This window comes from Halobellus sp. H-GB7, assembly GCF_030848585.1.
GTDB lineage: Archaea > Halobacteriota > Halobacteria > Halobacteriales > Haloferacaceae > Haloquadratum > Haloquadratum inordinatus.
This window is the reverse complement of sequence record NZ_JAVDDW010000002.1, coordinates 167,166-370,219: the sequence shown is the minus strand read 5'-3', so window position 1 is coordinate 370,219 and position 203,054 is coordinate 167,166. Positions and strand designations below refer to the sequence as shown.

At 64.1% G+C, this 203,054-nt stretch carries 211 protein-coding genes, 6 tRNA genes and 1 pseudogene; 109 read left to right on the top strand and 109 right to left on the bottom strand.

The features are described 5' to 3' along the window. From RBH22_RS06895 to RBH22_RS06830, 14 genes and pseudogenes are all read right to left on the bottom strand, one after another. Positions 1–1,443 (bottom strand): annotated as a pseudogene (locus RBH22_RS06895) (hypothetical protein); the annotation flags it as partial. A gap of 357 nt (positions 1,444–1,800) precedes the next feature. Further along, positions 1,801–3,321 (bottom strand): hypothetical protein, encoded by a 1,521-nt coding sequence (locus tag RBH22_RS06890; RefSeq protein WP_306676970.1) that lies wholly within the window; start codon positions 3,319–3,321, stop codon positions 1,801–1,803. Next, on the bottom strand, positions 3,318–4,142 hold the full coding sequence (locus RBH22_RS06885; RefSeq protein WP_306676969.1) for a hypothetical protein: 825 nt from the start codon (positions 4,140–4,142) through the stop codon (positions 3,318–3,320). The genes RBH22_RS06890 and RBH22_RS06885 overlap by 4 nt, the downstream gene beginning before the upstream one ends. Beyond that, complete coding sequence (locus RBH22_RS06880; protein ID WP_306676968.1) at positions 4,139–5,791, bottom strand: hypothetical protein; 1,653 nt, start codon at positions 5,789–5,791, stop codon at positions 4,139–4,141. Before RBH22_RS06880 ends, RBH22_RS06885 begins: the two co-directional genes overlap by 4 nt. Continuing rightward, a complete protein-coding gene (locus tag RBH22_RS06875; RefSeq protein WP_306676967.1) occupies positions 5,791–5,985 on the bottom strand; it encodes a hypothetical protein in 195 nt (64 codons plus the stop codon). Before RBH22_RS06875 ends, RBH22_RS06880 begins: the two co-directional genes overlap by 1 nt. Continuing rightward, a complete protein-coding gene (locus tag RBH22_RS06870) occupies positions 5,986–6,198 on the bottom strand; it encodes a hypothetical protein (protein WP_306676966.1) in 213 nt (70 codons plus the stop codon). Then, the gene (locus RBH22_RS06865; protein ID WP_306676965.1) at positions 6,195–6,515 is read right to left on the bottom strand and encodes a hypothetical protein; all 321 of its coding nucleotides are present in this window, start codon (positions 6,513–6,515) and stop codon (positions 6,195–6,197) included. The genes RBH22_RS06870 and RBH22_RS06865 overlap by 4 nt, the downstream gene beginning before the upstream one ends. Before the next feature lie 7 nt (positions 6,516–6,522). Then, the gene (locus RBH22_RS06860; RefSeq protein WP_306676964.1) at positions 6,523–7,140 is read right to left on the bottom strand and encodes a hypothetical protein; all 618 of its coding nucleotides are present in this window, start codon (positions 7,138–7,140) and stop codon (positions 6,523–6,525) included. 142 nt (positions 7,141–7,282) lie between these two features. Further along, positions 7,283–7,558 (bottom strand): hypothetical protein, encoded by a 276-nt coding sequence (locus tag RBH22_RS06855; RefSeq protein WP_306676963.1) that lies wholly within the window; start codon positions 7,556–7,558, stop codon positions 7,283–7,285. A gap of 1 nt (position 7,559) precedes the next feature. After that, complete coding sequence (locus RBH22_RS06850; protein WP_306676962.1) at positions 7,560–8,138, bottom strand: hypothetical protein; 579 nt, start codon at positions 8,136–8,138, stop codon at positions 7,560–7,562. An 18-nt stretch (positions 8,139–8,156) separates the two neighbouring features. Further along, positions 8,157–8,588, bottom strand: a complete 432-nt coding sequence (locus RBH22_RS06845; protein ID WP_306676961.1) for a hypothetical protein — start codon at positions 8,586–8,588, stop codon at positions 8,157–8,159. Positions 8,589–8,627: 39 nt separating this feature from the next. Further along, positions 8,628–9,047 (bottom strand): hypothetical protein, encoded by a 420-nt coding sequence (locus tag RBH22_RS06840; RefSeq protein WP_306676960.1) that lies wholly within the window; start codon positions 9,045–9,047, stop codon positions 8,628–8,630. Between the two features lie 4 nt (positions 9,048–9,051). Further along, positions 9,052–10,536 (bottom strand): hypothetical protein, encoded by a 1,485-nt coding sequence (locus tag RBH22_RS06835; RefSeq protein WP_306676959.1) that lies wholly within the window; start codon positions 10,534–10,536, stop codon positions 9,052–9,054. Between the two features lie 183 nt (positions 10,537–10,719). Then, positions 10,720–10,860: a hypothetical protein gene (locus RBH22_RS06830; protein WP_256289934.1), complete on the bottom strand. Its 141-nt coding sequence runs from the start codon at positions 10,858–10,860 to the stop codon at positions 10,720–10,722. Between the two features lie 451 nt (positions 10,861–11,311). On the opposite strand from RBH22_RS06830, the gene RBH22_RS06825 reads away from it, so the two are divergent. The 3 genes from RBH22_RS06825 to RBH22_RS06815 all read left to right on the top strand — a co-directional run bounded on the left by RBH22_RS06825 (position 11,312) and on the right by RBH22_RS06815 (position 12,970). Further along, complete coding sequence (locus RBH22_RS06825) at positions 11,312–11,494, top strand: AbrB/MazE/SpoVT family DNA-binding domain-containing protein (protein ID WP_306676958.1); 183 nt, start codon at positions 11,312–11,314, stop codon at positions 11,492–11,494. 69 nt (positions 11,495–11,563) lie between these two features. Beyond that, entirely contained in the window at positions 11,564–11,899 is a 336-nt protein-coding gene (locus tag RBH22_RS06820) for a hypothetical protein (RefSeq protein ID WP_306676957.1), read from the top strand. 261 nt (positions 11,900–12,160) lie between these two features. Continuing rightward, the gene (locus RBH22_RS06815; RefSeq protein WP_306676956.1) at positions 12,161–12,970 is read left to right on the top strand and encodes a type II CAAX endopeptidase family protein; all 810 of its coding nucleotides are present in this window, start codon (positions 12,161–12,163) and stop codon (positions 12,968–12,970) included. Between the two features lie 117 nt (positions 12,971–13,087). On the opposite strand, the gene RBH22_RS06810 is transcribed toward RBH22_RS06815, so the two are convergent. Beyond that, positions 13,088–13,810: a recombinase family protein gene (locus RBH22_RS06810; RefSeq protein ID WP_306676955.1), complete on the bottom strand. Its 723-nt coding sequence runs from the start codon at positions 13,808–13,810 to the stop codon at positions 13,088–13,090. Positions 13,811–14,098: 288 nt separating this feature from the next. Here RBH22_RS06810 and RBH22_RS06805 point away from each other — a divergent pair, with 288 nt between their 5' ends. From RBH22_RS06805 to RBH22_RS06795, 3 genes are all read left to right on the top strand, one after another. Beyond that, positions 14,099–14,296: a hypothetical protein gene (locus tag RBH22_RS06805; protein WP_256545403.1), complete on the top strand. Its 198-nt coding sequence runs from the start codon at positions 14,099–14,101 to the stop codon at positions 14,294–14,296. Next, a complete protein-coding gene (locus tag RBH22_RS06800) occupies positions 14,286–14,582 on the top strand; it encodes a type II toxin-antitoxin system RelE/ParE family toxin (RefSeq protein ID WP_256545402.1) in 297 nt (98 codons plus the stop codon). Before RBH22_RS06805 ends, RBH22_RS06800 begins: the two co-directional genes overlap by 11 nt. Before the next feature lie 110 nt (positions 14,583–14,692). After that, positions 14,693–15,007, top strand: a complete 315-nt coding sequence (locus RBH22_RS06795) for a hypothetical protein (RefSeq protein ID WP_256545401.1) — start codon at positions 14,693–14,695, stop codon at positions 15,005–15,007. 232 nt (positions 15,008–15,239) lie between these two features. Here RBH22_RS06795 and RBH22_RS06790 read toward each other — a convergent pair whose 3' ends face one another. Beyond that, positions 15,240–15,929, bottom strand: a complete 690-nt coding sequence (locus RBH22_RS06790) for a hypothetical protein (protein WP_256545400.1) — start codon at positions 15,927–15,929, stop codon at positions 15,240–15,242. 209 nt (positions 15,930–16,138) lie between these two features. Here RBH22_RS06790 and RBH22_RS06785 point away from each other — a divergent pair, with 209 nt between their 5' ends. Together RBH22_RS06785 and RBH22_RS06780 are read left to right on the top strand one after the other, a co-directional pair. After that, positions 16,139–16,447, top strand: a complete 309-nt coding sequence (locus tag RBH22_RS06785; protein WP_306676954.1) for an AbrB/MazE/SpoVT family DNA-binding domain-containing protein — start codon at positions 16,139–16,141, stop codon at positions 16,445–16,447. Continuing rightward, the gene (locus RBH22_RS06780) at positions 16,444–16,884 is read left to right on the top strand and encodes a PIN domain-containing protein (RefSeq protein ID WP_306676953.1); all 441 of its coding nucleotides are present in this window, start codon (positions 16,444–16,446) and stop codon (positions 16,882–16,884) included. The genes RBH22_RS06785 and RBH22_RS06780 overlap by 4 nt, the downstream gene beginning before the upstream one ends. Before the next feature lie 104 nt (positions 16,885–16,988). On the opposite strand, the gene RBH22_RS06775 is transcribed toward RBH22_RS06780, so the two are convergent. Together RBH22_RS06775 and RBH22_RS06770 are read right to left on the bottom strand one after the other, a co-directional pair. Continuing rightward, a complete protein-coding gene (locus RBH22_RS06775; RefSeq protein ID WP_306676952.1) occupies positions 16,989–17,432 on the bottom strand; it encodes a hypothetical protein in 444 nt (147 codons plus the stop codon). Next, the gene (locus tag RBH22_RS06770; RefSeq protein WP_306676951.1) at positions 17,429–18,004 is read right to left on the bottom strand and encodes a hypothetical protein; all 576 of its coding nucleotides are present in this window, start codon (positions 18,002–18,004) and stop codon (positions 17,429–17,431) included. The genes RBH22_RS06775 and RBH22_RS06770 overlap by 4 nt, the downstream gene beginning before the upstream one ends. A gap of 193 nt (positions 18,005–18,197) precedes the next feature. Between RBH22_RS06770 and RBH22_RS06765 the strand changes: the two genes are divergently transcribed. After that, entirely contained in the window at positions 18,198–18,470 is a 273-nt protein-coding gene (locus RBH22_RS06765) for a ribbon-helix-helix domain-containing protein (protein WP_256545395.1), read from the top strand. A 10-nt stretch (positions 18,471–18,480) separates the two neighbouring features. Beyond that, entirely contained in the window at positions 18,481–18,780 is a 300-nt protein-coding gene (locus RBH22_RS06760) for a type II toxin-antitoxin system RelE/ParE family toxin (RefSeq protein WP_306676950.1), read from the top strand. Positions 18,781–18,817: 37 nt separating this feature from the next. Here the strand turns inward: RBH22_RS06760 and RBH22_RS06755 are convergent, their stop codons facing one another. The 16 genes from RBH22_RS06755 to RBH22_RS06680 form a co-directional block, all read right to left on the bottom strand. Next, positions 18,818–19,042, bottom strand: a complete 225-nt coding sequence (locus RBH22_RS06755) for a hypothetical protein (protein ID WP_306676949.1) — start codon at positions 19,040–19,042, stop codon at positions 18,818–18,820. Then, the gene (locus RBH22_RS06750; protein ID WP_306676948.1) at positions 19,032–19,418 is read right to left on the bottom strand and encodes a hypothetical protein; all 387 of its coding nucleotides are present in this window, start codon (positions 19,416–19,418) and stop codon (positions 19,032–19,034) included. Before RBH22_RS06750 ends, RBH22_RS06755 begins: the two co-directional genes overlap by 11 nt. After that, complete coding sequence (locus RBH22_RS06745; RefSeq protein ID WP_306676947.1) at positions 19,411–19,713, bottom strand: hypothetical protein; 303 nt, start codon at positions 19,711–19,713, stop codon at positions 19,411–19,413. Before RBH22_RS06745 ends, RBH22_RS06750 begins: the two co-directional genes overlap by 8 nt. A 108-nt stretch (positions 19,714–19,821) precedes the next feature. Next, a complete protein-coding gene (locus tag RBH22_RS06740) occupies positions 19,822–20,049 on the bottom strand; it encodes a hypothetical protein (protein ID WP_306676946.1) in 228 nt (75 codons plus the stop codon). Next, entirely contained in the window at positions 20,036–20,230 is a 195-nt protein-coding gene (locus RBH22_RS06735) for a hypothetical protein (RefSeq protein WP_306676945.1), read from the bottom strand. The genes RBH22_RS06740 and RBH22_RS06735 overlap by 14 nt, the downstream gene beginning before the upstream one ends. Then, entirely contained in the window at positions 20,227–20,499 is a 273-nt protein-coding gene (locus RBH22_RS06730) for a hypothetical protein (RefSeq protein ID WP_306676944.1), read from the bottom strand. The genes RBH22_RS06735 and RBH22_RS06730 overlap by 4 nt, the downstream gene beginning before the upstream one ends. Continuing rightward, positions 20,496–21,131 (bottom strand): J domain-containing protein, encoded by a 636-nt coding sequence (locus RBH22_RS06725; protein WP_306676943.1) that lies wholly within the window; start codon positions 21,129–21,131, stop codon positions 20,496–20,498. The genes RBH22_RS06730 and RBH22_RS06725 overlap by 4 nt, the downstream gene beginning before the upstream one ends. Then, positions 21,128–21,454 carry a hypothetical protein gene (locus RBH22_RS06720; RefSeq protein WP_306676942.1) on the bottom strand — a complete coding sequence of 109 codons (327 nt, stop codon included), beginning with the start codon at positions 21,452–21,454 and terminating at the stop codon, positions 21,128–21,130. The genes RBH22_RS06725 and RBH22_RS06720 overlap by 4 nt, the downstream gene beginning before the upstream one ends. Next, positions 21,451–22,389 carry a hypothetical protein gene (locus RBH22_RS06715; RefSeq protein ID WP_306676941.1) on the bottom strand — a complete coding sequence of 313 codons (939 nt, stop codon included), beginning with the start codon at positions 22,387–22,389 and terminating at the stop codon, positions 21,451–21,453. The genes RBH22_RS06720 and RBH22_RS06715 overlap by 4 nt, the downstream gene beginning before the upstream one ends. Next, a complete protein-coding gene (locus RBH22_RS06710; RefSeq protein ID WP_306676940.1) occupies positions 22,386–22,901 on the bottom strand; it encodes a hypothetical protein in 516 nt (171 codons plus the stop codon). The genes RBH22_RS06715 and RBH22_RS06710 overlap by 4 nt, the downstream gene beginning before the upstream one ends. A 256-nt stretch (positions 22,902–23,157) precedes the next feature. Beyond that, a complete protein-coding gene (locus RBH22_RS06705) occupies positions 23,158–23,562 on the bottom strand; it encodes a hypothetical protein (RefSeq protein WP_306676939.1) in 405 nt (134 codons plus the stop codon). 66 nt (positions 23,563–23,628) lie between these two features. Further along, a tRNA-Pro gene (locus RBH22_RS06700) sits at positions 23,629–23,699 on the bottom strand. Positions 23,700–23,819: 120 nt separating this feature from the next. After that, entirely contained in the window at positions 23,820–24,704 is an 885-nt protein-coding gene (locus RBH22_RS06695; protein ID WP_306676938.1) for an RNA-guided pseudouridylation complex pseudouridine synthase subunit Cbf5, read from the bottom strand. A gap of 15 nt (positions 24,705–24,719) precedes the next feature. After that, positions 24,720–25,298, bottom strand: a complete 579-nt coding sequence (gene cmk / locus RBH22_RS06690; protein WP_256545380.1) for a (d)CMP kinase — start codon at positions 25,296–25,298, stop codon at positions 24,720–24,722. A gap of 78 nt (positions 25,299–25,376) precedes the next feature. Then, on the bottom strand, positions 25,377–26,300 hold the full coding sequence (locus RBH22_RS06685; RefSeq protein ID WP_256545379.1) for a DUF106 domain-containing protein: 924 nt from the start codon (positions 26,298–26,300) through the stop codon (positions 25,377–25,379). A 143-nt stretch (positions 26,301–26,443) separates the two neighbouring features. Further along, complete coding sequence (locus RBH22_RS06680; protein WP_256289627.1) at positions 26,444–27,082, bottom strand: adenylate kinase; 639 nt, start codon at positions 27,080–27,082, stop codon at positions 26,444–26,446. A gap of 138 nt (positions 27,083–27,220) precedes the next feature. Here RBH22_RS06680 and RBH22_RS06675 point away from each other — a divergent pair, with 138 nt between their 5' ends. Next, on the top strand, positions 27,221–27,619 hold the full coding sequence (locus RBH22_RS06675; RefSeq protein ID WP_256289626.1) for a hypothetical protein: 399 nt from the start codon (positions 27,221–27,223) through the stop codon (positions 27,617–27,619). A gap of 189 nt (positions 27,620–27,808) precedes the next feature. Beyond that, complete coding sequence (locus RBH22_RS06670) at positions 27,809–28,030, top strand: hypothetical protein (protein ID WP_306676937.1); 222 nt, start codon at positions 27,809–27,811, stop codon at positions 28,028–28,030. 268 nt (positions 28,031–28,298) lie between these two features. Here RBH22_RS06670 and RBH22_RS06665 read toward each other — a convergent pair whose 3' ends face one another. The 5 genes from RBH22_RS06665 to RBH22_RS06645 form a co-directional block, all read right to left on the bottom strand. Continuing rightward, positions 28,299–28,619 carry a DUF5785 family protein gene (locus tag RBH22_RS06665; protein ID WP_256289624.1) on the bottom strand — a complete coding sequence of 107 codons (321 nt, stop codon included), beginning with the start codon at positions 28,617–28,619 and terminating at the stop codon, positions 28,299–28,301. Between the two features lie 123 nt (positions 28,620–28,742). Then, positions 28,743–28,825 (bottom strand) — tRNA-Ser (locus RBH22_RS06660). Positions 28,826–28,913: 88 nt separating this feature from the next. Further along, positions 28,914–29,681: a DUF2064 domain-containing protein gene (locus tag RBH22_RS06655; protein WP_306676936.1), complete on the bottom strand. Its 768-nt coding sequence runs from the start codon at positions 29,679–29,681 to the stop codon at positions 28,914–28,916. A gap of 128 nt (positions 29,682–29,809) precedes the next feature. Then, entirely contained in the window at positions 29,810–30,406 is a 597-nt protein-coding gene (locus tag RBH22_RS06650) for a uracil-DNA glycosylase (protein WP_306676974.1), read from the bottom strand. 119 nt (positions 30,407–30,525) lie between these two features. Further along, positions 30,526–31,572 (bottom strand): P-loop NTPase, encoded by a 1,047-nt coding sequence (locus RBH22_RS06645; protein ID WP_306676934.1) that lies wholly within the window; start codon positions 31,570–31,572, stop codon positions 30,526–30,528. 149 nt (positions 31,573–31,721) lie between these two features. Between RBH22_RS06645 and moaA the strand changes: the two genes are divergently transcribed. Together moaA and RBH22_RS06635 are read left to right on the top strand one after the other, a co-directional pair. Beyond that, on the top strand, positions 31,722–32,693 hold the full coding sequence (gene moaA, locus RBH22_RS06640; RefSeq protein WP_256545373.1) for a GTP 3',8-cyclase MoaA: 972 nt from the start codon (positions 31,722–31,724) through the stop codon (positions 32,691–32,693). A gap of 149 nt (positions 32,694–32,842) precedes the next feature. Next, positions 32,843–33,571, top strand: coding sequence for a type 1 glutamine amidotransferase (locus RBH22_RS06635; protein WP_306676933.1), 729 nt, complete (start codon positions 32,843–32,845; stop codon positions 33,569–33,571). Between the two features lie 161 nt (positions 33,572–33,732). Here RBH22_RS06635 and RBH22_RS06630 read toward each other — a convergent pair whose 3' ends face one another. Beyond that, complete coding sequence (locus tag RBH22_RS06630) at positions 33,733–34,095, bottom strand: thioredoxin family protein (RefSeq protein WP_256545371.1); 363 nt, start codon at positions 34,093–34,095, stop codon at positions 33,733–33,735. A gap of 365 nt (positions 34,096–34,460) precedes the next feature. On the opposite strand from RBH22_RS06630, the gene RBH22_RS06625 reads away from it, so the two are divergent. The 19 genes from RBH22_RS06625 to RBH22_RS06535 all read left to right on the top strand — a co-directional run bounded on the left by RBH22_RS06625 (position 34,461) and on the right by RBH22_RS06535 (position 47,281). Continuing rightward, positions 34,461–34,545, top strand: a tRNA-Ser gene (locus tag RBH22_RS06625). Positions 34,546–34,568: 23 nt separating this feature from the next. Next, positions 34,569–35,096 (top strand): 30S ribosomal protein S13, encoded by a 528-nt coding sequence (locus tag RBH22_RS06620; protein WP_256545370.1) that lies wholly within the window; start codon positions 34,569–34,571, stop codon positions 35,094–35,096. A 3-nt stretch (positions 35,097–35,099) separates the two neighbouring features. Continuing rightward, the gene (locus RBH22_RS06615) at positions 35,100–35,627 is read left to right on the top strand and encodes a 30S ribosomal protein S4 (RefSeq protein ID WP_306676932.1); all 528 of its coding nucleotides are present in this window, start codon (positions 35,100–35,102) and stop codon (positions 35,625–35,627) included. 3 nt (positions 35,628–35,630) lie between these two features. Beyond that, positions 35,631–36,026 carry a 30S ribosomal protein S11 gene (locus RBH22_RS06610; RefSeq protein ID WP_121559362.1) on the top strand — a complete coding sequence of 132 codons (396 nt, stop codon included), beginning with the start codon at positions 35,631–35,633 and terminating at the stop codon, positions 36,024–36,026. A gap of 10 nt (positions 36,027–36,036) precedes the next feature. Beyond that, on the top strand, positions 36,037–36,819 hold the full coding sequence (locus tag RBH22_RS06605; protein WP_256545368.1) for a DNA-directed RNA polymerase subunit D: 783 nt from the start codon (positions 36,037–36,039) through the stop codon (positions 36,817–36,819). Between the two features lie 164 nt (positions 36,820–36,983). Further along, positions 36,984–37,068: transfer RNA gene (locus RBH22_RS06600), tRNA-Leu, on the top strand. Positions 37,069–37,100: 32 nt separating this feature from the next. Beyond that, positions 37,101–37,451 carry a 50S ribosomal protein L18e gene (locus RBH22_RS06595; protein WP_121569325.1) on the top strand — a complete coding sequence of 117 codons (351 nt, stop codon included), beginning with the start codon at positions 37,101–37,103 and terminating at the stop codon, positions 37,449–37,451. Then, on the top strand, positions 37,448–37,885 hold the full coding sequence (locus tag RBH22_RS06590; protein ID WP_256545367.1) for a 50S ribosomal protein L13: 438 nt from the start codon (positions 37,448–37,450) through the stop codon (positions 37,883–37,885). Before RBH22_RS06595 ends, RBH22_RS06590 begins: the two co-directional genes overlap by 4 nt. After that, on the top strand, positions 37,879–38,277 hold the full coding sequence (locus tag RBH22_RS06585) for a 30S ribosomal protein S9 (RefSeq protein WP_121569323.1): 399 nt from the start codon (positions 37,879–37,881) through the stop codon (positions 38,275–38,277). The genes RBH22_RS06590 and RBH22_RS06585 overlap by 7 nt, the downstream gene beginning before the upstream one ends. A 12-nt stretch (positions 38,278–38,289) precedes the next feature. Then, complete coding sequence (locus RBH22_RS06580; RefSeq protein ID WP_256289615.1) at positions 38,290–38,484, top strand: DNA-directed RNA polymerase subunit N; 195 nt, start codon at positions 38,290–38,292, stop codon at positions 38,482–38,484. Then, positions 38,481–38,663 carry a DNA-directed RNA polymerase subunit K gene (locus RBH22_RS06575; RefSeq protein WP_121559356.1) on the top strand — a complete coding sequence of 61 codons (183 nt, stop codon included), beginning with the start codon at positions 38,481–38,483 and terminating at the stop codon, positions 38,661–38,663. The genes RBH22_RS06580 and RBH22_RS06575 overlap by 4 nt, the downstream gene beginning before the upstream one ends. Before the next feature lies 1 nt (position 38,664). Next, positions 38,665–39,870: a phosphopyruvate hydratase gene (gene eno / locus RBH22_RS06570; protein ID WP_306676931.1), complete on the top strand. Its 1,206-nt coding sequence runs from the start codon at positions 38,665–38,667 to the stop codon at positions 39,868–39,870. Further along, positions 39,867–40,682, top strand: a complete 816-nt coding sequence (gene rpsB / locus RBH22_RS06565; protein ID WP_121569320.1) for a 30S ribosomal protein S2 — start codon at positions 39,867–39,869, stop codon at positions 40,680–40,682. Before eno ends, rpsB begins: the two co-directional genes overlap by 4 nt. 118 nt (positions 40,683–40,800) lie before the next feature. Further along, positions 40,801–41,955, top strand: a complete 1,155-nt coding sequence (locus RBH22_RS06560) for a rhodanese-like domain-containing protein (RefSeq protein ID WP_306676930.1) — start codon at positions 40,801–40,803, stop codon at positions 41,953–41,955. 70 nt (positions 41,956–42,025) lie between these two features. Further along, entirely contained in the window at positions 42,026–43,018 is a 993-nt protein-coding gene (locus RBH22_RS06555; protein WP_306676929.1) for a zinc-dependent metalloprotease, read from the top strand. A 62-nt stretch (positions 43,019–43,080) separates the two neighbouring features. Beyond that, positions 43,081–43,638, top strand: a complete 558-nt coding sequence (locus tag RBH22_RS06550) for a hypothetical protein (protein ID WP_306676928.1) — start codon at positions 43,081–43,083, stop codon at positions 43,636–43,638. Between the two features lie 83 nt (positions 43,639–43,721). Further along, positions 43,722–43,958 carry a hypothetical protein gene (locus RBH22_RS06545; RefSeq protein ID WP_256545363.1) on the top strand — a complete coding sequence of 79 codons (237 nt, stop codon included), beginning with the start codon at positions 43,722–43,724 and terminating at the stop codon, positions 43,956–43,958. Positions 43,959–44,057: 99 nt separating this feature from the next. Then, positions 44,058–46,754, top strand: coding sequence for an AAA domain-containing protein (locus tag RBH22_RS06540; protein WP_306676927.1), 2,697 nt, complete (start codon positions 44,058–44,060; stop codon positions 46,752–46,754). Between the two features lie 134 nt (positions 46,755–46,888). Next, on the top strand, positions 46,889–47,281 hold the full coding sequence (locus tag RBH22_RS06535; RefSeq protein ID WP_306676926.1) for a tautomerase: 393 nt from the start codon (positions 46,889–46,891) through the stop codon (positions 47,279–47,281). 34 nt (positions 47,282–47,315) lie between these two features. Here the strand turns inward: RBH22_RS06535 and RBH22_RS06530 are convergent, their stop codons facing one another. From RBH22_RS06530 to RBH22_RS06520, 3 genes are all read right to left on the bottom strand, one after another. After that, positions 47,316–48,941, bottom strand: a complete 1,626-nt coding sequence (locus tag RBH22_RS06530; RefSeq protein WP_256545360.1) for an SLC13 family permease — start codon at positions 48,939–48,941, stop codon at positions 47,316–47,318. 98 nt (positions 48,942–49,039) lie between these two features. Next, a complete protein-coding gene (locus tag RBH22_RS06525) occupies positions 49,040–49,285 on the bottom strand; it encodes a hypothetical protein (RefSeq protein ID WP_306676925.1) in 246 nt (81 codons plus the stop codon). Positions 49,286–49,363: 78 nt separating this feature from the next. Continuing rightward, the gene (locus tag RBH22_RS06520) at positions 49,364–52,222 is read right to left on the bottom strand and encodes an ATP-dependent helicase (RefSeq protein ID WP_306676924.1); all 2,859 of its coding nucleotides are present in this window, start codon (positions 52,220–52,222) and stop codon (positions 49,364–49,366) included. Positions 52,223–52,476: 254 nt separating this feature from the next. Between RBH22_RS06520 and RBH22_RS06515 the strand changes: the two genes are divergently transcribed. Both RBH22_RS06515 and RBH22_RS06510 read left to right on the top strand, forming a co-directional pair. Then, positions 52,477–53,247 (top strand): MBL fold metallo-hydrolase, encoded by a 771-nt coding sequence (locus tag RBH22_RS06515; protein ID WP_306676923.1) that lies wholly within the window; start codon positions 52,477–52,479, stop codon positions 53,245–53,247. 142 nt (positions 53,248–53,389) lie between these two features. Continuing rightward, entirely contained in the window at positions 53,390–54,010 is a 621-nt protein-coding gene (locus tag RBH22_RS06510) for a hypothetical protein (protein ID WP_306676922.1), read from the top strand. A gap of 9 nt (positions 54,011–54,019) precedes the next feature. Here the strand turns inward: RBH22_RS06510 and RBH22_RS06505 are convergent, their stop codons facing one another. Continuing rightward, positions 54,020–54,760, bottom strand: coding sequence for a response regulator (locus RBH22_RS06505; RefSeq protein ID WP_306676921.1), 741 nt, complete (start codon positions 54,758–54,760; stop codon positions 54,020–54,022). A gap of 127 nt (positions 54,761–54,887) precedes the next feature. Between RBH22_RS06505 and RBH22_RS06500 the strand changes: the two genes are divergently transcribed. The 3 genes from RBH22_RS06500 to RBH22_RS06490 all read left to right on the top strand — a co-directional run bounded on the left by RBH22_RS06500 (position 54,888) and on the right by RBH22_RS06490 (position 57,574). Continuing rightward, positions 54,888–55,238 (top strand): hypothetical protein, encoded by a 351-nt coding sequence (locus RBH22_RS06500; RefSeq protein ID WP_256545354.1) that lies wholly within the window; start codon positions 54,888–54,890, stop codon positions 55,236–55,238. Then, the gene (locus RBH22_RS06495; RefSeq protein WP_256545353.1) at positions 55,235–56,209 is read left to right on the top strand and encodes an alpha/beta hydrolase; all 975 of its coding nucleotides are present in this window, start codon (positions 55,235–55,237) and stop codon (positions 56,207–56,209) included. Before RBH22_RS06500 ends, RBH22_RS06495 begins: the two co-directional genes overlap by 4 nt. A gap of 78 nt (positions 56,210–56,287) precedes the next feature. Next, the gene (locus tag RBH22_RS06490; RefSeq protein ID WP_256545352.1) at positions 56,288–57,574 is read left to right on the top strand and encodes a TIGR00300 family protein; all 1,287 of its coding nucleotides are present in this window, start codon (positions 56,288–56,290) and stop codon (positions 57,572–57,574) included. A gap of 124 nt (positions 57,575–57,698) precedes the next feature. Here the strand turns inward: RBH22_RS06490 and RBH22_RS06485 are convergent, their stop codons facing one another. Beyond that, the gene (locus RBH22_RS06485; RefSeq protein ID WP_121569308.1) at positions 57,699–58,103 is read right to left on the bottom strand and encodes a universal stress protein; all 405 of its coding nucleotides are present in this window, start codon (positions 58,101–58,103) and stop codon (positions 57,699–57,701) included. A 176-nt stretch (positions 58,104–58,279) separates the two neighbouring features. On the opposite strand from RBH22_RS06485, the gene RBH22_RS06480 reads away from it, so the two are divergent. After that, entirely contained in the window at positions 58,280–60,946 is a 2,667-nt protein-coding gene (locus RBH22_RS06480) for a cation-translocating P-type ATPase (RefSeq protein WP_306676920.1), read from the top strand. Between the two features lie 16 nt (positions 60,947–60,962). Here RBH22_RS06480 and RBH22_RS06475 read toward each other — a convergent pair whose 3' ends face one another. Both RBH22_RS06475 and RBH22_RS06470 read right to left on the bottom strand, forming a co-directional pair. Continuing rightward, positions 60,963–61,544: a VIT1/CCC1 transporter family protein gene (locus RBH22_RS06475; protein WP_306676919.1), complete on the bottom strand. Its 582-nt coding sequence runs from the start codon at positions 61,542–61,544 to the stop codon at positions 60,963–60,965. A 6-nt stretch (positions 61,545–61,550) separates the two neighbouring features. Further along, entirely contained in the window at positions 61,551–61,841 is a 291-nt protein-coding gene (locus tag RBH22_RS06470) for a DUF211 domain-containing protein (RefSeq protein ID WP_256545349.1), read from the bottom strand. Positions 61,842–61,935: 94 nt separating this feature from the next. On the opposite strand from RBH22_RS06470, the gene RBH22_RS06465 reads away from it, so the two are divergent. After that, the gene (locus RBH22_RS06465) at positions 61,936–63,276 is read left to right on the top strand and encodes a phosphoribosylamine--glycine ligase (protein WP_306676918.1); all 1,341 of its coding nucleotides are present in this window, start codon (positions 61,936–61,938) and stop codon (positions 63,274–63,276) included. Positions 63,277–63,364: 88 nt separating this feature from the next. Here the strand turns inward: RBH22_RS06465 and RBH22_RS06460 are convergent, their stop codons facing one another. Both RBH22_RS06460 and RBH22_RS06455 read right to left on the bottom strand, forming a co-directional pair. Beyond that, the gene (locus RBH22_RS06460) at positions 63,365–64,708 is read right to left on the bottom strand and encodes an FAD-dependent oxidoreductase (RefSeq protein ID WP_256289593.1); all 1,344 of its coding nucleotides are present in this window, start codon (positions 64,706–64,708) and stop codon (positions 63,365–63,367) included. 225 nt (positions 64,709–64,933) lie between these two features. After that, positions 64,934–66,826, bottom strand: coding sequence for an ATP-binding protein (locus tag RBH22_RS06455; protein WP_306676917.1), 1,893 nt, complete (start codon positions 66,824–66,826; stop codon positions 64,934–64,936). A gap of 146 nt (positions 66,827–66,972) precedes the next feature. On the opposite strand from RBH22_RS06455, the gene RBH22_RS06450 reads away from it, so the two are divergent. Next, a complete protein-coding gene (locus tag RBH22_RS06450) occupies positions 66,973–67,146 on the top strand; it encodes a DUF5786 family protein (RefSeq protein WP_121569301.1) in 174 nt (57 codons plus the stop codon). Between the two features lie 85 nt (positions 67,147–67,231). Here the strand turns inward: RBH22_RS06450 and deoC are convergent, their stop codons facing one another. The 3 genes from deoC to RBH22_RS06435 form a co-directional block, all read right to left on the bottom strand. Then, positions 67,232–67,882 carry a deoxyribose-phosphate aldolase gene (gene deoC / locus RBH22_RS06445; RefSeq protein ID WP_306676916.1) on the bottom strand — a complete coding sequence of 217 codons (651 nt, stop codon included), beginning with the start codon at positions 67,880–67,882 and terminating at the stop codon, positions 67,232–67,234. A gap of 81 nt (positions 67,883–67,963) precedes the next feature. Further along, positions 67,964–68,767, bottom strand: coding sequence for an ArsR family transcriptional regulator (locus RBH22_RS06440; protein WP_306676915.1), 804 nt, complete (start codon positions 68,765–68,767; stop codon positions 67,964–67,966). Between the two features lie 77 nt (positions 68,768–68,844). Further along, the gene (locus tag RBH22_RS06435; protein ID WP_306676914.1) at positions 68,845–69,540 is read right to left on the bottom strand and encodes a DUF1405 domain-containing protein; all 696 of its coding nucleotides are present in this window, start codon (positions 69,538–69,540) and stop codon (positions 68,845–68,847) included. Positions 69,541–69,665: 125 nt separating this feature from the next. On the opposite strand from RBH22_RS06435, the gene gpmI reads away from it, so the two are divergent. The 3 genes from gpmI to RBH22_RS06420 all read left to right on the top strand — a co-directional run bounded on the left by gpmI (position 69,666) and on the right by RBH22_RS06420 (position 72,764). Continuing rightward, positions 69,666–71,180, top strand: a complete 1,515-nt coding sequence (gene gpmI, locus RBH22_RS06430; protein WP_306676913.1) for a 2,3-bisphosphoglycerate-independent phosphoglycerate mutase — start codon at positions 69,666–69,668, stop codon at positions 71,178–71,180. A 168-nt stretch (positions 71,181–71,348) separates the two neighbouring features. Then, positions 71,349–72,209, top strand: a complete 861-nt coding sequence (locus tag RBH22_RS06425) for a M48 family metalloprotease (protein ID WP_306676912.1) — start codon at positions 71,349–71,351, stop codon at positions 72,207–72,209. Positions 72,210–72,278: 69 nt separating this feature from the next. Next, positions 72,279–72,764 (top strand): hypothetical protein, encoded by a 486-nt coding sequence (locus RBH22_RS06420; protein ID WP_256545341.1) that lies wholly within the window; start codon positions 72,279–72,281, stop codon positions 72,762–72,764. A 239-nt stretch (positions 72,765–73,003) separates the two neighbouring features. On the opposite strand, the gene RBH22_RS06415 is transcribed toward RBH22_RS06420, so the two are convergent. The 8 genes from RBH22_RS06415 to cofD all read right to left on the bottom strand — a co-directional run bounded on the left by RBH22_RS06415 (position 73,004) and on the right by cofD (position 78,327). Continuing rightward, positions 73,004–73,087, bottom strand: a tRNA-Leu gene (locus RBH22_RS06415). Positions 73,088–73,176: 89 nt separating this feature from the next. Then, on the bottom strand, positions 73,177–73,419 hold the full coding sequence (locus RBH22_RS06410) for a hypothetical protein (RefSeq protein ID WP_306676911.1): 243 nt from the start codon (positions 73,417–73,419) through the stop codon (positions 73,177–73,179). 74 nt (positions 73,420–73,493) lie between these two features. Then, entirely contained in the window at positions 73,494–74,207 is a 714-nt protein-coding gene (locus tag RBH22_RS06405) for an SDR family NAD(P)-dependent oxidoreductase (protein ID WP_256545339.1), read from the bottom strand. Positions 74,208–74,266: 59 nt separating this feature from the next. Beyond that, positions 74,267–74,791 carry an NUDIX domain-containing protein gene (locus tag RBH22_RS06400; RefSeq protein ID WP_256289735.1) on the bottom strand — a complete coding sequence of 175 codons (525 nt, stop codon included), beginning with the start codon at positions 74,789–74,791 and terminating at the stop codon, positions 74,267–74,269. Between the two features lie 173 nt (positions 74,792–74,964). Further along, the gene (locus RBH22_RS06395; protein WP_306676910.1) at positions 74,965–75,672 is read right to left on the bottom strand and encodes a DUF447 domain-containing protein; all 708 of its coding nucleotides are present in this window, start codon (positions 75,670–75,672) and stop codon (positions 74,965–74,967) included. After that, positions 75,654–76,523: a triphosphoribosyl-dephospho-CoA synthase gene (locus RBH22_RS06390; protein WP_306676909.1), complete on the bottom strand. Its 870-nt coding sequence runs from the start codon at positions 76,521–76,523 to the stop codon at positions 75,654–75,656. The genes RBH22_RS06395 and RBH22_RS06390 overlap by 19 nt, the downstream gene beginning before the upstream one ends. Further along, positions 76,520–77,335: a tRNA-dihydrouridine synthase gene (locus RBH22_RS06385; protein WP_306676908.1), complete on the bottom strand. Its 816-nt coding sequence runs from the start codon at positions 77,333–77,335 to the stop codon at positions 76,520–76,522. The genes RBH22_RS06390 and RBH22_RS06385 overlap by 4 nt, the downstream gene beginning before the upstream one ends. Next, a complete protein-coding gene (gene cofD, locus RBH22_RS06380; RefSeq protein WP_306676907.1) occupies positions 77,335–78,327 on the bottom strand; it encodes a 2-phospho-L-lactate transferase in 993 nt (330 codons plus the stop codon). The genes RBH22_RS06385 and cofD overlap by 1 nt, the downstream gene beginning before the upstream one ends. 151 nt (positions 78,328–78,478) lie before the next feature. Here cofD and RBH22_RS06375 point away from each other — a divergent pair, with 151 nt between their 5' ends. Next, the gene (locus RBH22_RS06375) at positions 78,479–79,669 is read left to right on the top strand and encodes an HD domain-containing protein (protein WP_306676906.1); all 1,191 of its coding nucleotides are present in this window, start codon (positions 78,479–78,481) and stop codon (positions 79,667–79,669) included. Positions 79,670–79,734: 65 nt separating this feature from the next. Here the strand turns inward: RBH22_RS06375 and RBH22_RS06370 are convergent, their stop codons facing one another. The 4 genes from RBH22_RS06370 to RBH22_RS06355 all read right to left on the bottom strand — a co-directional run bounded on the left by RBH22_RS06370 (position 79,735) and on the right by RBH22_RS06355 (position 83,860). Further along, positions 79,735–80,076 carry a CTP synthetase gene (locus RBH22_RS06370; protein WP_256545333.1) on the bottom strand — a complete coding sequence of 114 codons (342 nt, stop codon included), beginning with the start codon at positions 80,074–80,076 and terminating at the stop codon, positions 79,735–79,737. Continuing rightward, the gene (gene guaA, locus RBH22_RS06365; protein WP_121569288.1) at positions 80,076–80,993 is read right to left on the bottom strand and encodes a glutamine-hydrolyzing GMP synthase; all 918 of its coding nucleotides are present in this window, start codon (positions 80,991–80,993) and stop codon (positions 80,076–80,078) included. The genes RBH22_RS06370 and guaA overlap by 1 nt, the downstream gene beginning before the upstream one ends. After that, the gene (locus RBH22_RS06360) at positions 80,993–82,654 is read right to left on the bottom strand and encodes a CTP synthase (protein ID WP_306676905.1); all 1,662 of its coding nucleotides are present in this window, start codon (positions 82,652–82,654) and stop codon (positions 80,993–80,995) included. Before RBH22_RS06360 ends, guaA begins: the two co-directional genes overlap by 1 nt. A 111-nt stretch (positions 82,655–82,765) precedes the next feature. Next, the gene (locus RBH22_RS06355; RefSeq protein ID WP_306676904.1) at positions 82,766–83,860 is read right to left on the bottom strand and encodes a saccharopine dehydrogenase NADP-binding domain-containing protein; all 1,095 of its coding nucleotides are present in this window, start codon (positions 83,858–83,860) and stop codon (positions 82,766–82,768) included. A gap of 104 nt (positions 83,861–83,964) precedes the next feature. Between RBH22_RS06355 and RBH22_RS06350 the strand changes: the two genes are divergently transcribed. Continuing rightward, the gene (locus tag RBH22_RS06350; protein WP_306676903.1) at positions 83,965–84,765 is read left to right on the top strand and encodes an aldo/keto reductase; all 801 of its coding nucleotides are present in this window, start codon (positions 83,965–83,967) and stop codon (positions 84,763–84,765) included. A gap of 224 nt (positions 84,766–84,989) precedes the next feature. Here RBH22_RS06350 and ppc read toward each other — a convergent pair whose 3' ends face one another. Then, positions 84,990–87,683: a phosphoenolpyruvate carboxylase gene (ppc, locus tag RBH22_RS06345; RefSeq protein ID WP_306676902.1), complete on the bottom strand. Its 2,694-nt coding sequence runs from the start codon at positions 87,681–87,683 to the stop codon at positions 84,990–84,992. 197 nt (positions 87,684–87,880) lie between these two features. On the opposite strand from ppc, the gene RBH22_RS06340 reads away from it, so the two are divergent. The 3 genes from RBH22_RS06340 to RBH22_RS06330 all read left to right on the top strand — a co-directional run bounded on the left by RBH22_RS06340 (position 87,881) and on the right by RBH22_RS06330 (position 90,990). Next, positions 87,881–88,726 carry a ubiquinol-cytochrome c reductase iron-sulfur subunit gene (locus RBH22_RS06340; protein ID WP_306676901.1) on the top strand — a complete coding sequence of 282 codons (846 nt, stop codon included), beginning with the start codon at positions 87,881–87,883 and terminating at the stop codon, positions 88,724–88,726. 126 nt (positions 88,727–88,852) lie between these two features. Then, on the top strand, positions 88,853–89,404 hold the full coding sequence (locus RBH22_RS06335) for a hypothetical protein (RefSeq protein ID WP_306676900.1): 552 nt from the start codon (positions 88,853–88,855) through the stop codon (positions 89,402–89,404). Positions 89,405–89,472: 68 nt separating this feature from the next. Then, on the top strand, positions 89,473–90,990 hold the full coding sequence (locus RBH22_RS06330) for a DASH family cryptochrome (RefSeq protein ID WP_306676899.1): 1,518 nt from the start codon (positions 89,473–89,475) through the stop codon (positions 90,988–90,990). On the opposite strand, the gene RBH22_RS06325 is transcribed toward RBH22_RS06330, so the two are convergent. After that, positions 90,987–91,412, bottom strand: a complete 426-nt coding sequence (locus RBH22_RS06325) for a disulfide bond formation protein B (RefSeq protein ID WP_256545326.1) — start codon at positions 91,410–91,412, stop codon at positions 90,987–90,989. The genes RBH22_RS06330 and RBH22_RS06325 overlap by 4 nt on opposite strands. Positions 91,413–91,772: 360 nt before the next feature. On the opposite strand from RBH22_RS06325, the gene RBH22_RS06320 reads away from it, so the two are divergent. Genes RBH22_RS06320 through RBH22_RS06305 form a run of 4 tightly spaced genes read left to right on the top strand, consistent with a single transcriptional unit; the run spans position 91,773 to position 95,713 of the window. Then, entirely contained in the window at positions 91,773–92,711 is a 939-nt protein-coding gene (locus tag RBH22_RS06320) for a branched-chain amino acid ABC transporter permease (RefSeq protein WP_256546636.1), read from the top strand. Continuing rightward, positions 92,708–94,042 carry a branched-chain amino acid ABC transporter permease gene (locus RBH22_RS06315; RefSeq protein WP_306676898.1) on the top strand — a complete coding sequence of 445 codons (1,335 nt, stop codon included), beginning with the start codon at positions 92,708–92,710 and terminating at the stop codon, positions 94,040–94,042. Before RBH22_RS06320 ends, RBH22_RS06315 begins: the two co-directional genes overlap by 4 nt. Next, entirely contained in the window at positions 94,035–94,934 is a 900-nt protein-coding gene (locus RBH22_RS06310; protein ID WP_306676897.1) for an ABC transporter ATP-binding protein, read from the top strand. Before RBH22_RS06315 ends, RBH22_RS06310 begins: the two co-directional genes overlap by 8 nt. After that, the gene (locus RBH22_RS06305) at positions 94,931–95,713 is read left to right on the top strand and encodes an ABC transporter ATP-binding protein (RefSeq protein ID WP_306676896.1); all 783 of its coding nucleotides are present in this window, start codon (positions 94,931–94,933) and stop codon (positions 95,711–95,713) included. Before RBH22_RS06310 ends, RBH22_RS06305 begins: the two co-directional genes overlap by 4 nt. Positions 95,714–95,871: 158 nt before the next feature. Here RBH22_RS06305 and RBH22_RS06300 read toward each other — a convergent pair whose 3' ends face one another. Further along, a complete protein-coding gene (locus RBH22_RS06300; RefSeq protein ID WP_306676895.1) occupies positions 95,872–97,257 on the bottom strand; it encodes an ABC transporter substrate-binding protein in 1,386 nt (461 codons plus the stop codon). A 294-nt stretch (positions 97,258–97,551) separates the two neighbouring features. On the opposite strand from RBH22_RS06300, the gene udk reads away from it, so the two are divergent. After that, a complete protein-coding gene (gene udk / locus RBH22_RS06295; RefSeq protein WP_256545322.1) occupies positions 97,552–98,244 on the top strand; it encodes a uridine kinase in 693 nt (230 codons plus the stop codon). A 428-nt stretch (positions 98,245–98,672) separates the two neighbouring features. Then, positions 98,673–99,701 (top strand): AIR synthase family protein, encoded by a 1,029-nt coding sequence (locus tag RBH22_RS06290; protein ID WP_306676894.1) that lies wholly within the window; start codon positions 98,673–98,675, stop codon positions 99,699–99,701. A gap of 14 nt (positions 99,702–99,715) precedes the next feature. On the opposite strand, the gene RBH22_RS06285 is transcribed toward RBH22_RS06290, so the two are convergent. Further along, positions 99,716–100,210 (bottom strand): DUF309 domain-containing protein, encoded by a 495-nt coding sequence (locus RBH22_RS06285; RefSeq protein ID WP_256289563.1) that lies wholly within the window; start codon positions 100,208–100,210, stop codon positions 99,716–99,718. A gap of 61 nt (positions 100,211–100,271) precedes the next feature. Between RBH22_RS06285 and RBH22_RS06280 the strand changes: the two genes are divergently transcribed. Beyond that, complete coding sequence (locus tag RBH22_RS06280) at positions 100,272–101,090, top strand: succinylglutamate desuccinylase/aspartoacylase family protein (protein ID WP_256545320.1); 819 nt, start codon at positions 100,272–100,274, stop codon at positions 101,088–101,090. A gap of 55 nt (positions 101,091–101,145) precedes the next feature. Here the strand turns inward: RBH22_RS06280 and RBH22_RS06275 are convergent, their stop codons facing one another. The 7 genes from RBH22_RS06275 to RBH22_RS06245 form a co-directional block, all read right to left on the bottom strand. Continuing rightward, the gene (locus RBH22_RS06275; RefSeq protein ID WP_256289561.1) at positions 101,146–101,595 is read right to left on the bottom strand and encodes a UPF0179 family protein; all 450 of its coding nucleotides are present in this window, start codon (positions 101,593–101,595) and stop codon (positions 101,146–101,148) included. A gap of 279 nt (positions 101,596–101,874) precedes the next feature. Next, positions 101,875–102,924 (bottom strand): dipeptide epimerase, encoded by a 1,050-nt coding sequence (locus tag RBH22_RS06270; RefSeq protein ID WP_306676893.1) that lies wholly within the window; start codon positions 102,922–102,924, stop codon positions 101,875–101,877. 3 nt (positions 102,925–102,927) lie between these two features. Then, positions 102,928–103,980, bottom strand: a complete 1,053-nt coding sequence (locus tag RBH22_RS06265; RefSeq protein ID WP_306676892.1) for a DUF1611 domain-containing protein — start codon at positions 103,978–103,980, stop codon at positions 102,928–102,930. Positions 103,981–104,191: 211 nt separating this feature from the next. Next, positions 104,192–105,121, bottom strand: a complete 930-nt coding sequence (locus tag RBH22_RS06260; RefSeq protein WP_256545317.1) for a Vms1/Ankzf1 family peptidyl-tRNA hydrolase — start codon at positions 105,119–105,121, stop codon at positions 104,192–104,194. A 159-nt stretch (positions 105,122–105,280) separates the two neighbouring features. Beyond that, positions 105,281–105,631: a DUF5802 family protein gene (locus tag RBH22_RS06255; protein ID WP_121569268.1), complete on the bottom strand. Its 351-nt coding sequence runs from the start codon at positions 105,629–105,631 to the stop codon at positions 105,281–105,283. Positions 105,632–105,739: 108 nt separating this feature from the next. After that, positions 105,740–106,039 carry a hypothetical protein gene (locus tag RBH22_RS06250; RefSeq protein WP_256289557.1) on the bottom strand — a complete coding sequence of 100 codons (300 nt, stop codon included), beginning with the start codon at positions 106,037–106,039 and terminating at the stop codon, positions 105,740–105,742. Beyond that, entirely contained in the window at positions 106,029–107,084 is a 1,056-nt protein-coding gene (locus tag RBH22_RS06245; RefSeq protein WP_306676891.1) for a zinc-binding dehydrogenase, read from the bottom strand. Before RBH22_RS06245 ends, RBH22_RS06250 begins: the two co-directional genes overlap by 11 nt. A 141-nt stretch (positions 107,085–107,225) precedes the next feature. On the opposite strand from RBH22_RS06245, the gene dnaJ reads away from it, so the two are divergent. The 7 genes from dnaJ to RBH22_RS06210 all read left to right on the top strand — a co-directional run bounded on the left by dnaJ (position 107,226) and on the right by RBH22_RS06210 (position 111,460). Beyond that, a complete protein-coding gene (gene dnaJ / locus RBH22_RS06240; RefSeq protein ID WP_306676890.1) occupies positions 107,226–108,401 on the top strand; it encodes a molecular chaperone DnaJ in 1,176 nt (391 codons plus the stop codon). Positions 108,402–108,774: 373 nt separating this feature from the next. Further along, complete coding sequence (locus tag RBH22_RS06235; protein WP_306676888.1) at positions 108,775–109,092, top strand: cupin domain-containing protein; 318 nt, start codon at positions 108,775–108,777, stop codon at positions 109,090–109,092. 55 nt (positions 109,093–109,147) lie between these two features. Then, positions 109,148–109,945: an acetyl-CoA synthetase gene (locus RBH22_RS06230; RefSeq protein WP_306676887.1), complete on the top strand. Its 798-nt coding sequence runs from the start codon at positions 109,148–109,150 to the stop codon at positions 109,943–109,945. 42 nt (positions 109,946–109,987) lie between these two features. Further along, positions 109,988–110,206 carry a hypothetical protein gene (locus RBH22_RS06225; protein ID WP_306676886.1) on the top strand — a complete coding sequence of 73 codons (219 nt, stop codon included), beginning with the start codon at positions 109,988–109,990 and terminating at the stop codon, positions 110,204–110,206. Positions 110,207–110,269: 63 nt separating this feature from the next. Beyond that, positions 110,270–110,455 (top strand): hypothetical protein, encoded by a 186-nt coding sequence (locus RBH22_RS06220; RefSeq protein WP_256289551.1) that lies wholly within the window; start codon positions 110,270–110,272, stop codon positions 110,453–110,455. Between the two features lie 45 nt (positions 110,456–110,500). Further along, positions 110,501–110,947 carry a DUF2240 family protein gene (locus RBH22_RS06215; RefSeq protein ID WP_306676885.1) on the top strand — a complete coding sequence of 149 codons (447 nt, stop codon included), beginning with the start codon at positions 110,501–110,503 and terminating at the stop codon, positions 110,945–110,947. 78 nt (positions 110,948–111,025) lie between these two features. Beyond that, positions 111,026–111,460: a hypothetical protein gene (locus RBH22_RS06210; protein WP_256545312.1), complete on the top strand. Its 435-nt coding sequence runs from the start codon at positions 111,026–111,028 to the stop codon at positions 111,458–111,460. A gap of 24 nt (positions 111,461–111,484) precedes the next feature. Here the strand turns inward: RBH22_RS06210 and RBH22_RS06205 are convergent, their stop codons facing one another. Beyond that, a complete protein-coding gene (locus RBH22_RS06205) occupies positions 111,485–112,144 on the bottom strand; it encodes an HAD family hydrolase (protein ID WP_306676884.1) in 660 nt (219 codons plus the stop codon). A gap of 85 nt (positions 112,145–112,229) precedes the next feature. Between RBH22_RS06205 and RBH22_RS06200 the strand changes: the two genes are divergently transcribed. Beyond that, positions 112,230–113,516 (top strand): DNA double-strand break repair nuclease NurA, encoded by a 1,287-nt coding sequence (locus RBH22_RS06200; protein ID WP_256545310.1) that lies wholly within the window; start codon positions 112,230–112,232, stop codon positions 113,514–113,516. A 50-nt stretch (positions 113,517–113,566) separates the two neighbouring features. Here the strand turns inward: RBH22_RS06200 and RBH22_RS06195 are convergent, their stop codons facing one another. Continuing rightward, positions 113,567–113,914, bottom strand: a complete 348-nt coding sequence (locus RBH22_RS06195; protein ID WP_121569257.1) for a hypothetical protein — start codon at positions 113,912–113,914, stop codon at positions 113,567–113,569. 137 nt (positions 113,915–114,051) lie between these two features. On the opposite strand from RBH22_RS06195, the gene RBH22_RS06190 reads away from it, so the two are divergent. Both RBH22_RS06190 and RBH22_RS06185 read left to right on the top strand, forming a co-directional pair. Beyond that, complete coding sequence (locus RBH22_RS06190) at positions 114,052–115,986, top strand: ATP-binding protein (protein WP_306676883.1); 1,935 nt, start codon at positions 114,052–114,054, stop codon at positions 115,984–115,986. A 67-nt stretch (positions 115,987–116,053) separates the two neighbouring features. Further along, positions 116,054–116,497 (top strand): universal stress protein, encoded by a 444-nt coding sequence (locus RBH22_RS06185; protein WP_256545308.1) that lies wholly within the window; start codon positions 116,054–116,056, stop codon positions 116,495–116,497. Positions 116,498–116,525: 28 nt separating this feature from the next. Here the strand turns inward: RBH22_RS06185 and RBH22_RS06180 are convergent, their stop codons facing one another. Next, complete coding sequence (locus RBH22_RS06180) at positions 116,526–118,751, bottom strand: CDC48 family AAA ATPase (RefSeq protein ID WP_121569254.1); 2,226 nt, start codon at positions 118,749–118,751, stop codon at positions 116,526–116,528. Between the two features lie 189 nt (positions 118,752–118,940). Between RBH22_RS06180 and larC the strand changes: the two genes are divergently transcribed. Next, positions 118,941–120,443, top strand: a complete 1,503-nt coding sequence (gene larC, locus RBH22_RS06175; RefSeq protein ID WP_306676882.1) for a nickel pincer cofactor biosynthesis protein LarC — start codon at positions 118,941–118,943, stop codon at positions 120,441–120,443. Positions 120,444–120,454: 11 nt separating this feature from the next. Here larC and RBH22_RS06170 read toward each other — a convergent pair whose 3' ends face one another. After that, on the bottom strand, positions 120,455–121,264 hold the full coding sequence (locus tag RBH22_RS06170) for a hypothetical protein (protein ID WP_306676881.1): 810 nt from the start codon (positions 121,262–121,264) through the stop codon (positions 120,455–120,457). A 142-nt stretch (positions 121,265–121,406) separates the two neighbouring features. Here RBH22_RS06170 and radB point away from each other — a divergent pair, with 142 nt between their 5' ends. Further along, positions 121,407–122,102: a DNA repair and recombination protein RadB gene (gene radB / locus RBH22_RS06165; protein WP_121569251.1), complete on the top strand. Its 696-nt coding sequence runs from the start codon at positions 121,407–121,409 to the stop codon at positions 122,100–122,102. 27 nt (positions 122,103–122,129) lie between these two features. Here radB and RBH22_RS06160 read toward each other — a convergent pair whose 3' ends face one another. From RBH22_RS06160 to RBH22_RS06145, 4 genes are all read right to left on the bottom strand, one after another. Beyond that, positions 122,130–123,269, bottom strand: a complete 1,140-nt coding sequence (locus RBH22_RS06160) for a CBS domain-containing protein (protein ID WP_306676880.1) — start codon at positions 123,267–123,269, stop codon at positions 122,130–122,132. Between the two features lie 168 nt (positions 123,270–123,437). Continuing rightward, positions 123,438–124,187 carry a ferredoxin Fer gene (fer, locus tag RBH22_RS06155; protein WP_306676879.1) on the bottom strand — a complete coding sequence of 250 codons (750 nt, stop codon included), beginning with the start codon at positions 124,185–124,187 and terminating at the stop codon, positions 123,438–123,440. Between the two features lie 103 nt (positions 124,188–124,290). Further along, positions 124,291–128,817, bottom strand: a complete 4,527-nt coding sequence (locus RBH22_RS06150; protein WP_306676878.1) for a S8 family serine peptidase — start codon at positions 128,815–128,817, stop codon at positions 124,291–124,293. Between the two features lies 1 nt (position 128,818). Further along, positions 128,819–129,145 (bottom strand): hypothetical protein, encoded by a 327-nt coding sequence (locus RBH22_RS06145; protein ID WP_306676877.1) that lies wholly within the window; start codon positions 129,143–129,145, stop codon positions 128,819–128,821. A 190-nt stretch (positions 129,146–129,335) separates the two neighbouring features. Between RBH22_RS06145 and RBH22_RS06140 the strand changes: the two genes are divergently transcribed. Beyond that, complete coding sequence (locus RBH22_RS06140; RefSeq protein ID WP_306676876.1) at positions 129,336–131,501, top strand: PAS domain-containing protein; 2,166 nt, start codon at positions 129,336–129,338, stop codon at positions 131,499–131,501. Between the two features lie 18 nt (positions 131,502–131,519). Here the strand turns inward: RBH22_RS06140 and RBH22_RS06135 are convergent, their stop codons facing one another. Beyond that, entirely contained in the window at positions 131,520–131,729 is a 210-nt protein-coding gene (locus RBH22_RS06135; protein ID WP_121569245.1) for a TOBE domain-containing protein, read from the bottom strand. 175 nt (positions 131,730–131,904) lie between these two features. On the opposite strand from RBH22_RS06135, the gene RBH22_RS06130 reads away from it, so the two are divergent. The 3 genes from RBH22_RS06130 to RBH22_RS06120 all read left to right on the top strand — a co-directional run bounded on the left by RBH22_RS06130 (position 131,905) and on the right by RBH22_RS06120 (position 136,265). Next, positions 131,905–133,113 (top strand): HAMP domain-containing sensor histidine kinase, encoded by a 1,209-nt coding sequence (locus RBH22_RS06130; protein WP_306676875.1) that lies wholly within the window; start codon positions 131,905–131,907, stop codon positions 133,111–133,113. A gap of 321 nt (positions 133,114–133,434) precedes the next feature. Next, positions 133,435–134,772 carry a Trk system potassium transporter TrkA gene (gene trkA / locus RBH22_RS06125; RefSeq protein WP_306676874.1) on the top strand — a complete coding sequence of 446 codons (1,338 nt, stop codon included), beginning with the start codon at positions 133,435–133,437 and terminating at the stop codon, positions 134,770–134,772. Continuing rightward, positions 134,769–136,265, top strand: a complete 1,497-nt coding sequence (locus RBH22_RS06120; protein ID WP_306676873.1) for a TrkH family potassium uptake protein — start codon at positions 134,769–134,771, stop codon at positions 136,263–136,265. The genes trkA and RBH22_RS06120 overlap by 4 nt, the downstream gene beginning before the upstream one ends. Before the next feature lie 230 nt (positions 136,266–136,495). Here the strand turns inward: RBH22_RS06120 and RBH22_RS06115 are convergent, their stop codons facing one another. Beyond that, positions 136,496–137,284, bottom strand: coding sequence for an SDR family oxidoreductase (locus tag RBH22_RS06115; protein ID WP_306676872.1), 789 nt, complete (start codon positions 137,282–137,284; stop codon positions 136,496–136,498). A gap of 311 nt (positions 137,285–137,595) precedes the next feature. Further along, a tRNA-Val gene (locus RBH22_RS06110) sits at positions 137,596–137,670 on the bottom strand. Positions 137,671–137,937: 267 nt separating this feature from the next. On the opposite strand from RBH22_RS06110, the gene trpD reads away from it, so the two are divergent. From trpD to RBH22_RS06090, 4 genes are read left to right on the top strand one after another with little or no spacing between them, the layout of a single operon-like run. Further along, complete coding sequence (gene trpD, locus RBH22_RS06105) at positions 137,938–138,960, top strand: anthranilate phosphoribosyltransferase (RefSeq protein ID WP_256289911.1); 1,023 nt, start codon at positions 137,938–137,940, stop codon at positions 138,958–138,960. Positions 138,961–138,964: 4 nt separating this feature from the next. Beyond that, complete coding sequence (locus tag RBH22_RS06100; RefSeq protein ID WP_306676871.1) at positions 138,965–139,648, top strand: phosphoribosylanthranilate isomerase; 684 nt, start codon at positions 138,965–138,967, stop codon at positions 139,646–139,648. Further along, entirely contained in the window at positions 139,645–141,387 is a 1,743-nt protein-coding gene (gene trpE, locus RBH22_RS06095; protein ID WP_306676870.1) for an anthranilate synthase component I, read from the top strand. The genes RBH22_RS06100 and trpE overlap by 4 nt, the downstream gene beginning before the upstream one ends. Continuing rightward, on the top strand, positions 141,384–142,100 hold the full coding sequence (locus RBH22_RS06090; RefSeq protein WP_306676869.1) for an aminodeoxychorismate/anthranilate synthase component II: 717 nt from the start codon (positions 141,384–141,386) through the stop codon (positions 142,098–142,100). The genes trpE and RBH22_RS06090 overlap by 4 nt, the downstream gene beginning before the upstream one ends. A 38-nt stretch (positions 142,101–142,138) precedes the next feature. Here the strand turns inward: RBH22_RS06090 and RBH22_RS06085 are convergent, their stop codons facing one another. After that, positions 142,139–142,351: a hypothetical protein gene (locus RBH22_RS06085; protein ID WP_256545288.1), complete on the bottom strand. Its 213-nt coding sequence runs from the start codon at positions 142,349–142,351 to the stop codon at positions 142,139–142,141. 502 nt (positions 142,352–142,853) lie between these two features. Between RBH22_RS06085 and RBH22_RS06080 the strand changes: the two genes are divergently transcribed. The 4 genes from RBH22_RS06080 to RBH22_RS06065 all read left to right on the top strand — a co-directional run bounded on the left by RBH22_RS06080 (position 142,854) and on the right by RBH22_RS06065 (position 149,158). Then, positions 142,854–146,012, top strand: coding sequence for an adenosylcobalamin-dependent ribonucleoside-diphosphate reductase (locus tag RBH22_RS06080; protein WP_306676868.1), 3,159 nt, complete (start codon positions 142,854–142,856; stop codon positions 146,010–146,012). A gap of 273 nt (positions 146,013–146,285) precedes the next feature. Further along, positions 146,286–147,557, top strand: a complete 1,272-nt coding sequence (locus RBH22_RS06075; RefSeq protein ID WP_306676867.1) for a transposase — start codon at positions 146,286–146,288, stop codon at positions 147,555–147,557. Positions 147,558–147,743: 186 nt separating this feature from the next. After that, entirely contained in the window at positions 147,744–147,938 is a 195-nt protein-coding gene (locus tag RBH22_RS06070) for an HVO_2523 family zinc finger protein (RefSeq protein ID WP_256545285.1), read from the top strand. A 185-nt stretch (positions 147,939–148,123) separates the two neighbouring features. Beyond that, on the top strand, positions 148,124–149,158 hold the full coding sequence (locus tag RBH22_RS06065; protein WP_306676866.1) for a phytoene/squalene synthase family protein: 1,035 nt from the start codon (positions 148,124–148,126) through the stop codon (positions 149,156–149,158). A gap of 107 nt (positions 149,159–149,265) precedes the next feature. Here the strand turns inward: RBH22_RS06065 and cruF are convergent, their stop codons facing one another. Genes cruF through crtI form a run of 3 tightly spaced genes read right to left on the bottom strand, consistent with a single transcriptional unit; the run spans position 149,266 to position 152,538 of the window. After that, complete coding sequence (gene cruF / locus RBH22_RS06060) at positions 149,266–150,204, bottom strand: bisanhydrobacterioruberin hydratase (RefSeq protein ID WP_306676865.1); 939 nt, start codon at positions 150,202–150,204, stop codon at positions 149,266–149,268. Further along, positions 150,197–151,033 (bottom strand): prenyltransferase, encoded by an 837-nt coding sequence (locus tag RBH22_RS06055; RefSeq protein WP_256545282.1) that lies wholly within the window; start codon positions 151,031–151,033, stop codon positions 150,197–150,199. Before RBH22_RS06055 ends, cruF begins: the two co-directional genes overlap by 8 nt. Positions 151,034–151,035: 2 nt before the next feature. Next, a complete protein-coding gene (gene crtI / locus RBH22_RS06050) occupies positions 151,036–152,538 on the bottom strand; it encodes a phytoene desaturase family protein (protein ID WP_256545281.1) in 1,503 nt (500 codons plus the stop codon). A gap of 136 nt (positions 152,539–152,674) precedes the next feature. On the opposite strand from crtI, the gene RBH22_RS06045 reads away from it, so the two are divergent. The 6 genes from RBH22_RS06045 (at position 152,675) to RBH22_RS06020 (ending at position 158,136) form a co-directional block, all read left to right on the top strand. Next, positions 152,675–153,418 carry an SDR family oxidoreductase gene (locus RBH22_RS06045; RefSeq protein WP_306676864.1) on the top strand — a complete coding sequence of 248 codons (744 nt, stop codon included), beginning with the start codon at positions 152,675–152,677 and terminating at the stop codon, positions 153,416–153,418. Between the two features lie 126 nt (positions 153,419–153,544). Then, entirely contained in the window at positions 153,545–154,375 is an 831-nt protein-coding gene (locus RBH22_RS06040; protein ID WP_256545279.1) for a ZIP family metal transporter, read from the top strand. Positions 154,376–154,626: 251 nt separating this feature from the next. After that, positions 154,627–156,081 carry an APC family permease gene (locus RBH22_RS06035; RefSeq protein ID WP_306676863.1) on the top strand — a complete coding sequence of 485 codons (1,455 nt, stop codon included), beginning with the start codon at positions 154,627–154,629 and terminating at the stop codon, positions 156,079–156,081. A gap of 2 nt (positions 156,082–156,083) precedes the next feature. Continuing rightward, positions 156,084–156,737: a TrkA family potassium uptake protein gene (locus RBH22_RS06030; RefSeq protein ID WP_306676862.1), complete on the top strand. Its 654-nt coding sequence runs from the start codon at positions 156,084–156,086 to the stop codon at positions 156,735–156,737. A gap of 233 nt (positions 156,738–156,970) precedes the next feature. After that, on the top strand, positions 156,971–157,165 hold the full coding sequence (locus RBH22_RS06025) for a cold-shock protein (RefSeq protein ID WP_049987241.1): 195 nt from the start codon (positions 156,971–156,973) through the stop codon (positions 157,163–157,165). Positions 157,166–157,380: 215 nt separating this feature from the next. Beyond that, positions 157,381–158,136, top strand: a complete 756-nt coding sequence (locus RBH22_RS06020) for a hypothetical protein (protein WP_306676861.1) — start codon at positions 157,381–157,383, stop codon at positions 158,134–158,136. Positions 158,137–158,226: 90 nt separating this feature from the next. On the opposite strand, the gene RBH22_RS06015 is transcribed toward RBH22_RS06020, so the two are convergent. Then, the gene (locus RBH22_RS06015; protein WP_306676860.1) at positions 158,227–159,810 is read right to left on the bottom strand and encodes a fused MFS/spermidine synthase; all 1,584 of its coding nucleotides are present in this window, start codon (positions 159,808–159,810) and stop codon (positions 158,227–158,229) included. A 179-nt stretch (positions 159,811–159,989) separates the two neighbouring features. Between RBH22_RS06015 and RBH22_RS06010 the strand changes: the two genes are divergently transcribed. Further along, positions 159,990–160,424 carry a universal stress protein gene (locus RBH22_RS06010; RefSeq protein WP_256289894.1) on the top strand — a complete coding sequence of 145 codons (435 nt, stop codon included), beginning with the start codon at positions 159,990–159,992 and terminating at the stop codon, positions 160,422–160,424. Between the two features lie 98 nt (positions 160,425–160,522). Here RBH22_RS06010 and msrB read toward each other — a convergent pair whose 3' ends face one another. The 4 genes from msrB to RBH22_RS05990 form a co-directional block, all read right to left on the bottom strand. Further along, positions 160,523–160,930 carry a peptide-methionine (R)-S-oxide reductase MsrB gene (gene msrB / locus RBH22_RS06005; protein WP_256545274.1) on the bottom strand — a complete coding sequence of 136 codons (408 nt, stop codon included), beginning with the start codon at positions 160,928–160,930 and terminating at the stop codon, positions 160,523–160,525. Between the two features lie 65 nt (positions 160,931–160,995). Then, positions 160,996–161,412, bottom strand: a complete 417-nt coding sequence (locus RBH22_RS06000; RefSeq protein ID WP_256545273.1) for a hypothetical protein — start codon at positions 161,410–161,412, stop codon at positions 160,996–160,998. A 1-nt stretch (position 161,413) separates the two neighbouring features. Beyond that, positions 161,414–162,118 (bottom strand): ATPase domain-containing protein, encoded by a 705-nt coding sequence (locus RBH22_RS05995; RefSeq protein WP_121570437.1) that lies wholly within the window; start codon positions 162,116–162,118, stop codon positions 161,414–161,416. Positions 162,119–162,240: 122 nt separating this feature from the next. Continuing rightward, a complete protein-coding gene (locus RBH22_RS05990) occupies positions 162,241–162,891 on the bottom strand; it encodes an HAD-IA family hydrolase (protein ID WP_343218154.1) in 651 nt (216 codons plus the stop codon). Positions 162,892–163,141: 250 nt separating this feature from the next. Between RBH22_RS05990 and RBH22_RS05985 the strand changes: the two genes are divergently transcribed. Continuing rightward, positions 163,142–164,227: an FAD-dependent oxidoreductase gene (locus RBH22_RS05985; RefSeq protein ID WP_306676858.1), complete on the top strand. Its 1,086-nt coding sequence runs from the start codon at positions 163,142–163,144 to the stop codon at positions 164,225–164,227. A gap of 80 nt (positions 164,228–164,307) precedes the next feature. Beyond that, positions 164,308–165,087: a PHP domain-containing protein gene (locus RBH22_RS05980; protein WP_256545269.1), complete on the top strand. Its 780-nt coding sequence runs from the start codon at positions 164,308–164,310 to the stop codon at positions 165,085–165,087. A gap of 74 nt (positions 165,088–165,161) precedes the next feature. On the opposite strand, the gene RBH22_RS05975 is transcribed toward RBH22_RS05980, so the two are convergent. After that, on the bottom strand, positions 165,162–166,208 hold the full coding sequence (locus RBH22_RS05975; protein ID WP_256289886.1) for an Lrp/AsnC family transcriptional regulator: 1,047 nt from the start codon (positions 166,206–166,208) through the stop codon (positions 165,162–165,164). 128 nt (positions 166,209–166,336) lie between these two features. On the opposite strand from RBH22_RS05975, the gene RBH22_RS05970 reads away from it, so the two are divergent. The 9 genes from RBH22_RS05970 to thiD all read left to right on the top strand — a co-directional run bounded on the left by RBH22_RS05970 (position 166,337) and on the right by thiD (position 175,317). Then, positions 166,337–167,410 (top strand): anthranilate phosphoribosyltransferase, encoded by a 1,074-nt coding sequence (locus RBH22_RS05970; protein WP_306676857.1) that lies wholly within the window; start codon positions 166,337–166,339, stop codon positions 167,408–167,410. A 93-nt stretch (positions 167,411–167,503) separates the two neighbouring features. Continuing rightward, on the top strand, positions 167,504–167,902 hold the full coding sequence (locus RBH22_RS05965; protein ID WP_306676856.1) for a nuclear transport factor 2 family protein: 399 nt from the start codon (positions 167,504–167,506) through the stop codon (positions 167,900–167,902). Positions 167,903–167,961: 59 nt separating this feature from the next. Further along, positions 167,962–168,498 carry a peptidylprolyl isomerase gene (locus tag RBH22_RS05960; RefSeq protein ID WP_256545265.1) on the top strand — a complete coding sequence of 179 codons (537 nt, stop codon included), beginning with the start codon at positions 167,962–167,964 and terminating at the stop codon, positions 168,496–168,498. 209 nt (positions 168,499–168,707) lie between these two features. After that, positions 168,708–171,119, top strand: a complete 2,412-nt coding sequence (locus RBH22_RS05955; RefSeq protein ID WP_306676855.1) for a DNA topoisomerase VI subunit B — start codon at positions 168,708–168,710, stop codon at positions 171,117–171,119. A 6-nt stretch (positions 171,120–171,125) separates the two neighbouring features. Continuing rightward, positions 171,126–172,220: a DNA topoisomerase IV subunit A gene (locus RBH22_RS05950; protein ID WP_256289881.1), complete on the top strand. Its 1,095-nt coding sequence runs from the start codon at positions 171,126–171,128 to the stop codon at positions 172,218–172,220. Positions 172,221–172,348: 128 nt separating this feature from the next. Further along, complete coding sequence (locus RBH22_RS05945; protein WP_256289880.1) at positions 172,349–172,654, top strand: HalOD1 output domain-containing protein; 306 nt, start codon at positions 172,349–172,351, stop codon at positions 172,652–172,654. A 229-nt stretch (positions 172,655–172,883) separates the two neighbouring features. After that, positions 172,884–173,570, top strand: coding sequence for a thiamine phosphate synthase (thiE, locus tag RBH22_RS05940; protein ID WP_256289878.1), 687 nt, complete (start codon positions 172,884–172,886; stop codon positions 173,568–173,570). Next, a complete protein-coding gene (thiM, locus tag RBH22_RS05935) occupies positions 173,567–174,409 on the top strand; it encodes a hydroxyethylthiazole kinase (RefSeq protein WP_306676854.1) in 843 nt (280 codons plus the stop codon). The genes thiE and thiM overlap by 4 nt, the downstream gene beginning before the upstream one ends. After that, positions 174,406–175,317 carry a bifunctional hydroxymethylpyrimidine kinase/phosphomethylpyrimidine kinase gene (gene thiD / locus RBH22_RS05930; RefSeq protein ID WP_306676852.1) on the top strand — a complete coding sequence of 304 codons (912 nt, stop codon included), beginning with the start codon at positions 174,406–174,408 and terminating at the stop codon, positions 175,315–175,317. The genes thiM and thiD overlap by 4 nt, the downstream gene beginning before the upstream one ends. 93 nt (positions 175,318–175,410) lie before the next feature. On the opposite strand, the gene ligA is transcribed toward thiD, so the two are convergent. Further along, the gene (gene ligA, locus RBH22_RS05925; protein WP_306676851.1) at positions 175,411–177,294 is read right to left on the bottom strand and encodes an ATP-dependent DNA ligase LigA; all 1,884 of its coding nucleotides are present in this window, start codon (positions 177,292–177,294) and stop codon (positions 175,411–175,413) included. Between the two features lie 115 nt (positions 177,295–177,409). Here ligA and RBH22_RS05920 point away from each other — a divergent pair, with 115 nt between their 5' ends. Next, entirely contained in the window at positions 177,410–178,942 is a 1,533-nt protein-coding gene (locus tag RBH22_RS05920; RefSeq protein WP_306676850.1) for a hypothetical protein, read from the top strand. A 52-nt stretch (positions 178,943–178,994) separates the two neighbouring features. Here the strand turns inward: RBH22_RS05920 and psmB are convergent, their stop codons facing one another. Continuing rightward, complete coding sequence (gene psmB, locus RBH22_RS05915) at positions 178,995–179,726, bottom strand: archaeal proteasome endopeptidase complex subunit beta (protein WP_256545256.1); 732 nt, start codon at positions 179,724–179,726, stop codon at positions 178,995–178,997. 294 nt (positions 179,727–180,020) lie between these two features. After that, positions 180,021–180,206 carry a hypothetical protein gene (locus RBH22_RS05910; RefSeq protein WP_256545255.1) on the bottom strand — a complete coding sequence of 62 codons (186 nt, stop codon included), beginning with the start codon at positions 180,204–180,206 and terminating at the stop codon, positions 180,021–180,023. 289 nt (positions 180,207–180,495) lie between these two features. Here RBH22_RS05910 and RBH22_RS05905 point away from each other — a divergent pair, with 289 nt between their 5' ends. Both RBH22_RS05905 and RBH22_RS05900 read left to right on the top strand, forming a co-directional pair. Continuing rightward, on the top strand, positions 180,496–180,867 hold the full coding sequence (locus RBH22_RS05905) for a DUF555 domain-containing protein (RefSeq protein WP_256545254.1): 372 nt from the start codon (positions 180,496–180,498) through the stop codon (positions 180,865–180,867). Between the two features lie 85 nt (positions 180,868–180,952). Then, positions 180,953–181,495 (top strand): CBS domain-containing protein, encoded by a 543-nt coding sequence (locus RBH22_RS05900; RefSeq protein ID WP_121570421.1) that lies wholly within the window; start codon positions 180,953–180,955, stop codon positions 181,493–181,495. 37 nt (positions 181,496–181,532) lie between these two features. Here the strand turns inward: RBH22_RS05900 and RBH22_RS05895 are convergent, their stop codons facing one another. After that, entirely contained in the window at positions 181,533–182,915 is a 1,383-nt protein-coding gene (locus RBH22_RS05895; protein ID WP_256545253.1) for a cytochrome P450, read from the bottom strand. A gap of 31 nt (positions 182,916–182,946) precedes the next feature. Further along, complete coding sequence (gene purM / locus RBH22_RS05890) at positions 182,947–183,963, bottom strand: phosphoribosylformylglycinamidine cyclo-ligase (protein WP_306676848.1); 1,017 nt, start codon at positions 183,961–183,963, stop codon at positions 182,947–182,949. Positions 183,964–184,257: 294 nt separating this feature from the next. On the opposite strand from purM, the gene RBH22_RS05885 reads away from it, so the two are divergent. After that, positions 184,258–184,530, top strand: a complete 273-nt coding sequence (locus tag RBH22_RS05885) for a hypothetical protein (RefSeq protein ID WP_306676847.1) — start codon at positions 184,258–184,260, stop codon at positions 184,528–184,530. Positions 184,531–184,551: 21 nt separating this feature from the next. Here the strand turns inward: RBH22_RS05885 and RBH22_RS05880 are convergent, their stop codons facing one another. Beyond that, complete coding sequence (locus tag RBH22_RS05880) at positions 184,552–185,187, bottom strand: metalloprotease (RefSeq protein ID WP_306676846.1); 636 nt, start codon at positions 185,185–185,187, stop codon at positions 184,552–184,554. Positions 185,188–185,301: 114 nt separating this feature from the next. Next, the gene (locus RBH22_RS05875; protein ID WP_306676845.1) at positions 185,302–186,963 is read right to left on the bottom strand and encodes a TraB/GumN family protein; all 1,662 of its coding nucleotides are present in this window, start codon (positions 186,961–186,963) and stop codon (positions 185,302–185,304) included. A 188-nt stretch (positions 186,964–187,151) separates the two neighbouring features. Between RBH22_RS05875 and RBH22_RS05870 the strand changes: the two genes are divergently transcribed. Then, positions 187,152–187,586: a universal stress protein gene (locus tag RBH22_RS05870; RefSeq protein ID WP_306676843.1), complete on the top strand. Its 435-nt coding sequence runs from the start codon at positions 187,152–187,154 to the stop codon at positions 187,584–187,586. Between the two features lie 88 nt (positions 187,587–187,674). Here RBH22_RS05870 and RBH22_RS05865 read toward each other — a convergent pair whose 3' ends face one another. Continuing rightward, on the bottom strand, positions 187,675–188,502 hold the full coding sequence (locus tag RBH22_RS05865; RefSeq protein ID WP_306676842.1) for a PKD domain-containing protein: 828 nt from the start codon (positions 188,500–188,502) through the stop codon (positions 187,675–187,677). Between the two features lie 961 nt (positions 188,503–189,463). On the opposite strand from RBH22_RS05865, the gene RBH22_RS05860 reads away from it, so the two are divergent. From RBH22_RS05860 to RBH22_RS05850, 3 genes are all read left to right on the top strand, one after another. Further along, a complete protein-coding gene (locus RBH22_RS05860) occupies positions 189,464–189,592 on the top strand; it encodes a hypothetical protein (protein ID WP_306676841.1) in 129 nt (42 codons plus the stop codon). Positions 189,593–190,036: 444 nt separating this feature from the next. Further along, complete coding sequence (locus RBH22_RS05855) at positions 190,037–190,513, top strand: hypothetical protein (protein ID WP_306676840.1); 477 nt, start codon at positions 190,037–190,039, stop codon at positions 190,511–190,513. A gap of 406 nt (positions 190,514–190,919) precedes the next feature. Then, on the top strand, positions 190,920–191,339 hold the full coding sequence (locus RBH22_RS05850) for a hypothetical protein (RefSeq protein ID WP_306676839.1): 420 nt from the start codon (positions 190,920–190,922) through the stop codon (positions 191,337–191,339). A 57-nt stretch (positions 191,340–191,396) separates the two neighbouring features. On the opposite strand, the gene RBH22_RS05845 is transcribed toward RBH22_RS05850, so the two are convergent. The 4 genes from RBH22_RS05845 to RBH22_RS05830 are packed head-to-tail and all read right to left on the bottom strand — an operon-like array spanning position 191,397 to position 195,977. Next, positions 191,397–191,804, bottom strand: a complete 408-nt coding sequence (locus RBH22_RS05845; protein ID WP_306676837.1) for a hypothetical protein — start codon at positions 191,802–191,804, stop codon at positions 191,397–191,399. Continuing rightward, entirely contained in the window at positions 191,804–193,750 is a 1,947-nt protein-coding gene (locus RBH22_RS05840) for an AAA family ATPase (protein WP_306676836.1), read from the bottom strand. Before RBH22_RS05840 ends, RBH22_RS05845 begins: the two co-directional genes overlap by 1 nt. Beyond that, complete coding sequence (locus tag RBH22_RS05835) at positions 193,747–193,929, bottom strand: hypothetical protein (RefSeq protein WP_254837861.1); 183 nt, start codon at positions 193,927–193,929, stop codon at positions 193,747–193,749. Before RBH22_RS05835 ends, RBH22_RS05840 begins: the two co-directional genes overlap by 4 nt. After that, complete coding sequence (locus RBH22_RS05830) at positions 193,926–195,977, bottom strand: DEAD/DEAH box helicase family protein (RefSeq protein WP_306676835.1); 2,052 nt, start codon at positions 195,975–195,977, stop codon at positions 193,926–193,928. Before RBH22_RS05830 ends, RBH22_RS05835 begins: the two co-directional genes overlap by 4 nt. A 335-nt stretch (positions 195,978–196,312) precedes the next feature. Here RBH22_RS05830 and RBH22_RS05825 point away from each other — a divergent pair, with 335 nt between their 5' ends. Next, positions 196,313–196,450 (top strand): hypothetical protein, encoded by a 138-nt coding sequence (locus RBH22_RS05825; RefSeq protein WP_306676834.1) that lies wholly within the window; start codon positions 196,313–196,315, stop codon positions 196,448–196,450. A 383-nt stretch (positions 196,451–196,833) separates the two neighbouring features. On the opposite strand, the gene RBH22_RS05820 is transcribed toward RBH22_RS05825, so the two are convergent. Beyond that, positions 196,834–199,764 carry a DNA methyltransferase gene (locus RBH22_RS05820; RefSeq protein WP_306676832.1) on the bottom strand — a complete coding sequence of 977 codons (2,931 nt, stop codon included), beginning with the start codon at positions 199,762–199,764 and terminating at the stop codon, positions 196,834–196,836. A gap of 266 nt (positions 199,765–200,030) precedes the next feature. Between RBH22_RS05820 and RBH22_RS05815 the strand changes: the two genes are divergently transcribed. Next, positions 200,031–201,602 carry a site-specific DNA-methyltransferase gene (locus tag RBH22_RS05815; protein WP_306676830.1) on the top strand — a complete coding sequence of 524 codons (1,572 nt, stop codon included), beginning with the start codon at positions 200,031–200,033 and terminating at the stop codon, positions 201,600–201,602. A gap of 505 nt (positions 201,603–202,107) precedes the next feature. Beyond that, positions 202,108–203,019, top strand: a complete 912-nt coding sequence (locus RBH22_RS05810; protein WP_306676829.1) for a hypothetical protein — start codon at positions 202,108–202,110, stop codon at positions 203,017–203,019. Positions 203,020–203,054: the final 35 nt, after the last annotated feature.

The window sequence follows — 203,054 nt, the reverse complement described above, 5'->3', positions numbered from 1 at the left end:
GGTTTCGCTATCGGCGAAGTCCCCAAAGGAGGCGCTAACGTCTCCTCCCACGCTTAGATCGTTAACTGGCTGTGTGATTTTCAACCCAATATCAGCGTAGTCCTCGCGTGTCGTCCCGCCTAATGAGTCGGACATTACCCACACCGACGAGGCGCTATCGTCCGTGGCAATATCGAGGTAGTCTCCAGTATCGTCACCGTCTGAGTTTGTCGTGACAAACTCGATTGTGTAGTCCTGCCCGGATTGAATCTTATACGGAGTGTCGAGCGTGACTGTCTGCGTGCCCGTGGTCCACGACGGATTCCAATTCTCTTTAACGAGTGTTCCCTCGCCCTGAGTAGTATCCGGCGTCTCGTGGACCATATACACATCCACGTTCGGGTTGTATTCGTTTCCATAAACACGGTCTATATTGACTGTTAGCTCTGTGACCTCTCCACTGGCGTCGGGCTGAACACGGAGTTCTATCCAAGTTTTCGCGTTGTTGGAGTCGTCTCCCGCGATGTTCCACCCCTGATCATTTGTGCCGTCACCGTGTGTATCAACCGGATTATATGAGGACGTCGATCCGTGGTGCGCTGTGACCTCCAAAACTGGCTTATTGTTTGATCCCGGTCCGGTCGGATCGAGGTTGCCGCCGATAGAGGGCGAAAACTGGCCTGAAGGAGAGTCGGAGCCCGAGACGTTGTGCCACGAACTTGAGGAGCGGCCGTTGAAGGTAACAGAAGCGTCCGAGGCCGCTGTCGTGCCAGCAACATCCAGGCTGAGGCTATCTCCGTCGGTCAGCGTCGCCGATGCTGATTCGGTTTCTGAATTGGTTACGCCGGTTGTATTTATCGTCACGTCTGAGGCGCTGTCGTAGTCTGACAGCTCCCACTGCGCGGACGTGCCGTTGGTTGCGCCCGTCATCGAGACGTCGACCTCTCCGGAGAAAGTCACCGTGTTCGACGAGAAGCTCTCGATCGTCATCACGAGCGAGCCGTCCTCGTAGGTCGCTTCCGAGCGCCAGGTCTCGCCCGAGGAGTGCGTCCCGCGGACGGTCTCGGGCGTATAGCCGAGTGCTTCTCGCAGTAGTCCGGCGTCGACGGCGATCTCCCGCGACTCGTGATCCTCTGCGTCGCGGAAGACCAGCGCCATCTGACCGCCACCGACGACGTTCGCGTCGGTTCCCATCACTTCGTCAGCGTGTCCGGGCGTCGTCGCGATCACTTCGAGTGAGTCGGCGTGGCCGCTCGACGCGAGGACTGCGCCTTCGAGGTCAGCCGCCGAGACCGGGATCGACTCGCCTTCTGGGACTTCCTGGGTGATCTGCGAGTCGGCGACGGTGACCATCCCGCTGGGCGCGGCCGCAGCAGAGCCAGCGAGTGCGCCGCCGAGCGCAGGCGCTACGAGCGAGAGCGCGAGCACGAACGCGAGCACCGCGGACGCGATTCGCCTGCTCACGCGCACACACCTCCGTTACGCGCAGCGAGCGCGTGTGAATTCAGCGCCCGCGCAAGCGTGCGGTTGCCGCGCCGGCGCGCACGCTTCCGGAATTCATATCGCCCGCGGGCGGCCGCTCGACCGTATATAAATGCGCCCGCGAGATCACGCCCGCCCGCACGTTGGACCGCACGCGGTGGCCCCCCAACGCGTGGGGGACTCCCTCCAAGGTAATCTATATTCGCGCGTGCGTAGCGACTCGGATATCTGAGAGGTTCGGCGGTTTGCCCCCAGATCCCGGCCGGCTCCCGCCGGTGGGCCCTGTACTTAAAGGCCCGAAGTGAGCGAAGCAGAGCGCGATCTCGTTGATCGAGTCGTTCAATCATCAGCACCCACCCCCCGAATGTCGCTGGCCGAGCTGGGCGTCTCCCCGTCGACAGGGATGCGCGCCACGGTGATCTGGCCGGCTTCTCCGGTCATCGTGAGCTCTTTGCCACCCGGAACGTCCTGGGGTTCGTCGAACGCCAGCGCCTCGATCGGGGATTCGAGCGGATCGAGGACGGTTCCGGATTCGACCGAGAGCTGTCCAGAGCCGGGATCCTTGACTACGAGGCGGTGTGCGTGGGCGTTCTGCCACTCGGCGAAGATCTGATCGTCGAACTGCAGCTGCAGATCTGCTTCCTCGTCGACATCGAAGCCCGTCTCGGGCTCGTCGACGCGAATCCGCAGCCAGCGGTGCTTATCTTCCGACTCGAAGGGAATGTCTTCCCAGCCGAACCACGTCGCACCCCACTCAGCGTAGCAAAGCCCGGTGCCGACCTTGAAGCCCGAGATGACGTCGGACTCCATCGGGACGGTCTCGAAGCCGACTGGAATCGATGACATCCGCGACGTCCGCGGATTGGGTCGGCCGTCGGGCATCGAGATGCGCCATTCCCACTCACGACGGCCCTTGTGGTGGATGTTCTCCTCGTAGTGGATCGCCCCGAACGGCGAGAACCCAGCGCGTCGTGAATCGGACATACACGAGCGGAACAGCGTGACCTTGTCGTGGGTGCGGTGAGCGTCCTGTTTCGCGTCCTCGGGAACGAGGTCACCCAGTTCGTCGAACAGCAGCGAGAGCCACTCGTAGTGACTCGAATGCTCGACGGCCGCGAGGATGAACGCGAACCACCAGTGCTGCAGCGGCGTCGGCGGCTCGCTCTCTTTCGTCTCCCACGACGGACGGAACGGCAGCGGGTCGCTCGTCCCCGGACGATTCGTCTCTGCGGTGAGTTCGGTACAGCCGGTGAACGTCGGATCCGGGTAGACGACGTTGATCGTTCCCTCGGGACCGTCGCCGAGTTGCTCCAGGAGGTCGAGGGGATCCTCGTAGGTGAAGACGTCGCGGACAACGTCGTCCAGATCGTCGACGTTCTCGGTCGGAGCGTCACCCGTTTCGGTCATCCACGTGGCCTCGACGTCGGCATCGGCGGGGAGCCACAGCGTAACCCAGCGCTTCAGCCGCAGCCACTCTGAGCGCATCGGAGAGCCACGCCAGACGACGATTTCACCGTTCTCGTCGATCAGCCGCGTGCCGATCTGTGAGAGGAGAGTGGACTTCCCACAGCCACGCTTTCCGACGAGCAGGGCGCCGGTGCCGCCCTCTGAACGAGTGCGCTCGGCGTCGTGCTCGTGGATCAGCAGGTCTGGGTAGACGATCCGCGAGGGCTCGTCGCCGTCCTTGGTGAAGTCCGAGATGTCCAACTGGCCGATGCCATATCGGGTGCGAATCTCGTCAGCGTCCGTCGGTTCGTCTTTCGGTGCGGAGTGCGTCCGCACGGACTGTTGCGTTTTCTGACCCCAGTCACGGTCTTCTGGAGCGCTCTTTTCGGTCGGAGTGAGTCTGTTGTTCGTCATCCTGAAGGAATGTGCATATCCGCGGATCGTTCGTCAGTCGCTTCCCCTGCACTCGCCGCCAACTCACGGACTGCGCGGTTCGTTGCGGGCAGAAGGTAGCGGGCGGCCAATTGCTCGCGCTCGCGGGCGTACGCTTCAGTCTCGCCCAACGCGACGCGCCTGCCTGCGCGCTTTTGGATGAGCTGGAAGTCGAACTCCTGGCCGCCTGGGATGTTCTCGATCTCCCCGAGCGTGTCGTAGTCGAACTGGTGGACCCAGTTCTCGAGCTCCGACAGCGAATCGAACCCGTCGAACCAGCGCTGGAGCCGAATGCGCTGGCGCTGCTGATACTCGTCGAGTGTCGGTCGAAGGACTGAGTGCGGCGATTCGTCTGGATCCGGCGCGGGGTTGTCTTCATCAACGTACTCCGTCGCTCGGGTTCGGAGGTCACGCAGCGCCTTCCGGCAGGCCGGGCGAAGATGCTTCGCCGCCTGTCGGTGACGCTCGTCGGCCCGCTGCTCGGCCGTAAGGAACGACCGCGGGTGATGTCGTCGACGGGCTTCTGCGTTGTTCAGACAGCACGCGACAGTGACGTCCTGCGTTGGCAGCAGGTAGTACACCCAGTCAGCCACACGCCCGAGCGTGCGGTACTGGAACGTATGCAGCCACTTCAGCAGCGCTTGCCTCGAAGCAAATCCATCCTCACGGAACGTCTGGAGCGCTTCGAGCTGCTCCTCACGCAGGCGGTTGAGTGCCGGGCGACGTGGATCCGGCTCGTCGAGCGGGTCTTTCGCGTCGGGTTCGACGTCCCAGTGTGCAGCGGCGGAGGGCTCCGAACTCACGCTTCGGTCACCCCCTTCGCTTCCTCAGACCACAGCTCGTCGAGGGCTTCTGGATCCTCGCGCTCGTGGGCGCGCTGGATGAGCGCTTCCGCGCCCTGCTCCTCGATCATTTCGAGGATGTCTTCGTGGCGGTTCTTCTCCGAGCGGAGTTCCTGGATGAGCCCCTCGAAAGTCTGGTACTCTTCGAGCGACTTTTCGAGGTACATCGCGGTCGCGTAGGCATCCTGGGCCTGCCCGACTGCGGGCAGGATCCGCGCGGTCCCGTTGTGCGCTTCGGTGTAGATCAGCGCGACACCGACCACGCCAGCCAGCACGGCCACGATCGGGCCAACGAGCAGGAAGAACACGGTCGCCGGAATCGCGAAGACGACCAGCGCCTCCAGGAGGCCGCCGATGTCGAAGTTGCCCTCTTCGTCGTAGATCGGCGAGCGGAAGTTGAAGTGCTCGCGTTCGATGTCGACGAGGGAATCGGCGTCCGTCGCGATGAACAGCATCTTGTCGGCCGGCGAGTTGTAGAGGTCGATCTCGGAGTTGATCCGAGACGCCCCAGCCAGCACGGCCGCGCCGCCGAACACACGCGCGAAGAACGCCCGCAGGCCCGTCGGGATCACCGCGAGCGCCCCGCCGGCAGTCTTGGTGATCTTGATCGTACGGAACTGCCCAGCGATGCCCTCACGGGCGATGTCACCGGAAGGCGTCTTCTTCGCGTCCGTGTCCATCCGGAAGAGCACGACGCGCCTGACGCCGTCCTCGTAGCGTTCGAGGAAGACGATCCCGACGAGTCCGCCGACGAACAGCGGGACGGCGAACGGTAACGCGACGATGATGCCTGAGAGCCACGTCGCGGCGAACAGCAACCCGAAGAACGTCGCGAACCCGAGGATCACGAGCCACGGCATAAGCCCCCACTGCGGGCCGGCTCCGGCACGACGGATCGCGGCCGGAACAACGAACCCGGCGAGGGCGGTCGTGCCGAGCGTCGGGAAGACTATCTGGACGAGTGCCCGCTCCCAGAACCCGCCCTCGGTAGTGATGAGGATGTTCTGAGCGAACGGCACCGAGTGATGGGTGAAGTGCCAGCGGACGTCCGGATGACCCTCGATCCACATCGTCACCTGCGTCGGCTCGGAGTGGCTCGGCAGCGAGATGTTCGCCCGCTCGCGATTCTCCTCGATCGTGAGGTTCTGCCGCGCGACCGTCTGGTTGACGGCGACTGTCTTCTGGATCGTGCCGTTCCCGTTCGGGGCAGCGACTTCGCGCTGCTCGGCCTCCCAGTAGACGATCACGAGCGTCTCGTCGCTCTCGGGGCGGCCGTACCGAATCGAATCGAGGTTGACGCGATCGCGCCGGACGGTCGTCCCGTGTTCGAGGAACTTATCGGTCGCGTGGAGCAACCCGACGCCGTCGTAGCGGACGGCGAGCGACGTGTACGTGTCGAGTTTGCGGACTGAGTCTGGTGAGTCCGGATCGGGTTTCGTGCCCTGTCGCCGCAGCTCGTCGATCGTGTAGCCCGCGTCGGCCTGGGTGGGCGATGTCGCCTGCATCGGCCGCTGGTCGGCCGACAGATCAGCGACTGCCGTCCCGACGCCCATCCCGACAGGGCCGACGAGCAGGAGGATCGCGAGCGATGCGAAGGCGAGTCGCCGCATCAGTCCAGCACCATCCTCCCGCTCTTGTAGACGGCCGCCAGTGCCACGATCAGCGCGAAGCCCAGCACTGCGAGCGGCATCTTCACGCCCACGAGGCCCGTGACAGCTCCACCGATCGCGCCGGTCGCCGCCAGCGCTGCGAAGAAAACTGTCGGAGCGATCAGCAGGACCAACAGCCAACGCCAGAGGCGCATCTACTCACTCACCTCCGGAGCGGAGTCGTCCGTCGGAGTCTCACTGATCACGCCGGCCTCGACGACCAGCGCGAGCGCCAGCACGAGCGGGAGTGCGACCCACAGCAGGATCGCCGGTCCGCTCCCGAACAGCGTGACGAGCGCGCCTGCGACGCTCGCGAAGCCGACCAGAATCGACGCACAGAGCGTCGCAAGATCACCACGTCGGGTCACGACGACACCTCCCGCTTGTTGAGGACCCACGCGAGAAGCACGGGAACGAGCAGCGCGACACCGAGGATGGGTCGCCGGAGAATCTCCGGCGAGAGGAACAGGCCGGCCAGTCCAGCCAGGATGGCGAACGCCATCGTCCCCGACGCGAGGAAACTGATCGTGCCGGTTTCAGAGGTCATTTGCGACCGGACGGAGGCATCTTCGCCGTTGCCGCGGAGTCGCCGGACGAGCCAATACAACATTACCACGACCAGCAGACTCGCCAGTGCAAGGCGGGCCTGCGGGCCGATCGTGAGGGATTCTGTCTGTAGTGTCATTGTCTTGTTAATCCGCGTAGGTCACCCCGACTGCGAGGACGAACACGAACGCGATCGCGCCCGCGATGAGCGCCGGTGTCTGGTACTGTGCCGGGAGCGTCCCACCGACGAGCGGGAGTGAGCCGCCAGCGCCGAGCCAGCCGATCCCAATCGCGCCGATATTCGACGAGATGAGTGGGACGTCGGCGACGACCTGAGCGGCGATGCCCGCGACTTCCGCGCCTTCGCCGGCGAGGATCACCACGAGCGAGAAGCCCAGCGAAATACCGAGCGTCCCGATCGCTATCCACGTCGAGAAGAGTCGCTGCAGTCGTCTGGAGACGCTCCGGGCGATCGTCTCGGGATTCCCCGAGGACGCCCACCAGGCCTCCAGCACCATCCACGCGAGCATCAGCAGGGCGACGCCGACGATGACGGGTCGCTCGCCGAGCCCGAACGTCGGGATGATCGACACGTTCCACGGGAGCAGCAGCGACCCGAGCAGGCCCACTAAGAGCACGCTCAACAGGAACGGAATCGACGGCAGCCGTCCCTTCTTCACGTAGGCGAGCCCGAACAGCACGACCATCAGCAGGAGGATCAGAAACCCGCCGAGGATCGCGCCGAGAGTACCGAGGAGGGACATCAGCTACGGCCCTCCTGGAAGCTGTCCGATCGACTGTTGCGTCTGTCGTTGCATCGTGAGTGGATCGGTCGTCGGGAGACTGCGGCCGCTCTGTGGCCGGATCGACAGAGGTTACCCCCGGTAGAGCGGGCTGCAGTAGTCGTCACGCTGTCCCTCCATCCGTGCGCGTGCGCCAACGGAGCCAGAGCCGGCGGACGAGGAAGACCAGGTAGGCCCCCGCGCCGATCAGTATCAGCTGCTGTTGGACGGATGGGTCGATGTCCAGACTCGGGAGGATCCGAATCGAGAACAGCGACCAGCCGGCAAACAGCGTCCCCGCGTTGGCCGTCAGAAACGGGACCAACTGCTGGAGCCCCAGGGCTCCGAAGAACCCCGTCGCCCACGCGAACGGCGATTTCAAGAAGTCTATTACGCTCATTCTATGGTCTACTCACTGGTGCGGCCGCGATGATGATGCGAACGAGCCAGAACAACCCGACAGTCATCCCGAGGCCGAGCAGGAAGAGGATCGCCGGACCGGCGAGGCCACCGTCGCTCGGGATAGACGTCCAGACCGTCTCGATGCCCTGCAGGAGTTGGATCCCGCCGAGACCGAATTCGTCGATCAGGACGTCAGCGACGTAGCCCGGAATGTCCACGAACGAGAACAGATCGCACTCGTTCGAGGAGCACCACGGAACGTTCACCGAACTCCCGTCGACGGTGATCTGGCCGGGGACCTCGAAGCCGGCGAGCCACCGGGTGAGGTTGATCCCCAGCAGCAACGCTGTCAGGACATACCCGACAAGCGTCGAGAGCAACACCCCCAACACGAAGCGGCGGGGGTTCTTCGCGACGACTTCGAGATCGTTGAGCCAGCCCGGGAGCGAGAGGTCGCCCCAGCCTGAGATGCCTCCGCCGCCGCTGCTTGTCGTGTCGTCACCGGTGGATCCGCCATCAGAGTCCCACGACTCGTCGCCGTCGTCACTGACGTACGCGCCTGAATCTGGAACTGACATCACCGCACCTCCAGCGGGTCACAGCGCATACTTGCGCACCCCCCAGAACACGGTTGCCAGTGCGATGATCAGCGTGAAGGCGAGCAGAAAGCCCAGCGCTGCGTCCGATACTGAGGCTTCTGCGCTGTCGAAGACGGCGTCGACGTAGTCTCCAGGGCCATCGATCGAGATGAGGTCCATCCCGCGCAGGATCCACGTTCCATCACCGAACAGCACCGCGATCAGGTCGTTCAGGAAGTCGAATCCTGCGTCGACGAGGTCGCTGAGTGCTTGCGCGACCGCGCGATAGTACGCGATGATCCCGTAGAGGACGGCCATCAGACTTGAGCCGGCAGCCGTCTTCGTCAGCAGTCCGACTTTCACACTGGGCGTGCCGTCTCCATCCTCGACGCGGTCGAAGATCGATCCATCGTCGCCCCAGTTCGTGAGGTAGCGGTCGCTATCGGCCACCGCGATCACCTCGCTGTCGGGGGACTGATGGTGCGATCATTATTCTGCGTCGTCTGGGCCGAAGAACGGGACACTTCCCAAGAACGGGACGTCCTGATCGGTGAGATCCTGCCAGAGGCTGTAGAGCCACGCCAGCACGAGGACGATCAGGAACGCGATGATGAACCCCAACGCCTCGGTGCTCAGCCACGCAGACGTTCCCTCCTGACCGGCGGAGAGAAGCCCTGAGAGGCCGCCGATGAAGTTCGTGTTGAACAGCGAATCGAGTTCTGCGAAGAACCCACTGGCGAACCCACCAAGCCCCGCTGCAGTCGCCCGAACTGGCGCGACGACCACGTAGATGGCTGCCATAAACACGCCGCCAGCGCCGCCGGCAAGGAACTTTGAGAGGGACGATGCGTTCCGGGCACTGTCGACGAGCGAGCTCGAACTCGGGACGTCACTGCCGCTCGAACTCATCGGCTCACACCGCCTTCCGAGCCTTCCGGAGGTAGTTGCCGATGATCGCCACGATGCCACCGACGCCACCGACGATCGCGCCCCAGATGCCGCCGTTACCACCGGCGTTGCTGAAGAATCCGCCGCCACCTCCGGCGGGGCTCTGCTGCATCGCCGTGACGTCATCCTGGGTCAGTCGGAGCTGAGACCGGACGACAATCTCCTGGCCGGGCTGGATCGTGTCGTCGAGGACGTGCGTCTCGTTTTCACCCGAGAACTGTCCCGTGACGTCCGTCCACGCGGTGTTGGAAATCTCCGAGAACTTCGTGTCGGAGGTGCCTTCGGCGACCTCAACGCTCACGTAGCGGTCGCTCGGGAGCGACTGGTTCACGCGAAGCGAGAGGCCCTGGTGGCCCAGATCGTACGCTTCAGGCACGGACAGGCGCGTGTAGATCGTCGCCTGCTTGTCGTAGGCGGGGTAGGTGTTGCCCGCGTCGGAGACTGTTGCCTGCGTGTCCGAGGCCGGCAGCGCCGAGCTCGTGTAGTGGACGGGGAAGCGCAGGTCGTGGACCGTGACGTTGTTGTCGCCCGAGAAGGTCGGCCCGAGCGAGCCCATCGAAGCGATCGAGACGTCACCGATCGGCTCGGTCACGGTCTCGGTCTCCCATTCGTCGTCTGAATTCTGGTAGTGGTGATCGCCGAACTGCCACTCGCCAGTCTTCTCGGCGTTCAGCGCGAAGATCGACGCGTCGACCGTCCCGGTTGCGGACGTGACGCTGATCGACTCGATGTCGTTGAATGTGCCGTCCGATCCGCTGACGGAGTTCGTCGTCAGCTGGCCGAACTGCTCCTGCCAGACGTACGTCCCGGTGCCGTTCGCGATGACCGCCGCGTTGCCCGTGACGTCCTGGGAGGTGTTGATCGTCGCCTGCTTGTAGTCGCCGTCGGCGTCGGTGAAGTTCACGTTCACCGTGCCGTCACTGGAGATCGAGTGGACGACCACGCCGATCTGGCCGAACTTCTTGTTCTCGTCACTCGTGACCGAGAAATTCGAGAACGACGTCGAATCGCCCGCGGCCGACGTCGTGATCTGGACGGCCTCGACGCCAGGCCCGGTTTCGGTGTCGGAGACCGATGCACCTGAGGTCGTCCACTCGCTCGCCGTCAGCGCCGACACGTCGCTCTTGTCGTGCGGGAAGGCTCCGTAGTCGGCGGCGTCGATCTGAGCGGGCGAGAAGGTGTAGACGTTCGGTCGCGAGTCGTTTTCGTTGACGATGGCATCCAGACTGGCTTGTGAGCCGTCATTCGCTTCGTAGGTCGTGACAGCCTGGCCGGTCGGGTGGGCTGCTTTCGTCAGCTGGTCCTCGTTGATGTACGGCGAGGGGGTCGCACCGTTCCCGAAGACGACCGTGCCCGCGGCCGCGCCCACGCTCGAAAACAGCACGAGCGTAACGAGCGCGATCGCGAGGCCACGGGCGCCGATGCTCGGGAGTCGCTCGCGGAGGCTCATCGCGACCCTCCGTCAGAAGGTGTGTGTGATCGCTGCCGATGCCACTGCCGATACTGCGTACTGGATTTCATTTGTGAACTCCGAGAAGTCGTTCTTTGAGTCGCCGTGCTTTCGTCCGTATGCGGCCCTCGTGGGCCTGTTTGCCTGCGTCGTGATGTTGGTAGGAATCCCAGGATGGCATCCTCAGAAGTGCGCCCGCGTGTCGGGCTGCGGGAGGCCCTGTCTGTACTGTCGCTTCGGCCACGTGCGTCGGAGACGGGCGATGTACTGCCGAAATTCGTCGCTTGCGGCGAGGCCGATGTCGACTTGGCTCGCGTCACTCATCGGCCTCCTCAGCATCAGAGAGCGCTCGTTCCTGCCGATCGCGCTCAGTCTGCTCGACGTGTTGGCGCAGTCGCTGCGTCTCGTCGAGCAGATCAGTCACGGTCTGGCCTCCCAGCGCTATCGAATTCCTGCCACGTGGCAGACGGTTCGACGTGCTCGCGCTGTTGCTCGGCGTCTGTTCGCCTGTCGTGTCGGCCCTCCTCGTTGTCTGAAAAGGAGGGTTCGGGGCGGAAGCCCCGCGTTCTCCAGTCATAGTCTGGCTCCGACCGGTGATCCGGAGCGACCGGGCCGGCCGTCGCCTCAAAACGCAGTGCCTTCGAACCTAAACCCTCGAAATAAGGTGTGTGCGGGTGTGTGAAGGTGATTGCCAGTACTTGCAGGTGTGTGCAGGTGTGCGCATCACAGCACCCCCATCTGACGGCTTAAGTGATACTGACCCCTGAGTTGAGATATGAGACGTGAAGAGGGGCGTACGCAGACGGTGGTTGTGCAGGAGGCGACGCGGTCACTTCGCGTCACGATACCTCACGAGGCCGCCGAATCGCTCGATATCGACCCCGGCGAAGCGTTACTCGTGAAGCCAGACGGTGACGAACTGCGGATTCGGAAAGCCGAGTCGGTCTGGGACGACTGATCGCGAACTGAGGAACCAGAATCACAGAAAGATCTGTATAGCTTGCCGATCAGATCCGGCTGAGAAACGATGAGCCGGAGTATCGAGATAACTGGCAAATCGCTGATCTACGTCTTTTATCTCGTCTCGCTGGCTGGGCTCGTCTCGATTTTGGCTTTCATCGTGTTCCCACTGGAGGATCCTGGTAGCGTCGGGTTGGCCGTTCTACTCGTGGTTTTGACGCTCGCTGGCGTTGTTGGCTTTTGGCGACGAGTGACTGACCGGGAACCGGAGCACCTCGGGACGGTCGAAGATCTTGCCTACGACCCGATCGCGTACCCCGGCCAAGTGGCAAAGCACAATTGGATCAAGGCGGTTCGCCGCCTCCCTGACTGGGAAGAGAGCAAGGACGAGAATGAGGAGTGACCGCTCGGCTGCTGGGTCTTGTCTGATCCTCTCCCAGGGTGTCATAGAAGATTTACCACAGAGTTCATATCACGGCTATACAACTGAATCTACCGTAAGAATTTGATTGTTTGTTGATTATACGATGGTCGTGATTCGCGTGCGCGTATATTATGAGATTGTAAAATCCCGTGAGCGGACTGGAATTATCGCGCTTTGCTGTGAGTCATCATACCACCTATGTCAGTACGTCTATATATGCTCAGTTATCGTAATGGATGTATGGTATCGATTGTCGAACGTCATCCGGTCGGATTCACACTCGGGTTTACAGCTGCACTTGTTGTCTTGACGGTACTCACACGAACTTTACTCCAGGCTGCCGTCCCACAGTTGACGCTTCACGGAATTGGGCTCGTTCTCAATTGGGTCTTCGTGATGATTAGCATCGGTCTCGTCACCTGGCTCGGTTGGTGGGAGAAAATCCGGCTCACAGCACCAGTCAATCGGCGGGCAGCTGTCTATCTGCTTCCCTTCGCAGCCGTGGTCGTGGTCCCAGTTATGTTTGGGCTCGTCATTCCTGAGGTTTCGCTAATTCAAGGACAAACTCTGCCGCCGTGGGCAGCCCTCGTCGTGATCATCGTAGGCGTGGCGTTGGGTGCCGCTATCTCTGAAGAACTCATTTATCGTGGGGTGCTGCTCCGGGCACTAGAGCCTCGGAGCCGCCTGTTAGCTGTCGTACTGCCAGCCACGATGTTTGGCCTGGCTCACATCTCACAAGTCATCCTTGGGAATTCACTGGCTGAGTGGCTTCCACAGATGCTGCTGATCATTCCGCTGGGGATCGGGCTCGGTGCGATCGCATTCCGGTTGGAGAGCCTCTGGCCGCTCGTCGCTTGGCACTTCGCAGTTGATGTAACCGGGTCATTAGTAGCGACAACATCGGTAGTCTATGAATTGGTCACAATCGGATTCGTCCTAGTCGCTGGAATGATCGGCGTGTGGTTGCTCTGGCAGGGCCGGCGAGTGAAACACGACACGCACCGTCAGCCTGTAAGCACGGCTCTCGACGAGGTTGGTGTAGAAAAATAACATAGAGCAGTCACAGCGGCTGATTCGAGGGCAAGCGTGGGACGTGAGTTACCTGTAGTGAGCGTTCCTTGGTGGGGGGTCTTCTATGTCACCCTCGTTTTACCTCCGATTCGCTCGTTAGTCGGGCGCTTCGCCCAGCTCGGCGAGTTCTTTCTCACCGGCCTCGACGCGGGCTCGCTTGATCTTCCAGTCGTCGTTGTCGAATGCCACTCCGTAGAGTTCGTCAGCGCGATCGAGGATCGTCGCGATGCTTCCCTCTGGCACGTCGAAGAATCGAGCCGTCGGGCGCTTCGAGCGCCCTTTCTTGACCTCCCGAATGAACGCCTGAACGCGTTCGTAGCCCTCGCCCGGGACCGGCACGCCCATCTCGTTTTTCGTCATTCCGTGTGGTGCCTGTCCGAACTGGACGCCGCGATCGATCGCACGTTCAATTCCTTCTTGCCGCCGCTCGCGATTCAGCTTCAGCTCCATCTCCGCGACGATCGACATGAACTTCAGCATCATCTGCCCCATCTCGTTGTCCGGGTGTACGTCGAACCCCTGCTGGACCAGGTGAAGGCCGACGCCGTGATCGGCGCAGGTGTCGACGAAGTCCGCGACCTCCGCAGTCGATCTCCCGAGCCGATCGAGTTTCGCGGCCACGATCTTCTCAATCGGATCATTTTCGAGTCGCTCGCGGAGGTCGACGTATTCGTCGCGGGTCGGGTCGTCGCCACTCCCGATGTCGGCGTAGATGTTCTCGGCTGGGAGATTGGGATAGTGTTCGCGGATTGATTCGATCTGCCCGTCCCGCGACTGATCACTCGTCGAGACTCGTGCGTAGCCGAGGATTTCGCCCATACGCAGAAACGCACCCCGCAGTATTTAAAGAGTCAATCGCGAAAAACAGCGGTTCGGAGGTTACTTCTCAAACGCAGAATCGCGTTGTCGAGTTCAACCTGAATTCACCTGCGCAAGTTTTAGGTTGTAAGGGTTGTAAGGATTGCACACGAAGTCCGATAAAGACGCTCGCGTGACAACCGAGTGCTCAAACAAGGACTCGTCCCTCTCTCCGTATTCCGCATTCAGGGTGAGAAAAGCGCCCAAGTGGATCGGGGATGGTATTGGGGATTTGGAGCGTGTGAGACAATGTCGACAGCAAATAAACGAATACCAGTCACAGAGGAACGATGGAAAGAACTGAACGAACTGAAATCAGCTGGCGAAACGTACGACGAGCTGCTGGAGAGCTTGATTCAGGAACACAACCGGCGTCATCTGGCAAACGTAGCCCGCGAGGTCCGCGAGGCCGACGAGGAGGATCTGACGCCGCTCGATGAGCTTTGATATCCTCCTGAGTCAAAACGCCCGAGAATACCTGGGCGCTCTCGACGAAAAGAGCGCGCGGATTGTGAAGGATAACCTCCGGAAATTGGAGGAGGAGCCGTACCCGCGCCCTGGGTCAGGCTCTGGAGACCGGGAGAAGCTCCACGTCGATGGCGAGGAGATGTATCGTCTCCACATCGGCCGAACGCACACAGCATTCTACGTAGTCCTCGACGAGGATCAACAAGTCCGTGTGGTCGAAATCGTGGATATCGACGAGGCCCACAAGCGCTACGGATTCGATTGAAGGGGGACGATTCGCGGGTTTCGGTTCCGACTTGTATGAGAAGTCGGTAGGCGTTGGTCATTCCTACAGACGGGGTCAGAACTATGTTGCTTGTCGCACCCACACCCGATATGCGATATCTCGAATTCGACGGTAAGACAGTGAAAGTTGATGTCGAAGCCCCGGATCGGCTCGTGGGGTTTTCTGAGTGGCTCCGAGATGCAGATATTCCGCTGGGATCACTTACTGTGATTGCTACTGGAGTAGCTGATCTCGTGTGTACTCTCCCAGAGGACGTCAAAACCAGCGCAAGCATTCTTTTAGCAGTCGTTGAACTGCTTTTCGCCACCATTCTTGATTACTCAGTTCGGACTGTGCAGTACCTCAGCGCCAGCGGCCAAGGCTGGGCCTTCGGAAATGCTGAAGCTACAATCACCTCTAACTGACCACAGCGCGTTCTGAAAAAGAATCCCCGATCGTGCCGCGTGGTCAGAACCGGCCGCTACTCGCCACCTCGATCTGACGAAGATTCGACAGCGTCTCAGCAACCGACAGACGCTCGGAGGGGATTTCTTTCGGTATCTGAGGGCGCAAAGAACGCTTGCCACCCCGATTTATTTCACAGAGAGCGGGGGTCACATCATAAGACACCAGTTTAACGATGTCACTGGGTGATCTCTATTGGTTCGCGTCCTCTATTTTCTTGACGTCGATTAACGCGTATCCTGAGGTACTCTGCATATCCTTGATCGCCATCTCTTGACTCTCAAGAATATTATCTATATGTTTTATTGAGGTCCGGGAGTTTCGCGATGAGAGATCCGTAATGAAGTCCCCGAACACAAACAGCGCACGTTCGTACTTGCGTGCTTTCTCATCTGGACAGGTCTCTCGGAACTTTTCACAGAACTCGGCGTATCTGCTTGCACTTTGACTCGCTCCGCTGTACAACTTCTCTGTTTTGTCACGAATCCTCCAGAGATAGACGTATGCATTCCATACATTTCTGTCATATATCGGGAACTTCTCCGAATATTGCTTTGGCCCGCTTGCCATTAGATGAAGCAGAAATGCGGATGTGACGAGACTCTTCGAACTGACCACGTCTGCATCATTCAGATAATCCGAAAGCGATCTGATTGCCTTCTGGGGTTTCTGATCAATGTAATCAGTTCGATCAAGTTGGTCGATCACAGGGGCTATTTCTTCAAATGGAATGCTCCGATTCAACCCCTTCCATTCCCAGAGAGCTTCTGCCTTATCTGTCAAACAAGTGTAACTCATTGCCTCTTCGTACTGTTCAGCGTAGTCTGTATATACAGAGTAACGAGTGGCCCAATAATCGATATTGAGCGGAGGAGATGACATATCTTCGACAAAGTTGTTACTGATATATAGTTTACTGTCTTGAGTGAATCCTGTGCAAGTGTGCAAACTCTTCTACGACTCCACGGAGCGGCATTCATTTTTGAGTCTCGTGCCGGTTGTGTGGACACGTACGTCGCGGAGATACCTGGAGTTCCGAATCTCATCGGCGACACGCTTAGTAATACACGAAGAATATAGTACAACAAATAATGTCGAGTAATACCCAAGCTAAGCAAGTAATACAAGTCTCGCAGAAAGGGCAAGCAACGATTCCGAAAGCGCTGCGTGAGAAGTTCGGCATCGAAACGCCGGGAGAAGTATTCGTCTACGAAGAGGAGGGACGCATCGTCATCGAGCCTGTTCCCTCGGTTGAGGAACTCCACGGCATCCACGCCGGTGAGCACGAACCTGGTGAGGTGCTGGACAAAGTGCGCGAGCACAAAGGCGAAGAACGCCGCCGCGAAGAGGAGCGCGCTGAACGGCTTCGTCCGTCTGCGGGCGAGGACGTCGACGAATGAGTTCGGGCTACGTTTTCGACACCGAGGCTATCATCGCATTCCTCTACAGTGAACCCGGCCACGACACTGTCGCCGATCTACTGACCGATGTTTTTGCGGGAGGTGTGCCGGGTCGGATCGCCGAGGCGAACGCCAGCGAGATCTTCTATCTCATCGCGCGCTTCGAGGGGACGGATGAGGGGAAGCCCACGAAGGAATCCCTCCGGGAAGCCGACCGCGATCTCCGTGCCCTGGAACGTCGCGGTCTGCAAATTGATCGGGCGGATTGGCGGGTCGCCGGCGAAATCAAAGCCGACGGCCACATCTCTCTCGCGGATGCTCACGCCGTGACGCTCGCACACGAGCAGAACGCAACACTGGTCGTCGGCGCAGACGACGACTTCGACAACCTCCCCGTCACAGTGGATCTACTGCAGTTTCGAAACGATAGCGTTTGACGTCTGCTGAATATCTCGCTTGCATCTCCACCTCGCAAGTAACCTGCTCCAAGCGATCGCGCAAGAAGAGTCGCGGATCGATCACGGGGGGTCAGAAGCCTCCGCTACTCGCCCCAGAAGGCACGCTGCCGGGCTTCGATCTCCGAGAGAACCGTCGAGAGCACGTCTCGCCAATCAGCCGGATGTGGCGCGTCGTCACCGGGCGTCGGTGCATCGGGCCCAGGGTGAACGTGGTCACGGATGTTGTGACTGGAGGAGTGCCTGTCCCATCTGTGATCGAACTCGCCACTCTCGTGTTCCTCGTGGTAGTGAATCGAGAAGTCCCCGTTTTCGTACCAGACGATCTCCAGGCGGGCAGCACGAATTCGTTCCGGGTAGAACCGCTGGTCGTACACGCCGACCAGTCGTTCCGGCGCAAACGCTGGCTGGTCGTCGATTCGCTCAAAGCGGTCATCAGCCGAGAAACGCTCTCGGATCGCGTCGAGTCGATCGAAATCGATCGGTGCACCGCTACGTGAATCTGACGCGTTCTCGTCGTCGCCGCTCATACCGCTGACTGCATATCGGCACCGTCACCGGACCGTGTCGTAAGTGCTCGTTCGAGCAGCGCCACCCGACGGCGGGCTGTCTGCCACGCAGAGAGGCGTTCCCAGACGTCCTCGATGGATTGGCCCGTCTCGCTCGCATAGCGTGCAATCGAGATTTCGTCCGGGGACTCGACGTCGAATTCGCTCTGCAACGTCTCTGCGCGCTCTGATTCCATCTTCAGAAAGTCGAGAAGCTCGTCAGTAGCGTACTGCTGGCGGAGCTTCTGGACCCGTCGCCAGTTCAGGTACTCCTGGTTCCGTTCGTAGGTGGCTGGTGAGTCCGTGACCTGCGTTACGATCCCCATCCGCTCGAACCAGTCCAAGTACTCGCGTGCGGCATCGACACCGTGGCCCGCAAGCTCGGCGACTTCCTTCGCCGTTGCCGGACTGTCGAGGGCGAGGACGGCGTCGAAGAAGTCGTCCCGCGTTCGGTCGCCACGCACCAACTCCTCCGCAGGAGTCAGAGCCTCGAAGTCGGGTGCTTCGGCGCGCTCGTCGGCGTCGGCCTTCAGCTCCTCGCGCGGTTCTTCCATACGCGCTGTACGAGTTGAGACGGAATAAATCTTGTTAGCGCGGAATAGTCCGTCTATTTACCTGAAAATCAGGCGCTAATGCCCCGTCCTCAAGTAGCGCAGTAAGGAGGGGATACAGCGCCGTCATTGTCTCACAAACACTCCGCGACGACTGAGCGACAGTTCTTTGAGTACCACGCGCGTACCACGGCGTATGAGCACGGACGCAGGAGACAACGGCGACGGGGATATGGTGAAGTTGAACGTGAAGGTCCCGAAGCGTCTTCTGGAGGAGATCGACGAACTGGCAGAGGAACTGGAGTACACCAACCGCTCGGAGTTCATTCGTGAGGTGCTGCGCGACACCACGGAGCCGATTCTGACGCCCGGCGCGCAGGAGGGTGTCTCGGAGGGCTACGCGGACGTTGCAGCGGGGCGGACGATGTCCACGGACGAGGCCCGCGAACGCCTCGGTATCGACAACTGAGGGCCGAACGGTGGCTCACGAGGTCGTTCTGACGGAGACGTTGGTCGAAACGCTGGAACAGTTCGAGACGGTGGACGCCGAGCGGATCATCAACAAGCTGGAGGACATCGGCGACTTCCCGGGCCACTTTCTTGACCGGTTGAAGAACCATCCCGGCTACAAGCTCCGCGTCGGCGACTTCCGCGTGCTGATCGATTGGGACAAGGACAACGAGGTGATCTACGCCATCGACGCCTTCGAGCGGAAGAAGGAGTATCGTGAACTCGGCAAGTACCGAGAAGTATGGGGGTCGTGGCGAGACGATGAGTGAACCGCCTCGGGGTCAAGCCCCGAGGCACTCGCCTTGTTTATCTGTAGATCGCGTCAGAGACGCGGAGCTGTCCGTGCTCGCACTCGTCGCATTTGATCCGATAGTCTCTCCGAAGCCGTCGGCGGATGCGCTCGCAGATTCCCTCGGCGATCTGGTCTCGCGCCGCTCCGAGTTTGCACTCGTCGACGACTTCGGCCTCTACCTCGTCGATCACTTCGAGGATGTCCTGTGAGACGTCGTCTCCAGGTCTCTCACTGGACATCGATCCCAACCTCCGCCAACCACTCACCAGCGCGCGTGTCGCTGATGATCTGCTGATCGCTTTCGACTTCGATTCGGTCGACTGAAGTCCGAACCGTCGACCATTCACCCTCTTTGCGCAGTTCGAGCATCGGAGGCGTCGTGTCCTCACCAGGACCGAGGTATTCCCCGCGAAGTCGGTACGTTCGGCCACGAAACTCCAGATACGCGACGGTTGTTTCGTGCGGATTCGAGCCGATCTTCTCACGCCCTTTCTCGAAGATCTCCATCGGATAAGTCCGATCCGCGATGATAACGCGATCTCCTTCTCTGAGCGTCGCGACGATCTCGTCGAGGTCGTCACTGCGACCGAACTGAAGCCCTTCGCCGTTAGACATTGGCGGCCTCCTTGACCATCTCGGACTTTCTCGCGTGATCGGCGTGCTCGAACTCGTCGTCGAGCATTTCGAGCGTCTCGCGTGCCTTCCGCAACTCGTCGGCCAGAGCGGCGGACTCCCTGACGTTGTCGGGTTCGACCTCCGACACGACGCGGAGGACATCCCCGCAGCCGGGACACGTCGGGCCGAACTCGCCTTCCGGCTGTTCGTCGAACTCGATGGGTCCGCAGTGGTCGCAGACGCCTTCGAATTTTGATTCTCCTCGCTCAGGTCTCGAATTCTCGTTTTCAGACATCTTCATCACCCCACGGTTTGCACTGCGCGTCGAGCGGATGGATCGAGCCGCAGTCGGTGCAGTAGATGATCTTTTTCTCCGGCGGTCGTCGAGATCGTGTCGCGCTCATCAATCTTCCCTCCAGTAATCGACCACGTGTGATGCGTTCAGCTCGTCGTGCTCCCAGCGTCGCGTCCGGCCTGATTCCGCGAGAATCGTCGTCGACTTCTCGCACGTACAGCAGTACGCCGAAATCACGCGCCGCTCGTCGACGTCGCGATCGAACGGCGTCACGTCGTCCGCTTCGCGAAGATCGACGTTCTCTGCCGCGCCGACCACGCGTTCAGACCGGCTCATCGTCGACCTCCTCGGCAGCAACAGCGTTGGCGACGATGCCAGCCTTCTCGAACTCGCCGTTCCCGACCAGAACCACCAGCGCGATTCCGGCCTCTTCAGCCGTCAGCGACCCCGCGATCTTCTGGTTAGGGTGCACCTCGCTGGCTGGTGCGATTCGAGCAACCCACTCTCTGAGCGTCACTGGCGGTCACCTCGCTTTGACAGGCCGAAGTCTTCGGGCTCGTGCGCGACTTCGAGATGCGCGGCCAGCGGGTTCTCGCCTTCCGCGTCCCACTGCCACGTCCACGACTCGCCGCAGACCGGACAGCGCAGCAGTTTCAGCCGTTTCGCATCGTTGTACTCGTTTCGCTCGGCGATGTCGATCAGGTAGCCCGTCAGCGAATCCTCGACGACGTACTCGCGCCAGTCGTCGCGATCGACGCCGCCGCCGTAGTCAGCCAGCGTCGTCATCGCGACTCCTCCAGCAGCGTGTCGCGAGCGCTCTTCAGCTCCGAGACCGTGTGCTCGCCGTTGCCGCCGTGGTCCGCGTGGGCGTCCTTCACCAGCTCACGGAACGCGCCTTTCACCACCGCATCCGGGGCGTCTGGTGAAACGTCGAGCACTTCGTGCGGTTCCTGTTCGACGCGGCCGGTCGCGACGATCGCGTCTTCCTCGTCGGCCGGCGGCAGGCGTGCGGTCGCGAACGTCGAGTTCGCGGTCGTCACGCCGCAGCGCTCAGCGAGTCGCATTCGCCGGGCGTACAGCGCGATCGCTCGTGCGTTCTCTCGCTGAGTCTCCCAGCGGTCACACGCGATCGCATAGCCTTCGTCGGCGTGTTCGTCCTCTCGGCGGAATCGCGCGACGACGCCGACGTCGTCCGGCTTATCGTGTTGGTGCGGGATGTTCGGTCGGTCAGCGTAGTGCTGGCTCGCCGTGTCGATCTCGACACTCGTCGCGCCCCAGCGTTCCAGTTCCTCGACGACACTCTGGAACGACTCTTTCCGCGTCGGCGAGAGGTCGCCTGGATACGGCTCGCGTTCGTCGGCCGCCGTTCGCTCGAATCCCGCGGGCCAGTCGATTCCTGCAGTTGTGCGGTCCGTCATCCCTCGTACACCCCCGATTGATGCGCGGCCATTCTCCCGGCCACGTACTCATCGACGGCTTCGGCGAGCGGCGCGTCCGTGTTCGCCACCGCGTCGAAAATCGCGTCGTGGACGTCGCTGTCGCCCAGGACGTCGTCGTGGGCGAGTTCTTTTTCCAGTTCGGACGCGAGCCAGCGCAGTTCGGCGAGCCGGCAGTACGTCTCGTCGGAGAGCAACTGCTCGTAGTCGCTGTAGGTGAACTCGTCGTCGTCGTTCCGCGCTCGGTCCTTCTCGTGAGCGTAGGGACGAAGGCCCGCGTTCGGGAGTCGGTGTTTGAACGTCATCGTGAGACCTCCTCGCCGCCATCTGCCGCGGCCCCGTTCTGGCGTACTTCCTCAATCGCAGTTACCTGCTCGTCTGTGAGGCCAGCGCAGAGCGTTTCTGCGGCCGCGTGTCCTTTTTCAGTGGTCTCGATCGGTTCCTCGACATCAATCGGTGGGTAAAACTCCGGGATGTATCCGAGCGTTTCGAGGAACCAGAGCGTCGCATACGGCTCTCGTATCGCCGGCTGCGCACCTGGCCCGAGATCCGCCGGCACGGGTTCACCGGTCGGCACTCGTAGCTCGAACTCGAATACCTCGAAGTCGATGTTCTCCAGCTGTTCTCGGATCTGCCGGTACGTCGTCCCCGCTTGGTCGGCGAGTATCAGGATCAGATCCGTATCGCGATTAACGGGTGCTTCGTCTCGGCGGTACAGCGGGACTGGTTCAGGTTCGCCGCCGTCGGTCGCGACGTCCTTCTGACGGGCTTTCTCCGCTGCATAGTCAACGTCGACGAGTCCGTCTTCCGGCCAGAGACGCGCGTCCTGTGAACACTGCTTACAGCAGTAGAATTCGATTCCGCCGTCCCAGAGAATCTGGTAGTCGGCGTCGCGATCGCACTCGTAGGCGCACGATTCTGTTTCGTCGTCATCGAGCCGGCGTGCAGCTGCCGGAAGCGTCCCGTTCTTGACCTCGACGCCAATATCGCCGCCGTCGGTCACGAGTTGCTGGTCTTCGCCGATTGGAGTCCACTCGTCGTCGCGGTCTTCACGCCATTCGATCGCTTCGAGCGCGACCTCTTCGCCACAGCCCTCGAAACCGGCGTCACGGGCCGGATGCGCCGCGTAGCACGTCCCCTCGCGCGTCTTCTCCGGTTCTTCGCCGTCGATATATTCCGGTCGGACGTGCGTCGCGTCGCACTCTGAGCAGCGGTAGCGCACCGACACGAGCCGGGTCACGCCGACTCACCTCCAGATGTCGCCGCGGCCAGTTCGTCCAGCCGCGCTTCGGCTTCTCCGACGTCGACGTCGTCGGTGGGGTTGAGCGGGTCGGTGTCGCGATCGTCGTCGTGGCCGCCATCGGCTGCGACCGGGTTTCGGACGATGATGCCAACGCGGTGGATCCCTTGCTCGACGTCGATCCAGCCGGCCGCGTGCAGCTTTCGGACGACGGTGTCGCGAACCGTCGGCTTCCGGAGCTGGACGCGCTGAGCGATGATGCCCTCCGCGGCGTCGAGTGCGAGCCGTTCGCCGGGGTTGACGTGCTCGCGGAGCGCTTCGTAGCCTTCGCGAGCCGCCTTCGGCAGGCCGCTCGTGTTGTCGGCTTCGTTGTCCGTTTCGTCGTCTTCCAGCAGCCCCTTGCGCAGCACCTCTCGGAGTGCGTCCGATCGGGAGTCGTACTCCTCTTCGATCGCCTCGATCTCTGCCAGCAGCTCCGGGTCGTCGACGCGGAACGAGAGGTGTTCCGTCATCGTGCCACCTCCGTCTCGCCGGCCTTCGCGTGCGTGTGCGTGCCCGCCCCCATCGCGCGCCGATTCCGATGGGCGCGCAGACACGCCGTGCGTGTGCCAATAGACCTCCGAGCGGAGGGGTGGGGGGGTTGTAACACAAATGCCGATTTTGGCACTTCGAGGCTCGTCGCGGTAGTTCGCGGCGAAATCGTCTGTGTTACAGCTTGCGCAGTTGTGTTACAGAACAGTTTCCAGTTGATCCACTCGAAACAGAAGGTCATCGAGACACCTCCCGGCCACCGTCGGCCATCGCGTCTTCGACGTGGGCGTCGGCCGCCGCGACCTCGACGTCGTCGCGATCGAAGACCTCGATCGTGGTTCCGTCGTCAGCTTTGTCGTTGAGAACGAGTGCTTTGCGGATCGTGCAGAGATGGGCGCACGGCTCGTCGGCGTCGCGGTACTTCCGTGCCGGGCACTGCTCGCCCGTCTCACGAACCTTGCACTCGCCGCTGAGTGCGCCGTGATCGCGGTGCAGCGAGACTTCGTGAACGTCGTCGCTGTCTGGGAGTGTGACGAGCCACGTGTCCCACGAGAGCCGTTCGATCAGTGCGGCTTCAGGATCGGCGCGTTTCCAGCTGGCCGAGCCACTGTCGCGTTTTGCTGCGAAGTCGAGCGGCGTCACGCTGACGCACCCCCGAGACTAACGGCTAATTCAACTGTTACCCGAACTTCTTGGAGAAATCGGCCATGGGACCGCTGAGAGTCGAACTCAGGTCCTACCGACCCCATCGGCAGAGGATACCACTACCCCACGGTCCCAGGGTGCATTCGTTCAGAGACTGCTGTCACCGTTAAGTCCTTCGTTTCCTCGCGCCGGAAGACAGTCGCTCACACGTGACGGTCGCGCGTTATCGAAGACCCGACAGCTGCTCTGAGTGCTTAAACGAGTACCCGTTCGAGCGAGACGACCTCGCCCATATCTGCGTCGGGATCGCCGACGAGTCGTCCGAGACACACCGCTGCGTCGTCGGGGGTGAAGCACGCCACGAGCGTCCCGTCGTCGGAAGCCGCTGTGGCGTCGTCGACGTCGACGATTCCGGGGGCATAGATCGGTGCGCCCTCGGCGATCTGTTCGGCGGCCGAGAACGCGACGGTGAGTCGCGGGAGGTGCGTCAGTGCTCGTTCGGCCGGGCTGACGACGTCGCGGAGCGGTTCCTCGTCGCCCTCCTCGGCAAAGACGAGCGCGTCCGTCAGGTCGGCCGTCGAAACGAGACCTCTGTCGTCGAAGGGATCGGTTCCGGTCCGCCGGAGATGACCCATATGTGCGCCGGTCCCCGCCGCCAGCCCGAGGTCGTGACAGAGCTTTCGAATGTACGTCCCGCTCTCACAACGGATGCGGATCAGGGCTTGCCTGTCTTTCACTTCGAGCAGTTCGAGGTCGTAGATCTCCCGAGAGCGGAGGCGACGCGCGACGGCGCTCTTGCGCGGGGGCTTCTGATAGATCTCGCCCTCGAACTCCGCGAGTACGGCGTCGAGATCCGCGGGTGCCGGACCGTGGAGTTCCAAGACTGCGACGTACTCTTTGGCGCCTTCGAGAAACACCTGTGCCAGCCGCGTCGCGTCGCCGAGCAGGATGGGGAGACAGCCCGTCACCATCGGGTCGAGCGTTCCGGCGTGTGCGGCGCGGTCGACGCCCGTCAGGTCGCGGGCCCACGCGGACACCTGATGCGCCGACGGGCCGGGTGGCTTGTCGAGATTTACGACGCCAAACGACAGCAGTTCGTCGACGGAGCGTTCGTCAGGGGGTCCGCGGAGTGATGTCATTGTCGAAGGGGCGGATTAGAAGTCGTAGCTGACGCCCTCGACGGGGTACTTTCCTTCGTCTGCAGTTGGATCGTACGCCTCGACTGCCGCCGTCAGGATGTCGGGGACGTCCTCCTCGCTCCAGCGGGCCGTGTTCAGCGCGACGTCGTAGATGGAGAGATCGGAGATGTCGATGCTGTAGTACTCCCGGTACCGGAGCGCCTCGCTTTCCTCGCGTTCGCGGGTCTCTGCGAGTGCAGTCTCTGCGGACTTGTCTTCGCGTTCAGCGATCCGTGCGGCTCGGACTTCGATCGGCGCGTCGAGCCACAGCCGGAGGTCGGCGGCGTCGCCCGCGAGCCAGCCGGCGAGCCGCGATTCCAGCAGGACGTCGTCGCGTTCGAGTGCGACGGTTCGCAGCCGACGGTCGAGGTCGCGGTCGATCTGATCGTCGTCTTCGGCGAGCCGATTGAACTCCACGGCGGTCATCCCGCGCTCGGCTGCGAGTTCGCGGAAGATGTCGCCGCCGCTCACGTGCTCGAGGTCGAACGCCTCCGCGAGAGCCGTGACGGTAGTACTCTTGCCGGCCCCCGGGGGGCCAGAGACGGTCAACAACATACTCTTGCTGGGGGAAGGCGGGTAAAAGAGGTTGTCTTTACGGCCGACGCCGTGTGAGGGCAGACGTGTCGTGTCCGCTCAGGAGGTCGTCGGCGAGATGTCGATGTTCAGGCTCTTGCGGATGATCTGCGTGAAGCCCATCGAGCAGAGGAAGTACCAGACAATCCACGCCTGGATCGGACCGATCACGGATTCGGTCCACGCGACCTGTCCGCGGAGCGGGAGCACCAGCGGGTCGAGTGGAACGTGTGCGGTCGCGTTCTGGCCGACGCCGATCGCCCAGTACATCCAGAGGAACACCGGGATCGTGAGGAACATAATCCACACCATCGGCCGGAACTGCTCTTTGAACATCCCGAGCTGATCGCCCATCGCGTCCATCTGCTCTTCCTGGATCGCGTCGAGGGCGGCGTCGTCGCCGGCTTCCTTCGCTTCCTTCCGGCGTTCCTGGATGTCTTTCATCCGCTCTTGGTAGGCGGACATCTTGTCCATATCCATCAGGTTCGCCTGCAGCAGCGTCGAGTACAGCCCCGTCGCCAGCGCGAGGATCATCACGACGGCGTAGAAGGGAAGCATCTCTCCGAGCGGTCCGAGCGCGACGTCCATCGTCGTGCCGATGACGTCCCGGAGGGGCTTCCAGGAGTAGCCGACGAAGAGCCCGAGCGTGACGACGGCCGCGCCCTTGTCGTAGGTCGACCACGACGACTCGTCGTCGGAGTCCGACGTCGACGCGCTACTGGCGGACCCGCTGGTGGTCGTGCTCGAAGCGGGTTCCAGACCCTCCCGGGTAGCTTCGGCGTCGGCCAGTCGGAACCCCTCCTCGCCTTCGACGAGGATCTCTTTCTCGATGAGGCGGCCCCACTGGCCGGACGTGAGGTCGCCCTTCACGTCGAGCCACCGGACCTCGCCGTCGTCGGCCTGATCGAGGACCGTCTCGACGGCCTCGCGCATCCCGTCGTCCTTGGAGACGAGGGTGCGAACCTTCGATTCGATTCGTGGCATCTACCCGCAGATAACCCCCCATCGGTTATGAAGCTTTTACTCTCTGCGTGTCAGCACGCGTCACTCGGCAGGTCAGCCCACGCCTCGTAGATCGCCAAGAAATAACTGGAACCGTCGCGGCGGCCGCTCACTTCTGGCGGTCGTTACTCGTCGACGACGTCGACGATCGACTCGAAGACCTCGTCCGGCGTGCCCTCGCCGTCCACCTCGACGAGGACACCCTCGTCACGGTAGTGCTCGACGACGGGGGCCGTGTTCTCCTCGTAGACGCGGAGGCGCTCGCGGACCGTCTCCTCGGTGTCGTCGTCGCGCTGTTCGAGTTCGGCGCCGCACTCGTCGCAGACGCCCGATTCCTCCGGCGGTTCGAACTCGACGTGGTAGCTCGCGCCACACTCCGGGCAGACGCGGCGGCCGGTCAGCCGGTCGACCAGTTCCTCGGTATCGACCGAGAGGTAGACGACGGCGTCGAGGTCGGTCATCTCCGAGAGGACCTCGGCCTGTTCGAGGTTCCGCGGGTAGCCGTCGAGGACGTAGCCGTCGGCGCTCGTGAGCGCTTCCTCGACGATGGCGTTGACGACCTCGTCGGGGACGAGCTCGCCGGCGTCCATATACTCGCCCGGCGTGTCGTACTCCGTGTCCATATCGCTGATGTCCATCTGCTTGTTGGAACGGAGCGCGTCGCCGGTCGTCACGTGTTCGAGGTCGAACTCGGCGGCGAGACGTTTCGACTGTGTTCCCTTTCCGGCGCCCGGCGGGCCCAGAAGCAGGATGTGCTTGCCCATATCGCACCAGTCTGCGTCCGCCCGTATAACGTTGAAGAAACGCGTCTGTCGACCGTGTACAATATCGTGTCGTATGTTAGTACACATCACGTCGCTCGGTTCGAGCAATCTTTTCAGGATCGCCCGAGAGGAGTCCGTATGAGCAGATTCGACGCCGACGACCCGACGGAGCGACGCAAACTGTTCGCCGACGCCATCGCGGCCCACCGCGAGCGGGCGAGCGCCTTCCTGACCCTCGAAGCCGACCACGACGCCGACGTCGACGGGGAGGACTCCCCGGCTCCGTGGGTCCAGTTCGCCGAGAGCACGTTCAACCTCGACGTCGACGACGCGGAGTTAGAGCGGCTGAACGACTTGGTCGACGACTTCCCCGAGTTCCGAGTCGAGCAGTTGGAGTCCCCCGAGGAAGCCGAGGGAACGAATGTTCGCATCACCGCGCGCTCGGACGCCAATCGGCTGGCGGCGTTCGCCGATCAGGTGTTCGTGGACGTGTACGACCGTGCCGAGGATTACCGCGCGTGGGTGACTGCGATTTGAACAGTTGTGCGACCCGAAGTGGGAACCACTATACCCGATGGCGCCATACGAATCCCGTATGATTGCACTCCGGAACGACACCTCCTCTCGGTCGGCGACGCGTCTCGTTCAGCCATCAGTTCGCACCCCGCTGGCCGTCGACGGACGCAACGAACGCGGCGGACGACGAGCGGTCGACACACCCAGCCGATGAGTGAGGTCGATCCGCTGTTCGCCCGGCCCCTTGTCCCCGTCTCGAACGACGCCGACGCGGCGCGAACGGCCGCGGCGGTCTTTCCGTACCTCGCAGCCGTCGACGGGCGGGCTACGGTCGTCCTTGACGTCATCGAAGAGGTCGAGTGCTCGGTGCTGCTCGCCGAGCGTGCACGCGATCGGTCGCTGTGGCAGCGGCTCTTCGGCGACGGATCCTGATACTGTCGGACAGCCGTTCACGAATCATCTGGCACCCACGGGGTGCCGATACTTCCCACATATAGTAGCATTTGCAAGTCTTCACTCATCCGATCGTACGCTGTCGTGTGATCGGATGAGCAATCATAGGGGTTATCGCAAGTCCTCATAGATTTCTCGCCGGACGATACGGCGAGAATCTCCGAACAGTTACGATAATCCCTATCAGTTGCAAATGTTGCTATAGTTCTGTCCGGCAGTATGAAAAACGATCGACAGCTGTCAGCGATCAGGCTTCGTTCGAGCCGACGAACTTCTCTGCGCCCTCGTAGAACCAGTAGCCGTTCTCGCGCATCGCGCGACCGACGGCCTTGTGGAACGAGACGAAGTCGTCGAACTCCGCTTGGTCGACGTGCTCGAAGATATCAGCGACGGAGACGACGCGCTCGTAGTCGAGTCGAACGGGGTCGTCGCCGTACTCCGCGACGAACTCCTCGCGGGACAGCGGGAAGTCCTCGTCCTCGTCGACCTTTTTTGCGATCACCGCGTGGCCGTACTTGCGTCGTCCCTCAGATCCCTGCTCGCCGTCGGGGTCGTGTGGCCAGTCCATACCCGCGTGTTGGGAGGCCACGGCAAAGCCGTTACGCATCTGTCGGCGCGCGGGCGATGGCGACGAGGCCACGATAGACGCACCGCTCGCGGTGGTCGGTGGTGTCGTGTGCGGTAGAATATGCGGTGGGACTGGGATTCGAACCCAGGAGGCATAACGCCACCTGCTTTCAAGGCAGGCGCAATAGGCCGCTCTGCCATCCCACCGCAGGTGGTCGTTTCTGACGGCGCGTCTAAGAGTTGTCGGTCGCGGCCGACGGGCCGCGGAGGCGGGAGGCCGAGGCGCGGGCGCGGCCTACTCCCGCACGAGCGTCAGGTCGCCGTCTCTCGCGTCGTCCGCGACGACCGAGAGTCCCGCGTCGACGACGAACTCCGCAGTGTGCTCGGGGACGACGCGCTCGGCCTGCCAGCGTGCGCGGATCGACGAGACCAGCGTGGCGAGATCCGAGCCGGTCCGGACCGTCGGCTGCATCTGCATAAATCCGACGCCGCGGTCGGCGTCGTTCGCGCTGGCGACGAGCGTCTCCAGTTCCGGCGCGGTGAACGCGCCCTCGAAGTCGATCGGGGCTTTGAAGCCCGCGAAGTAGACGCGCCCGTCGGTCGACGGTCCGAGGACGACCTCGTTGGTGCGGAGCTTCATCGCCGCCGAATCCACCGTCGAGCGGAGTAAGAACGGCGCGTCACCGCGGACGACGGCGGCCGACTGGACGCCCTCCTCGCGGAGGAGGTGTGTGATGGTATTCCCCGCACGCGCGGAGAAATTCGAGCCGACCTGCACCTCGAAGCGCGCCTCCTCGGGGTCGTCGAGAACGTCCGTCGCGATCGCACGCAGCGCGTCCTCGGCCGACTCGTCGGGATCGACGGAGGCGTCCGGGAGGTCGTCGTCCGGACGGTAGTTCACGAGGAGTTCGCCTCCGGAGCGCTCGACAGCACGGAGCGTATCGCGGAGCATCGCCTCCGAGAGCTCTGCGGCCTCCGACTCCGAGAGTGGGCTCGTCTCTGCGAGCCTCGGTAGTGCGAGTCCCGGGCGCGGCGGATCGGCCAAGACGGCGACGACGGTCATACCTTCCTCTCGGCGGTCGGCGCTCTTCAACCCGACGTTCCCGCATCCGACTCGGCACGGCCGCTCACTCTGCGCTTGCGTCAGCGACGTAGCGTCCGCGGAAGGGGCTTATCGCCCGCCTCAGCAACTCAGCGGCCGCGACGGCCCTTCGTCTGCCGATAGTCCCGCGAGAAGACGTTGTCGAGGAGATGCTCGACGAACGCCTCGGTCTGGGCGTCGGTCTGGGCCTCGAGTGGGAGCATCGGAACGAGTTCGAAGCCGCGCCCGCGGATCGTCGTCGCGTGCGCGTCCTCGACGTCGACGTCGCCGGGACTGTTCGTCGTGTAGTCGGTCGCCAGCGCGTCGAGCGTCCGCTGGCCGATCGGGACGATGATCTCGGGGTTGATCATCCGGATTTCGGCGTTGAGGTACGGCTCACACGTCCGGACCTCCTCGTCGGTCGGCGGGCGCTCGGGGTGTCGACAGCGCGTGAGATACGTCACGAAGGCGTTCTGGAGATCCGGCTCGTCGGCGTCGGGGGCCGAGCGCGCGAAGCCCAGTTCGCCCAGAATCGACTGGAGGCGCTCGCCGGGGGCATCGCCCGTGAAGGGCACGCCGGTCCGATCGGCGCCGGCGTGCGGCCGTTCGGCGACGAAGAGGAACTCCCCGCCGACGTCGCCGTAGCCGTGCACGACGTTGGTCCGGGCGTCACAGAGGCCGGCGCAGTTCCGGCAGTCGGCGTCCATACTGAAAGGGTTCTCGAGCGAGTCCTGTTCGGCGTCCACACCGGGTGTCGGTCCCCCGCAGTCAAAAGATGTCGCATCCGGGGAGGGAAAGAGCCACGAGTGAGCGCTTCGGCGCGGGCTTACTGCCGCGTCGCGGCGTCGCGCCGGCGAACCACGCCGACCATATCCGCCACGTTCTCGGTCATCAGCCGGAAGGCGTCGGCTGTCTCCCCGTCTTCTAAGACGACCGGGTCGCCGCCATCGCCGCCGGTTCGGACCGACGGGTCCAGTGGGAGCGCACCCAGGAAGGGCAGATCGTTCTCGGCGGCGAAGGCCTCGCCGCCGCCCGCGCCGAAGATATCGTGACTCGATCCGCAGTCCGGACACCGGAACGACGACATGTTCTCGACGATCCCCAGGACGTTCGTGTCGTGTTTGCCGAACATCTCCAGTCCCTTGCGTGCGTCGTCGACCGCGACGTCTTGCGGCGTCGTGACGATCACTGCGCCCGTGAGCGGCAGCGTCTGGAGGACGGTCAGTTGCGTGTCGCCGGTGCCCGGCGGGAGGTCGAGCACCAGATAGTCGAGTTCGCCCCACTGGACGTCCTCGACGAGTTGGGTGAGAAGCTGATGCACCATCGGGCCGCGCCAGATGACGGGGTCGTCCTCGCCGACGAGGAAGGCCATCGACATCAGTTTCATCCCGTACTTCTCGGGTGGGACGATCGTCTGGTCGTCTGCGGCCTGCGGGGCCTCGTCGGCGGCGACCATCCGGGGCACGTTCGGGCCGTACACGTCGGCGTCGAACAGGCCGACGCGCGCGCCTAGTTTCGAGAGCCCGGCCGCGAGATTGACCGCGACGGTCGACTTCCCGACGCCGCCCTTCCCCGAGGCGACCGCGATCACGTTCGTCACGTCGGGGAGTACGTCCTCGTCGGGATCGACTTCCGAGGGGACGCTCGCTGTGAGGTCCACGTCGTACTCGGTGTCCGAAAGCTCGTCCCGGACGTCGTTCGCGATCTGCGTCTCGGTCGGCGAGAAGGGCGCGCCGAGCGCGAGCGAGATTCGAACGGAGTTGGCGTCGTCGTCGACGTCGACGGCGTTGACGAGACCGAGCGAGACGATGTCGTCGCCGAGATCTGGATCCGAGACCGCGCGGAGGCGTTCGCGGACGGCTTCGACGTTCATACAGCGGAGTCGGGGGGAACGGCCGATAAGGGTTTTGACCAGGGAGGTAACGGATCTGGGTAATATCGGCCCAAAATGTAAATATAAATGATTACGTAGCGGTCCAGAGCGGCGGCGAATTTATCAGCATCCCCACGAAGACACTGACGATGCTCGAAGACGACTTCGGGCGCGAGGTGTCCGGCGTTCGCGTCTCCCTGACCGACCGATGCAACTTCGATTGCGTCTACTGTCACAACGAGGGGCTCGGCGACACTCGTGGCCCAATGGACCCACAGGACGACGAGATGAGCGCCGACGACGTCGTGCGTTTTCTGGAAGTCGTCTCGGAGTTCGGCGTCCGGAAGGTAAAGTTCACCGGCGGAGAGCCGATGCTCAGAGGGGACCTCGAAGAGATCATCGAACGCACGCCCGACTCGATGGAAGTCTCGTTGACGACGAACGGAACCTTCCTCCCGGGTCGTGCCGAGGACCTCCGGGACGCCGGCCTCGAACGGGTCAACGTCTCACAGGACGCGCTCGACCCCGAGGCGTTCGCCGAGATCACGCAGTCCGGCGCGTACGAGAGAGTCATCGAAGGTGTCGAAGCCGCGCTCGAAGCCGGACTCGACCCGGTGAAACTGAATATGGTCGTCTTCGAACACACGGCCGGGTACGTCGAAGGGATGGTCGACCACGTCGCAGAGAACCCCGGACTCCAACTCCAACTCATCGAGTATATGCCGGAGTTGACCGGCCACCCCGAGTGGAACATCGACATCCAGCGCGTCCACAATTGGCTCGCAGAGACGGCCGATCGGGTCGAGACCCGCGAGATGCACAATCGCCGGCGGTACTACGTCGGGGAGGGGATGGTCGAGATCGTCGATCCCGTCGAGAACCCGAACTTCTGTGCGAACTGTCACCGCGTACGCGTCACGCACGAAGGGTATCTGAAGGGCTGTCTGAACCGCAACGACGATCTGCGCTCGATGGGCGAGATGACACGCGAGGAGATCCGCGAGACCTTCCGCGAGACCGTCGCCAACCGCGTCCCCTACTACGGCGAGTACATGATCAAAGAAGACGGCGAGTGGGTCGTCAACGACGAGTACATCGACGCGCCGGTCTCTCACTCCTGACCTGTCGGACATACCTGCAGAAGAATCGTCCCAGTAGTAGTGACTGCTCAGTGCCGACGCATACCGACCGGCCCGGCTTTCGTGGCGGTTGTGCGCGTCGGTGAACATTCTAAACAATATTAATGGGTCGCCGCCACGTATCGGGAGATATGACCACGCCCGAGATCGCCCTCTTCGACGCATCCGTGGGCGACACTGCGGCCGAGCGGAACTTCCGGCGCGCGCTCGACGCAGACGTGACGGTCTTCAAAGTGAGCGAGAGCGAGTTCCCCGAGTGGCCCGGTGCCGACGGCTCGTGGCCCTACGACGCCGTCGTCGTGTCGGGGTCGCAGACGGCCGTCTACGACCGCGAATCGTGGATGGACACCCTCGTCGAACTGGTCCGTGACCTGCACGAACTCGGCGTCCCGATGCTCGGCGTCTGTTGGGGCCACCAGTTGCTCGCCGACGCGCTCGGCGGGTGCGTCGCCGAGATGGACGAGTACGAACTCGGCTATCGCCGCATCGAGCGCTACGACGACTCGCCGCTTTTCACGGGGCTGCCCGGCGAGTTTCTCGCCTACGAGTCGCACTCCGACGAGGTGCTGCAGCTCCCCCCCGGCGCGATCGAACTCGCCGGCAACGAGCAGTCCTGTCAGGCGTTCTCGCTGGGACCGACGTTCGGCGTTCAGTTCCACCCCGAGTACGACCTCGAAACGGCGCGTGAGGTCGCAGAAAACAAGCGCGGTGACGTCTCCGACGCGACGGTCGAGGCGGTCCTCGCGGATATCACGCCCAATCGACACGCCGAGACGGAAGCCGTGACACAGCTCTTCGACAACTTCCTGGCCGTGGTCGAACGGGTGACCGGACAGCAAATCCCTGCCGTCGACGATTAGGTCGTCGACCGACTCGGGATGCCGAATTTCTCTCCGAATAGGAAGCAGCGACCGTCAGTTAGAGATACGACGGGTCAAAGAGCAGACAGCGTCAGCGACGAACGGGTCAGAGAACAGATAGCGGCAGCAATCGAGCAGCGGGTGATTCGCTCAGCGGTCGATCACACCGATTCTGGGTCTTCGAGGAACGCGTCGATAGCGTCGCCGCCCTGGAAGCCGCTGGCCAGCCTCCCGACGATTTCGCCGTCCTCGAAGAGGACGAGCGTCGGCGCGCTCTGGATCTGGAAGCGCTCGATGAGCACTGGATCGTCACGCGGGTTCACCACGCCGACGGCGAGGTCGTCGTGCGCGCGGGCGACGTTGCCGATCACGGGCTCGATGCTCGCACACAGCGCACAGCCCTCGGTGTAGAACTCGACGAGCACACGGTCGTGCTCGGCGACGAGGGCGTCGAGGTCGGCTTCGCCGTCGAGGCGTACGGGTCGTCCAGGTGTCGAATCGGCTGCGGGGGCGTCGGTGCTCACAGGTGTGAAATGGTCGTCCACGGATATATAATGCCGGCAGCCTGACCGACCCCGCGCACACCCGGTACGGAATCTCGTACCACACCGGCGTGACAGAGCGGGAGCCGCACTTGAGAACGACCTCGGCGTGTGGGTCCGTCGCCGGTGGCACCAGTCCCGACGCGCCGCTCGAAGCGGGCTGCGATCCGTGGCCGTCGGGCGGTCGCCGTCGGCCACTTTTCGACTGCGACGAGGCCGTGTGGAGCGGTCTCACTCCAGTGCCCTATCGTGATGTTTAAGTAGTGACCACGACTTGTTCCGACTGCGATACGCTGTAGGGAGGTCCGCTCCCGAGTCCGAGAGGGCGACAGTACCAGACCGAGTGTGTTGCGGTAGCCAAGCCTGGCCCAAGGCGCAGGGTTGCTAACTCTGTGGCGTAATGCCTCCGGGGTTCGAATCCCCGCCGCAACGCTCACCAGACTTTCCAAAAAGTCATGAGTGCAGAAGAACCACAGGACGACGCTCCCGAGGAGGAGGAAGACCTCCGATACTTCGTCCGGATCGGACAAACCGATCTCGACGGGACGAAGACGGTAGAGCGGAGTCTCACCGACATGAAAGGTATCGGCAAGCGCACGGCGCGCATCGTTGCCGAGGCCGCAGACGTAGACCGACACGCGACGTTCGGTCTGCTCGAGGACGACGAGATCGACGCAGTCGTCGACGCCGTCGAGAACTTCGACGAGCACATCCCCGAGTGGATGGCCAACCGCCGAAGCGACTTCTTCAGCGGGGAGACCACCCACGTCACCGGCTCGGACCTCGAAGAAAAGCGCCGCCACGACATCAACCGGATGAAGATGATCAACTCCTACAAGGGCGTCCGACACCAGCGCGGACAGAAGGTCCGCGGACAGCGGACGAAGTCCACTGGACGTACCGAGGGGACGATCGGCGTCAACGTCGAGGCGATCAAAGAGGAGGCGGCCGAGGAGGCCGCCGAAGGCGGCGAGGAAGAGTAAACGATGGCGACCGGAAACAACACCAAGCGTTACGAGACGCCGAATCACCCCTACCAGGGCGAGCGCATCGCTCAGGAGGGCGATCTTCTCGGACGCTACGGCCTGAAGAACAAAGAGGAGCTCTGGCGAGCCCAATCGGAGCTCCGTAACTACCGACGAGAGGCACGACGCCTCATCGGCGAGGCCCAGGGCGACCTGGAGGAAGCCGAGGCGGCCGGCGTGGAGTTCCTCACTCGGCTCCGCCGCTACGGTATCCTCTCGGAGGACGACGACATCAGTCGCGTCCTCGGACTCGACGTCACCGACATTCTCGAACGCCGACTCCAGACTGTCGCGTACCGCAAGGGCCTCGCGAGCACGCCCAAGCAGGCGCGTCAGTTCATCGTCCACGGCCACGTCGTCGTCGGCGACGCCCGCGTCTCCCGTCCCTCGAAGAAGGTCGAGGTCGCGGAAGAGGACGGCATCGAGTTCGACGAGACGAGTCCGCTCGCGGACGATCTACACCCCGAGCGCGCAGAGGGGCAGGAGTAATCCATGAGCGAATCCGAGACAACCCGAGACAAGTGGGGTATCGCCCACGTCCACGCGTCGTTCAACAACACGCTCATCACGGTGACGGATCTGACCGGCGCCGAGACGATCGTGAAGTCGTCCGGCGGTGCCGTGGTGAAGCAGAACCGCGACGAGGCGTCGCCGTACGCCGCGATGCAGATGGCGGAGTCCGTCGCAGAAGAGATCAAAGCAGCCGGCATCGAGGGCCTGCACGTTCGCGTCCGTGGCCCGGGCGGGAACGGCAACAAGAGCCCCGGCCCCGGCGCGCAGGCGACGATCCGCGCGCTGGCCCGTGCTGGTCTCGAAATCGGCCGCATCGAGGACGTCACACCGATCCCGCACGACGGGACTCGAGCGCCGAAAAACAGCCGTCTCTAAGGATTAACAGATGACGAACGATTTCGAGGTCGAGTTCATCGAACGCGGCGACCGGAAGGCCCGGTTCCTCGTCCGCGGCGTGTCGCCAGCCGTCGCTAACGGCATCCGCCGAGCGATGGTCGCCGACGTGCCGACGTTCAGCATCGACACCGTCCGGTTCGTCGAGAACTCGTCGGTGATGTTCGACGAGATGATCGGCCTCCGACTGGGGCTCGTGCCGCTGACGACGCCCCTCGACGACTTCGAGGAGGGTGACGTCGTCACCCTCTCGCTGGACGTTCAGGGACCGGCGACGGCGTACTCGGGCGACCTCGTGTCGGCCGACGACCTCGTGCAGCCGGCCGACCAGAACGTCCCCATCGTCGAGCTGAAAGAGGACCAACACCTCGAATTCGAGGCCGACGCGGTCCTCGACAGCGGGAAGGCGCACGCCAAACACCAAGGCGGCGTCTCCGTCGGCTACCGACACCTCCAGCGCGTGGAGGCCGTCGGCGACGCCGGCGAGTTCGAGTCGCAGGAGCCCAACATCCTGCGGGGCGTGATCGAGGAGGCGGCCGCGGAACACGCCGCAGACGAGAGCGCCGAAGACGGCGATCTCGTCGCCACCGACACGTTCGACAACGACCTCACGAACCGGTATCCGGGGAAGGAGATCGAAGTCCACGACGTGCCCGAGGCGTTCGTCTTCCACGTGGAGACGGACGGGTCGTTCACCGTCGAGGAACTGGTCCTGCGGGCCGCCGAATCGCTCGGCGACCGCGCAGCCGAACTCGAAGAGAAGGTAGCGATATAGTACGATGTCTGTCCCTTCACTCATCACCCGACGCTCGCCCGCCGCGTCGCCGAATCCGGCGACGCGTACCCTGAGCGCCGCGAACGGCGCGGTCGCACGCGGTCGCGGACGGCGTCGCCAGATCGAAAGGAGTTTGAAGGGGCATGCAGTAGAACGGAGTGCGAGCAGGGATAGCCAAGTCTGGCCAACGGCGCAGCGTTCAGGGCGCTGTCCCATAGGGGTCCGCAGGTTCAAATCCTGCTCCCTGCACTCCGTTTTCTCTCACTCTCAGGAGGTAGACAATGAGTAAGACGAATCCGAGACTCAACAGTCTCATCGCCGAGCTGAAGGCGGTCTCTCGCGAGTCCGGTGCCAATGTCTGGCAGGACGTCGCGGACCGTCTGGAGAAGCCGCGGCGCACCCACGCGGAGGTCAACCTCGGGCGTATCGAACGATACGCGCGAGAAGACGAGACCGTCGTCGTCCCCGGCAAAGTGCTGGGGAGTGGTGCGCTGCAGAAGAACGTTACAGTTGCGGCGGTCGACTTCTCGTCGTCCGCTCGAAAGAAGATCGAACAGGTCGGGGACACGGTGGCGCTCGAACGCATCATCGAAGAGAACCCCGACGGCAGCAACGTACGGGTGATTCGATGAGCCTCGCCGAATTCGACGCCGACGTCGTCGTCGACGCGCGAAACTGCATCGTCGGCCGTGTCGCCAGCGAGGTCGCTCAGAAGGCCCTCTCCGGCGAGTCGGTCGCCATCGTCAACGCCGAGGACGCCGTCATCACGGGGTCCGAGGACGACGTGATGAGCACCTACCGCAAGCGCGCCAACGTCGGTTCCGACCGCGGCCCGCACTACCCGACGCGCCCGGACGGTATGTTCAAGCGCTCGGTTCGCGGGATGCTCCCGTACAAAGAACAGCGAGGCCGAGAAGCGCTCTCGAACGTCCGCGTCTACGTGGGCAACCCGTTCGACGAGGACGGCGAGGCGCTCGACGGCACCACGCTGGATCGACTCTCGAACATCAAGTTCCTCTCGCTCGGAGAGATTTCCGAGAACCTGGGTGCGAAAGTCACATGGTAACGAATACCTCTGGCAAGAAGAAGACGGCCATCGCCCGCGCAACCGTGCGCGACGGCGAGGGTCGCGTCCGAATCGACTCCCAGCCGGTCGAGCTCGTCGAGCCGGAGATGGCCCGCCTGAAGATGCTGGAGCCGTTCCGCATCGCCGGCGAGGATCTCCGATCGCAGGTCGACATCGACGTCAGCGTCTCCGGCGGCGGCTTCGCCGGGCAGGCTGACGCCGCGCGGACGGCCATCGCCCGCGGGCTAGTGCAGCATCTCAACGACGCGGAGCTTCGCGACGCGTATATGGACTTCGACCGCTCGCTCCTCGTCAACGACGTGCGCCAGTCCGAGCCCAAGAAGTGGGGCGGACCGGGTGCACGAGCGCGCTATCAGAAGTCCTACCGCTGAGGTGATCCAACTATGATGATACCCGTCCGGTGTTTCACCTGCGGCAACGTCGTCGGCGAACACTGGGACGAGTTCAAGGAGCGTGCCCGCGAGGGCGACGAGGATCCGGCGAAGGTCCTCGACGACCTCGGGGTAGAACGACACTGCTGTCGGCGGATGATGGTCTCGCACAAAGACCTCGTCGACGTCGTCGCACCCTACCAATGAGCGGACGCACCCAGTACAACCGATACGAGAAGGCCCGCATCCTCGGCGCGCGAGCGCTGCAGGTGTCCTACGGCGCACCGGTACTCGTCGACACCGACCAGTCCGAACCGATCCTGGTCGCCGCCGAAGAGTACGACGCCGGCGTGCTGCCGTTCACGGTAAACCGCGAGGGCAACTGAAATGACGCTCATCACGAGTATTGCGCTCCGGCGCGTTCTCGACTCCCGCGGCAACCCGACGGTCGAGGCGGACGTGCTGACCGAATCCGGCGGGTTCGGCCGTGCAGCGGCCCCAAGCGGGGCGAGCACGGGCGAGTACGAGGCGATCGAACTGGAGCCTGCAGAGGCCATCGCGGCGGCGCGAGAACACGCGATCCCGCGTCTCGTCGGGACGGTCCACGCCGGCAACCAGCGCGACGTCGACGCCGCACTCCACGCCGCAGACGGCACGGAGAACTTCTCGCAGATCGGTGCCAACAGCGCCGTCGCCATCTCGATGGCGGCCGCGAAGGCTGGCGCCGACGTGCTCGGTGCTCCGCTGTACCAGCATCTGGGTGGGACGTTCCGCGGTGCGTCGTTCCCGACGCCGCTCGGCAACGTCGTCGGCGGCGGCGAGCACGCCAAGGAAGCGACGTACATCCAGGAGTTCCTCGCCGCGCCGGTCGGCGCGCCGAGCATCTCCGAGGCCGTCTTCGCGAACGCCGCCGTGCACGCGCGCATCTCCGAGATCCTCGACGACCGCGGGGTTCCCGCGGCGAAGGGCGACGAGGGTGCGTGGGCACCGGCGATCTCGGACGCCGAGGCGTTCGAGGTCGTCGATCAGGCCGTCTCCGAGACGGCAGACGAACTCGGCTTCGAGATCAAGTTCGGCCTGGATATGGCCGCCGCTGAACTCTACGACGCCGACGAGGACGGCTACGTCTACGGTGACGACGTCAAATCGACCGCCGAACAGGTCGACTACGTCGCCGAGATGGTCGAGGAGTACGACCTCGTCTACGTCGAGGACCCCCTCGACGAGGACGACTACGAGGGCTTCGCAGACCTCACCGAACGCGTCGGCGACCAGACGCTCATCTGCGGCGACGACCTCTTCGTGACGAACGTCGAGCGCCTGCAGGCGGGTATCGACGCCGACGCCGCCAACTCGATCCTCATCAAGCCGAACCAGATCGGATCGCTGTCGGACGCCTTCGACGCGATCGAACTGGCGACCGAGAACGGGTACGAGACGGTCGTCTCCCACCGCTCGGGCGAGACCGAGGACACGACGATCGCACACCTCGCCGTCGCCACCGACGCCGGCTTCATCAAGACCGGCACGGTGCAGGGCGAGCGAACTGCCAAACTCAACGAACTCATCCGCATCGCGGACGACGCAGTATGACAGAGAACGACAACGACGCGGTCGAAGTCGTCGACGACGAGACGGACGCGGACGAAGCCGCAGACGACGTCGAGACGACCGAGGCCGACGCCGAGACGGCCGAAACGGTCGCCGAGGCTGCCGAAGACGAGGTCGCCGACGAGAGCGCGGCCGACGAGGCTGCCGAGGCCGAAGCACCCGAAGAAGAGGACGCGGCACCCACGTTCGACGAGGACGTGATGCCCGACGAGGAGGCCGACCTCCTCATCCCCGTCGAGGACTACCTCTCCGCGGGGGTCCACATCGGGACCCAACAGAAGACCGAGGATATGGAGCGGTTCATCCACCGCGTCCGCGACGACGGGCTGTACGTCTTAGACGTCAGCCGGACCGACTCGCGGATCCGGACGGCCGCAGACTTCCTCGCGAACTACGACCCCGAGCAGATCCTGGTCACGAGCTCGCGCCAGTACGGCCGCTTCCCGGCGACGAAGTTCGCCGACGCGGTCGGCGCGCGCGCCCGGACCGGCCGATTCATCCCGGGGACGCTGACGAACCCCGACTACGACGGCTACATCGAACCGGACGTCCTCGTCGTCACCGACCCGATCGGCGACGCCCAGGCCGTCAAGGAGGCCATCACGGTCGGCATCCCGGTCATCGCAATGTGTGACTCGAACAACCAGACGAGCAACGTCGACCTCGTCGTGCCGACGAACAACAAGGGTCGACGCGCGCTGTCGGTCGTCTACTGGCTGCTGGCCAACGAGACGCTCGACCGCCGTGGAAGCGACACCGTCTACGCCCTCGAAGACTTCGAGGCCGAGATCTAACGCGGTTTTCCGACGCTCGATCGCCTTTTCTCGTTGCGCGGCTGACGACAGATAGCGGCCGCGCCGCCGAGCTCGCACCGTGGCAATAGTTATTCGTGTGACACGCATACACACACGTATGCCGACGCTACTTCACCAGCTCACCGTCGAAGACCTCGCGGCGGCGATCGACGCCGGTGACGATCTCACCATCGTCGACACGCGCCAACCCGAGAGTTTCGAGGCGTGGCACGTCCCGGACGCGGTGAACGTCCCGTATCATCCGATCGATGGGCTCGGCGACGGTCTCGACTGGGACGACGTCGACGCGATCGCCGGCAGCGGTCCGGTCGCCGTGATCTGCGCGAGGGGACTCACCTCGACGTCGTTCGGGTTCGAACTGTCGGACCGCGGTCACGACGACGTCTCCGTCGTCAAGGGTGGGATGGAGGACTGGAGCAAACTCTACGATGTCGTCGACGTCGACACGGACAGCGACCTGTTCCTCGCGCAGGTACAACGGCGTGCGAAGGGCTGTCTCGGCTACGTCGTCGGCGACCACGACGCGGGTGAGGCGATCGTCGTCGACGCCACCCGCCAGGATCACGAGTTCGAACTCGTCGCGGCCGACGCGGGGCTGACGATCACGGGCGTCGTGGACACGCACGTCCACGCGGATCACATCTCCGGAGGGCGCGCGCTCGCCGAGCGGCTCTCGGTCCCCTATTACCTGAGCGCGGCGGCGACCGAGCGCGACGTGGACTACGAGTACGAGCCGATCGCGGACGGCGACACCCTCGCCGTCGGCGACGTCGACGCGGATATCATCGCCGCACCGGGCCACACCACCGAACAGATGAACCTCGTCGTCGACGAGCAGTATCTCCTCTCGGCTGACGCGCTGTTCGTCGAATCCGTGGGGCGGACGGAGTTGGAGTTCGGCGAGGGCGGCGCGGCGCACGGCGCGGAACTCCTCTACGAGACGTTACACGAGACGTACGCACCGCTCTCGGACGACGTCGTCGCCCTCCCCGGCCACGTCTCCGTCGACGCCGAGGGGCGCTTCGGGGTCGGTCGGCCGGGCGAACTCGTCGCGGCGACACTCGGCGAACTCCGCGAGGGACTGGAACTCTTCCGACTCGAGAAGTCGGCGTTCGTCGATCGCGTCACCGACCGAACGACCGAGAAGCCGCCGAACTACGAGACCGTCATCGACGTGAATCGCGGGCGTCGCGACCTCGACGAAGACGAAGCGACCGGGGTCGAACTCGGCCCCAACAACTGCGCCGTGTAGTGGCTCCCACGACCCGGAGACCTGCCCGTCCGTGAACAAGGGTTTTGCGGGCTGGCCCCCACGAGTGTGTATGGACCTCTATCGGAGCGTTCGGGCGATCGCGGGCGCGTCCGGCGGCGGTAGCGATCGAACGATCGACTGGGCGGCGGTCGCGACGGCTGCGAAGGGGGCTGCCGACGCGGGTGATCTCGACTTGACGCCCGCGGACCGCGAAGGCTACGCGGCAGACGTCCGCGACGCCCGCGAGCGACTGCGAGCGGTCGGTGGCCTCACCTTCGACGTGCCCGACTCGATCGAAGTCCAGAATCGCCACCACTGGATCGACGCGAACGTCTCGACGTTCAGCCGAGTGATGCACCCCCTCGAATCGGACGTTCGCGTCGCCTTCCCGAACGCGACGCGCGTGATAAACACCGGGTCGATGTCGTTCGTGCTCGCGTTCTTCGCCTCCCACGTCCTCGGACAGTACGATCCGCTCCTCTTGGCCGACCGCGATGGACACGGGCGTGACGACGCCGGAAACGGCGACCACGGCCTCTACTTCGTCCACCCGAACATCGTCGCGGCCGCCGCGGAACTCGATGTCGACTACCCCCGTTTCCGCCGCTGGATCGCCTTCCACGAAGTCGCTCACGCCGCGGAGTTCGGTGCCGCCCCGTGGCTGTCGGAGTATCTCGAATCTCGGATGGAAGACGGCTTAGAGACGCTCGCCAGCGGCGGTCTCGACAGCGAAGCGTTCCACGACCTCAACGTCGCGATGACCGCCGTCGAGGGCTACGCGGAGATGCTGATGGACCGCGCGTTCGACGCCGAGTACGAGGACCTGCGCGCGAAACTCGACGCGCGGCGTCGCGGTGGCGGTCCGCTGGCACGGCTGGCCCGTCGGCTACTCGGTCTCGGGCTGAAGCGCCGACAGTACGAGCGCGGCGCGCGCTTCTTCGAGGCGATCGCCGATCGTCGGAGCGTCGCGGCCGCCGCGGCCGTCTGGGAGCGCCCGCAGAACCTCCCGACTAACGCAGAACTCGATAACCCGGCCGAGTGGCTGGCTCGCGTCGAGCCGTAGCACGGTGAGACCACTCGGGAGCAACCGTCATACTCTTTCTGTCGGGGGCTGTACGGTCGCGTATGCGCGTCAGAGACTGGCAGGATATCCTCGCGGACGTGACCAATGCTGACGTCGACCCCGACGGGTGGCGGGCCGTCGCCGGCGATCGGCGTAGCGGACTCGGAGAGGATCTCTTTCTCGGCCACCCGGACGCCGGCGTGTACGCGCTGAAGACGTACACGAAGAATCCGACCGAACTCCGGGGCGTCGGGAGCCGCGTCGCCCGGCGGATCGACGACGACCTCGAACCCCTCCTTCCGAATCGAAAGCGCGACGAGGGCGGTCGCTTCGCCGTCCAGTCGCCGCCCGAGGACGAAGACCACGCCAAGTCGATGGCGAAGCACCTCGAAGAGACGGTCAAAGTCCACGCAGAGGCGCCGACGACGCCGGAGGACTTCTTCACGGATATGATGGACGCACTCGACAGCCCGGCGTTCGGCCCGATGGACTACGAGTTCGACGGCCGACCGGACCGCCTCGACGACCTCACAGACGAGTTCGCCGACGCCGACGAGTTGCTCTCGAACGATCTCGACGACCTCGTCGAGGAGGACGGCGTCGGCCGCGGGTTCCAGTGAGCCGTCTTCTCGCGGACCCACGCGCAGTCTGTGCATCTTCCGGTAGACGCCAGCCGATGGGAACTCAGATGGAGGGATCCTGAGTGGTCGGGCCAAGTATGACAGACGAGGAGCGCGACCTCGCGAGCCAGCGACTCAAGATCGGCTTTATCGCGCTCGTCGCGTTCTCGGGGGCACTCATCGCCATCCAGGCCGGCGGGTCGCTCACACTCGTCGCCGCAGGCTTCGTTTCCGGTCTCGTGCTCGGAGCCGTCCTCCTGTGGTTCCTGATCCGCTGGTGGGCGGAGTTCCTCCCGGCGCCGGACCGCGGTCGGCGGTGAGGTCCAGTCGACAGCGAGAGCGGGGGATAGTGAGACCGGGCCGACGATGGAATCCGACCGACCGATAGCGTCTTACCGCCCGACCCGCAGGTAGGCTACGTGAAGCTGCGCGGCCGCATCGTCGACGTTGGCGACGAACGCGAGGTAGATACGACCTACGGAACGCGCTCGCTCGCGGAGGTGACGGTCCGTCCCGACGGCGACGCGCTCGGCGCTGCGCCGGTGCTGGATGAGACCGACGTGGACGCCGACGCGGCGACAGTCCAACTCACCCTCTGGGGCAAGTGGACGCACACCGTCGAGCACGCCGAGGCCGGGATGGAACTTCTCGCGACGGGGGTAGAGGAGTCGGAGTATCAGGGCGAGACGACCTACTCGACCACCGGGGAGTCCTACGTCGTCCTCGAACCGGGCTTTCTCGTCGACGTGACCGACGTGCGCTCGTGGGTGCAGTGCCCGCGGATGTACTATCTGAACAAGCTCTCGGGAATCCCGCTCAACTACCCGGTGGTCAAGGGGACGATCGTCCACGAGGTGTTCGGCGACCTGCTCCGGGACCGCGACCTCGACACGGCGATCGAGGACCGAGTCCACGAAGCCGGCCTGGAACTGGGACTGCTCGGTCACGACGCCGAGGAGGTCCGCGACGAGGTGCGTCGCAACGCGGCCGCGATCGAGGGGTGGCTCGCCCAGGGCACGCTCACCGAGGAGGACAAGTGGCGCTCTGAGTACACTCTCATCTCGCCGACGTTCGGGATCAAGGGCCGCGCCGACGCGCTCCGCCGCGGGATGCCCGTCGAACTCAAGACCGGCAAGAACACGAAGCGAGAGCCGCGCTTCCACGACAAGATTCAGGCGGCCGCCTACGCGCTCGTCCTCTCCGAGCGCGGCGTGCCCGCCGATACGGGGACACTGCTCTACACCAAAAACACCGCCTTAGAGCGCAACGAGGAGACGGGTGACCTCTCGCCGGCCAAGGACTTCTCGATCGGCACCGGCCTCCTGCAGTTCGTCGTCCGGACGCGAAACGAGATCGCCGCGATGGAGTACGACGCCGACGTCCCGACCGGCTACGAGGCCGACGCGAAGTGCGAGTACTGCTTCGAGCGCGACACCTGTATGGTCGTCTCGGGACGCCTCGACCAGGAGTCGAAGGCCGGCCAGGTCGGCAACGCGGTCCCCACGGAGGAACGGGAGTACTTCGATCGGTTCTACGAGGCCATCGAGGCCGAGCGCCGGGAGGTCCACGCCGAATACCGGAAGCTCTGGGAGCAGTCCGCCGACGAGCGAGCCGACGACGACCGAGCGCTGATCGACCTCGAACCCGCGGGGCGAACGGAACTCGACGACGGCCGGTGGGAACTCCGCGCGAGAAAGCCCGGCGACGCCGTCTCGAAACTCCGCGCCGGCGACGTCGCGCTCGCGAGCGACGGCGACCCCGTCGACGGACACGCCGAGCTCTGTCGGATCCGCGAGTTGGGCGAGGAGGTCGTGATCACCGCAGACGAACCGCTCGACGTCCGTCGACTCGACGTCTATCCCTCCGAGATCGGCGTCGACCGGATGCTCACCGCGCTCCACGATTTCATTCTGAAGGGCGACCCCGACCGAAAGGACGCCGTGTTCGGCCGTCGCGACCCGGCGTTCGCCGACCGAGCGGCCGAGACGTACGTCGACAACAACGACGCACAGAACCGCGCGGTGCGGCTGGCGGTCAACGCTGAAGACTTCGCGCTCGTCCACGGCCCGCCGGGGACGGGCAAGACCTACACGATCGCACAGATCGTCCGCGCGCTGGTCGACCGCGGCGACAGGGTGTTGCTGTCTGCGTTCACGAACCGCGCGGTCGACAACGCGCTCGAAGCGGTGCGCGACCAGGGCGTCGCGGACGTCGTCCGCGTCGGGACCGAGAACGGCGTCCGCGAGGATATGATGGACGTGCGGCTCGAACGCGGCGGAGAGCCCAACGAGCGCGCCGCGGCGCTCCGCGAGGCGCCGGTCGTCGCCGCCACGACGGCCACCTGCGGTTCGCGCGTGATGCGCGAGCAGTCCTTCGACGTCGCGCTCGTCGACGAGGCCTCGCAGTTGACCGAGCCCGGAACGCTCGCGGCGGTCTCGCTGGCCGACCGGTTCGTCCTGGTCGGCGACCACGAGCAGCTCCCACCGGTCGTCCAGGCCGAAAACGACCTCCAGACGTCGCTGTTCGAGCGGCTGATCGAGTCCCATCCAGACGCCTCGGTTTTGCTCGATCGCCAGTATCGGATGTCCCAGCGCATCCAGGCGTTCTCCTCGACGGAGTTCTACGACGGCGCGCTCCGCCCGGCGAACGGTGCCGTCGCGGCCCAGCGCCTCTCGGATCTCGGCATCGACGAGGCGTCGCTGCCAGCGGCACTCCGAGATCCCGTCGCCTTCGTCGATCCCGACGGCGAGCGCGTCGGCAACACGAACCCCGTGGAGGCGGATCGGGTGGCCGAGATCGTCGACGCGTACGTCGCCGCCGGCGTCGATCCGGACGATATCGGCGTCATTGCCCCGTTCCGCGCGCAGGTCGCCGAGGTCGCCCGCCGCACCGACGTGACTGTCGACACGGTCGACCGCTTTCAGGGCTCCTCGAAGGGAGTCATCGTGGTGTCGTTCGTCGCCACCGGCGCGCTCGACGGGCCCATCTTCGAGGACTTCCGCCGCACCAACGTCGCGCTCACGCGGGCGAAGAAGGCGCTCGCGCTCGTCGGCGACGCCGAGGCCCTCTCCTCGAACGCGTTCTACGAGCGACTCCTCCAGTGGGCCCGGCGCTGAGCGCGACGGGAAGCAGAGCCAGACGTTCGCGACTCACGTTGCGGTGCTGCGTGCTCCCGTGCGCTGGGATCGCCAGTCCACGAGGTCGTCGCACTGTCCAATAGTATAATCCGACTCCTCGCGTAGGCGTGGGCGTGCCACTCCTACAGTTCGATACGACGGTGTCCGCGACCGACGCGGAGAAAGAAGCGTTCACCGACGCGGTGACGGAACTCTACGCCGACGAGATGGCGACGACGACGGGTCACGTCGCCGTGGTGATCCGCGAGCATCCTGATGCGAACCTCTCGCTCGGCCGCGCGGTCGATGGGCCGTGTTGCTTCTTGAGTGCTGACATCCGCGAGGGTCGATCCTTCGAACGCCGTCGTTCGTTCGCGCTCGCGGTGATGAGTCTGATAGCGGACACGTGGTCGGTCCCCGAGGAGAATCTGAAGGTATCCTTCACCGAGCACGAAGGCGAGGATCTGATGGGCGTCGACCGCGTCGGCGGCGAGTGGTCGGCCGACGAAGAATCGGATCAGGCGTAGGACGCGGACGCGGGTTCGACGCTGCTTTTCGCGCTCACCAGAGTACGACCGGCCAGACGAACCGGAACAGCAGCCAGATCAGCCCGGTGAGGACGGCTGTCATCACGAGATTCAGGATGACGCCCGCCTTCATCATATGTCGCTGCTCGATGTATCCCGACCCGAAGACGATGGCGTTCGGCGGCGTCGCGACCGGAAGCGCGAACGCGAAACTCGCCGCGACCGCGCCCGACACGGCGAGGAACACCGCGGCAGACACCTCGGCCAGACCGAGCGTGGCGGCGAAGACGCTCCCGATACTGATGAGAATCGGGATGATGATGGTCGCCGTCGCCGTGTTCGAGGTCATCTCCGTGAGGAAGATGACGAGCAGGACGACCACGCCGACCACGACGACGATCGGCGCGCCCGTCAGCGAACTGAAGACGGTGTCTGCGATCCAGTTAGTCGCGCCCGTCGCGGCCAGCGCGTCGGCGAGTGCGATCCCGCCACCGAACAGGAGGATCGTCCCCCAGTCGATGTCGACCAGTTCGTCCCATTCCATCGTGTCTGCAAGCACGAGCGCCGGAATCGCCGCCAGCCCGACCATCACGTAGTAGAGGATGCCCTGGTGGCCTTCGACGCCGAAGACGGTCATCCCGCCGCCGCCGAAGATCGTCGTCGCCCAGACCGAGGGCAGGAACGGGCCGACGAGATCGCCCAGGCCGCCGAGCACCCACAGCCCCGCCGTCGCGGTGAAGATGTACGCGACGCGCTTGCCGCGCGTACTGAGTGCACCCTCCTCTTCGAGGTATTTCGCCGCCTCCTCGCGCGCGGACTCGACGTTCGAGACTTCCGGCGGGTAGATTTGGTACGTCAGAATGTACCACACGAGCGGAAGCGTGACGAAGACGATCGGCAGGCCGATCAGCAGCCACTGTGCGAACCCGATCTCGTATCCCAGAATCTCGTTGAGCTGGGCGGCCAAAATAGCGTTCGGAGGCGTCCCGATGAGCGTGCCGACCCCGCCGACGCTGGCGGCGTAAGCGGTGCCGAGCAGCATCGAGATCTGGAGGTTGGTGAACGAATCTGCCACTCCGACAGTCCCGGTGCTGCCGTCGGTGGCGACGTCGGCGTCGATGTCGGCGCTGGGGTCGGCAGCCGCGGCAGCGACGTCCTCGCGGCCCAGGACCTGCGTGAGAACCCCGAGCGCGATCGGCGTCATCATCGCCGTCGTCGCCGTGTTCGAGACCCACATCGAGAGGAAGGCAGTCGCGAGCATCACGGCCGCGACGAGGCGCCGCGGCGACGAGCCCATCTTCGACATCATCCACAGCGCGATGCGCCGGTCGATGTCGTACTTCTGCAGCGCGTTCGCCAGCATGAATCCCGCGATGAACAGGAAGATGAGGTGATCGGCGAACCCGACGAGCGCGGTGTCGAGGTCGTCGTACACGCCTAGCGCCGTCAGGACGAACGGAATCGACACCGCCGTCACCGCCAGCGGGAGCGTTCCGGTCACCCACAGGAAACCGGCGAAGAACATCGTCGCCACCGCGTACTGCCCCCTTATCGAGAGCCCCTCCGGCGAGGGCGCGGCCGCAATCACGGCCGTGCCGAGGATCGCGACCGCGAACAGTATCAGTCGCTTCTGTGTTTGCGAGTTACCCAGCTGTATCATTGATACGCGGCTCTAGCGAAACTGAATCATTAATATTTTCGAAAGCGACGAGCGAGCGATTACCCCGTCTCGGCCGCGTGTACTGCCCCCGTGTCCGATCAAAAGTGCGTCGCGACCGCCTCGATCTGATCGTCGTCGAGTTCGGCCGCATAGAGGTCGAAAAGCTCCTGCTTACGAGGTTGAGAGAGCGCTCGCGTTCCTGATTCGAGCATCGAGACGTGCGCCTGGAGGATGTCGTCGACTTCCTGTTCCACCGTCCGCTGTTCGTAGCCTGCGGCGACGCGGAGGAGTCGCCAGGCCTGCGGCGAGAGGTCGGCTACGTCGACGGACGGCGTAGTGGCCATCGTCGATAGTTGTCGGTCGAACCGCCTAAACAGTCACGAACGACTGCAACGACTCCCGTTCACAGCGGGTCTGCCAGTTCAGTCGGGGCTGGAGGGCTCTCCACCGTCCGATGCGCGCGCCACGTTCCCGTCGATTTCTTCGAGGACTCGCGCGTGGAACTCCTGTAACGCCGCACTCTCGTCTTCGGCGAGGACGACGTCGCTCGCCAGCAGCGTCGCGAGACCGAACGCGCGAGGAGTCGGCGAGTCGACCTGCGTCGTGACCACGTCGACGTCGCCCGCGCGGACCGCTTTCAGTACGTCTTCTATCGCGGCGACGTTCAGTTTGTCCTCGATTAGCTCCCGATACGTCTCGTCTATCACCGCGAAGTCGTCGAGGTCGTCGGCGAAAGAGAGCAGCATCTCCGCGGAGACTTGCTGTTCGGCCGCGGACTTCTCGTAGCCCTTGTAGCGCTTCAGAATCATCAGCGCGCGGGTGGCGTCGATGCGGAAGTAGCGCTTCAGTAAGTCCGTGCCGTCGAGCGACGCGCGGAGTTCCGAACGGACCGCCTCGGGGTCGAGGTCGCGCAGGATCGCGCCGACGTCCACCTTCCGATTCAGCGGCATCGACAGCGAGAAGCCGTTGTCGGCGACGGCGATCTGGACGTTCGCGTTCGAGCGGCGGGCACACTGGGCGGCGACGAGTCGCGAGAGGCCGTCGTTGAACCGCCGGCCGTACGTCGAGTGGACGTAGAAGTGCCGCCGGTAGGTCTCGCGGTCGAGTTCCTCCTCGACGACGAGACGCTCGTCGGTGGCGACGCTCTCTGCCCCGGCGTAGCGGCGCTGCTCGTCGAAGAGGCGCGCGATGGCGCGGACGGCGTTCTCGTCGACCGGGAAGTCCCGGAGCCACTCCCGGGCGGCGGGCCGTCCGCCGGCGGAGAGGCGATCGAGCAGGTCCCGCTGGAAGGCGGCGATCTCCCGACCGAGATCGTACGAGAGCGGGAGGCGTTCGGAGAACCACGAAGGGACCGTCGCGCGTGCGTTCGTCCGATCGACGTACACCTTCGAGCCGCGGCGGTAGCGATAGGCGAACCGATCGCCGCCGAGGACGAACACGTCGCCTTTCTCCAACGTATCGAGGTAGTTCTCGTCGAGCGTGCCGACCCACTCCTCGCTCTGTCTGGTCAAGACTTCGCAGGTGAACGAGTCCGGGATCGTTCCGATGTTGGTCATATAGATGACGCGCGCCATCCGCCCGCGCTTGCCGAGGAGGTGCTCGCCCACGCCGAACTCCTCGTAGTGGTGTTCGCCCGACGGCGGGTCGTTGGTGTCGCGCCAGACCTTCGCGTAGACGTTCTTGTCTTCGAGTCCCTCGTAGTCCGCGGTCAGATAGCGAAGCAACTGCTCCCAGTCCGCCTCGGCGTAGTTTCGATAGGGATACGCTCTGCGGAGGGTCGCTAGGACTTCCTGCTCGGGCCGGACGGCGTTGATCGCCATCCCGTAGACGTGCTGAGCGGCGACGTCCTGGGCCTTCTCGGGGACGAACACCCGATCGACGAATCCGTCTTCGGCCTTCTGCAGCATCACCGCGCACTCGACGAGTTCGTCGCGGTCGAGTGCGATCACGCGCCCCTCGACAGTCTCGCCGAGGCTGTGGCCCGCGCGGCCGACCCGCTGGAGCAGCGAGGCGACGGACTTCGGCGAGCCGACCTGTACGACCAAATCGAGGTGTGGCATATCGATCCCGAGTTCGAGGCTCGTCGAGGTGGTCACGACGTCGAGTGAGCCGTCTTTCAGCCCTTCCTCGACCGCCTGGCGACGCTCTTTCGAGAGACTGCCGTGGTGACAGCCCGAGTTGGCGTCGTCGTAGCCATCGTAACGCTCCCGGAGGTTTTCGAGGACGCGCTCTGCGCCCGAACGGGTGTTCGTGAACACCAGGGTGTTCCGATGCGAGCGGATCAGTTCGTCGAGGCGGTCGTAGAACCCCGATTGAACGTCCGAACGCGGCGTGTGGATCAGGTCGTCGGTCGGACACTCCAACTGGAGGTCGAAGTCGCGGACGAACCGCGTGTCGACGATCTCGTGTTCGCGGGGGTCGCCGTCGGCGTCGCGGCCGACGAGGAACTCCGCCATCGTCGACAACGGTTCGACCGTCGCCGAACAGCCGATGCGAGTCGGCGACGTCTCGACCAGATTTTCGAGGCGCTCTAAGGAGACCGAAAGATGCGTCCCGCGCTTGTTCTCCGCGAGGCTGTGAATCTCGTCGACGACGACGTACTCGACGGATCGGAGCCTCTCGCGGAACTTCGGCGCGTTGAGCAGGATCGCGAGCGTCTCCGGCGTCGTGTTGAGGATGTGTGGGGTCTCATCCAGCATCCGCTGCCGTTCCGCGGAGTCGGTGTCGCCGTGACGGATCGCGTGCCGCACTTCGACGTCAGTCCCGCGCTCGTCCATCCGCTCGCGGATCCCTTCCAGCGGAACGGTTAGATTGCGGTGAATGTCGTTCGCGAGTGACTTCAGCGGCGAGATATAGAGGCAGTAGACGGCGTTGTCGAGGCCGTCCTCGCGCTCGCGCCCCCGCCGGAACAGATCGTTCAGGATCGCCGTGAACGACGCGAGCGTCTTGCCCGATCCGGTCGGCGCACAGACGAGCGCGTTCGTCCCCGCGTCGACCAGCGGGATCGCCTCGCGCTGTGGGGGCGTGAAGAACCCGCCGTTCTGTTGGACGTAGCGGCCGAACTGATCGACCCACCACTCCCGTACTGCAGGTTCCAGCCGATCGAGGACGTCGCTGTCGGCGATGTCGACGGAATCGGGATCGAAATCGTAGGGGTCGGCGCTCCCCAGATCTCCGTCGTCTGCGGCGCCGTTGCCCGCCCCGCTGTCGGCGTTCCCTGCGCCGCCGCTCGCCGCGTCTGCAGCCGCCGATCGGAGCAGTTCACGCCCGCTCTGTACCATCGTCCGTAGGTTGGGGCCCAGGAGTAAGTGGGTTCTGCCCGAACCGGGTGGTAGAACCCCGACCGGGACTCGACGTGGGTTTATAACCGATCACGGGCCCAGCGACCCCGTGACGTAGGAACTGTCCCGCGTCGGGCAGCGGTCGTTCGGCACGTCGACGCGGGAGTTCACCCTCTGTGCCGACTGTTTGCCACCGGAAGTTCGAGACGGACCCGTCCCGAACGACTATCCGGTCGCCCGTCGTAGCCCCGGCGATGCGTCTCACCTTCCTCGGAACCGGAAGCGCGATGCCCGTCCCCGACCGGGTGCAGACGGGGCTCCTGCTCGAATCAGGTGACCGCTCGCTGCTCGTCGACTGCGGGAGCGGCGTCCTCCACCGACTCGCGGGCACGGACGTAGGGTACGAAGGCGTCTCGTCGGTGCTTCTCACCCACCACCACCTCGATCACGTCGCGGACCTCCTTCCGCTGTTGAAGGCGCGCTGGCTGGCGGGAGAGGAGTACCTCGAAGTCGTCGGTCCCGCGGGGACGAAATCGCTCGTCGACGGCCTCCTCGACGTTCACGACTACCTCCAGGATCGGGTCGATCTGAGCGTCCGCGAGGTCGGGCCGACCGAGTTCTCGGTCGCCGGCTTCGACGTCTCGGCGACGGAGATGGTGCACTCGCTGGACTGCCTCGCGTATCGGTTCTCGGCGAGCGACGGCGAGAGCGACGGATCGTCCGGCGTATCGAGAGACGTCGTCTTCTCCGGCGACGGCGAGGCGGCGTCTAGCCTCGCGAACTTCGCCGACGGCGCGGCCGTTCTCGCTCACGACTGTTCGTTCCCGGACGACGTGGACGTCTCGAATCACCCGACGCCGTCGCAACTCGGCGAGGTGCTGGCGGGCCACGACATCGGCCGCGTGTACCTGACCCACCTCTATCCCCACACCGAAGGTCGCCACGAGGAGATGCTGGCCTCGATCGAGTCACAGTACGACGGCGACGTGCGCTTCGCTCGCGACGGGCTACGCGTCGAGGTGTGATACTGTCGGACGGAAGTTCGTGAACTATGTTGGCACCCACGGGGTGCCGATGCGCTTCACATCGTTCTGTCCGACAGTATGAGCACCGGCCGTCACCGCACCACGCAGAAGACCTTTTGCGTGGCTCCGGCGACGGACTCGTATGCGACGCCGCCAGGCTCTCGCTGCGCTCGGGACGCTCTCTGTCGGTTCGATCGCCGGCTGTCTCGATCGTTCGTCGTTCCCGTTCGGTTCCGAAGGGAATCCTCACCCGCGTCGCGTCTCTCTCGTCCATCTCGGGACACTCCCAGAGGACGTCGCCTTCGCGATCGACGCCGAACTGCCGACGCCGACCGTCACCGATCGACATCCGGCAACGCTCGTTCTCACCGCCCGAAATCTCGGCGCGAAACGCACACTCAGCGTCGGCGTCGACGGTTGTCGTCCGTTCAACCGATCTCGCGGCCGAAGCGAGAACGGCGGGCTGTGGCTCTACGGCGCTCGCGACGAACCGGAACCGCGCGTCGATGGTCGCTGGGAGTACGACCCCGACGGTCCGATCGGCTACCCCGCCTACGGCTGTGCGCGGCGCGTCTGGTCGCCCGACGAGTCCCAGACGTACGTCTACTCGGTCTGGGACGACCCCGTAACCGAGGGCTACTACGAGCCAGGAACGTACCGCTGGACGCACTCGGTGTCGACAGCGCCTCCGGAGTCCGAGATGGACGCGGAGCCGACCGTCCAGGCGACGTGGGGGCTAGAACTCCGCGTCGAAGAGGCGTAGTGCGGTCCCTCAGCCGCCTGTGTTGAGTTGGGAGTCGTCGAGTTCCGAGACGGCGATCAGAAGTCGTCCGTCGTCGAGTGCAGTCACCATCTTCGACTCGGTGAACGTGCTCCCGTCCGAGCGAAGACCGCGACTGCGGCCGCTCCACTCGCCGCCACGGCGGACCACCGGCAGGACGTGGGTGCGGATGTGTTCGACCTCCTCGTCGGGGTGCAGTTCCGTCCAGTGCTTGCCCTCGACGTCGTCGGAATCGTAGCCGTAGAACGACGCGTAGGTGTCGTCGGCCTCCTCGAAGTGTTCGTCCGTCCCGACGACCCCGACGCCGTCGAGTTCGGTCTGGGCCTCCGGGTCGAACTGTCCCCCGCCCTCGACGGCGTGTTCGACGCGCCGGATCAACATCGTGTACTGGTCGGTGCCCATCCCTTTCTGAAGGTAGTCCGTGAGGCCCGCTCGCACGACCTCTGCGGCGACGTCGTTCGTCTCCTCGCCGGAGAACAGGAGCAGCGGGAGTTCGGGACGACTCTCGCGAACGGATTCGAGGAACGTGATCCCGTTCATCTCGGGCATATTGTAGTCGCTGATCACGCAGTCGACGTCCGAATCGGCCGACCGAATCCGATCGAGTGCGGCCGTCGGCGACGTCTCCGTCGAGACACTGCAGTCGACGTCAGTCGAGTCGCCTTCGAGATAGGTCTTCACCAGCGCGACCAGATCTGGGTCGTCGTCGACGTAGAGAATCGAGAGGAGCACGGCTGGAAGTCACGCACGTTAGAGGGGTCAGAGAAAAAAATGGATTTCGGCCGAACGGGTCGCCGGTGGGGTTCGACGTTTCGTCCGCGCGACAACAGTTTACTCGCTCCACGCGGAAGGGGAACGTATGAACGACGTCATCTCCGGACTCGAAGGCGAACTTCGGTCCAACGGAATCAGCGTCGAGTCGGTCGACCCGACCGGCGAGACGGTCGAATTGGTCTATCTCACGGCGTTTCCAGACGTGTCGGTGAACCACCAGGAGATGGGTCGTGCGCTTCGGACGTTCATCGAGGCCGCCGAACACGACGACTGGGAGCCCACGCGCGTCGAGGCGACGGTCCTCCGACACGACGACGACGTCCAGGGGACCTGGTACGCCGAGGCCGAGTGGTTTCGGCAGTACATAGACTACGACATCAGCGGCGAGGCGTTCTCCGAACGCGTCATCGACACCCTCGCGGAGGGCGAACAGTGACCCGCCCCGGCGCGAACAGCGAGTGGAACGACGCAGAGCCCGACCAGCGCGCGCGTCGAAACCGACCGTCGAGATACGAGTTCTCGACGGTCAGGATGACGTTCCACAGCGGTGACGAGCGCTGCGTCGGGCGGCTGTACCGCCCCGACCGACCCGCGGATCCGGCGCTCGTCGTGATGACCGGCGGCCTCGTCGGCGCGAGCGCGTTCGGGCTCGACCGCTACGCCGAACGGCTCGCCGCGGCCGGCTACGCCGTCTTCCACTTCGACGTTCGACACGCCGGCGACAGCGACGGCGAGCCGCGGAATCTCCTCTCGCCCGCGCGTCAGCGCGCCGACTGGGAAGCAGCGCTCGCCGGACTGCGCGGCCGCGGCGACGTCGCCACCGATCGAATCGTCCTCTGGGGGACGGATCTCTCCGGCGGCGCAGTGCTCGACGTCGCGGCCGACGACCCGCGGATCGAAGCCGTCGTCTCCCAGACGCCGATTCTCTCCGGTCGGGCGTTCCTCCGTGCCCGTGGGATCGGATTCCTCGCCAGAGGGACGCTCGCGGGCGTCCGGGACCGAGTCCAATCACTCCTCGTCGGTCCCCACACCGTTCCGGTCGTCGACGACGGCAGCAGCGACGATGGGAACCTCGCACTCGTCGCCACGCCGAGCGCCTATCGCGGCTACCGCGACCTCGTCGGCGACGGCGAGTGGGAGAACGAGACGCCTGCACGCTCGGTCCTCTCGCTCGCGCGGCACACCGGCGGCGAAGACCGCGATAGGCTCGCCTGCCCGGTGCTCTTCCTCGGCGGCGAGCGCGACGACGTCGTCCCGGTCGAAGAGATCGAAGCGGCCGCCGAGGACGTGGCGGACGCGACCCTCCTGCGACTCCCGGTCGGGCACTTCGGTCTCTACGACGGGGACGGCTTCGAGCAGGCTGTCGGCCACGGCCTGGCGTTCCTCGATGCCGTGGTGGATGACTGATCCGCCGGGTCGTTTGCAGCACGCCGCGTCACTGGCCTCGCCGCAACCGTCTTTTAGCTCCCGAACGCAGTTGCCCGAATGAGCGCCACGCGAACGGTCGAACTCGACGGCCACATTATCGACTCGGGGACGCTACAGCGCACGTTCGGCATCGTGATGGATCTCGGCGGCTCCTTCGAGATCGAGACGTTCGACGTCGGACGACACAAAGACGAGACTTCCTACTGTCGGATGAGCGTCAGTGCCGACGACGCCGACACGCTCCAGGAGATCCTCCACGAACTCCACCAGAACGGCGCGAACCTCACCGACCCGGTCGACGCACACGTCACGCCCGCACCGAAAGACCAGGTCGTCCCCAAGGGCTTTTATTCGACGACCAACCACCCGACTGAGATCCGCTACGACGGAGAGTGGGTGCCGGTCGAGAACATCGAGATGGATTGCGCCATCGTCGTCGAGGAGGGCGACGAGGGCGACCCCGTCAGAGCCGAGACGAAGGTACTGAACGCGATCCGCGAGGGCGACCTCGTCGTCACCGACGAGGCGGGGATTCGCGTGAAGCCCCCGGACCGACCGCGCGACGGCTCCGGCCCGTTCGGGTTTATGCAGGGCGGCGTCTCCGCGGAGCGCCCCTCCGAGTCGTTGATCGACGACGTCGCCGAGGCGCTCGTCGCGACGAAAGAGCGGGGCGAATCCGTGCTCGTCGTGGCCGGACCGGCAGTGATCCACGCCGGCGGCGGCGACGAACTCGCGCGCCTCGTGCGGGAGGGCTACGTCGATATGCTCTCGGCGGGCAACGGCTTCGCGACGCACGACATCGAGCGCGGCCTCTACGGGACGTCGCTGGGGATGGATATGGAGACGATGGAGCACCCCCGGAAGGGCCACAAACACCACATCTACACGATCAGCGAGGTCATCCGCGCCGGCGGAATCGGACCCGCCGTCGAGGAGGGACTCATCGAGGAGGGTGTGATGTACGAGTGCGTCGAAAACGACGTGCCGTACGTGCTCGCTGGGTCGATTCGCGACGACGGACCCCTCCCGGATACGATCACGGACGCCATCGAGGCGCAGAACGCGATCCGCGAGCAGGCCAGAGAGGCCGATCTGGTGCTGTTGCTCTCGACGCTTCTGCACTCGGTCGCCGTCGGTAACTGCCTCCCCTCGACGACCCGCGTCGTCTGCGTCGACATCAATCCGGCGACGGTGACGCAGTTGCTCGACCGCGGGAGTTCCCAGGCCATCGGGATGGTGACAGACATCGGGACGTTCATCCCGATGCTCGCCGAGGCAGTTCTCGACGCGGAGCGAGACGGCGAGATTGAGGATTCGGAGAGCGAAAGCAACGCCGAAAAGTGAATCGAGAGCGAGACGGGAACTTCCCCGCTGGCGTCGACTGTGCTTATAGGGGTTATCGTACGTCTCCATAGATTCCTCGCCGGACCATACGGCGAGAATTTCCGAACAGTTACGATAAGCCCCCTTACTCGACGTCGACGAGCGGGACGACCGCCATCGGTCGGTTCGAGTGCAGCATAATCTGCTGTGCAGTGCTGCCGAAGACCACTTTCGCGGTCGGGTTGCGCCTCCGGATGCCGATGACGATCTCGTCGGCGTCGATCTCCTCGGCGTGTTCGAGGACGTCCTCGTGGGGTTCGTTGCCGCGGACGAACTGGTGGGACTCGACGGTCGTGATCGTGTCGAGTCGCGAGGAGACGACGTTCAGCGCCTCCTCGCCGTCGCGGACGTCGTCGGTGTCGGTCGCGCTGCCACCGGGCAGGGAGTTGACCGCGTGTACTTCGTCGCTCCCCGACACCCGATCGAGAAGGTAATCGCAGAGTTTCGCGCTCGTGTCGACGTGGTTGGTTGCGAGTACGTACGTCGTCATACATTCCAGAGGCGCGGGCAGAGACCAAAAAGCCACCTCCGATCGCGAGAATTTCCACCTGTCGGGGGAGATCGGACGCGCCAGCGCGGCAGGGACGCGTCGCCGTCGCTGCAGCGTGCTGTGCAGTCGCACGGCACACAGTATATATGTCGGTGCTGCGACGTTACGGACGAGCGATGGATTGGCACAGCCGCTCCGGCGACGAGGTGTGTGAGGAGTTAGAGACGACGTCTGCCGGACTGGCACCCGAGGAGGCCGCCGAGCGCCTCGCCGACGTCGGACCGAACGAGATCACCGGCGGTCACGGGCGGGGCGCGCTCCGAATCTTCCTCGCGCAGTTTTCGAGCGCGCTCATCTGGGTGTTGCTCGTCGCGGCGATCCTCTCGTTCGCGATCGGCCACGTCGTCGACGCCGTTCTCATCGGGATCATTCTCCTCTTGAACGGGATCTTCGGCTTCGTCCAGGAGTACCGCGCCGAGCAGAGTCTGGAGGCCCTCCGGGAGATGGCGGCCCCGGACGTCCGCGTCCGACGTGACGGACGCGAGGAGCGGATCGAAGCGACGGACCTCGTTCCGGGCGACGTCGTGCTCGTCTCCCAGGGTGACGTCGTTCCCGCCGACGCCCGATTACTGGAAGCCCACAACCTCGAAGTCGACGAGGCGGCGCTGACGGGCGAGAGCGTTCCCGTCGGCAAAGACGCCGATCCGGTCGACGCCGAGACGCCGCTCGCCGAGCGCGAAAGTATGCTCTACAAGGGGACGAACGTCACCCGCGGCCGTGCCGTCGCCGTCGTCGTCGAGACGGGGATGGAGACGGAGATGGGCGAGATTGCGACGGCGCTAATCGGAGCCGAAGACCCCCAGACCCCCCTGCAGCGCGACCTCGACCGCCTCGCCAAGCGGTTGGGAATCGGCGTCGTGGGGTTGTCGGCGCTGATTGTTCCGTTGCTCGTCTTCCAGGGGCGTGGGCTCGTCCAGGCGGGGCTAACTGCCGTCTCGCTGGCGGTGGCGGCCATCCCCGAGGGACTGCCGGCCGTCGTGACCCTGACGCTCGCGCTCGGGGTGCGGAAGATGGCCGGCGAGAACGCGCTCGTCCGCACGCTACCGGCCGTCGAGGCGCTCGGGGCCGTCGACGTCGTCTGCACGGACAAGACCGGGACGCTGACCGAGGGCGAGATGCGCGTCCGGGCCGCGTGGGTCCTCGACGAGGAGTTCGAGGTCGGCGCACCGACCGCTGACGACGCCGCGGACGCGACCAACTCCGACGCCACGGTGCACGAGGAGCGTCTCGAACGACTGCTGGAGATCGGCGCACTCTGCAACGACGCGACGATCGACGACGGCGACCCGACAGAGCGCGCCCTCGTCGCCGCCGCGACCGCCCAGGGGTTGGACGTCGACAGCCGACGCAGCGAACGTCCCCGCCGCGACGAAGTGCCGTTCACCTCCGAGCGCAGGCGGATGGCGACCATCCACGACGATGCCGTCTACGTCAAAGGCGCGCCCACGGAGATCCTCGGGCGGTCGACGCGCGTCCTCGGTCCGGACGGCCCCGTCGAGATGGACGAGGAGACGAAAGCGCGGGTCGAAGCGCAGATCGACGCGTTCGCCGAGCAGGCGCTCCGCGTCCTCGGGTTCGCGTACAAAGACCGCGACGACGACGGCGGACCCGAATCGAACCTCGTGTTCGTCGGCCTGCAGGGGCTGATCGACCCGCCGCGCGAGGAAGTCAAATCAGCGATCGCCGACACTCACCGCGCCGGAATCGACGTGAAGATGATCACCGGCGACAACGCGCTGACCGCGCGCGCTATCGCTTCACAGGTCGGTATCGAGTCGGACGTCCTGACTGGTCAGGAGGTCGAGGCCCTCGACGACGACACCCTGCGCGAGCGCGTCGAGGAGGTGGACGTGTTCGCCCGGGCCGAACCGACGCACAAGGTCCGCATACTCGACGCGTTGCAGTCGAACGGCCACGCGGTCGCGATGACGGGCGACGGCGTCAACGACGCCCCCGCGCTCAAGAACGCCGACGTCGGCATCGCGATGGGGGTCCGCGGCACCGACGTCGCCAAACAGGCCAGCGACATCATCCTCCTGGACGACAACTACGCGACGATCCGTAACGCGATCCGGCGCGGGCGGATGATCTTCGACAACATCTGGAAGTTTGTCGCGTATCTGCTGAGTGCGAACGCCGCCGAGGTCGCGGTCGTCTTCATCGGCTCACTGTTTGGCTATCTCGTCCTCCCGGCGGTCCAACTGCTCTGGATCAATCTCCTCACCGATGGGCTGCCGGCGCTCGCACTCGGCACCGACCCCGCTGGCGACGTGATGGAGCGCCAGCCCCGAGAGCGAGTGGTCGGGATCATCGACGCCGATATGCGAGGCTTCATCGCCGGGGCCGGGCTGACGGCGACAGTCCTGCTACTCGGGCTGTTGTTCTACACGCTCGACGGCGCGCCGTCGGTCACGCCCTATGCGATGACGATGGTCTTCACCGGCTTCGTCGGCTTCGAGTTCGTGAAGTTGTACGTGGTCCGGTGGGCGCGCGGGACGCCCGTCCTCACGAACCGCTGGCTCGCCGGTGCGGTCGCCACGTCGCTCGCGCTCCAGTTGGCGGTGCTGTACACGCCGCTGAACGACTACTTCGGGACCGTCCCGCTCAGCCTCGCGGACTGGGGGCTGCTGGGGGTCGTATTCGTCCTCGGCGCGCCGCTTCTCGTCCTGGTCGGGTGGCTGACGCGACGTCACGACATAGAGCACCATATGGCGTCGAAGTCGGACTCAGCGCCGGAGTCGGGGGCGGAGGATACGGAGCCGGACTCGACAGAGTCTGCGTGAGGCAACCCGGCCTCACTCAGCCGGGCAGAAACAGATTGATCACTGCGACCACGAGGCCCGCGAGCGCCATTCGGATCGCCGAAACGTACCAGCGCTGCCCCGAGATCGAACTCATATACGCCCCGAAGACGCCCAGGATCCCGATCCCGAGCGCGACCCCGGCCACGCCGGCTTCCGCCATCGAGAGCATCGTCCCCTCGACGGTGAACGGGACGAGCGGGATCAAGACCCCGATGAGCGGACCGAAACCGCTGGCTGCGGCGTGAACGACGCGTGCACCCCGCTGTTCGCGCTGGACGCGCGTGTCGTCGAGGTCGGTCAGCATCGCCCGCTCGATGCGTTTGATCTTGGCGGTCGTCTCGGCGCGCTCGATCTCCCAGACGCTCCAGATCGCCGAGGTTCCCAACCCCACCGCAGCGCCGAGGCCGATCTTGATGACGGTGAGGCCGTCGGGAATCCCAGAGAGGACCGCGCCGACGATGACGCCGATGCTCGTCAGGGTCCCGTCGAAGCCGTTCGAGACGAAGTACCGTCGCGCGATCGAGAGGACGTCCTCTCGCCCGAGCAGTTCCCGAAGGAGGCGGCGTGTCGATGACACGTCGAGTCAGTCGTCCTGTAACGTCCGCCGCTCTTCGACGACGTACTCGCCGTATGCGGCCTGGTCGATCGAGTGGACGGTGCCGCCGAAACTCTCGATCGCGTCCTCGATCGCGTCGTACTCGAGGCTCGTCCCCTCCGCGGTTATTTTGACGTTCTGCACCTCCTGATCGAGTTCGATGAGCGACGTGGACACGCCGTCGACGCTCTCGACGGCCGCGATTCGTTCCGTGAACTCCAGCATCGACGGGTCGTGTGGTTTCAGAATGTCGAGGGCGACGCGTCGAAGGTCTACCATCAGGCTACATCTCGGTAGCGACTTTCTTAATACCGCCGGACGACCCGTGACACCACTACACATACTCAAGTTGATCCCGACCGAAATTTCCTCTATGGACCCAGCGCGATTTCTCTTCGTCTCGGCCGATGCTGCCCTGGTCACGGACCTCGCGTGGCAGACCCACCGAGAGGGCCACGAGGTGAAGTACTACATCGAGGCCGAAGCGGACCGCGAGATCGGCGACGGCTTCGTCCCCAAAACCGACGACTGGCGCGCCGAAGTCGAGTGGGCCGACGTGATCGTCTTCGACGACATCTGGGTCGGCTCCGACGTCGGCACCGGCGAGCTCGCGCAGGAACTTCGCGCGGACGGCCACGCCGTGATTGGCGGGACGCCGAATACGGACCGCCTCGAAGCGGACCGCGGGTACGCGATGGACATCCTGGAAGAACACGGCGTAAACACCGTCGAACACCACGTCTTCTACGATTTCGACGCGGCCATTCAACACGTGCAAAAGAATCCGGCCGCATACGTCATCAAGCCGCTCGGCGAAGTCCAGAACGTGAAGCGGCTCCTGTACGTCGGCAGTGAAGACGACGGCAGCGACGTCGTCGACGTCCTCCGCGCGTACAAGCAGGCGTGGGGCCACCGGATGAAGGGCTTCCAACTCCAGCGGAAGGTCGAGGGCGTCGAGGTCGCCGTCTGCGGCTTCTTCGACGGCGAGCGATTCGTCGACCGCGTGAACTTCAATTTCGAGCACAAGAAGCTGTTTCCGGGCAACATCGGCCCCTCGACCGGCGAGATGGGGACCTCGATGTTCTGGAGCGAACGGAACGAACTGTTCGAGGAGACGCTCGGGAAGCTGGAAGGCTGGCTCGCAGGCGAGGGTTACGTCGGGAGCATCGACCTCAACTGCATCGTCAACGAGAGTGGGATCTTCCCCCTTGAGTTCACGCCGCGGTTCGGCTATCCGACGATCGCGCTCCAAGAGGAGTCTTTCGAGTCACCCACCGGACAGTTCTTCGCGGCTCTCGCTCGCGGGAACGACCCCGACCTCGTGACGCACCGGGGATTCCAGGTCGGCGTCCGCGTCGTGTTGCCCCCGTTCCCGTTCGATGACCGGAAAACCTACGACGAGAGTTCGCGCAACGCCGCGATCGTCTTCGACACCCCGGATCGACGCGGCATCCATCTCGAAGACACGAAGCGGGTCGACGACCAGTGGCGCGCCGCCGGCGAGAGCGGGATGCCACTCGTCGTGACTGGGAAAGGCGAAACGATGCAGGCCGCCCGCGAGCAGTGCTACGGACGCGTCGACGACATCGTGATCCCGAACTGCTACTACCGCGACGACATCGGCGAGCGGTGGATCGACGGCGACGGCGACCGCCTCCAGGCGTGGGGCTATCTCGGGCCGCAGAACTATAGGGGTTATCGTGAGTCTCCATAGATGTCTCGCCGGACGGTACGGCGAGAATCTCCGAACAGTTACGATAATCCCTATAACGCGGGAGTTTAGATCGGCGTCGACGCGCGCCTCACTCCCCGCGCGGGAAGTTCTCGATCGTGTCCGCGCGGAAGGCGTCCTCGTCGAACTCGTAGTCCGCCTCGAAGAAGTCGAGGATCGTCTTCGTGTCGCGCATCGCGTTCTTCAGACTGGTCGACGCGCCAGGCGAGGGCGTGATGTTGAAGACGATGTCGTCGCCGACGATCTTCGCCTCGCCCATGTCCAGCGATTTCGCGCTCGTGTCGACGATCTGCGGGCGGACGCCGCCGTAGCCCTTCGCGCGCTCGATGTCGTCGAGTTCGACGCTCGGGACGACCTTCTGGACCTCGGGGAGGAACGACCGCGCGCCGACCTCCGGCACGTCGTACAGCAGGTTCGTGAGGACGTACGGGAGCAGGATCCGGTCGGCGAGGATGTTGGCGTAGCTGAGGAACGACGCGGCGTTCAGCCCGAACACGTCGAGGAAGTCACTGACGGTCGAGAGCCGTCCACGTTCGAGCGCGGGCACGAGCTTCGCAGTCGGCCCGAAGCGCGTGATGCTGTCGTCGTGTACGTCCGCGTCGCCGTGAACCGCCGCGAACGGCAGTTTCTTCATCTGCAGCGTGTAGACCTTGCCGTTCAGGAGGCTGTCGTCGGCGAGGAAGAAGCTCCCGGCGACCGGCAGGAGCGCCATATCCTCGCCGTAGCCGAGTTCCTTCGCGATCTGGAGGCTGTGCGAGCCGGCGGCGACGACCGCGACGTCGCAGTCGAACGGTCCCTGCGGCGTCGTGAGCGTGTAGCCCTCGGTGTTCTTCGTGACGTCTTCGACTTTCGTGCCCGTGAACACGTCCACGTTCGACTCCTCGCGGGCGAGTTCGACGAAGGACTTCGCGGTCTCGCCGTAGTCGACGACGTAGCCGTCGGGCGTCTGCAGCGCGAGCATATCCACGCCGGGGTCGCGCCCTTCGACGACCTTCGGTTCGATCTCTGCGATCTCGTCGCGACCGATCGGCTGCAGCTTCGGGTACAGGTCGCCGAAGCCGTCCTCGTGGTAGCGCTGTTCGAGCTTTTCGACTTCCTCGTCGCCGACCCCGAGGACCATCTTGCTGCGCTTTGCGTGCATCTCGCGGTCGGGATCGTGATTCTCCAGGTAGCCCGCGAGCAGTTCTGCGCCCGTCTTGACGCCTTCGGCCTTCTCTAAGGTGTAGTTCGTCTCGATGTCGCCGAAGTGCAGCGTCTGGGAGTTGTTCGTGTGATGGGAGTTGATCGCCGCGATCTCCGGTTCCTTCTCGATCAGCGCGATCGAGTCGATGTCGGTGAACTTTGCAGTCGTGTAGAGAAGCGATGCCCCGCTGATGCCGCCGCCGACGATTACGAGATCGTATTTTCCAGACATAGTACTGTCCTGTGGGTGAGTCTACCTCGGTGACTGCACTCCAGCGGGATAACTCCATATTTTCGAATCGGCTTTTAGACGATTGACGAAGGCGATTTCGACGGAATTGGGCGTCGACGGCGCGCAGTCGTCGTCCCGGTCGCTGGAGACCCTCCGACGGAACGAATCCACGGATCCGCGGTGCGTACAGGTCGGTCCCATCAGCACGCGGCCATCGACTCGGGCTCAGGCGGATGAGCAGCCGGTGGAAAACTCGAATTTCGCGCCGCCGGAGTCGCTTTCGTCGATCGTTACCGTCCATCCGTGCGCGTCGGCGATCTCCTCGACGATTGCGAGCCCAAATCCTGTGCCGTCGTCTTCGGTAGTGTACCCCTCGGTGAGTACCCGGTGACGCTCTGCCTGGGGGATCCCTGGTCCATCGTCTTCGACGGTGAAGCCGCCGTCTATCGACGCAACACGGATGGCGACGTCGTCGCCGCCGTGATCGACGGCGTTCGTGAAGAGGTTCTCGAACAGCTGCTGCAGTCGGCCGGGATCGGCTTCGATCGCGTCTGCGCCGTCGACGTGGAGCGTCGCGTCCGCCGTGGCTGAGTTGGTCCACGCCCGCCGCGCGACCTCGGCCAGGTCGACTTCACGCACCTCGTCGATGGCTTCGCCCTGCCGCGCGAGCGTGAGCAGGTCCTCGATCAGTTCGTCCATCCGCCGGAGCGCGTCGTCGACGCGGTCGAACGCGGCCTCGTCGCCCTCGCGCGCCAGTTCGAGATAGCCGTCGGCGACGTTCAGCGGATTACGGAGGTCGTGTGAGACGATGCTCGTGAACGTCTCCAGCCGTTCGTTCTGCTCTTCGAGCCGGCATTCCCGCTCTGCACGCTCCATCGCGGCGGCGACGTTGGCCCCGAGGATCTTCGCCAGCGAGTACTCCGACTCCTCGAACGCACCGGGCTGCCGCGCAGCGATCAACAGCACGCCCAGGTCGTCGAGCGGGACGATGAGTTCGCTCCGAAGCGTCGAGTCCTCGTTGTACGCCTCCTCCGACGCCGCGAGATCTCTGACGTATCGCGGTGTGCCGCTCTCGAACACGTTCCAGGCGATCGCATCGCCCGGGCCGAACGTCGGGGGAGTGCCGAGGACCTCGGCCACCTGTTGAGAGTATGCGACCGGACGCAGTTCCCCGTAGTCCTCGTCGTAGAGGTGGATCCCGGTGAAATCGAGGTCCAAAATCTCGGTCGCGGCGTCGACGGCAGCGTCTGCGATCCCCTCGACGGAGCCGGCTGTCACCAGTTCACGCGTCGCCTCGTGGAGCGCGGTCGTACGCCGTTCGTGGCGGTGCTCGGAAGTGATGTCGGTGTACACGGCGTACCCGTCAGTGTCCGCGGAGGCCGCCTCGAACGGAATGGCCTGGAGGCGGAAGACGCGGACTTCACCCGATGCCGTCAGCCGGAACAGCTCCTCGGTCTCGAAACGCTCGCCGCGTTGCGCTCGTGCGCTGATCGCGCTGGCTCGCTGCTCGTCTCCCGGCGGGACGACGACGTCGTCGAGCGACTCCCCTTCGATCGATCCGGGCGTGTACCCGAACACCTCTTGGAACGCCGGATTGATCGCGCGGACGACGGGAGTGTCGTCGACGAACTCGACTTCGGCGATGCATTCCGAGCTATTGTCGAAGAGCGCCGAGATCTTGTCGTGTTCGACTTCGAGTTCTTCCTCGCGTCGGCGGCGCTGGCCGTCGTAGACGCCGACACCGAGACCAGCGACTGCGCCCATCGCGACGACGTGGCTGAAGATGATTTGCGGTTTGATCTGGCCTTGGATGACTTGGAAGAGATACACCCACAGCGTGATCACGAGCATCACGAGCGTGCCCAGGAAACTCCACGTCGTGGTCCGCGCGACGAACGCCGTCTGCACGTCTGTCCGTCTCGCAAGAGTCACCCCCGCGGCGACGAGAATCAGGTCCAGTCCGATCGGTGCGGCGTTCTCCAGAAGGGTGAGATAGAGCGGGTCGGCCTGCAGCGCGTAGTCCTCGTAGACGTCGAAGAGCGTCACGGACGCGAAGAGGATTCCGAGAAACGCGATGCTCGCCCCACTCGCTGTCTGCTTCCACCGACCGATCATCATCTACGTCGACCAACACAAAGCGGTGTCAAAACGTTTTGGTGCGGTGATTGGACGACGTTCGGCATCCGGTGGGACCTTGAGTGAGAGCGTCTCACGCGCGCTCTTTGCTTCGTGTGGTTCTTCACCGGCGGGCGGGATGTTAGGGTATGGGCTTCGGAAGCTACGACGAATCCGAGCAGCAGGAGCAGACGACCGACGAGGACGACGACAGCGAAGCGGTCAACGTCCACGAGCACGACCACGACGGCGACGTCAACGTCGAGTCCGACGTCGACACGGACGCGCTCGTCGACCGACTCGGCGAGATGCGCGACGACTGATACGGATTGTCGGAAGTCCGAGAGATCCTCGCCGAACGGTATGGCGAGAAACTCTGCACAGTTCCGACCACTATGAGAGGCGTTTCTAGGACTCCTCCACCGCCTCGGGCGCGCCGTCGAGGATCGTGACCCCCGAGGACGCGCCGATCCGTTCCGCACCGGCGTCGAGCATCGCCATCGCGTCTTCGTAGGAGCCGATGCCGCCGCTTGCTTTGACCGGCAGGTACTCCGCCATCAGTTCGACATCTGCGACAGTGGCCCCGCCGTCGGCGAACCCCGTCGAGGTCTTGACGAAGTCGGCACCGGCCTCGACTGCCGCCTCGCAGGCGCGGCGTTTCTCGTCGTCGGTCAAGAGCGCCGTCTCCAGGATGACCTTCACCGGGATCGGAACGGCGGCGACGACCTCGGCGATGTCCGCCGCGACGCGCTCGTCGTCGCCCGCTTTCAACCGTCCGACGTTGAGCACCATATCCAGTTCGTCCGCGCCGGTCTGCCAGGCGTCGACGGCCTCGCCGTGTTTTGCGGCCGTCGAGTGCTGTCCGTGCGGGAAGCCGACGACGGTCGCGAGCGTGACGTCCGGCGCGTACGCGACCGCTTCAGCGACGTAGCACGGCGGGATGCACGCGTTCATTCCGTGTTCGCTGGCCTCGTCGAGCACGCGCTCGACGTCGTCGACCGTCGTCGTCGGCCCCAGGACCGTGTGATCGATGCGGGCGGCGAGTTCTGCTTCGTCCATATCCGTGCTCTCGGCCCCGAGCGAAAAAAGCGAGTGGGTCGGCAGGGTTCACGAAGCAGTGAGTGCGACGCGGTCTCGGTATCAGTTGACGGTCCAGCCCGTCCCGTCGTGGTAGACGAGTCCGCGCTCGGAGAGCCGATCGAGTGCGGTCTCGACCCGCTCGGGGCTGGCGTTGAGTTCGCGGGCGACCTCGCGGGCGCTCCGCGTCTCGCGGGCGATGGCGGCAAGCACTTCGGCGTAGAATCGGCTGTCGGCCTCCGCGCCGATCTGCTCTGTCAACTGATCGAGGACGTCGGTCACGCGCCCGTGCACCCACCGCTGCGCCAGCGAGAGTTCGCTCTCGACGTCTTCGAGATACGCGTACTGGCGTGCGAGCGAGGCGACGTCGTCGTCGCTGTCGACACCGCCCGCGTCGCTGCCGCGCCGCCGGATTTCGTCGAGGTCCCGCGGCGCGTCTGCACCGCTCTCGATCGGCCCATTGGCTGCCTGCTCCCGGCCGTCGTCGCCGTCGCGCTCGCGTTCCTCGCTCGGTTCACAGCCCGTCTGCTCGCCGGGGATGTCGAGTGAGATGTGTTGACAGCGGCCACGCATATCAAGACTCCGGCTGGCCGGATAGGCGCTCTTCGCACCGAAACGATACGGCGAGACGCTCACCTCCAATCGGAGGTTCCGCGCGATGTGGAAGTACTTCCGCCGCTGGTCGTCGGTGCGGCTTTCGACGAGGCCGGCCTCTTCGAGCCGTCGCAGATGATCGATGACGGCCTTCGGGCTGACCCCCAGGTACTCGCTGATCTCGGTGACGTAACAGGGTTTATGCGAGAGGAGCCGGAGGATGCGCCGCCGGTTCTCGTTCCCGAGGAGATCTAGGAGTACCGCAGAGTCCATAACCGAAGGTAAATCTCGGAGACGTAAGACGCTGACGCATTTTCGGGTACGGTGGACGCTCGCCCGCTTTTTCCCAGTCAGCGCGAGTCGTTGCGGTCGAACGTCCAGGCGGCGTACCCGACGACGAGAAATGAGAGCGCGACGGTGATTCCCGCCAAGAGAGCGCCCGCATCGTATCGCAGCGGCGGGTAGAAGCCGAACCCGTAGTCGAAGGCGTCGTTGACGAGGAGCAAGACGAGCGCCGCCGCCAGCGCCTCCCGAGAGGTCTTACCGTAGTAGGGGATCACCGCCGCCTGCAAGAGGAAGAACAGGTGGGTGATGAGGATGCCCCAGTACTCCCACAGCAGGGCGGGGGTGAAGCCGAAGTAGAGATCCGGCCGGAGGTTGAGCGCGACGGCCGTCCAGAGCCCGTACTTCACGAGCCAGACGAACGCGAGCGTGTGCACGACCGTCAACAGTCGGTTCGACGGCGCCTCCGAGAGCCGGCGTCCGAGGTTGGGAAGCAGCGTCGCGACCGAGAGCGTCGCGAGCGCGAGCGCCGTCGGTGAGTCGCCGAACAGCGGGTACAGGAGCGAACTGAGGTCTGCGAGCGAGGGGTCCGAGTGGACGTAGAAACTGACCCCCAGGAGGAACGCGGCCCCGTCGACGACGAGGAGCCACCCGAGGCTCGCGCCGTTGCCGAGATAGTACGCCACCCAGCGCTCGGGGAACGGGCGGCGAAGCCGCGCCCGCCAGTCGCGTTTCGCTCCGGATTCCTCGTGCCGACCAGCCATCGAGTCCACCGACGGGGGGGAACCGAAAGAAGGTGTCGCGTCCGTGCGCACGCTGTGGTGCTCCAGCCATCTCGACGGCGCGGCGAAACGAAGCCTATTCACCGCGGCCTCGCCTCACCCCGCGTATGCAGGCAGCGCTCGTCATCCTCGACGGCTGGGGCCTCGGGGATCACGACCGGCGGGACGCGGTGAAAGCGGCATCGACGCCGAACTTCGACCGGTTCGCCGACGCCGGTGCGTACGGAACGCTCGACGTGTCCGGGCGGCGCGTCGGCCTCCCCGAAGGGCAGATGGGCAACAGCGAGGTCGGACACCTCAACATCGGCGCCGGACGGGTCGTCAAGCAGGCGTACACGCGCATCGAGGACGCCATCGCCGACGGCTCGTTTCGGACGAACGAGGCAATCGTCTCGGCTTTCGACCACGTCGCAGAGACGGGCGGCCGCGTGCACTTTATGGGACTGCTCAGCGACGGCGGCGTCCACTCCGAGCAGGGCCACCTCCACGCGCTGATCGAACTCGCCGCCGACCGCGGCGTCGACGCCGTCACCCACGCGTTCACCGACGGGCGCGACACCGACCCCTACGGCGGCGAGGACTACCTCGCGACGCTCGAAGCGGTCGTCGACGACAACGGCACCGGCGACGTCGCCACCGTCTCCGGGCGGTACTACGCGATGGACCGCGACCAGAACTGGGAGCGGACCAAACGCGCCTACGACGCCATCGTCCACCGCGAGGCCGACCACGAGGCGACCACGGGCGTCGAGGCGGTCCGCGGGTCCTACGACCGCGGCGACACCGACGAGTTCGTCGAACCGACGCTCGTCGAGGGCGGCCCCGCGCTCGAAGACGACGACGCCGTCTTGTTCTTCAACTTCCGGCCGGACCGCGCCCGCCAGCTCGTTCGCCTCCTCGCCGACATCGACCCCGAGTGGCCCTTCGAGACCCACCCGCCGAAGACGCGAGTCGTCACGATGACCGAGTACGACGAGACGTTCGACCTCCCGGTCGCGTTCCCACCCGAGGAGCCGACGGACACGCTCGGCCAGACCCTCGCGGCGGCCGGGAAGACGCAACTCCGCCTCGCCGAATCGGAGAAGTACGCCCACGTCACGTACTTCCTGAACGGCGGCCGCGAGGTCGAGTTCGACGGCGAGATCCGCCGCATCGTCGAGAGCCCCGACGTGCCCACGTACGACCTCCAGCCGGAGATGAGCGCCGCCGAAGTGACCGACACCGCGATCGACCTCATCGACTCGGCGGACCCGGACGCGATGGTGCTCAACTACGCGAACCCCGATATGGTCGGCCACACGGGCGACTTCGAGGCGGCCGTCGAGGCCGTCGAAGCCGTCGACGAACAGCTCGGCCGGCTCGTCGCCGCAATCGAGGAAGCGGGTGGGCACGCGCTCATCACCGCCGACCACGGTAACGCCGACGATATGGGGACGCCCGAGGAACCCCACACCGCACACACGACGAACCCGGTGCCGTTAATCTACATCTCGCCCGACGGCGACGACGGCGGGCGGCAGGTCCGGAGCGGCGGGTCGCTCTGCGACATCGCACCCACGATGCTCGAACTGATGGCCATCGAGAAACCGGCGGCGATGACTGGCGAGTCGCTGCTGGAGTGAAGTGCCGTCGTCGCTTCGGTCGCTAGGATTCGATTTCGATCCGATAATCGCGCGCTTCTCGTGAAAGGTCGCGGCTAACTAATACGGATCTCGTCGCACTCTGCGTACCGCCCACGAGGGATTCGGCGGCTAATAGTCACAGCGCCGCCCTCGAACTGAGGTTCCTGGATGCGTCACCTCGCCACTCCCCTCGCTGTCGCGATTGTCGTGGTCGTCCTCTATCAGCGGATTCTGGACTCGGCGTACCTGGAGTTCGGCACGGTGCCCCGGTACCCGACCCGCGGCCACCTCCCGTCGCCGCGCGCGATCAGCCGACGGGCGCTCGCAAATGCCGTTCCAGCGACGACGTCGGTGGCGGCCGTCGTGCTCGTTTTCACCGCTCCGTTCCGGGTGTGGGTCTGGGGCGTCGTGGGCTTGCTCGCGGTGACTGTCGCGCTCTCGCCGGTCCTCGCGGTCTTCCACTACGACGTCCGTCCGCTCACACCGGCGGAGGCCGAGACGGTACAGACGGTCATTCCGGCCCTGGACTGTGAGGTGCTTGCCGTCACGGGAACTCGGAACGGCCCCGTGAACGGCTACGCGATCGGCGGTCCGTTTCGGGACGTCGTCGGCGTCAGCGAGTTCGCGCTGGCGACGCTTCCGCCCGCGCAGTTGGCCGCACTGCTCGCACACGAGGCGTGCCACCACCGCGAGCGTCACGTGCTCGTCCGCGGCGGCGTCAGCGTCGTGGTCCTCGCCGTCGGCGCAGCGGTCACGACGACGCTGTTCGACGCGCTCGTTCCGCTCTCGACGCTCAGTCTCCTCGTCACGATCGCCGTCGAGCGCGTCGCCGCCTACGGCGCGATGCGGTGGCTGGAGTACCGCGCCGATGCGGCCGCCGTACAGCACACGTCGGCACACGCGGTCGCCTCTCTCCTGACGTCGCTCGGCGCGACGACCGACGTCGACCAGCCTGAGGGGTCGTGGCTCCTGCAACTGTTCTCGACACATCCCGCGTACGCCGATCGAATCGCCCGCTTCGGGCAGTGACTCGCCGCCAGAACGCCGAGGTTGCTGGCAACACCGAAAGACTACGGTGTCAGATATTCAACTAACTGTATGGCGAAACGAGTATCGGTCTTTCTCGCTGGCCTCGTCGTGGGCCTGCTGATCGCGGGCAGTGCCGTGTACGTCACGGCACTTCCGCAGTCGTCGGTCGCCGTTCCGTCGATGACGACGACGACGGCGACTGGCTGTGCCGACGCCGACGCGCCGCGGGCGTGGGTCGGTCAGACAGCGACATCCGAGTACCGGAGCGTCGTGTTCCAGAACTACACTTTCACGCACGACGATCCCGACCTCGAAATTCGTGCGAATCTGAGCGAGACCGCAGACGGCCGCTGGGTGCTTGCGTTCACGACGCGCCCGGAGACACCGAGCAAGCCCGCCGACCCCGACTGCGTCCCCCAGACGACGATGAGTTCGTCCGTCGCGCTCCCGCCTGACTACGAGACGCTCGCCGTTCGACTCGATGGCGAGACGATCACGACTGTTCGGAACTCCGAGAGACCGCAGTTCTACTATCTGAACGAGACGGCGTCGTGACCGCCTGCGAAACGCTGTCGCTCCGAATTACTGTCGAAATACGAGGGGAGGGATTTGAACCACGGTCGCAGCGAAGCTGCTCCCTGATTCAAACCCCTCCGTGGCGATCGAACCGTTCGCTGAGGCTCACGGATTCGAGTGCGAGGGGAGGGATTTGAACCACGGTCGCAACGAAGCTGCTCCCTGATTCAAACCCCTCCGTGGTGATCGAACCGTTCGCTGAGGCTCACGGATTCGAGTGCGAGGGGAGGGATTTGAACCCACGGACTCCTACGAGAGCGGATCTTGAGTCCGCCGCCTTTTCCAGACTCGGCCACCCTCGCGCAGTCTCCGATATTGTTTCCCGGAGGTTTAACCCTCCGATTTTTCGCCGACTCACCTCGCGGGCGAACGGCGCGTATCCCGGCCGGCGTTACGCGAACCGTTCGCGGACTCGTGAGGGAACTTCGAGTGCGACCGCAGCGGCGATGGCGGGGGCGAGAACCGCGAGGACGACGAGTGCGACCCCGCCACCGACGACCGCCAGCGCGAGCAGCGCGAGCAGGAGGATCGGCGCGGCGGCGACGACGAGTCCGCGTGCGACCACGTCGGCGACGCCCGCCGCGTAGTCCGCGAGCGCGCCCGGAATCTCCCGGACGCCGGGTTCCTTCGACATATCCGATCCGACGCGGGCCGGCATCAAAGAACTGTCCCCATCGCGTCGCGGGGCGACGCCAACTCGTCCGGTCCCTACCAGTCGATGACTTCGCGGTCGCGCCAGAACAGGCCGGCCGGCGACTCCGGCCGGAAGCGAGAGAGCCACGTCGGGGTCTCTGCGCCCTTCTCGATCGAGCGGTCGGCGTCCTCGCCGCCCATCTCGGTCTGCACCCAGCCCGGACAGACCGAGTTCGCGAGCAGTCCTTGGTCGGCGTACTCGCCGTGGAGGTAGGCGGTGAGGCCGTTGAGTCCCGTCTTCGAGACGCGGTAGGCGGGCGAGCCGCCGGACTGTCCCTCGCCGAGCGCGCCCATCCCCGAGGAGAGGTTGACGACGCGACCGCCGTCGGTCTGCAACAGCAGCGGCACCATATGCTTGCAGACGAGCATCGGGCCGCGGAGGTTCGTTGCCAGCGTGCGATCGATCGTCTTCACCGACTCGGAGACGATGTCGGAATCGAACTCCGCGACGCCGGCGTTGTTGACGACGATGTCCAGCCGACCCGCCGATTGGAAGATCTCGTCGGCCGCATCGGAGATTTCGCCCTCCTGGGTGACGTCGACGAGGAGGTGCTCCCACTCGTCGGGGACGTCGTGGGTGATAGAGCGCGTCGCGGCGAAGACCGTCGCGCCGAGATCGTGGAGGTTCGCGGCGATCTGACGGCCGAGACCGCGGTTGGCCCCGGTGACGAGCGCGACCTGTCCGTCGAGCGAGTCGTACAGTTCCGGCTCCGGTGGGTCCTCGGTCATCGTCGGAGGAACGCGTCGGGCGTAAAAGGGAATTCCGTCTCGGCCGCCGCAGGTGCCGGCTACTCCTCGAAGTCGCGACGCATCGCGATCTCGAACCACGGACACAGGCGCAGTTGCCGGTACCACTGCGGGTGGTCGTGGAGGTGTTCGTAATCAGCCCACAGCAGGCCCGCGATCTCGTCCTCGTCGGGGTCCAGGCTGGTGTCGTCGAGCGTCACCTTCAGGACCGAACAGACCTCCCACTCCAGGCCGGCGTTCTCGTAGTAGCGCTTGTACTCGAATTTGTCCGTCACGCGGAGGTCGCTGTACTGATCCGGCGTGATGCCGAGTTCCTCTTCGAGTCGCTGCGCGGTCGCGTCGACCTGGGACTGTCCCTCGACCGGGTGCGAGGCCACGGTGCCGTCCCAGTGCGTGTCCCAGAGCCGCTTTCCGGGCGCGCGCTGGCCGAGCAGGATGCGGCCGTCGCCGTCGAAGACGAGGCAGGTGAACGCCCGGTGACGGATGCCGTCGCCGGTGTGGGCGTCGAGTCGGTTGACGAGGCCCGTCCGGTTGTCGTCGCTGTCGACGGCGATTACGTCCTGCATAGCGTTCTCGTGGAGGTCGGCCCCGCCGCTCTCGCCGCTCTCGGCGGTCGCGGCGGCGTCGTCGCGCTGATCTGCACTCATACTCGTCTCGTCGGCGAGGGGGAACAAGGAGTCTTCGATGCGTCCCGGTGGCTCGGTGTCGAACGCCACGCCGACGCAGCGTACCGGGGGCCTCAGCCCTCCTCACCGTCGAATCGCGGTACGTCCGCGTCTGCGGGGAGTCGCTCGCGCCACCCCGTCGCGTCGTCGAGCGCGGCGAACGCCTCGCGTTCGGGGCGTCCCCCGCAGCGCTCGACCGTCTCGGCGAAGTAGCGGAGCCGCGCGAGCAGTTCGTCGGTGTCGTAGGCGGGGACGTCGAGTCGGGACGTTGCGACCGTCGCCTCGATCACGGCCCCGAAGCCGCGATTGATCGTTGGGACTGTCGTCTCGACGACCGCGGACTCGATGGGCGTGAGTTCCCACCGCTCCCAGCGTGTCCCACCTGACTCGCCGGCGTCGACCTGCCTGGCCTCGATGTCGATCCAGGCGTGCGCGTCCGGGAGTACGGGGTCGTCCTCCTCGCGAATCGTCACTGCTGCGTCGACGAACGTCCGCGGGTCAGAGACGAACTGCACCACGCCGCCGCCCTGCCGGTGGAAGTTCCGGCGCGTCCGGGTGTTGCCCCACGTCGTCGCCGTCACTGGGGCCGGAGCCTCGTCGCCGCCGCTCTCGTCGGGCGCGTGCAGTCCGAGCGCGGCGACGTTCCAGCGGTCGTTCGGACCGAGCGTCGTCACCACCGATTCAGTGACGCCGCGGAGGTCGACCGGCCACTCGTCGCCGTCGGCGGCGGTGCCCGCACCGTTCGGGTCGCTGCTCCCGCCGCTCACACCTCGACCCCCCATTCGAGCGCGACGAACGTCGCCGCAGTGAGCAGGTCGGCGGTGGTGCCCGGATTGATCCCGGCCGCGACGAATTCCTCGTCGAGTTCGGCGACGGCGTCGAGATCGCCGCGGGCGTCCGCCGCGCGCCGCATCACGTCCGCGGCGACCTCGGGGCCGTGCTTCGTCCGCACGAGCGTGTCCTCGTCGCGGGCGAGTCGGTCGACGAACGCCCGCGAGATGCGGTCGGTGATCGGCCCGTCGTCGTCGCGGATCGCCGCGGCGGTCGCGAACGTCCGCTCGAATCCCGTCGTCCACTCTCTCGCGTTGCCGTCGCCCTCGCTCTGCGCCATCACGTCGTAGAGCGTCAGCCCGCGATCGCGCAGCGCCGGAATCGCGTCCGCGCCGCGACGCGCGTCCAGATCGGCCAGGTCCTCCGGCGGATCGCCGACCGCGACGTCGACGTGCTCGAACGCGCGGTAGAAGTCCGCCGCGTCGGCGACAGTCGTCGATTCGACGACGTCCGTGACTCCCTCTGGTGAGAGCGACTGCTCTTCGGCCGCCGCGCGGACGAGCGGGGCGAGCAGGAGGAGACAACCGAACTGCGTGTTGCCGCCGGACTGCTCGCTCATCCCCGCGACCGCGCGCTCGAAGGCGACGCCGACCGGCGCGCCGGCGGCCGCGCGCCGAAGGCCAGCACCCGACCCGACCGCACCCGCGAGGAAGTGCTCGATCCGGAGCTCTGCGAGGTCGTGGTCGCGGTCGACGTTCCCCGGCTTGGGTGCGGACCCGACGTCGAGCAGCAGCGCGAGTTGGGCGTTCTCGGCCGGACCACGCCGGCTGCCGTCCGCCCCAGTGACGCGATGATCGTTCACTGTGCGTCGACCTCCTCGTGCGATCCGGGGGTCGTCCCGCTGCTCTGGGCGGCGTCCGTCTGCTCGCCGCGATCCGTTTCGGCGAACCACCCCTCGACCGCGCGACGGACGCGACGACGGACTCGGGCGTCGGTGCTCGGCCGGCCGATGCTCACCGCGTCGGCGCCGTAGTGGAGATACTCGCGAACGCTCTCGCGGTCCCGAACCTCGTTGTTGGCGACGACGAACAGGTCCGGTGCCGCGTCGACGACGTCGGCGACGACGGATTCGGTGTCCATCGCGTCGACGTGGACCGCATTCGCACCGGCGGCGTCGATTTCCTGTGCAATCTCGACGAGGTCGACGCCGGAAACCTCTGTTCGGACCTTCACACTCACCGCCGCGCCGGCGTCGCTCGCGACATCGACGTAGTCACACAGGCGACCGGTGTCGCGGAGCAGTGACTCCCCGCAGCCGACCTCGCACATCTCGGTCTGTCGGCAGTGGGCGTTGATTTCGAGGATCGCATCGTGTTCGGCGCAGATTCGCGCCGCGTCCGCGATCGGCTCCAGCGTCGCACTCCTGACGTTTACACCCGGACGGATCGGCACCTCAGAGAGCGCGTCGAGTTGGTCCTCGACGAATACGAGCGGGTCGTCGGGGAGAAACTCCTCGCGGTCGCGCGCGACCAGTTTGCGGGCCGCCTCGCGGGTCGCCTCGTCGAGCGCGACGCCGCCGAGGAACGCCGCGCCGGCGTGGTCGCTCCCCGCGCGTGCCCAGGCGGCGTCGGCCTCCCCGCTGAGGCTCGCGAGCGCGACGCGCGGTTCGAACATCAGGCGACCTCCGCGAGCGCCGTCGCTGCGGCGCGGGCGACGCGCTCGGCATCGTCCGGGCCGTCGATCCGCGTGTCCGTCCGCACGACCGGCCGGTCGAGGTCGGTTCCGTCCGCCTCGTCGAGGACGAACGCGTCGGCGAAGGGATACGCGGCGGCGACGCCCGCCGTCGAGGGCTCGCGGCCGACCCCCGCCATCAACTCCGCGGCGGGCCCCGAGAAGACCTCGTCTTCGACGAACGGCGAGACGGCGACGACGGGCGTCGACGCCAGTGCGTCGGCGAATTCCACCATCGCCAGCATCGGCCCGAGGCTCGTCACGGGGTTCGACGGCCCGACGACGACCGGCTCCGAGAGCGCTTCGCGCACGTCGGACGTTGGCGTCGCAGACGACGCGCCGCGGAACTCGACGTCCGTCACCGCAGGCTCCGCGCGCCGGTGTACCCAGTACTCCTGGAAGTGCATCGGCCCCTCCTCGGTGTGGACGATCGTCGCGACCGGGTCGTCGCTCATCGGCAGCAGTTCGACGTCGAGACCGAAGGCGTCCGCGAGCGTTCCCGTGACCTCGGTGAGCGAGTGCCCCTCGTCGAGCAGCGAAGTCCGGGTGATATGGACCGCGCGGTCGCGGTCGCCGATCTCCATAAACTCGGCGACGCCCGAGAAGCGCCGCCAGCGGGCGATGTCGCGGCCGGCGGTCTGCGCGTCGCCGTCCAGGTAGCGCGGCCCCTCGTCGAATCCGGCCGCGTCGGCCAGCCGATGGAGTTCCTCGTTCGTCGCGGTCGTGTCGTCGGCGATCCCCCACCACGTCTCGGTGTCGAGGACGCCGCCGCCGTGGAAGAGCACGGTATCGACGTCCGGGCAGACGAGGTGCCCCCCGAGTTCGACGTCGTCGCCGGTGTTCGCGACGACAGTCGTCTCCGCAGGATCGAACACCGGCTCCGCGCCGTCGAGAAGCTTCGGCGTGCCCGTTCCGCCGGCGAGAAACGTGACCATATCGGGCCAAGGTGGTCAGACCGTTTGAACGTTCCTTCACCGGCAGCGGTCTCTGTGCGCCCGGCATTCGAGGAGCGCCGCCGGACTGAGACCGGTCAGTCGAGGGCTGTCCGGGCGGGGGCTATTTGCAGCCGGCTCGCGCAGGTCGGGTATGAACGCGATCAAGGACAGCGTCCACGACTACATCTCGCTCGGTCCCGTCGCGCGCGACCTCCTCGATACGCCACTGCTGCAGCGCCTCCGCCACGTCAAACAGCTCTCGACGGTTCGACTCGTCTATCCCTCCGCGAACCACACCCGCCTCGAACACTCGCTGGGCGTCTATCACCTCGCCGACCGCGCGCTCGACCACCTCGGCATCGACGGTACGCGAGCGCGACACGTCCGCGCGGCCGCGTTGCTACACGACGTCGGGCACGGCCCGTACGGCCACCAGACGGAGGACGTCATCCAGCGACGAACCGGGGCGGACCACGACGAAATCGGGTGGCTGCTGGAGGATACTGACGCGGCAGCGGTCCTCTGCGGGCACGACCTCGATCCCGCGCGTGTCGCCGCGCTCGTCCGCGGCGAGGGCGAACTCGGACAGCTCGTGTCGGGCGAGTTGGACGTCGACCGGATGGACTACCTCGTCCGCGACGCCCACCACACCGGCGTCCCCTACGGCACGATCGACGTGGGGCGACTCGTCCGAGAACTTCGCTACCGCGACGGACAGCTCGTTCTCGCGGCGGGGAACGTCCAAACGGCCGAGTCGCTGCTGCTCGCCCGCGCGCTGATGAACGGGACGGTGTACCGACACCACGTCTCCCGCATCGCGGGCGCGATGCTCGAACGCGCCTCGATCCGACTGCTCGACAGCGAGGGCGACGCGTCAAACTCGACCGGGCCACGGGGCGATGTCGACGTCGAGACCTTCCGCCGGATGGCCGACCACGACCTGCTGGTCGCACTCCGGAGGACGACGCCCGATCTCGCCCGCCGGATCGAGTACCGTGACCTCTACAAGCGGGCCGTTTGGGAGCCGCTCGGGCGCGTTCCCGCGGACGTCGTCGGGATGGGACACGAGGCGTCCCGCGAGGCGGCCGCCGAGATTGCCGACCGCGCCGGCGTCGACCGGGACCACGTCCTGCTGGACGTGCCGCCGCGACCACGGTTCAAGGAGTCCCGCTCGCGCGTCGTCGTCGGCGGGGCCGTGCAACGACTCTCGGAGGCCTCCGAACTCGTCGGCGCGCTTCGGGCCGCCGAACGCGCACAGTGGCGGCTCGGCGTCTACGCGCCCGGCGACGCAGTCGACGACGTCGAGACCGCAGCGACGGCCGTTCTCGGCCTCGCCGAGTGACAGGGAAAACTGTTTCAGGAATCGTCCGCGTTCGACGCGTCGGACGCGGACGCAGAAACGCCGCGCTACTCCGCCTGCTCGCCGACGAGCCCCTCGACTAGTTCGTCGGCGACGACCTCGGCCGACAGGAGCGCGGGATCGATAGCGAGGTCGGTCTGACCGCGCGCGAACTCCGGCAGGGAGTCGGTGGCGTAGGTCACGACCTTGATGTCCGGGTTCGCCTCCTTCGCGACCGGGATGGCCGACGCGTCGTCCATATCCGTCAGGACGAGCGTGTCGGCGTCGTCGAGACCGGCCGCAGAGAGCGACTCGCGGTTCGCGATGCCCTCAACGCGGACGACCTCCGCTCCGAGCGCTTCGAGCGCGTCTCCGAGTCCGTCGACGTCGGGGCCGGCGACCAGGATCATCACTCGTACTCGATGGTCGCGGGCGGTTTGTGCGTCACGTCGTAGACGACGCGGGCGACGTTCTCGTTCTCGCCGGTGATCCGCGATTGGATGCGCTGAAGCGTCTCCCAGGGGAGTTCCTGTGCCCGCGCGGTCATTCCGTCACGGGACTCGACCGAGCGCACCGAGACGATCCAACCGTGGACGCGGTTGTCGCCCTTGACGCCGGTCCCCTTGCCGATGACGGCCGCGAAGGCCTGCCAGGGATCGTGCTCTTCGGTCTCTTCTTCGACGATGTGACACGCCTCGCGGGCGACCTCCACTTTCTCGCGGGTGACCTCGCCGACGACGCGGATCGCGAGCCCTGGACCGGGGAACGGCATCCGCTCGGAGATGATCTCCTCTAAGTCGAGCGCGCGAGCGACCTCGCGAACCTCGTCTTTGTACAGTTCGCGGACGGGTTCGACGATGCCCTCGAAGTCGACGACGTCCGGGAGCCCCCCGACGTTGTGGTGGGATTTGATGTTGCCTTCCGACTCGATCCGGTCGGGGTAGATCGTCCCCTGAACGAGGTAGTCGGCGTCGGCGTCTTTCGCCTCGCGCTCGAACTCCCGGATGAACTGCTCGCCGATGGCGTGGCGCTTCTCCTCGGGGTCGGTGATGCCCGCGAGTGCGTCGAGGAATCGGTCCTGCGCCTCGACGACGCGGAGCGAGTCCATATACGAGAACGTCTCGCGGATCTGTTCGGTCTCCTCTTTCCGCATCAGCCCGGTGTCCACGTAGACAGACGTGAGCTGATCGCCGATAGCACGGTACGTCAGCGCCGCGGCGACCGAGGAGTCGACGCCCCCCGAAAGCGCGATGATGGCGTTTTCGTCGCCGACCTGTTCTGAAATCTCTTCGACCGCTTCGTCGATGAATGAATCAACGTCGACCATTAGGCTTGTACCTCAGTTTCGTCAGTCAGTTCGCGCGCGTCCAGTTCGCCGGTGACCGCGTCGAGAAAGCCCACGAACGGCGGGCTGGCTCGGTCCGGTCGCGACCGGAACTCGGGGTGGAACTGCGTCCCGAGGAAGAACGGGTGATCGGTTCGTTCGAGGATCTCCATCCGGTTGTTGGCCCGCCCGGAGAAATCGAGCGCGCCTTCTTCGAGCCGCTCGATGTACTCGGGATTGACTTCGTAGCGGTGCCGATGCCGCTCGGTACAGACCGTGTCGCCGTAGACGTTCGCGGCGAGCGAGCCGGTCTCGATCTGCGTGTCGTGTGCGCCGAGCCGCATCGTACCGCCCATCTCGTCGACCTCGTACTGCTCGGGCAGGATGTCGATGACGGGGTGTTCGGTGTCGGGGTCGAGCTCCGCGGAGTGGGCGTCTGCGAGGCCCAGGACGTTCCGCGCGTGTTCGACGACCGCCATCTGGAAGCCGAGACAGAGCCCCAGGAAGGGCACGTCGTTCTCGCGGCAGTACTCGATGGCTTTCAGTTTGCCCTCGGTCCCGCGGGAGCCGAAGCCGCCGGGGACGACGACGCCGTCGGCCCCTTTGAGCCGGTCCTCGTGGTGATCGAGCATCTCGTCGGAGTCGACCCACAGGACGTTCACTTCTGTCCGGCGCTCGATGCCCGCGTGCTTCAGCGCCTCGTGGACGGACATATAGGCGTCCTCGAGGTCGTACTTGCCGACCAGGGCGATGTCGACCTCGTCGGTCCGTTCGCGGGTGACGAGTTCGCGCCAGCGGTTGTCGCGCTCGGCCGGGGAAAGCGCCTCGGAGTCGAGGTCGAGCCGTTCCATCACGTACTGATCGAGGCCCTCCTCTTCGACCATCAGCGGGACGTGATAGACGTCCTCGACGTCGGAGTTCGAGAAGACGGCCTCCGTCGGAACGTCACAGAACAGCGCGATCTTCTCTTTCGTCTCGGGGTCGAGTTCGTTCTCACAGCGACCGACGAGGATGTCGGGCTGGAGCCCGATCGAGCGGAGTTCCTTGACGGAGTGCTGGGTAGGCTTCGTCTTCTGTTCGCCGTTCTTCGAGTAGGGGACGAGCGTGACGTGGGTAAAGAGGATATCCTCGTCGTCTTCCTCGTGGGCGAACTGCCGCAGCGCTTCGAGATACGGCATCCCCTCGATGTCACCGACGGTGCCGCCGACCTCGACGATGCAGACGTCGGTGCCTTCGGCGGCCTCGCGGATGCGCCGCTTGATGTCGTCGGTGATATGTGGGATGATCTGGACGGTCTTGCCCAGGTAATCGCCCGCGCGCTCCTTCTCGATGACGTGCTGGTAGGTCTTGCCCGTCGTGATGTTGTGATCCGAGGTCATATCGACCCCGAGGAAGCGCTCGTAGTTCCCCAAGTCGAGGTCGACCTCGCCGCCGTCTTTCAGAACGTACACTTCGCCGTGCTGGTAGGGGTTCATCGTCCCCGCGTCGACGTTGAGGTACGGGTCGATCTTGACCGCCGTCACGTCGAAGCCGGCGTTCGAGAGCAGACGGCCGGTGCTGGCCGCGGTGATACCTTTGCCCAGTCCGGACATCACCCCGCCGGTCACGAAAATGAACTTCCGACCCAGCGTGGGGTCGTACCCGGTGTCGGGTTCCTTCGGCATACCGAGTGTGCGCGAGGCCGCATCAAAACCGTTTCGGAGCGACCGATCCCCTGCGAGCGACCCACACGCATAGTTGTCCGAATCTTCCCGTCTCACCCATCCTGCAGCGCGTTACTCCGCCGCGGTCGACTCCTCTCCGACGACCTCGTCACCGTTCAGATCGACCCGCTCGACGCCGGGCACTTCGAGGACGAGATCCGGCCCGAACGCCGAGGCCGGCGTCTGATAGCCCGTCGGTGCCTCGCCGTCGAGCACTTTTTCGGCGACCAACAGTGCCGTCCGGACGGTCATTCGGTACGTGTCGGGCGTGCGGAGGCGCGAGACGACGCGGTCGTCGTCGGACCTGGCTTCGCCCCAGATGTGCGCTTCGCCCGCGGAGCGGGCCGCTTCGTCGGGGCCCTCGACGTACCGGTCGACGAGCCACGAGAGGGCGCGCTGTACCTGGTCGGCGTCGAGCACGCCGCCGGCGTACCGCGAGAGCGAGAATGCCCGGCGTGCGTTCTTCGGGAGCGAGAGGTACACGTCGATGTTCGGAATCTCAGTCGAGTGATACGCCGTCGAGAGATCGCCCCACGGGATCGAGATCGCCCGGCGCAGCCCCTCGCCGAAGTCGACGACGCGGGTCCGCGCGCCGATCTGTTCGAAGCGGAGGTCGCCGTCGCGTCGGACCGCTCCGCCGGACCCGATGTCCGACAGCATCGTCTTCAGCGTCCCCGGCGAGACGCCGCCCTCGGATTCGAGCGCGAGCGAGAGGTGAGTCGCGTCGGGCAGGCGACGGTGGAGATGCGTCGCGAGGCAGTCCGTCGGGACGACGTCGAAGCCGACTCCCGGCAGAAGCGTCACGCCGGCGGCCTCGGCGTCGCCGCCGCGGCGGTGGATCCGCTCGAAGACCTGCAGTTCGCCGGTGATGTCGAGGTAGTCGGTCTCGGTCTCGATACAGGCGTCGACCATCGGATCGGCCGTCTGGTCGAACGGCCCCGCGCAGTTGAGGACGACGTCGACGTTACCGAGGTGGTCGGCGGCGTCTTCGACTGCGAACGGTCGTGCTTGGAGGCTGTGCGCGGTGGCGACGCCGCGCGTCTTCGTGCGGTCGCGGCCGGCGACCAGCGGTTCGTACCCGTGTTCTACGGCTCGTTCGACGACGAGACGACCGGTGTATCCGTAGGCACCGTAGACGAGGAGTCGGGGAGAGTCGGAGCGGGACATACGGCCACGTTGGTGCGGAACTGACAAAGGGACACCGGCGTCAGTGGATCGACACCTGCTCCGGGCACCGAAACTGTCGAGAGCCTAGTATTCGAAAGTCGAGTATGGACTTCCCGGCGCTCGGACTCGGAACGTACAAGCTGACTGACCCCGAGACGTGCCCGGCCGCCGTCGCGACAGCCCTCGATCTCGGGTACGACCACGTCGACACCGCCCAGGGGTACGGCAACGAGGCGCTCGTCGGAGAGGGTCTCGCGCGCGCCGACCGCGGCGCCGACGAGGTGCTCGTGGCGACGAAGCTCGATACGGACAACCTCGGGTACGGCGACGTAACCGAGACCGCACGCGCGAGCGCCGCGCGCCTCGGCGTGGACACGATCGATCTCCTGTACGTCCACTGGCCCGCGGCGGGCTACGATCCCGCCGAGACGCTGCCGGCGCTCGACGCGCTCGTCGACGAGGGCGTCGTCGACCGCGTGGGAGTGAGCAACTTCGGCCCCGACCAACTGGAGACGGCGATCGAGCGCCTCGACGCCCCGCTCGCGGCGCACCAAGTCGAGATGCATCCGCTGCTCCCCCAGCGGGAACTCCACGAATTCGCGGTCGAACACGAGCACCGGCTCGTCGCGTACTCGCCGATCGTCCGCGGGCGGGTCGCGGACGTGCCGACGATCGTCGACGTCGCCGAGAAACACGACGCGACGCCGGCGCAGGTGTCGCTCGCGTGGCTACTGGCGAAGGAAAACGTCACGCCGATCCCGAAGTCGGCCACGCGGGCGCACATCCGCGAGAACTACGGGGCGCTCGACCTCGGATTGGAGGCGGAAGACGTCGCCGCGATCGACGGTATCGACCGCCGCCACCGCGTCGTCGACGCTCCCGATGCGCCCTGGAATCAGCCGTAGCCGTCTCATCATCCCGGCGGGCAGGGACGACGACTCTCTCGAACGAGCGTTTATATACGAAGCCGGGACCATCCCCGCCGTGACGTAGGACGCACCCCGCGTCGGACAGCGGTCGTTCGGCACGTCGACGCGGGAGTCAGCCCGAGTCATCGGGTGTCGCTGTGCCGACTGTTCGCCCAGATCCCCTTCGGAGGCGGAGTGTCTCAGCGGATCTGACCCGCAGTCTACCCCGTGTTCTTCATTCCTGCCGCGATGCCCTTCACCGTCAGCCGGAGCGTCTGCTCCTCGTCGTCAGTTCGGTGCGTCTGGGCGAGCAGATGCGTCTGCAGGAGGTTCAGTGGGTCGACGTAGGGGTTCCGGCGTCGCAGGCTCTCGTCGAGCCACTCACGCTTGAGCAGCGCCTCCCGGTCGGTGACGTCGAGTACGGCGGTGCGCGCGCGCTCGTACTCCGCCTGGAGGTGCGGGAAGAACTCCTCGCGGAGGTCCGGGTCCGCGAGCTCGGCGTAGTGCTCTGCGATGTCGAAGTCGGTCCGTGCGAGCGCCAGCGACGCGTTGTCGAGCGTCGTCCGGAAGAACGGCCATTCCTCGTACATCTCCCGGAGAACGCCGAGATCGCCGCCCTCGTCGAGATACGTTCGGATCCCCGCGCCGAGTGCGTACCAGCCGGTGATGATGCAGCGCGACTGCGTCCAGGAGAACACCCACGGGATCGCCCGCAGGTCCTCGACGGTGCGTTCGCCCGATCGCGACGCGGGCCGGGAGCCGAGATTCAGGTCCTCGATGACGCCGATCGGCGTCGCCTGCCCGAAGTACGAGACGAAGCCGTCGGATTCGAGCAGGTCGCGATACTGCTTTCGGGCCGTCGTCGCCATCTCGTCCATCGCGTCGACCCACTCCTCGCTGACGTCCTCTTCGGGCTCGCAGATCGCCTGGTACCGCGAGCGAACCTGCGCGTTCAGCATCTGTTCGAGGTTCCGCTCGGCGATCTGTGGGTTCGCGTACTTCTCGGCGATGGCCTCGCCCTGCTCGGTAAACTTAATCTGTCCGGTGACTGTCTCGTTGGGGAGCGCCAGCATCGCCTCGTTCATCGGCCCGCCGCCGCGCGAGATCGACCCGCCGCGCCCGTGGAACAGTCGCATCTTCACGTCGAAGTCGTCGCAGATGTTCGCGAGGCGACGCTGGTTCTTGTAGAGGTCCCAGTTCGCGGCCAGGAACCCGTTCTCCTTGTTGGAGTCGGAGTAGCCAAGCATAATCTCCTGGACGTCGTTGCGGGCGTCGAGCGCCTTCGCGTAAGCCGCGTTCTCGAAGAGCGTCCCCATAATCCGGCGCGCGCCGTTGAGCGCCGACTCCGTCTCCAAGAGCGGCACGATGTCGAGTCCGCAGTGGTCCGGGAGTGAAACGACACCTGCCTGGTCGGCGAGGAAGAGCACCTCCAGCACGTGACTCGGTTCCTCGGTCATCGAGATGCAGTACGTGTCGATGGCGCTGACGCCGAACTCGCGTTGCCACTCGCCGAGCATCTCGAAGCGTCGCAGGACGCGCGCGGCCGTCTCGGAGACGTCGCCGGGTTCGTCGAGATCGAGGATCGGTTCGTCCTGGAGAATCGCCTCGGTCAGTACCTCGATCCGCCCGTCTTCGTCGCGGCCGTAGTAGTCGATGCCCTCGTGTTCGAGTGCCTCGTGGACTGCTTCGGTGTGGTTCTCCTGATGATCGCGGAGGTCCAGACTCGCGAGCGTGAATCCGAAGGTATCGACCTGCCGCATCAGCGGTTCGACGTACTCGTCGGCGACGACATCCGCGCCCGTCGATCGGAGACTACGGTCGATGACTTCGAGGTCGTCGAGGAACGCCGCCTCGTCGCCGTAGCCGTCCGGCCGGACGTCCTCGATGCGACGGAGGCGCTCGCGCATCAGCTTCAGTTTCTGACGGTACGGTTCGCCCGGGTAACGCTCTTTCGCCTCGTCGGCGACGCCCGGCAGCCGCGAGCGATCGGCCTTCAGCGAGCGTTCCAGTTCGGCGCCGATGTCGATGCGGCGACCGTCTTGACTCAACACGCCCGAGAGACGCTTGAGAGACTGGCTGTACTTTTCGAGCACCACCGATCGCTGCCGTTCGAGCGTATCGGTCGTCACTTCGGGCGTGACGAATGGGTTGCCGTCGCGATCCGAACCCGCCCACGACCGGAACTCGAAGAGTTTGGGAACGTCGACCTCCGGATACTCGTCTGCGAGAAGATCCTCGAACTCGGCGTAGACTTCGCCGACGACGTCGAAGAGGATAGATTCCAGATACCACTGAACGTTCCGCGCTTCGTCCTGTGGTTCGGGGCGGCGCTCGCGGACCTGCGACGTCTGCCAGAGGCTCGTGACCTCGGCGTCGATCTTCCGCCACAACTGATCGTGTTCGCGGTCCGTCACGCGCCGTTCGTCGAGTTCCTCTAGCCGGCTCGCGATCGATCGAAGTTTCGCCTTCACCGTCTTTCGGCGGGCCTCGGTCGGGTGTGCGGTAAACGTCGGCTCGATGAGAACGTCGTCGAGCACCTGCTGGACGGTTTCGGCGTCGGCATCGGCTTCGATGAGCGTCTCGACAGTCGCGACGAGTCCGTCTTCGAGGTTGTCCGCCTGGGACGCCTCACGGACGACGCGTGCGCGTTCGCGCTCCTCTGCGAGATTGATGAGTTCGAAGTACGTCGTAAACGCGCGGGCGACGACGCTTTCGCCCTCCGGCGAGAGGCCGTCGAGGAGTCGATCGAGTTCCGCCCGGGACTCCCGTTCGCCCTTCCGGTACGAGATGGCGGCGGTCCGAATGTCTTCGACGGTCTCGAACGATCCTCGTGACGTCTGCTCGGCCAATACGTCGCCCAAGAGCGCTCCAAGCTCACGGACGTCCTGATTTACGTCCCTACTGTGTAATCCCATACCGTGGGATATTCTGTCGTCCGAGTAAAAAACCACCGAGTTGTCGAGAAATTTCCATTCTGTGTTTCGGGTCGAACGCCCTTTCAGATCTGGATCGAAATCCGTGATATTATCTAAGCGACCGTCGGGAGTTCCAGCGACGAGAGACGGACCGGGGGTTTCGTCATCCTTTTTACCGGCGGGACGAACACTCGGGTATGAGCGAGCGCGACAAGTACCCGGCGGACTCGGGTCGCCGCCGATTCGTCAAAGGTGTCGTGGGGGGCGCGGCACTCGCCGGCGTCGGCGCGACGGGTGCGGCCGCAATCAATTCTGCGACGCAGTCGCCCGGCGCGGGCGGCGGTTCGACGCAGGCGTACGCTATCGAGAACACCGCGGGTCCGGCGCCGCGCGGAATGCCACAGATCCCCGTCGAGATCGACGACGAGGGGTATCTTAAGGGCGTCTGGCCCGAGGTCAAGACCGAACAACAAGGAGGGATCTCGATCCAGATCGCCGAGACGGAGGACTACAAGGGCTCGGGCGTGGCCTACACGTCGGAGTGGTTCCAGTACTGCGGCGTCGAATCCTACGCCGGGATCGAGCCCGGTTACGACTCGGACAACTACTTCCGCGTCGGCTCGAACCCCGGCTACGACTGGGAGAGCGAGACGTACTCCGAAGGCGACAAACTCCACGTCGACGACTTCTCCGACTACAAAGAGTGGTCCAACGACGTCGGTGATCCGGGCCTCGGGAAACCGGCGACCGGCCGGTGGCGCTCGGAGGACGCCGAGGACGTCATTCCGATCCAGGTCATCAAGTCTGAACAGGTCGAACAGATGGCCCAGAACGACCCCTGGATCGAAGCCTCGACGGAAGATGGCTTCATCGCGTGGCTCAACAAGTGCACGCACTTCTGTTGCGTCCCGAAGTACAAGAGCGAGGGCTCGGCGAAGTTCAACGCGGAAAACGACGTCTACTGCCAGTGCCACCAGTCGGTCTACGATCCGTACAGCCTGGTACAGACGCTGTTCGTCGCCCGTCCGCGCCCGACCGAGTAACGTCGCAGTCTCGGCACCGGACTGGCCTAGGTCCACATATCGACCCACTTTCTCACACCGATAGCAGTCGCAGACACGTCATTTTCGGACACATTCATGTAGGTAGCCCTCACAGAGTGAGGTAGTATGAGTGGGGGCGGGAGTGAGCCGGAGGCCGACAGCGCGGAGCTTGCCGCATCTGAGATTCACGACGTGCTCCGAAACGATCGGCGGCGGCTCGTACTCGAACGGTTACGGACGGGTGACGGTACCGAGACGGTTTCTGATCTCTCCGAGCACATCGGTGGCATCGAAGCCGACGAGTCGCCACCGCCGCGGAACGTCCGACAGAGCGTGTACGTCTCGCTGCATCAAACGCACCTTCCGAAGCTCGACAAACTCGGGATCGTCGAGTACGACCCCGACGCGAAGACCGTCTCGCTGGCCGACAACGCGGCAGACGTCGGCGTCTATATGGAGGTCGTCCCACAGTACGGCATCTCGTGGGCGGAGTACTACCTGGGACTCGGGCTGATCGGCGCGCTCTCACAGGTCGCGGCGATGATCGGCGTCCCGGTCGTGCGTGCGCTCAGCCCGGCGCTCATTGGGTTGTTGCTTTCCGGCGTCGTCGTCCTCTCCGCACTCTATCAACTCCTCACGCAGCGCAGTTCCCTGTGGCACCGGCTCAGCGGTAACTGACCGGACGCGGCGTACACTGCGGGTGGCTGTGGCCGTCACGCTCAGGTACGTGCCGCTCCCTCTCGACAGTGATGCCCGACACGGCCATCGCGTGGTTCCGCCGGGACCTGCGAACGCACGACAACGAAGCGCTCGCCGCCGCTGCCGCGGCAGACCGAGTCCTCCCAGTCTACTGTGTCGACCCGCGGACGCACGGGATGCAGCCGTACGGTGGTGCCGACTCCTTCCGCTACGAGAAACTGGGGACGCGGCGAGCGCGCTTCCGGCGCGAATCTCTCGACGCCCTGCGCGACCGACTGCGCGGGCTCGGCTCGGACCTCCTCGTGCGTCGTGGTCGTCCCGAAGTCGTGTTTCCCAATCTCGCTGACGCCGTGGGCGCCGACGTCGTGACGTTCCACGACCTCCCAGGACCGGACGAGCGAGCGGTTCGTGCAGCGGTGACGGCAGCACTGCGCGAGCGTGGCGTCACGCCGCGTCGGTTCTGGGGGCGGACGCTCCATCATATCGCCGACCTCCCGACGCCGTACACCGCGATCAGCGACACCTACACGAAGTTCCGGAAGTCTGTCGAGGCCGACGCGATCGTCCGAGAGACGTATCCGCGCCCGTCGCTGCCGCCGGTCCCAGGCGGCGACGACACCGGCGTCGACGCGGACGCGATTCGCCCCGGTTCGATCCCGGACGTCGACGTCGCGGTCGATTCACTTGGATCGCCGGACGCGGAACTCGGGGCCGGCGAGGGCGCCGACGAAATCGACGAGCGCGCGGTCCACCCCTTTCCGGGCGGCGAAGACGCGGCACTCGACCGCCTGACGTCGTACATCTGGGAGGGTGACCACCTCCGCGAGTACCGCGAGACGCGAAACGGACTCGCCGGTCCCGACTACTCCTCGAAGTTCTCGCCGTGGCTCAACGAGGGCTGTCTCTCGCCGCGGCGCGTCTACGAGGAGGTCAAGCGCTACGAGCGCGAGCGAGTCTCGAACGACTCGACGTACTGGCTGCTCTTCGAACTCCGCTGGCGGGACTTCTTTCAGTTCCAACTCGCGAAGCACGGCGCCCAGTTCTTCGCCCCCGGCGGTCTCAGACGCCGCGACGACGTCAACTGGCGATGGGACGAACAGGAGTTCGAACGGTGGCGAACCGGGCAGACGGGTATTCCCTTCGTCGACGCGAACGTGCGCGAACTGAACGCGACCGGATATCTGTCGAACCGCGGACGACAAAACGTCGCGTCCTTCCTCGTGAACGACCTCACAATCGACTGGCGACGCGGCGCGGCGTACTTCGAGACCCAACTCCTCGATTACGATCCGGCCTCGAACTACGGCAACTGGGCGTACATCGCGGGCGTCGGCAACGACTCCCGGCAGCGGGCGTTCGACGTGCTCGCGCAGGCCCACCAGTACGACCCCAAAGCCGAGTACGTCACGCGCTGGATTCCCGAACTCGACGGGCTAGTCCCACAGAAGGCTCACGAACCGTGGACGCTGTCGGAATCAGAACAGGCGAGATACGGGGTCGAACTCGGTGTCGACTACCCGCGCCCGATGATCGATCCTACGACGTCGGGCGAGAATCCCGTTTAGGGCCACGCTCGGTCGCGAAGCCGCCAGGAGGCGGTCACGAGGGCCGTCACGAGGACGAACGCGATCAGCGAGAGCCGGGGGATCGTCAACAGGCCGTCCAGCATCGGATAGAGGATCGACGAACAGCCGCCACCGACCGAACAGGTCCCACCGACGCTGGGTCGGACCTGGAGGACCACGTGGTACGTCGCGACGCCGAGGCCGAGCAGCGAGAGCGGCAGCACGGTGCGAGCGACGCCCGGGCGGTCTTCGAGCGTCGCGACGCCCAGAACGACAACGAGCGGATACAACAGGATGCGCTGGTACCAGCAGAGCTCGCAGGGGACCAGCCCCAGCCCGAGGCTGAAATACAGGCTTCCGGCGGTGCCGATACCCGCGACGAGCGTCGCGAGTCCGAGCAACGGTCGCGTGCGCGACGTCATCGTCCCCGTTGAGACACCCCGGCCGCTTGAACGAATCGATGAGTGATATCTAATGACAGGGGAACGTACCTGACAACTGACGAAACAGTTCGGATTGCTTCCGACCCTGGACCGAATCACGTCGGCGCGTCACCGCGGGAAGAAAGACTTATCATCGTTTCCCGACCGCAAACATCGTGAGGATAGTTATCAATGGGTATCGCCGAGACATACACACGCGGACGTCAGTTCGCGGTGGCACGGCCCGGTTCCGTTCTCTTGGCGCTCGTCGGGATCATCCTGTTGTACGACCTGTTCTCCGGTCTCGCGACCGGACAGACGTCGTTCAGCAGCGTCGGCTCGCTCGTCTGGGACGGGCTGATGCGCGGGCTGGTGATCGGTCTCGCGGGCATCGGGCTCTCTATGACGTACAGTATTCTGAACTTCGCGAACTTCGCGCACGGTGACTTCATCACCGCGGGCGCGTTCTCCGGGTGGGCGACGACGTACCTCGTCGCCGGCCTCGGTCGGGCCGACGTGGGGGCGCTGTTGCTCGTCGGCGCGGGCGGGTCCGTCTTCGGCGGGACGCTCGGCATCGGCGTCACCGGGACGCCGCTGGCCGTCGTCGCCGGCGCGCTCGTCGCCGGCGTCGCCACCGTCGTCCTCGCGCTGGGCATCGATCGGCTCGTATTCAAGCCCATCCGCGACGAGGACGGCATCACGCTTCTCATCACGAGCGTCGGCGTCGCGTTCGCGCTGCGGTATCTGATGCAGTTCGTCTTCGGATCGAGCGTCCGCGGCACGACGTCACAGCCGCCGTCGATCTCGCTGTACTTCGTCGACGGGGCCGTCCGCATCAACGCCCACGACATCGCGCTCGTCGTCGTCGCCGGGGGGCTGATGCTCGCCGTGCACCTGCTCTTACAGATGACGAAACTCGGGAAGGCGATGCGGGCGATGGCGGACAACGAGGATCTCGCCCAGATCACGGGCATCCCGACCGAGCGCGTCGTGCGCTCGGTGTGGGTCATCGGCGGCGGCCTCACCGGCGTCGCCGGCTATATGTTCATCCTCTGGAAGGGCACACTCGGCTTCAACGACGGGTGGCTCCTCTTGCTCCTCATCTTCGCCGCGGTCATCCTCGGCGGCATCGGCTCGATCTACGGCGCCATCGTCGGCGGCCTCGCGATCGGGCTGACAGCGTCGGTGTCGGTCATCTGGATCCCGTCGGCGTTCGCCCGCGCGGCGGCGTTCGCCGTGATGATCGTCCTGCTGCTCGTGAAACCTGAGGGCATCTTCTCCGGGAGGTCGACAGCATGAGCGTCCGCGACGACGTCTCCGCGCGGTTACCGGGTGGCGACGCCGGGCTAATCGTGGCCGTCCTCGTCGTCATCTACATCGCGTACGTTCTGATCGGCGTCGGCCTCGGCTACTCGCTGCGCGGCCAACTCAACACCATCGCGGTCCTCACGTTCTACATCGGCGTCTTCGCGATGCTCGCGCTCGCGCTCAACCTCCACTGGGGGTACACCGGGCTGTTCAACATCGGTATCGTCGGCTTCATGGCCGTCGGTATCTACGTGATGGCGCTGGTCTCGAAACCGCTCTATGAATCTGGCGGCGCGGCGCAGGTCGGTGGGCTCGGACTGCCGCTCATCGTCGGCATCATCGCCGGGATGGTCGCGGCGGCGCTTCTCGGGCTGGTGATCGCGCTCCCGGCACTCCGGTTGCGGGCGGACTATCTCGCCATCGTGACGATCGCGATGTCCGAAATCGTCCGTTTCTCGTTCCTCTCGGGCGAACTCCAGCAGTTCCAACTGTTCGGCGAGCGCGTCGGCTTCGGCGGCGGATCGGGGCTCATCCTCGATTTCACCGACCCGCTGGAGGCGTTCTTCGGCTTCTTCGGCCTCTGGGACGCGTATCTGGGCTTCGTCGACTCGTTCGAGGTGCTCGTTCCCAACAACCCGAAGCCCGTCGTCGACGGCCTCGTCTACGGCGTGGTGCTGCTCTTCTTCGTCGCGGCGTTCTACTGGCTGCTCAAGCGCACGGGCGAATCGCCGTTCGGCCGCGTCCTCAAGGCAATCCGTGAAGACGAGGACGTTGCGAACTCGCTCGGGAAGAACACGAACCGGTTCAAAATTAAGGCGTTTATGCTGGGCTGTGCGCTGATGGGCCTGGCGGGCATCCTCTGGCTGATGACGAGCGGTGCCGTCACGCCGAACTTCTTCCGGCCGCGGATCACGTTCTTCGTGTGGATCGCGCTGATCATCGGCGGCGCGGGGTCGAACACGGGAAGCGTTCTCGGCGGCGCGGTCTTCGCCGCGCTGCTCTATCAGGGGCCGCGGTACCTGAAGAACCTCGTCGACACCGTCCTGCCGAACGCGGACGCGCCGTCGGGATTCGGCCCGGCGATCGCGCCGCTCATCTCGAATTTCGATCCGGCACCGCTGTTCTTCTACACGATCGACAGCATCCGACAACTCCAACTCGTGTTCATGGGACTCGTGCTCATCTGGCTGATGCACAACCGACCGGAGGGAATGCTCGGCTACCGCAAGGAGACGGCCGCCGGCATCCCGCTGACCGCGGCGCGTGCGCGCGGAACAGCGGAGACCGACGGCGGCGAATCCGGAGGTGGTTCCGATGAGTGAGGCGGCCGACGCGGGCGACGGCGACGAACCGGGTGTCGAATCCGGAGCCACGTCAGGCGCCGGCGCTGTCGGCGACGCGCCGACGGAACTGGATCTCGGCTCCGGCGGCCCGAGCGTCAGCGAGGAGTACCCGCTGCAGGTGGACAGTCTGCGGAAGTCCTTCGGCGGGATCACCGCCGTCGACGACGCGTCCTTCCAGGTCGAGCGCGGGAGCCTCACCGGGCTGATCGGCCCGAACGGCGCCGGGAAGTCGACGACGTTCAACCTCATCACGGGGATGCTCCAGCCGGACTCCGGAACCGTGACGTTCGACGGCGAGGACATCACCGGGCAGAAGCCCCACGCCATCGCGAATAGGGGACTCGTCCGGACGTTCCAGATCGCCCGCGAACTGCAGGAGATGACGGTGCTCGAGAATATGATGCTGGCACCGAAGTACCAGCGCGGCGAGGCGCTGTGGCGGTCGGTGACGCCCGGGTTCCGCGGCGACGTCATCGAGCAGGAGTCCGAGTTGCTCGACCGCGTCTGGAACGTACTCGAGTTCTTCGAGATCGACCACATCGCCGAGGAGTACGCCGGGAACCTCTCGGGCGGCCAACGGAAACTCCTGGAGATGGCGCGGGCGCTGCTCACCGATCCGGATATGCTGCTGCTCGATGAGCCGTTCGCCGGCGTCAATCCGTCGCTGGAGCGGCGGCTCCTCGATCACATTCACGAACTCCGCGAGCAGGGGTACACGTTCCTGCTCGTCGAACACGATATGGACCTGATTATGGAGAACTGCGAACGCGTCATCGTCCTCCACCAGGGCCGGGTCCTGACGGAGGGCACGCCCGCAGAGATACAGGCGAACGAAGAGGTCATCGAGGCCTACCTCGGAGGGAACGTATGAGCGCAGACACTACTGGGGGAGCCGACGGCGACGGCGCCGCGGTCTCCCGTGAGACGATTCCGGAGCGCGGAGACCAGTCCTTACTCGAAGTTCGGGATCTCGACGCCGGCTACGGCGATCTCCAGATCCTGACCGACGTCGATATGGACGTCGCCGACGGCGAGTACGTCACCATCGTCGGTCCGAACGGGGCCGGCAAGTCGACGGTGATGAAGTCCGTCTTCGGGCTCACGACCCATATGGGCGGGACCGTGACCTTCGAGGACGAGGACATCACCGGCCTCCGTCCGGAGGAGATCATCCACGAGGGGATCGGCTACGTCCCGCAGAACGACAACGTCTTCGCGTCGCTGACGGTTCGCGAGAACCTGGAGATGGGCGCGTACATCCTCGATGAGGTGCCACAGGACGCCCTCGACGCCGTTTTCGATCGGTTCCCGATCCTCGAGGAGCGGCAGACCCAGAAGGCGGGCACGATGTCTGGCGGCCAACAGCAGATGCTCGCGATGGGCCGCGCGCTGATGCTCGATCCCTCGCTGCTCTTACTCGACGAACCTTCTGCGGGCCTCGCGCCCGACCTCGTCGACGATATGTTCGACCGCATCGACGCGATCAACGACGACGGGACGGCGATCCTGATGGTCGAGCAGAACGCCAAGGAGGCGCTGCGGCGCTGTGACCGCGGCTACGTCCTCGCGAACGGCCAGAATCGGTATATGGACGACGGCGACGTGCTGCTGAACGACGAGCAGGTCCGTCAGGACTTCCTCGGCGGATAATACGGCCGTCGCACCTTCTTTTCGATCCCACGGACTGCGGTAGACAGTGCCAGGTACGGACCTCAGACGACAGCAGACGGTGCCGGGGAGCAATCGCTCGCGGCGCTACTCGGTTGTCGCCGTCGAAAAAAAACTCGGAATCGATCGAACGGGTCGCTCTAGCTGTCCGGTCCCGACAGCGCCGTCTCGATGACGGAGGAGTACGAGGACTCGCCTTTGTTGAAGGCGACCTTGTGGTAGACCTCGCCGCCGAACTGCTCGGTGAAGACGTTGCTGAAGCGGTCCGAGAGCTGCTGGCCGTAGTCGTTGTTGACGTACAGCGTCGAGACGGAACTGACGCCGAGCCGTTCGGACATCACCTGCGCCATCACGCGGCCCTGCAGGAAGTCCGAGGGCGCCGTCCGGAAGATGTAGTCGTCGTCGTCGAGGTTCGACACCGACAGCGCGGTTGACGACGGCGAACAGCCGACGATCTCGTTCGGGATGAACACCTGCTGTGAGACGGGGACGTTGACGCCCGAGGACGCCGACCCGCAGACGCTCGGCACGCCGGCGCTCGCGAGCGTCTCGGCGGCCGAGGTACCGGCGCTCGGTGACGTCTGGGTGTCCTCGATCTGCGCGTTGACCGACAGACCAGCGGGGTTGGCCTCGTTGATCTGCTTCACGGGGATCTGTGCCGCCTGGATCATCGGCTGTCCGACGGAGGCGAGGTCACCGGTCTCGGGGAGCAAGATTCCGACGGACATCTCGCGGTCGCTGCCGCCCGGTCCGCTGTCGGCGGAAGGACCGGCGCCGTCTGGGTTCTCGCCCTCGAAGTTCTGGACTTCGACCTGGCTCGTCCCGCCGTCGGCGAACTCCCAGATGGAGTAGGCTGCGGACGCCGGGTCGCCGTCTTCGTTGAAGTTCGTCGCCGACGACGCGCCCTGATAGTTTACGTCTTCGCCGTTTGCGGCCGCCTCGACGCCCTCGACGAGGTTCTCGGGCGTGACGGTCATCCCGTCCGGGTTCGCGATCCGGCGCATCTGATCGCGGATCGCGGTTCCGTCGTTCGCGCCGGCAGCGGCGTTCGCGAGGAGCTGAATCGCGACGGAGTCGTACGTCTGCGAGGTGAACACGCCGGGCGAGGAGCCGTACTCGTCCTGGAACAGCGTGTTGAACGCCTCCTGGTTCGGCCCGCCAGCGGCCGGGGCCGTCCCGGTGACGTTCGCCATATCGTTCCCGACCTGGCCCGGCATCGCACCGTCGCGGAGGCCGTCGGGAACGAGAATCTCCTCGCTGCCGTCAGATTGGCTGTAGTAGTCACGGAACAGCTGAATCCCACTTTCGGGGTACCCGATGACGACGAGGCCTTCCGGGCCGCCGCTGCCGCCGCCACCGCCGCCGGTCGTTGTGGTTTCGCCGCCACCGTCTCCGCCTTCGGTACCCCCACCGTCGCCGCCGCCATCTCCGGGGCTTCCAATACAGCCTGCGAGTCCAGTTGCACCGATTGCACCAGCCGCACCGACGCGCTTCATAAAGTCGCGCCGTACGATATCACGTGCCATATCCCTCGGAAGGGGACTCCTCCGTATAAATGTATCCGTTACAATACTGTGCGTTCGGGTATATGCACTATACAATGACAACAATTCACGTGGTGAGATCCGCCCGTACCCGGTGTCTGCTATTCCCGGCCAGGACGAACGTGGGGTCGTACTGATCGACTCCTGACGTTTTAGGGAGGCGTGTCAGTGATGGTCCAGTCTCGTCCGGTTCGGATTTGTTCACTTGTCCCAAAGACGCACCAGCAGACCTCCAAATCGCCACGCTCAAGCGCTCGGGGACCCGCCCATCAAGAGATGACCATCCCCTCGTTCGTCATCGGGATCGCGGGCGGCACCGGCGCGGGGAAGACGACCGTCGCGCGCCTCATCACCGAGAACGTCGGCGACGACGTCACGCGGATCCCGCTGGACAACTACTACGAGGATCTGAGCCACCTCGACTTCGAGGAGCGTGAGGACGTCAACTACGACCACCCGTCGGCGTTCGAGTGGGAACTGATCCGCGAGCAGGTATCGACGCTCCTGGAAGGACAGCCCATCGAGATGCCGACCTACGACTTCGAGACCCACAACCGGACCGACGATCCCGAGACGGTCGAACCGACGGACGTCATCATCGTCGAGGGGATCTTCGCGCTCTACGACGAGGAGATCAACGAGATGCTCGATCTCCGCTTGTACGTCGAGACCGACGCCGACGTCCGAATCCTTCGCCGTATCCAACGCGACGTGATCGACCGCGGGCGCGATCTGGAGGGCGTCATCGATCAGTACCTCTCGACGGTCAAGCCGATGCACGAACAGTTCGTCGAGCCCACGAAGCGGCACGCCGACCTCATCGTCCCGGAGGGAGCGAACACGGTTGCAGTGAACCTCCTCGAAGAGAAGATCCGCGCCGAAGCCGGCGGCAGTACACCGCGGGAGTGGGAGCGTGACTCCGTCGAAGAAGCGCTCGTCGACCAGATCTCGGTCGATCCCGACCAGTGACCGCACTCGAAACGCGGCTCCGGCGAGCGAGTGACGTCACGCACTGGCTGCACCACGAAGAGTCGGATCGGGTGCTGGCCGAACTCACGCGGCAGTTTCGCACGGCCCCCTAACTCCGCTCTCCGGTTCCAGCCGGCGATCGCTTCGGTGTCGCAGTTGGCTCCATCGCCGCCCCTCGGACTATATATATCTTAAGAGTACACTTAGCGAGATACTTATACGGACCCGGGAAAAGGTCAGGTGACGCGAGGTCGTCGCGCCGGCGGGATGAGCTCCGTTGGATTCGCGCTCGCGTCCCTTCGTGAGCCGGTCGGTCGGGGGGACGACCCCCTGCGGCCGACTGTCGAAACAACGTCGTGAGCGACTGGTCCCCGCTGACGATCGGGCGACAGCGCCACGTTCAAATCGCCCCGGAGAGACCGTCGAATATGGCGGATCTCGGCAAAGTCGATCGCTCGTTCTTCGACGAGTACGTCTTCCCGCGTCTCGGCGCCGACCGCGACGACGTGGCGCTCGGTCCGACGCACGGCGTCGACTTCGGCGTGCTAGATCTCGACGGTACGGCCGTCGTTATCGCGACCGATCCCGTCTCCGTCCTTCCGGGCCTCGGATTCGAGCGCGCCGGGCGGTTCGCGCTCGATTTCGTCCTCGCTGACGTCGCCGTCTCCGGACTCGCTCCCTCTCATCTCGCCATCTCGTTCACGCTCCCGCCCGATTTCGACGACGAGTCGTTCGCAACGCTGTGGGAGTCGATGCACCGAGAGGCCGCGGACCTCGGCGTCTCGATCGTCACCGGCCACACCGCCCGCTACAGCGGCTGTTCGTTTCCGTGGGTCGGCGGCGCGACGGCGCTCGGCGTCGGCGATCACGACGACCTGATCCGCCCGGACGGCGCACGCGTCGGCGACGACGTGCTCGTGACGAAGGGTCCCGGCGTGGAGGCCACGGGGCTCCTCACGTCGCTGTTCCCCGAGCAGTTCGACCTCGACGCGGCGACGCTGGCGGCCGCGCAGTCCCGCCTCGACGACGCGTCCTGCGTCCGCGACGCGATGACGGCGGCCGCGGTAGGCGGCGTCAACGCGATGCACGACGCGACCGAGTGCGGACTCTTCGGCGCGTTCGTCGAGGTCGCAGACGGTGCTGGCGTCCGATTCGATCTCTCCACGGACGAGATCCCCCTTTTGCCGGGCGTCCGCGAGACCGCCGACGCGCTCGGGATCGATCCGTGGAAGGCGACCACCGGCGGGACGCTCGTGCTGACGGTCGATCCCGATCGCACTGCGGACGTCGTCGGCGCGCTGGAGTCAGAGGGAACGCCGGTCGGCGTCGCTGGAACGGTCGAATCGGGGACGGGCGTCGCGGTCGACGGTGCGGAGATTTCACATCCCGACGTCGATCCCTCGTGGGCGGCCTTCGAGGAGTTGGCGCGGGCGAGCGACGTGGAAGACAGCGCGTGACTGCCGTCGCCCGCTTACTCTAGCCGCTCGGCGTACTCGCGGTCCAGTCTATCTGCCGCCGGACGCTCACCGTCGAGTTCGATCCGCCACCCCTCCAGGACTGTCGGGTCGTCGAGTGCGTCGCCCAGCGTCCCTCGGACGTCGTGGACGTTGACGCCGTAGTAGTCGTCGGGGACACCTCGGAGGTACTGCAGCGCGGTGCGGAACAGCGATCGCATTCCGTCGTCGTCCTCGAAATCAAAGTGCTTGTACGCGCCGGCGGCGACCTGGACCATTCCGTGGAGAAACGCGCTTTCGGTCGTCCCCGAACCGTAGTTGTACCACTCCACCTCGAAGCAGTCGTGCGACTCGTGGAAGGCCCCCGAGTTGTAGAGTCGGACCCCGTGGATCGTCGCCCGGCGAAGCGTCCCGTGCTCCCACCCGTTCGACGCGGCCCGCGTCGGATCCCAACCGGTCGGCGTACCGGTCGTCGGCGGCCCCACTGTGTCGTCGCGGGTGTGGTCTGTCACGTTCGCTGCTTCGGTCCCCACAAACAAAGAGATTTGACTCTCCGTCACTTGACGAGAATCAATGCGAATCTACGAACTCGGGGAGGGGACACCCGAGGTCGCCGTCGTCGGATCGGTCCACGGAGACGAACCCTGCGGGGAGCGGGCGATCGAACGCTTCGTCGCGTCCGATCCGGACGTCGAGCGGCCGGTAAAGCTCATCGTCGCCAACGAGGAGGCGCTTGCGGCCGACGTCCGCTACCTCGACGAGGACCTCAACCGGGCGTTCCCGGGCGATCCAAACGCGACGACGCACGAAGGCCGACTCGCGCACGATCTCGTGCGCGAACTCCGGGGAAAGACTGTCCTCTCGCTGCACTCGACGCAGTCGTACGCCGAGCCGTTCGCACTCGTCGACGAGGTCGGCGCGGTGTCGCGGGCGATCTGTCCGCACCTCCCGATCGAGTACCTCGTCGAGACGGGCTCGTTCGCGGGCGGTCGGCTCATCGATCACGCACACACGATCGAGGTCGAGACCGGGCTACAGGGAACCGAGGAGGCTGCGACGAACGCCTACTGGCTCGTTCGCGCGTTCCTGTCGGCGACGGGTGTGCTGCCCGCGCCGATCGAAGGCGACGTCGAACCGCCGCTGTCGCTACACCGGCGGGAGGAAGACGAAGTGACGGTCTTCCGCCTGCTCGATCAGATTCCGAAGGACCCCGCCGAAGACTACCGAGTCTTCGTCGACAACTTCCAGCGCGTCGCGCCGGGTGACCCCGTCGCCGCCGCCGATGGAGAGTCCTACAGCGCAGACAGCGAGTTCTACCCGGTGCTCCTCTCGGCGTACGGCTACGAGGACGTGTTCGGTTACGCGGCCGATCGGCTAGGCACGCTCGCGTGAGGAGAATATCCGGAGCAACCGGGTGTCGAACGGTGGTGCGAGACGAGTGCTCCGACTACGATTCCGGCGGGGCGAGTTCGACGAGCGTCAGCTCTCGGTCGAGATAACAGAACTCGTGGGGCGGGTCACCACGGACCTCGTCGATCCGGTACTCCGTCTCGAAGTCCGCACCGTCCGGTACGCAGTACTCGTGGCTCGGACACTCCGTGTGGGGGCACGGGCCGGGGAGCGTCACCTTGCTGCCGGCGTAGGCTCCCTTCGAGGCGACGTTGGCCGTAATCGAGGCCGGCTCGACTTCGACGGCGCGAACGCCGGTATCGTGGACGGCGCAATCGAGGAGTTGTCCGTTCTCGCGAACGTCCGTCACCTCGTAGCGGACGCCTTCGGTGAGGTTCAGACACTGCTGTCGGTAGGGACAGCCCTCGCACGCCGACGACTCGCCCTCGTAGACGAACTCCGTCCCCGGAGACGCGAGCCGGTCGCCGATGAGCGTGACCTGGGACATCTACGTCCGACTATTCGTCGCGCGCGGTTAAGCGTGTGTGTCCGGCGGAACGGAAGCGGCCGAGAGTCGCGACTGTGGTGGGCCGAGTCCAGCGATCAGCCTGACACGACTGCGACGCGTCGCTGTGGGCTTGCGAACAGTCGGCACCGACAACCGGTCCCACGCCGACGTGCCGAACGACCGCGGCCCGACGCGGGACGAACGTCATCTCACACGCCCGCTGGCGTCGGATTGGTATAAGAACCTGCGGAGGCGTCGGCTCGCTCGGCGGGGGTCGGCTCACTCAGTCCGTCGTGCGCCCGTCCCTGTGAGCCCGCGATCCGCGAGCGCGTCGAGACGGATTTCGCTGCCGTCGATCGGCACGCCCGCGTACTCGTCGTCGTCGAGGAGGAGCGCCCCGTCGAGGTCCGCGTAGTCGAGCAGCGGCGCGAGGTGACAGGCGGCCGCGATGGCGGCGTTCGTCTCGATCATACAGCCGAGCATCACCTCCAGCCCGTGCGCGCGAGCGGCGGCGATCATCCGCCGCGCTTCCGGAAGTCCGCCGCACTTCATCAGTTTCAGATTGACGATGTCCGTTCGGTCGGCGACCGCCGGGACGTCCGGGAGCGTCACGCAGGACTCGTCGGCCGCGATCGGGAGCGCGGAACGCTCGTAGACGAACCGCAGGCCCTCGGGATCGCTCGCCGGAACCGGCTGCTCGACGAACTCGACGCCGTAGGAGGCGAGTCGGTCGGTCATCCCGACCGCCTCACGCGGTGTCCACGCCTCGTTCGCGTCGACGCGGATCCGCGCTTCGGGCGCTTCCTCGCGGACGGCGGCGACGATCTCCTCGTCGCGGTCGGTACCGAGTTTTATTTTCAGCACGTCGTAGCCGTCGTCCACGGCGGCCCGCGTCTTCTCGCGCATTCGGTCGGTCTCGTCGAGTCCGATCGTGAACGACGTTTTCGGTGTCTGATCGGGGTCGAGACCCCACTGTCGGTACAGCGGCACGTCGAGGCGCTTCGCGGCGAGGTCGTGCAGCGCGACGTCGACCGCCGTACGCGCCGCCGGGTTGTCCTCGACGACGCCGCGGAGTTTCCGTTCGATCGCCGCGATCGCGTGCGGGTCGTCGACGGACTCGACGACCGCGAGCAGGTCGGGCAGGACCGCCTCGACGGTTGCGGCCGTCTCCCCGTAGTGGGCTGAGGGTGCGGCGGCACCGACGCCCGTGGTCCCGTCGTCGTCGGTGATCCGGACGACGACGTTCTCCGCGGTGGTCTGGGTGCCGCGCGAGATCGTGAACGCGTCCGCGAGCGGGAGCGTAACGCGCTCGAACTCCGTCGAGAGCATCGCTCACTCCGCTCCGAGGATCGCATCGAGGACCGCGTCGGCGTCGAACCGGACGACGTCGGTCGCCGGCCGACCGAGCTCCTCGGCGTAGGCGTCGACGGCGGCCTGTGCCTCCGCGTCGTCTTCGATGTCCGAGGTGTTCAGCGCGCCCGCGACGACCTCGCCCTCGTGGACGGGTGCGGCGAGGTTCTCGTAGAGATCGACGTATTCGTCGAGCGAGGGCAGCGAGAACGACTCGTACCCGTGGATCGCCTCGCGACCCGCCGAGTGGCAGAGGACCATCGAGTCGGGCATCGAGCCGTGCAGGATGCCGCAGGTGACCGCGGAGTACGCCGGGTGGACGATGCTTCCTTGGCCTTCGACGAACAGCACGTCGTAGTCGTCGCCGACTTCCAGCAGCATCTCCTCGACGGCGCCCGCGGTGAAGTCCGAGACGACGCGGTCGATGGGGTTGCCCCAGCCGGCGATCATAATGCCCGTCTGGCCCGTCGGGATGAATCCGGCGTCGACCCCGCGCTCGCGGGCGGCCTCGACGAGTTCGAGCGCGACCGTCATCTTCCCGACCGAGCAGTCCGTCCCGACCGTCAGCACGACCTCGGCGTCGATGTCGGCGCTCCGGCCGCCGGCGACGGTCAGGTCCTCTTTCGGCTTGCGCACGTCGCGGAGGGCGACGTCGTGCTCGGCGGCGAGGTCGGCGAACTCCTCGTCTTCGGAGAGGAAGTAGTGGAGGCCGGCGACGATGTCACAGCCTCGTTCGATCGCGGTACGCACGTCGGGCCGCCAGGAGTCGTCGAAGTCGCCACCGATCGGGGAGATGCCGATCAGGAGCGTGTCCGCCTCGGGCGCGTCAGCCATCGAGGAGACGATCGGCACCTCGGGCAGGTCGCGCCGGTGGTCTGTCGTGACCGTTCCGGCGCGGTCACGGTCGAGGACGGCGACGACGTCGTAATCGGCGTATTTGAGGACGCCCGTGGCCGTCTTCGCCCGCTCGGGGAACTTCTCGTGTGCGAGGACGACGACCCGTTCGGGGTCGTCGCTGTCTGAGCCTGCGGTCATACCTGAATCGAGGCCGACTGCGGTTTTAATCCTCGTGGTTTGGCCACTCTTCATAGATTATCGTAACTGTTCGGAGATTCTCGCCGTAACGTCCGGCGAGAAATCTATAGTAGCGTTTGCAAGTCTTCGCGCACCTAATCACACGCAGTCGTGCGATTGGCTGTGTAATCAGTTGCAAACGCTACTATATGAGGACTTGCGACAACCTCTATCAGAGCAGCGACAGCCGGACCGTCCAGAACTCTCGAACCGCTCGCTGGAGCGCCTCGCCGGGGGCGCCACTGGCGTCGACGGCAGCCGTCCGGTCGGCGAGGTCGGTGAACTGTCCCAGCACCGTCTGTTCGCCGAGTACGACCAGATCGGCATCGTCTGGAAGCCCGATCGAACCGTCGCGCACGTCTGAATCAAGATGTGTCTCGATAGCTTCGCGCGCCCGATCGAGATGGTCGTCGACCTGCTGGTCGCGCCGTCGCTCGAAGCGTGCTTGCGAGAACCCGCCTTTCGAGTGCGATCCCATCACGTCGGACTCGATGTCGTCGACGAGCGTCACGGCGTCGCCGTCGTAGATCCCGAGCGCGAACAGATCCGAGCGCACGAGGGCGACCCACGTCGGTGCGGCGGGAGCGAACCACGACCGATCGAGCCTGAACTCGGAATCCCACGCGGCGAACGGCGCGGGCGGCGTCGGCGGTTCGAGCGCGGCAGCGACGAGGCCGGCGTCGTCGACGCAGACGAGACAGGGCGCGGCGCGACGAACCAGGGCCGCACGCTCGCCGAGCGCGTCCGAAACGGCCTCGGGGACCTCCTCGTCGACCATCGCGGTCAGTGCGCCTTCGGGGGCGGTCTCGAAAGACGCGAGTCGCGAGAGGATCTCGTCCCGGCGCTCGCCGCGGAGGGCCTCGCTACCGCGGAAGTCGACGTCGACCGTCTCGTCGCCCGAGAGCCGCTCGACCCGCTCTTCGAGCCCTTCGATCCGGTCTTCGAGTCGGTTGACTTCCGCCTCGGCCTCCTGTCGCTTCCGGGCGGCCTCCGATCGGCGCTCCTCTTCGGCCTCGGCGCGGCGTTCGAGGTGGCGTTTTTCCTCCTCTAGTTCCTCGATCCGGGCTTTGAGCTCTGCGCGGCCGAGCAACTCGTCGAGCATACCACGACGCGCGACCCCGGGCCACTTATACTGTCGGTTCTCGGAGACGACCCTCGATCGCTCAGGTCGGCAGGCGCTCCAGTTCTCGTTCAGACTGCGGGACACACCGGAGCAACGACCAAAAATCAGCGCTGTCGGGGGGTCGCTACCGGCCCGACCTCACGCCACGGCTTCGTCGTCGCCGAAACGATAGCCCGAGTACCGGAGGAGTTCGGCCGCGCGGTCGGGTCGCGCCAGCAACACGTCGCGTTCGGCCGGGAGGTCGGCGTCAGTGACCGATTCGGGGACGGCGAGCGTTCCCGAGGGGACCTCGTCGTCGCCGAGGACCGGGATGTGGCCACGATCGAGTTTCATCACGAGCGGCGCGTCGGTGCGGAAGAGCCCCTCGTCGCCGTAGAGGTGCTCGTTTACCCGCTCGTGATCCGCCCGCTGGATCGCGGGGACGTCCCGATCTGACGGCTCGACGTACAGTCGCCCCAGGTAGTAGCTCGTGGAGAACGTTTCGAACATCTGTGCGAGATGTTCTCACACATACATACTGATAAGTCTTTCTGGAAACCTACAAGTCGAAGCGCATTCAGTGGATATCGTCGAAAAACCGCGTCACTCGCCGGACGTTCACTCGTTTTTCGTCGCGGCCGTCATCGCCCAGACTGCCGTGAGACCCAGCGCGGCCGCGGGAACGAGCGGGAGCACGAGCAACGAAGCGATGTAGGGAATGCCGATCGCAGAGAGGATTCCCGGGCGGATGTAGATGATACCGGGGACGACGAGCGTGCAGACGACGAGGACGCCGACGAGCACCCAACCGCGCATCCCGAAGCCATCGGGCTCCGCCTCGGTGTCGGCCGAGGCTCCGCTGGCTGCCGTCTCCTCGCCACCCGGCCGATGGACGTATCCCTCGTCGTCAGAGCTCACTGTCCGGAATTACGACCACTTTGCCAAAGCCCTCACGGTTCTCGATCATTTCGTGAGCGCGCGCGGACTCGCTCATCGGCAGGGTCGCGCGGATCCGCGGTTCGAGGACACCCTCCCAGACGAGTTCGAGCGCTTCCTCGGCCTGTTCGGGCGTCGCCATCGTCGAGCCGATCACCTCCAGTTGGTTCCAGAAGATCCGGTTCAGCGCGGCGTCCGGATTCGGCCCCGTCGTCGCCCCACAGGTGACGAATCGACCCCCTTTCCGGAGGCTCTTCAGCGAGTCGTCGTAGGTGGCCTCGCCGATATGATCGACCACGACGTCGACGCCGCGGCCGTCCGTCAGATCGTGGACGTCGCGGGCGAAGTCCGACTCCTCGTAGTTGATGCCGTGGTCCGCCCCGCAGTCGGCCGCATACTCGAGTTTCTCCTCGGAGGAGGCGGTCGCGAACACCTCACAGCCGGCGTAGTCGGCGATCTGGACCGCGGCGTGGCCGACGCCGCCGGACGCACCGTGGACCAGCACGCGTTCGCCCGTCCGGAGCTCGGCCCGGTGGATCAGCATCCGCCAGGCGGTCTGGAAAACGAGGGACGCCGACCCGGCAACCTCCCAGTCGACGTGGTCGGGAACCGGAACCAGATTCGCAGCCGGCACCGCGGCGTACTCGGCGTGGACACCGCGGCTGTGTTCACCGATGATGTGGAAGTCGGGCGCGAGCGTCGGATCGTCCCGCCGCGGGAACTCGGAGCCGCTGCCTTCGGCGTCGTCGCCGGCGACGCCCGCGATGAGAGCGACGTGATCTCCCGGCTCGAAGCGCGTCACGTCCGTGCCGACTTCCGCGACGACGCCAGCCATATCGCTCCCGGGAATGTGCGGGAAGGAGAGATCGATCCCGGGGAGTCCGCGTCGCGTCCAGATGTCGAGGTGGTTCAGCGCGGCGGCTTTCACGTCGACGAGCACCTCGTCGCGGCCGACTTCTGGGTCGGGGAACTCGTCGTATTCGATGACGTCGCGGTCGCCGTGCCCGGTCAGTTGGACGGCTTTCATACCTGCCCTCTCACCCGCGGTGTACAAAAGCCCAGCCACGAGGACCTGCTGTGGTGGTCCGACCAGGATGGCTCGGCCACGGCGTCCTCTCTGCGACCCGTTCCGTTGAAGTAGTTCAACCAACTACGGATTCGACAACGAATGAGCGAGGACTTCTACGACGTACTCGGTGTCTCCCGGGACGCCACCGAGGACGAGATCACGCAGGCCTACCGGAAGAAGGCCGCAGAGTATCACCCCGACGTCTCCGAGGAGCCGGACGCCGAGGAGAAGTTCAAGAAGGTCAAGAAGGCCAAAGAGGTCCTCACCGACGACGAGAAGCGCCAGATGTACGACCAACTGGGTCACGAGCGCTTCGAACAGGCTGAAAAGCGCGGGGGCGTCGGCGGCGGCGCGGGCGGTGCCGGCGGCCGCGGCCAAGGCAATCCGTTCGGCGGGATGGGCGGCGGCGGCCAGGGCAACCCCTTCGAGGACATCTTCAGCCAGTTCTTCGGGGGCGGCCGCGGTCAGGGGCAGGGCCGACAGCGCAACCGCCCGCGACAGGGCCAGAACCTCCGCACGCAGGTCACGCTCGACCTCGAGGAGGTCTACGAGGGCGTCGAAAAGCAGTTCACGATCACCCGCCCCGAGACCTGTTCGGAATGTAACGGGCGCGGTCACCCGGAGGATGCCGAGGTGAACACCTGTCCGGAGTGTAACGGCCGCGGTCAGACCACGACCGTCCGCGACACGCCGCTGGGCCGCGTGCAGCAGACGCAGACGTGCCCGCGCTGTGAGGGCTCGGGCGAAACCTACAGCGAGACCTGTTCGACCTGTGGTGGCGACGGCGTCACGCGCGAGGAGGCGACGCTCTCGGTCGACATCCCGGCTGGCATCCGCGACGGCCAGACGCTCCGGATGGAAGGCGAGGGCGCGCCCGGCGAGAACGGCGGTCCGAACGGCGACCTGCTCATCGACGTCGCCGTCCGCGAACACGACGACTTCGAGCGCGAAGGCGACGACCTCTATCACCGCCACCCGATCTCGTTCCCGAAGGCCGTCTTCGGCGGGACGGTCGAGGTCCCGACCGTGGGCGGCACGACCGATCTCGACGTTCCAGACGGGACCCAGAGCGGCGAGGAGTTCCGGATCCGCGGCGAGGGGATGCCGCATCTCCGGGGTCGGGGCCACGGCGACCTCTACGTGCAGGTGCAGGTCGTGACGCCCGAGGAACTCAACGAAGAGCAGAAAGAGGCACTCGAAGCCTTCGCCGAGGCCGGCGGCGAGGACATCGATGTCAACGAGGGCTTCTTCGAGAAGATCAAGAATTCGTTCTAATCTACCTTTTTCCACGGTGGGTTTCCTCGCGGCGCTTCGCGCCGCTGCGGGAACCCACCGCGCAAAAACCTAGAGGGAAAAAGCCGCGAGGCGAGCGCCCGCTCGCCTCGCGGTGCTGACACGGGAAGACCGCCTCCGCACCGCCTCCGCTCCGCGACTGTTCTCGCTACTCCTCGTCGTCGTCGACGACGTAGGCCTGAAGTCGTCGACGGTGCCGACCCGCGGCGCGTCGAAGACGAGCCAGACGTGCGTGTTATCGGCCAGAGCGACACCACAATGCCCTAAACGGGTGGGACCCGGCAGTTGTCCATACTGTCGGCTGGGCTCACCACGGCCCTCACTTTCACGTGTCTCTCGGCCGAACACTCTCTGTATGTCATACACGAAAGCGAGCTACGAAGACGGCGAGGAGAAAGCACCCAGAATGTACTTCCTTCGGGACGAGCTCGACTGCGAGAACCTCGGGTTCACGGTCGTTGACGTCGGCGCCGACTGGAGCGGTATGGAACACGACCACGCCGACGGCGGCCACGAGGAAGTGTACTACCTCGTCGACGGCGCGGGCAGCATCACCATCGACGGCGACGACGTGTCGCTTTCCCCCGGCGACGCCGTCCGCGTCGCGCCGACGTCGAGCCGCCAACTCCACGCCGACGAATCGAGCACGTTCGTCGTGGCCGGCGCGCCCTGAGTGCCTGCGCGGGGGCGGCCGACGCCGTTTTGCACCCCGGCGACGACCCACAGGTATGAACGCCGACTCGGACGCAGACTCCGACGCCGATGCCGAGTTCCCATCGCCGTGCGTGGATCCCGACACCGTCGGCGACCTCGTCGCTCGCGAGCGCCGGACTTCGGGGCTCGCGTTCCGGGTCGACGAGCCCGGTCGCACGTACAGCTACTACGATTTCATCACGACCTCTTATAAGGCTGGGAACGTCCTCCGCTACCTCGGCGTCCGCGAGGGCGACGAGGTTCTCGTGGTGCCGGAGGCGCTTCCCGAGTCAGTGCTCACGTTCTTCGGCGCGGCCCAGTTGGGTGCAGTGACGCGCTTCGCCGACGACATCGGCGAGACCGTCCCCCGGGCGGTCGTCGCACCCGCAGAACGCGAGGACGACTTCGAACTGCCGCCGGGGCACCGCCTCGCGGTCTATGGCGACAAGCCGACAGACCCCTCGACGACTCACTGGGAGACCGAGGTCTGGAGCGAGAACCCCGCGGTCCACCCCGCGACGGTCACGCCGGGCGACCCACTGCTCGCGGCTGCCGGCCGGACCTACTCGCACGCGGAGGCGCTCGCCGCTGCGTCGGACACCGTCGCCGACGCCGACCTCCAGCCCGGGACAGAAGTGTTCGTACAGGGGCGGCTCGGGGACCCAGGAGTCGTCGCTGCCGGTCTCCTGGCTCCGATTATGGCGGGAGCGACGATCGTCTTTCCCGACCCATCTGAGACGCCGAAGAGAGCCACCGCTGAGTCGGAAGGCGACGGCGCAAGTGTCGTGACCGGGACCGGACAGCCCGGCGGTTCGGCGCTTTCGTCCGAGTGACCCGACGGAAGACGTATTATCGTTCCGACACAATATGTTCGTATGCTCCTCAGAGCCGCTGCACTCGTGCTCGGTATCGCCGAACTGCTCGCACCCCGTCGAATCACCGATCTCTGGGTGGGCCTCGCTACGAGGGGTGAGGCCGAAGCGAAATCGTGGGTGTACACTGCCGCTCGAATCGAAGGCGCATTGCTCGTCCTGTGGGCGCTGAAGGGCCTCACGTCGGGGGCGTCAGACACAGACACGCCATCGGACTCGTAGCGACGGCGACCGCGCGGGACCACAAGATATTCCTTTCCGGTTCTAATTATATCTAATTACAGAATGGTCGACGCCGTTCCGCAGGAGGCTCCGACGCGATTCGACTACGTGCTCGGTGGGATGGGTGTCAGTCTCGCCTGCGGCGGCGTCGTCGGCATCGTCTCGGCGGTCCCGCTCGCTGCCGCGAGCAGCGTGGCGTCCGTGATTGCGACGCTCCTGTTACTGCTCGGCACGGCCGGTCAGTACTGACCGGAAACCGAGGACTCCTTGTGCGGGCGCGTATCCAGACGTGATATGAGCCTCGAAGTAGCGGTCGCCGTCCCGTTCAAACAACAGGGGACGACGCGACTGGGCGAGGGGGAGTTCGTCGTCGCGCTCTCGTTAGATCGGAGTTGGTTCTCGCCGGATCAGGCAAAGCGGCTCATCGACGTGGCGGCAGGTCGCGGGCTGCTCGCGCGCGAAGACGGCGAGGTCGTGGCGCAGTTCGAGCCCGCGGACGTGATCGTCCCCGAGGACTACGAGCCCGACCAGTCGATCCTCCGCGAGCAGTCGGCCTTCGAGCGCATCCTCGACGCCCTCGTCGCCGCCGGCTACGACAAACAGGACGTCGTCGCGGAGGTGAACGACCGTCAGCGGCGACTCGGCATCTCGGTCGAGGCCGCGGCGGCGCTGTACGCCCGCGAACAGGACGTCGATGCGGGCGACGCGATCGAGACCGCGAAAGCAGATCTCGGTGAGTAAGCAGATCTCCGCGAGTAGTTCGAAAGAACGCTGTCGGCGAACGGAGCCCTCTTTTCGCCGCGCGTCGAACGCGCCAGTATGGTCGAGGAGCGACTGACAGACGGGCGTCGCATCGCGCAGTTTCTTGCCTCCGAGGTCACCGGGCACGAGGACGACCTGCGGTCGCTCTCGGTCACGGACGCCGACCCCGACGTCGAGCCGACGCCGGACGGCGCGTTTGCCTACGCAATCGAACGAGAGGATAGTAGCGACGGCAGCGACGGTGACGGCGACGACGGCAGCGACGGTGACGCCGATAGCACCCGCGTCGCATCGGTGTTCGTCCAGCCCGAACGCGTTCGCGTGGAGTTCGAAACTGCCGTCGACGCCGTCGCCGACACGGCCCGCGAGGAGGGGCTTCGCGTCCGGCCGAAGGCGGTCGAACCACCGCGGACGCTCGTGTTCGTCGAGGACGGCGCGCAGGTCAAGTGGTTGCTCCCGGCGCTCCGGGCGGTCGCGTCGTCGTCGGAGTAGGAGCTTCGCTGCGGGCGTCGCGTGTCAGAGTTCGTCGAGAAGATCCGGCAGCCGCGTCACGAGTTCGTCTCTCGGGAGATGGACGGCCGCGCGCGACGACGGCTCCGGCCCGCCCTCGTAGAGCACCTGGATCGGCGTGAGTCCGGCGTCGGCCGCGCCCGCGATGTCGGCTTCGACGTCGTCGCCGACGTACGCTGTCTCCGCTGCGTCGGTTCCGAGAGCGTCGAGGAGCGCCGCGAAGGCGGCCGGGTCGGGCTTTCCCGCGTCGAGTTCGCCGGTCACCAGCGCGGCGTCGAAGGTGTCGGTCCAGCCCAGGATCCCCAGTTTGTCGCGCTGGGCCACGCGCGGACCGTTCGTGAGAAGGCCGACCCGGTACTCCTCGCGCAGTCGGTCGAGAAACGCCTCGATGCCCGGCAGTGGAACGAGCGCGTCGGCGATTTCCCGCCGATACGCGCTCGCGACCGCTTCCGGGTCCGTGTCAGTCTCGTGGTCGGCGAGGAGATCCGCGAAGATCGGCGTGCGGGTCTCGCCGGTGAGGTTCCGTGCGTGCGCCTCCAGATACGCCTCGCGAGAGAGCGGCGGTGCACCGGCGATGTCGGCGGCGTCCCCGAGGATCGTCGCCCGATCCCGCGTCGGGACGGCGAGCGTCTCGTCGAGGTCGAACCCCACCGCAGAGATTGTCACAGACGCCGGTAAGTCCCCGAGACGTATTGCCTTTTCTCACGGCGACGACGGGGGCTTTTTCTCGCTCTGTCGCCACGACACGGACGTGACACTCGACCCCGTCCACGTCGACAGCATCGCGGACCTCGCGGCGTACCTCGCACGCCACGTGGACGACGCAGACCACGTCGACGTCGCGGCGCGGATCTGGGAGGGATTTCTCGATCCCCTCTACGGCCCCAACGGGCGCGTCGTCGTCGAACCAGTAGACGAAAAGCGACTGCGCGCCGTCGACGCCGAAGACGTCGCGCTCGCGTCTGCTCCGTTCGAGACGGTCCACGGCCTCGATTCGGGGACGATCAACCCCACGACGTTCAAGAACGGACTCGTCGTCGACCTCGCACAGGCCGCGATGGCGTCGGTCCCCTCGGATCTGGAGCTTCACCGCCACCGGAGTATGGTCGCGGCGGCCCACGTCAACGACGATACGGTCCCGCTGGACGAACCCTGGCGGAAAGTCGACGAGGGGTACTGCCGGTGGCGCGTGATGCAGGTCCCGAAGGTCAACCGCTACGCCGAGGGGATCGTCCACGCGCTCGCGCTCTATCTCGCTGAGAGTTCCCACGCGCTGGAACACGCCGAGACCGTCTCCGACCTCCTGATCCTCGACGGCCCGCTGTACCCCGTCGAACTGCTCAACTGGCGCGAGCGCGACGCCGAACTCAGAGCCCTCTCAGAGGAACTGGAACCGCGTTCGGTCGTCGAGAACTACGTCCGGCTGGTCGAGTCGTTCGTCGAGCGCGACGTGCCGATCTGCGGCTTCGTCAAGAATCCGGCCTCGAAGCGGATCGTCGGCACGCTCCGGGAGGGCGACCGAGAGATCGACGTTCCGTGGACCGACGACGCCGCGTTCTTCACCAAACTACTCGAACGGCGCGACGACGACACGTCGGTTCCCGAGCGGGAGGGGACTCACGGTCCCGAGGGCCGCCGGACGGACGAACTGACGTTCACGAACTGGTTCGTCTCTCGCGGCGGCGTCGACGCCACCGTCGCGGCGGACGGCGACGCGTACGGAGTCGAGCGGAAACTCGACCCACAGCTCTACGAGACGTGTTTCTTCGTCGTCTACGAGCCCCAGACCGACGTGCTCTACCGCGTCGAGACGCCCTACGCGTTCGCCCGCGACGATGACATCCGCGAGGCGATCACCCGGCAGATTCTCGGCGACGTCGCGGCCCGTCGCGGCCCGCCGGAGGCGGTCGCGAAAGCCGACGAACTCGCCCGTATCAGCGCCAGAGAGAAGTCCTCGCTCAGACGAAAGTTCTCGGAGACGCTCGACAGCGACGAGGTCAAGCGCTACGACGAGGTTCGGTGGGGCGATCTGGAGTAACAGAAAAAGAAAGCGGAACGTCGGGACCGAACGTAGTGACTCGGGGCCGACTACGGATGTTCAGCGCCCGGTTCTTCTTTGATGACTTCGATCTCGACGTCGGACTCGGCCACGCCGACGCGGGCGAACTGCGTCCGGACGTGGTCTTTGGCCGCCTCGATCGCCCGCTCGCGCGTCTCGAAGCCGCGGGGCATCGGCGACTCGAACGCGACGTTGATCGTCTCGCCGTCGATGGTCGTCTCCGAACCGCCGCTTTCGACCTCGTAGAACTCGTCGCAGACCCAGACGTACGGCGCGTCCTCGTCGGGCGCTCCCTTGTAGGAAGGGGCGCGCTCGCCGCGCTCGAAGATAGTCCCGGTCAGGTTGGTCCCGCCGGCGTGGCCGCGTATGAGAAGCATACCAGACCTTCGGTCCCGGCGGGGAAAAGGGGCCCGACAGACGAACCAGTGACCGTCGACCGGGGGGACGCGCTTCCGACCGACGTTCGCCCGGCGGGCGAGGTGTTTTAATCGTCGCCGGCGCAGTCACGAGACATATGGTGGATCTCGGCGACTTCGAGCCCGGTTCGGACGAGAGCGCTTCCGGGCAAGCGGATAGCAACCGATCGACCGCGGGGGACGCCGCGCCGTCGACGAGCGAGGAGACGGACGCGGAAGCGACGTCGGCGGATCGCACGCCGTCGAGCGCGGCCGGGTCAGACGATTCAACTGGCGACGTCGCGTTCGAGCGCTACGACGCCGCCCCGGCGGGACAGGACCGCGGAATCGGGGCCATCGCGGTCTCTCAAGGCCTCCGCGTCGCCGAGGACGGCGACGACACGTCGCTGCGAGCGTACGTGACGACGGGGAACCGCGACACTGTCCGACTCGGAAAGTACCTCCTCGTTCCCTATCCGGACGACGAACTGCTGTTCTCTCGTATTACGGCCCTGGAGTACGCCCAGGAGTTCCAGACCGACGACGCCACCGAGATCCACGCGCGGCGAGCGATGCGCCGCGACGAGTTCGAGGAACGCGACTACAAATTCGTCGCCTCGCTGGACCCGCTCGCGGTCCTGTTCGAAGACGAGAGCGGCGGCGAGAGCGAGGCCGGCGGGAGCGACGCCGGCGAGAGCGACGGCGACCTCAAACGCCGGATGGTCGACCGCGTGCCGAAGCCGGGCGCCGTCGTCGCCGAGGCGACCGATCCCGACCAGATCAAGACGGGGCTGAAAATCCCCGGCGACGGCATTTTCCTCGGCCATCTCTCGGTCGGGGGCGAGAAGGTGCGGACCGCGGCACAGCCGCCGACGATCGACTACCGGCTCAGAGACGACTACGACCACGGAGACCCCCTCGTCTTCAGACACACGCTGGTCGCCGGCGGCACCGGCTCCGGGAAGACGCACGCCACGAAGAACGTTCTGCGCCAACTGCTCGCCGAGGACCGGACCTACGAGATGGACGACGGCCGGTCCGCCCGGCTCGCGGTCGTCCAGTTCGACCCCCAGGACGAGTACGCGCAGATGCACGACGACAACCCCGCGATGGACGACGCGACCGCCCGGCGCTACGAGCGCGAGGGCATCGTCCACGGCGGCCACGACGACACGCTGGCGCTCGTCCCGAAAGAGGACGGCGTCCCCTACGGCGGCGACAACCACCGTGCAGAGCAGTTGGAGTTCACGATCCCGTTCTCGATGGCACGCGACCGCCCCTGGCTCGTCGCGGGCAGCAGCCTCAACGAGAATCAGTACCCCGCGCTCAAACACCTCCTCGAACGGTTCTTCCGCGAGTACGGAAACAGCGGCACGTACGCGGAGTTCCTGACGTTCCTCGACGACCCCGCCCTGCGCGAGCAGCTCGACGAGTCCGGCCGGGTTCACGAATCGACGTTCGACGCGGTCAAGCGTCGCGTTCACGGCGTGCCGAACGGCGTCTTCGATCAGTCCGCGCGGCCGATCACCGAGTTGGATCACCAGCTCGTCCGCCCCGGCGGACTGACGGTCGTCCCGACGTATCACCTCTCGACCAGCCGCGCGAAGGAACTGTTCGTCCTCGCCGTCTCCAGTATGCTGATCGACGACAAGCTCTCGAACGCGCCGGATTCGAACCGGATCAAAGAGACTCCCCTGCTGCTCGGGATGGACGAGGCCCACAACTTCCTCGCCGACGCCGACACCGTCCAGGCGCGGAAGGTGATCTCGAAGTTCACCGAGGCCGCCAAACAGGGTCGCAAAGAGCGGCTCGGCCTGTTCTTGGTCACACAGGACCCACAGGACGTCGCCGAATCCGTATTCAAGCAGATCAACACCAGACTCGTGCTCAACCTCGGCGACGAGGACGCGATCAAGAGCGTCAACATCCCGCCGGAACTCGAAGACAAGGTCCCGTATATGGAGAAGGGACAGGCCGTCGTCTACTCTCCGGACAACTCCGAGCCGGTCGAACTCGTGGGGCTGCCGGTCTGTCTCACCCGCCACGGCGAGTGAGCGCCGGCAAAAGCGGTCGCGAGCCGCCAGAGGCCGTTTTATATACCCCGGGAATCTACCCGCAGTTATGCCGAGGCACGTGCTCGTCCCCCTCGACGGGTCGCCGCAGTCGCGCCACGCACTCCGCTTCGTCGTCGACGAGTGGAGCGACGCCCACGTGACGTTGCTACACGTCATCAATCCCGTGCAGGCTGGCTACAGCGCCGGCGTCCTCCCCAGCGGCTCTGAGGAGTGGTATCAGGAGGCGAAGGCGGACGCTGGAGAGATTCTCGCGGAGGGACGGGAACTCCTCACGGCGGACGGCGTGGAAGCTGAAACGACTGGCGACATCGAGACACAGATCGAGGTCGGCCGTCCGGCGGCGACGATCGTTGAGACGGCGCGCGACCTCGGCGTCGACCACGTCGTCGTCGGGAGTCACGGTCGACGCGGCGTCTCGCGGCTGGTGCTCGGCAGCGTCGCCGAACACGTCGCCCGCCGGTCGCCGGTGCCGGTGACGATCGTCCGCTAGAGAAGAAGACGGAAAGAGAGCAAGCGCGCTACTGGAAGCCGATCCGGCCGTCGCGGCGCTCGCCGAGACCTTCGCGGCCGCCACCCTTGAACTGGTCCTGCATCTGTTCGTAGTACTCCATCAGGTCGTCGGTGATCGTCGGCCGGACGGACTCCATCGCCTTGCGGAAGTGCCGCATCTCGATCTCCTCGGCGTCGCCGTCCTCGCGGAGCGCCTCGATCGCGGCCTCGCGGCCGATCGTTTCGAGGTCGGAGCCGACGTAGCCGTCGGTGATCTCGGCGATCTCGCGCAGGCTCACGTCGGGCGCGAGCGGGGAGTTTCGGGTGTGGATCTTGAGGATCTGCTCACGGCCCTCCTCGTCGGGCTGGCCGATGAGGACCAAGCGGTCGAACCGCCCCGAGCGGATGAGCGCGGGGTCGATCATATCCGGCCGGTTGGTCGCGCCGATGACCATCACGTTGCCGTTCTCTTCGAGGCCGTCGAGTTCGGTCAGGAGCTGATTGACGACCCGTTCGGAGACGTTGTTTCCGGTCTCCCCGCCGCGGCTGGGCGCGAGGCTGTCCAGCTCGTCGAAGAAGATGATCGTCGGGCTGACCTGCCGGGCCTTCCGGAACGTCTGGCGGATGGCCTTCTCGGACTCGCCGACCCACTTCGAGAGCAGTTGCGGGCCGCGGACCGAGATGAAGTTCGCGTTCGTCTCGTTGGCGACCGCCTTCGCGATGAGCGTCTTGCCGGTCCCGGGCGGGCCGTAGAGCAGGACGCCCTTCGGCGGGTCGATGCCCATCCGCTCGAATCTGTCTTCGGACGTCAGGGGCCACTCGACGCTCTCTTTGACCGTCTGCTTCGGATCTTCGAGCCCACCGACGTCGTCCCACGAGACTTTCGGGAGTTCGACGAGGACTTCGCGCATCGCCGAGGGTTCGACGTCCGCGAGCGCGCCCTGGAAATCCTGGCGCTTGACGATCATCCGGTCGATGAGGCTCGGCGGGATGTCCTCCTCGTCGAGGTCGATCTCGGGGAGGTAGCGCCGAAGCGCCTTCATCGCCGCCTCCTTCGTCAGCGACTCGATGTCGGCGCCGACGAAGCCGTGCGTCTCGTCGGCGAGGTGGTCGAGCGAGACGTCGTCCGACAGCGGCATCCCGCGAGTGTGGATCTGGAGGATCTCCTTCCGGCCGACCTCGTCGGGGACGCCGATCTCGATCTCGCGGTCGAACCGGCCCGGACGACGGAGCGCCGGGTCGACGCTGTCGACGCGGTTCGTCGCCGCGATGACGATGACCTGGCCGCGGGTTTCGAGGCCGTCCATCATCGTCAGGAGTTGGGCGACGACGCGACGCTCGACCTCGCCGGTCACGTCCTCACGCTTGGGCGCGATCGAGTCGAGCTCGTCGATGAAGATGATCGAGGGCGACTCCTCGGTTGCGTCCTCGAAGATCTCGCGTAACTGCTGTTCGGACTCGCCGTAGTACTTCGAGATGATCTCCGGCCCCGCGATAGAGAAGAAGCTCGCAGAGGTCTCGTTGGCGACCGCCTTCGCCAGCAGCGTCTTGCCGGTCCCCGGCGGCCCGTGGAGCAGCACCCCCTGCGGCGGCTCGATTCCCAGCTTTTTGAAGATCTGTGGGTGCTTCATCGGGAGTTCGACCATCTCCCGCACGCGCTGGATCTCACTTTGGAGGCCGCCGATGTCCTCGTAGGTGATCCCGCCGCCGGTCTTCTCGAAGCCCGAGATGGGCTCTTCGCGGAGTTCGACTTCCGTGTCTTCGGTCACGAGACAGACGCCGTCAGGCTCGGTTTCGACGGCGATGAGCGGGATCGCCTGCCCCGGCGACCGCATAAACGGATGATTCGTCGACGACATCACGGGCACGATGTCGCGCTCGACGACCGGCCGCTTGAGGATCTGCCGTTTGACCATCCCGGCCGCGTCGGAGCCGAACTGCACGCTCGCCTCCTCGGGCGGCGCGAGGACGAGCTTGTCGGCTTTCGTCTCCTCGGCTTTTCGGATCGTCACGCGCTCGCCGATGCTGACGTCGGCGTTCTGCCGCGTGAAGCCGTCGATACGGACCGTGTCGGTGTTCCAGTCCTGCCGGTCCGCGCGCCACACCTTCGCCGCAGTGGTCTCGGCGCCCTCGATTTCGATGATGTCGCCCGGAGAGAGCTTGAGATGGAGCAGCGTGTCCGGGTCGAGACGGGCGATGCCGCGGCCCGAGTCGTTCGGGTACGCCTTCGCCACTTCGAGTTGAACTTCGTTCATGATTGGGTCGCGGGGATACGTCCCGCCAGTCGGTCACGGCTCCGGTTAAGTCCTTCCCTGATACCTCCAGTACGGGGACCGAACCCGTCCCGTGACACTCTATGACAATGTTGGCTTCGGGGGTACAAATCCTTACCGACCGCGGCATCGATGCGTGGATCTTTGCCGCCGCACAGCGAGGGATCGAGTATGCGTACACTCGCCTTCGACGGCCGGATGGGAGCCAGCGGCGATATGCTGATCGCAGCGCTGCTGGCGGCCGGTGCGGACCCCGACGTTCTCGCTCCTGTCGAGGACGCGCTCGGCATTCGGTACGACATCGACACCGTCGACAAAAACGGGATCGCCGCGACGCGGGTCCAGGTGTTACTCGACGAGGACGAGTCGGCGTCCGACGATCACGGTCACGATCACGACCAAAGCGAGGACGGTCACGACCACGGCGCTCACAACCACGGCCACTCTCACGGCCACTCCCATAGCCACACACACGAACATTCTCACGACGAGAGTCACGGCCATTCCCACGACGACGACCACGACCACTCCCACGACCACTCCCACGACCACTCCCACGACCACTCCCACGACCACTCCCACGACCACTCCCACGACCACGACGACGACCACTCCCACGACCACGACGACGACAGCGATCACGGTCACGGCCACTCGACCGAGACCCCCGCCGAGGGCCATGGGCCGCACCGAACCTACGCCGAGGTCGTCGAACTCGTCGAGGCGATGGGGCTCCCCGCGGGCGTCGAGGCGGACGCGACGGCCATCTTCCGCCGACTCGGGGAAGCCGAGGCCACGGTCCACGACACCGATCTCGAAGACACCCACTTCCACGAGGTCGGCGCAGACGACGCCATCGCGGACGTCGTCGGCGTCGCGCTCCTGCTCGACGACCTCGACGTCGAGCGCGTGGTCACGACGCCGCTCTCGACGGGCGATGGGACGCAGGGGATGGCCCACGGCGAATATCCGATCCCCGCGCCCGCCGTCGTCGAGATCGCGGCCAACGCCGACTGGTCGCTCCGCGGCGGCCCAGTCGACGCGGAACTGCTGACGCCCACGGGCGCGGCGATTCTCGCGCATATCGCGGAGGGCGTCGACACGCTGCCGACGCTGGACGTCGACGCCGCGGGCTACGGCGCGGGCGGGTACGACTTCCCTGACCGGCCGAACGTCCTCCGTGCGATCGTCGGCGACGGCGGCGAACGGCTCGTCCACGACGAGATCACCGTCTTAGAGACGAACCTCGACGACGTCGCGCCCGAACTGCTCGGGAGCCTCCAGGAGACGCTGCAGGAAGCCGGCGCACGCGACGTGAGCATCCTGCCGGCGACGATGAAGAAGTCGCGGCCGGGCCATCTGGTAAAAGTGATCGTCAAGCCCGAGGACGCCGAGCGCGTCGCTCACCGCCTCGCAGTCGAGACCGGAACGCTCGGAGTTCGCGAGCACGGGGCCGGACACCGCTGGGTCGCATCCCGCGAGTTCCGCACGGCGACGCTGGACGTCGACGGCGAACGCTACGAGGTCGCCGTCAAGGTCGCGGCCGACGCGGACGGCGAGATCTACGACTACAGCGCGGAGTACGACGACGCGCTCGCGGTCACCGAGGCGACCGACCTCCCCGTCCGCGAGGTGATGCGGCGCGCCGAGGACGCCGTCCGGGACGCGGAGTAACCGGCTCGGCCTCAATTACTGTCGCTGCGTGGCTGCTCTCGCGATTTTTCGTCTTCGATCTCGTTCTCGTCCTCGTCCCCGTCGTCTGCATCGCGCTCGCGGTGCGTCGCGAGCGCCTCGCTGACTGTAAGTTCGCCGGCGGCGACGCGCCGAGCGAGCCCTTCGTCGATCGTTCGCCCGTCGGCAGACTGCTGGCGCGAACGGTCCTTGATGCGCTGGAGTTCACCCGCTGTCGGTTCGATCTCTCTTGACTCCCGCTCCTCGCCCGAGAGCCGCGCGATGTTGACCGCGGCGAGGACGTCGCCCATCCCGCGCGCGCCGGTCCCGAGATACGGCGTCGTACCGGTCTCGTCGACGAGTTCGACGGTCACGTCGTCGAGGTCGTTGATCAACTGCGAGCCCTGGAGTCGCGCGCCGTCGCCGACGCGGACGAGCGGGTCGGGCGCGTCGCCGATCTCCCGCCGAATGGTCTCGACAGCGTCAGCGAGTGGAACTTGGAACGCGGAGACGACCGTGTCGCCGTGGAGCACGGCAATTCCCGGGCGCGTTCCGGGATCGACCCCGACGATCGTTCGGCCGCCGCCCCCACGGAGAATCGAAACCGCTTCTTCGACCGCGCGACGGGCCTCCTCGGGCGTCGCGATCACCGAGTCGGCGCCTGCCGGGAGCGTGAGATCGTCGTCGGGTGCCCGGATCACCACCCGAGCGCGCTCGGGAAGCGCTTCGCTCGGCGTCTGGGTGGTGAAGGTCACCCCGCGATCCCGCAGTTCGTCGACGACGTCGTGATAGAGTTCGAAGTCGTCGGTGGCGACGACGATCACTGCGCGGTTTTTCGGCGTCTCGGTATAAAAGGTGTCGTGCCTGCGAGGGCTGGCCGGCGCGGTGCGACGGGTCGTTGGATCGGGCGGCACTGCAGAGCGCGGGACCGGGGAGTTTTTCGCCGAAGCCGCCCGAGACTCCGGCGTGTCCGACGCACTCACCACGGGGTGCCGAGCGCTCGACGACCTGCTGGGGGGCGGCCTCGAGCGCGGCACCGTCACGCAACTCTACGGCCCGCCGGCCGCGGGGAAGACAAACGTCGCGCTCTCTGCAGCCGTCAACGTCGCGGCCGACGGCGGAACGGCCGTCTATATCGACACCGAGGGGCTCTCGGTCGATCGTTTCCGACAGCTCGCGGAGGCCGCGTCCGACGAGGGGCAAACGGTCGAAGACGTCACCTCCCGGCTCATCGTCTCGGAGGCCCACGACTTCGAAGAACAGGAGGAAGCCGTCCGCGACGCCGAGGGGTTCGCCGAGCGCGCGGAGTTGATCGTCCTCGACAGCGCCACCGGCTTTTACCGGCTCGAGCGGACCGGCGACGGCGACGCCGGCGAATCGCTCCGCCGCGTCGCCCGACAGGTGACGCATCTGCTCTCGCTTGCGCGAAAGCACGACCTCGCGGTGGCCATCACGAATCAGGTGTTCACCGACCCCGACAGCGACCGCACGAGGGCGCTCGGGGGTCACACGCTGGAACACTGGACGGGCGCAGTCGTGCGACTCGAACGGTTCCGCGGCGGGAATCGCCGAGCGACGCTGGAAAAGCATCGCGCGAAGCCCGCCGGCGAGTCTGCGACCTTCGAGATCACCGGCGACGGCCTGTCGGCTGTCGAACTGTAGACAGTCGAAAAAGGCGGGGAGAGCCGGCTACAGTTCGCCGAGCTTCCGGATGAGCTGTCCGCGGTACTTCTCGTCGGCGTTGAGGCCCTTCATCTCTAAGACGTTGCGTTCGAGCTTGTCGAGTGCGACGTGGAAGGCGTGCTCTGCGCCGTAGCCCTCACCGCTGCCGGCGACCTGTCCGTGGCTGGTCCGCAGGCGGATCTGACACTGGATGAGCGGCGTGCCGCGGAGCTTCTCTTTGTGCTCGTGGAAGCGGACGTGCGCGTGGAAGACCTGCATCTGCTGGTACTTGTCGACCACGGTGGTGATCGACTCGACGATCTCCTGACGGGAGAGCGTCTCCAGCAGGCTGACGTTCGTGATCTGGACGTCCATACTCTCTTCTTCGGTGAAGGTGAGCGCCCGGAGGACGTCCGTCTTCGTGACGATCCCCTGGATCAGCTGGTCGTCCGCGGTCACGACGAGCCCGGAGATGTCGTTTTCGAACATCCGTTCGACCGCCTCGTCGACGCTCTCTGCGGGCGTCGTCGTGACGACCGGCGAAGACATCAGGTCGTACACGGGCAGATCGAGCATCCGGTCGAGATCGCCGCGCCGGTCGCCGCGACCCTGTCGGCTGTCGTCGCGGACGACGAACTCGACGAGGTCGTGGGTGGTCACGATACCGGCGAGTTTGCCGGAGTCCTCGTCGACGACGGGGAGTCGCGAGATTCCGTGCTCCCGGAGTTTGTTGATCGCCTGTCCCACGTGGGACTTCTCGCCGACGCTGACGACGTCTTCGGTGTAGATGTCGTCGACGCTGATCGCATCGAGGCTGTCGATGACGGCTTCGAGGATCGCGTCGCTGGCGACGATGCCGTAGAGCTTCTCGCCCTCGAAGACGGGCGCGACCTTGACGTCGCCTTCGACGAGCATCCGTGCGACTTCCCGGACGTCCTCGTGGCGGTCGACGCGGGGTGCGGACTTCATTACGACGGAGGCCTTCGTATCGTCTTCCATCCGGGAACGTACGAGCTGTTTTTCGCCGATCACGCCGACGTAGTCGCCATCCTCCGTGACGACAATTCCGCGGGGGTTTTCCCGCTCGAAGATGGCACGAATCTTCCCTAAGCGCTTGCCGACGTCGACCTCGACGAAATCAGGAGTGGCAATATCAGTAATATCCATAGTCGGAGTAGCCTCCAGTTGGTCGTACGCCGGCTGCTGTCTTGAAACTTCGTCCCGTTCTCAGCGGACTGGTAGCAGCGACACCCGAAATAGCTCGACTGCCCGCGGTTTCGAGTCCTGACGACATCGCCGTGACCGATTCGACCGTCTCGCTCGATCCGATCAGCCTCAGTCGTCCGCCCGCGCGTTGTCGAACTGCTCTGCGGGCAGTCGGAGCTCGGCGAGGCCGGGTAGCCGCTCGATGTTGAAGACGACTTTCAGATCGTCGGTGACCGGTTCGCCGATACACGAGAGGCGGATCCCCTGTTCTTTCATCTCGTCAGTCAGGACGGTGCTCACCGGCATCTCGAGTTCGCCCTCGACGACGGCGACAGCGCAGTTCGCGCACGCGCCGCCCCGGCAGGCGTAGGGCCACGAGAAGCCGTACCGTTCGGCGGCTTCCAGTAGGGTCTCTTGGGGTTCGACGACGAGCAGGCCGTGGCTGTCGATACCGAGGTCGGCCGCTTCGGCCTTCTCGAAGAGGTCCTCGTCGGTCAGCTCCCAGCCCTGCGATTCGACGACCTCGTAATCCAGGTACTCGACGGTCGGACCGAGTTCCTCGTCTTCGTCGTCTTCTTCCTCCTCCGCACCGGAGGCTCCGGGCTGCGTCCCCGACGCGCCGGATTCCCGTTCGCGGTCGGCCGCACCTGCCCCACCCGACTGGGCAGTATCGGCGTGTCCGTTTTCCAGGTGCGCATCGAACGTGGACGGGTCTCGACCGGCAGTAATGTGTTCGTACGCGCGCCGGACGCGTTTGAACTCCGCGAGCGACCCCCCGTGGTCGGGATGGGCGTCTTTGACTCGCCGGCGATACGCCCTGACGACCTCGTCCTCGTCGGCGTCGGCGTCGATTCCAAGTACGTCGTACGGCGACTCCACGCGCACGCCTTAGGAGATGACGGGGTTAAGTCCTCTCCTCGATGCCACGCGCTGAAAACGATGCTCGGTGACCCGGGTCACCCGCGAGACGGTCTGCCCGGGGTCACCGATGTCGGCGCGCGAGGAGCGCGGCAGCCACCACGGCAACGACGCCGGCGGCGGGCCCGAACCCGGGCGCGGACTGCTCCGTCGACGTCGGTGCCGTCGTCGCTACTGACGTCGACGGGGATCGAGTCGTCTCTGCCGGTCCGACCGCCGACGACGCAGCGGGGGTGACTGTCGGCGTGTTTGTCGACTCTTCGGCGGCCGAGACGCCGCTCCCATCACGGGGCTCGGTTCCGATCGCGAACACCGAGAACCCGGGTGTCTCTGCCTCGTACGTGCCGTTCCCGATGTGCGTGGTGTTCAGTCGCTGCCACGCGCCGTCGTGGTGCCGGTAGAGCCGTACCTGCTCGGGAGCGGTTCCGGCCGGCAGCGACGCGTTGGACACGGAGACGCGCAGCGTCGCGTTGCTGATCTGGTCGTCCGACACGCCGGTTGCGTCCGCGTGGAAGTAGCCGACGGGATCCCCGTCGGTCAGTTCGGGTGCCTCCCCCGTCGTCCGCGTCGGGGGCGTCACCGATATTCGCAGGCTCTCCGTGTCGCTGGCCGGGGTGATACGTACCTCCGTCACCGTGCCGACGTCCGACCGCGTGCGATTGCCGAACGCCGCGCCGACGGTCTCACCGGACTTGGCGTTCCGGACGCTGAGTTCGGCACCGCCGTCGGTTTCAGTGAGGTTCGAGGTCGTCTTCGGCGTCGGCGTCGGAGTCGGGGTCGGTGCAGGCGCCGGTGCGGGTGCGCCACCGCCACCACCACTGCCGCCGCTACTACCACCGCTGCTTCCGCTGTCCCCGCTGCCAGGCACCGACAGGGCGTTGGTCGACGCGGTCTTCGCGTTTCCAACTGCGTCGGTCGCGGTCACCGCGACCGCGTACGAATCGCCCGATCCGATCGCAGCGCCGTCGACGGTGAAGTTGCCGGTGTAGGTATCGTCGGCGTCCGCATCGCGCAGGTCGATCGTCCCGCCACCAAAGGCCGAGGCGTCGGCCTCGACCGAAGCGACGCTGCCGCCGTCTGTGACGGTCGCCGCGACCCGGACGCGGTCGCCGTCGGCCACCGTCCCGTCGCCGTCCGTCTGGTCACTGATCGTCGGGTTTCGCACCGCCGGCGGCGTCGCGTCCGGCGCGACTTCGACGTCACCCGCCGAGTAGTGGATCGGGACTTCGAGTCGGATGCCCTCGGCCGTCACTGTGCTCGACGCTGGCTCCGCCGTCGTCCCGATCGCTGAGACCTCGATATTCGCCGGATCGGAGACGCCCCAGTCGTCGAGTACGGCCGTCGGGAGGAACGCGGTGAAGAATCCCTGGTTCTGTCCGCCGTCGACGTTGTAGTGCGGAGCGGCGACGTAGAGACGCAGTCCGCCGGTAGTTTCGTCGTACTCCGGCGCTCCGAACGATTGCGCGTCGGTCGTCAGCATCGCGCCCGCGAATCTGTCGCGCCGCCCGGGATCGAAGGATCCCAGATCGGAGACTGCCATATCGACCGACGCGTTCGCGCTGACGTCTGCGCGGTCGGTCTCCGACCAGGGGTCGTTCGTCCCGTCAAGCTGTGATTGGTTGTACTGCACGTCGGCGGGGGCAGTCGTGACGTTGATCGCTGTCGTGTTCGCGTCCAGGGCGGTAGTGTCCCACGTCGCGTTTCGGCCCGCACCGAGGAGGAGACGCGGGGTCCAGTCGGTCACGGTGACGTTGATCGCGAGCCGCGTGTCCGAGGCGACGCCGATGTCCGAGAGGTCCGTGCGGTTGACGAGGTCTGAACCCGATTTATCCCGGAGTTGCATCTGGAGCAGTCCGTCGGGTCCCTGCGTGAGGTAGACTCGCGACGTGAGGTTGGCGCTGTCCGGTTCGGGGCCGCTCAGATGCTCCACCGTAACGTCTTCCACGACGAATTGGACGCTCGCGCTCTGTCCGCTCGCGCCGTTGTTCCCTGCCGAGTCGTTGGCCGCGACGAGCGTGGCGCGGTAGCGACCCACCTCTTTGAGACCGGTTACGTTGGAGTAGAATCCGTCTTCACTGCCGAAATCGGCCTCGGTCAACATCTGGACTGTCGTTCCAGTCGCGACGTCGGTGATCCGAACTTCGACATCGGAGAGCGTCTCGCTCGCGCTGAACGTCGTGTACAGGGTCCGCGTATCGATGACTCGGACCGAGAATCCGGAGATGCTTGGCGCCGTGCGATCGCTGACGTTGAGTTGGAGTTCGTTCGTGTCCGTCGCGTTGCTGTTGCCGGCGTAGTCGACTGCGGTTATCGGAATCGCGTAGCTTCCGTTTGGCGACGTCTCGTCGGCGTCGACCGCGACGGTCGCGTTGTAGACTGCATCGCCGTCAGCGTCGGTGAGCGTGACCGTTCCAGCCCCGAAGGCAGAGGCGTCGGCGGTCACGCGGTCCACCCCGCTTTCGGCGTCGGTCGCAGTCGCGTTGATCGTCACCGACTCGAGTGCGGTCACCGCTCCGTCGCCGTCCGACAGGTCGACCGCTGTCGCGTCAGTGATCGACGGCGGTTCCGCGTCGGTCAACTGGAGCGTGTTAGTCTGGACCGTGTCGTTGTTCTCGGCAACGTCGTACGCCGTGATCGGAACGGTGTACTCCGCGCCATAGGCGTCCGGCGGCGCGTCGACAGTGAACGTCGCGTTGTACTTTGCATCCCCGTCGGAGTCGGTGAGTGCGATCGTCCCCGCGCCGAACGCCGAGACGTTCGCCGTGACGTTCTTCACGCCGCTGTCGTCGTCCGTCACGGTGGCGTTGACGGTCACCGTATCGCCTTCGACGACGACCCCGTCGCTGTCTGTCGCGTCGACGGCAGCGGTGTTCGTGAGCGACGGCGGCGTGGTCTCTGAATAGCTGACGGATCCGACTGCTGCAGCGGCATCGACGAGGCCCGATCCGGCGCCGTTATCGGGTTCAGTTCCGGGTACGGCGCTCTCGTTCGCGGTCGTTTCGAGCACCGAGACCGTCTCGCTCGGGCTCAGCGAATCGTTTTTATCCGCCATCAGCGCGATGACGCCGCCGGCGTGGGGCGCCGACGCGGACGTTCCGAAGAAGCGATCGGGTTCGTACGCGTCCGTCGAGACCCCATCAGGTGCGACGATATCGGGCTTGATTCGGCCGTCGAGTGTCGGCCCGCGCGAGGAGAAGGCTTCGACCTCGTCGGTGTCGTACCGCGTCGCGCCGACGGTCAGCACTGCGTCCGTCGTCGGATTGGTCACGCTCCGAGCAGCCGTGGATGGCGTGAGCGACTGTTTGTCGCCGCTGAACAGCGTGAACGTGACTGGTTTCGTCGCCGCGTTTTCGCGCTTGATGGCGAGGTAGTAGGTCCCGGTTGCGCCGGTTCCTAAACCGATCGCCTCTGTCGGCTCACCAGTGTATGTCATGTTCTGAACGTTATTAGACACTACGGCCGGGTTGTCGGGATAATCGCTTTTACTATCGTACAGGTAGAGGTCGTAGTTCTGATCGCTCTGCTTCCAATCGTCCCACTGCAGCCACACGCTCCCGCTGCCACTGCTTTCGACGGTCAGCAACTCCCGGTCGCTCGTGAAGTTCAGCCAGTCGTCGCCGTCACCGTCCTGCCAACTCCCGTGCCAGTGGTTTCCGTTTGCCGCGTTGCCGGAGGAGACGCTCCAGACGGTTCCGTTTGCCGCGGACTGCTCGAACTCCTCGTTGAACGCCCCGCTGCCGTCCAGCGGCCCCACGTTGTACCACGACAGCGACATCACGGCCACGTCGACGGACGTGTCCTCGCGGATGTAATCCATCGCATCGAGGAGGTCGACGCCGGATTCGACGTCGATCAACACCAGCGAGACGTTCGGTGCGGTGTCGACGACGACCTCCGAGACCGCAGTCCCGTGTGCGTCCGAGGTATTCGTGAAGTCCCCTCCAGGATTGTACACGTCCGCGACGTTGTCGCTGATCTCCGGATTCGTCGCATTGAACTCCATATCGACCACGGCGACGGTGACGTTGTCGCCGTAGTGGCCTGCAGTGTACGCGCCGGAGGTGTTCATCGTTGCGAGCCCTTCGCTCACAACGCTCCCGCGGTCGACGGTGGCCGTCGTCGGACGGTTGGGTCGGCGGATGCGTTCGACGGCAGGCGTGTTCGCGACGGCTGTCAGCGCCGATCGTGGGAGGCGCGCTTGTACGAGATTGCCGTGTCTGAGTGCGACGGCCCCGGCGTTGCCGCGAACGCGATCGGCGACGGCGTCCCCGTTCCCCGCCGCTGCTTCGACGACGACGTCGACCATCTCCCCGCTCTGTGCGTCAGTCGTGAGCGATGGTCCGGACGACGACGTGGCGGTCTGATCGTCGAGGAGTCCGGATTCGATTTTGACCTCCGGTGGGGTCGCGTTCGCGTCGTCGTCCGAGGCAGTCGCACTCTGATCTGTGGGCGTTCCAATGCCGGGGGTAGACAGCGAGCTACTGTCGCTAGCTGCCGTATTCGTCGCACCACCGGCCCCGACCGCAGGGACCGCACCCGCCACAATCAGGACGGTGACCGTCGCGAGGACGAGAAGCTTTTTTCGGTCCATCTTACGTCGGCTGTGGCTCCTTCGGCGGTCGGACCGCAGAGACGTTCTCGTGTCGCGAGAGGCCGACGAGTTGGTCGACTGCGACGTAGCCTTGGACGAGCTGGCCTTGCCGCAGTTCGACGCGCACGTCGTACCCCTCCGGAAGCGATGCACCCGAAGTCAACTCGACCACGACTTGGACCGATCTATTGTCGTAGGCCAGACCGGCTTTTGACGCGTATTCGGATCGGTTATCCGCAGTCACAACCCCGTACAACCGCTGATCGAGGTTCGGCGGGTGCGACGGTTGGGTGGTCGTCGCTGTCCCGGTCCGCGTGGGCTCCGGCACCGGCGTCTCAGCAGTCTGTGAAGATCCGGCACAGCCGGCGAATACTACCAGGAAAACGATAATTACGCTATATGGCTTGAACATCGGTGCGACGGTAGATGTATCCTAATTTGAGGTTCCCGGTATGAGCGTTGTGACTCGGCGCCGTCGCTCCGAACTGATTTATGAGTACGGTGGGATTACCCTCGGTATGCCTCTTTCAGCGTCAGCATATCACTCCCTCTTCGAGGCCGACCCGGACGGCCTCGTGCTTCTCGACTCGCCGGCGGGCGTCATTCGCGAGTGCAACCAACAGTTCTGCGATGTCGTGGGCCGGCAACGAGACGACCTCGTCGGTCGGGCGTTTTCGACGCTCACGTCGTCCGACCGAGACGTCGCCTCGGCTCTCGCAGGCGACAACACTGGCGCTGATACCCTCGTCGTTCGACTGACGACCGGCGTCGGCGACGTGGTCCCCGTCGAACTGCGTACGTCGACTGTAGAGATGGACGACGGCGACGACGCGGGTGAGTTCGTACTCGCTCGGGTGAGAAGAGTTTCATCCGGCACCCACGAACCCGAACTCGAACGAAAATCGAAGGTCGTCGACGAAGCCCCGATCGGGATCACGATCAGCGATCCCGACCAGGAAGACAACCCGCTGATCTACGCGAACGAGACATTTCAGGACCTCACCGGCTACGCCACCGAAGAAATTGTCGGCCGCAACTGCCGATTCCTGCAGGGCGAGAAGACCGATCCGGACGCTGTCGCGGCGATGCGCGAGGCGATCGACGCCGAGGAGCCCGTCACAGTCGAACTCTGCAACTACCGCAAAGACGGCTCCGAGTTCTACAACCGGATCACGGTCGCCCCGCTGTACGACGACGCGGGCGCGCTCGCCAACTACGTCGGCTTCCAGTACGACGTCACCGAACGCGAACAGTACAGACAGAAGCTCGAACTCTCCCACAATATGCTGAAGACCGTCCCAAGCGGCGTCTTCCGAACCGATCCGACGCCGGACGGCACGTTCGAGTACGTCAACCCCGCGCTCGTATCGCTCTTAGATGCCACCTCGGCCGACCAACTCCGCGGGCGGCGCGTGGCGGAGTTCTACGTGGACCCTACAGCGCGCAGTGACTTGATGGAGGCGCTACGGAACACCGACGGTGACCAGGTCAGACGCGAGGTGCAACTCGAAACGCTCGACGGCGCGACGAAGGACGTGATCGTCACGGCGTCGCTGTCGGAAGACGCGGCGGGCAACGAACACGTCCACAAGGTGGTTCAAGACATCGCCGAGCGCAAGGAACGCGAGCAGGCGCTCGAACGCTACGAACGACTCGTCACGAACCTCCCGGTCGGCGTCTATCAGCACACACCCGGCCCCGACGACGAGTTCACGCTCCTGAACGACGCGATGGTCGACATTTTCGACGCCGACTCGAAAGCTCACCTGCGCGAGCAACACGTGCGCGATCTCTACGTCGACCCGAGCGAGTACAGCGAGTTCGCCGATCGCCTGCTCGATCAGGGATTCGTCCAGGACGAGGAGTTCGAACTGGAAACCCTCGCGGGCGAGACGATCTGGGGGGCGGTCACCGCGATCGCCAGAGAGGTCGGCGGTGAGACAGTCATCGACGGCGTCGTGCAGGACATCACCGAGCGCAAACGGTTCCAACAGCGGCTCAAAGAACAGCGGGACAACCTCGACGTGCTGAACCAGATGCTCCGCCACGACATCCGAAACGACCTGCAGTTAGTCACGGCGTACGCCGACTTCCTCACCGACCACGTCGACGACGAGGGCCGAGAGCACATCGAGACGATTCAGGAGGGAGCGATGCACGCGGTAGAACTGACACGAACCGCGCGGAGCATCGCAGACGTGATGCTCACGACCGACGAGGAGCGCCAGCAGGTCGACCTCGCAAACGCGCTCGAAACCGAACTCGACGACGTTCGTTCGACGTACTCGGAGGCGGTGATCACCGTCTCGGGGACGGTTCCCTCGGTGGCGGTGTGGGCAAACGAGATGCTGGGCTCGGTCTTCCGGAACCTGTTGACGAACGCCGTCCAGCACAACGACAAGGAGATCCCCAAAGTGGACGTGTCGACGTCAGAGCGCGAGGAGACCGTCGCCGTCCGAATCGCCGACAACGGGCCGGGCGTGCCCGACAGTCAGAAAGACACGATCTTCGGACGTGGCGAGAAAGGACTCGAAAGCGAAGGGACCGGAATGGGACTGTATCTCGTCAAGACGCTGGTCGAAATGTACGGCGGCGACGTCGCCATCGAAGACAAGACGGCAGGAAACGCCCGCGACGACTCGGACGGAGCCGTCTTCGTGGTCGAACTTCCGAAAGTGGGCTAATCGCGCAGTCGCGCGGCGTCACTCTTTGGCGATCATCACTTCGCTCGCTTTGATCACGGCCGACACCTCGTCGCCTTCCGCGAGGTCCAACCGGTCTGCGGACCCGCGCGTGATCGTCGAGGTGACTGTCTGACCGTCGCCGAGTTCGACCACCACCTCCGCCGTAATCTCGTCTTTCTTGATCGCGGTCACGGTTCCAGCCAGATCGTTGCGGGCACTGAGTCCCATACACAAGTGTTATTGTTCTGAAATTAAATAGCTGCTGGCGGCGATTGCGACTCCGGCGTGTCGCATCGCGGCGGCCGTTACAGTTTTTCTCTCCGCCCGCGCTCGCCCTCGAGCGAGACTCACCGCTGATATTTGGAGCGCAAAAGATACAACGCGAATCGGCGAAACCGCGGGTATGGACGGGCTCGGCGAAGAAGCCGACGGTCGATCGGAGTTCGAGTTTTCCCGGGAGACCGACGCATCCCACCAGATCGAGCTCTACGACCTCATCCTCGACATCTCGACGAGTCTGATGAGCGCCGAGCCCGACGAGTTGGAGACGAAACTGCGATGGGGGCTCGAAAGCGTCGGGAGACACATCGGTGCCGACCGTGGCTACGTCTTCCAGGCTCAGAACGGCGGCTTCGAGAGGACGACCGGGTGGACCGACGAGGGCGTCGTCCCCTGGAGCGCCCAGCGGCTCGACCTCGAGGAGTTCGAGTGGCTGCACCGTCGGCTCGAACGCTTCGACAACACGGTCGTTCGGACGAACGAGCTCCCACGGGGCACCCACCTCTACGAGTTGCTGTCGAGCGAGGGCGTCGCGTCGGCCGTTTTTCTGCCGATGGTCGACAACTGGTCGCTCGAAGGGTTCGTCGGATTCGACGTCGTCGAGTCCAACCGCCAGTGGGACGACACGGAGGTGAACCTTCTGCGGACGGTCGCCGATATGATCACGCACTCGCTGGGTCGCGTGCGGCGCGAGCAGACGCTCGAAGCCCAGAACGAGCGGCTGGAGACGTTCGCGGGCGTCATCTCCCACGATCTCCGGAACCCACTCAACGTCGTGACCGGGTCCCTGCGCCTCGCACAAAGGGACCTGGACTCGCCGCACGTCGACCGAGCGGCCCGCGCGGCCGACCGGATGGAGGGCCTCATCGAGCAGGTGCTGATGCTAGCCACACAGGGACAAGACATCAGCGACCCCCGCCCTGTCCGGCTCGAATCGGTCGTCGAGAGCGCGTGGGATACGAACGACACCCGAGCGGCCGAACTACGGATCGAAGACGGACTCGGCACCGTCGACGGCGACCCAGACCGGCTTCGCGAAGCCTTCGGGAACCTCTTTCGCAACGCGGTCGAACACGGCGGCGACGACGTCCGCGTCCGGGTCGGACCGTGCGCGGAGGGGTTCTACGTCGCAGACGACGGCCCCGGGATTCCGGAGGATGCGCGCGAGTCCGTGTTCGACCGGGGATACACGACTGGCGGGACCGGACTCGGACTGGCGATCGTCCGGACCATCGTCGAGGCGCACGGCTGGTCGGTCCGGGTCCGCGAAAGTGCCGACGGCGGCGCCCGGTTTGAAATCACCGGCGTCGGTTGCGGAAGGGCCTCGGACTGATACTGTCGGACAGAAGTCCGTGAATCGTGTTGGCCCCCGCGGGGTGCCGATACGCCTCACATCGTTCTGTCCGACAGTATGAGGTGCTGGTCTTCGATTCAGACGCTCGGCCGCGAGCGAGGCCCCGGTAACTATCGCAGGGAGCGTTGCGAACCCGCTCCGTCTCGCCTGTGTCTGACTGGGAGTGTCTTTTTGTATTGCACCGTTGATAGTTACTCCTACAGTAGCGTTTGCAACGAAGTGCGCGGCCGATCGCACGACTGCGTGCGCTCGGGTGCTTTCGGAGGTAAACGCAACGATAGCTACCTCGAGGGAGATCAGATGCGGGTCATCATCGTCGGAGCCGGCGAAGTCGGCTCCAACATCGCGGCCAGCCTCGCCGGGGACCACGACGTCATCGTCATCGACGTCGACCCCGAAAAGGTGGAGGAACTCACGTACACGAGTGACATCCTGGCGATAGAGGGTGACGGGACCTCGTTGGAGACACTCGAAGACGCTGGTCTCCGTGAGTCGGAGATGCTCATTGCCAGCACAGACGTCGACGAGACGAACCTCGTCACCTGCGGGACGGCGAAGACCGCAAGCGACGTCTTCACCATCGCTCGTGTACGAAGTGCGAACTTTCTCGACACGTGGGCGCAGTCGGACGGCGCATTCGGGGTCGACTTTATGGTGTCGACGGACCTGTTGACGGCGAACGACATCGTGCGTGTGGTGGGAGTTCCGGCCGCGGTCGACGTCGAGTTGTTCGCGGGTGGGCTCGTCCAGATGGCCGAATTCGAGGTCGCCGAGGACAGCAACATTGCCGGCCGCACTGTCGAAGAGGCGGACCAATTCGAGGCGCTGACGTTCGCTGCGTTGGTGCAGGGTGGCGAAGTCGTGATCGCTCGGGGGAAAACGCCGATCGAGGCCGGAAACAGAGTCATCGTCATCGGTAGCCTGGCGAGCGTCCACGCGTTTTCCAGAACCGTCGCACCGACGGCAACGCCTGACGACGCCCGTGACATTGTCATCGTCGGCGGAAGCAACATCGGATATCACACAGCCAAGCTCCTGGAGGAGCGAGGGATCGAACCGCGCCTGATCGAGCAGGATTCAGAGCGGGGTCGTCAACTCGCGGAGGGCCTGCCGAAGACGATCGTATTGGAACACGACGCGACGAACGTGGAGTTCCTCACTGGCGAGCGCGTCGACCGAGCAGATGCCGTCATTGCGGCGACCGACAGTGACGAGAAGAATCTCCTCGTCTCGCTGCTTGCGAAGAACATCGGCGCTCGACGAACAGTCGCCGTGGTCGAGCAGGGCGATTACGCGAGTCTCTTCGAGGCGGTCGGCATCGACGCCGCGATCAACCCACGCAAGGCCACGGCGGAGGAGATCGTCCGATTCACCCGGGAAGGACAAATAGAGAACCTCTCGCTCATAGAGGACCGTCAGGCTGAGGTGCTAGAGATCGAAGTAGACACCGAAAGCGCCCTCGCTGGACGGCCGATCCGCGAGAGCGTTCGTGCGCTCCCCGAGGGGGTCGTTATCGGGGCAATCGCCCGCGACCACGACCTCGTCGTCCCCCGCGGGGATACGGTGATCGAGACCGGAGATCACGTGGTTCTTTTCGTGTCTGCAGACACGCTCACTGCTGTGATGAACGCGATATGAGGACCCGAGTCAACTGGCGCGTCAGCTGCCGACTGGTCGGGACCATTCTCAAATGGTTGTGGGTCCCGCTCGTCTTTCCGCTCGGACTCGCCCTCTACGACGGCACGGCGCTATTGCCGTTCGCCCTGCCGATGGTCGGCACCGTAGTCGTTGGCGTCGGACTCGAACAACTGACCGAAGACCGGGAGCTCCAGACGCGAGAGGCGTTTCTGATGGTTTCGCTGACGTGGTTGAGCATTGCACTGGTCGGCGCAGTTCCATTCGTACTCGCCGATTCTGGTGTGATTGCAGCGCCCGTGGACGCGCTCTTCGAGAGTATGAGCGGCATCACGACGACGGGAGCGACGGTCATCGTCGATTTCGACCGCCACACGCGAGCGATACTGCTGTGGCGGGCCGTCCTCCAATGGATCGGCGGACTCGGGATTCTCGTGTTGGCGACGGCAGTGCTTTCTCAGCTCTCTGTCGGTGGGGCACAGCTTATGGAGACCGAAACGCAGACACAGGACGTCAACAAGCTCACGCCCCGGATTTCAGAGACGGCCACCCTGCTTTGGAAAATCTACCTCGGACTGACTAGTCTTCAAGTAGCAGTCCTCTATGGGCTCCATCTGCTGGGATACGCTCCGAATATGACGCTGTATGATGCCGTGGCGCACGCCTTCACGACGATTTCGACGAGCGGTTTTTCACCACGTGGGGAGAGCATCGCTGCATTCTCGCCCGCCGTCCAGTGGGCGATCATCCCGTTTATGGCGACCGGTGCGACGAGCTTTATGTTGATTTACTTCGTCCTCAGGGGGGACTACGAGCGGCTCAGACGAAGCGACGAATTTCGGTTCTACGTTGGGATCTTGGCGCTGCTCGCGCTCGGTGTCGGGACTGTGCTGTCCATCGACGGCTCGCCGTACACGAGTGTCGAGGCAATCGCTCGGCACTCTCTGTTCCAAGTCGTCTCGATTGTGACGACGACTGGCTATGCGAGTACGGACTTCAATCTCTGGTCGTCGGGAGCAAAGCATCTCCTGTTCGTCGGGATGTTTATCGGCGGGATGGCCGGCAGTACGACCTGCTCGATCAAGACGCTTCGCTGGCTGGTCGTCGTGAAGGCGTTCCGCCGGGATCTGTTTACGGCCTCGAATCCGAACGCGATCCGGCCGGTTCGCCTCAGTGGAAACGTCGTCGACGAGGGGACGATCCGAGACATCTACGCGTACACCCTCGTCAGCCTCGTGTTCTTCATCGTCGCCACGATTATCGTCGTCGTGGACGCCTCGCGAGTACAGTTGAACGTCTCCGAGTTCGAGGCGATGAGCGCGGCCGCAGCGACGTTTTTCAACGTCGGCCCCGCCTTCGGGATCGCTGGGCCGCTCGAAAGTTACGAGCCGTTTCCGGACTCGACGAAACTCCTGATGACGTTTCTGATGTGGATTGGACGAATCGAGATCATCCCGGTACTGGTGCTCCTGACGCCGTCGTACTGGCGATCGTGAAGCCGGCGGCAGCAGCGCGGCTCTATAGTAGCGTTTGCACGTCTTCACTCACCTAATCGCACGCAGTCGTGCGATTGGCTGTGTAATCAGTTGCAAACACTACTATAGCTCGGACTCCGCTGGGGTGGTTGTGTGCCGTACTCACGGCTTATACTGTCGGACAGAAGTTCGTGAATTATATTGGTACCCACGGGGTCCCGATAATTTTCACATCGTTCTGTCCGACAGTATCAGAGTCCGGACCCACCGTCGACCGGGACGGTCGCCCCGTTGACGAAACTCGCGTGCTGGCTGGACAGGAAGGTGACCACCTTCCCCAGGTCGAGCGGCTGCCCCGGCGACTCGTAGGGACAGTCCGCGAGCACAGCGTCCCACGCCGACGTGAGGTCGGCGAACTCGCCGGCATCGACCCGTCGGGCGAGCAACTCCTCTAAGTCCGCGGTCTCGTGGGGGCCCGGTACGACTGCGTTCACGCGGACGTCGGGCGCGAACGCCGTGGCCTGGCTCTCGACGAGTCCCTGGACTGCGCGCTCGTATGCGGTCGCCACCGACAGTTCCTCGGCGAGTGCCGGAATAGCGGGATTGGCAACGTTGACGACCGTCCCCTGATCGGAGGCTTCGAGGTGCGCGGCAGACTCACGGATGGCCCAGACGACGCTCATAAACAGCCGGTCGAACCCGCGGAACCAGTCCTCGTTGGAGACGTCGAGAAACCGCTCGGGTTCGAGTGGCCGCGGTCCCGTCACGAGGTGGTCGATGCCACCATACTGGTCGACGGTCTCCTCGACGAGTGCCCCCAGATGGTCAGGGTCGCGCACGTCGAGTTCGAGACCGAAAATCTCGCCCTCGCCGAGAGCGTGGAGCCTGTCGCTGGCGTACGCGAGGTCGTCCAGATTCGGCGCGGCGAGGGCGACCTTCGCCCCCTGGCGCGAGAACGCTTCCGCACAGGCGTGCCCGAGGCCGGTCGCACTCCCGGTGACCAGCGCTACGTTGCCTTCTAATCCGAGGTCGATGTCCATATCTGACGCTCGGATACCAGTCCTAAAAGGTTCGGGCTCAGCGATACGTCTGACTGTCTCCTCTACAATGATCGCTTCGTCGCGATTGCTGTCCCCTCGGCGGCTTCGTCGTTGCAGACGAGCACTTTACAGATCGCACAGAGGTGCACGGCAGTTTTCGCTGTCTCCGGTGTATCACCCGCAAAATGGGTTTGAAACCTCCAGATCACCCGATCCCAGCGGCTACGTGTCGCTGCTCAAGGAGCAGATCCTGCGGGACTGACTATAGTATAATGGGTGCGCTCTGTGCGTCGATTCCGCGCAAAAGGAAGTGGGTTGGGGCAGATTTGAACTGCCGGCCTCCTCCATGTCAAGGAGGTGTCATAACCAGACTAGACCACCAACCCGCCTGGCTTTCGCGTTCTACCGCGCTCGTCTGAACGCATTACGTCGTTTCCCGGGGACATAATTGAAGGTTTCGTTTCGGGAATGCCAAACGCAGTTGTTCGGTTTCAGCGTTGACACGCTACCACGGCTCGGTTACCGTCGGAAGCACGACTGCTGGCGGCCCATGGGCGATAGCCGCGGTCGGTGACTGACCGAGTGCTCCGACAGTCTTATACCGATGAACGAAGTTGTTCACTACAACACGATCTCGTACATCGGTGATCACGATGACACTCCAAACCTACATCGAACGCGCGACCGAGGGCGACGACCTGACACAGAACGAGGCTCGTGAGGCGGCACGGGCAGTCTTCGAAGACGCCACGGAGGCGCAGATCGGGGCGTTGCTGGCAGCGCTCAGAGCGAAAGGCGAAACAGAGACCGAGATCGCCGGCTTCGCGGAGGGGATGCGCGATGCGGCCCGGACGATCGACCCGGATCGTGGCCCACTCGTCGACACGTGCGGGACCGGCGGCGACGACTACGACACGATCAACGTCTCGACGACCAGCGCAATCGTCGCTGCGGGTGCTGGCGCGGCCGTCGCAAAGCACGGCAACTACTCCGTCTCCTCCTCGTCGGGGAGCGCAGACGTCTTAGAGGTCGCCGGTGCCGACGTCGAGGCCGAACCGCCGGCCGTCGAGTCGGCAATCGAGCGCGACGGAATCGGCTTTATGCTCGCACCGGTGTTCCACCCGGCGATGAAAGCGGTCATCGGCCCGCGCAAGGAACTCGGGATGCGGACGATATTCAACGTCCTCGGACCGCTGACGAACCCCGCCGGGGCAGACGCCCAGGTCGTCGGCGTCTACGACCCTGACCTCGTCCCCGTGCTCGCGCGGGCGCTCTCACATCTGTCGGTCGACAGGGCGCTCGTCGTCCACGGTTCCGGAATGGACGAGATCGCGCTGCACGACGAGACGGTCGTTGCGGAGGTCGACGGCGACCAGATCGAGGAGTACACGCTCACGCCCGAATCCATCGGCCTCGAATCCGCCCCGATCGAGGCCGTCGCCGGGGGCACACCCGAGGAGAACGCTGCGGACCTTCGCGGCATCGTGACTGGTGACGTCACCGGCCCGAAGCGTGACATCATCCTCGCGAACGCCGGTGCGGCGATCTACGTCGCCGGACTCGCCGACAGCATCGAAGACGGCGTTGAAGCGGCGGCGAACGCGATCGACGAGGGTGACGCGACCTCGACTTTCGAGACGCTCTGTGAACCAATCGACGCCGCGGTGGAGCGCTGAGTAGATGGTCCGGGTGAAAATCTGCGGGATCACGAGCGAGACCGACCTCCGCGCCGTCGAGCGAGCGGGCGCGGACGCCGTCGGCGCAATCGCCGACGTGCCCGTCGAGACTCCACGAGAGGTGTCGCTCGGCGACGCCGAAGCGCTCTTCGAGGCCGCACCGCCGTTTCTCACGACGACGCTCGTCACGATGCCGGAGACCGTCGACGGCGCGATCGAGACGGCGACGCGCGTCGCTCCCGACGTCCTCCAACTTCACGGCGGGTTCGACGCCGACGATCTGCGGGCGATCCGCGAGGCCATCTCGTCTGACGTGGTCGCCGTCGTCGACGCCGAGGACCCGGATCGGGCGCGGGCGGTCGCGCCGGCCGTCGACGCGGTGCTCGTCGACTCGATCGACGACGACGGCGCCGGCGGGACCGGCGAGACCCACGACTGGGTCGCGACCGCCGACGTCGCCGCGACGCTCGACGCGCCGGTGATCCTCGCGGGCGGCCTGACGCCCGAGAACGTCGCCGAGGCGGTCGAGACCGTTCAGCCGTACGCGGTCGATGTCGCAAGCGGCGTCGAGCGCGTCGGCGGGAGTAAAGACCACGACGCCGTCCGCTCGTTCGTCGCGAGCGCGACCGACGCCGCGACGCACCCCGACGACGGCGAGCGGGTGCAGGCAGAGGGGGTGTCGTCGTGAGCGACACCCGAACGGACGGCCAGTCGCGAAACGACGCGAGCGTAACGCTCTCGCAGTCCCGCGAGTCTTTCGTCGCGGACGTCGCGGCCGCAACGGAACCCGAGACCGACGACGGCGAGACGCGTCCCGTCGTTGCCCACGTGACTGCCGAGATGCCGAACGTGACGCCGCTGACCGCGTACGCGACGCTCGCCGACAGAAGCGAGTACGGCTTCCTCCTAGAGAGTGCCGAGAAGACGCCGTCGAGCGATCCGGCGGGCGCGTTCGCGCCGGATCACGCCACGACGGATCGCCACGCCCGGTTCTCGTTCGTCGGCTACGACCCCGACGCCGTCATCACCGTCGACCCGGACGGGACCGAGATCGAACGGCTGGGCGGACGCGCGGCGCAGTACGTCGAGGCTGGCGGATTCGACGCCGACGACGCCGAAGCGGGGAGCGAAGAGATGGACGTGCTCGACCGCCTTCGGGCGTCGTTCCCGGATCTGCCGCGCGTCGGCTTCCCCGACGAGGAACGCCAACAACTCCGCGGCGGCCTCGTCGGCTTTCTGGCGTACGAGGCCGTCTACGACCTCTGGCTCTCGGAGGTCGGCGTCGAGCGCCCCGAGACCGACACGCCGGACGCGCAGTTCGTCCTCACCTCGAAGACCCTCTCGTTCGATCACGCAGAGTCGTCCGTCTCGCTCGTCCTCACGCCGATCGTCGCGCCCGACGAGGACCCGGAAGCGGTCTACGACGACATCGTCGCCGAGGCGGAAGACGTCGCGGCGACGCTCGCTGACGCCAGCCAGCCCGAGACCGGCGGCTTCGTCCGGACTGGCGAATCCGCCGGGCCGAAAGCCGAATACGAGGCGGCCGTCCGCAAGACCAAAGAACACGTCCTCGACGGCGACATCTACCAGGGGGTCATCTCACGAACCCGCGAACTCCGCGGCGAGGTCGACCCGGTCGGCCTCTACGAGGCGCTCCGGGAGATCAACCCCTCGCCGTATATGTATCTGCTCCGTCACGACGACCGCCACATCGTCGGCGCGAGCCCCGAGACGCTGGTCTCCGTCCGCGGGGATCGAGTCGTCTCGAACCCCATCGCGGGCACGTGCCCGCGCGGAACGAGTCCCGTCGAGGACCGGCGACTCGCGGGCGAAATGCTCGCCGACGGGAAAGAGCGCTCCGAGCACACGATGCTCGTCGACCTCGCGCGCAACGACGTGCGCCGCGTCTCTGAACCCGGCAGCGTCCGCGTCGAGGAGTTTATGAACGTGCTGAAGTACAGCCACGTTCAGCACATCGAATCGACCGTGACGGGGACGCTCGCGGGGACGGACAGTCGAAACAGCGAGTACCCGAGCGGGGCCGACGCCTTCGACGCCACGCGGGCGACGTTCCCGGCGGGGACGCTGACCGGCGCGCCGAAGGTCCGCGCGATGGAGATCGTCGACGGCCTCGAACTGGAACCCAGAGGCGTCTACGGCGGCGGCGTCGGCTACTACTCGTGGTCCGGCGACGCCGACTTCGCGATCGTCATCCGGACGGCGACCGTCGACCGCGAGGGCGACGAAGACGTCATCTCCGTCCGCGCGGGCGCGGGTATCGTCGCCGACAGCGACCCGGAGGCCGAGTACGAGGAGACAGAACAGAAGATGAGCGGCGTCCTCTCGGCGGTCGAGCGAATCGAGACCGACTCGGCGTCGGGCTCTGCTGCCGGTGCGGCCGCCCCGGGAGAGGAGGTGCGACGATGACGCTCCGACTGCTCGTCGTCGACAACTTCGATTCGTTCACGTACAACCTCGTGGAGTACTTCTCCGAACAGCGGGTCGACGGCGAACCGGTCGACGTGATCGTCCGCAAGAACACCGCCGATATCGACGACCTCCGCGAGCTCGATCCCGACGCGATCGTCATCAGTCCCGGGCCGGGACACCCGAAGAACGAGCGCGACGTGGGCGTCACCACCGAGGTCCTGACGTCGCTCTCGCAGACGATCCCGACGCTCGGCGTCTGTCTCGGTCTCGAAGCGGCCGTCCACGCCTACGGCGGCGAGATCGGTCACGCGCCCGAGCCGATTCACGGGAAGGCCTACCCGGTCGACCACGACGGTCGCGGCGTCTTCGCGGGGCTCGCACAGGGCTTCCAGGCCGGTCGGTACCACTCGCTGGTGGCGACGACCGTCCCCGAGGAGTTCGAGGTGTCCGCGACGACAGCGCACGAGATCACGGACAGCGGTACAGACGATAATGCGGACGGCGACACAGACGATGACGCGGACGGCGATGCTGACGGCGAGACCACCACGACGGACCTCGTGATGGGCGTCCGCCACCGCGAGTACCCCATCGAGGCGGTGCAGTTCCACCCCGAATCGGTTCTCACGGGAGTCGGTCACGACGTCGTGCGGAACTTCTTAGACGAGTGCGTCTTCCCCCGGCAGGCCGACGAGGCCCCGACGGTCTGATAGGGGACCACAGACAGCGAGCGGGCGTCGCGGCAGAACTACAGGACGTTGATGCCGAAGAAAGAGAGCACCAGCAGCGCTCCCACGACCAGCGCGGCGATCGTGACGAGTCGCCACGCGATCTTCAGCGCGATGCGGCCGACAATGATCACGACTGCGATCGCGACGACGACGGCGAGCGCCTGACCGAGCGGTTGCGCCAGCAGGCCACCGAGTTGGAGGGGAGCGATCGACGCGGGTGTGAACACCATACCCCATCGTATCACCAGACGGGGGAATAAGTCTGTGGGGGAGTGCGACGGTTGAAGCTGACGATACCGTCCGGACTGTGGCTGATTGATATGGAATCTGACAAACCCGGCGAATGAGGAGCATTTATACGAGACTCAGTCGGTTGGGGGCTCGCAGTCGGCCGTCCCCCACGTGGGCGAGCTCAGGGCGTGCGACGCCCCCTCGGTTCCGCTGGATAATCGACTGACAGCGCTCGACTCGCAGATTCGTATTTTCACTTCCACTTCGGTCTGCTAACCTTCATACCCCCTCCGCGCATACGATCCCTCGTCACGTCGAACGCGTGGCGCAGCCGGTCAGGGTGTAGGTATAAAATATGATATTTATCACGGTAGAGTCCGGATACCGAAGCCTTAACCGACCTGCCACACTCACAAGTCATCGTTACAAATGCCCAGAACTGAGTCAGTCACCCGATTCGAGATCGCCCGGTGCAACCGCACAGGGCAGGAGGTACAGTAGATGAGCGACCAGTCCGTGAACGCAGGCGAGCTCGAACTGCCCGTCAAGCGTACCGACGGCGACACGCTCGAAGAGCGGCTCACTGCCAACGCTTACCACAACATTCTGCCGGCGCGCTACCTCCGCAAGGACGCCAACGGCGACCCTATCGAGTCCCAGGAAGATCTCTTCCCGCGCGTCGCGAAGAACGTCGCGCTCGCGGAGGCCGTCTTCGAGGCCGAGCGCCGCGACGTCGACGTTACGGTCACGCCCGACCAGTTGAAGCCCGACCACCCGCGCCGCGACGAACTCGCCGCGGAAGTGTTCGGCAAGGGCGTCGACGCCGACTCCGACGCCGAGACGTCGCTGTCGGTCTACAACGCCAACAAGTTCGCCTACGACACTGTCGTCCCCGAACTCCCCGAGGAGATCAAAGCGGCCGTCGAGACGAAGCGCGAGGAGTTCGAAGAACTGATGGAAGATCTCTCCTTCATGCCGAACTCGCCGACGCTGATGAACGCCGGCGACGAACTCCAGCAGCTCTCGGCGTGTTTCGTCGACTCTCCCGACGACGACATCGACGACATCCATCAGACAGCCAAAGAGGCCGCGCAGGTCTTCCAGAGCGGCGGCGGGATGGGCTATGCCTTCTGGCGGCTCCGCCCCTACGGCGACCCGGTCGGCTCGACCGGCGGCATCGCCTCCGGCCCGATCACGTTTATGCGAACGTACGACCAGCTCTGTGAGACGATCGCGCAGGGCGGCGCGCGACGCGGCGCGCAGATGGGCGTTATGCGGGTCAGCCACCCCGACGTCATCCAGTTCATTCACGCGAAGAACAAGGACGTCTCGCTGGCGCACACGCTGCGACTGAACGACCCCGACGACTTCACCCACAACTCCTTCGCCGACGCGCTTGACGAAGCGCGCGAACTCATCGACGAGGAGGGACGCGTCCCGAAGCACCTCCGGAACGCAGTCGAGGGCCACCTCTCGAACTTCAACATCTCCGTCGGCATCACCGACGACTTCATGGACGCGCTGTTCGAGGGCGAGGAGTTCACGTTCACCAACCCCCGGACGGGTGAACCGCACATCGCTACGGCCGAGACGAAGGAACTGTACGATATGTTCGGCCTGGGCGAGCACGTCGAGGTCGGCGAGGAACTCTCCGTGCCCGCAGAGAAACTGTGGGACCACATCGTCGACGGCGCCCACGAGAACGGCGAGCCGGGCGTCATCTACCTCGAACGCGTGAACAAACTCCACTCGTTCGACGTCGAGGAGCACCCGGACCACCGCATCCTGGCGACGAACCCCTGCGGCGAGCAGCCGCTGGAGGAGTACGAGGCCTGTAACCTCGGCCACATCAATCTCTCGACGCTCGTCGACTTCGACGCCCCCGACTGGCGCGCCTGGTACGATGCCCACGGCGACGAGTACGACGAGTTCGAAGACGCCGTCGACGCGTTCCTCGAAAACGCCATCGACTGGGAGGAGTTCGACTACCGCATCGACCGCGGGACGCACTTCCTAGAGAACGTCGTCACGATGTCGGACTTCCCCGTTCCGGAGATCGAAGAGAAGGTCCGGGATATGCGGAAGATCGGGCTCGGCGTGATGGGGCTGGCACAGCTGTACATTCAGCTCGGCATCCAGTACGGCACCGAGGCGGGCAACGAGGTCGCTCGCCAACTGATGACCCACATCAACCACGAGTCCAAGTGGACCAGCCACGAACTCGCGAAGGACCGCGGCACCTTCGCCGACTGGGAGGACTCGAAGTACGCCGACCCGACCGAGTATCGCGACTGGTTCGAGCACTACGTCGGCCTCGACGCCGACGAGTGGGAAGACGGCTTCCCGATCCGGAACCACAACACGACCACGGTGGCCCCGACCGGCACCACCTCGATGGTCGGCAACACGACGGGCGGGATCGAGCCGATCTACAACGTCGCCTACTACAAGAACGTCTCCGACGACGTGCAGGGCGACGAGATGCTCGTCGAGTTCGACGACTACTTCCTCCGGACGCTGGAGGCCAACGACATCGACGTCGACGCCGTCAAGCAGGAGGCCCAGACCCAGATGGCCGAAAACGAGTTCGACGGCGTCTCCTCGCTGTCGACGGTTCCGGACGCGATTTCGGAACTGTTCGTCGTCACCGGCGACCTCTCTGGCAAGCAGCACGCTGCCGTGCAGTGTGCGACCCAGGAAGGCGTCGACTCCGCCATCTCGAAGACCTGTAACTTCCCGAACTCCGCCAGCAAAGAGGATATGGACGAGGTCTACCGCTACATTTACCGCAACGGCGGGAAGGGCGTGACCGTCTACCGCGACGGCACGCGCTCGAAGCAAGTCCTCACCACGCGCGCGCAGAACACTGACTTCGCCGACGAGAGCGAGGCCGCGGAGACGCTCGTCGAGCAGATCGAAGACGTCTTCGGCGGCATCGACGGCTTCCTCGAGAACGACGAGGTCCAGGCGGCGCTCGACCGGGAGGTCGAACGGCTGCTGTCGGCCGCCGACGGCGAGACCGACCTCGGCAAGAAGCGCCCGCGCCCCGACGTCCTCCACGGCGTCACCCAGCGCATCGACACGGGCTACGGAAAGCTCTACGTCAACATCAACGAGGACGACCAGGGCAAGCCCTTCGAGCTCTTCGCGAACATCGGCAACTCCGGCGGCTTCACCGCCTCCTTCACCGAGGCGCTCGCGAAGACCGTCTCGACGGCGCTGCGTTCGGGCGTCGACCCGAGCGAGATCGCGAGCGAACTGCAGGGCATCCGCAGCCCGAAGGTCGCCTGGGACAAAGGCGAACAGATCAACTCCATCCCGGACGCGATCGGCACGGCGATGCGACGCTACCTCGACGGCGAGATCGACAAGGGCTACCCCCAGCAGCAGAACCTGACAGAGGTCTCAGAGCAGACCGAAAACGCGAGCGTCTCGCCGGGTCGTGAGACCGACGGCGGCGCGGCCGTAGACGTCGAGGACGTCGACGTCGGCGACAGCGTGGACCTCGCGGGCGGCTCCGGACCCGCTGGCGACTCTGATGCGACCGACGACCTGCTCGCGGCCGGCGAGAGCCCCGAGTGCCCCGAGTGTGGCAGTATGTCGCTGTACTACTCCGAAGGCTGCAAGACCTGCGAGGCCTGCGGCTGGTCGGAGTGCTGATACGGTCGGACAGATAGTAGCGTTTACAACTGATTGCGCAGCCGATCACACGCTGTCGGGCGATCAGGCGCGTGAAGACTTGCAAACGCTACTATAGCTACGAGAAGATGCTCGGCACCCCTGGGGTGCCGCACTGCTTCACAGAAAAAATCAAGGCGGATGCCCCGAGGCTTGACCGCGGGGAGGAAGCCGACAACCGAGGACACAAACCACGCTACAAAGGCAGGCCGACTTCCAACTAATAAATAACCACAGCCAAATATGTGAAACACAGTGGAATACCGTCGCACCGCCGTCATCAAACTCGACATTCCTGAAGGAGCCGACCTGCTCCTCCGCGAGACTGTCGAGCAGTTCAAACACTGCGCCAACACCGCAAGCGAGTGGTGCTGGCACGGGCGTCGCCAGATTCCAGAGGAATCTGGCTGCCAACCAGAAACATCTCGCGTATCTGGTGACGACGACGGATACCACGTCACATCCAAAGCCAAAGCCGAACGCGCTCTGTACGACCAACTCCGCGACGAAACCGACCTCACCGCCAACCTCGTCCAGAAAGGCATTCGTCGGGCTGTTGAAGCAGTCAAAAGTGGAGTCGAACGCCTCAAGCGTGGAGAGACCACGTCACGACCCCACTTCTCAGCGGACAGCGCGGTGTACGACAAGCGCAGTGCGACGTTCCACCGCGACCACGTATCCCTCTCCACCGTAGACGGCAGAATCGAGTGCGACTACATCCTCCCCGACAACTCGGAGAACCCCCCGAGGAAGTACGTTTCCGACGAGGACTTTGAGTTCAGGATGGCGCACTTGCAGCACCGCGACGGAGACTGGTACTTGCACGCCTCGATGAGAAAGGTCGAAGCAGACGACGAACCTGAATCCGAGTCCAAGCACAGAACAGTCCTTGGTGTGGATTTGGGCGTCAACAACATCGCCGTCGCTTCGACCGGGCGGCTCTGGTCGGCAGACGAGTTTAACCACTGGCGTCGAGAGTACGAGAAACGTCGTGGGTCGCTTCAACAGTGTGGCTCTCGCCACGCTCACGAGAACATCGAATCAGTGGGTCACAAAGAGACGGGGCGTTTCGAGATATTCCTACACTCGGTGGCAAACGAACTCATCGAGGAGGCCGTCGAACACGACTGCTCACACATCGTGTTCGAGGACTTGACCCATATTCGGGAGAACATCTTGAAGGCGACGTGGCAACACGTCTGGGCCTTTCGACGCCTCTACGAGTACGTTGAGTACAAGGCCGAGGAGTACGGCGTGGAGGTCGTGCAGGTTGACCCTCGGAACACTTCCAAGCGGTGTTCGACGTGTGGGTTTACCCACAGCGACAATCGGTCTGGTGAAGCGTTCTGTTGTCAGAAGTGCGGGTACGAGAACCACGCTGACTACAACGCTTCGAAGAACATCGGTTTGCAGTATCTCCGTCGTCGGCAAAACGCAAACGACGGAGGCGCACCCGTAGATGTGCGCTTGAATCGCGGGACGCTGAACGTGAACGGCGAATATTCACCTACTGCTCTCAGCAGTTAGAACGGGAGTCCACGCGAAAGCCTCGGGGCTTGACCCCGAGGCAATTTACGGACGTATTCGGCAGTATGAACCAGTCGGCTGATTGATTCGGTCGGCTGACCGCAGCCTCTTTCGCGCTCGGGTTCCGCGCCGGCGCGACGTGCGACAACGCGAATCTTCTTGTCGACTGCGACCCCCGACTGTGACGTGAGCGACGCGAACGAACCGACTTCGGCCAGCGGACAGAGCGACGCGCCCGTCGAGGACGCCCCCGCGGACGGCGTCGAAACGCCGCCAGGTCGCCCCTGTCCGATCTGCGAGCGACCGATGGCACATCGCCACTGCAAGTACGTCTGTCCGGAGCACGGAGTCGTCTACGACTGTAGCGATACATTCTGGTAATCTGATACCGTGATTTCGGAACCGTCGAAAACGGGTATATGAGTCTATTGGCCGTTTTTTTGCTTCGAGTTCGATTTGGTTTCAAATCGGCACGAAGCGTTATATGAAGCCAGTCCGTAATATGAACGACAGATGCGTGGTCGGACGGCACGACGACGGGACGCCCTGAAACGTGGTACCTAACGATGGTCAAACAAGAACAGATCCGACAGAGCAAGGAAATCCAGCGGCGAACCGGGAAGACCTTCCACCTCGCGACTCGGGTCCTCCCCGAGCGCGTCCGACACGAGACGTACGTGTTGTACGCGTTCTTCCGGGTCGCAGACGAAGTCGTCGACGCCGTCGACACCGCTCCGCCGGAGGAGCAGCGACGGCGACTCGAAGAGTTGCGGCGGCAGGCGCTCGGAGAGGAGGACGCAGACGACCCCGTGTTGACCGCGTTCGCCGAACTCCGCGAGACACACGACATCCCCGCGTCCGACGTCGACGTCTTCATCGACGCGATGCTCTCGGACATCGACACCGACCGCTACGAGACGTACGAGGAACTGGAGGCGTACATGGACGGCTCTGCGGCCGCCGTCGGTCGGATGATGACCCAGATTATGGAGACGCCGCAGGCCGAGCAGGCCCTCCCGCACGCCACGGCGCTCGGTGAGGCGTTCCAGTTGTCGAACTTCCTCCGCGACGTCCGCGAGGACGTCGTCGAGCGCGACCGGATCTACCTTCCCCAGGAGACGCTCCGAAAACACGGCGTCACCGAAGAACAGATACTGAACTTCGAGTTCGACGAGAACTTCCAGGCCGCGATGCGCGAAGAACTACAGCGAGCGGAAGCCCTCTACCGCGAGGGCGTCGAGGGGATCAAGTATCTCCCCGAGGACTGCCAGTTCGCCGTCCTCCTGGCCGCGGTCCTCTACGCCGACCACCACCACGAGATTCGCACTCGCGACTGCGACGTCCTCTCGACGACGCCGTCGCTGTCGACGTCCAGAAAGCTGTACTTACTGGCGAAGACGCGCCTGTACTGGGCGCTCGAACGCGACCCGGTCGCGGTGTTCCGCCGCGTCAGCGTCGTGCCGTACCCCGACGAGAGCGAGACGACGCGGGATTCGGGCCATTCGGGGCCGTCGCCGGGCCGGACGACCGGTTCGGGTGCGTCAAGATGGACGGGCGGGCGAGTCTCGGGATGGCTCCGCAGTTTCACGCGGAGCGAATAGGGGCGTTCAGTCCGTCCGATTCGTTCTCATTGGGATTATCGTACGTCCGCATAGATGTCTCGCCGGACGGTACGGCGAGAATCTCCGAACAGTGACGATAATCCCTATCAGCGCTTCGACGTCGACTCCTGTTTTTGCGTCGACTCCTGGCTCCGCGTCGACGTCTGACTCTGGATCCACGGCAGACCGCGGGTCGGCACGTCGAACCGGTCGGCCCGGAGGAGGCCGAGTCCGAACAGCGCCGCCAGCGCGACCGGGATCCAGTTCCCGAACCACGCGTTGATGCCGCCCCAGAGGATGACGAAGGAGACGAGGTCGTCGAGCAGAAATTCGCAGTCTTCCAGTCGCGCGCGCAGCGCGTGACGGTCGTATCCCCAGTCGAGCGCGACGACAGCGACTGTCGCCGAGAGGACCCACCCGGCGTAGTTCGACAGCGGGACGCCGTAGAACGCCCCGCCGTTCGGGTACACCCAGAAACCGAGCGCGACAGCGCCGGGATCGAGGACGAGATCCATCGTGAGGACGGCCGCGATCACGGCGAGGAGACGCGTCGCCGCGTGGGCGGCGCGGTCGCCCAGCAAAAGGAGACAGAGGAGATACGAGTTCATCACAAGCGGGATGAAGAAGATGGGCAGGCCGAGGGGCACGCCCGCGACGACCGGCCCGAGGTCGACGCCGTAGAAGAACTCGCCGTAGGGGAGGCCGGTCTGGACCCCAACGAACTCGATGACGTAGGCGTACAGCGTCAGTGCGCCAACGCCGACGGCCGCCCGACGGTCAGTGATCGAGAGGACGCCGACGACGAGCGGCGAGCGCATCACGGCCGTGCCGATGAGGATCAACAGCCCGTTGAACGCCAGCGGCGCGGGCAGGAGTCCCTCGGCGCTCGCGAGGAGGAGCACGATCCCGTTCAGCGGGAAGAACACCGAGATCGTAAAGCGGTTCTCGCGCACGAGATGCTCCAGCCGCGACTCCCACTCCGCACGCGTCTGCGGCAGTTGCTCCGTGAGCGTCGCGAGCGACGAGCGAGCGTCCGGATCAGGCATTGACGAGCCTCCAGAGCGCCCCGAGCGTCAGCAGCGTCCCGACGGCCGTGTTGAGCATCGGATACCACCAGTACGCGCGGTCGACGTCGACGTCAGACCGGTAGACCGCGAGGATCAAGAGGGGGTACGCCCCGAGCAAGAGGCCGATCCGGACGTCGACGAGGCCGAAGACGACCGCCGCGGCGAGCCAACAGCAGAGGCAGTACGCGAAGGTGCGCCGCTCGCCGAGAAACGTCGCCGTCGTCCGGATCCCGGCCTCCCTGTCGGGGTCGATGTCGGGGATGGCCGAGAAGGTGTGCATCCCCATCGCCCAGAGCCACGCGCCCGCGACCGCGGCGAGCGGCGGATGTGCGCCCGCGACAGCGGCGTACGCGGCCGCACCCGGAAGGACGTACAGACCGTTCGAGACCGAATCGAGAAACGGCGTCGTCTTGAATCGCAGCGGCGGCGCGGAGTACTGAAAGCCGAGGAGGAAGAACCCGGCGAGATACGGCCACGCCCGCGGGGACGTGAGGAGGAACGTCACCGCCCCCAGAAGCGTCGAGAGCGCGATGACAGCTGCGACGGCCGAGTCGCCGCTCCACCGGGCCTCCCGCTCGTCCTTCTTCGGGTTCGCGACGTCGACGTCGACGTCGAAGACGTCGTTGACGCCGTAGAGGAAGACGTTCGCCGGGAGCAGGAAGTACGCGAAGAGGCCGACGCTCACCGCCGTGAACAGGTCGCCAGTCGTGTCGGCTCCGAACGCGACGCCGACGACGACGGGGCCGGCGAGGTAGAACCAAAAGCGCGGACGCGACAGCGTCAGCAGATACCGCAGGCGGCCAGACATCCTCAGCCCGCCCGTTCGGCCATCGCCTCGGCTGTGAGCTCGCCGCTGATTAGACACATCGGCACGCCGATGCCGGGCGTCGTGAACGATCCCGTGAAGAAGAGCCCGTCGACCGCCTCGGAGTGGTGCGGCGGGCGGAACAGCGCGGTCTGCCGAAGCGTGTGAGCGAGGCCGAGGGCGGTTCCTTTCGTGCTGTTGTAGCGGTTCGTGAAGTCGTTCACACAGAAGGACTTCTCGAAGACGATCCGGTCTCGGAGGGCGACGCCGGTGTTTGCCTCGATGTCGTCCAACACGAGATCGCGGAACTCCGCGCGCATCTCGGGGGTGTCTTCGAGTCCCGCGGCGATCGGGACGAGTGCGAACAGGTTCGAGTGTCCCTCGGGCGCGACGGTGTCGTCAGTCTCGGAGGGGACACAGAGGTAATAGGCGGGGTCTTCGGGCCACGCCGGGTCGTCGAAGATGCGCTCGAAGTGCTCGTCCCAGTCGGTCGGGAGCACGAGCGTGTGGTGTTCGAGCGGGTCGACGTCGCCCTCGACGCCGAGATAGAGCAGGAACGCCGAGGGGGCGTACGTCCGCGACTCCCAGTAGTCCTCGTCGTACTGCCGTTTTTCCGGCGGGAGAAGCTCCATCTCGGTGTGCCGGTAGTCGGCGTCGCTGACGACGTAGTCGGCGTAGAACTCCCGGCCGTCCTCGGTCCGGGTGACGAACGCGCCCTCGCGGCCACGGATCTCTGCGACCGGGCTGTCGGTGTGGAAGTCGACGCCGAGTTCCTCGCCGAGCGCGACGATACCGTCGACGACGCCCCCGAGTCCGTTCTCGGGGTAGTAGACGCCCATATTGAAATCGACGTGGCTCATCAGATTGTAGAGCGCCGGCGTGTTGTTCGGCGCGCCGCCGAGGAACACCAGCGTGTACTGCATAATCTGCTGGAGTTTGGGGTGATCGAAGTACTTCTCGACGTGATCCTGCATCGAGCCGATGAGCGAGAGGCCGCGGGCATTCTTGAAGACGTTCCAGTCGATGAAGTCCCGGAGCGAGGAGCGATCCTCGTAGACGAAGTGCTCCATCCCGACCTCGTAGTTCTTCTTCGACTTCTGGAGGTACTCGTCGAAGCGGTCGCCCGCGCCGGGTTCGTAGGACTCGAACGTCTGTCGGTTCTGTTCGAGGTCCGGCACCATATCGACGCGGTCGCCGTCTTTGAAGAAGATCCGGTAGTGCGGGTCGAGCCGCGTGAGATCGTAGTAATCGGCGGGCTCGTGATCGAAGTGCTCGAAGAAGCGCTCGAACACGTCCGGCATCAGATACCACGACGGCCCCATATCGAAGCGAAAGCCGTCGACTTCCAGGCGGCTCGCGCGGCCACCGAGTTGCCCGTTCTTCTCCAGTAGCGTCACGTCGGCACCGGCACCGGCCAGATAGCAAGCGGTCGAGAGGCCGCCAAATCCGCCCCCGACGACGACGACGTCCGCGCCGTCGAGTGAGCGGAGCTCCGAGAGGGAGTCCATAGGGTCGACTTAGAGCGTGGAAAGTATAAATCGAATGACCGTGTGACGCCGTCGTCGCGCGTTTGTTGCGGGTCGCGTGGCGAGACCGTCGCCAAGCGGCGAGTATCTTTACCTGCGATCGGCGCCACATCGATATATGGACCTCACCGACGCGACAGTTCTCGTCACCGGTGCCAGTCGCGGCATCGGACGCGCGTTGCTCGCGGCGTTCGCCGCGGAGGGAGCGGCGGTCGTCGGGTGTGCGCGCGACGCCGACGCGCTCGACGACGCTATCGCCGACGCGAGAGAGGCGGCCAGTACGGCCAGCGAGAACGGGTCGGCCAGTACCGCCACCGTCGAAGGCGTCCGTGCCGACGTTCGCGAGGAGTCCGACATCGCACACCTCGTCGACGTCGCGGACGACACCGGCGGACGAGACGGCATCGACGTGGTCGTCGCCAACGCGGGCGTCAAACACGCCGCGTCCGGCGAGGCACCGATCCACGAGGAGCCGTACGACCGCTTCGACGACACCATCCGAACGAATCTCCGCGGCGTCTTCGCCACGGCGAAGGAAGCGCTCGATCAAATGCCGAGCGAGGGGCGGTTCCTCGTCCCGTCGGGGGCTATCGCCGTCGACTACGACCCCGGAATGGGTGCGTATGCCGTCTCCAAGGGCGCAGTCGAGTCGTTAGTCCGGCAGTTGGCCGTCGACGTCGAGCAGACCGCGACGATCGTCGACCCCGGCCTCGTCGACACCGACCTGAGCGCGCCGGGTGGCCGTGACCCCACCGAGGTCGCCCAGATGTTCGTCTGGGCCGCGACCGAGGCGACGCCGGCGGAGATCGACGGCGAGCGCGTCGATCTGAAGACCTGGATGCAGGCAACTCGCTCGCGATAGCGTCCTGCGCTCGATCGGCAGTCACCGATTCTGCGAGTCGAACCGTACACCCAGTCCCATTTTATTAAATACGCTTTCTATGTTATCAACGTGAGTGTTATTAACCAAAACGGTCGGATTCATATTATGGGACGATTCTCTCGGGTGGGGCTTCTGGCGACGCTCGTGCTCGCCGCGCTGTCTGTACTGGCTGTCGCGGTCGGCACGACGGGGAGCGGAAAGCTCGTCGGCATCTCCTGGGTCGCGTTCTTCGCGATGGCGCTTGCGGCACCGCTGGGCGTGCGGACGAAAGACGGCAGTGCGGGCGTGCTCGTGTGGGGCTACGGGCTCGCCGCGGGCGCGATGGTGACGAGCGCCGCAGTGTTCCTGGTGCCGCAGGCGATCGGACAACACCCACAGTGGGGTGGTTTCGGCGTCGCGTTCGGCCTGCTGGCCGGGTTCGGGTCGCACACGATCGGGCACCGACTGGCGCATATGGATCTCCCGATGGACCGGACCGTCGCAGAACTGACCGCCCACGCCTTCTCGGCCGGCGCGATCATCGGGATCATCTACGGGAATATGCCGGAACTCGGCCCGCTGCTCGGCCTGTCGATCGTCTCGCACAAGGGGCCTGCCGGCTACGCGGCCGCCAGACGGCTCGTGAGCGCCGACCGCGACGCCTCGGTGTTGCTGCTTCCCGCGACGGGCGTCGGTATCGCCGGTATCGCATCCTCGATGATCGCGCTTCCCGCCGCCGGTGCGATCCGCGGCCTCGTCTTCGGATTCGCCGCCGGCGTCTTCCTCCACGTCGCGATGGACTTCCTCCCGCGGTGTGAGATCGGCAGCGAGATCCACGACCTGCTGTCGGTCACGGGCGACGCGCACGCGCTCCTGGACCGCCTCAGAATCCACGCGGTCGCCTCCACGTCGCTCGGCGGTCTCGCCGTGCTTCTCGCGTGGCTCGTGATCGCCTGAGCGTCGCGCCTTCCTGCTGATTCGGCTCGCGCGTCGGGCCGTCCCACCAGCTATCCGCACCGGTACTTAAAAACCGGACGCTTGCAATTGTTGTGAATGTATGCGTACCGAGACGACGCGGGTGCCGATCGCCGCCGGGCGTCGGCAGGGCCGTTCGGGCGGCGACCCGCGACGACGTCAGTTGCGCGCAGGATCGAATCGACCCCCGCCGACGCAGCGGTGGCGACCGAACGGACGCAGACGACGAGGCAATGAGTAGTCACAAAGAGCGGTCACCCGAGGCCCAACTCGGTCTGCTCGACGCCACGATGATCGGGATGGGCGCGATGATCGGCGCAGGCATCTTCGTCCTGACCGGGCTGGCAGCCGAAATCGCGGGACCGGCCGCACTCCTCGTCTTCATCCTCAACGGCGTCGTCACGGCATTCACGGGACTCTCGTACGCCGAACTGGCGAGTGCGATCCCGAAGAGCGGCGGCGGCTACGCGTTCGTCAAGGAGACGTTCAAATCGCTCCCGTCGTTCCTGATGGGGTGGATGCTCTGGTTCGCGTATATGATCGCGGGCGCCCTGTACGCGCTCGGGTTCGCGCCCAACTTCCTGGAACTGCTGCACGTGTACGGTATCGTCCCTCCGCCGGGTGAGGTCGGGGCACTCGCCCTCCCAGTCATCGATATGGCTCTCCCGATCGGCTTCGTGCTGGCGTTCACGGCAGTCGTCCTGTTCGTAGTGCTTAACGCCGTCTCGACGGCCGCCAGCGGGAGCGTCGAGACGATATTCACCGCGACGAAGGTCACGATACTCGTCGTCTTCGTCGCGTTCGGCGCGACCTCCCCGATGTTTTCGGGAGCGGAGTTTCAGCCGCTCTTTCCGGAGGCTGGGGGCGCGTTCGCCATCCTGCCGGCGATGGGGCTGACATTCATCGCCTTCGAGGGGTACGACCTCATCACGACCGTCACCGAGGAAGTCAAAAACCCCAGAGAGAACATCCCCAAAGCGATCTTCCTCAGCCTGGCCGCGACCGTGCTAGTCTATATGGCCGTGGTCGCGGTCGCGATCGGAACGCTCGGTGCGCAAGGGCTCGCTGAAGCCGGCGAGGCAGGCATCGCCGCAGCGGCGACGGAGTTTATGCCGACCGGCCTGCCGATCATCAAAAACGGCGGCGCGATCATCGTCTTCGGGGCCGTGTTCTCGACGCTGACGGCGCTGAACGCGGTCGTGATCGCCTCTTCACGAGTCGCGTTCTCGATGGGTCGCGAGGGGCAACTGCTGCCGTCCTTCGGACAGTTGCACCACCGGTACGGGACGCCGTTCGTCGCCATCGTCGCGAGTGCGGTGGTGATGCTCGCGTCCGTCGCGCTGCCGACCAAGAGCGCCGGCAATATGTCGAGTCTGTTCTTCCTGCTCTCGTTCGTCGTCGTCAACGGGGCCGTGATCAAACTGCGACGGGAACGCCCCGATATGAATCGCCCCTACGAACTCCCCTACTACCCGATCCCGCCACTGTTGGGGATCGGATTGAATCTGATCCTGACCGGGGTTCTGGTGGTGTATCTCGTCCGGACCGATCCGCTCGCGCTGCTTCTCAGCGTGGGCTGGATCGTGCTCGGCGCTATCGCGTACTACGGACTCAAGTGGTATCGAGCGCGTCAGGAGGCTGACGCCGAGCGATCGTCGATTGCTGAGCCGACTACGGAGGACGACTAACTATGACAAGCAAACGTAACATCGTCATCGCGGGCGGCGGGCGCGTCGGGTTCCAGACCGCAAAGTTGCTCGCTAACCGCGATCACGACGTATCGATCATCGAACCGGACTCGACTGTCGTCGACGCCATCGCCGACGAGTGGGTGGCGACGGTCATTCGAGGCGATGCGACCGATCCCGACATCCTCGCGCAGGCGGACCTTTCGGAGGCCGACGCCATCGCCGCACTCACCGGCGACTCGGGACTCAACCTCGCCATCTGTATGGTGGCCCAAGAGCTCGCACCAGAGGTCCGAACAGTGACGCGCATCGAGGACGCCTCGGGCGAGGCCTACCTGCAGTTCGTCGACGCCGTCGTCTTCCCCGAACACGCCGGCGCGCGGACGGCCGCCAACGAGATCATCGGGAGCGACGTGCAGACGCTCGCCGACGTGACTGGCTCGCTCGACGTGATGCAGATCCGCGTCGAGGAGGGCGCGCCGGCCGCCGGCAAGACGTTGTCCGAAGTCCGCTTCCCCGCGGGGACGCTCGTGGTCTCCGGCGACGAAGGTGAGCGCATCGCCCGCCCGGACACGACGCTTGAACCCGGCAAGCGCTACGTCGTCGCCGTCGAACCCGACGTCGTCGACGAAGTGATGAATCTCCTGCGCGGATAGCGACGGGAGTCTCTGCGGGCCGCAGTCAGGACTCGCAGATTCGGTCAAAATTGGGTGATCGATCGGATCCCGCGTGGGATCCGACGGACTGTGTCTGTATCTGCCCGGGAACTGACTGTACAGTCGGTCGCTAACCAAATTCTGTACTAATCAGATATTCGTATAATTGCTCCCGGAATTTTGAAAACGAATACAGAAGTGTTATCCGTATACCGGCCATTCGTCTATTTGCAATGGCAAACGGTACGGTTGACTTCTTCAACGACACGGGCGGTTACGGTTTCATCGAGACAGAGGACGCTGACGAGGACGTGTTCTTCCACATGGAAGACGTCGGCGGCGAGGATCTCACCGAAGGTACGGAAATCGAATTCGAGATCGAACAGGCCCCCAAGGGCCCCCGCGCGACGAACGTCGTCCGCGTCTAATCCGGTTCTAGCTGTCGCCGTCCAGCGGTAACGAGGGCGACGCACGATCCGCGATTTTCCGAAAAACTACACCCGATAGCTCCAGTGCTGGAGTGACCGACTGAAAGACGTTCGAGCCGCTGGCTCGGCGATCGAGACCGACGCCTCACAGAAATGACGGCAAGTAGTCACGACAACCGATAGTATATTGGCGTTCTAACCAGTCGGTGCCGACGATGAGCGTAAGTGTCTCAAACACGATTCAGGGGATGGCCAACCGAGCGAACCCGGTCTTCGGGGCGGGGGCCGTCGTCGTCCCGCTCGCGGTCTTCGTCGCGGCGGTACTGTTCGGAACGACACAGCAGTTGACGTACGTTCACGTGATGGCGGGCGTGCTCTGGACGGGCATCGACCTGTTTATGGCGATGATCCTCGGTCCCGTTTTGGGGGGTCTCGACATCGACACCCGGGCGGCGGTCTTCCAGCGATTCACGCCGAAGATGACGTTCCTGATGCCGACGCTCGCGTTCACGACGATCGTCGGCGGGATGGTTCTGGCGGGCGAAATGGGACTGCTCCCCGGTCTCGCCGCGTGGGGCGGCATCTTCTCTATCGCCGCGATGGGGCCGGCGCTGTTGGCCATCGGCTCTCAGTTTGACGCCTTCACCGACTGGCGCTGGCTGGCGCTCTTCGTCGTCATCGTCGGCGGCGGCGCCGCCTCCCTGGTAGCGAACCTCGGGACGTTCGCGATGCCGAATACGGCGATTCTGGCCGCGCTGGCCATCGTCAGCGTCCTCACGATCCTCGGGTTCGGCGTGATCCTCCCCGGTGAAGCGCGGATGTACTTAGAGATGACCTCCGAAAATCCGAACGCCGACCTCATCGGCGCCATCGGAATGCGGAACGCGAAGCTGGCCGGGATTCAGGGCGTTCTCCAACTCAGCATCGTCGCCGTGATGGTGTACATCCGCTGGGGCGGATTCGGGTTCTGATTCGGGCGGTCATAGGGACTATCGTAAGTCTCCATAGATGTCTCGCCGGACGATACGGCGAGAATCTCCGAACGGTTACGATAATCCCTATCAGTCCGCCGCGGCCGCAGGCGGCGTCGTGTCCGACGTATTTTCCGACGCGTTCGCGCGAACGCGCACGTAGCGCTGTCCGACCATCCCGTCGAGCAGGCTGTCGACCGGGGCTCGGTCGTCTCTGAGCACGGGCACGTCGTCGGTCGGTTCGTCCCGCCGGTAGGAGGCGAGTTCGGGCGCGAGATCGACGCCGATGTCACGGCGCTCGTTCCGTGCCTGGAGCTCCTCGCGCGTGACGAGTGAGTCCGACTTGGTCGCCACCATCTCGATGTTCTGGACGACCGGACCGCCCGCGGTCGGGAAACTGTAGACGTGCGGGAAGACTTGCTGCATCGTCTTGTACTCAGCGCGGTAGAACTCTGAGGCCGGACCGCTGGGCGCGGAGATGAGGTTCGCGAGGAGGACGCCGTCCTCGTCGAGTCGGTCCGACGCGAGGCGCATAAACTCGACCGTCGTCAGTTGAAACGGCACCGAGTCCTTCCGGTAGGCGTCGAGGACGATCAGGTCGTAGGTGCGGTTCGTTTCTTCGAGGAACTGCCGGCCACCGCCGGTGTGGACGTTCATCCGTGGCGAGTCGGGGATGCCGAAGTACCGATCGGCGGCGTCGACGACGGCAGGATCCAGTTCGACGACATCGACGGTCACGTTCGGATACGTCTCGTGAAAGATCCGCGGGCCCGTGAACCCGCCGCCGCCGACGAACAGCACGCGGTCAACGTCGTCGGTGAGCAAAAGCGGCGCGTGGAAGTACCGGGTGTAATCGAAGACGTGTCGCGTCGGGTCGTCGAGGTCCATCGCGCTGTGGGGTTGGCCGTCGAGATAGAGCGTCCGCGTGTCGCCGCGGTCGACGACGCGGAGTTCCTGATAGGGGGTCTGGGTGCTGTAGACGGCGTCGCCGGCGACGCTCGGACCGACGCCCCCGGTCGCGGCCGCCGCGACGAGTGCGAGCGCGACGACCCCGACGCGGAGGCCGGACGTGCCAGTGAGTCCGGGCGCGGCGACGACGACCGCGGCGACGACGGCCGAGAGTCCCAACACGAGGCCGATCTGCGGCACCGAGAGCAGCGGCACGAGGAGATACGTCGTCGCGAACGCGCCGACGATGCTCCCGACGGTACCGACGGCGTAGACGTGGCCCGCGGTCGCGCCGACGTCGCCGCCTGCCAGTTCCGCGGCGTAGGGGCTCACGTATCCCAAGAGATACGTCGGCGGTCCGAAGAGGAGCGTGATCGCCGGGAGCGACGCGAACTCGCTGGGAAGCGGGAGGACGCCGGTGGACCGGACGACGAGGTCGCCGAGCAAGACCACGCCGGCGACGTAGAGTGCCGTCACGAGGAAGACGGCGACCAGCCGCGAGTGAGAGGCGTTCGTCGCCGCGCGCTTCCCGCCGCGGTGGTAGCCCAGACTGAGCGCCGCGAGGAAGACGCCGATGATCCCACCCCAGGTGTAGATGCTGTTGCCGAACTCGGGCGCGAGGATCCGCCCCGCCAGAATCTCCAGCCCCATACTCGTCACGCCGGAGACGAAGACGGCCGTTTCGGGCCGCGTCGGCAGTCGATCTGGGTATAACCGCGATTCCATCACCTCTATGAATGGACGGGGGCGCCTTCAACGCCGCGGCTGTTCCCGTCTCGGGGCTCACTCGGGCCGCCCCGAGCGCACCGGGGCAACGGCAGCCCGAACCCCACAATAGTTCCGGTTCGTGCGGAACGAGAAAGGAGGATATAGGGTGCCGCAGATGATACCTCCGATAGAGCCATATGTTCGAGCGAATCTTGCTGCCGACGGACGGGACTGAGTCGATGGACGCGGTCGTCGAGACCGCAGCCGACATCGCCGGGCGACGCGACGCCGAGGTGTACATTCTCTACGTCATCGACGACCGCGCGTTCCTGACGCTCCAAGACGATATGAAGACCGACGTGCTCGTGGAGTTAGAAGGCGAAGGCGAGGCGGCGACCGACCGCGCGGCGACCCGGCTCCACGAGGCGGGGATCGAGGTCACGACCGCGATCCGGCAGGGCGACCCCGCCGACGAGATTCTGGCGTACGCCGACGAAGTCGACGCGGATCTCATCACGATGGGCACCCGCCGCGGCGACTACACGAACAATCTGATGGGAAGCGTCTCCCAGAATGTCGTCGCGCGGTCGGCGGTCCCCGTCCTGACGACGAACCTCGCCGCCGACGAGTGATACTGTCGGACAGAACTCTGTGAAGCGTATCGGCATCCCGTAGGTGCCAATATCATTCACGCACTGCTGTCCGACAGTATGGACCCTCGCGCCGCGGGTTACTCCTCGGGGTCGAAATCGAGTGCGGCCGAGTTGATGCAGTAACGCTTGCCGGTCGGCTCCGGGCCGTCCTCGAAGACGTGCCCCAGGTGGCCGCCGCAGTTGCGACACAGCACCTCGACGCGACGCATCCCGTGTCGCGTGTCCGTTCGCGTCTCGATCGCGCCCTCGGCGGCTTCGAAGAACGCCGGCCAGCCAGAGCCGGAGTGATACTTGGTCTCGCTATCGAAGAGGGCGGCGCCACAGCCAGCACAGCGGTACGTCCCGTCGTCGTCGCGGTCGAGATACTCGCCGCTGAATTTCGGTTCGGTCCCGCGCTCGCGCAGAATCTCGTACTCTTCGTCCGTGAGACGGTCGCGCCACTCGGCGTCCGATTCCGGGAGGTCGTCGGTTGCGTCGTTCGCCATACCAACGGTTGGGACCCGAGCGTCAAGAACTTCGCCCCGTGGACGCCCGGCGGCCTTCCCCGCGATCACTCCTCGTCGCGTCGGAGAAGCGAGGGGAATTTGAGCCGTTCGAGATCGCCCGCGTCGAAGCCGTCGAGCAGGGGCGGCCGATCGACCGCGTCGGGAATCTCCGCCGGGCGGTCCTCGACCGTCAGCGACTCCGGCGGCGGCGACGGCGACTCCGCGCTCTCGATGAGCGCCTCCCAGGTGTCCTCGTCGGACTCGTGGTGTGGGCGGACGTCCTGCACCTGGCGTTTTCCTTCCTCGAAGGCCAGATCGAGGACGCTCCGCTCGTAGGCGTTCGACGCGAGCGCCCGGATCCGCTCGCGCTCCTCGGCGTTCCGGTAGCCGAGTTCCGCGGCGATGCCGAGTGCGTACGTTCGACGGATGGCCCCCTCTCCCGAGAGCGTCTCCCAGTCGGTGTCGAAGGCGCGTTCGTACATCTCAAAAGTCCACTCGTTTCGTGGGGTCGACCACGATCCCCTCGTCGGTGAACCGCAGCGATCGGATGTCGCAGTCGATGTCTGTACCGCGCATCTTTACCACCTGGATTCCCCGCGTCATTCCTGTCGCTTCGAGGTAGTTGTGGAAGAAGATGACGCCGTGCGCGAGGTAGTGTTCGTCGGAGTACGCGCTCGGGTCGGTCATCTCGGAGATGAGAAGCGTCGTCGCTTCACAGTCTTTGAGTGCCGTCAGAAAGCGCGTCATCTCCTCGTCGCCGTCGGCGAAGAAGAGCTCTAAGAGCATCGTCGAGTCGATGACGAGTCGGTCGACGTCCCGGGAGTTGACGAAGGCGACGATCTTGTCCGTCAGGCTCTGGACGCTCGAAGGATTTCCGCTCTGAGAGAACTGATTGAGGAGCCGCTTGCCCTGCTTGCTCGCCATATTGACGAACCGGAACTGCTCGGAGGCCGTGAGCGTCTCGAAGCCGAACTCGAAGTTCGACATATCGTCGACGAGTTCCTCGCGGGACTCGTGCATCGTGACGTACAGACTGTTCTCCCCGTTTCTCAGCCCCTCGGCGACGAACTGGGCGGTGAACGTCGTCTTGCCACTTCCCGGTGGTCCGGAGAGGACGTACAACCGGCCCGGGAGAAACCCGCCCTGAATCAGGTGATCGAAGCCGCTGACCCCACTCGGTATCCGCATATGTTGGCCTCTATGGACTCCCGTATAACGGTTCCGGGGCGATTTTCAGAGCGTATAATCCTGTTCGTCGCAATCGCCCGCCTCCGCTGCTGTAACCGCCTCCTACCGCCGGTCGGCCGGGGTCACGCGTCCTCGTCGACTGAGAGTCCTCCTCTCGCCGGTCCGTCCGGCGCGAGCGGCACGCCGCCGACGTCGTGAAGATCCCACAGCGAGTCGAGTTCGTACGTCGGTTCCGTCCCGAGGAGCGTCTCCGCGCGGTGTTCACGGCGAATGAACGCCGAATCGACGCCCGCCCGGTGCGCCGCTTCGACGTCGCTCTCGCTGTCGCCGATAAACAGCGCTGCCTCGGCGTCGAGGTCGTCGAGCGCGCGCTCCAGGTAGTACGGCGCGGGCTTCTTGCGACGGAGGCTCTCGACCGTCGGTTCGCGGCCGTATGCCGTCTCGAACAGCGCTCCGAGGTCGTGATACTCGAGGATCGAGTCGATCGTGGCCTGCTGGTTCGTGCTCACGATCCCGCGCGGGGTGTCGATCGCCGCGAGCGCATCGACGTCGGCGTAGGTGTCTTTCTCGCCGCGCCGCATCGACTGGATCTGCGCCTCGCTCGCCGTCCGGTCGCGCGCCGTCCAGAAGCCGTCGGGATCGAGATCGTAGGCCCGACACACCGTCTCTACGGTTTCCGGGGAGACGCCGTAGGAGATCGCATCTACGTGTTCGGGGTCGGGGTCGTCGACGCCGACGGCCGCGAATGCGTCGCGCGCCGCCGCAGTGAGCAGATCGAGAGTGACGGGTTCGACTATCGTAGCGTTTGCAACTGATTACACAGCCAATCGCACGACTGCGTGCGATTCGGTGCGTGAAGACTTGCAAACGCTACTATAGGACGCCGTCGTTGTCGAAGATGATCGCGTCGTACTCCATACGATCATCGGGGGCGGCCGCAGTCAAGTAGTTACGGACCGCTCTCGGTCACCAGTGGCTCGGGTCGGCCCGAACGGTAAAGCCCGTTCCCTCCGTGGAGCCACTGTGACTGATCGAGTGGATTCTTCGGCCGATTCGCCCACGCGACTCGGTATCGTCGGTGCGGGCGCAGCGGGCGCTGGCGCGGCGTACGCCCTCCGCGACGCCGATGTCGACGTGACCATCGTCGAGAAGAGCGGCGGCGTCTGCGGGCGGGCGGCGACCCGCCGCAAGAACGGCTGTCGGTACGATCACGGCGCGAACTACGTCACGGAAGCCGACGAACGGACCGCCGCGTTACTCCCGGAACTCGGGACAGAGGGCCTCGTCGAGATCTACGAGCCGGTCTGGACGTTCGATGCCGCGGGCGAGATTACTGCGGGCGACCGGGAGTCGACGAAGTGGACGTGGACAGAGGGGATCACGCAGTTGGCGAAGCGCCTGCTCGCGGCGACCGACGCGACCGTCCACCGGCGGACCCGGATCGCCGAGGTCGCTCGCGAGGAGGGCAAGCGCGTTGACGACGATGCCGCGAGCTGGACGCTCACCGACACCGACGGCGACCGGTACGGCCCGTTCGATGCGCTCCTCCTGACACCACCGGCCCCACAGACCGCCGACCTGCTGCGCGGGACCGACTGGGACGACGACCGACTCGATTCGCTCGTCGATGCCGTCAGCGCCGTCCCCTACCGGACGGTTCGAACGCTCGTCTTTCACTATCCGTTTCGTGACTCCTACCCGTGGTACGGGCTGGTGAACCCCGACAAGGAACACGCGATCGGCTGGCTGTCGCGCGAGGAGTGCAAGGAAGGTCACGTCCCCGACGGGGAGAGCCTGCTGATCGTCCAGATGGGGCCCGAGTGGTCGACCACCCACTACGACGATCCGCTCTCGGACGTCGAACCGGGGGTCGCAGACCGCGTCGCGACGCTGCTCAACGACGATCGCTACGCCGACCCCGACTGGGTCGACGACCAGGGGTGGCGCTACGCGCTTCCGGACGCGAGTCTCGACGCCGACGCCGTTCGTCTCACCGAAGACGCCGGACTCTACGTCGCTGGGGACTGGGTCGCCGGCGAGGGCCGCGTTCCACGGGCGCTCTGGAACGGCTACGACGTGGGCGAGCGAATCGGGTCAGACACACCGTAAGCGGACCCATCCGAATCACACGCTCGGCTTACTGCTCGCGTGCAGACAGGCTTTACTGCGGGGGGAGCGAACAGGCACCTGTGTCGCTCACCGTCAGAATCGACCCGCACGTCCACTCGGAAGCCTCGTACGACGGGGCAGATCCATCAGAGCTGCTGTTAGAACAGGCAGCCGAGATCGGTCTCGACGCCGTCGTCGTTACCGACCACGACGTCATCCACGAATCCGTACGCGCGGCGGAACTCGCGCCGATGTACGGGCTCGTCGGGATCCCCGGTGTCGAAGTGTCGACCGCGGACGGCCACCTGCTCGCGCTCGGCGTCGAGGAGATGCCGCCGCGCCGCGCGCCGATGGCCGAGACAGTGGCGTGGGTCCGCGAGCGAGACGGGGTCGCGATCGTCCCGCACCCCTTCCAGCGGAGTCGGCACGGCGTCCGGAAGCGGCGGCTCCGCGGCGTCGACCCCGACGCCATCGAGGTGTTCAACTCCTGGGCGTTCACTGGGTGGAAGAACCGGCGTGCACGCCGTTACGCGGACGCGTACGGCTATCCGGGCGTCGCCGGCAGCGACGCGCACAAGGTCGGGTACGTCGGCCGCGCGTACACCGAAATCGAACTCGAAGATGTCGACCGCGCGGAACTGACGACCGACGTCGTACTCGATGCGATCCGCGACGGCGCAACCGGCGTCGAGGGCCGGCGGACGCCGATGCCGACCTCCGCGCGCCACTACGCCGGGGCCGGCGTTCGAAAGAGCAGTTTCTACGCCAAGTATGGTGCCTACCGGAGCGGATCACTCGCGAAGACGGGCGTGCTCGGGGCCGCGCGGATGCTCTACCGCGTCTCGCCGCTCTCGCGGTAGGCGACTGACAGTGGGCTAGTCGATCCGGGCTGCAACCTAGCCTTCTCGCTGCGCTTTTCCCCGCGCGACAGCCGCTACTCGTCGTCGGCGCTCACGAGTTCGTCGTAGCGCGCGCCGGTCTGTTTCAGCGTCTCCGTCGAGTAGAGACGCTCGTGCTCGAACGGGAGGTGCTCGCTCGCGAGTTCGTCGATCTTCGCGTCGACGACGTCGCCTTCCCGGCCGTGGATCATCGTGAAGAGGTTGTACTCCCAGTCCTGTTCGGGGCGTCGCGGGCGGTGATAACAGAGCGTGACGAACGGGAGTTCGCCGACGGCCTCGCCCCGCTCGTCGAGTTCGTCGTCGGGGACGTTCCAGACGACCATACAGTTCGAATCGAAGCCGGTGACGACGTGGTTGACGACGCAGCCGATCCGTTTGATACACCCGTCCTCCAGCAGCCGCTCGATCGCCTCGACGACCGCGTCGACGTCGGCGTCGATGGCGTCTGCGACGTCGCGGTACGGCGTCGCCGAGAGCGGAAAGCCGTCCTGAATCTCGACTAGGAGGTCCGCCTCCAGTTTCGAGAGTCCGCCGACGGCCTCCTCGGAGATCCGCGTCGCCGACGCGTCCGTCGATGCAACGCTCTCGCGGGCGAAGGCGTCGTCGTTGACGACGGGGAACTCCAGGTCGATGTAGTAGTCCGTGAGCATCGGGAGGTTCAGCACCGCACAGCCCGTCCGCTCTTCGATCTCCTCTAAGATCGCGTCGCGCTTCTCTCGGGAGGCGGCGGTGACGACGAACCACATATTCCACTCGTGCTCGCGGCGGTAGTTGTGATTCACCTGCCGGTAGCCGTTGATCACCTCGGCGACCTCGTCGAACCGGTCCTCGGGTGCGGAGACGGCTGCAAGCGTCGAACTGCCGATGACGGGGGGGTTCAGAACGGCTCCGAACCGCCGAAAGATGCCTCGCTCGCGGAGGTCTCGGACCCGATCGAGGGCCTCGGTCTCGCCGATACCGAGTGCGTCGCCGACGACGCGGAACGGCCGCTCGACGACGGGAAAGCCGCTCTGGTACTCGTCGACGAGCGCGGCGTCCACGTCGTCGAGGTCGGCGCGCCAGTCGTCTTCCAGTGCGCTCATTGGGGACGCTTCGGCCCGCACGAACGTACCAATTTCGGCCTCCGGCGAGTGGGTCGCACTGACTGCTCGCACCCGCTGCGTGAGAACCGAACGGTCCACTTTTGATGCTCGCATTCCAACGGGAACGTATGGCAAAAGCGTCGGAAACCGCCGAATTCGGGGAGTGGCCGTTGAAACGACTGATGACCGAAGTCGTCGGCACGGGCGTCAAATCCGCCGAGGATATGACGCGCGAGCAGGCGACCGAGGCGATGCAGCGGATCCTCGCCGGCGAACCCGACCACACGACGCTCGGCGCGTTCTGGCTCGCGAACCGCTGGAAGCACAACAACGCGGAGGAACTCGCCGCCTACGCGGACGTAATCGCGGCGGACGTCGTCTACGCCGAACCCGACGCCGACCCGGTCGACTGCGGCGCGAACTACGACGGCAAGGGCGACACCGCCATCCTCGGTGCCGCCGCTGGCATCGTCGCCGCCGGCGCGGGCACGCCCGTCGTCGCCCACTCGGGCGACCGGGTGCCGACGCAGAAGCAGGACGCCTACAAGCACGTCCTCGACGAACTCGGCGTCCGTACCGAACTCGTTCCCAACGAGAGCGCCGAGATGGTCGACGAGACCGGCTTCGGTTTCTACTACCAGCCCGAGTTCGCCCCGCGCGTCCACGCGCTGTGGGAGCGCCGCGACCAGATGGGCGTCCGCACGTTCGTCAACACCGTCGAGACGATCGCGAACCCCGCGAAGACCGACGTCCACCTCGGCTCGTTCTACCACCTCGCGTTCGCGAAGAAGATCACGGACACCTTCGAGCAGATGGAGTCTCAGAGCCCCCACCGCGTCGTGATGTTCCAGGGGATGGAGGGCTACGACGACATCCGGCCGGGTTACACGAAGGTCGGCGAGTGGACCGACGGCGAGTTCCGCGACTACGAGATCGAGACGCCGGAGTACGGGATGGACTTCGAGTACGAGGACCTCGAAGTCGACCCCGACGACGTCGCCGGCGACTCTGCCCGGTTGACCGAGGAGATCCTCGCGGGCGAGCGCGAGGACCACTTCGCGGACGCCGTCGCGCTCAACGCCGCGTTCCGAATCTACGCCCGCGAAGACGCCGAGACGCTCGATGAGGGACTCGAGATGGCCCGCGAGAGCATCGACTCGGGCGCGGCGGAAGCCGTCCTCGAAGATCTCCGCGCGTTCTGAGCGCAGTTTGGGCGTCGGTTCCCCTTTCGACAGTCGGCAGTTCACTTCTCGACCGCCGACAGGTGTTTTTCTCGCACGCGCGTTGTTTCCGATATGGCCGCCGAGACGACTGCCGAGGCACGCATCCGCGAGTACTACGAGGCGCTGCGGAACGGAGAGCCGCTGTACCCATTCTTCGCAGACTGCCCCGACGTCGTGAAGTTCGGGATTACCGAGCGGTTGACCGGATACGAGGAAATCGAAGCGGGACTTCGCGAGCAGACGGCGACGACCGCAGACTGGACCGCCGAGAGCCGGAACCTCCGGGTCGTCGAACGCGACGATCACGCGTGGTTCTCCGACGACGTGCGGATGGCGTGGCACGACGTCGCGGCGGACCGCGAGTACGACTTCGACAGTCGGTGGAGCGGGACGCTCGAACGGGAGGGGAACGAGTGGCTGTTCGTCGGGATGCACGTGAGCGCGGTCCCCGACGGGCCGCTCGCGGAGTGACGTCTTCCCGGATCAGACTGAGAGGACACCGTTTTGTATCAGTCGCTCCTCTCGTGGGTATGGTCGACGACTCCGAACTGGAGAACCCCGAGAACCCGGTCGTGACGCTGCACACAACGACGGGCGACATCACGCTCGAACTGTTCGAGCAGCGCGCGCCCCGTACGGTCGAGAACTTCCTCGGTCTCGCGACCGGCGAGAAGGAGTGGAGCGACCCCGAGACGGGCGAGACTCGCACGGACTCCCTCTACGAGGGAACGATCTTCCATCGGATCATCGACGGCTTCATGATCCAGGGCGGCGACCCCGAAGGAACGGGCCGCGGCGGCCCCGGCTACACCTTCGACGACGAGTTCCACGAGGACCTGAACCACGACGGCGCGGGCGTCCTCTCGATGGCCAACCGCGGCCCGAACACGAACGGCTCGCAGTTCTTCATCACGCTCGACGCCCAGCCGCATCTCGACGGCCGCCACGCGGTCTTCGGCCACGTCGTCGAGGGAATGGACGTCGTCGAGGAGATCGGTAACGTCCCGACCGATAGCAACGACAAGCCCGTCAAAGACATCGAAATAGAATCGATCGACGTCGAGTAATCCGATCTGCTCCGGTCCGCTCCTTACGATACATTTCTTCTTTCGGCCGCGTGCGCGGTGGCCACTCCTGAGCCGGCGGTCCGTCCCAACGGGGTCGTTCCCCGATTTTCCGCGTGTGCGACCGCCCTCGCGGCAGTGTCTCGACCGTTTCACTTTCACCCCGCTGCCGAACCCTTCTTAACCGTTCGTTGGGTACGACAGTCCACAGAATGACCTCGTTTCAGTCGACGCTCGGCGAGGAGGAAGGAGGCGGGATCGCCGAGGAGCTGGCGGAAGGCCAGCGCGCGATCTCGATCGCCGAGTTCTTCGAGAAGAACAAACATATGCTCGGCTTCGACTCGGGCGCGAGAGGGCTCGTCACCGCCGTCAAGGAGGCGGTCGACAACGCCCTCGACGCCACCGAGGAAGCCGGCATCAAGCCCGACATCTCGATCGAAATCCGCGAATCCGGCGACTACTACACTCTGATCGTCGAGGACAACGGACCGGGTATCACGCGCGAACAGATCCCGAAAGTCTTCGGGAAACTGCTCTACGGGTCGCGCTTCCACGCCCGCGAACAGTCACGCGGACAGCAGGGAATCGGAATCTCCGCGGCGGTGCTGTACTCGCAGTTGACCTCCGGGAAGCCGGCGAAGATCACCTCTCGCACCCAGCGCTCCGAAACCGCCCAGTACTTCGAGCTCATCATCGACACCGACACCAACGAGCCCGAGATCCAGGTCGACGAGGAACGCGCACCGGGCGAGTCTGACCTCTCACCGACGCACGGCACGCGCATCGAGATGGAGATGGAGGCGAATATGCGGGCGCGCCAGCAGCTCCACGACTACGTGAAGCACACGGCCGTCGTCAACCCCCACGCGCGGCTCGTCCTCAACGAGCCCGGACTGGACGAACCGCGGCACTACGAGCGCGTCGAGGGCGCGGATCTGCCGGCCGAGACGGAGGAGATCCGTCCGCACCCCCACGGCGTCGAACTCGGGACGCTGATCAAGATGCTCGGCGCGACCGAGTCGTACTCGGTGTCGGGCTTCCTACAGGAGGAGTTCACCCGTGTCGGTGCGAAGACGGCCGAAAAAGTGCTGAACAACTTCCGGGATCGGCACTTCGGTCGCGAGATGGGCTGGGCCGCGCCGCGGGACCCCGAGACGTCGCTCGAAGACGCGATCGACGACGCCGTCGCCAACAAGGGCGCGGAGGCGACCGCGACGTTCGCCGCACGCGTCGCCGACACGCTCACCTCGCGCGAGCGGACGACGCACGCAGAGCTCACGGACATCGTCGACACCGTCGCCGACGACGTCGGTGAGGAGTTCGGGGCGACGTTCGGGAGCACAGTCCGAGAGAACGCCGTCGAGGCCGCGTGGGACGTCCTCACCTCGGACCTCGAAGCCGACCTCTATCCGCTCGTCGACGACGCCACGAGCACCCGGAAAGACGACGCGACCGTCTCCGGGCTGGCCGATCGGCTGGCCGACAAATTCGACAGTGGCGGCGACCCCCGCCACCGCGCCACGTACGCAGAACTCTGCGACTACGTCGACCGCTCGGCGGATCGGCTGGTCTCCGAGGACGTCTCGTTCGGCGACACCGCCCGCGAGAACGTCGTCGATGTCGTCTGGACCGCGATGCGTACCGTCCCCGACGAGGTTCCGAAAGTGCGAGCGATCGCCGACGACCGCGACGTCGCCTCCGAGTTGTTGGAGGCGATGCGTGAGACCGACATCCTCGCACCGCCGACGAACTGCCTCTCGCCGATCACGGCCGAACTCGTCGAGGCGGGCCTGAAAAAGGAGTTCGACGCCGACTTCTACGCGGCGGCGACCCGCGATGCAGAGGTCCACGGCGGCGACCCCTTCATCGTCGAAGCCGGCATCGCCTACGGCGGAGAGCTCCAGGACGGAACGGTCGACCTGCTCCGCTTTGCGAACCGCGTCCCGCTGGTCTACCAGCGCGGGGCGTGTGCGACGACCGACGTAGTGAAGACCATCGGCTGGCGCAACTACGGACTCGACCAGCCCGGCGGCTCCGGGATGCCGAACGGCCCGGCGGTGATTATGATCCACGTCGCTTCGACGAACGTGCCGTTCACGAGTGAGTCGAAAGACGCCATCGCGAACATCCCCGAGATCGAAGACGAGATCGAACTCGCCATCAGAGAGGCCGCCCGCGACCTCAAATCCTACCTCAACAAGCGGCGCTCGATGCAGAAACGCCGGAAGAAACAGGACGTTCTCGGACGGATTCTGCCCGAGATGGCCGACAAGCTCTCGGAGGTCACGGGCCGGCCGCGGCCGAACATCGACGGCGCGCTCGCCCGGATTATGAACAACGTGAGCGTCGAGCGCGAGGTCGACGGCGACACCGTCACGCTCGTCGTCGAGAACCACTCCGACCGGACCGAAGAACCGGAGATCACCGACATCCTTTCCGCGGAGCCGTCGAACCTCCCCGAGGACGCCAGCGTCGTCGACCTCGACGGCGAGTGGTTCGTCTCCTGGGAGCCGTCGGTGCCGGCGGGCGAGTCGGTCGAACTGACATACACGGTTTCGGGAGACGCGTCGTTCGACGTCGACGTCGACGGCGTCGAGAACGAGAAACTGACGATCAACGCCTAAGCTACTATGAGCACGAAACAGGACGACGAACTCGCACAGGAACGCCTCGTCGACCTCGCCGCGGAGTTCTACGACCAGTTCGCGGCGGGCGAGGTACCGCATATGGACATCCCCACGCGGACGAAATCGAACATCGTCTTCGACGAGGACTCGAACGTGTGGGTCTACGGCGACCGAACGTCGACCCGCACGGCCAACAGCGTCCGCGGCGCCCGAAAGTTGCTGAAGGCGTCGTATACGATCGAGTTCCTCGTCAATCAGTTAGAGGAGGATCGCTCCTCGACGCTGCGTGAGCTGTACTACCTCTCTGAGTCGTGGGACAACGAGGAGGCTCAGTTCAAGAGCCAAGACGAGTCGAACCAACTGGTCGAAGACCTCGAAATCGTCTCGGAAGTCACCCGCGAGGACTTCCACATGCGGCCCGAGGAGTCGGGGGCGACGCTTATGGGGCCGCTGGAGCTTCGAGAGCAGACCCGCCGCGGCGAGCGCGAGATCCACTGTCAGAAGGACGTCGGCGAGGGCGGCTACCAGATCCCGAACAACCCCGACACGATCGACTTCCTCGATCACGACATCGACTTCGTCCTCTGCGTGGAGACCGGTGGGATGCGCGACCGTCTGGTGGAGAACGGCTTCGACGACGAGTACAACTGCCTGGTCGTTCACCTGAAGGGCCAGCCCGCGCGAGCGACGCGTCGGATCACGAAGCGACTCCACGACGAACTCGACCTGCCGGTCGTGGTGTTCACAGACGGCGACCCGTGGTCCTACCGGATCTACGGCTCGGTCGCCTACGGCTCGATCAAGTCCGCGCACCTCTCGGAGTACCTCGCGACGCCGGAGGCGCGGTTCGTGGGAATCCAACCGGAGGACATCGTCGAGTACGACCTCCCGACCGATCCGCTGGCAGACTCCGACATCAACGCCCTCGAATCCGAACTGGAGGACCCGCGCTTCCAGAGCGACTACTGGACCGAGCAGATCGAACTGCAGCTCGACCTCGAAAAGAAGGCCGAACAGCAGGCCCTCGCCGCTCGCGGGCTCGATTTCGTCACTGAGACGTACCTTCCCGAGCGCCTCTCGTCGATGGGCGTGCTGTAAGATCGGCCCCACTCGCGTTCTCGGTCGATCGAACTCCTGCGTGACCGAGTTCGGGATCCGGGGTGTGAAATATCGAAAGCGATATTCGAGCGGTTGTCTTTTTATGGCCCGACGCGATGGAGCAACGTATGAGTACCACCAAGCGAGGCACCACGATGGCCGAACTCACGGATTCTGCGCCGGTGGTCACGTACGCCCGCGACGGTGACGAAAACTTCGTCGACGCCATCGTCTCGGCATTCGCGACGACGCCGCTCGATGTCGACCTCTCGGGACGCGATCCGCTCTACGAGTGGATCGACCTCGATGCCCTCGACGCGCTGTTCGAATCGGCCCGTGACGACGTGGCGTTGTCGACAATCATCTGGGGCCACCCGGTCGTGATCACAGTCGACGATATCGAAGTCTACGAGGCTGACGGAACCGCCGAGTAGCTATAGTAGCGTTTGCAACTGATTGCTCATCCGATCGCACGCAGTCGTGCGATCGAGTAAGTGAAGACTTGCAAACGTTACTATAGTTTTCACATCCTGCCGGACCTCCGGAACGAGCTCTGACCCCCGTGAGCGGCGTCTATCCCTGCGCCGTTATGGACGCGCTGTACCCGGCCAGCGAGAAGTCACAGAATCTTTTTATTCTATTACCATATGGTACTACCCGATAATGACACTCGGTGTAGAACGCACTCAGACCGAACTATCCCTCCAGACGTATCTCGTCACCCAGGGGGACCGGGCCGCTGGCCGGTCTACGGTCGAGGTCGTCGACGCCGCTATCGAAGGGGGCATCGACGTCGTGCAACTCCGCGAAAAGCACGCGAGCGCTCGCCAGCGCTATGAACTGGGCCAGGCGATCCGCGAGCGGACGCGCGAAGCAGACGTGCCGTTCCTCGTGAACGACCGCGTTGATCTGGCCGCTGCCCTCGACGCCGACGGAGTCCACCTCGGCGACGACGACCTCCCGGTTGCGGCCGCCCGCGACGTTCTCGGTTCGGCGGCCATCGTCGGCCGGTCCGTCTCGACGCCCGCTGCGGCGCGCGACGCGGAGCGGGCCGGTGCGGACTACCTGGGTGTCGGTGCCGTCTACGGGACCGATACGAAAGACGTCGACGACGACAGCGCAGAGATCGGAACCGAAACCGTCGCGGCGATCGCCGACGCGGTCGACGTTCCGATCGTCGGGATCGGTGGCATCACGCCCGAAAACGCCGCCCCGGTGGTCGAAGCGGGTGCTGCGGGCGTCGCGGTCGTCTCCGCGATCACGGCCGCCGCCGACCCCGAGGCGGCCACTCGGCAGTTGCGCCAGCGCGTCCGGTCGGTCGCCGAGTCCCCGGAGGTGCAGCAGCGATGAGCGAGGCCGTCGGTCCCAAGGAGGCGCTCGCCGCAGTCGAGGCGGCGACGCCGTTGGTCAACGCGATCACGAACGACGTGACCGTGAACGCGGTCGCGAACGTCATCCTCTACTGGGGCGGCCTGCCGGTGATGTCCGACGACGTCCGGGAAGTCGAGGAGATGGTCGCCGCCTCTCAGGCGTGCCTGCTCAATATGGGCACCGTCAGCGAGGCCGGCGAGGAGGCGATGGTGACTGCTGGACGCGCCGCGGCAGCGCACGGGGCCGCCCTCGTCGTCGACCCCGTCGGTGCCGGCGCGACGCCGACCCGCTCGCGCGTTGCCGAGCGCTTGACGACCGAGCTCGCAGCCGACGTGATCAAGGGGAATCGCGGCGAGATCGCCGCCCTCGCGGGCGAGCACAGCGACGTTCGCGGCGTCGAATCCACCGGCGAACACGCGGACATCGCCGAGACCGCGATAGCGTGTGCGCGCCAGACAGACGCGGTCGTCGTCGCCTCGGGAAAGACGGACGTCGTGGCCTCCGAGGAGGCGGCGTTCGAGGTCGACGTCGGCCACTCGCTGATGGGCGAGGTCGTCGGGACCGGCTGTCTCCTCGGCGGCACGCTCGCCGCGTTCTGCGGCGCGGTCGACGATCCACTGTCGGCGGCGCTGGCTGGCACCGTCGCGTTCGGCCTCGCCGGTGAAGCGGCGGCCGCAGGCGAGTACGGCGACTACGCGGGGCCAGCGAGCTACGAGATCGCATTCCTAGATGCCATAGCTGGACTCGATCCAACGTCACTCTCGAATGCAAAGGACCGCATCGCGCGCGTGCCCACCGCAAAGGCGTATTACGAATGACCCGAGCAGATCCGCAGCGGCCTCCCTACGCACTCACGATCGCGTCGAGCGATTCCAGCGGCGGGGCGGGCCTTCAGGCCGATTTGAAGACGCTGACGCGACTCGGCGTGTACGGCGGTTCCGTCGTCGTCGCCGTCACCGCCCAGCACACGCAGGGCGTCGAATCGACCCACGTCCTCCCTCCCGAGGACGTCCGCGCGCAGTTCGACGCCGTCGCGGGCGACGTCGACGTCGACGCAGTGAAACTCGGGATGCTTGCGACCGCGGACGCCGTCAGAACGGTTGATCAGTGCCTCGCGGACTACGACGGCCCCGTCGTGATCGACCCCGTGATGGTCGCGACCGCCGGCGATCGACTCCTCGCTGCAGACGCCGTGGACGCCTACACCGAGTTGTTCGCTCGCGCGACCCTTGTCACGCCGAACGCCGACGAAACCGAGGTACTCACCGGAATCTGGCCGGATGCACCCGAGTCGCGGGCGTCCGCCGCCGCGCAGTTCTTCCAGTGGGGGGCCGACGCCGTGCTGTTCAAAGGCGGGCACGTGAGCGAGGCGGCGGACGGACACGCCGACGAGAGCGACGAAGACGGTGCTATCGTCCGCGACGTCCTCTACACCGAGGCAGACTCGGGAGCGGGCGACCGCCTCCCGACGGCGACGTTCGAGCACGAGCGGGTCGAGAACGCCCAAACTCACGGATCGGGGTGCACACTCGCGAGTGCGATCACGGCGCGGTTGGCTCACGGCGGTGCGCTCGTCGACGCCGTCGAACAGGGTGTCGCGTTCACTCGCGCCGCCATCGAGCGATCGGCAGCCATCGGCGGATCGGGGAGCGTGAACCACCTCGCGCCGAGCGGAGCGCGGAGTAGTATCGAGGGCGACCGCGACGACGCTTCTCAGCGCGACTAGCGACCAGCTGAGGGCCGCCCACCGCGACGGCTGTTCGTCTGCTGTGTGACGACTGTCCGTCGGCCGCGCGACTACTGTTCGTCTACCGCGCGATTACTGCTCGTCGGCCAGTCGCTCCACGCGATCGAGGCTGTCGGCGTCGGCCGGCGACTTGTCCTCGCGGACGCCGACGAACCGCGGGAATCGGAGGGCGTAGCCCGACGAGTAGGTCGGTGACTGCTGTATCTCCTCGTAGCCGACCTCGAAGACGACCGCTGGCTCGACCGAGACTGTCTGGCCGTCCTCGTGTTCGATGTGCGGCGTCAGCCGTTCGGTCAGGGATTCGAGTTCCTCGTCGGTGATCCCGGTCGCGACTTTCCCGAGTGTGACGTAGGCGTCGCCGCCGGCAGTTCCGTCGTCGGCTCGGTCGTCTGCACCGTCCGTCCGCGCCGACAGCAGAAACGTCCCCAGGAGGTTCGCCCGGCGGCCTTCGCCCCACTCCGCGCCGGTGACGACAAGATCCAGCGTCTCCACGTCGGGCTTGCGCTTCAGCCAGTTCCGGCCGCGCTTGCCCGGCGCGTACGTCGACTGGGGATCTTTCAGCATAATCCCCTCGTGGCCCGCGTCGAGGGCCGCTTCCTCGACCGTCGCGACCTCGTCGGGGTCGGCCGCGACGCTGATGTCGGAGACGGCGTCGGTGTCGCCGAGCAGTTCCGCGAGTCGATCGTGGCGCTCGACCAGCGGCGCGTCGAGCAGGTCGCCGCCGTCGGCGTGCAGACAGTCGAACGCGCGCAGTTCGACGCGGACCTCCTCGCGCATCTGCTCGACGTCGTACTTCCGGCGGAAGCGCCGCAGTACCTCCTGAAAGGGGAGCGGTGAGCCGTCGTCGTCGACCGCGACCACTTCGCCGTCGAGGACGACCGGCACGTCGATCGCCGACTCGACGAACTCTACGACCTCCGGGAGCGGGTCGGTCACGTCGTCCATATTCCGCGAGAAGAGCGCGGTCGTCTCTCCGTCGTAGTGGACCTGGACCCGTGCGCCGTCGAACTTGGTCTCGACGACCGCCTCGCCCCACTCGTCGATCGCCTCGGTGGCGCTGCCGGCCTGCGCGAGCATCGCCTGCACCGGGCGACCGACTTCGAGGCCGACGTCGTCGAGGCCCTCGCGGCCCGACTCGCGAGCGACGCGTGCGACCATCCCGTAGTCGTTCGAGACTTGCAGGGCGTGCTCGACGGCGACGACGGGGTCGTCCGTATCGTCGCCGTCGACGCGCGCGCTGTCGGGGGTGCCGCTCTCGGCGGGAGGGCCTGCGCCATCCGGGTCGTCCGGGTCCGCGTCTGTGTCTCCGTCGGCATCCACCTGTTCGTCCGCGTCTATATCGGCATTTGCGTCCCCGTTCTCTTTCCCGTCCGCGTTTGTGTCCTCTACGTCGATATCGAGGAACGCCTCGGCGATGGCGTCCCGGACTGTTCCTTCGCCGACGCCGATCCGCATCTCGCCGAGGACCAACCGGGCGAGGAACTTCGCCTCGGAGGCGGAGGCCCGGTTGAACAGCCCGAACAGCGTATCGAGTCGCCGGCGCTCGCTGCCCTCGCCGATCGTCGCCGCGATCTCGCGGAGTTGCTCGTCGACTTCTGCGACGGTCAACTCGTCTGGCCCGCTACCGGAAAACGCGCTGAGACCGCGCTGGCCGCCGAACTCGTAGGTCGCCGCGACCGCGCCGATCTCACCGACGTCAGCGAGTTTCGCCTCGACGTCGTCGGCGTCGACGTTCTGCCCCGCGGCGCGAGCGATCGCTTCGTGGAGGAGTGCCGGACCGATATCGAGCGTCGTCGCGTCCCAGGCGGGGAACACCCGACCCTGGAGGAAGCGGACGACCACCGGGAGGTCCGTGCCGGCGTCGCCGAGGAGGTCACAAACGTGGTCGACTGTCGCTAGATCCCCCGGCTCGTCTTCGATTTCGGCAGCGCGTGCGGCGAACTCGGCGAACTGCATCGGGCGAGCGTAGCCGCCACGCCGACAAGAGTCCGCCGACTCGGGACGAAAATTTCGGCGCCGGTTCTCGCTGGAAGCCACGGGTTTGAAGCCGTCCGCCCGCCCAGGGTGGGCTATGACTGAGGACTTGGCGGCGTCGGTTCGGGACGCGCTCGCCGTCGACCCCGAGGAGTTCGAGGCGCAGGCGCGGACGGACGCCGAAGTGGTGAAGTCCGAACTCAGGGAGGGCACCTTCGACAACCACCAGTCGATCGTGGGCTTGGAGTACGAGTTCTACGCCGTCGCCGACGGCCGGTGGGCGGCCTCCGACGACGCCGACGTCTACGCGCTGATGCGCGTGCCGCGTCGGCTGCTCGAACTCATCGGCTTCGAGAAGGAACTCGGCCTCCACAACGCCGAGATGACGACCAGTCCGCAGCCCCTGAACCCCGACGGCCTCCGTGCGCAGGAATCGGAAGTCCGTGCGCGACTGGGCGCGGCGCTCGACTGTACCGGGGCAGAGGGAATTCGCCTCGTGAGCGACGGACTGTGGACGATCCCGCCGGCCGGCGAGACGGCCCGGGAGTACCTCACCGACAGCGTCGAGGCCGACGGCATCCGGATCGCGACGAATATGAGCGGCTCGGTCCGGTATCACGCGATGGCGAACGGCCCGGCGTCGCCCGAGCGGCTGACGATCGACGCGCCCAACGTCACGCTCTCGGCCGACACCGTGATGCCGGAGTCACTCATCACCTCGATCCAGCCGCACTACCAGGTCGCACACGCCGCCGACCTCCCGACGTACTTCAACTACGGGCTCCGGATCGCCGGACCGCTCCTCGCGCTCGGCGTCAACTCCCCGTTCTTCCCGCCGGACCTCTACGACGACGTCGGCGCGCAGAAAATCCTCGCCGACGGCTACGCCGAACACCGAATCCTCGTGTTCGAATCCGTCCTCAACACGGAGGACGTGAAGAAAGTGTGCTTCCCGGAGGACCTCGATACCGTCGAGCAGGCGGTCGACCGAGTCGCGAGCGACGCGACGATGGTCCCGATGCCCGTCCCCGAAGGCAATCGCTTCGACGACGAGTTCGCCACGCTCCGTCGCAAGCACGGCACGTACTGGCGCTGGGTCCGCCCAGTCTTCGACGGCGCGTCGCGGTCTTCGGCGAACGCGCGCATCGAGTTCCGACCGATCGCGGCACAGCCGACCGTCCGCGACACGATCGCGTTCCAGGCGACGTTCGCCGGACTGATGGAGAGTCTCCCGCGACGTCGCCACCCCGCGACAGATCAGCCGTGGTCGACCGCCAGGGAGAACTTCTATGCGGCGATGCGGGACGGGCTCGACAGCGGCCAGCGGTGGATCTGTAACGACGGCGTCGAGACGATGGACCCCGAGACGGTCTACGACGACATCTTCGCACACGCGGTCGACGGGCTCACCGCTGCTGGCTGCTCGGAAGCGGAGGCCGAGAAGTACGTCGACCCCCTCCGTGCGCGCGTCGAACACGAGACGACGCCGGCCGACTGGAAGGTCGACCGGGTCAGAGAGTACCTCGCCGACGGCGACTCATTCGCCGACGCCGTCGCGGAGATGCAGCGCGACTACGTCCGGAAACAGCGGGAGACACTGCTGGACGGGTCGTTCGCGGACTGGTTGTAGGAGAAGCGAGACGGGTCGAAGATCGATCGGGGCGAGTCCCGAACGCTCGGCCTTACAGGACCTCGTCGAAGTCCTTGTGCTGGGTGATGTCGACGCCGTCCTCGGTGACGACACAGACGTTGATCCCGTTACCGGACGCGAGGTCGCGCTCGACGGCGCTCTGGATTGCGCGCGCGGCGACGGACTTGGCCTCCTCGATCGAGAGGTCCTCGTTGTACTCCTGTTCGAGGACACCGAGGGCGTACTGACTACCCGAGCCCGTGACGGTGTACTCCTCTTCGAGAATCGACCCGGCGGGGTCGATACTGTAGATGTGGGGTCCTTCCTCGTCGACGCCGCCGAGGATCGGCTGGACGATGAAGAACGCGCCCGAGCGGAGGAAGTTCCCGAGGAGAGTCGAGAGCGCCTGCATACTCATATCCTCGCCGCGTCGGGACTCGTAGAGTCGCACCTCTGCGCGGATCGAACTGATGAGCGACTGTGCGGCCGAGACGGAGCCCGCGATCGTCAGCGCGCCTCTCGGGTGGATCTCCTCGACCTTCTGGACGTTCTTCGAGGAGACCATCCGACCGAGGCTGGCGCGCATATCCGTCGCGAGGACCACGCCCTCGGACGTTTTCAGACCGACGGTCGTCGTCCCCGTCTTGGTCTCTTTGTCGCCCATCTGTTCGGCTCGTTGTTCGGCGTTGGAGAACTCGCCGAGTTCCGGCGAGAAGACGTCGGAGTGCTCACCGTTCAGCGGATCGAGACGCCCCGAAACGTCATCACTCGTAGGAGTACGCATTACCCGGTGTTGTCGCCCACCGCTGATAAATGCCACCCTTCCCACTGCTGTTGCCAGTATCGACCGCGGCGACGACACATCGGCAGGTGTCTCTGAACGCTGTGTCGGTCGTCGTTTCCGTCCGCGTGACACCGTCAACCAAGCTATAGTAGCATTTGCGACTGATTGCTCATCTGATCGCACGACAGCGGACGATCGGATGCGTGAAGACTTGCGAATGCTACTATAGTCATTGCGAGAACTGCGTCGCGTTGTCACTCAGAACCGTTCTGGACGCCCAAAATCTCGATTCGTCTAGCGGCTCTGGCCGCGACCTTCGGCGCGCTCGTAGGTCCGCTCGGCGGACTCGATAAGTGGTCGGACGGGTAGGGTGAGCCCCAGCCGCCGCGCGAACAGCGCGATCGGCATCGCCAGGATGCCGAAGAGGAGCGTCGTCTGATACAGCAGGAAGGCCGCGCCCCGGTGCAGGTCTGTCATCATCGCCTTAGCGTGCTGGCGGCGACGGTGGTATATAAATCTTCCTCGTCGCCGGAGAGATAGACGTCCACGCTGTCGTGCGATTCAAGCCGACTTTGCGACACCACAAGAACAGTTGTCCGAAGCCGGGGTCACGTCGTACGAACGCGGTCATCCGCACTGTTCGTCGGCATAAGTTATGCGCAGTATTGTCGTCGCGTACGCGCCCAACGCCGGATCGAATCGGTGACAACCACTCGCACTGGCGCGTGCGAACCACAAGACACGAAACCCCGCAGTGCGTCCTCAGCGTATGAGCAACTATCTCGTCGCGATGGAGGCCGCGTGGCTGGTCCGCGACGTCGATGACATCGACGACGCCATCGGCGTCGCGGTCAGCGAGGCCGGGAAGCGACTCAACGACAAAGACAAAGAGTACGTCGAGGTCGAAGTCGGGGCGACGCCGTGTCCGGCTTGTGGCGAACCGTTCGACTCCGCGTTCATTGCAGCGAACACTGCGCTCGTCGGGCTACTACTCGAGATCGACGTGTTCAACGCCGACAGCGAGGAACACGCGTCGCGTATCGCCAAGAGCGAAGTCGGCGGCGCGCTCCGTGACGTCCCGCTCTCGGTCATCGACGTCATCGAGACCGAAGCCGACGAGGACGACCGCGACGACCGCTAACCCGGTCCGGACCGTCCGCTGGCCTACTTGGGGTCCCCGGCGACGACCCCGAAACACTTTCGTATAACCTCGGGTAATTAGTACTATGGAACTTCCGACCCCGCAGGACCTGCGCCAGCGTCGCACGGAGTTGGACCTGACGCAGAGCACCCTCGCCGAGATGGCAAGCGTCTCCCAGCCGCTCATCGCGCGGATCGAGGGCGGCGACGTCGATCCGCGGCTCTCGACGCTCCGTCGGATCGTGAACGCGCTCGAAGAGGCCGAAGGCAGCGTCGTCCGCGCGGACGACCTGATGAACGAGGACGTGACGAGCGTCGCGCCCGACGACTCGGTCCACTTCGCACGCGACGTGATGCTCGACGAGGGCTTCTCACAGTTGCCCGTCATCCGCGATGGCCGCCCCGTCGGCATCATCTCGAACAGCGACATCCGGCACGCACAGGAGAACGACGACGTCGGGACGCTCCCCGTCGCCGACGTGATGCGCGAGTCGGTCACGACAGTCGAGCGTTCGGCGACCCTCGAGGAGATCGACGCCGCGCTCGATCACCACTCGGCTGTTCTCGTCGTCGAGAGCGGCGAAACGATCGGCATCGTGACTGAGGCCGACGTCGCGGCCCGCGTGTAGACTGTCGCCGTTTCGGTTTTCTGCTGCGCCGCCGTCGCTAGCGCCGACGAACTATCATCGGGACCTCACCCGCCGGCTGGGTCGTCATCTGCGGCGAAAGCGACAGTGATCCGTCCCCGACGCGCTCGAATCGGAACCGCCGGAGGAGTTCCGCCAGCGCGACTCGCGCTTCGACGCGCGCGAAGGTCGCACCGAGACACCGCCGCGGCCCCGCACCGAACGGGAGGTACGCGTCCGCCGAGCGGTCCCGGTCGCGCCACCGCGTCGGATCGAACGTCGTCGGGTCGTCCCAGAAACGCTCGTCGTGATGCATCGCGAAGACTGAAACGAGCACTTCGGCGCCTTCGGGGACGACGTCGTCATCAAACCTCACAGGGCGCTTCGTTTCTCGCGGGAGCGCGTGGACCGGCGGATACAGGCGGAGGCTCTCGTCGACGACGCGCGCAAGCGTCGGGAGGTCGTCGAGGTGTTCCCACCGGACCGGCTCCTCACCGAGAACGTCCGCGAGTTCGGTTTCCACGCGCCGATACGTCTCGGGGTTCTCTGCGAGACAGTACAGCGTGAACGTCAGCGCGAGCGCGGTCGTCTCGTGGCCCGCGAAGACGAGGCCGATCAATTGATCGATAGCAGCGTCCGTCTCGCGGGGGTAGCTGTCGGTGTCGTCCCCACTGCCAGCACCAAGCGCCGTCGCGAGCGTCGCCACCAGGTCGACGCCTTCCGCTCGGTCGTCTGTGTCCGTTCTGTCGGCGTTCTCCAGCAGCGAATACACCTCCTCGCGGAGCGTCGCCTTGGCTGCGTCGAAGCGACGCCGAGCAGGTGTCGGCAGCCAGTCGGGGAGCATCCACGTCGCGGGTTCGAAGTAGGCGTTCAGATCGTCTGCGGCCGCCCGCAAACCGTCGCGGTCAGCGCCCGCGTCGATGCCGAGAAGCGTCGTCGCGAGGATGTCGAACGTCAGCCCTTGCATCTCGGACAGAAGCGCGATCTCCTGGCCGTCGGTCCACGAGTCGGCGCGGCGGACGACTTGCTCGCGCATCGTCGGGAGGAACGACTGAATCCGCGATGCGAAGAAGAACGGATCGAGAAAGTCACGCTGCTCGCGCCAGTCGTCGCCCTCGACGGCGATGACGCTGTTACCGAACGCGAGCGGGAAGTCGTCGGTCTTCGCGAACGCGTCGCGGTCGGTCACGAGGACGCGCTCTGCGTAGTCCGGATGCGCGAGGACGTAGCGGTCCCCGACGGGGAGGTCGATGCGGAATGCGTCGCCGACCTCCTCGACGGCGTCGACGGTGAAGTCGAACGGATCCCGCGCGAACCCGACGGCGTTGCCGAGGAGCGGGACGCCCGCCGGTGCGGGCGGGCGGCGTTCGTCACCGACACCGCCCCGCGGCTTCTCTGACGGATCGCCGCTGGAATCACTCATTGTCCGGATAGATAGTGGAATCGAGTCGCGATCAGAGTTCGAGACCGCGGATCGAGACGCCCTCGCCCTCCTCGACGCGGCCGATCACGCGTCCGTCGGTGGCGTCGGCGAGCGCTTCGGCGTCCTCGGGTGCGAGCGCGCAGACGAAGCCCGTGCCCATATTGAACGTCCGGTGCATCTCCTCGTCGGAGACGTTGCCCTCCGACTGGACGAACTCGAATACCGGCTGGGGGTCGAAGGCGTCCTCGACGACGTAGCGGTAGTCGCCCATCCGTTCGAGGTTCGTCCACCCGCCGCCGGTGACGTGTGCGGCGGCGCGGACGTCGTGTTCGCGCATCGGATCGAGGAGGTGCGTGTAGATCCGGGTCGGTTCCAGCAGCGCCTCCCCGAGCGTGTCGTAGTCGCCGAACGGGCAGGCGTCAGTGTACTCGTGGTCGCGCGTGACGGCCGTCCGGGCGAGCGTGAGGCCGTTCGAGTGGATGCCCGAGGACCGGAAGCCGACGAGTGCGTCGCCCGGATCCGCTTCGCCGGGGAAGATGGCGTCCTTCGCGGCGAGGCCGGCGCAGGTCCCCGCGAGGTCGAGGCCACGGATGACTTCTGGCATCACGGCCGTCTCGCCGCCGACGAGTTCGAGGGCTGCCTCGTCGGCACCGGCCCGGAGGCCCTCGCCGACCTGCTCGGCGAACGTCTCGTCGGGGTCGTCGACTGCGAGGTAGTCGACGAACGCCACCGGGCGCACGCCGGCCGCGACGAGGTCGTTGGCGTTCATCGCGATGCAGTCGATGCCGACCGTCGAGTAGTCCGAGAGCGCTTCCGCGACGAGCAGTTTCGTCCCGACGCCGTCGGTGGCGAGCGCGAGGTAGCGGTCGCCGATGTCGAGCAGTCCGGCGTAGTCGCCCTCGCTCTCGCCGACCGCGCCGATCAGCGCCGCCGTCGCGGCCTCGCTCGCTTCGATGTCGACGCCCGCCTCGGCGTACGTCAGTTCCTCGTCGTCAGATTCGGGCTCCGCGTTCCCATCCGGATCCGCTCCCGAGTCGTCGTCAGTCATATCCGAATGCCCGCGTCGGGGCAAGAAAATACGTCCGGTCTCCGGGCGGGCCAGCACTTGACGAGACGGGGTCCACCCGACGTCCTCGTCACTGCGATACCGACACCCGCGGTCGCGGGAGTAGCTACTTGGAGATACGCCCGCATATCAGAGTATGAACGGTCTAAGCGCTTCTGGATGGCTCATAAAACGTCCCTGAAACGTCCTCGAACCCCGGTAAACGGTCACGAAACGACTGAACGCTCGTCGCGTTATATGTGGGTGCCAGTTCTACGAGGAAGTGAGGAAACACAGATGTCCAGTGTCCCCCACTCTCTCGAAGCGACCCTCGCGCGCGACGCCCTCCGTCGCGGTCTCAGTGTCGTCGGTACAGCTACTCGCGCTGGCCTCCGCAGCACGGCGGCGGCGAGCTTCTGGGCTGCCATCGTACTGCCGTTCACGTACCTCCCGCTCATCTTCGGCGGCCTGACCAGTGGCGAAGCCCTCCTCTTCGCCGGTCTGGTCGCTCTCAACGTGCTCGCGTTCGTACTCGGGCACGGACACGAGCCAGCGTCGAGCGCCGAGTGACTGTCGGACGCTGCCGCCGGGTCAGAACCCGAATCCGACCACGAACGCGCCGATCGTCAACAACAGCGAGGGCACGAAGAACCCCGCGAAGACGGTTTTACTCCAGCTCAGCACGGTCTTCCCGTCGAGCGGGCCGAACGGGAGCATATTGAACGTCGCCAAGAAGAGATTGATCGTGAGTCCGCGCGACCCCGCGAGTGCGAGGAAGTCGGAGCCGACGAGCACGCCGAGGAAGAACACCGGCAGGAAGACGACGGCGAGAAGGGCGTTCGTTACGGGGCCGGCGATCGCGATGAGGCCGTGCTCGCGGGCGGTCAGTCGACCGCGGTGATAGACCGCGCCGGGAGCCGCGAAGATGAAGCCGGCGAGCGAGCTGACGACGGCGAGAAAGAGCATTCCGTAGTCCGCGCGAAACTCTGCGACCTGGCCGAAACGGACGGCGACGACTTTGTGGGCGATTTCGTGGAGGAGAAAGCCGACGCCAGCAGTCAGGAGGCTGAGCAGGATGGGGGAGACGACGCCGCCCTGTAGAATGCCGGTGACTGCGCGCTGGCCACCACCGGCGAAGAAGATGGCGAAGGCGACGCCGAGGGCAATCCACGCCAGCGCCAAATCTTGCAGCTCTTTGGAGCTGAAGGAAATTCGAGACGTGTTCATTCCGACTGGGCGTACGGGGCGTGGGGTGTTGGCCCTTGTGGGTTGCAGTGAACGGGCTGAAATATGGACGACCCCGAAAGGCGATCCGCGCGAGCGGACCCACAGGACGTCACGTCACCCGATCGCGTTCCAGAGGATCTCCCAGCCGTTCTTCGCGCCCTCGAAGAGCAGTTGGGTCACGCCCGCCGCACCTCCGAGGTCGAGCGCGAACAGCGGGAGCAGGTACGCGACGAACAGCGCAGAGGCGACGATGCTGCCGATGTTCGTCGCCGCGACGACGACGATGAGACGGAACAGCGGCACGGCGAACATCTCGTTCATCAGATCCGGTATCGGTTTCTCCTCGTCGGCGAGCAGTTCGTTGAGCGTGCCGATGTCGGAGATGTTCACGGGGTCGTGCTGGAGTTCGATGTAGCCCGTGAACCATCCCGGCGCGAGGAAGGGGTTGATCGACGTCATCCACGCGACTGCGCCGCCGACGAGCGAGGACGACCACCGCGCGCCCGCCGCCTTCGCGAGCCCTGCTGCGAAGAGACCGTTGACGAGGAACCACGCGCCGAACAGTCGCAAGAGCGTGTCGTTGCCGGCCGACGAGAGCGCCAGTAGCGCGAAGAAGCCGACCACGACGAGCGAGATGCCCGTCCCGACGACTTTCGCCCAGGGGACGCCGCCGCCGTCCGTTCCAGTCAGCGACGACATCGGCGGGAGTTCCTCGGGGTGGTCGAGGTAGCGTTCGATCCCCTCGCGGTGGCCCGCGCCGACGACTGCGACGACGTTCGCGCCGGACTGCCGGAGCGCGACCAGTTTGTGCGCGATGAACGCGTCGCGCTCGTCGATGAGCGCTGCCGCCCCACCGGGAGAGAACTGCCGGAACTCCTCCATCATCGCGCTCACGACGTCGGTGTCGGTCATCTCGGACATATCGAACTCCTCGACGTCTTCGACCTCTCCGTAGCCGAACGTCGAGGCGAACTGCCCGAGCACGCCGCCGACGAGGAGGCCGCCGACGATGCCGACCGCCATACTGCCGACGACGCGCACGACGAACGAACCCAGGAGATCGACAGCGGGTGCGGCGAGACCGAAGCCGACGCCGCCGATGCCGCCGATTGCGACGCCCGCGGCCAGCGCTGCGACGAGACGATCCTCGGCGGAGAGAAGCGACGCGCCGAACGTCCAGATCGCGGCCGCGACGCCGACTGCGAGGATCACGCCGCCGGTGACGCGCGAGAGCAACGGGAGTCCGATGCCGACGCTCCCACCGAAGATCGCCACCAGCGGGCCGAAGATCACACCGAGGACGACGCCCGCGGCGAGGCCGACGCCGCGGCTGTCGCCGATTCCGAAGGCGAGTCCGCCCACCATACGGAGTTTCTCGACGATCCCCATCTGCGACCAGAAGCGTTGCATCGTCTCGTTGATGTCGCGGTCGACGAGCGCGACGTCGATTCCGTGTTCTTCGGCGGTGTCGACCGCCGAGAGCATATCCGCACCGGGCGTCACGTCGAACTCCTCGCCCAGGCGCGCCTGCACGTACGACAGCATCCAGTAGGCGATGAACTGAAACACCGTGTTGCCGCGGAGCAGGTCTCCGGGCTCGATGTCGTCGGGCTCTCCACCCTTCATCTGCCGGTATCGTCCCTCGTCGAGTTCGACGGCGACGACGTCGGGGCGTTCCGCCTCGATCGTCTCTTCCACCTCGCGGACGCTCTCCTCGGAGACGTGCGCAGTGCCGACGACGCGGACGCGACCCTTCTCGGCCGCTTCCTGACTCATTGGTCTTTCTACCGCACCGTGGTTTTTACCCCTGTCGGAGATTCGACCGCGGTTCGACGGCGCGCGATACGACGAAGTGACCAGCCGTGGTCCCAGTGAGCAGCCGTGATCCCCAGGAGCAACCGTAACTCCTCCTCAGCACCCGTACGGACTCACTACCTTAGTGTGAACCCGACGAACTAGCGGTGATGTACGACACCATTCTGGTCCCGACCGACGGAAGCGACGGGATGGCGCGCGTGGCCGAACACGCGATCCACCTCGCGCGGTTGAGCGAGGCGACGCTGCACGTCCTCCACGTCGTCGACACCTCGGCTGTTCCACTCGACGCGCACAGCCAGTCCGTCCAAGAAGGGATAGAGGAAGCCGGGCGAACCTCCGTCGCGGAGATCCACGACCGCGCGACGGACGTCGGTATCTACGCGATCACCGCGGTCCAGTATGGGACGCCGCATCAGGAGATTCTCGCGTACGCCGACGAGAACGACGTCGACCTCGTCGTCCTCGGCACACACGGGCGTACGGGGCTCCCGCACGTACTGCTCGGCAGCGTTGCGGAACGAGTCGTTCAGCACTCCGAAGTACCGGTCCTCACGGTTCGGACGTCGCCCGCAGAGAAATGAGCAGTGCGGAGGACCGTGAGGGGCAGACAGCCCCAAGCGAGGATTGAATCAACGCATACGACGTCGTGGGCGGCGGTTCAGTTGTCGTTTACTGTCTGAAGTTCAGCGTCAGCTTTGTAGATTTGCTCGTTCTCTCGTCGGGAGCGTCCTCGAAGTAGTACACTGCGCGGCCACGAATGCGGTACCGTCCGCTTTCGTTCGCGACGAGTTCGATAGACTCACCTTTCGTTCCCCCGGGACCGACCTCGTATCGTGTCGTGTACTGGCCACTTCCCTCATCGAAAGAGGTCCCACGGACAGCCAACCCAGTGGGCACCTGCAAGAGTAATACGACGACGAGGCGTCTCTCGCCGGCGAGGTTCGACGCACTGAACTCCAGCCGTGCCGGCTCATCCGCTGACACGTTCCGGCGGTTCCCCCGGAGGTATATGTTCACGAATCCGGTCTCGATATTCAACTGCTCTCTTGGGAGCTCTTCGACGTTTACGACGGTCGAGTGTTGGGCGTAGTTGCTACTATAGTCTGCTTTTCCAGTGACATCGCCGAACGTATCTGCCCGTGAGGGATCGCCCCCCAGATGTGTCTCGACGACATCCGGATCGACTACTAATAGCTTGACCACGTGACTACCCGCTCCATTGAATGCTCGTGTCGTAGAGCGCCCCCGACCCTCGATTGTTACTCCCTCGCCAAACGCCCAGAAATAAAAGTAGCTGCTACCGTCCTCAATGTTTGCGGTGAACGCAACAGGTGTCCCGACGCGTGGGTTGTTCGGATCGACCTGAATTATTGGTATCTCGCCGGCCTCCGAATCGGAGACACTTGCAGTTTCTTGTGAACCAGATTGCCCTGCACAACCTCCCAGGCTTGCAATCCCAACAGGGAGTAAACTCCGAATTACCGTGCGCCGGTTCATACCGGTCGTTCGGAAGTCCGTGACTTAGTAGTTCAGAGAACACCTCCAACCGGGATCCGGGAACAGTTGACCCACGACCGTTGTGCTTCCTTGTCCAACTCCACGATAGAAACAGGCCGTTTGCTGACGCTCGGACACGCAGTGCGGGGGATGGGATTTGAACCACGGTCACAACGAAGTTGCTCCCTGATTCAATCCCACCGTAAACGAGCGGTCCTCGCTGACGCTCGGACACGCAGTGCGGGGGATGGGATTTGAACCGGAGCCGGACGTGCTCGCTCGGTACTCGCTGCGCTCGACCGGTAGGGTTCAAATCCATCCATAGAAGCCGAACTGCTCGCTTCGCTCGCAGATTCGAATGCGGGGGATGGGATTTGAACCCACGAACCCCTACGGGAGCGGATCTTAAGGCCACGCAGGCGTGGCCGTCGATCCGCCCCCGCTCCGCATCCTCACTCTAGCACTACCCGGATTGATTCTGCTCTCTACTGAGAATGTGGTCCGGTCTATAATAAAGCACCAGGCCGTAGAGAATACGGACACTTCCGACTGAGTCAATTACCGGTTCGTCCAGAGGTCAATTTTCGGCTTGGCTCTGAATCAGTGCAAACGAGATATTCCTCCGAACCGAGTAGATTGTACCTCTTCAGATAGTTCTGTGATGATTTTCCAACTAGTTATTATCTATATTGAATATAGAGCACGACAGACGAACCGTGTTGAGGACAGTCGACAGACTGTGAGCGAGTACGGGCGCCGGCCTGCCCGGAGCCGTCCTCGGAGACGAGGACGACGAACGCGGGTATCCCCCCAACCCGACGAACTACAGCTCAGCATCTGGATCACCGGCCTGTGGCAGGCAACAGTAACCGACGAAACAGGTAGCGTCACCCTCAGGGAACAGGGAAGTTGGTCAATCACGATCTCTGAGGCAAACGCTCGGATCCCCACGTACATAGCGATGACAATCAAGGCGATCAACCTCTACCTGCTGATGCGTGCTGCAATCGGTGACCCAGGGAAACCCGTCGTACTCGCCAACAGCAGTGAGACGCCCACGTCGGGCACGATCTACGCACACCGAAGGTAGTCCGACCCCGATGTCGTCCCCCCATTGGAGGCCCGCTTCCGGCCAAGTAGTTGCCTGTTTTTTTTAATAAGATAAGGACGAGGTCCGGGAGGAGGTTATGCCGGTTTCTCTTGGACAAAATTTCGCATTTTGAGCCCAGGATTTTCGCAGAATTTCGCTATTGACAATATTTTACGGGACCAACCTTATGGAGAATACTGAATATATGGAATAATTAGTGCATAATCGTGTACGAACTAGTAATTGATCAAACGCGGAGTCTCGCTAAATTGATGCATCAGACACGATCTCGCACTCCGATTTCTGTGAAATAACGTAAGGGATGCTCTCTGAACAATCAGATCAACCGAACTATTGAATATTCATATATCTAAGGAATAAGTGGTTGACGTATGACTACAATTCAGGGATAGTTTTTCCTGTATCTAACATTAACAACCAGATATGAGCGAATCACTTTCGCACAAAGCAATGAAATTTACCTTAGCTAGCGCAGTGGATGAAGCGCTCGAATCTAAGGAAAAGTCAACTGGTACCGACCTTTTCGTCGAAAAAGGAGTCGACTCCAGTCAGGTCGGCATTCTTGCTGATGTCAGACTAGACCTTCCGCATAAAGATTTTAAGGGATTCCTGTTCGAGGTCAAGGCCCGCTGCAACAAGCGCGAACGAACCCGATCAATACACCAATTGGCCAGCTATCTCCGTGCCGGATATCATCCAGTGTTAGTTGCGCCCTCGGAGTTTTATGATTCAACAGACGTGAAGATGGACCCCAAGCACCACAGAATATCTTACCAGCGTATAGTCAGATCTCTCGGTGCACATATTATCGATGTCACGGCCGAAGAAGGGCTGCAGTTCAAACCAGTAAGTCACCATCAATACGACTCTATCGAGGAATTCCTCTTTGATCGTACGTAGAAGCTCGACAAGAAATCCGAACACAGGTTCTCCAGTGACTTTGGCCCGTTTCAACCCGCATTATCCGCCAGAGAACACGGTGGGGGGGTGACAGTTGTCGCGCTCCGAGGCCTTGGCACTTCGTCCGTGTCGACGGGTCGCAGAAACAGAGGATGATGACGAGGACACTGACTCTATATATATCAATTCACGTATCTATGATTAGCTAGACTTAGAAGAATGGAGACGTACCACAGCAGAATGTTCTAGATAATTTAATATATTTTCACACTTCTTACTTTGCAAGTATTGCATTGCTACTGTTCAGATTGAACCTCATCGATCTTCTGACGAACAGTCGTGGTATATACTGGTAGATACTAGAATAGTGATTAATATTAACAATGATAGCATTTGTCCCGCCTGTATGGTGGCAGACCTGAGCGATTTTGCCAATCAAGAAATAGATGAACAAAATAAAACCGGTCCGAGTCTGAAGCTCTACACTGCGGGAAGCGGGAATGGGGGTTGGGCGTATGTTGTTGAGGGGTCCGAGTCAGAGAGCAAAAAAGGATCATACTCCGAAGACACAAAAAGAGGATTCATTCCGCAATTGAAAGCAGTCGCAGAAGGGACAGACTATCTTAATAACAAGTATTCGAATCCCAAAGTGACAATATACACGCCAAATGAATCGATAGTCGGATTAATAAATGGAGAAAACGACCCGGACCCAGACTATCGAGAACTATACCGATCAGCCAAAAAGAACTATGACGAGAACTGGAATCGGTGGGACATCAGGCATCTATCCGGGGGAGATAACCCAGCACGAGACTTAGTTTGATGTCACCTCAGCTTCGTTGATCAATTCCAACCACTCTTAGGGGAGGTCCTCTGGGTGTTAGGATTCTGAGTATTCCCCGCCGTCAGTATCGAGGTATTGGTGGTACTCAAAGTAGTTCTGCTCCTCTATATCCTCAGCCATTTCTTGGATACCCCCCTCCAGATAGTGCTCCATAATATCCTTCAATTCCTCTGGAGAGGCATCCTCGTGCCGACGCTCAATCATCGTTCGGAGAACCTTGTCCTGATCCAGCGATTCCATCTTTATTGGCTTGTTCGTACTTTCCGGTTTCTCACGTCGCTCCTCTTTGAATCCAACTGCAATCCCCAGATTCGCTATCTCAGTGTTCTCCACCGGATTACCATCGTTGTTCTCTAATGTTTCATTGATCGAGGTCGCTACCCTCTCGAATTTCTCGGTCGTAACGTGAACGGTTTGAGCGCCGGATATTTCGTCGAATTTCATTATTTCACCTTGTTAAGCTCCGAGTCTTTTCCATCAGGCTTGATTTCGTAGTGAGCACCGATTTCCTGCTGAACGGATTCACCGAGATCACGGAGTTCTGAATCCGTTACGAGCAACAGAAGCGGTTCATCCAGTGATGCGAAGAACTCTCCCTGCGCTTCACTGTTGGTCAAATCAAGCCGTCCAGCAACGGTATCGAACACGATCGTCGAGGAATAACGCGCGTACTTATTGAGCCCGAAAATAAAGCTGAGAGCGGTCAACTGGGATTCGCCAGCCGACGGCTGATGATTAACCATATCCTTTGTTTCGCCATCAACTTCGACCAGCTGGAGAACATAAGAGTCGTCCTCATCCGGGCTTCCACGGAAATCGAGTCCCTTGTAGCGTTCGCTCATAAACTCAGACTGGGCTACCTGATCGAACACCTCATTCATCTCATCCCGAATCTTCTTCCGTTTCTCCCGGACGTGCTCCTCCCGTATCGTCTTCAGTTTCTCAATAGCAGTCTCGGCTGCCTCAATCTTGTCAGTAACCTCTTCCAAATCCCTGTTTGAGGAACGCTCTTCCCGCTTATTCTCTAACTTCTTGATCTCCTGCTGCTTTTTCTGAATCTTTTCTTCCCGACCCTCTATATCGTCTCGAAGATCTCTGATATCGTTTTCAAGCTGCTTGATGTTCCGTTCCAACGTGTCGCGCTCGCTTTCATCCGGAACACCTCCTAACTCATCTAATAGTTCATCACGTCGTTCTTGCTTTTCCTCTATCTTACTCGTGATTTCTTCAAGGCGGACCTGCTTGTCTCCAGGAGCATCTTCGGGTGGTTCAACTGAATCAAGCCTACCCCGCATCTCACGCAGTTCAACTATTTTTTCCGTGATTTGCTTCTTCAAGTCCTCATCGTGGTCCTCGTGATCGTGCTGCTTCAGATATTCAATATCGTCATTCCCACAGATCGGACACTCACCCTCTCTGGCCTCCTCAGTTAATTCGTAGATAATCTGGTTACGCTCAATCTCCGACAGTTGTTCATCGTATTCCTCAATCTGTCTCTCAAGCTCCTGATTTAAATCATCTACATCATCAAACAGAATAGCGTAGCGGAGCTCCTTCCACGACTCTTTCAACTCAGAAAGGATCCTGACCTTATCCTGTTGCAGGTCCTGAATTGCCTCTTCTAAGTCGTTTATCTCCTCAATCTTCTCCTCATTTAGCTCTTCTAGCTCCTCACGCGTCTCTTCCAGTATATCGTTCTTTTTCTGAATATTATCACGATCCTCCTCATTTTGCTTCTTCAGATCCTTGATATCATCCCGGTACTCCGATATTTCTTGTATAATCTCGTCGCGCTCACTTGCTTCCTCCTCAATCTTATCTCGACGAGGAATCAACCGGTCCTCTAACAGATCCTCAAGATCATTCTGAGCATTGATTATTGTTCGATGCTTGAGAACGGTCTCAATCTCACGCTTCACCTGCTGTCCGGCATCTTCCTCGATCAGTCTCTGGATCCGTTCGCCGTCTAAAAAGAAAAAGTCCTTCAGCTGCTCGGGGAGTATTTCTTCAATCTGGTTCTGGGCCTCCTCATCAGAATAGGTATTGGTATTTCCGATTAATGTAGTCTCCTCGTAGGCACGGCCCTGTGTATGGTTGAACCGGTCGATTTCCCGGATAAGAGTATAATTCCTCTCACCTTCTTTAAACTTAATTTCCACCGACATTTTCTCTTCTCGGTCCTGCTTTGCACGTTCGTTCCAGTGCTCCGAATAATTCGTGCCGGGTCCATCTCCACCATATAGGCCCCACTGGATCGCTGTATGAAGACTGGTCTTTCCTCCTCCCTGATCACCTTCTACTACGTGTATAGAACCATCGCGGTCGGTGAGGTCCAAGTGAGAATCCCGGTATGGCCGGAAGTTGGCTATCTCTACAGATTGTAGCTTCATTTTTTATCTTCGAGGTAGTTATCTAAGAATCCTTCAAGAGCATCTTTCTTTCCGCGACGTCTTGTTTTGTAGAGTTGCTGATCCTCCCAGTCGAGGATTTCCCGTAACATCTGTTTGGTGTGGAAGTCGTCAACTTCCTCATCCAGAATATCCTCGATGTCCGGATCAATTCCTGTCATTCGAGATCGTACTGCGTGATGGCACGACTTAATCTTAAAATAAGGGGATCATTCTCCATCTTATTCGCTGCATCAGCATTCATAATACGTAGACGCTGCAGTTCGCGCTCGATGAGCGAAATCTCAGCAGGGACAAGATCTGCCTCCCCTGCTTTGATTTTCTCAAGGTCAGCTGGTAAGGTGACGAAGTCATAGAGATGGGCCGGTTCGTCACTTTCTGCTTCACGCAAGATACGGCCACGTCGCTGCACGGCTTCTCGCTCCGTGGTAGAACTTGTTACCAATATAGCTGAGTCACACTCGGGAACATCGATACCTTCCGTAAGGCAGTCAATAGAAACCAAGACATCAATTTTCCCCCCCTCAAAATGAGTTAACAGATTCTCCTTTTCGCTGGAGGGAAGACGACCGAGGAAAATCGAGACGGTTTTCGTAGTATGATCGTCGACTTCCTCGACAACCTGCTCAGTGTGATCTTCAGTGTTGCAGTACACTAAGGTCCGAGTGCCTGCTTCATCAATCAACGACCTCGTAACATCCAGCTTAGCCGAACACTCCTTAACAATCCGAGCTCGATCCATCACCTCAACCTTCAAATCCGGATGCCGATCTGAGACCTCAATCAGAGACTGGTCCTCATAGGACTTGTACGTATTATACAGGTGTGAAATCTCGGTAGAATGATCCCGGAACCGCTTCCGTTCGCTATCCGACAAGACAACCGGGTAAATATGATATTCGTACTCGCTAAGCACCTCGTGTTCTTCTATTGCATCTTCTATCGATATTTCGTGAATCGTATCTCCAAAGTATTCGATAATCGCTTCATCACCGGGATCATCACGGAATGGCGTAGCACTCAAAGCGATTCTGGCTCGATCCGCTTCCAGGTCCGGGAAGATAGTTCGGCGGAGATTAGAACCCAGATTGTGTACTTCATCCGCAATCACTGCAATTCCAGACTCCTTAGTCGAATTCACTCGTTTGATGACGTCTTCCATCGTGCTAGGATGCATTGTTGACACCACAAACAGAGGAGCCGACCGATCAGTGAAGAGATAGTTCTGCAAACGTTCACGCCAATTCGTATCTCCCAGACACCGGATGATGCTGCTCTCCGGGAAGAACCGTGTGATGTTATCACCATCTACCCACTGATTGACCAAGTCCTTCGTCGGAGCGAAGACAACAACAATATCGGAGTCCTCAACCGCGTGTTGCATTGCCAAAAGCGAGGTCCAAGTTTTCCCTGTACCTGTCGCGTGATCAAGAACAAGTCGATTCCCATTATCAAGAAATCTCTGGATAGCTTCTTCCTGATACGGACGCAGGTCAATATCCTCACGACCACTTACCCCGCTACTCCCACCAGGAATAACTTCATCCCAGTCGGGCTCGGACTCCGGGGCTTTCTCGATTAGATCCCTACGAAGCGCCTCCGGGAAATCGAACACGGCAGACTTCGGATCCTCGTCATTCCATAGCTGCTCAAACTCATCTATCTGCTTGTCCAGCCGCGTTTTCTCATCCCACTCATTTTCCTCAGATTCCACCCAGTTCCGGAAAAGGCTGAAGCTCTCTCGATTCTGCCGCAACGCTTTGAACGACTCATTAGGCGATCCGGTAATCCCGATTGTGTTATCCTCGTCATCTCCGAAGATAGCAACCTTCTGATGCCACTCCGCTTCTTGCTGTGTCTGCAGTCTCCCCAATTCATCGGTTACCACACCAACCTTGATCTGCAGAACATCCTCGGCAACTAACCAAGCCAAGGCCTCAATAACCTCCTCACGGCTCCCTTGTTTTACTTTTTCCCACTCAATCCGTTCGGACAAAACCTCGTCAGAATGACCCTGATCAATCGCTTCAATATCCTCCTCATAAAGCACAATTCCAGGCAGAAGACGAATTGTCCCTCCGTTCTCGATGAATTCAGGCAATCCTTCAGAAAACAGCTCCAAAACAGAAGACGAAAAGCTGCCGGTAATCCGATCGTAGTAAGTCGAGTGCTTGAGCGCAGGGATAAAGAACTCCTCTAAGATATCCACGTGCCCAGGATAGTATCCCTCCCACCGGTAATCCCTCAGAGACATCTACCTCCATAGAGAACCCGACCAACAATAGAAATTGCCCTGTTGAGATTTCTGCTCTGTTGAATAGTAGCCTCTAAGACGGGACGAAACGAGACCACCAGCCTCAGCCACTCATACAGGGGGCTCAGTTTCCACACCTGTATCCAATCACCGCTATTCAACAGAGCAGAGATTTCAGTCATTGATCGGCTCTCGGATTTCATAACGAGGCTCGATCACCGTACTGTTTTTATCCTGACAGAAGCGTCACAATCTCTGGATGTATTTAGACGACTATGACTAATTGAGAGATGCTCTTTGAGACAATGAAGGAAGAGAATCCGGAGTGGGGATTCGAGAAGTTGGTTCGGGAAATAATCCGCCAGCAGACAGGTTCCGGCTGCGAGAAAAAGCAGGTACTGGGGGTCAGGAAATCACTACGAAGTTGATGCCGTACCCCTGATTAATGGATGTCAGGACGAAAAAGATCTTCATCTCATCAATATCAACGACGCCATCATAGCGACACAACAACAGTACTTGGTACAATCACGCTGATCGAGCACACGCCCGGATGGACGAAGTGGGCGGAGACTTTATTCCAAATCACTCGTTCTACAAGAATTCAGTGATGTGGGGGATCGGTCATTCAAAGCTGAATTCGCATCAATTGGAGCCCGCATCATCGATATCGAGTCATTTGGAACCCTAATCGAGGAAATCGAATTATTCGCAGAAAATCCTGCTCTATTTACTCAACGACCCCCCCCGTTGACGAATAATCCTCGTCAAAGGATGATCGTTGCACAAATACGAATCACGAACCAGACACCTAGCTAAGGGCTAAGTCGTCTATTCCGAGAATCTCTATCTGATCTGCGGTATCATCTTTACTTTCTTCTTGACTTCCTCCGCGCCGCGGATTGTCAACAGAAAGACCGACGTTGCTCACGATCGGCGGCCACTCCTTCTGGGCGAATTCCTGTTTCCATTTGTTCGTCCCGACAGCCCGTTCAACCCAATCTGACAGGCTGATCTTCTCCTTGTAATCGTAATGCCGTCCCCCCTCGTAGACATACAGATCACCAATAGACGACATCTCAGATTGTGTTATTGCCTGTTCAAGGAACTCGCTGGTAGAATAGACGTTGACAGTCGGATTGATTCCGTAAGAGGCGCTGATCCCGTTGGCTGCAATCGAGTGTAGGCTTTGCTGAAGATTGGATTGAAGTTCCTCGTTCAGATCGTCGTCAACGATATAGTAAATATCCGAATCGATAAACCGACCCTGATCAGTTGATTGGACGTTTATCTCCCGGCAAAGGTGGAAAGCAGTGTGGATAGTCAGATCATCGTGAGAACCACCGTTCGACTCCTTTCCGTGTTTCCGAAGAATTTCACGGATATGCTTTATTTGCCGTAAACCTCCGATCACCTTCGCAAGATCCTCTTGTTGTTCGGATGTCTGAGACTGAAGCCGATCCCCATACTTCTCTGAGATCTCCTCCTTAACCGAATCATATGCCTCGCAATACTTTGGGCTCAGCTCGAAGCCGATAGAGCGACGTCCCATAATGTCTGCCACAGCAGGCACCGTTCCCGAACCGGCGAACGGGTCGAGTACTATAGAGCCCTGTTTCGTGGTCAAGCGGAGAATTCGCTCCACAAGCGCGGTGGGGAACGGTGCTGGATGATCCAGTGAATCAATTCCGCCAAATGAACCCTGAGGAGGGGTTACGTGCTCCCAGATATTGTCCGGGACCTTACCTCGTGGATGATACCTTTCCGGATATTCGACCCACCACTGCTTGAACTGTGTCGGATCTGCTATACGTGTCTTGTCAACGTCAAACTCGAAAGAATCGGTTTTACTGAAGCACAGGATATACTCGAAGACGTTCCTGAACTGGCCGTCGCTGTTGTAGGGCAAGGCCCGAGTCTTGTTCCAGATAACGATATCCTGCAGCAGCCACGAATCCGACTTGCGGTTATGGGTGTAGTCACATTCACGGCAGGTGAGCTGATGATCAAGCTGGTCTAGTCGTAGCGAAGAACCACACTCAGGACATTGATCTATCCCTGAGAGGTTCTGGCAAATAGAAGCAATATCGTTGGGGAGTTGGACGATCTCACCGTTGTTCTTGAACGTGTTCACCACCACCCAGAGAGTCCCGGAATCTTTGGTAGCGTTGTATACCTGCTGGAAGACCTCCCGCATCTCCTCAAGATACTGGTCGTATGAACCGCTTTGACCCAGCTGCTCCTCCGCTTCATACCCATAATCCTTGAGGTCGAAGTACGGCGGAGAAGTCAAGGTTGCATCGACAAAACCGCCTTCATTGGGAACATCATCGAACCCTCGAAGAGTCTCTTCCAACTTCATCGAATCCTGCTGGTGAATTTCAAAAAGGTCATCAGCAGCGGAAAGACTGGACGTATCGATAGAGGAACCAATATCAGCTGCTCCCGAGGAGGGTTCCGTTGAGTCTACCTCTCCTGCTGAAATGCTTTCATTCTCCTCAGTCTGGTCATATGCTTCGTCGTACCGCTTCCCCTCAGGCTGGTACTTGTCGCTGGAGAGGATTTCACACAGGTTCTGCCATAATGTGCTGTTGGTATCGACACGAACCTTCTTGTTGTCCGTTGGAACCTCGTCTGTCCCCTGCTTCGGGAAGATACGCACTTCACCCCCGAAATAATTATACTCGTTATTCCTGATCAGGTCGAAAAGATCAGTGAATACCGACGTCATCAAGATACGGCCATTAGCATAGATATCGACACCCTGCTTGGACTGGTTGGGTCTGAATCTGGTTCTGAACCGTCCACTTGTAGTGAAGAGACCAGGATAGTCGTCAGCCAGCTCACTGGTCATCGCGTCAAAATCAAGCGTCCCGCGTTCGAACTCCACCTCATACACTGCACCGTCATCACCCACTATTTCAAACGAATCCTCCGCGTAAGGTGTCGGCGGGTCTTGGTCGTCCGACACGTACTGGGGGAAGATTGGGATGACAGGTAGAGAACCGCTCTTTCCGTTAGTCTCATCCTCGTAATCGATGTATATCTCGTTTTCAGGGTGAACGGAGAGCAGTCGACGGAACTTAACTCCGAGCAGCTCCCGGAGTGTCTGAGCTTTGATTTCTAGTGATTTGGCTGACGGCCAGACGTCGTTATCGAACTTAGGTCGGCTACAGCTGACGTGAACACGGGTTCCACTTCCGTATTCACCGAGGCTGTGATCACCGATACCTAACCCATCAACCCAAGCATCATTATCGGCACGAGAGATAGGCAAGTCCCCAGTGATAGGACCGTCAACCCGGAATCTGTCTGATCCACTGGTCTGGGTTACCAGTGTGAACCATTCGTTCTCGGGTGTGGGATTAGCCTGCGACAGAGTTTCCTCGAACCAAGCAAGGCTGGCTTTCAGACCCCAGCCAACGTTATTTAGGATACCGTCGGATTCCTTCTTGTTCCCTGTTCGGAAGATTTCATTCTGAAGAGCTTCCCTGCTGATACCCGGTCCATTATCGGCAATAGTCGTTCGGACACTGTTCTTGGTGCGTCGAAACGTGATTACTATCTTAATCGGCGTGTCCGGATCATCGAAGTATGCCTCATTCTTCACCACAGACGAGACCGAATTGTCGATTAGTTCTTGGAGTGCATCCTGATACCTTTCGTGCTGTTTTGCCATTCCCGAGGCCAACGTGGAGAGTTCTACCTCGGAATCGCAGGTTGCCCTGGTCTGACGACTCATAGTTGTCTCCGGGAAGAGGAAGATTCACCAGTTGAGAACCGCTTAAAAGCAATCTTGTTGAGCGCCAACGCGTTATCGGAAATAAATCCGGGCTGGCGGTCCGAAGCAACCATTATAGCACATTGCAATTGATCTATGTGTTTTAAGTTTTCTGATCGTTCCTGACACGTCTCTCGGACCAGTCCCCAGTTATAGTGCTGTAGGCACGTGGATAGAGGCAAGGGGTTCTTTGATGTTATATGGGTGGAGATTATCTACTACGTACGATGGGTGTGACTTCGGATTCCGTCTTTGATATCCATCAAGCTGATGCGCGGAATCTAAAATCTGTGCTCGAAAAATGGTTTGGATCAACCGATGGAGTGGTAGATGCAATCATTACTTCGCCTCCTTACGCCGATATGCAGGACTACGGCGACCAAGAAGAACAAATAGGCGAACAACTGTATGAGGACTTTATAGAAGACCTACGTATCATTTTTAAGCAGTGCTACGATGTGGCCTCTGACGAGTGTACACTGTGGATTGTCACAGATACCTTTCGTCGGAATAATCGCATTGTCCGTCCTCCGTTCGATATAGCTGATGAGCTAGAAAATCTGGAAAAACGCCGTCTCTGTCCTGACGAGGATTGTAATGGCCGGCTTCAGCGAGACAGAGGAACCGGGATACTGCACTGTGACATCTGTGGAGAAGACATTAATCCTCTCGATGAATCTTGGCAGCTGAAAGATCATCTTATATGGAACAAGCAGCGGACTCGTCCTTGGCGAAAAAAAGGCCAGCTACGGAACATCTACGAACACATATCGATGTACGCCAAGACGGACAACTACAAGTACAACGCTGATTCCATCCGTATCCAAGACACAGACGAATTCGGCCGATGGTGGGTGAATTACCCAGAAAGATATCATCCGAAAGGAAAATTACCTGAGAACATATGGGAGTTCCCGATCCCCAAACAGGGGGAGTGGGGACCCAAACTCAACTACCATCCGAGTCCGTTTCCGGAACCTCTTGTCGAACGAATCATCAAATTAGCCACCGACCCTGGTGACGTAGTCTTAGACCCGTTCGCCGGCGTTGGATCCACCTTAGCTGTAGCAAAACGGTTAGACCGTCGTCCAATCGGATTCGAGCTCAACCAAGACTTCATCGAATACTATCATAAACACGTTCTCCCTGCTATTGAGAAACAGGATACTAAACAACAGACCGAACAGCAAACCCTATTTGATGAAGAAGGCGATCACAACCTCGAATATCTCATCTGGGCACTCCGAATCCACAAATACGCTTTCCGACTGCAAAGAGAGCTGGTTAACAACGAAGAAATTGACATTCAACGGAAAGACCTGAGTTCCGTGCTAGCAGTCACAGACCCAGAAACTATTGGTACTAATGCTAAACCACGGACACAACTGTACTATTTCGGCACCGACCAAGTCCGAAAACTCAACGATATATTCGACCAAGCAGCAGAAAACTTAATCTCAGCAAACAGAGGATCTGGAGACTATTACGAAGTCGACTTCGAACTAAACGCATATTCTGCCGAGGACTGGTTTGAAGAGATTGCTTCCCAAGTACTCGATATCTCTTCGATAAATCCTCTCTATGTCTACCCTGACGGAGTCCACCATTGGTACCAAACGGAATTCACTTTCGATCAGTGGAGACTGATGACTGAGAACGGTGAGTGGAAGCGATATCAATCAACTCACTGGGTACCTTTAATCTCAAATCTTGGCATCCAAGTTGAAAACCCGCAGCAAGAAGTCGACGAGAAGGATGGAAAACAGACAGTACTTGGAAACTTCGACGAGACCAGCTAAAATAGCTATTAATCCGAGGTATTCAGCCGTGACGAAGGGTGATAGTAGCGAAGTACACAATTAGTCGACAAAGAGAGTCAGCGGATATTGCGATCGCAGTCTTAACGGGCGATTTTTTTCCACTTTCCGTGACATTGGTCCGGTGTGGTCCCTCACGAGATTGTGGATGTCACATATAGCGCCACTGTCGACACGTGCTTAGAAGGTCTCGTGGCGGTTGTCGCACTGAATCGAAGCTACTGTAAATGTCGTGAGATGAACACATACAGCTCCGCAGAGAGAACACACCGCGGGGGGGTGTGCAAGCGTGTGGTGTCGCGGAATTTGACCACATTGAATTATTTCGCGGTTCCCTCGAATGAATAAACCGTGAGCACTTGCGTGTGTATTGGTTGTCGTTGGCTCAACTTATGACGGCTTATCACAGATGATGGATGAATGAATGGCTATGAGATTCGGGATAGATGACTTATCGCACAAGCATTGGGAGTATTTGATATCGGTAATGACTATTGGGATCTTTTCAATATTAATTATATTTTTCGTTGATACAGCTGGGATTTATAATATTTATAAAATACCATCACCGCCGTATGGTCTCCCAGGAATTATTGGTGGTATTGGGGCTGGGGCGTCAGTCTTAGTGAGTATCTTGCTTCTGTATGTTTACGACAAGCAACGGGAAATCATCTCAGAGCAAAAGAATCTCACAGAGTATCAACAAACAGCCCTATTGAGAGTGGCAGACCACACACCGGTAGAATATCAAGAATCAAAAAACTATCAAGAAGACAATTGTGCGTCAGCCAATCTCCCAGATAATCTAGTCCTATACCAAACCGAATATCTTGAGGTTGATATTTCAAATATTGGTCTTGCACCTGCCCACGATCTTCGTGTTGAATTATATATCGAGACGGAAGATGGGCGGTACACCGCTAGCCTCCCGATGATTGCCGGAGAATGGAAAGAGGTAGTCTCAGAACTATACAGCAATAATAAAAGTTCGATATTCTTGAATGCAGACGGGAACGCGATTGCGTCTGATAGTTCGGTAGAGACCCATACTGTTCCTCTTACGGTATTCACTGAAAACATCCCAGAAGAGTGGAAGAAACTGTTCAGCTTGCACAAATGGCCTCCCGCAAATAGCGTAGTTCGTTGTGCTGAAAAGAACGGCGAGGGAAAAACAACCGTGGCTCTCCTGTTGTGGTTCAAAGATGGAAGAGGTCCTCAGGGGCCACATTATCTACGATGTGTTGACGTTGAAAGTGATGAGTTCCTTTTCGCCAAGGAGGCAGTACAAAAAGATGGTGAAGAGTACGATGACGGTGCCGACCTGAGGGAAATCTTAGACACGGGGACGTCTTCTCAAGAGGATAGAATCCCAAATATTGAACATCCAGAAATCAGGTGATGCCACTTCAGTATTAAGATCTAAATATTCCAACA

Bases quoted from the DNA above. Each gene is read 5' to 3' on its own strand.
- RBH22_RS06890 (WP_306676970.1), bottom strand. From the start codon at position 3,321: ATGACGAACAACAGACTCACTCCGACCGAAAAGAGCGCTCCAGAAGAC.
- RBH22_RS06880 (WP_306676968.1), bottom strand. From the start codon at position 5,791: ATGCGGCGACTCGCCTTCGCATCGCTCGCGATCCTCCTGCTCGTCGGC.
- RBH22_RS06875 (WP_306676967.1), bottom strand. From the start codon at position 5,985: ATGCGCCTCTGGCGTTGGCTGTTGGTCCTGCTGATCGCTCCGACAGTT.
- RBH22_RS06865 (WP_306676965.1), bottom strand. From the start codon at position 6,515: ATGACACTACAGACAGAATCCCTCACGATCGGCCCGCAGGCCCGCCTT.
- RBH22_RS06860 (WP_306676964.1), bottom strand. From the start codon at position 7,140: ATGTCCCTCCTCGGTACTCTCGGCGCGATCCTCGGCGGGTTTCTGATC.
- RBH22_RS06855 (WP_306676963.1), bottom strand. From the start codon at position 7,558: ATGAGCGTAATAGACTTCTTGAAATCGCCGTTCGCGTGGGCGACGGGG.
- RBH22_RS06850 (WP_306676962.1), bottom strand. From the start codon at position 8,138: ATGTCAGTTCCAGATTCAGGCGCGTACGTCAGTGACGACGGCGACGAG.
- RBH22_RS06840 (WP_306676960.1), bottom strand. From the start codon at position 9,047: ATGAGTTCGAGCGGCAGTGACGTCCCGAGTTCGAGCTCGCTCGTCGAC.
- RBH22_RS06835 (WP_306676959.1), bottom strand. From the start codon at position 10,536: ATGAGCCTCCGCGAGCGACTCCCGAGCATCGGCGCCCGTGGCCTCGCG.
- RBH22_RS06830 (WP_256289934.1), bottom strand. From the start codon at position 10,860: ATGAGTGACGCGAGCCAAGTCGACATCGGCCTCGCCGCAAGCGACGAA.
- RBH22_RS06825 (WP_306676958.1), top strand. From the start codon at position 11,312: ATGAGACGTGAAGAGGGGCGTACGCAGACGGTGGTTGTGCAGGAGGCG.
- RBH22_RS06820 (WP_306676957.1), top strand. From the start codon at position 11,564: ATGAGCCGGAGTATCGAGATAACTGGCAAATCGCTGATCTACGTCTTT.
- RBH22_RS06815 (WP_306676956.1), top strand. From the start codon at position 12,161: ATGGTATCGATTGTCGAACGTCATCCGGTCGGATTCACACTCGGGTTT.
- RBH22_RS06810 (WP_306676955.1), bottom strand. From the start codon at position 13,810: ATGGGCGAAATCCTCGGCTACGCACGAGTCTCGACGAGTGATCAGTCG.
- RBH22_RS06805 (WP_256545403.1), top strand. From the start codon at position 14,099: ATGTCGACAGCAAATAAACGAATACCAGTCACAGAGGAACGATGGAAA.
- RBH22_RS06800 (WP_256545402.1), top strand. From the start codon at position 14,286: ATGAGCTTTGATATCCTCCTGAGTCAAAACGCCCGAGAATACCTGGGC.
- RBH22_RS06795 (WP_256545401.1), top strand. From the start codon at position 14,693: ATGCGATATCTCGAATTCGACGGTAAGACAGTGAAAGTTGATGTCGAA.
- RBH22_RS06790 (WP_256545400.1), bottom strand. From the start codon at position 15,929: ATGTCATCTCCTCCGCTCAATATCGATTATTGGGCCACTCGTTACTCT.
- RBH22_RS06785 (WP_306676954.1), top strand. From the start codon at position 16,139: ATGTCGAGTAATACCCAAGCTAAGCAAGTAATACAAGTCTCGCAGAAA.
- RBH22_RS06780 (WP_306676953.1), top strand. From the start codon at position 16,444: ATGAGTTCGGGCTACGTTTTCGACACCGAGGCTATCATCGCATTCCTC.
- RBH22_RS06775 (WP_306676952.1), bottom strand. From the start codon at position 17,432: ATGAGCGGCGACGACGAGAACGCGTCAGATTCACGTAGCGGTGCACCG.
- RBH22_RS06770 (WP_306676951.1), bottom strand. From the start codon at position 18,004: ATGGAAGAACCGCGCGAGGAGCTGAAGGCCGACGCCGACGAGCGCGCC.
- RBH22_RS06765 (WP_256545395.1), top strand. From the start codon at position 18,198: ATGAGCACGGACGCAGGAGACAACGGCGACGGGGATATGGTGAAGTTG.
- RBH22_RS06755 (WP_306676949.1), bottom strand. From the start codon at position 19,042: ATGTCCAGTGAGAGACCTGGAGACGACGTCTCACAGGACATCCTCGAA.
- RBH22_RS06750 (WP_306676948.1), bottom strand. From the start codon at position 19,418: ATGTCTAACGGCGAAGGGCTTCAGTTCGGTCGCAGTGACGACCTCGAC.
- RBH22_RS06745 (WP_306676947.1), bottom strand. From the start codon at position 19,713: ATGTCTGAAAACGAGAATTCGAGACCTGAGCGAGGAGAATCAAAATTC.
- RBH22_RS06740 (WP_306676946.1), bottom strand. From the start codon at position 20,049: ATGAGCCGGTCTGAACGCGTGGTCGGCGCGGCAGAGAACGTCGATCTT.
- RBH22_RS06730 (WP_306676944.1), bottom strand. From the start codon at position 20,499: ATGACGACGCTGGCTGACTACGGCGGCGGCGTCGATCGCGACGACTGG.
- RBH22_RS06725 (WP_306676943.1), bottom strand. From the start codon at position 21,131: ATGACGGACCGCACAACTGCAGGAATCGACTGGCCCGCGGGATTCGAG.
- RBH22_RS06720 (WP_306676942.1), bottom strand. From the start codon at position 21,454: ATGACGTTCAAACACCGACTCCCGAACGCGGGCCTTCGTCCCTACGCT.
- RBH22_RS06710 (WP_306676940.1), bottom strand. From the start codon at position 22,901: ATGACGGAACACCTCTCGTTCCGCGTCGACGACCCGGAGCTGCTGGCA.
- RBH22_RS06695 (WP_306676938.1), bottom strand. From the start codon at position 24,704: ATGACATCACTCCGCGGACCCCCTGACGAACGCTCCGTCGACGAACTG.
- cmk (WP_256545380.1), bottom strand. From the start codon at position 25,298: ATGTTGTTGACCGTCTCTGGCCCCCCGGGGGCCGGCAAGAGTACTACC.
- RBH22_RS06685 (WP_256545379.1), bottom strand. From the start codon at position 26,300: ATGCCACGAATCGAATCGAAGGTTCGCACCCTCGTCTCCAAGGACGAC.
- RBH22_RS06680 (WP_256289627.1), bottom strand. From the start codon at position 27,082: ATGGGCAAGCACATCCTGCTTCTGGGCCCGCCGGGCGCCGGAAAGGGA.
- RBH22_RS06675 (WP_256289626.1), top strand. From the start codon at position 27,221: ATGAGCAGATTCGACGCCGACGACCCGACGGAGCGACGCAAACTGTTC.
- RBH22_RS06670 (WP_306676937.1), top strand. From the start codon at position 27,809: ATGAGTGAGGTCGATCCGCTGTTCGCCCGGCCCCTTGTCCCCGTCTCG.
- RBH22_RS06665 (WP_256289624.1), bottom strand. From the start codon at position 28,619: ATGGACTGGCCACACGACCCCGACGGCGAGCAGGGATCTGAGGGACGA.
- RBH22_RS06655 (WP_306676936.1), bottom strand. From the start codon at position 29,681: ATGACCGTCGTCGCCGTCTTGGCCGATCCGCCGCGCCCGGGACTCGCA.
- RBH22_RS06650 (WP_306676974.1), bottom strand. From the start codon at position 30,406: ATGGACGCCGACTGCCGGAACTGCGCCGGCCTCTGTGACGCCCGGACC.
- RBH22_RS06645 (WP_306676934.1), bottom strand. From the start codon at position 31,572: ATGAACGTCGAAGCCGTCCGCGAACGCCTCCGCGCGGTCTCGGATCCA.
- moaA (WP_256545373.1), top strand. From the start codon at position 31,722: ATGCTCGAAGACGACTTCGGGCGCGAGGTGTCCGGCGTTCGCGTCTCC.
- RBH22_RS06635 (WP_306676933.1), top strand. From the start codon at position 32,843: ATGACCACGCCCGAGATCGCCCTCTTCGACGCATCCGTGGGCGACACT.
- RBH22_RS06620 (WP_256545370.1), top strand. From the start codon at position 34,569: ATGAGTGCAGAAGAACCACAGGACGACGCTCCCGAGGAGGAGGAAGAC.
- RBH22_RS06615 (WP_306676932.1), top strand. From the start codon at position 35,100: ATGGCGACCGGAAACAACACCAAGCGTTACGAGACGCCGAATCACCCC.
- RBH22_RS06610 (WP_121559362.1), top strand. From the start codon at position 35,631: ATGAGCGAATCCGAGACAACCCGAGACAAGTGGGGTATCGCCCACGTC.
- RBH22_RS06605 (WP_256545368.1), top strand. From the start codon at position 36,037: ATGACGAACGATTTCGAGGTCGAGTTCATCGAACGCGGCGACCGGAAG.
- RBH22_RS06595 (WP_121569325.1), top strand. From the start codon at position 37,101: ATGAGTAAGACGAATCCGAGACTCAACAGTCTCATCGCCGAGCTGAAG.
- RBH22_RS06590 (WP_256545367.1), top strand. From the start codon at position 37,448: ATGAGCCTCGCCGAATTCGACGCCGACGTCGTCGTCGACGCGCGAAAC.
- RBH22_RS06585 (WP_121569323.1), top strand. From the start codon at position 37,879: ATGGTAACGAATACCTCTGGCAAGAAGAAGACGGCCATCGCCCGCGCA.
- RBH22_RS06580 (WP_256289615.1), top strand. From the start codon at position 38,290: ATGATGATACCCGTCCGGTGTTTCACCTGCGGCAACGTCGTCGGCGAA.
- RBH22_RS06575 (WP_121559356.1), top strand. From the start codon at position 38,481: ATGAGCGGACGCACCCAGTACAACCGATACGAGAAGGCCCGCATCCTC.
- eno (WP_306676931.1), top strand. From the start codon at position 38,665: ATGACGCTCATCACGAGTATTGCGCTCCGGCGCGTTCTCGACTCCCGC.
- rpsB (WP_121569320.1), top strand. From the start codon at position 39,867: ATGACAGAGAACGACAACGACGCGGTCGAAGTCGTCGACGACGAGACG.
- RBH22_RS06560 (WP_306676930.1), top strand. From the start codon at position 40,801: ATGCCGACGCTACTTCACCAGCTCACCGTCGAAGACCTCGCGGCGGCG.
- RBH22_RS06555 (WP_306676929.1), top strand. From the start codon at position 42,026: ATGGACCTCTATCGGAGCGTTCGGGCGATCGCGGGCGCGTCCGGCGGC.
- RBH22_RS06550 (WP_306676928.1), top strand. From the start codon at position 43,081: ATGCGCGTCAGAGACTGGCAGGATATCCTCGCGGACGTGACCAATGCT.
- RBH22_RS06530 (WP_256545360.1), bottom strand. From the start codon at position 48,941: ATGATACAGCTGGGTAACTCGCAAACACAGAAGCGACTGATACTGTTC.
- RBH22_RS06525 (WP_306676925.1), bottom strand. From the start codon at position 49,285: ATGGCCACTACGCCGTCCGTCGACGTAGCCGACCTCTCGCCGCAGGCC.
- RBH22_RS06520 (WP_306676924.1), bottom strand. From the start codon at position 52,222: ATGGTACAGAGCGGGCGTGAACTGCTCCGATCGGCGGCTGCAGACGCG.
- RBH22_RS06515 (WP_306676923.1), top strand. From the start codon at position 52,477: ATGCGTCTCACCTTCCTCGGAACCGGAAGCGCGATGCCCGTCCCCGAC.
- RBH22_RS06510 (WP_306676922.1), top strand. From the start codon at position 53,390: ATGCGACGCCGCCAGGCTCTCGCTGCGCTCGGGACGCTCTCTGTCGGT.
- RBH22_RS06500 (WP_256545354.1), top strand. From the start codon at position 54,888: ATGAACGACGTCATCTCCGGACTCGAAGGCGAACTTCGGTCCAACGGA.
- RBH22_RS06490 (WP_256545352.1), top strand. From the start codon at position 56,288: ATGAGCGCCACGCGAACGGTCGAACTCGACGGCCACATTATCGACTCG.
- RBH22_RS06485 (WP_121569308.1), bottom strand. From the start codon at position 58,103: ATGACGACGTACGTACTCGCAACCAACCACGTCGACACGAGCGCGAAA.
- RBH22_RS06480 (WP_306676920.1), top strand. From the start codon at position 58,280: ATGGATTGGCACAGCCGCTCCGGCGACGAGGTGTGTGAGGAGTTAGAG.
- RBH22_RS06470 (WP_256545349.1), bottom strand. From the start codon at position 61,841: ATGGTAGACCTTCGACGCGTCGCCCTCGACATTCTGAAACCACACGAC.
- RBH22_RS06465 (WP_306676918.1), top strand. From the start codon at position 61,936: ATGGACCCAGCGCGATTTCTCTTCGTCTCGGCCGATGCTGCCCTGGTC.
- RBH22_RS06460 (WP_256289593.1), bottom strand. From the start codon at position 64,708: ATGTCTGGAAAATACGATCTCGTAATCGTCGGCGGCGGCATCAGCGGG.
- RBH22_RS06455 (WP_306676917.1), bottom strand. From the start codon at position 66,826: ATGATGATCGGTCGGTGGAAGCAGACAGCGAGTGGGGCGAGCATCGCG.
- RBH22_RS06450 (WP_121569301.1), top strand. From the start codon at position 66,973: ATGGGCTTCGGAAGCTACGACGAATCCGAGCAGCAGGAGCAGACGACC.
- deoC (WP_306676916.1), bottom strand. From the start codon at position 67,882: ATGGACGAAGCAGAACTCGCCGCCCGCATCGATCACACGGTCCTGGGG.
- RBH22_RS06440 (WP_306676915.1), bottom strand. From the start codon at position 68,767: ATGGACTCTGCGGTACTCCTAGATCTCCTCGGGAACGAGAACCGGCGG.
- RBH22_RS06435 (WP_306676914.1), bottom strand. From the start codon at position 69,540: ATGGCTGGTCGGCACGAGGAATCCGGAGCGAAACGCGACTGGCGGGCG.
- gpmI (WP_306676913.1), top strand. From the start codon at position 69,666: ATGCAGGCAGCGCTCGTCATCCTCGACGGCTGGGGCCTCGGGGATCAC.
- RBH22_RS06425 (WP_306676912.1), top strand. From the start codon at position 71,349: ATGCGTCACCTCGCCACTCCCCTCGCTGTCGCGATTGTCGTGGTCGTC.
- RBH22_RS06420 (WP_256545341.1), top strand. From the start codon at position 72,279: ATGGCGAAACGAGTATCGGTCTTTCTCGCTGGCCTCGTCGTGGGCCTG.
- RBH22_RS06410 (WP_306676911.1), bottom strand. From the start codon at position 73,419: ATGTCGAAGGAACCCGGCGTCCGGGAGATTCCGGGCGCGCTCGCGGAC.
- RBH22_RS06405 (WP_256545339.1), bottom strand. From the start codon at position 74,207: ATGACCGAGGACCCACCGGAGCCGGAACTGTACGACTCGCTCGACGGA.
- RBH22_RS06400 (WP_256289735.1), bottom strand. From the start codon at position 74,791: ATGCAGGACGTAATCGCCGTCGACAGCGACGACAACCGGACGGGCCTC.
- RBH22_RS06395 (WP_306676910.1), bottom strand. From the start codon at position 75,672: ATGGGGGGTCGAGGTGTGAGCGGCGGGAGCAGCGACCCGAACGGTGCG.
- RBH22_RS06385 (WP_306676908.1), bottom strand. From the start codon at position 77,335: ATGTTCGAACCGCGCGTCGCGCTCGCGAGCCTCAGCGGGGAGGCCGAC.
- cofD (WP_306676907.1), bottom strand. From the start codon at position 78,327: ATGGTCACGTTTCTCGCCGGCGGAACGGGCACGCCGAAGCTTCTCGAC.
- RBH22_RS06375 (WP_306676906.1), top strand. From the start codon at position 78,479: ATGAACGCGATCAAGGACAGCGTCCACGACTACATCTCGCTCGGTCCC.
- RBH22_RS06370 (WP_256545333.1), bottom strand. From the start codon at position 80,076: ATGATCCTGGTCGCCGGCCCCGACGTCGACGGACTCGGAGACGCGCTC.
- guaA (WP_121569288.1), bottom strand. From the start codon at position 80,993: ATGGTCGACGTTGATTCATTCATCGACGAAGCGGTCGAAGAGATTTCA.
- RBH22_RS06360 (WP_306676905.1), bottom strand. From the start codon at position 82,654: ATGCCGAAGGAACCCGACACCGGGTACGACCCCACGCTGGGTCGGAAG.
- RBH22_RS06355 (WP_306676904.1), bottom strand. From the start codon at position 83,860: ATGTCCCGCTCCGACTCTCCCCGACTCCTCGTCTACGGTGCCTACGGA.
- RBH22_RS06350 (WP_306676903.1), top strand. From the start codon at position 83,965: ATGGACTTCCCGGCGCTCGGACTCGGAACGTACAAGCTGACTGACCCC.
- ppc (WP_306676902.1), bottom strand. From the start codon at position 87,683: ATGGGATTACACAGTAGGGACGTAAATCAGGACGTCCGTGAGCTTGGA.
- RBH22_RS06340 (WP_306676901.1), top strand. From the start codon at position 87,881: ATGAGCGAGCGCGACAAGTACCCGGCGGACTCGGGTCGCCGCCGATTC.
- RBH22_RS06335 (WP_306676900.1), top strand. From the start codon at position 88,853: ATGAGTGGGGGCGGGAGTGAGCCGGAGGCCGACAGCGCGGAGCTTGCC.
- RBH22_RS06325 (WP_256545326.1), bottom strand. From the start codon at position 91,412: ATGACGTCGCGCACGCGACCGTTGCTCGGACTCGCGACGCTCGTCGCG.
- RBH22_RS06320 (WP_256546636.1), top strand. From the start codon at position 91,773: ATGCGCGGGCTGGTGATCGGTCTCGCGGGCATCGGGCTCTCTATGACG.
- RBH22_RS06315 (WP_306676898.1), top strand. From the start codon at position 92,708: ATGAGCGTCCGCGACGACGTCTCCGCGCGGTTACCGGGTGGCGACGCC.
- RBH22_RS06310 (WP_306676897.1), top strand. From the start codon at position 94,035: ATGAGTGAGGCGGCCGACGCGGGCGACGGCGACGAACCGGGTGTCGAA.
- RBH22_RS06305 (WP_306676896.1), top strand. From the start codon at position 94,931: ATGAGCGCAGACACTACTGGGGGAGCCGACGGCGACGGCGCCGCGGTC.
- RBH22_RS06300 (WP_306676895.1), bottom strand. From the start codon at position 97,257: ATGGCACGTGATATCGTACGGCGCGACTTTATGAAGCGCGTCGGTGCG.
- udk (WP_256545322.1), top strand. From the start codon at position 97,552: ATGACCATCCCCTCGTTCGTCATCGGGATCGCGGGCGGCACCGGCGCG.
- RBH22_RS06290 (WP_306676894.1), top strand. From the start codon at position 98,673: ATGGCGGATCTCGGCAAAGTCGATCGCTCGTTCTTCGACGAGTACGTC.
- RBH22_RS06280 (WP_256545320.1), top strand. From the start codon at position 100,272: ATGCGAATCTACGAACTCGGGGAGGGGACACCCGAGGTCGCCGTCGTC.
- RBH22_RS06275 (WP_256289561.1), bottom strand. From the start codon at position 101,595: ATGTCCCAGGTCACGCTCATCGGCGACCGGCTCGCGTCTCCGGGGACG.
- RBH22_RS06270 (WP_306676893.1), bottom strand. From the start codon at position 102,924: ATGCTCTCGACGGAGTTCGAGCGCGTTACGCTCCCGCTCGCGGACGCG.
- RBH22_RS06265 (WP_306676892.1), bottom strand. From the start codon at position 103,980: ATGACCGCAGGCTCAGACAGCGACGACCCCGAACGGGTCGTCGTCCTC.
- RBH22_RS06260 (WP_256545317.1), bottom strand. From the start codon at position 105,121: ATGCTCGACGAGTTGCTCGGCCGCGCAGAGCTCAAAGCCCGGATCGAG.
- RBH22_RS06255 (WP_121569268.1), bottom strand. From the start codon at position 105,631: ATGTTCGAAACGTTCTCCACGAGCTACTACCTGGGGCGACTGTACGTC.
- RBH22_RS06245 (WP_306676891.1), bottom strand. From the start codon at position 107,084: ATGAAAGCCGTCCAACTGACCGGGCACGGCGACCGCGACGTCATCGAA.
- dnaJ (WP_306676890.1), top strand. From the start codon at position 107,226: ATGAGCGAGGACTTCTACGACGTACTCGGTGTCTCCCGGGACGCCACC.
- RBH22_RS06235 (WP_306676888.1), top strand. From the start codon at position 108,775: ATGTCATACACGAAAGCGAGCTACGAAGACGGCGAGGAGAAAGCACCC.
- RBH22_RS06230 (WP_306676887.1), top strand. From the start codon at position 109,148: ATGAACGCCGACTCGGACGCAGACTCCGACGCCGATGCCGAGTTCCCA.
- RBH22_RS06225 (WP_306676886.1), top strand. From the start codon at position 109,988: ATGCTCCTCAGAGCCGCTGCACTCGTGCTCGGTATCGCCGAACTGCTC.
- RBH22_RS06220 (WP_256289551.1), top strand. From the start codon at position 110,270: ATGGTCGACGCCGTTCCGCAGGAGGCTCCGACGCGATTCGACTACGTG.
- RBH22_RS06215 (WP_306676885.1), top strand. From the start codon at position 110,501: ATGAGCCTCGAAGTAGCGGTCGCCGTCCCGTTCAAACAACAGGGGACG.
- RBH22_RS06210 (WP_256545312.1), top strand. From the start codon at position 111,026: ATGGTCGAGGAGCGACTGACAGACGGGCGTCGCATCGCGCAGTTTCTT.
- RBH22_RS06195 (WP_121569257.1), bottom strand. From the start codon at position 113,914: ATGCTTCTCATACGCGGCCACGCCGGCGGGACCAACCTGACCGGGACT.
- RBH22_RS06190 (WP_306676883.1), top strand. From the start codon at position 114,052: ATGGTGGATCTCGGCGACTTCGAGCCCGGTTCGGACGAGAGCGCTTCC.
- RBH22_RS06185 (WP_256545308.1), top strand. From the start codon at position 116,054: ATGCCGAGGCACGTGCTCGTCCCCCTCGACGGGTCGCCGCAGTCGCGC.
- RBH22_RS06180 (WP_121569254.1), bottom strand. From the start codon at position 118,751: ATGAACGAAGTTCAACTCGAAGTGGCGAAGGCGTACCCGAACGACTCG.
- larC (WP_306676882.1), top strand. From the start codon at position 118,941: ATGCGTACACTCGCCTTCGACGGCCGGATGGGAGCCAGCGGCGATATG.
- RBH22_RS06160 (WP_306676880.1), bottom strand. From the start codon at position 123,269: ATGGATATTACTGATATTGCCACTCCTGATTTCGTCGAGGTCGACGTC.
- RBH22_RS06150 (WP_306676878.1), bottom strand. From the start codon at position 128,817: ATGGACCGAAAAAAGCTTCTCGTCCTCGCGACGGTCACCGTCCTGATT.
- RBH22_RS06140 (WP_306676876.1), top strand. From the start codon at position 129,336: ATGCCTCTTTCAGCGTCAGCATATCACTCCCTCTTCGAGGCCGACCCG.
- RBH22_RS06135 (WP_121569245.1), bottom strand. From the start codon at position 131,729: ATGGGACTCAGTGCCCGCAACGATCTGGCTGGAACCGTGACCGCGATC.
- RBH22_RS06130 (WP_306676875.1), top strand. From the start codon at position 131,905: ATGGACGGGCTCGGCGAAGAAGCCGACGGTCGATCGGAGTTCGAGTTT.
- trkA (WP_306676874.1), top strand. From the start codon at position 133,435: ATGCGGGTCATCATCGTCGGAGCCGGCGAAGTCGGCTCCAACATCGCG.
- RBH22_RS06120 (WP_306676873.1), top strand. From the start codon at position 134,769: ATGAGGACCCGAGTCAACTGGCGCGTCAGCTGCCGACTGGTCGGGACC.
- RBH22_RS06115 (WP_306676872.1), bottom strand. From the start codon at position 137,284: ATGGACATCGACCTCGGATTAGAAGGCAACGTAGCGCTGGTCACCGGG.
- trpD (WP_256289911.1), top strand. From the start codon at position 137,938: ATGACACTCCAAACCTACATCGAACGCGCGACCGAGGGCGACGACCTG.
- RBH22_RS06100 (WP_306676871.1), top strand. From the start codon at position 138,965: ATGGTCCGGGTGAAAATCTGCGGGATCACGAGCGAGACCGACCTCCGC.
- RBH22_RS06090 (WP_306676869.1), top strand. From the start codon at position 141,384: ATGACGCTCCGACTGCTCGTCGTCGACAACTTCGATTCGTTCACGTAC.
- RBH22_RS06085 (WP_256545288.1), bottom strand. From the start codon at position 142,351: ATGGTGTTCACACCCGCGTCGATCGCTCCCCTCCAACTCGGTGGCCTG.
- RBH22_RS06080 (WP_306676868.1), top strand. From the start codon at position 142,854: ATGAGCGACCAGTCCGTGAACGCAGGCGAGCTCGAACTGCCCGTCAAG.
- RBH22_RS06065 (WP_306676866.1), top strand. From the start codon at position 148,124: ATGGTCAAACAAGAACAGATCCGACAGAGCAAGGAAATCCAGCGGCGA.
- cruF (WP_306676865.1), bottom strand. From the start codon at position 150,204: ATGCCTGATCCGGACGCTCGCTCGTCGCTCGCGACGCTCACGGAGCAA.
- RBH22_RS06055 (WP_256545282.1), bottom strand. From the start codon at position 151,033: ATGTCTGGCCGCCTGCGGTATCTGCTGACGCTGTCGCGTCCGCGCTTT.
- crtI (WP_256545281.1), bottom strand. From the start codon at position 152,538: ATGGACTCCCTCTCGGAGCTCCGCTCACTCGACGGCGCGGACGTCGTC.
- RBH22_RS06045 (WP_306676864.1), top strand. From the start codon at position 152,675: ATGGACCTCACCGACGCGACAGTTCTCGTCACCGGTGCCAGTCGCGGC.
- RBH22_RS06040 (WP_256545279.1), top strand. From the start codon at position 153,545: ATGGGACGATTCTCTCGGGTGGGGCTTCTGGCGACGCTCGTGCTCGCC.
- RBH22_RS06035 (WP_306676863.1), top strand. From the start codon at position 154,627: ATGAGTAGTCACAAAGAGCGGTCACCCGAGGCCCAACTCGGTCTGCTC.
- RBH22_RS06030 (WP_306676862.1), top strand. From the start codon at position 156,084: ATGACAAGCAAACGTAACATCGTCATCGCGGGCGGCGGGCGCGTCGGG.
- RBH22_RS06025 (WP_049987241.1), top strand. From the start codon at position 156,971: ATGGCAAACGGTACGGTTGACTTCTTCAACGACACGGGCGGTTACGGT.
- RBH22_RS06020 (WP_306676861.1), top strand. From the start codon at position 157,381: ATGAGCGTAAGTGTCTCAAACACGATTCAGGGGATGGCCAACCGAGCG.
- RBH22_RS06015 (WP_306676860.1), bottom strand. From the start codon at position 159,810: ATGGAATCGCGGTTATACCCAGATCGACTGCCGACGCGGCCCGAAACG.
- RBH22_RS06010 (WP_256289894.1), top strand. From the start codon at position 159,990: ATGTTCGAGCGAATCTTGCTGCCGACGGACGGGACTGAGTCGATGGAC.
- msrB (WP_256545274.1), bottom strand. From the start codon at position 160,930: ATGGCGAACGACGCAACCGACGACCTCCCGGAATCGGACGCCGAGTGG.
- RBH22_RS06000 (WP_256545273.1), bottom strand. From the start codon at position 161,412: ATGTACGAACGCGCCTTCGACACCGACTGGGAGACGCTCTCGGGAGAG.
- RBH22_RS05995 (WP_121570437.1), bottom strand. From the start codon at position 162,118: ATGCGGATACCGAGTGGGGTCAGCGGCTTCGATCACCTGATTCAGGGC.
- RBH22_RS05975 (WP_256289886.1), bottom strand. From the start codon at position 166,208: ATGAGCGCACTGGAAGACGACTGGCGCGCCGACCTCGACGACGTGGAC.
- RBH22_RS05970 (WP_306676857.1), top strand. From the start codon at position 166,337: ATGGCAAAAGCGTCGGAAACCGCCGAATTCGGGGAGTGGCCGTTGAAA.
- RBH22_RS05965 (WP_306676856.1), top strand. From the start codon at position 167,504: ATGGCCGCCGAGACGACTGCCGAGGCACGCATCCGCGAGTACTACGAG.
- RBH22_RS05960 (WP_256545265.1), top strand. From the start codon at position 167,962: ATGGTCGACGACTCCGAACTGGAGAACCCCGAGAACCCGGTCGTGACG.
- RBH22_RS05955 (WP_306676855.1), top strand. From the start codon at position 168,708: ATGACCTCGTTTCAGTCGACGCTCGGCGAGGAGGAAGGAGGCGGGATC.
- RBH22_RS05950 (WP_256289881.1), top strand. From the start codon at position 171,126: ATGAGCACGAAACAGGACGACGAACTCGCACAGGAACGCCTCGTCGAC.
- RBH22_RS05945 (WP_256289880.1), top strand. From the start codon at position 172,349: ATGAGTACCACCAAGCGAGGCACCACGATGGCCGAACTCACGGATTCT.
- thiE (WP_256289878.1), top strand. From the start codon at position 172,884: ATGACACTCGGTGTAGAACGCACTCAGACCGAACTATCCCTCCAGACG.
- thiM (WP_306676854.1), top strand. From the start codon at position 173,567: ATGAGCGAGGCCGTCGGTCCCAAGGAGGCGCTCGCCGCAGTCGAGGCG.
- thiD (WP_306676852.1), top strand. From the start codon at position 174,406: ATGACCCGAGCAGATCCGCAGCGGCCTCCCTACGCACTCACGATCGCG.
- ligA (WP_306676851.1), bottom strand. From the start codon at position 177,294: ATGCAGTTCGCCGAGTTCGCCGCACGCGCTGCCGAAATCGAAGACGAG.
- RBH22_RS05920 (WP_306676850.1), top strand. From the start codon at position 177,410: ATGACTGAGGACTTGGCGGCGTCGGTTCGGGACGCGCTCGCCGTCGAC.
- psmB (WP_256545256.1), bottom strand. From the start codon at position 179,726: ATGCGTACTCCTACGAGTGATGACGTTTCGGGGCGTCTCGATCCGCTG.
- RBH22_RS05910 (WP_256545255.1), bottom strand. From the start codon at position 180,206: ATGATGACAGACCTGCACCGGGGCGCGGCCTTCCTGCTGTATCAGACG.
- RBH22_RS05905 (WP_256545254.1), top strand. From the start codon at position 180,496: ATGAGCAACTATCTCGTCGCGATGGAGGCCGCGTGGCTGGTCCGCGAC.
- RBH22_RS05900 (WP_121570421.1), top strand. From the start codon at position 180,953: ATGGAACTTCCGACCCCGCAGGACCTGCGCCAGCGTCGCACGGAGTTG.
- RBH22_RS05895 (WP_256545253.1), bottom strand. From the start codon at position 182,915: ATGAGTGATTCCAGCGGCGATCCGTCAGAGAAGCCGCGGGGCGGTGTC.
- purM (WP_306676848.1), bottom strand. From the start codon at position 183,963: ATGACTGACGACGACTCGGGAGCGGATCCGGATGGGAACGCGGAGCCC.
- RBH22_RS05885 (WP_306676847.1), top strand. From the start codon at position 184,258: ATGTCCAGTGTCCCCCACTCTCTCGAAGCGACCCTCGCGCGCGACGCC.
- RBH22_RS05880 (WP_306676846.1), bottom strand. From the start codon at position 185,187: ATGAACACGTCTCGAATTTCCTTCAGCTCCAAAGAGCTGCAAGATTTG.
- RBH22_RS05875 (WP_306676845.1), bottom strand. From the start codon at position 186,963: ATGAGTCAGGAAGCGGCCGAGAAGGGTCGCGTCCGCGTCGTCGGCACT.
- RBH22_RS05870 (WP_306676843.1), top strand. From the start codon at position 187,152: ATGTACGACACCATTCTGGTCCCGACCGACGGAAGCGACGGGATGGCG.
- RBH22_RS05865 (WP_306676842.1), bottom strand. From the start codon at position 188,502: ATGAACCGGCGCACGGTAATTCGGAGTTTACTCCCTGTTGGGATTGCA.
- RBH22_RS05860 (WP_306676841.1), top strand. From the start codon at position 189,464: ATGACAATCAAGGCGATCAACCTCTACCTGCTGATGCGTGCTGCAATC.
- RBH22_RS05855 (WP_306676840.1), top strand. From the start codon at position 190,037: ATGAGCGAATCACTTTCGCACAAAGCAATGAAATTTACCTTAGCTAGC.
- RBH22_RS05850 (WP_306676839.1), top strand. From the start codon at position 190,920: ATGGTGGCAGACCTGAGCGATTTTGCCAATCAAGAAATAGATGAACAA.
- RBH22_RS05845 (WP_306676837.1), bottom strand. From the start codon at position 191,804: ATGAAATTCGACGAAATATCCGGCGCTCAAACCGTTCACGTTACGACC.
- RBH22_RS05840 (WP_306676836.1), bottom strand. From the start codon at position 193,750: ATGAAGCTACAATCTGTAGAGATAGCCAACTTCCGGCCATACCGGGAT.
- RBH22_RS05835 (WP_254837861.1), bottom strand. From the start codon at position 193,929: ATGACAGGAATTGATCCGGACATCGAGGATATTCTGGATGAGGAAGTT.
- RBH22_RS05825 (WP_306676834.1), top strand. From the start codon at position 196,313: ATGCTCTTTGAGACAATGAAGGAAGAGAATCCGGAGTGGGGATTCGAG.
- RBH22_RS05820 (WP_306676832.1), bottom strand. From the start codon at position 199,764: ATGAGTCGTCAGACCAGGGCAACCTGCGATTCCGAGGTAGAACTCTCC.
- RBH22_RS05815 (WP_306676830.1), top strand. From the start codon at position 200,031: ATGGGTGTGACTTCGGATTCCGTCTTTGATATCCATCAAGCTGATGCG.
- RBH22_RS05810 (WP_306676829.1), top strand. From the start codon at position 202,108: ATGACTATTGGGATCTTTTCAATATTAATTATATTTTTCGTTGATACA.